Origin of the sequence: Dorea sp. AGR2135, assembly GCF_000420885.1 — a bacterium.
Classification (GTDB): Bacteria; Bacillota; Clostridia; order Lachnospirales; family Lachnospiraceae; genus Dorea; species Dorea formicigenerans.
Window position 1 is genome coordinate 1 of record NZ_ATVU01000002.1, and the last position, 212,422, is coordinate 212,422.

At 41.1% G+C, this 212,422-nt stretch carries 206 protein-coding genes, 1 tRNA gene, 5 pseudogenes and 1 other annotated feature; of the genes and pseudogenes, 37 read left to right on the forward strand and 175 right to left on the reverse strand.

Annotated features, from left to right (window positions below):
- Positions 1-402 precede the first annotated feature (402 nt).
- The 12 genes from G593_RS0101495 to G593_RS0101550 form a co-directional block, all read right to left on the reverse strand.
- Positions 403-1,188: a transposase gene (locus G593_RS0101495; protein ID WP_005337336.1), complete on the reverse strand. Its 786-nt coding sequence runs from the start codon at positions 1,186-1,188 to the stop codon at positions 403-405.
- Between the two features lie 233 nt (positions 1,189-1,421).
- Positions 1,422-2,864, reverse strand: coding sequence for a proline--tRNA ligase (gene proS / locus G593_RS0101500; RefSeq protein WP_005335210.1), 1,443 nt, complete (start codon positions 2,862-2,864; stop codon positions 1,422-1,424).
- Between the two features lie 187 nt (positions 2,865-3,051).
- Positions 3,052-3,276, reverse strand: a binding site (T-box leader).
- A gap of 329 nt (positions 3,277-3,605) precedes the next feature.
- Positions 3,606-3,761, reverse strand: coding sequence for a hypothetical protein (locus G593_RS20000; protein WP_155961763.1), 156 nt, complete (start codon positions 3,759-3,761; stop codon positions 3,606-3,608).
- A gap of 39 nt (positions 3,762-3,800) precedes the next feature.
- Positions 3,801-5,477, reverse strand: a complete 1,677-nt coding sequence (locus tag G593_RS0101510) for a DUF4091 domain-containing protein (RefSeq protein WP_029730494.1) — start codon at positions 5,475-5,477, stop codon at positions 3,801-3,803.
- A 15-nt stretch (positions 5,478-5,492) separates the two neighbouring features.
- Positions 5,493-6,305 (reverse strand): carbohydrate ABC transporter permease, encoded by an 813-nt coding sequence (locus tag G593_RS0101515; RefSeq protein WP_005335196.1) that lies wholly within the window; start codon positions 6,303-6,305, stop codon positions 5,493-5,495.
- A gap of 17 nt (positions 6,306-6,322) precedes the next feature.
- A complete protein-coding gene (locus G593_RS0101520; protein ID WP_005335189.1) occupies positions 6,323-7,207 on the reverse strand; it encodes a carbohydrate ABC transporter permease in 885 nt (294 codons plus the stop codon).
- Between the two features lie 89 nt (positions 7,208-7,296).
- Entirely contained in the window at positions 7,297-8,598 is a 1,302-nt protein-coding gene (locus tag G593_RS0101525) for an ABC transporter substrate-binding protein (protein WP_029730495.1), read from the reverse strand.
- Between the two features lie 240 nt (positions 8,599-8,838).
- Positions 8,839-9,648: an acyltransferase domain-containing protein gene (locus G593_RS0101530; protein ID WP_029730496.1), complete on the reverse strand. Its 810-nt coding sequence runs from the start codon at positions 9,646-9,648 to the stop codon at positions 8,839-8,841.
- A 2-nt stretch (positions 9,649-9,650) separates the two neighbouring features.
- A complete protein-coding gene (locus G593_RS0101535; RefSeq protein ID WP_029730497.1) occupies positions 9,651-10,487 on the reverse strand; it encodes a carbohydrate ABC transporter permease in 837 nt (278 codons plus the stop codon).
- Positions 10,487-11,353, reverse strand: a complete 867-nt coding sequence (locus G593_RS0101540; RefSeq protein ID WP_005335185.1) for a carbohydrate ABC transporter permease — start codon at positions 11,351-11,353, stop codon at positions 10,487-10,489. The genes G593_RS0101535 and G593_RS0101540 overlap by 1 nt, the downstream gene beginning before the upstream one ends.
- Before the next feature lie 18 nt (positions 11,354-11,371).
- Positions 11,372-12,640 carry a sugar ABC transporter substrate-binding protein gene (locus G593_RS0101545; protein ID WP_022279674.1) on the reverse strand — a complete coding sequence of 423 codons (1,269 nt, stop codon included), beginning with the start codon at positions 12,638-12,640 and terminating at the stop codon, positions 11,372-11,374.
- Between the two features lie 188 nt (positions 12,641-12,828).
- The gene (locus G593_RS0101550; RefSeq protein WP_029730498.1) at positions 12,829-13,890 is read right to left on the reverse strand and encodes a uroporphyrinogen decarboxylase family protein; all 1,062 of its coding nucleotides are present in this window, start codon (positions 13,888-13,890) and stop codon (positions 12,829-12,831) included.
- A gap of 247 nt (positions 13,891-14,137) precedes the next feature.
- Between G593_RS0101550 and G593_RS0101555 the strand changes: the two genes are divergently transcribed.
- Positions 14,138-15,199, forward strand: coding sequence for a uroporphyrinogen decarboxylase family protein (locus tag G593_RS0101555; protein WP_029730499.1), 1,062 nt, complete (start codon positions 14,138-14,140; stop codon positions 15,197-15,199).
- A 35-nt stretch (positions 15,200-15,234) separates the two neighbouring features.
- Here the strand turns inward: G593_RS0101555 and G593_RS0101560 are convergent, their stop codons facing one another.
- From G593_RS0101560 to G593_RS0101595, 8 genes are all read right to left on the reverse strand, one after another.
- Positions 15,235-15,927, reverse strand: a complete 693-nt coding sequence (locus G593_RS0101560; protein WP_029730500.1) for a DUF6198 family protein — start codon at positions 15,925-15,927, stop codon at positions 15,235-15,237.
- 61 nt (positions 15,928-15,988) lie between these two features.
- Complete coding sequence (locus G593_RS0101565; protein WP_029730501.1) at positions 15,989-16,390, reverse strand: DUF4418 family protein; 402 nt, start codon at positions 16,388-16,390, stop codon at positions 15,989-15,991.
- Positions 16,391-16,392: 2 nt separating this feature from the next.
- Positions 16,393-17,406 (reverse strand): ABC transporter substrate-binding protein, encoded by a 1,014-nt coding sequence (locus G593_RS0101570; protein ID WP_029730502.1) that lies wholly within the window; start codon positions 17,404-17,406, stop codon positions 16,393-16,395.
- Between the two features lie 82 nt (positions 17,407-17,488).
- The gene (locus tag G593_RS0101575) at positions 17,489-18,133 is read right to left on the reverse strand and encodes an ABC transporter ATP-binding protein (protein WP_022279668.1); all 645 of its coding nucleotides are present in this window, start codon (positions 18,131-18,133) and stop codon (positions 17,489-17,491) included.
- 5 nt (positions 18,134-18,138) lie between these two features.
- Positions 18,139-19,335: an ABC transporter permease gene (locus tag G593_RS0101580; protein WP_029730504.1), complete on the reverse strand. Its 1,197-nt coding sequence runs from the start codon at positions 19,333-19,335 to the stop codon at positions 18,139-18,141.
- A gap of 10 nt (positions 19,336-19,345) precedes the next feature.
- A complete protein-coding gene (locus G593_RS0101585) occupies positions 19,346-20,107 on the reverse strand; it encodes an ABC transporter ATP-binding protein (RefSeq protein WP_029730505.1) in 762 nt (253 codons plus the stop codon).
- A complete protein-coding gene (locus tag G593_RS0101590; RefSeq protein ID WP_029730506.1) occupies positions 20,101-21,051 on the reverse strand; it encodes an ABC transporter permease in 951 nt (316 codons plus the stop codon). The genes G593_RS0101585 and G593_RS0101590 overlap by 7 nt, the downstream gene beginning before the upstream one ends.
- A 35-nt stretch (positions 21,052-21,086) precedes the next feature.
- On the reverse strand, positions 21,087-21,899 hold the full coding sequence (locus tag G593_RS0101595; RefSeq protein ID WP_044993903.1) for a DUF169 domain-containing protein: 813 nt from the start codon (positions 21,897-21,899) through the stop codon (positions 21,087-21,089).
- Between the two features lie 269 nt (positions 21,900-22,168).
- Between G593_RS0101595 and G593_RS0101600 the strand changes: the two genes are divergently transcribed.
- From G593_RS0101600 to G593_RS0101610, 3 genes are all read left to right on the forward strand, one after another.
- Entirely contained in the window at positions 22,169-22,492 is a 324-nt protein-coding gene (locus tag G593_RS0101600; protein WP_029730508.1) for a helix-turn-helix domain-containing protein, read from the forward strand.
- Between the two features lie 131 nt (positions 22,493-22,623).
- Complete coding sequence (locus G593_RS0101605; RefSeq protein ID WP_029730509.1) at positions 22,624-23,316, forward strand: RluA family pseudouridine synthase; 693 nt, start codon at positions 22,624-22,626, stop codon at positions 23,314-23,316.
- Between the two features lie 452 nt (positions 23,317-23,768).
- The gene (locus G593_RS0101610; RefSeq protein ID WP_029730510.1) at positions 23,769-24,866 is read left to right on the forward strand and encodes an Rpn family recombination-promoting nuclease/putative transposase; all 1,098 of its coding nucleotides are present in this window, start codon (positions 23,769-23,771) and stop codon (positions 24,864-24,866) included.
- Positions 24,867-25,025: 159 nt separating this feature from the next.
- On the opposite strand, the gene spoVG is transcribed toward G593_RS0101610, so the two are convergent.
- Genes spoVG through G593_RS0101625 form a run of 3 tightly spaced genes read right to left on the reverse strand, consistent with a single transcriptional unit; the run spans position 25,026 to position 27,730 of the window.
- Positions 25,026-25,307: a septation regulator SpoVG gene (gene spoVG / locus G593_RS0101615; RefSeq protein WP_005335177.1), complete on the reverse strand. Its 282-nt coding sequence runs from the start codon at positions 25,305-25,307 to the stop codon at positions 25,026-25,028.
- A 33-nt stretch (positions 25,308-25,340) separates the two neighbouring features.
- The gene (gene glgD, locus G593_RS0101620) at positions 25,341-26,459 is read right to left on the reverse strand and encodes a glucose-1-phosphate adenylyltransferase subunit GlgD (protein ID WP_005337367.1); all 1,119 of its coding nucleotides are present in this window, start codon (positions 26,457-26,459) and stop codon (positions 25,341-25,343) included.
- A complete protein-coding gene (locus G593_RS0101625) occupies positions 26,456-27,730 on the reverse strand; it encodes a glucose-1-phosphate adenylyltransferase (protein ID WP_029730511.1) in 1,275 nt (424 codons plus the stop codon). Before G593_RS0101625 ends, glgD begins: the two co-directional genes overlap by 4 nt.
- A gap of 288 nt (positions 27,731-28,018) precedes the next feature.
- Between G593_RS0101625 and murC the strand changes: the two genes are divergently transcribed.
- The 4 genes from murC (at position 28,019) to G593_RS0101645 (ending at position 32,799) form a co-directional block, all read left to right on the forward strand.
- The gene (murC, locus tag G593_RS0101630; RefSeq protein WP_029730512.1) at positions 28,019-29,398 is read left to right on the forward strand and encodes a UDP-N-acetylmuramate--L-alanine ligase; all 1,380 of its coding nucleotides are present in this window, start codon (positions 28,019-28,021) and stop codon (positions 29,396-29,398) included.
- Positions 29,399-29,534: 136 nt separating this feature from the next.
- Entirely contained in the window at positions 29,535-30,584 is a 1,050-nt protein-coding gene (locus G593_RS0101635) for a DnaD domain protein (protein ID WP_029730513.1), read from the forward strand.
- Between the two features lie 27 nt (positions 30,585-30,611).
- A complete protein-coding gene (locus G593_RS0101640) occupies positions 30,612-31,625 on the forward strand; it encodes an ATP-binding protein (protein ID WP_005337372.1) in 1,014 nt (337 codons plus the stop codon).
- On the forward strand, positions 31,612-32,799 hold the full coding sequence (locus G593_RS0101645; RefSeq protein ID WP_005335161.1) for a ribose-phosphate pyrophosphokinase: 1,188 nt from the start codon (positions 31,612-31,614) through the stop codon (positions 32,797-32,799). The genes G593_RS0101640 and G593_RS0101645 overlap by 14 nt, the downstream gene beginning before the upstream one ends.
- A gap of 197 nt (positions 32,800-32,996) precedes the next feature.
- Here G593_RS0101645 and G593_RS0101650 read toward each other — a convergent pair whose 3' ends face one another.
- The 6 genes from G593_RS0101650 to G593_RS0101675 all read right to left on the reverse strand — a co-directional run bounded on the left by G593_RS0101650 (position 32,997) and on the right by G593_RS0101675 (position 40,227).
- Positions 32,997-34,571, reverse strand: coding sequence for an ATP-binding protein (locus G593_RS0101650; RefSeq protein ID WP_005337374.1), 1,575 nt, complete (start codon positions 34,569-34,571; stop codon positions 32,997-32,999).
- Between the two features lies 1 nt (position 34,572).
- A complete protein-coding gene (locus G593_RS0101655; protein ID WP_081646462.1) occupies positions 34,573-35,628 on the reverse strand; it encodes a metallophosphoesterase family protein in 1,056 nt (351 codons plus the stop codon).
- Complete coding sequence (locus tag G593_RS0101660; RefSeq protein ID WP_029730514.1) at positions 35,528-36,781, reverse strand: sensor histidine kinase; 1,254 nt, start codon at positions 36,779-36,781, stop codon at positions 35,528-35,530. The genes G593_RS0101655 and G593_RS0101660 overlap by 101 nt, the downstream gene beginning before the upstream one ends.
- Positions 36,771-37,460: a VanR-ABDEGLN family response regulator transcription factor gene (gene vanR, locus G593_RS0101665; protein ID WP_005337379.1), complete on the reverse strand. Its 690-nt coding sequence runs from the start codon at positions 37,458-37,460 to the stop codon at positions 36,771-36,773. Before vanR ends, G593_RS0101660 begins: the two co-directional genes overlap by 11 nt.
- 126 nt (positions 37,461-37,586) lie before the next feature.
- The gene (asnS, locus tag G593_RS0101670; RefSeq protein ID WP_029730515.1) at positions 37,587-38,978 is read right to left on the reverse strand and encodes an asparagine--tRNA ligase; all 1,392 of its coding nucleotides are present in this window, start codon (positions 38,976-38,978) and stop codon (positions 37,587-37,589) included.
- Between the two features lie 277 nt (positions 38,979-39,255).
- Positions 39,256-40,227 carry a polysaccharide deacetylase family protein gene (locus G593_RS0101675; protein ID WP_005337389.1) on the reverse strand — a complete coding sequence of 324 codons (972 nt, stop codon included), beginning with the start codon at positions 40,225-40,227 and terminating at the stop codon, positions 39,256-39,258.
- Positions 40,228-40,479: 252 nt separating this feature from the next.
- On the opposite strand from G593_RS0101675, the gene G593_RS0101680 reads away from it, so the two are divergent.
- From G593_RS0101680 to G593_RS0101690, 3 genes are all read left to right on the forward strand, one after another.
- Positions 40,480-41,808, forward strand: a complete 1,329-nt coding sequence (locus G593_RS0101680; protein WP_029730516.1) for an amidohydrolase — start codon at positions 40,480-40,482, stop codon at positions 41,806-41,808.
- Positions 41,809-41,983: 175 nt separating this feature from the next.
- On the forward strand, positions 41,984-42,187 hold the full coding sequence (locus G593_RS0101685) for a hypothetical protein (protein ID WP_029730517.1): 204 nt from the start codon (positions 41,984-41,986) through the stop codon (positions 42,185-42,187).
- Positions 42,188-42,404: 217 nt separating this feature from the next.
- Complete coding sequence (locus G593_RS0101690) at positions 42,405-43,325, forward strand: peptidase dimerization domain-containing protein (protein ID WP_242827013.1); 921 nt, start codon at positions 42,405-42,407, stop codon at positions 43,323-43,325.
- 93 nt (positions 43,326-43,418) lie between these two features.
- Here G593_RS0101690 and G593_RS0101695 read toward each other — a convergent pair whose 3' ends face one another.
- The 16 genes from G593_RS0101695 to G593_RS0101775 form a co-directional block, all read right to left on the reverse strand.
- A complete protein-coding gene (locus G593_RS0101695) occupies positions 43,419-45,860 on the reverse strand; it encodes a cation-translocating P-type ATPase (protein ID WP_029730519.1) in 2,442 nt (813 codons plus the stop codon).
- A 259-nt stretch (positions 45,861-46,119) separates the two neighbouring features.
- The gene (locus G593_RS0101700) at positions 46,120-46,731 is read right to left on the reverse strand and encodes a V-type ATP synthase subunit D (protein ID WP_005335133.1); all 612 of its coding nucleotides are present in this window, start codon (positions 46,729-46,731) and stop codon (positions 46,120-46,122) included.
- A gap of 90 nt (positions 46,732-46,821) precedes the next feature.
- Positions 46,822-48,207, reverse strand: coding sequence for a V-type ATP synthase subunit B (locus G593_RS0101705; protein WP_005337396.1), 1,386 nt, complete (start codon positions 48,205-48,207; stop codon positions 46,822-46,824).
- 15 nt (positions 48,208-48,222) lie between these two features.
- Entirely contained in the window at positions 48,223-49,998 is a 1,776-nt protein-coding gene (locus G593_RS0101710) for a V-type ATP synthase subunit A (RefSeq protein WP_005337397.1), read from the reverse strand.
- Positions 49,988-50,578 (reverse strand): V-type ATP synthase subunit E, encoded by a 591-nt coding sequence (locus G593_RS0101715; RefSeq protein ID WP_005335127.1) that lies wholly within the window; start codon positions 50,576-50,578, stop codon positions 49,988-49,990. The genes G593_RS0101710 and G593_RS0101715 overlap by 11 nt, the downstream gene beginning before the upstream one ends.
- Positions 50,579-50,593: 15 nt before the next feature.
- Complete coding sequence (locus tag G593_RS0101720) at positions 50,594-50,902, reverse strand: V-type ATP synthase subunit F (protein ID WP_005335121.1); 309 nt, start codon at positions 50,900-50,902, stop codon at positions 50,594-50,596.
- Position 50,903: 1 nt separating this feature from the next.
- Complete coding sequence (locus G593_RS0101725; protein WP_005337401.1) at positions 50,904-51,335, reverse strand: ATP synthase subunit C; 432 nt, start codon at positions 51,333-51,335, stop codon at positions 50,904-50,906.
- Positions 51,336-51,347: 12 nt separating this feature from the next.
- Positions 51,348-53,285, reverse strand: a complete 1,938-nt coding sequence (locus G593_RS0101730) for a V-type ATP synthase subunit I (RefSeq protein ID WP_029730520.1) — start codon at positions 53,283-53,285, stop codon at positions 51,348-51,350.
- A complete protein-coding gene (locus G593_RS0101735) occupies positions 53,282-54,328 on the reverse strand; it encodes a V0D/AC39 family V-type ATPase subunit (RefSeq protein WP_029730521.1) in 1,047 nt (348 codons plus the stop codon). Before G593_RS0101735 ends, G593_RS0101730 begins: the two co-directional genes overlap by 4 nt.
- Before the next feature lie 93 nt (positions 54,329-54,421).
- Entirely contained in the window at positions 54,422-54,733 is a 312-nt protein-coding gene (locus tag G593_RS0101740) for a hypothetical protein (RefSeq protein ID WP_005335116.1), read from the reverse strand.
- Positions 54,734-55,254: 521 nt separating this feature from the next.
- The gene (locus G593_RS0101745) at positions 55,255-56,142 is read right to left on the reverse strand and encodes an Rpn family recombination-promoting nuclease/putative transposase (RefSeq protein ID WP_044993907.1); all 888 of its coding nucleotides are present in this window, start codon (positions 56,140-56,142) and stop codon (positions 55,255-55,257) included.
- A 628-nt stretch (positions 56,143-56,770) separates the two neighbouring features.
- Positions 56,771-59,215, reverse strand: a complete 2,445-nt coding sequence (pheT, locus tag G593_RS0101755; RefSeq protein WP_029730524.1) for a phenylalanine--tRNA ligase subunit beta — start codon at positions 59,213-59,215, stop codon at positions 56,771-56,773.
- A gap of 16 nt (positions 59,216-59,231) precedes the next feature.
- Complete coding sequence (locus G593_RS0101760; RefSeq protein ID WP_044993909.1) at positions 59,232-60,269, reverse strand: phenylalanine--tRNA ligase subunit alpha; 1,038 nt, start codon at positions 60,267-60,269, stop codon at positions 59,232-59,234.
- A 539-nt stretch (positions 60,270-60,808) separates the two neighbouring features.
- The gene (locus G593_RS21200; protein ID WP_081646463.1) at positions 60,809-62,728 is read right to left on the reverse strand and encodes a PatB family C-S lyase; all 1,920 of its coding nucleotides are present in this window, start codon (positions 62,726-62,728) and stop codon (positions 60,809-60,811) included.
- 13 nt (positions 62,729-62,741) lie between these two features.
- Positions 62,742-63,425, reverse strand: coding sequence for an amino acid ABC transporter permease (locus tag G593_RS0101770; RefSeq protein ID WP_029730527.1), 684 nt, complete (start codon positions 63,423-63,425; stop codon positions 62,742-62,744).
- A gap of 3 nt (positions 63,426-63,428) precedes the next feature.
- Positions 63,429-64,286 (reverse strand): transporter substrate-binding domain-containing protein, encoded by an 858-nt coding sequence (locus G593_RS0101775; protein WP_049946441.1) that lies wholly within the window; start codon positions 64,284-64,286, stop codon positions 63,429-63,431.
- A gap of 377 nt (positions 64,287-64,663) precedes the next feature.
- On the opposite strand from G593_RS0101775, the gene G593_RS20005 reads away from it, so the two are divergent.
- Both G593_RS20005 and G593_RS0101785 read left to right on the forward strand, forming a co-directional pair.
- Complete coding sequence (locus G593_RS20005) at positions 64,664-64,825, forward strand: hypothetical protein (protein ID WP_155961765.1); 162 nt, start codon at positions 64,664-64,666, stop codon at positions 64,823-64,825.
- Between the two features lie 27 nt (positions 64,826-64,852).
- Positions 64,853-65,563, forward strand: coding sequence for a hypothetical protein (locus G593_RS0101785; protein ID WP_022279490.1), 711 nt, complete (start codon positions 64,853-64,855; stop codon positions 65,561-65,563).
- A 54-nt stretch (positions 65,564-65,617) separates the two neighbouring features.
- On the opposite strand, the gene G593_RS0101790 is transcribed toward G593_RS0101785, so the two are convergent.
- From G593_RS0101790 to G593_RS0101880, 16 genes are all read right to left on the reverse strand, one after another.
- Positions 65,618-66,154, reverse strand: coding sequence for a hypothetical protein (locus tag G593_RS0101790; protein ID WP_022279491.1), 537 nt, complete (start codon positions 66,152-66,154; stop codon positions 65,618-65,620).
- Between the two features lie 36 nt (positions 66,155-66,190).
- On the reverse strand, positions 66,191-66,751 hold the full coding sequence (locus G593_RS0101795) for a hypothetical protein (protein ID WP_022279492.1): 561 nt from the start codon (positions 66,749-66,751) through the stop codon (positions 66,191-66,193).
- Between the two features lie 81 nt (positions 66,752-66,832).
- Positions 66,833-67,342 carry a hypothetical protein gene (locus G593_RS0101800; protein ID WP_022279493.1) on the reverse strand — a complete coding sequence of 170 codons (510 nt, stop codon included), beginning with the start codon at positions 67,340-67,342 and terminating at the stop codon, positions 66,833-66,835.
- A gap of 4 nt (positions 67,343-67,346) precedes the next feature.
- Complete coding sequence (locus G593_RS0101805) at positions 67,347-67,673, reverse strand: hypothetical protein (protein ID WP_022279494.1); 327 nt, start codon at positions 67,671-67,673, stop codon at positions 67,347-67,349.
- 289 nt (positions 67,674-67,962) lie between these two features.
- Complete coding sequence (locus G593_RS0101810; RefSeq protein WP_022279495.1) at positions 67,963-68,226, reverse strand: putative signal transducing protein; 264 nt, start codon at positions 68,224-68,226, stop codon at positions 67,963-67,965.
- A 90-nt stretch (positions 68,227-68,316) separates the two neighbouring features.
- Entirely contained in the window at positions 68,317-69,399 is a 1,083-nt protein-coding gene (locus tag G593_RS21205) for a GNAT family N-acetyltransferase (protein WP_081646464.1), read from the reverse strand.
- A gap of 152 nt (positions 69,400-69,551) precedes the next feature.
- On the reverse strand, positions 69,552-69,815 hold the full coding sequence (locus G593_RS0101825; protein WP_022279497.1) for a putative signal transducing protein: 264 nt from the start codon (positions 69,813-69,815) through the stop codon (positions 69,552-69,554).
- 643 nt (positions 69,816-70,458) lie between these two features.
- Positions 70,459-71,340 (reverse strand): helix-turn-helix transcriptional regulator, encoded by an 882-nt coding sequence (locus G593_RS0101840; protein WP_029730529.1) that lies wholly within the window; start codon positions 71,338-71,340, stop codon positions 70,459-70,461.
- Positions 71,341-71,982: 642 nt separating this feature from the next.
- Positions 71,983-72,402, reverse strand: coding sequence for an ATP synthase F1 subunit epsilon (atpC, locus tag G593_RS0101845; RefSeq protein ID WP_005337449.1), 420 nt, complete (start codon positions 72,400-72,402; stop codon positions 71,983-71,985).
- Positions 72,403-72,416: 14 nt separating this feature from the next.
- Positions 72,417-73,817 (reverse strand): F0F1 ATP synthase subunit beta, encoded by a 1,401-nt coding sequence (gene atpD, locus G593_RS0101850; protein WP_029730530.1) that lies wholly within the window; start codon positions 73,815-73,817, stop codon positions 72,417-72,419.
- A gap of 8 nt (positions 73,818-73,825) precedes the next feature.
- Positions 73,826-74,719, reverse strand: coding sequence for an ATP synthase F1 subunit gamma (gene atpG, locus G593_RS0101855; RefSeq protein WP_005337451.1), 894 nt, complete (start codon positions 74,717-74,719; stop codon positions 73,826-73,828).
- Between the two features lie 3 nt (positions 74,720-74,722).
- Positions 74,723-76,231 carry a F0F1 ATP synthase subunit alpha gene (atpA, locus tag G593_RS0101860; protein WP_005337452.1) on the reverse strand — a complete coding sequence of 503 codons (1,509 nt, stop codon included), beginning with the start codon at positions 76,229-76,231 and terminating at the stop codon, positions 74,723-74,725.
- A gap of 6 nt (positions 76,232-76,237) precedes the next feature.
- On the reverse strand, positions 76,238-76,774 hold the full coding sequence (atpH, locus tag G593_RS0101865) for an ATP synthase F1 subunit delta (protein ID WP_005337453.1): 537 nt from the start codon (positions 76,772-76,774) through the stop codon (positions 76,238-76,240).
- A complete protein-coding gene (gene atpF, locus G593_RS0101870) occupies positions 76,755-77,255 on the reverse strand; it encodes a F0F1 ATP synthase subunit B (RefSeq protein WP_005337454.1) in 501 nt (166 codons plus the stop codon). The genes atpH and atpF overlap by 20 nt, the downstream gene beginning before the upstream one ends.
- Before the next feature lie 51 nt (positions 77,256-77,306).
- On the reverse strand, positions 77,307-77,525 hold the full coding sequence (atpE, locus tag G593_RS0101875) for an ATP synthase F0 subunit C (RefSeq protein ID WP_005335083.1): 219 nt from the start codon (positions 77,523-77,525) through the stop codon (positions 77,307-77,309).
- A 78-nt stretch (positions 77,526-77,603) separates the two neighbouring features.
- On the reverse strand, positions 77,604-78,266 hold the full coding sequence (locus tag G593_RS0101880) for a F0F1 ATP synthase subunit A (protein ID WP_005335082.1): 663 nt from the start codon (positions 78,264-78,266) through the stop codon (positions 77,604-77,606).
- 423 nt (positions 78,267-78,689) lie between these two features.
- Here G593_RS0101880 and trmB point away from each other — a divergent pair, with 423 nt between their 5' ends.
- The 3 genes from trmB (at position 78,690) to G593_RS0101895 (ending at position 81,180) form a co-directional block, all read left to right on the forward strand.
- Positions 78,690-79,364: a tRNA (guanosine(46)-N7)-methyltransferase TrmB gene (gene trmB, locus G593_RS0101885; RefSeq protein WP_029730531.1), complete on the forward strand. Its 675-nt coding sequence runs from the start codon at positions 78,690-78,692 to the stop codon at positions 79,362-79,364.
- Between the two features lie 235 nt (positions 79,365-79,599).
- Positions 79,600-79,917, forward strand: a complete 318-nt coding sequence (locus tag G593_RS0101890; protein ID WP_005337455.1) for a thioredoxin family protein — start codon at positions 79,600-79,602, stop codon at positions 79,915-79,917.
- A 138-nt stretch (positions 79,918-80,055) separates the two neighbouring features.
- Complete coding sequence (locus tag G593_RS0101895; protein ID WP_242827014.1) at positions 80,056-81,180, forward strand: DUF1002 domain-containing protein; 1,125 nt, start codon at positions 80,056-80,058, stop codon at positions 81,178-81,180.
- A 299-nt stretch (positions 81,181-81,479) separates the two neighbouring features.
- On the opposite strand, the gene glgB is transcribed toward G593_RS0101895, so the two are convergent.
- The 16 genes from glgB to G593_RS0101975 form a co-directional block, all read right to left on the reverse strand.
- Entirely contained in the window at positions 81,480-83,387 is a 1,908-nt protein-coding gene (glgB, locus tag G593_RS0101900; protein WP_029730533.1) for a 1,4-alpha-glucan branching protein GlgB, read from the reverse strand.
- A 153-nt stretch (positions 83,388-83,540) separates the two neighbouring features.
- Positions 83,541-87,035: a hypothetical protein gene (locus G593_RS20010; protein WP_049946443.1), complete on the reverse strand. Its 3,495-nt coding sequence runs from the start codon at positions 87,033-87,035 to the stop codon at positions 83,541-83,543.
- Positions 87,036-87,167: 132 nt separating this feature from the next.
- Positions 87,168-89,114, reverse strand: coding sequence for a beta-propeller domain-containing protein (locus G593_RS0101910; protein ID WP_029730535.1), 1,947 nt, complete (start codon positions 89,112-89,114; stop codon positions 87,168-87,170).
- Complete coding sequence (locus G593_RS0101915) at positions 89,107-89,613, reverse strand: RNA polymerase sigma factor (protein WP_029730536.1); 507 nt, start codon at positions 89,611-89,613, stop codon at positions 89,107-89,109. Before G593_RS0101915 ends, G593_RS0101910 begins: the two co-directional genes overlap by 8 nt.
- A 293-nt stretch (positions 89,614-89,906) precedes the next feature.
- The gene (locus G593_RS0101920; RefSeq protein ID WP_029730537.1) at positions 89,907-92,186 is read right to left on the reverse strand and encodes a hydratase; all 2,280 of its coding nucleotides are present in this window, start codon (positions 92,184-92,186) and stop codon (positions 89,907-89,909) included.
- Between the two features lie 108 nt (positions 92,187-92,294).
- Positions 92,295-93,260 (reverse strand): PD-(D/E)XK nuclease family transposase, encoded by a 966-nt coding sequence (locus G593_RS0101925; RefSeq protein ID WP_029730538.1) that lies wholly within the window; start codon positions 93,258-93,260, stop codon positions 92,295-92,297.
- 234 nt (positions 93,261-93,494) lie between these two features.
- Positions 93,495-94,121: an ABC transporter ATP-binding protein gene (locus G593_RS0101930; protein ID WP_022279509.1), complete on the reverse strand. Its 627-nt coding sequence runs from the start codon at positions 94,119-94,121 to the stop codon at positions 93,495-93,497.
- Between the two features lie 68 nt (positions 94,122-94,189).
- Positions 94,190-95,026, reverse strand: a complete 837-nt coding sequence (gene rsmI / locus G593_RS0101935) for a 16S rRNA (cytidine(1402)-2'-O)-methyltransferase (protein ID WP_005337470.1) — start codon at positions 95,024-95,026, stop codon at positions 94,190-94,192.
- Between the two features lie 12 nt (positions 95,027-95,038).
- On the reverse strand, positions 95,039-95,779 hold the full coding sequence (locus tag G593_RS0101940; protein WP_029730539.1) for a tRNA1(Val) (adenine(37)-N6)-methyltransferase: 741 nt from the start codon (positions 95,777-95,779) through the stop codon (positions 95,039-95,041).
- A complete protein-coding gene (locus G593_RS0101945) occupies positions 95,769-96,680 on the reverse strand; it encodes a PSP1 domain-containing protein (RefSeq protein WP_005337472.1) in 912 nt (303 codons plus the stop codon). Before G593_RS0101945 ends, G593_RS0101940 begins: the two co-directional genes overlap by 11 nt.
- Positions 96,681-96,684: 4 nt before the next feature.
- A complete protein-coding gene (gene holB, locus G593_RS0101950; protein WP_005337473.1) occupies positions 96,685-97,674 on the reverse strand; it encodes a DNA polymerase III subunit delta' in 990 nt (329 codons plus the stop codon).
- On the reverse strand, positions 97,661-98,248 hold the full coding sequence (locus G593_RS0101955; RefSeq protein ID WP_022279511.1) for a hypothetical protein: 588 nt from the start codon (positions 98,246-98,248) through the stop codon (positions 97,661-97,663). Before G593_RS0101955 ends, holB begins: the two co-directional genes overlap by 14 nt.
- Positions 98,241-99,752 carry an aminotransferase class I/II-fold pyridoxal phosphate-dependent enzyme gene (locus G593_RS0101960; RefSeq protein WP_029730540.1) on the reverse strand — a complete coding sequence of 504 codons (1,512 nt, stop codon included), beginning with the start codon at positions 99,750-99,752 and terminating at the stop codon, positions 98,241-98,243. The genes G593_RS0101955 and G593_RS0101960 overlap by 8 nt, the downstream gene beginning before the upstream one ends.
- Positions 99,753-99,754: 2 nt before the next feature.
- Positions 99,755-101,104, reverse strand: coding sequence for a glucose-6-phosphate isomerase (locus G593_RS0101965; protein ID WP_029730541.1), 1,350 nt, complete (start codon positions 101,102-101,104; stop codon positions 99,755-99,757).
- A 160-nt stretch (positions 101,105-101,264) separates the two neighbouring features.
- On the reverse strand, positions 101,265-102,329 hold the full coding sequence (locus G593_RS0101970; RefSeq protein WP_029730542.1) for a hypothetical protein: 1,065 nt from the start codon (positions 102,327-102,329) through the stop codon (positions 101,265-101,267).
- A gap of 141 nt (positions 102,330-102,470) precedes the next feature.
- Positions 102,471-103,163, reverse strand: a complete 693-nt coding sequence (locus G593_RS0101975) for a 5'-methylthioadenosine/adenosylhomocysteine nucleosidase (RefSeq protein ID WP_005337479.1) — start codon at positions 103,161-103,163, stop codon at positions 102,471-102,473.
- 418 nt (positions 103,164-103,581) lie between these two features.
- On the opposite strand from G593_RS0101975, the gene G593_RS0101985 reads away from it, so the two are divergent.
- Positions 103,582-103,824 (forward strand): TIGR03905 family TSCPD domain-containing protein, encoded by a 243-nt coding sequence (locus G593_RS0101985; protein WP_005337480.1) that lies wholly within the window; start codon positions 103,582-103,584, stop codon positions 103,822-103,824.
- A 398-nt stretch (positions 103,825-104,222) separates the two neighbouring features.
- Here the strand turns inward: G593_RS0101985 and G593_RS0101990 are convergent, their stop codons facing one another.
- Together G593_RS0101990 and G593_RS0101995 are read right to left on the reverse strand one after the other, a co-directional pair.
- Positions 104,223-104,702, reverse strand: a complete 480-nt coding sequence (locus G593_RS0101990; RefSeq protein ID WP_029730543.1) for a DUF6147 family protein — start codon at positions 104,700-104,702, stop codon at positions 104,223-104,225.
- Between the two features lie 75 nt (positions 104,703-104,777).
- Positions 104,778-105,653 carry a DUF4367 domain-containing protein gene (locus G593_RS0101995; RefSeq protein WP_029730544.1) on the reverse strand — a complete coding sequence of 292 codons (876 nt, stop codon included), beginning with the start codon at positions 105,651-105,653 and terminating at the stop codon, positions 104,778-104,780.
- Between the two features lie 262 nt (positions 105,654-105,915).
- Here G593_RS0101995 and G593_RS0102000 point away from each other — a divergent pair, with 262 nt between their 5' ends.
- A complete protein-coding gene (locus tag G593_RS0102000; RefSeq protein WP_029730545.1) occupies positions 105,916-106,980 on the forward strand; it encodes an undecaprenyldiphospho-muramoylpentapeptide beta-N-acetylglucosaminyltransferase in 1,065 nt (354 codons plus the stop codon).
- A gap of 75 nt (positions 106,981-107,055) precedes the next feature.
- Here the strand turns inward: G593_RS0102000 and G593_RS0102005 are convergent, their stop codons facing one another.
- A complete protein-coding gene (locus G593_RS0102005; protein WP_029730546.1) occupies positions 107,056-107,610 on the reverse strand; it encodes an RNA polymerase sigma factor in 555 nt (184 codons plus the stop codon).
- 22 nt (positions 107,611-107,632) lie between these two features.
- Complete coding sequence (locus G593_RS0102010) at positions 107,633-108,043, reverse strand: HIT family protein (protein ID WP_005335028.1); 411 nt, start codon at positions 108,041-108,043, stop codon at positions 107,633-107,635.
- Between the two features lie 100 nt (positions 108,044-108,143).
- On the opposite strand from G593_RS0102010, the gene G593_RS0102015 reads away from it, so the two are divergent.
- Complete coding sequence (locus G593_RS0102015; RefSeq protein ID WP_005337500.1) at positions 108,144-108,974, forward strand: sensor histidine kinase; 831 nt, start codon at positions 108,144-108,146, stop codon at positions 108,972-108,974.
- 7 nt (positions 108,975-108,981) lie between these two features.
- On the opposite strand, the gene G593_RS0102020 is transcribed toward G593_RS0102015, so the two are convergent.
- The 52 genes and pseudogenes from G593_RS0102020 to G593_RS0102285 form a co-directional block, all read right to left on the reverse strand.
- The gene (locus tag G593_RS0102020) at positions 108,982-109,581 is read right to left on the reverse strand and encodes a rhomboid family intramembrane serine protease (protein ID WP_005337502.1); all 600 of its coding nucleotides are present in this window, start codon (positions 109,579-109,581) and stop codon (positions 108,982-108,984) included.
- 52 nt (positions 109,582-109,633) lie between these two features.
- Complete coding sequence (locus tag G593_RS0102025; RefSeq protein ID WP_005337510.1) at positions 109,634-109,867, reverse strand: hypothetical protein; 234 nt, start codon at positions 109,865-109,867, stop codon at positions 109,634-109,636.
- Positions 109,868-109,941: 74 nt separating this feature from the next.
- Entirely contained in the window at positions 109,942-110,685 is a 744-nt protein-coding gene (locus tag G593_RS0102030; RefSeq protein WP_029730548.1) for a DUF6382 domain-containing protein, read from the reverse strand.
- The gene (locus G593_RS0102035) at positions 110,675-111,100 is read right to left on the reverse strand and encodes a TadE family protein (RefSeq protein ID WP_029730549.1); all 426 of its coding nucleotides are present in this window, start codon (positions 111,098-111,100) and stop codon (positions 110,675-110,677) included. Before G593_RS0102035 ends, G593_RS0102030 begins: the two co-directional genes overlap by 11 nt.
- Entirely contained in the window at positions 111,097-111,576 is a 480-nt protein-coding gene (locus tag G593_RS0102040) for a prepilin peptidase (RefSeq protein WP_242827015.1), read from the reverse strand. Before G593_RS0102040 ends, G593_RS0102035 begins: the two co-directional genes overlap by 4 nt.
- Before the next feature lie 41 nt (positions 111,577-111,617).
- On the reverse strand, positions 111,618-112,442 hold the full coding sequence (locus G593_RS0102045) for a hypothetical protein (RefSeq protein ID WP_029730551.1): 825 nt from the start codon (positions 112,440-112,442) through the stop codon (positions 111,618-111,620).
- A 128-nt stretch (positions 112,443-112,570) separates the two neighbouring features.
- Positions 112,571-114,028, reverse strand: coding sequence for a DUF5702 domain-containing protein (locus tag G593_RS0102050; protein ID WP_029730552.1), 1,458 nt, complete (start codon positions 114,026-114,028; stop codon positions 112,571-112,573).
- A 14-nt stretch (positions 114,029-114,042) separates the two neighbouring features.
- Positions 114,043-114,144: pseudogene (locus G593_RS21685) on the reverse strand (Flp1 family type IVb pilin); the annotation flags it as partial.
- A 239-nt stretch (positions 114,145-114,383) separates the two neighbouring features.
- Positions 114,384-114,758: a DUF6262 family protein gene (locus tag G593_RS0102055; RefSeq protein ID WP_029730553.1), complete on the reverse strand. Its 375-nt coding sequence runs from the start codon at positions 114,756-114,758 to the stop codon at positions 114,384-114,386.
- A gap of 39 nt (positions 114,759-114,797) precedes the next feature.
- The gene (locus G593_RS0102060; RefSeq protein ID WP_226969289.1) at positions 114,798-115,223 is read right to left on the reverse strand and encodes a DUF6262 family protein; all 426 of its coding nucleotides are present in this window, start codon (positions 115,221-115,223) and stop codon (positions 114,798-114,800) included.
- Positions 115,213-116,706 carry a tyrosine-type recombinase/integrase gene (locus G593_RS0102065; RefSeq protein ID WP_029730554.1) on the reverse strand — a complete coding sequence of 498 codons (1,494 nt, stop codon included), beginning with the start codon at positions 116,704-116,706 and terminating at the stop codon, positions 115,213-115,215. Before G593_RS0102065 ends, G593_RS0102060 begins: the two co-directional genes overlap by 11 nt.
- Complete coding sequence (locus tag G593_RS0102070; RefSeq protein WP_029730555.1) at positions 116,703-118,679, reverse strand: tyrosine-type recombinase/integrase; 1,977 nt, start codon at positions 118,677-118,679, stop codon at positions 116,703-116,705. Before G593_RS0102070 ends, G593_RS0102065 begins: the two co-directional genes overlap by 4 nt.
- Positions 118,680-118,697: 18 nt before the next feature.
- The gene (locus G593_RS0102075; RefSeq protein WP_029730556.1) at positions 118,698-119,816 is read right to left on the reverse strand and encodes a tyrosine-type recombinase/integrase; all 1,119 of its coding nucleotides are present in this window, start codon (positions 119,814-119,816) and stop codon (positions 118,698-118,700) included.
- Positions 119,817-119,996: 180 nt separating this feature from the next.
- Positions 119,997-121,970 (reverse strand): ATP-dependent DNA helicase, encoded by a 1,974-nt coding sequence (locus G593_RS0102080; protein ID WP_029730557.1) that lies wholly within the window; start codon positions 121,968-121,970, stop codon positions 119,997-119,999.
- Positions 121,971-122,546: 576 nt separating this feature from the next.
- Positions 122,547-122,978 carry a sigma factor-like helix-turn-helix DNA-binding protein gene (locus tag G593_RS0102090; protein WP_029730558.1) on the reverse strand — a complete coding sequence of 144 codons (432 nt, stop codon included), beginning with the start codon at positions 122,976-122,978 and terminating at the stop codon, positions 122,547-122,549.
- Between the two features lie 390 nt (positions 122,979-123,368).
- Positions 123,369-124,070, reverse strand: coding sequence for a winged helix-turn-helix transcriptional regulator (locus G593_RS20440; RefSeq protein ID WP_029730560.1), 702 nt, complete (start codon positions 124,068-124,070; stop codon positions 123,369-123,371).
- A 211-nt stretch (positions 124,071-124,281) separates the two neighbouring features.
- On the reverse strand, positions 124,282-124,608 hold the full coding sequence (locus tag G593_RS0102105) for a hypothetical protein (protein ID WP_029730561.1): 327 nt from the start codon (positions 124,606-124,608) through the stop codon (positions 124,282-124,284).
- A 135-nt stretch (positions 124,609-124,743) separates the two neighbouring features.
- Positions 124,744-127,335: an ABC transporter permease gene (locus G593_RS0102110; RefSeq protein ID WP_029730562.1), complete on the reverse strand. Its 2,592-nt coding sequence runs from the start codon at positions 127,333-127,335 to the stop codon at positions 124,744-124,746.
- Positions 127,336-127,348: 13 nt separating this feature from the next.
- On the reverse strand, positions 127,349-128,014 hold the full coding sequence (locus G593_RS0102115) for an ABC transporter ATP-binding protein (protein WP_029730563.1): 666 nt from the start codon (positions 128,012-128,014) through the stop codon (positions 127,349-127,351).
- 161 nt (positions 128,015-128,175) lie between these two features.
- Positions 128,176-129,477 carry an ATP-binding protein gene (locus G593_RS0102120; protein WP_049946442.1) on the reverse strand — a complete coding sequence of 434 codons (1,302 nt, stop codon included), beginning with the start codon at positions 129,475-129,477 and terminating at the stop codon, positions 128,176-128,178.
- On the reverse strand, positions 129,474-130,181 hold the full coding sequence (locus tag G593_RS0102125; RefSeq protein ID WP_029730565.1) for a LytR/AlgR family response regulator transcription factor: 708 nt from the start codon (positions 130,179-130,181) through the stop codon (positions 129,474-129,476). The genes G593_RS0102120 and G593_RS0102125 overlap by 4 nt, the downstream gene beginning before the upstream one ends.
- 79 nt (positions 130,182-130,260) lie before the next feature.
- The gene (locus G593_RS0102130; RefSeq protein WP_029730566.1) at positions 130,261-130,632 is read right to left on the reverse strand and encodes an MmcQ/YjbR family DNA-binding protein; all 372 of its coding nucleotides are present in this window, start codon (positions 130,630-130,632) and stop codon (positions 130,261-130,263) included.
- Between the two features lie 154 nt (positions 130,633-130,786).
- On the reverse strand, positions 130,787-132,496 hold the full coding sequence (locus tag G593_RS0102140) for a CHAP domain-containing protein (RefSeq protein WP_029730567.1): 1,710 nt from the start codon (positions 132,494-132,496) through the stop codon (positions 130,787-130,789).
- Between the two features lie 27 nt (positions 132,497-132,523).
- Positions 132,524-132,871, reverse strand: a complete 348-nt coding sequence (locus tag G593_RS0102145) for a hypothetical protein (protein ID WP_029730568.1) — start codon at positions 132,869-132,871, stop codon at positions 132,524-132,526.
- Between the two features lie 30 nt (positions 132,872-132,901).
- Positions 132,902-133,702, reverse strand: coding sequence for a DUF6674 family protein (locus G593_RS0102150; RefSeq protein ID WP_029730569.1), 801 nt, complete (start codon positions 133,700-133,702; stop codon positions 132,902-132,904).
- 71 nt (positions 133,703-133,773) lie between these two features.
- On the reverse strand, positions 133,774-136,104 hold the full coding sequence (locus tag G593_RS0102155; RefSeq protein WP_029730570.1) for a VirB4-like conjugal transfer ATPase, CD1110 family: 2,331 nt from the start codon (positions 136,102-136,104) through the stop codon (positions 133,774-133,776).
- On the reverse strand, positions 136,097-136,543 hold the full coding sequence (locus G593_RS0102160; RefSeq protein WP_029730571.1) for a PrgI family protein: 447 nt from the start codon (positions 136,541-136,543) through the stop codon (positions 136,097-136,099). Before G593_RS0102160 ends, G593_RS0102155 begins: the two co-directional genes overlap by 8 nt.
- Positions 136,544-136,576: 33 nt before the next feature.
- Positions 136,577-137,416, reverse strand: a complete 840-nt coding sequence (locus tag G593_RS0102165) for a hypothetical protein (RefSeq protein WP_029730572.1) — start codon at positions 137,414-137,416, stop codon at positions 136,577-136,579.
- Positions 137,417-137,479: 63 nt separating this feature from the next.
- Entirely contained in the window at positions 137,480-137,848 is a 369-nt protein-coding gene (locus G593_RS0102170; protein ID WP_029730574.1) for a hypothetical protein, read from the reverse strand.
- An 8-nt stretch (positions 137,849-137,856) separates the two neighbouring features.
- Positions 137,857-139,584 (reverse strand): VirD4-like conjugal transfer protein, CD1115 family, encoded by a 1,728-nt coding sequence (locus tag G593_RS0102175; protein ID WP_029730575.1) that lies wholly within the window; start codon positions 139,582-139,584, stop codon positions 137,857-137,859.
- A 32-nt stretch (positions 139,585-139,616) separates the two neighbouring features.
- Positions 139,617-139,895 carry a DUF4314 domain-containing protein gene (locus tag G593_RS0102180; protein ID WP_029730576.1) on the reverse strand — a complete coding sequence of 93 codons (279 nt, stop codon included), beginning with the start codon at positions 139,893-139,895 and terminating at the stop codon, positions 139,617-139,619.
- Between the two features lie 18 nt (positions 139,896-139,913).
- A complete protein-coding gene (locus G593_RS0102185) occupies positions 139,914-140,225 on the reverse strand; it encodes a hypothetical protein (protein WP_029730577.1) in 312 nt (103 codons plus the stop codon).
- Between the two features lie 81 nt (positions 140,226-140,306).
- Positions 140,307-141,257 (reverse strand): ArdC-like ssDNA-binding domain-containing protein, encoded by a 951-nt coding sequence (locus G593_RS0102190; RefSeq protein ID WP_029730578.1) that lies wholly within the window; start codon positions 141,255-141,257, stop codon positions 140,307-140,309.
- Between the two features lie 6 nt (positions 141,258-141,263).
- Positions 141,264-142,064 carry a PcfB family protein gene (locus tag G593_RS0102195; protein WP_029730579.1) on the reverse strand — a complete coding sequence of 267 codons (801 nt, stop codon included), beginning with the start codon at positions 142,062-142,064 and terminating at the stop codon, positions 141,264-141,266.
- A 14-nt stretch (positions 142,065-142,078) separates the two neighbouring features.
- Positions 142,079-143,347, reverse strand: a complete 1,269-nt coding sequence (locus tag G593_RS0102200) for a relaxase/mobilization nuclease domain-containing protein (protein WP_029730580.1) — start codon at positions 143,345-143,347, stop codon at positions 142,079-142,081.
- Entirely contained in the window at positions 143,348-143,656 is a 309-nt protein-coding gene (locus tag G593_RS0102205; protein WP_029730581.1) for a plasmid mobilization protein, read from the reverse strand.
- Positions 143,657-143,664: 8 nt separating this feature from the next.
- On the reverse strand, positions 143,665-144,042 hold the full coding sequence (locus G593_RS0102210; protein ID WP_029730582.1) for a hypothetical protein: 378 nt from the start codon (positions 144,040-144,042) through the stop codon (positions 143,665-143,667).
- Positions 144,043-144,168: 126 nt separating this feature from the next.
- The gene (locus tag G593_RS0102215) at positions 144,169-144,495 is read right to left on the reverse strand and encodes a DUF7768 domain-containing protein (protein ID WP_029730583.1); all 327 of its coding nucleotides are present in this window, start codon (positions 144,493-144,495) and stop codon (positions 144,169-144,171) included.
- Positions 144,496-144,576: 81 nt separating this feature from the next.
- A complete protein-coding gene (locus G593_RS0102220) occupies positions 144,577-145,383 on the reverse strand; it encodes a DNA-methyltransferase (protein WP_029730584.1) in 807 nt (268 codons plus the stop codon).
- A gap of 18 nt (positions 145,384-145,401) precedes the next feature.
- On the reverse strand, positions 145,402-146,232 hold the full coding sequence (locus tag G593_RS0102225) for a hypothetical protein (protein ID WP_044993923.1): 831 nt from the start codon (positions 146,230-146,232) through the stop codon (positions 145,402-145,404).
- Between the two features lie 5 nt (positions 146,233-146,237).
- Positions 146,238-147,209 carry a DUF3991 and TOPRIM domain-containing protein gene (locus G593_RS0102230; protein ID WP_029730586.1) on the reverse strand — a complete coding sequence of 324 codons (972 nt, stop codon included), beginning with the start codon at positions 147,207-147,209 and terminating at the stop codon, positions 146,238-146,240.
- Entirely contained in the window at positions 147,209-148,369 is a 1,161-nt protein-coding gene (gene metK, locus G593_RS0102235; RefSeq protein WP_029730587.1) for a methionine adenosyltransferase, read from the reverse strand. The genes G593_RS0102230 and metK overlap by 1 nt, the downstream gene beginning before the upstream one ends.
- Positions 148,370-148,751: 382 nt before the next feature.
- Positions 148,752-149,534, reverse strand: a complete 783-nt coding sequence (locus G593_RS0102240) for a class B sortase (RefSeq protein WP_029730588.1) — start codon at positions 149,532-149,534, stop codon at positions 148,752-148,754.
- Positions 149,512-153,900 (reverse strand): SpaA isopeptide-forming pilin-related protein, encoded by a 4,389-nt coding sequence (locus tag G593_RS0102245; RefSeq protein WP_029730589.1) that lies wholly within the window; start codon positions 153,898-153,900, stop codon positions 149,512-149,514. The genes G593_RS0102240 and G593_RS0102245 overlap by 23 nt, the downstream gene beginning before the upstream one ends.
- Before the next feature lie 54 nt (positions 153,901-153,954).
- On the reverse strand, positions 153,955-154,452 hold the full coding sequence (locus tag G593_RS0102250; protein ID WP_029730590.1) for a gamma-glutamylcyclotransferase family protein: 498 nt from the start codon (positions 154,450-154,452) through the stop codon (positions 153,955-153,957).
- 9 nt (positions 154,453-154,461) lie between these two features.
- The gene (locus tag G593_RS0102255) at positions 154,462-155,421 is read right to left on the reverse strand and encodes an amidoligase family protein (RefSeq protein ID WP_029730591.1); all 960 of its coding nucleotides are present in this window, start codon (positions 155,419-155,421) and stop codon (positions 154,462-154,464) included.
- Between the two features lie 6 nt (positions 155,422-155,427).
- Complete coding sequence (gene dcm / locus G593_RS0102260) at positions 155,428-156,717, reverse strand: DNA (cytosine-5-)-methyltransferase (protein ID WP_029730592.1); 1,290 nt, start codon at positions 156,715-156,717, stop codon at positions 155,428-155,430.
- Positions 156,718-156,796: 79 nt separating this feature from the next.
- Positions 156,797-157,357, reverse strand: a complete 561-nt coding sequence (locus G593_RS0102265; RefSeq protein WP_029730593.1) for a hypothetical protein — start codon at positions 157,355-157,357, stop codon at positions 156,797-156,799.
- A 155-nt stretch (positions 157,358-157,512) separates the two neighbouring features.
- Positions 157,513-157,788, reverse strand: coding sequence for a hypothetical protein (locus G593_RS0102270; RefSeq protein ID WP_029730594.1), 276 nt, complete (start codon positions 157,786-157,788; stop codon positions 157,513-157,515).
- Positions 157,785-158,693 carry a ParM/StbA family protein gene (locus G593_RS0102275; RefSeq protein ID WP_029730595.1) on the reverse strand — a complete coding sequence of 303 codons (909 nt, stop codon included), beginning with the start codon at positions 158,691-158,693 and terminating at the stop codon, positions 157,785-157,787. The genes G593_RS0102270 and G593_RS0102275 overlap by 4 nt, the downstream gene beginning before the upstream one ends.
- Before the next feature lie 113 nt (positions 158,694-158,806).
- A complete protein-coding gene (locus G593_RS0102280; protein WP_029730596.1) occupies positions 158,807-159,124 on the reverse strand; it encodes a DUF5720 family protein in 318 nt (105 codons plus the stop codon).
- Between the two features lie 71 nt (positions 159,125-159,195).
- Complete coding sequence (locus tag G593_RS0102285) at positions 159,196-159,597, reverse strand: hypothetical protein (RefSeq protein ID WP_029730597.1); 402 nt, start codon at positions 159,595-159,597, stop codon at positions 159,196-159,198.
- Between the two features lie 118 nt (positions 159,598-159,715).
- Here G593_RS0102285 and G593_RS0102290 point away from each other — a divergent pair, with 118 nt between their 5' ends.
- Positions 159,716-159,952, forward strand: a complete 237-nt coding sequence (locus G593_RS0102290) for a helix-turn-helix domain-containing protein (protein WP_029730598.1) — start codon at positions 159,716-159,718, stop codon at positions 159,950-159,952.
- On the opposite strand, the gene G593_RS0102295 is transcribed toward G593_RS0102290, so the two are convergent.
- A complete protein-coding gene (locus tag G593_RS0102295; RefSeq protein WP_029730599.1) occupies positions 159,949-160,761 on the reverse strand; it encodes a hypothetical protein in 813 nt (270 codons plus the stop codon). The genes G593_RS0102290 and G593_RS0102295 overlap by 4 nt on opposite strands.
- Before the next feature lie 118 nt (positions 160,762-160,879).
- The gene (locus G593_RS0102300; protein WP_029730600.1) at positions 160,880-161,989 is read right to left on the reverse strand and encodes a hypothetical protein; all 1,110 of its coding nucleotides are present in this window, start codon (positions 161,987-161,989) and stop codon (positions 160,880-160,882) included.
- A gap of 194 nt (positions 161,990-162,183) precedes the next feature.
- Between G593_RS0102300 and G593_RS0102305 the strand changes: the two genes are divergently transcribed.
- Together G593_RS0102305 and G593_RS0102310 are read left to right on the forward strand one after the other, a co-directional pair.
- Positions 162,184-163,392 (forward strand): phosphoribosyltransferase, encoded by a 1,209-nt coding sequence (locus tag G593_RS0102305; protein WP_029730601.1) that lies wholly within the window; start codon positions 162,184-162,186, stop codon positions 163,390-163,392.
- A gap of 28 nt (positions 163,393-163,420) precedes the next feature.
- Complete coding sequence (locus tag G593_RS0102310; protein WP_029730602.1) at positions 163,421-164,581, forward strand: DNA-processing protein DprA; 1,161 nt, start codon at positions 163,421-163,423, stop codon at positions 164,579-164,581.
- Positions 164,582-164,635: 54 nt separating this feature from the next.
- Here G593_RS0102310 and G593_RS0102315 read toward each other — a convergent pair whose 3' ends face one another.
- Positions 164,636-165,838, reverse strand: a complete 1,203-nt coding sequence (locus G593_RS0102315) for a hypothetical protein (RefSeq protein WP_029730603.1) — start codon at positions 165,836-165,838, stop codon at positions 164,636-164,638.
- A 763-nt stretch (positions 165,839-166,601) separates the two neighbouring features.
- Between G593_RS0102315 and G593_RS0102325 the strand changes: the two genes are divergently transcribed.
- On the forward strand, positions 166,602-167,039 hold the full coding sequence (locus G593_RS0102325; RefSeq protein WP_044993925.1) for a cupin domain-containing protein: 438 nt from the start codon (positions 166,602-166,604) through the stop codon (positions 167,037-167,039).
- Positions 167,040-167,121: 82 nt separating this feature from the next.
- Here the strand turns inward: G593_RS0102325 and G593_RS0102330 are convergent, their stop codons facing one another.
- The 6 genes from G593_RS0102330 to G593_RS0102360 form a co-directional block, all read right to left on the reverse strand.
- On the reverse strand, positions 167,122-167,661 hold the full coding sequence (locus G593_RS0102330) for a DUF6512 family protein (RefSeq protein ID WP_255348520.1): 540 nt from the start codon (positions 167,659-167,661) through the stop codon (positions 167,122-167,124).
- Between the two features lie 159 nt (positions 167,662-167,820).
- Complete coding sequence (locus G593_RS0102335; protein ID WP_029730607.1) at positions 167,821-168,117, reverse strand: hypothetical protein; 297 nt, start codon at positions 168,115-168,117, stop codon at positions 167,821-167,823.
- Between the two features lie 287 nt (positions 168,118-168,404).
- Entirely contained in the window at positions 168,405-169,673 is a 1,269-nt protein-coding gene (locus G593_RS0102345; protein WP_242827016.1) for a hypothetical protein, read from the reverse strand.
- Complete coding sequence (locus tag G593_RS0102350; protein WP_044993927.1) at positions 169,610-170,398, reverse strand: type II secretion system F family protein; 789 nt, start codon at positions 170,396-170,398, stop codon at positions 169,610-169,612. The genes G593_RS0102345 and G593_RS0102350 overlap by 64 nt, the downstream gene beginning before the upstream one ends.
- Complete coding sequence (locus G593_RS0102355; RefSeq protein ID WP_005335003.1) at positions 170,313-171,524, reverse strand: CpaF family protein; 1,212 nt, start codon at positions 171,522-171,524, stop codon at positions 170,313-170,315. The genes G593_RS0102350 and G593_RS0102355 overlap by 86 nt, the downstream gene beginning before the upstream one ends.
- The gene (locus G593_RS0102360) at positions 171,521-172,438 is read right to left on the reverse strand and encodes a hypothetical protein (protein WP_029730610.1); all 918 of its coding nucleotides are present in this window, start codon (positions 172,436-172,438) and stop codon (positions 171,521-171,523) included. The genes G593_RS0102355 and G593_RS0102360 overlap by 4 nt, the downstream gene beginning before the upstream one ends.
- 320 nt (positions 172,439-172,758) lie before the next feature.
- Here G593_RS0102360 and G593_RS0102365 point away from each other — a divergent pair, with 320 nt between their 5' ends.
- Positions 172,759-173,409, forward strand: coding sequence for a 4'-phosphopantetheinyl transferase family protein (locus G593_RS0102365; protein ID WP_029730611.1), 651 nt, complete (start codon positions 172,759-172,761; stop codon positions 173,407-173,409).
- On the opposite strand, the gene G593_RS0102370 is transcribed toward G593_RS0102365, so the two are convergent.
- From G593_RS0102370 to G593_RS0102400, 7 genes are all read right to left on the reverse strand, one after another.
- Positions 173,394-173,603, reverse strand: a complete 210-nt coding sequence (locus G593_RS0102370; RefSeq protein ID WP_005341864.1) for a pro-sigmaK processing inhibitor BofA family protein — start codon at positions 173,601-173,603, stop codon at positions 173,394-173,396. The two genes, G593_RS0102365 and G593_RS0102370, sit on opposite strands and share 16 nt — an antisense overlap.
- A gap of 248 nt (positions 173,604-173,851) precedes the next feature.
- Positions 173,852-174,340 (reverse strand): deoxycytidylate deaminase, encoded by a 489-nt coding sequence (locus tag G593_RS0102375; protein ID WP_005341865.1) that lies wholly within the window; start codon positions 174,338-174,340, stop codon positions 173,852-173,854.
- A 12-nt stretch (positions 174,341-174,352) separates the two neighbouring features.
- Positions 174,353-174,982 (reverse strand): uracil phosphoribosyltransferase, encoded by a 630-nt coding sequence (gene upp, locus G593_RS0102380; protein WP_029730612.1) that lies wholly within the window; start codon positions 174,980-174,982, stop codon positions 174,353-174,355.
- Positions 174,983-175,069: 87 nt separating this feature from the next.
- Complete coding sequence (locus G593_RS0102385) at positions 175,070-176,131, reverse strand: L-threonylcarbamoyladenylate synthase (protein WP_029730613.1); 1,062 nt, start codon at positions 176,129-176,131, stop codon at positions 175,070-175,072.
- An 80-nt stretch (positions 176,132-176,211) separates the two neighbouring features.
- Entirely contained in the window at positions 176,212-176,919 is a 708-nt protein-coding gene (locus G593_RS0102390) for an N-acetylmuramoyl-L-alanine amidase family protein (RefSeq protein WP_005341879.1), read from the reverse strand.
- A gap of 130 nt (positions 176,920-177,049) precedes the next feature.
- Positions 177,050-179,212: a glycosyl hydrolase family 18 protein gene (locus G593_RS0102395; RefSeq protein WP_029730615.1), complete on the reverse strand. Its 2,163-nt coding sequence runs from the start codon at positions 179,210-179,212 to the stop codon at positions 177,050-177,052.
- A 336-nt stretch (positions 179,213-179,548) separates the two neighbouring features.
- A complete protein-coding gene (locus G593_RS0102400) occupies positions 179,549-179,782 on the reverse strand; it encodes a hypothetical protein (RefSeq protein ID WP_005334973.1) in 234 nt (77 codons plus the stop codon).
- 526 nt (positions 179,783-180,308) lie between these two features.
- Between G593_RS0102400 and G593_RS0102405 the strand changes: the two genes are divergently transcribed.
- Positions 180,309-181,109: an adaptor protein MecA gene (locus G593_RS0102405; protein ID WP_005341884.1), complete on the forward strand. Its 801-nt coding sequence runs from the start codon at positions 180,309-180,311 to the stop codon at positions 181,107-181,109.
- A gap of 107 nt (positions 181,110-181,216) precedes the next feature.
- On the opposite strand, the gene G593_RS0102410 is transcribed toward G593_RS0102405, so the two are convergent.
- Both G593_RS0102410 and G593_RS0102415 read right to left on the reverse strand, forming a co-directional pair.
- Positions 181,217-181,441 carry a DUF1858 domain-containing protein gene (locus G593_RS0102410; RefSeq protein ID WP_005334971.1) on the reverse strand — a complete coding sequence of 75 codons (225 nt, stop codon included), beginning with the start codon at positions 181,439-181,441 and terminating at the stop codon, positions 181,217-181,219.
- A gap of 422 nt (positions 181,442-181,863) precedes the next feature.
- On the reverse strand, positions 181,864-182,775 hold the full coding sequence (locus G593_RS0102415; RefSeq protein ID WP_005341886.1) for a C40 family peptidase: 912 nt from the start codon (positions 182,773-182,775) through the stop codon (positions 181,864-181,866).
- 274 nt (positions 182,776-183,049) lie between these two features.
- Between G593_RS0102415 and G593_RS0102420 the strand changes: the two genes are divergently transcribed.
- Both G593_RS0102420 and G593_RS0102425 read left to right on the forward strand, forming a co-directional pair.
- A complete protein-coding gene (locus G593_RS0102420) occupies positions 183,050-183,460 on the forward strand; it encodes a Fur family transcriptional regulator (RefSeq protein ID WP_005341888.1) in 411 nt (136 codons plus the stop codon).
- A gap of 218 nt (positions 183,461-183,678) precedes the next feature.
- On the forward strand, positions 183,679-184,221 hold the full coding sequence (locus G593_RS0102425; protein ID WP_005341890.1) for an NADH peroxidase: 543 nt from the start codon (positions 183,679-183,681) through the stop codon (positions 184,219-184,221).
- A 153-nt stretch (positions 184,222-184,374) separates the two neighbouring features.
- On the opposite strand, the gene G593_RS0102430 is transcribed toward G593_RS0102425, so the two are convergent.
- Positions 184,375-184,695 carry a hypothetical protein gene (locus G593_RS0102430; protein ID WP_029730616.1) on the reverse strand — a complete coding sequence of 107 codons (321 nt, stop codon included), beginning with the start codon at positions 184,693-184,695 and terminating at the stop codon, positions 184,375-184,377.
- A 216-nt stretch (positions 184,696-184,911) separates the two neighbouring features.
- Between G593_RS0102430 and G593_RS0102435 the strand changes: the two genes are divergently transcribed.
- Positions 184,912-186,000, forward strand: coding sequence for an NAD(P)H-dependent flavin oxidoreductase (locus tag G593_RS0102435; protein WP_029730617.1), 1,089 nt, complete (start codon positions 184,912-184,914; stop codon positions 185,998-186,000).
- A 463-nt stretch (positions 186,001-186,463) separates the two neighbouring features.
- Here the strand turns inward: G593_RS0102435 and trhA are convergent, their stop codons facing one another.
- The 6 genes from trhA to ileS form a co-directional block, all read right to left on the reverse strand.
- On the reverse strand, positions 186,464-187,126 hold the full coding sequence (trhA, locus tag G593_RS0102445; protein WP_005341910.1) for a PAQR family membrane homeostasis protein TrhA: 663 nt from the start codon (positions 187,124-187,126) through the stop codon (positions 186,464-186,466).
- A gap of 116 nt (positions 187,127-187,242) precedes the next feature.
- Positions 187,243-187,503, reverse strand: a complete 261-nt coding sequence (locus G593_RS0102450; RefSeq protein ID WP_005341915.1) for a GIY-YIG nuclease family protein — start codon at positions 187,501-187,503, stop codon at positions 187,243-187,245.
- A 66-nt stretch (positions 187,504-187,569) separates the two neighbouring features.
- Positions 187,570-188,469, reverse strand: coding sequence for a murein hydrolase activator EnvC family protein (locus tag G593_RS0102455; RefSeq protein WP_005341917.1), 900 nt, complete (start codon positions 188,467-188,469; stop codon positions 187,570-187,572).
- 159 nt (positions 188,470-188,628) lie between these two features.
- A complete protein-coding gene (locus G593_RS0102460) occupies positions 188,629-189,594 on the reverse strand; it encodes a SpoIID/LytB domain-containing protein (RefSeq protein ID WP_029730619.1) in 966 nt (321 codons plus the stop codon).
- A gap of 83 nt (positions 189,595-189,677) precedes the next feature.
- Complete coding sequence (locus G593_RS0102465; RefSeq protein WP_029730620.1) at positions 189,678-192,143, reverse strand: glycogen/starch/alpha-glucan phosphorylase; 2,466 nt, start codon at positions 192,141-192,143, stop codon at positions 189,678-189,680.
- An 83-nt stretch (positions 192,144-192,226) separates the two neighbouring features.
- Positions 192,227-195,382 (reverse strand): isoleucine--tRNA ligase, encoded by a 3,156-nt coding sequence (gene ileS, locus G593_RS0102470; RefSeq protein WP_005341923.1) that lies wholly within the window; start codon positions 195,380-195,382, stop codon positions 192,227-192,229.
- Positions 195,383-195,895: 513 nt separating this feature from the next.
- Between ileS and G593_RS0102475 the strand changes: the two are divergent.
- Positions 195,896-196,438: pseudogene (locus G593_RS0102475) on the forward strand (type IV pilus twitching motility protein PilT); the annotation flags it as partial.
- Positions 196,439-196,667: 229 nt separating this feature from the next.
- On the opposite strand, the gene G593_RS0102480 reads toward G593_RS0102475, so the two are convergent.
- Both G593_RS0102480 and G593_RS0102485 read right to left on the reverse strand, forming a co-directional pair.
- The gene (locus G593_RS0102480) at positions 196,668-197,030 is read right to left on the reverse strand and encodes an Hpt domain-containing protein (RefSeq protein WP_029730622.1); all 363 of its coding nucleotides are present in this window, start codon (positions 197,028-197,030) and stop codon (positions 196,668-196,670) included.
- 56 nt (positions 197,031-197,086) lie between these two features.
- Positions 197,087-198,538 carry a D-alanyl-D-alanine carboxypeptidase family protein gene (locus tag G593_RS0102485; RefSeq protein WP_044993932.1) on the reverse strand — a complete coding sequence of 484 codons (1,452 nt, stop codon included), beginning with the start codon at positions 198,536-198,538 and terminating at the stop codon, positions 197,087-197,089.
- 224 nt (positions 198,539-198,762) lie between these two features.
- On the opposite strand from G593_RS0102485, the gene G593_RS0102490 reads away from it, so the two are divergent.
- Positions 198,763-199,686 carry a cation diffusion facilitator family transporter gene (locus G593_RS0102490; RefSeq protein ID WP_029730624.1) on the forward strand — a complete coding sequence of 308 codons (924 nt, stop codon included), beginning with the start codon at positions 198,763-198,765 and terminating at the stop codon, positions 199,684-199,686.
- A 237-nt stretch (positions 199,687-199,923) separates the two neighbouring features.
- On the opposite strand, the gene G593_RS0102495 is transcribed toward G593_RS0102490, so the two are convergent.
- Complete coding sequence (locus tag G593_RS0102495) at positions 199,924-200,418, reverse strand: hypothetical protein (RefSeq protein ID WP_005341948.1); 495 nt, start codon at positions 200,416-200,418, stop codon at positions 199,924-199,926.
- Positions 200,419-200,816: 398 nt separating this feature from the next.
- On the opposite strand from G593_RS0102495, the gene G593_RS0102500 reads away from it, so the two are divergent.
- Positions 200,817-200,893 (forward strand) — tRNA-Arg (locus G593_RS0102500).
- Positions 200,894-201,124: 231 nt separating this feature from the next.
- Here G593_RS0102500 and G593_RS20670 read toward each other — a convergent pair.
- From G593_RS20670 to G593_RS18335, 14 genes and pseudogenes are all read right to left on the reverse strand, one after another.
- Positions 201,125-201,892, reverse strand: coding sequence for a tyrosine-type recombinase/integrase (locus G593_RS20670; RefSeq protein ID WP_242827018.1), 768 nt, complete (start codon positions 201,890-201,892; stop codon positions 201,125-201,127).
- A gap of 177 nt (positions 201,893-202,069) precedes the next feature.
- Complete coding sequence (locus G593_RS20675; RefSeq protein ID WP_330360782.1) at positions 202,070-202,402, reverse strand: hypothetical protein; 333 nt, start codon at positions 202,400-202,402, stop codon at positions 202,070-202,072.
- 138 nt (positions 202,403-202,540) lie between these two features.
- Positions 202,541-202,729: a helix-turn-helix domain-containing protein gene (locus G593_RS18325; protein WP_005334926.1), complete on the reverse strand. Its 189-nt coding sequence runs from the start codon at positions 202,727-202,729 to the stop codon at positions 202,541-202,543.
- Between the two features lie 31 nt (positions 202,730-202,760).
- On the reverse strand, positions 202,761-203,009 hold the full coding sequence (locus tag G593_RS18330) for a hypothetical protein (RefSeq protein ID WP_438368335.1): 249 nt from the start codon (positions 203,007-203,009) through the stop codon (positions 202,761-202,763).
- A 283-nt stretch (positions 203,010-203,292) separates the two neighbouring features.
- Positions 203,293-203,517 carry a sporulation initiation factor Spo0A C-terminal domain-containing protein gene (locus G593_RS0102520; protein ID WP_029730625.1) on the reverse strand — a complete coding sequence of 75 codons (225 nt, stop codon included), beginning with the start codon at positions 203,515-203,517 and terminating at the stop codon, positions 203,293-203,295.
- A gap of 109 nt (positions 203,518-203,626) precedes the next feature.
- Entirely contained in the window at positions 203,627-203,776 is a 150-nt protein-coding gene (locus tag G593_RS20445) for a hypothetical protein (protein ID WP_005341956.1), read from the reverse strand.
- Between the two features lie 76 nt (positions 203,777-203,852).
- Positions 203,853-204,122 (reverse strand): hypothetical protein, encoded by a 270-nt coding sequence (locus G593_RS20450; RefSeq protein WP_029730626.1) that lies wholly within the window; start codon positions 204,120-204,122, stop codon positions 203,853-203,855.
- Positions 204,123-204,183: 61 nt separating this feature from the next.
- Entirely contained in the window at positions 204,184-204,846 is a 663-nt protein-coding gene (locus tag G593_RS0102535) for a helix-turn-helix domain-containing protein (protein ID WP_005341961.1), read from the reverse strand.
- Between the two features lie 191 nt (positions 204,847-205,037).
- Positions 205,038-205,280, reverse strand: coding sequence for a hypothetical protein (locus G593_RS0102540; RefSeq protein ID WP_005341963.1), 243 nt, complete (start codon positions 205,278-205,280; stop codon positions 205,038-205,040).
- Between the two features lie 115 nt (positions 205,281-205,395).
- Positions 205,396-205,779: pseudogene (locus G593_RS0102545) on the reverse strand (conjugal transfer protein); the annotation flags it as partial.
- A 138-nt stretch (positions 205,780-205,917) separates the two neighbouring features.
- The gene (locus G593_RS0102550) at positions 205,918-206,262 is read right to left on the reverse strand and encodes a metal-dependent transcriptional regulator (protein ID WP_081646466.1); all 345 of its coding nucleotides are present in this window, start codon (positions 206,260-206,262) and stop codon (positions 205,918-205,920) included.
- 60 nt (positions 206,263-206,322) lie between these two features.
- Entirely contained in the window at positions 206,323-206,910 is a 588-nt protein-coding gene (locus tag G593_RS0102555) for an MptD family putative ECF transporter S component (protein WP_005341968.1), read from the reverse strand.
- A gap of 26 nt (positions 206,911-206,936) precedes the next feature.
- Entirely contained in the window at positions 206,937-208,685 is a 1,749-nt protein-coding gene (locus tag G593_RS0102560) for an ABC transporter ATP-binding protein (RefSeq protein WP_029730629.1), read from the reverse strand.
- On the reverse strand, positions 208,682-210,379 hold the full coding sequence (locus tag G593_RS18335; RefSeq protein ID WP_255348521.1) for an ABC transporter ATP-binding protein: 1,698 nt from the start codon (positions 210,377-210,379) through the stop codon (positions 208,682-208,684). The genes G593_RS0102560 and G593_RS18335 overlap by 4 nt, the downstream gene beginning before the upstream one ends.
- On the opposite strand from G593_RS18335, the pseudogene G593_RS18340 reads away from it, so the two are divergent.
- The 6 genes and pseudogenes from G593_RS18340 to G593_RS21395 all read left to right on the forward strand — a co-directional run.
- Positions 210,380-210,718 (forward strand): annotated as a pseudogene (locus tag G593_RS18340) (conjugal transfer protein); the annotation flags it as partial.
- A 125-nt stretch (positions 210,719-210,843) separates the two neighbouring features.
- The gene (locus tag G593_RS0102570; RefSeq protein ID WP_004613729.1) at positions 210,844-211,068 is read left to right on the forward strand and encodes a helix-turn-helix transcriptional regulator; all 225 of its coding nucleotides are present in this window, start codon (positions 210,844-210,846) and stop codon (positions 211,066-211,068) included.
- On the forward strand, positions 211,065-211,382 hold the full coding sequence (locus tag G593_RS0102575; protein ID WP_029730630.1) for a hypothetical protein: 318 nt from the start codon (positions 211,065-211,067) through the stop codon (positions 211,380-211,382). Before G593_RS0102570 ends, G593_RS0102575 begins: the two co-directional genes overlap by 4 nt.
- Positions 211,383-211,519: 137 nt before the next feature.
- On the forward strand, positions 211,520-211,840 hold the full coding sequence (locus tag G593_RS0102580) for a hypothetical protein (protein ID WP_029730631.1): 321 nt from the start codon (positions 211,520-211,522) through the stop codon (positions 211,838-211,840).
- 18 nt (positions 211,841-211,858) lie between these two features.
- Positions 211,859-212,083: a hypothetical protein gene (locus tag G593_RS0102585; protein ID WP_029730632.1), complete on the forward strand. Its 225-nt coding sequence runs from the start codon at positions 211,859-211,861 to the stop codon at positions 212,081-212,083.
- 132 nt (positions 212,084-212,215) lie between these two features.
- A pseudogene (locus tag G593_RS21395) lies at positions 212,216-212,422 on the forward strand (RNA polymerase subunit sigma); the annotation flags it as partial.

The following is a 212,422-nucleotide window of genomic DNA, read 5'->3' on the forward strand; positions in this document are numbered from 1 at the left end:
GCCCGGCTTGTGGCTGCAGTAGTATGACACACCTTGGAAAGTCGTATGCTTATCGTAGTTAACCTTGTTTTTGTTCCATATGTTTCATCAGGCCTCCCTATGGAAGGTCTTGTCGGCATGCCTTGAAACAAAAAGTGTTTATTTAACACACTTGTTTTCAATTACAAAACACTTGTTTTCATTGCTTTTTGAGAAGATTTGAAAGATACAATCCCCATATACTTCTCAGAAAAACGTCCGCGAATTGGTACAATTATGAAGAATCACATTTAGAGCAGTTCCACATTTTTGAAAACTGCTCTTTTTATGTCTGCTAAAAATGTGATACTTCGCTTAAGAATTATAACACACTTTCAATTGGGGACGTGTTTTTTTCAAAAAAACTCCGTCCCCAATTGAATCTTATCCTGTCCCCTTTTGAATTGTGTAAAGTTCACCTTCAATTTGTTTTCTAATCCTCTTTACATAACTTTTCGAGACTCCTAGCTTTTCTTTTACTGCATTTTCGAATTGCACTCTACTTTCTACGAACTGTAAAATCTCCAATCCTTGAAGTTGTCTTTGTTCTTGCATGTTCCAAAGTATTTCCCACGCCAATTCTACATACTGCCTATACTCTTCCTCTTCTGTATCTAAAAACACATTTTCATCCTTTTCCTGATGAAAAGTTCCAATTGATGTCCCATCTTTAAATTTTTCCTCATATAACTTTAATGCTTTTTCACATAATACTTCTCTATTCTTTCTTTTCCCAGTATATTCCCTCATACTGCTATGTTCATATTGCATTATGTTATTACATATTTTTGCTTTTACTGGATTCATATGAATATAACGCAAGCAGCTCCAAAAATACCTTTCATCTTCTATACACTGCGTATTATATCGATTTTCAAATACATAACCAGTACGATTATGCTTATAATTATAATATTTCGCATATCTTCCCAGCACTTTTGCCATAAATATTGGCATAATTTCTTTCTCAGCTTTTGCTAAAAGGTGAAAATGATTTGACATAACACAATATGCATAGATTTCAATATTACAATCTTTTAAATTGTCTTTAAGCAAATTCAAAAATCTGGTTTTTTCGCGTTTTTCACCGAAAATATTTTCCCGATCCAAACCTCTGGATACAATATGATAAAAACCCGTTGCACTTTCACGCCTTGCTCTTCTCGGCATAGGCATCCTCCTCCCTATCTACTTTTCTTCTATAAATGTTGGCAATTCTCGGCGACACGCCAAATACTGATAATAATGTAGAAATATCATGAATAACAAGAATTGCGTTGTAGAATTAAATTAACACATTTGTTTCTATAATGCAAGAAATTTACGAACACAATACCATAAAATTCAATTGGGGACGGAGGTTTTTTAAAAAACCTCCGTCCCCAATTGAATTGTGTTTCTTTCTAGTAAGATTTTCCCCAATATGCCATATGTTTTGCTGGTTTTCCGCAATAAATACATTTATCAGAGATCATCGGTTCATCTTCGATCAAACATCTTGTAGCAGCTCCGCCTGTCTCATATTTCACTTCGCCTTCACATACTGGATCTCCACACCAACATGCTTTTACGAATCCGCGGTTTGCTGCGAATTTTTCTTTCATCTCGTCCATCGTTACTGCTGTATCGATGTGTGCTTTCAGGAACTCTTCTGCCTTATTGTACATATCCTGCTGGATTGTTTCAAGAATCTCACGAAGTTTTGTTGTTATTTCATCTAAGGACACAACAATCTTCTCGCGGGTATCTCGACGTACTACTACAACCTGATTATTTTCAATGTCTTTTGGTCCGATTTCAATACGTGTTGGGATTCCGAGAATCTCCTGCTCTGAGAATTTCCATCCCGGACTCTTCTCTGAATCATCAATCTTCACTCTGTATCCGGCTTTTTTCAGCTCATCAAGCAATTCATTTGCTTTTTCCAGTACTCCTTCTTTGTGCTGAGCAATTGGAATTACGCGACACTCAACTGGTGCAAGGTGCGGTGGGATAACAAGTCCGTCATCGTCACCGTGAACCATGATAAGCGCTCCGATACTTCTTGTGGACAATCCCCATGATGTCTCGTAAACATTCTTAAGCTGATTGTCTTTGTCGATATACTGAATTCCAAATGCCTCCGGAAATCCGCTTCCAAAGAAATGGCTTGTTGCGGACTGCAGTGCTTTTCCGTCGTGCATCAGTGCTTCTACTGTATAAGTATCCTGAGCTCCTGCAAATTTCTCATGCTCTGCTTTTCTACCTGCTACAAATGGTACAGCCATTGTCTCTTTGTAGAAGTCTTTGTAAATCTGCCACATCTGGATTGTTCTTTGTTCAGCCTCTTCATATGTTGCATGAATCGTGTGGCCTTCCTGCCATAAGAATTCTCTGGAACGAAGGAACGGTCTCGTTGTCTTCTCCCAGCGAAGTACGGAACACCACTGGTTCCATACTTTTGGTAAATCTCTGTAAGACTGTACTGTTCTTGCCCATAAGTCACAGAACAATGTCTCAGATGTAGGTCTTACGCAAAATCTCTCCTGGAGTCTCTCCATTCCGCCGTGTGTTACCCATGCTACTTCTGGTGCAAATCCTTCGATATGATCTGCTTCTTTCTCAAGAAGTGCTTCTGGAATCAGGCATGGAAGATATACATTTTCTACACCTGTCTCTTTAAATCTTCTGTCAAGGTCAGCTTTTATAAGCTCCCAGATTGCAAATCCATTTGGAAGGTAGTTCAAGCATCCTTTTACGCTTGAATAATCACATAACTGTGCTTCTCGCACAACGTCTGTATACCACTGTGCGAAATCTTCATCACGTGATGTGATATTTTTTACTAATTTCTTATCCTTTGCCATCACAATTCTCCTTTTTCTTGTTCTTTTATTTCTGTAAAATTCTGTTCATTTCCATTTCAAAAATGTATTTTTACAGGAAATGTTTTATTTCCGAGGAGTTACTTTTTCTGCCGGGAACTTTTCATATAATTTAATAAAAATGTAATTATCTATTATACAAAAAACCGCCGACTCTTCATCTCCCCATATCAGGGACCGAAAGCTCCGGCGGTACCACCCTAAATTAACTGTAGCTATGTTGCAAATATCAGACAGCACAGTTCTCTCCATTCTCCATTAACGCTGGTCAGACGCTGCATTTTCATGCAGAGGCTCCAGGACCGGTTCCATGCAGTTCATAGCAGACACCTCACACCATATAATGTCCTCTCTGAGCCAGCTTACATGTACTAATTCCATTCATCGCCAAAAAGTATATCAATTTGCTCATAATTTTAATCTATCCCATGCACTTTGTCAAGATGTATACTACATAATGCTACGCGTTGTAATCCTGCGCGTTAATAAATGCCATAAAAAAGAGAGAAGATTTTGAATGAACAACTTCTCTCTTTTTTCTCGGTTGAATTACCGTTTGTGATTGTGATTCAATCACCCTTTACGTTGGTGATTTATTATATCATGTTTTTGCAATCTTTTGACATTTTGCAACAAATTGTTGCTTTTTTATTCATATAAATGTTCTCTATAAACAATTTATATTCCCATTTTGGCAGCTTCAACTTGATTATTTCGACAGCTTCAACTTACTTGTTTCGGTAGCTGCGTCTTATCTGTCTCTCTAATCACATCCGTCTCTCTAATCACATCCGTCTCTCTAATCACATCCGTCTCTCTAATCACATCTGTCTCTCTAATCACATCTGTCTCTCTAATCACATCTGTCTCTCTAATCACATCCATCTCTCACCAAGTGACACTCTGTTTATTTCCGGTTTATTTCCGTTCAGCCGTGAGTTCCTTGATCTCACGATTCACCCTGTCTCTTAACTGAATCAGATACATATCGGATTTTGGATAGCGCTTGAATGTCAATGGCTCCGGAAGGTTTCCTTCAATCAACTCCATGACATGCTCTCTACTTGTCAAAGATTCCAGTAATTTCAGTGCTCGCAGATCTGTCATAGCTTCGTCATGTACCATCATACGAAGCGACTCTTCCGGCTGTCCATTTTCACCTGGATATACAAGGAATGGATCTCCTGACGGAAATGCTCCGGCCGCATCTGTCACTTCATATGGATTAATGTGTTCAATGGAATACTGGCTGTTATAAAAATTATATCCCCAATGTAATACTCCAATAATTTTATATTTATACAGCTGCACACCGTAAATACGATTTCTCGCAGACGGCATGGACATAAAACGGTTACTTACTTCATAAAACTGTCCTGTACAGTAATAAGTCCACATATCCGTCAGACCATTTGCAAGAAACTCTTCAATTTCATTATTTCCCGGAACCGGCTTGTCAATTAGACCGTGACGGTAAAATTCATAACTGGATAATGCATCAAATGTGTGAAATCCGTCCAGCATATTTCCAAGGGATTCTTTTGCAGCCTTATAAGACTCCAAATGTTCTTCTCTTGGCTCATCTGAAATGTGAAAATAAGTCACATCTGCAATTTCCCATTTTCTTATCTTTGCTGTCAACTGTGGGAGAAAACTCTCAAGGAATTTTGTATATTCCCCGACCGCCGGTGTATGCCAGCCAAAAATCTTCTCTTTCTTTCCATTGACAGTTGCAACAACCTTCGGTGCATATTTTGCTCCCCATTGCGAGAACAAATGTGACATTTCAAAATACTCGATTCCACATTTCTTACAGAGATCGATCCAGCGCTTCAGCTTCTCAAATCCAAATACATACTCTCCATCTTTTACTTCTACGTCAATCAACTGACAAGTCGTTCTTTCAAGTCCAATTGCAGTATCAAGCGGCGAAGTGAATAACGGGGTCAGCATCATATTACAATCACGTTTTACATATTCCTGGAAGTAATTTTCCAGAAGCTTCCAGTGTTCCTCTGAAAACACTTCTACATGATAATAATCCGCCAGGCAATCTGCATGCATCCATTCTGTGTGCATAATATCCAGTTTCGGAAGTTCCGTTCCGATAACTGTCACTTTCTGTTTTGCACTACATACAACTTCACCTTCTTTGATAAGCTGAAGCTCTATCTCATACTCTCCCGCCGGAATCTCATTTGTAATATCCACATCCACCCAAAGGCTGCGCCACTGGCGTGAATAGACAATCACTTTTCCGTCCTTTAAATCTTTAAGAAGATCCGGATACAATCCAGAAATCGTCTTCAGATAATTATCATCTACAATTCCATTTGTCGCACGTCCGACCGGAACCATCTCCACCGTCCTCACATGAACATGCTCTGCAAGCTCAGAAACTACGCGCACATCTAATCGCTCACGCATTACAAAATCACCGGTATATGCCACCTGAAATGATACCGTCTCTCCCCACAGACCACTTAACATCTGACATTCCATGCGGTATACCGGAGTCTCATCTGGGAATACCTTTTCCAGAGAACTCAGTGGTTTCATTTCATATTTAATTACTTTCTGGTCAAAAATACTCATATTTTATTTTCCCCTCTATCCTTTGATTCCACTCAACGTCATTCCTTCTTTGAATTTACTCTGCATAAATACATAGAAAATAAATGGTGGCAGGAAATTGATAACTGCACATGCCATAGTCAGACCTACATCTGTATTATACAATGTCTTCATCATACCAAGTGCCAATGGCAACGTCTTCATTTCCTGTTTTGAACAAGACACCATCGGCCATAAAAAGTTGTTCCATGCTCCGACAAATGTAAAAATAGACAGGGCTATAATCGATGATTTCACCATCGGCAATACCACTTTAAAGAAAATACGCAAACGTCCACAGCCATCTATTTTAGCCGCATTGATCAGGTCATCCGGAATATCCAGAATGGCCTGCCGCATAATAAACACACCAAACGCTGTCGGCAATGGCAAGATCAGCGCTTTAAAAGTATTTAACCACCCCAGATTCTTAATAATCAAAAATAACGGAATAATAATAACCTCTGACGGAACGACCATTGTCATGATCAAAAAGATGAACAACTTATCATTTCCTTTAAAATCCATCTTTGCAAATGCATACCCCGCCAGTGAACATACTGTTACCGTAAGAATTACACCAACAACTGCAACAAACACGCTGTTAAATACGTAATTTGGAAAATTAGCCAGGGAAAATATTTTCTGATACTGCATCAGTGTCAGCTTTTCCAATGAAAAATCAAAATCATAAGCATTCGTTGTTGATTTAAAAGACATCATTACCATATAAACAAATGGAATCACACTGATAAATATAATAATCAACATAAATATATATATGAAGATCTTATTAATTACTTTTTTCATCCTATATTTCCCCCTTTCTATATCTCTGATGCCTCACGCTTCATCATTCCACGCTGCAACATTGCTATAACCAGAATTACAACAAATAATATATTGGAAACTGCCATTGCATATCCCGCAGAGCTGGAACCTGCAAAGCACAATGAATATGCATAAATCACCAATGTTGTAGATGCATTATTCGGTCCGCCACCCGTCATTGTGTAAATCAAATCAAAGCACTGCAATGATGAGGTAATTGATAAGAACACTGCTAATATAATCGTCGGTTTCAACATTGGCAATGTTATCCGAAAAAATCTTGTCACCGTTCCTGCACCGTCTACTTTTGCAGCTTCATAAAATGACTCTGAAATTCCAAGTAACCCTGAAGAATAAATAACTACATAATACCCTAACATTTTCCAAATGGCCACTGCTGCAACAACCGCCAGCGCTGTCTTAGCATTTCCAAGTAACATAGATGCCTTGATCCCAAACAAGCCAAAAAATGTTTCTACTGCCGGAATTTTTCCGTTCAGCAATTCTCTCCAGATAACACCTGTTGCCGCATTGGAACAAAGTACCGGAATGAAAATAACACTATTTGCAATCTTGCCAATTAACATATGGCGATGACTAACCAAAAATACAGAAACTATGAGAGATAAAATCATTTGTAACGGCACGATCATAACCATTAATTTTAATGTGTTAAAAAGTGCTTTCATAAATTTTGTATCTGTTACCAGCCGCTCATAGTTCTTCAATCCATAAAATGTTGGTGGTGTCATGATATTATATCTTGTAAAACTAAGTACAATTGATATGATGACTGACACAATAACAAAGCCGATCAGGATGACTGTAATCGGCGTAATATAACCATATGGTGCCAGATTTGCTATTTTCTTTTTATTCATAATCGTCCTTTCATCTTATTGCGCAATCATCAATAGTGCAAAAAAATGCCTGCAAAACTTGCAGGCATCGACTATTATGCATTTATCTTTTATTTATTTGCCCAATATTCATCTAACAGTCCGTTTGCATAATCTTCAGCCTCTTTCAGACCTTTATCAACGCTTGTCTCTCCGCTCATAATTCCCTGGAAATCAGCTGCAAGCTGGTTCAGGATCTGTGTTCCACAAGGACCAACCTGAATTCCATGCCATTTGTCTTTATCCTCTGTATAGATTTTCTCCATCTTCTCATCACCTACATATGGCTCACTCTCTGTAAGTGCAGCTCCCGGGCATTTTGCATGATATGCTGTCATGAACTCAGAACCTGTTACATATTTGATGAAGTCCATAGCAAGGTCTTTATCCTCACATGCAGACATCAGTGTCAGACAATCTGTTGCTCCAAATGTTCCAAAGTCTTTGTTCTTCAGTGAAGTAACAAAATTCCAGTTCAGATCCGGATATGTTTCTGCAAATGTTGTTCCATCTGTCTGTGAAGAACGTGTAATTCCGAATGCTGCTTTTCCGGCACCGAATACATTTGAGAATGCATCAGACCATGACAGTGACATAAAGTCCTCATTCATGTAAGATGTAAGTCCTTTTAACCATGTAACTGCTTCTTTTCCAGCCTCGTCAGCAAAGCTTACAGATTTCAGGTCATCATTATAAACCTGTCCACCGTTCTGCCATAATGCGCTGTAGTAGTATGCATTCAGAATCTGCATTGCTCCGATATCACTTGTATTCATTCCACAAGCAAAACCATACTGGTCAACTTTTCCATCTCCGTCAGTATCTTTTGTAGATTCCTGACAGATTCTTGCAAAGTCATCCCATGTCTCAGGTGCTTTCTCTCCAAGTGCATTTAAAATATCTTCATTGTAGTATAACACGAATGGAACTCCCGTTACTAATGGCCAGCCATACTGTCCATCCATCATATTACCATTAGAAAGATATTTGTACTCTTTCTTATCTTCATCTGTAACGTAAGAAGACATATCCTCTACTGCACCTGCATCGATGTATGTTGGGAACATCTCGTTGTACATATATCCAACGTCCGGACCTTCTCCTGAGTTCAGAGCTGTTGTATAAGTCTCTTCGTACTTGTCCCATGGGATCACTGTAAGATTTACTTTACAATCATTTTCTTTCTCCCAGTCTTTTAAAAGATCTCCCCAGTTCTTCTCTGTAGCATCATCAAGTGGCGGTACCCATACTTCTAATGTCTTCTCGCCAGATTTGCTGTCAGATTTTTTGCTGTCGTTCTTGCTTCCACAGCCTGCAACCATAGATACAGCCATAGCAGCAACTAACAGCACACTTATAATTTTCTTTTTCATTTTCGTGCTTCTCCTCCATGAATCGTACTTATATTTTTATAAATCATCACTTATAGATTATACATATTATTTTTACTTGCCTCAAATAGAATTTTTAAATAAATGTTTTCTATTTATTTAAAAATTAAATAAATGATTTTTTTACAGATTTTTTTGCAAATAACTTGGTTGTTTATCAAAAAAAGCACTTGCATTTTCTATATGTTTTCTGAAATTTTTTCATTATCAATCAACAAGTCTTTATCTTTCATTTATGATTATTCCCCTGCCAATTCCAACTTTTTTACCGGCCAGAAGATATTGCTTCAATCCTCGCTGAAGACTATTTTCTTCCAGATATGCATCTTTGTTCTCTCGAATTTCCCCAAATACTCTTTCTTCTGCCTGTGGGAAATCATAATGTACCTCTACAATATGATACATTTTCTGAAAACGAATAATATTACTTGTCTCTGGTAATATCTCTCTCAGTTCCGGACTTAAAAGCCATGAATCGCAAATAAATATCACATCTTCGTTACTAAAAAATTTCTTAGCTGATTCAAAAGATTTTTGACATTCACAGTAATCCAGTTTTTCTCCAGCCGGTATATGAACATTCAACACTTTTTCTCCACTCGGCAAATGGTATTTCTGTGCCAACTTCTGATCCAAAATAAGTGGTTCAAACTGAAGTCTTCCCAGACGGAACAACTCCATTCGAATAGACTTTGCAACCCATTCCACTTCTTCCAGTCCATATACTTTGTATTTCCGATAACATTCTTTACACCAAATCGTGATATCAGAAAACGTATCATGAAATATCTCTTCGCTGATATCTTTCTCCTTATACTTTTCATGGGCTTCACATGCCAGCTTCAGATAGAACCATAAAACCCATTGAAAATGTTTTTGAGTTTCTCGCCATTTATTTAAAAATATTTCAAAATCATTTTCAAATAAATGTTTCCATTCATAAAACTCCTTCTCAGACAAACTGTACTTTCCTATATTTCCCCGCACTTCCTCTGGTATTTCTATTCGCAGCATCACTTCCTGTATCGTCATAATTATCCTTTTACAGAACCTCCTACCATGCCAGAAATTAAATACTTTCTGAAAATAATTGCTGTTACTGCAGGTGGTATCAACGATACAATACCTGCTGTTGCAATTAATCCATATTCTACACTGTCTTTTGTCACAAATTCAGATACAACAATCGCCATAGGTTTTGTATCCATAGATGAAGCTAATATAAGCGGAATCTGAAACTGGCTCCATGTATTCAGGAACATAATCAGTGACACTGACAAAATAATCGGATATGACAATGGCAATATAATTTTAAAAAATGCTTTTCCTCGACTGCAGCCATCAATGTGTGCCGCCTCTTCCAGCTCTTTTGGAATTGTCGAAAAATAATTTATAATCATCCACGTTGCCATCGGCAGATACGAACTTACATAAACCATACTCAGCCAAAATGTATTATCCAGCATATGCCCTGCCGAAAACATTTTATACAGAGGAATAATAGTTGCCATTACCGGAATGACCATCGTAATAAGTAAGGCATTTTTGATAATTTTCCTTCCCGGAAACTCTATTCTGCTTAATGTATATGCACTCACCAAAGCAATTGGCATACCGATACAGATCGTCACAATCACTGCTCGAAGAGAATTTTTTAAACCTGTAAAGTATGCAACACTTCTTCGTCCGCCAGAAAACAAATTCTGAAAATTACTCCATGTAATATGACTCGGTAATAAACGAACTACATTTGAGAACATTTCTGCTTTCGGTGTAATCGCCATAACAAAAGTCCAAACAAATGGTCCTAATGTGAAAACTAAAAAAAATATCGTTGCAACAATATATCCTGCTTTCTTCACATACTTCATTAATAATCCACCTCCTTGTTCAAATTCCGGAGATAGAATATTCCTAAAAGTAATGCAAAAAATAAGACAATATACGTCATTGCGCTGCCTTTTCCAAAATTCAAAAATGAAAATGTAGTCAAATAACTCTCCATTAATATATTTTTCCCCAAATCTCCATAGCCTGAAAGTGCTACAATTTCATCAAAAACATTTATTGCAGTTACTGATGTTGAAGTAATTCCCAATGCCAAAAATGGTTTCATAAGTGGCATTGTAATATGCCAGAATACCTTCCTTGGCGTTCCTCCATCCATTTTCGCCGCTTCATAAATAGCATCCGGAATTGACTGGCGTCCAGCCAGGCATACCAATGCCATAAACGGCACACTACGCCATACAACTACAATCGAAACAACCAGTAATAACAGCCAGCGCGAACCAAGAAATTGAACCGGTTTACTTACCAGCCCCAGACCAATCAGTATTTTATTTAAAAATCCATATCCTGAAAAAAATACAAATTTCCATAAAATACCATTTACAAATGGTGGTAATGCCCATGGCAGAATTGCTATTGCAAGTAACATTCCAGCACATTTACATTCCAAATTCAAATATACTGAAACTAAATATCCAATTATCGTTGTAAAAACAATTACAAACACTAAAATAAATAAAGTATTTTGCATACTATATTTAAATGAATCCGACTGTAAAATATCTATATAATTTTTAAATCCAATATAATGAATGTTTCCCGGCTCCGTAAGTTTCCATCTTTTCAAACTATACGCAAAAGTTGTAATAATGGGATAAAATACTAATACACCCATGATCAAAATCATGGGTGCAAGTAGAAGATATGGTAAAATCTTTTTTTTCATATGTGTATTTCCTATATTTTATTGTTCTTTAAGCAGTTTATCTAATGCTGAAGACATCTCTTCATAGGCTTTCTCCGGTGTCAATTCTCCAAGCGCCATCTTATTAATTGCGTTATACATTGCACTGCTCATTTCTGCGTAATAAGCTGGTACTCCATTCGGGAATGGAGATACAATTAACTCAGATGCTTCTAACATGGCTCCTGCATTTGCAATTGTTCCATCATCAACCAGTTCTTTTAATACTGAACTACGTGTTGGAAGGCTTCCAAGTGTTTCATTTAATTCTTTCTGCATATCAGCAGATGTATACCATTCAACAAATTTTTGAGCAGCTTCTTTATTCTCAGATGCAGAAGTAACACCAAGTGCCTCTGGAAGAGCCATTGTTTTTTTCGCTGTTCCGTCTTTACCTGGAGCAAGAATCGGCTCAACCTGTCCTACTACCGCTGAATCATCCGGATTTTGTGTCTTAGATACAAACATTGTTGGTCCTACAAGAAAACTTGCTGTACCACTGCAAATTCTCATATAAGCCTCCATACCAGAAGCTGTCTTGTCCTCTGGGGCAACCAAATCAGCATCTAAAACTTCCTGATAATAATTTAATGCATCCATAATGGCATCTTTATTAAATGTTCCATCATCATTCCATACAACTCCGTCCATTTGGAATGCTGTCCACATTAATCCTGTTGCAGCTTTCTCTTCTGCATTCATAGACATTGCAAGCGGATAATCAACACCAGATGCTTTTAATGCTTTTGCATCTTCCAAAACTTCTGCATATGTTTTTGGTGCTTCATTTATTCCGGCTTTAGCAAACTGGTCTTTGTTATAATATGCGATACGATAATCATTGGAATATGGGAGTGCTAAAATCTCATCATCTACTGTAAATGTATCTAATGTAAGAAAATCTTCCTTATCTGCATCTGAAATCTTCAGTGGCTCTAACCAGCCAGCTGCCTTGAATTCTCCTACCCAGGACCAGTCCACTTCTACTACATCAGCAACATTTTTATTTCCTGTTGCAGCTGTAGCCAGTTTTTCACGGATATCATCCCAGCCCACTTCAGATACTTCAACCTCAATTCCAGTCTCTTTTGTAAATTCATCCAGTTGATCATCAGATGGAATCGCCCAATCAGGCGCCATGAATGTAATGGATTCTCCTTTATCAGACTTTATGTCACTGCTTCCGGAATCATTCTTTGATCCACAGCCAACAGCCATTGATGCAACCATAGCTGCAACCAATAACATGCTTACAATTTTCTTTTTCATTTTGTGTTTTCCTCCCGTTTTCTCTTGAAAATATTTCATAACTACACATACAGAATAGCATATCTCTCGTCTTTACATCAAATTGATATTTTCGATATATAATCACTTTATATTCACTTTATCTATAATCATTTATTTGAATTTTTATTAATATGAGTATATAGTGCCTATTGCAAAAACGGATAATTTTATCCCTTATATTCCCCGCATGCTCTTGCTGCATCCATGAACCAGTCTATCTTCTGTGGATCTGTTGTCTCTGGAATATCACATCCCGTTGCAAGTGTGTATCCCTTCTTTGCCTTACTTCCAATTTCTACACATCGTTTCACATCCGCAAAAATTTCTTCTTTCGTTCCTTTCATGACAATGCTCACTGGATCTACATTTCCTGCAATCGGTACTTCACTGCCAATCTCGTCTGCCGCCTGCTTAATATCTATAATATTATCAAGGCTTAATTCATTTAACTGATATTGTCCAAGATATTTCCAAATACTCCTTGTGTCTCCACACATATGAAGAGATACTTTATGTCCTGTCTTTTCATATGCATAATCGCTCAGCTCTTTTGTATATGGGAAAACGAATTTTTCATACATTTTCGGTCCAATCAATGCTGGATTTGCGACCGGATCTGCCATGGCAATTCCAAGTCCATATTGAGCTGCCATATCAATACAGCTTTTCTGACTATCTGTTGCAATTCTCATCAGCCGATGAACTTCCTCTCCATATTTCCGGCAATCTCTAAGCAATTTTTCCACCCCTCGAAGCGAAGAAGTAATTGTAAATGGTCCGCCAATGCTTGCCTCAATCGGTACAATTTCCTGCGCCTCTTCGCTCAATATTTTCGCTTCTTCTATAAATACTGCAATTCGAGGATCTCGCTTTGCCTCGACCGGCTCCATCTCATCAAGCTTTTTATAATCAGATATCATTGGGGCATCGGCATATGGAACTCCATTTTCCGGATAGATAAATTTCCCTCCCAGCGCTTCCACGATTCCTCTTGTATTCGGTCCGATCACAATTCGGTCATAGCCGTAACGATTAAATACAATTCTCTCTGCCTGTGCCATTTTTTTTACATCGAACCAAAAATCACGAACACTGATTCCACTCAGATAGCACTTAAACTCGCTGGTAAATGGCATCGCCATCACTCGGTCTGCCCTCTCACCTTTTTGAATTGCCTTCTTTCGTTCAATTGGTGTCATCAGATCTTTCGCATTCTTCTCAATTTTCATACCTTTTCTCCGTCCGCTTTTATATTTTCTTAATCATGGACATAGTATAGCATATTTTTACAATAAATCTACTCTTCTTTCTGTCTCTCCGCACTTTATACCACACCTTGCGCTGACACTAGTATTTAAATACTCTATATATTTTGTGTATCATTATCTATTCCAATATCATTTTCATCCACTTTCCTTGTCCCTGCCTCCATTCTGTCATATAATAAAAATATCAATAAAAAGAGAGGTAATCCTTATGCACAAAGATGATCAAATGACCCCTAAAGAACGGGCATTTGCCCTGTTTGCAGGAAAACCAGTAGACCGTATGCCGATCAAATTATTTTCACCATATATTGGAATGAACTTCGGGGCATCTTATCAAGATGCTTTCGTAGAGGCAAAATCACGCGCTCACTGGCTTATCGAAAGCTACAAACGTTTCGGGCAAGATGGCTTAAGTGTCAACTACCGTATTGACGGAATCCCGGTTGCTTTCGGTGCAGAATCTACATACGATCCACTCGGAATTCCTATGATTAAGGAAAATATTTTGAAAGATTTTTCTGAGATTGATCAATTAGACCTGGAAAAAATTCGCTTTGAAAATGACCCGAATGCCCAGACTGCATTTGAGGCTGTCCAAATTATTCAAGACGCATTAAACGATGAGATTTTCACAGGAGTCGGTCTAATGGGACCATTTACAACTGCTGTCAACCTTGCCGGTGTTGAAATAATCCTAAAATCTATGCGAAAAGATAAAGAAGGACTTCTTAAACTTCTGGATTTCGCTGCGGACATTACGATTGAAGTTGGACGTAAATTCGTAGAAAATCAGATTGGAATCGGACTTGCTGAGCCAACAGCTTCCCTTCTGTCACCAAAACAGTTCCGTGAATTTGTCATTCCTTATTATGTAAAAGTTATGGATAAATGGAAAGAATGGGGCAGCCGCGGCTCTGGTTTCCACATTTGCGGAGATACCACAAAACTTCTGGAGACCTTCCCTGAGATGGGTATCCGTGGAGTCAGTATCGATAGTGCCGTAGATATTGCTGTTGCCAAAGATCTTGTTGGCGACAAACTTTCCATCATGGGAAATGTCTCACCAATTGAAATTCTGCGAGGCACTCCGGAATCTATCGAACAGGCTGTCATCGACTGCTTCCGCAAATGCTGGGACAACCCACGTGGATTCACGATTGCTCCTGGATGTGATATTCCGGTTCAGACATCACTGGAAAACATTGATGCTTATATGAGTGCAGCAAGAAAATGTGCAAAATACCCGGTACAACCAGCAAACTGGGAATAAAAATTTTAAAGGAGAGTCCTTTGGGGATTCTCCTTTTATAATTCATATTTTTTCTCTGCATTTTTCCAATATGATTCTATGATTATATTTTTATCTACCAAACGTCCTATATGGTCGATGATGATTCCATTAAAATACGCCATTATAAATGTTCCGATTCCAACTCCAATCAACTTTTGAAACAGCACTGCTGATAAAATACATGCTATAATCAGCCCACTTGCATCAAACGCACGCTTAAATTTTATAACATCAATTCCGAATTCTTTACTTACACCTTTTACAAAAAATTCATATACCGGAGAATACAAATATATTCGATAAAACAGACTGACTGAAAAGGCTGAGCATATAACTCCTATAATAAAATATAAGATTCTTCCTCCCAATACAAGCTTCCCACTCTGAATAATAATTGTCATATATTTCCCCCAGAGACTCCTCCAAAAATCAATCAAGATTCCATAGAGCACCCCTGTAAAAAATGAGAAGAAATATACTGGCTTTATCTTTTTCTTAATAATACAAAAAACACAGAATACCATTCCCTGAACCATATATTCCGCTCGTCCAAATGTCAGTCCATCAATCTTTTCACTGATTATATAAGCTGGTGCGACTACCATCGACAGCCCCAATTCTGATAGTGAAATTAATGCAATACCCAATGACATAAATGTAATTGCAATAAAATAAATAATTTCACTGTACATTTTTCTTTTTTTCATAAATTTTCTTCTTTCAAAAGGCGTATATAGATTTCTCTACATACGCCTTATCCTTCATCTATTACACTTGTTTTTTAGGGTTGTATAACATAATACACCCTACTAAAACAGACAGAATTCCCAGTACACGTATCCACACGACTGTTGTATGGCACGCCATTTCTTTCATTGCACATATATGCAGGCCGCCAATTGATTCAATTGTAGACCAAATACATACAATTCCTGTTACAATTAATAAAAACACTGAAACCTTCTTTTTTATGATTCCTTCTACTGAAATTGCCATCAAACCAATGCCTAAAATAACTGCTATTATCTTTAAATAATGGCAAGGCATGTACATCTCCGTTCCTTGTACCGTTTCAATCATTTTGGTACATGGTTTAGCCCAGCTATGGGTAGATACGATCATTAGTAAACCTATCAGCCCTGGAATTCCTGCGATTTTCTGATTATTCATAACTATTTTACCTGACCTGCATTTACAAAAGTCTCATCTGCAAGTTCATCTGCTGATTTATTAAGCGTAATGATTCCTAAATCATTCAAATCTTTTGTAACATCAACAAATGAAGCCTTTGCATCTTCATAATTGAATTTATAACGATAGCTTTCTAATAATTTACCATTAAATTCATAATCCTCATCGGCAACATAACCATTTTCATAACAAAGCTTTGCTGCTTCCACAGGATTTTCAGAGATAAAGTCACATGCCATAGATAAGGCCTTCACATAATTCTTGGCTACTTCTGGATGATCTTCTACCAAGGTGTCACTAAATCCGAACACACAGCAATACTCATCCTTAGTCATTTCATCATCCGACTGATTAAAAATCAGATGATTTCCTTCATACTCAGAAACAATTGTTGCATATGGATCCCATGATACAAATGCTTCAATCTGTCCTTCTTGAAGGGCTGTTGCTAAATCTGCATTATCAAATACCTGTAAGTTTACATCTGTAATATTAATATTATAAGCAGTAAGCATACGCTGAAGTAAAATTGCCGGGTCGGATCCCATTCCTCCTGGAATACCAACATTTTTACCTTTTAAATCCTTAATACTCTGAATTCCAGATGCATCTGTTGCTACCATATTGATACAACCAAAATGTGCACCACCCACAATTTTCATTTTGTATCCATTTGCAATTCTCTGAACAAATGTTGGTAACAATCCATAGTTAATATCGTTCTTTCCGCCAGCCATCAAATCCCATTGATTTTCTGAATTAACGTACTCATACTTTACTCCACAATCTTCCATATATCCATTGATAATCGCAATAAATACTGGAGCACTGCACAAAGCCGGTCCTTGTGCAATTTGAACTACGTAATCGTCCTCTCCAGACTCTGATTTTGCAGTAGTATTCCTATCGCTACCCTCACTCTTACTGCCACAACCAACCGCCATTCCTGCTACCATGCAGGCAACTAAAATAATTGATAAAATTTTCTTCTTCATTCTTTTCCTCCTTTGTAATTGAAAATTTTATTTCTAAACATGCAAGCTTAAACAGCTTAACTTACATGAATAGCCCGTGATATTAACGATAAATACACCCTTCTTCCATTTTATATTTTATTTTCGCTCTTTCAGCCCATTTTAAATCATGCGTCACTAAAACCAATGCCCCCTCTGGCTGAACTTCTTTTTCCAAATATTCTATAATCTGTTCAGCCCAAATATGATCTAAATCATTTGTCGGTTCATCCGCTAAAATAATTTTAGGTTTTCTTACTAAAACCGATGCAATCATTGCGCGCCTTTTCTGTCCACCGCTTAATCTTCCAGGCAAAGATTCTGCAACTTCTTTCAGTCCAAATCTGTCAAGCATCATTTCAACATCTATGCTCTTATCATTTCCAAATTCACGCGCAAACATCAAATTTTCACGTACTGTCAACGCACTCGACATCTGAATATTTTGAAATAAATATCCAATGTTCTTTCCTCTCCAAGAAGTTAATTCATCGTCGCTCATTAAATATATATCTTCATTTTTCCACAATACTTTTCCTTCTGTCGGGCGCATTAATCCTGCCATAATGTACAAAAGTGTACTTTTCCCACTTCCCGATACACCCTCCAGAGCAATATAGTCACCTGTTTTTATTTCAAAATTAATTCCCTTCAACACAGGTTCGTTTCCTTTGGCATATATTTGGGATATATTCTCTAGCTTTAACATTTTTATTACACATCTCCGTTCGCCATTGTTTCCTGAGGTGAAATTTTTGCCACTTTACGTAATAAGAAAATTACAGTTATTCCAGATATCAATAATGTAAGAACTGCACCTCCACAGAAATGCACTAATACATATTCTCCTGACCATATTGATGTCGGCAACAACATATACTGATGAATCCAGTCTACAACACTTCGTGCACTGACAATCCCCAGAACACTGGCCACAATTCCCGCACTAATTCCTACCATAGTAACTTGACAAATAAAAATCTCATAAATCTCTTTTCTCTTTACTCCAATTGCTTTTAAATATCCTGCCTCTTTAAACTGACTATTTACCAGCAAATTCACTTGTCCAAATATTGACAAAATTCCCAAAATAAAAATTAACATACAAGCACCTAACAATATTTTAAATAAAATTGTAACCTGCTGCTGTAATGTTTGTGTTGTTGATGAAATCAATACTTTTTTAGCTTTAATATCTTTAATAGACTCCATATATTTTTCCGTACTAATCCCATCTTTTAATTTTACAAACGCACAGGTAATACTTGTATCCGGATTATTTCCATCAAAAAAGTTGGTTGGGAAATTGATTTTTGACAATTTTCTTAATTGATCCATCGACATAATAATAGAATCATCTAAATATGTTCCTGTTGTTCTCAAAACGCCTTTTATCTTTACTGGCATATTAAGAATCAACGTATTTTTTCCCTCAATTTCAACATTGCCACCTACTATAACCTCTTGCGCTTCTAACTGATCTATATTAGCATCTGTTAAATACGAATGAAGAAGCATATCGTTTTCCCAGTCAACCCCCACTAATCTCATCTCTTTTGTTGCTGTACAACAGCCTGCGGTTGGTAATGTCTGTAAATAGAACTGACTGGATATTTGCTCTACATAATTATTGTTCAACTGATCCAGCACTGATTCATCCATATAAACAGACTGTGCAATTCCAGAATACAGCATTGAAACGTCGCTGATATCAACTTCGTATGGATATACCATAACATCTGCACTAAGCTGACTTTTACTCAGTTCAATTCCACTATCAATCGCATCATATGTTCCCCATGCTAATACAATAGAAAAAACACTAAGAAAAACACATATTAATAGTGATCCAGTAATTCTCAATCTTCTGGAAACATTTTTCCAGGCATATTTAAAAATAACATGTTTCATATTGCCACCTTTATATATGCATTTCTTCTAATATTTTTTGTTTTAACTCTACCATTTCAATTGAATTACGATTTCGCGGATAATCTTGATTAATTTCAAAGATTTTGCTAACCTTCGCAGGTCTTCCTGTCATAACTACTACTTTTTGAGATAAAACTACAGCCTCTTCAACATCATGCGTTACCATAATAGCAGTGTAACCAATTGATTTCCATAATTCGATTAACCGGTCTTGCAAAGACACTCGGGTGAATGCATCCAGTGCACCAAACGGTTCATCTAAAAGCAAAACTTTCGGATGATTAATCAATGCTCTTGCAAATGCAGTTCGCTGCTGCATTCCTCCTGACAAGTGGTGTGGCAACGCTTTTTCAAATCCATTCAATCCGACCATATCTATATATTTTTGAACATTTTCTTTTTGTTCTTTATATACTTTTCTAGCCTTCAATCCAAACGCAACATTCTGTTCCACGTTAAGCCATTCAAAAAGTTCCGGATTTTGAAATACTAATCCCCTCTCATAACCAGGACCTTTTATTTCTTCACCGTCTAAATAGAGTTGTCCCTCATCAGGTTTTAATAATCCTGCAATAATTCTTAAAAGTGTTGTTTTTCCGCACCCTGACGGTCCCATAAAACTAACAAACTCTCCAGGTTTTATATCTAATGATACATTATCTACTGCATCATTTTCCTCACCTACCAAGTTTATATATCTTTTTGAGACGTTCTTTATCTCAATATGTCCATATTTCTTTTCATCTACCATCTAATCATACCTTCCTTCCAGCCGAGGAATTTATTGCGTAATGCAAATAATAACTGAATTGTGGAATAGCATAAAATTGCCAAGATTACTAATGCAATCCATACATTTGAATATGCCATAATCTGTTGTTTCCAGTTAATATACCAGCCAATTCCATATTTAGAACCCATCAGTTCTGCCAACATCAAGGAAATAAAACTTGATGTAACTCCTGAAAAAATACCCACAAATATCTGTGGCATTGCTGCTGGTATAGCAATATGAATAATCTGATATGCAGTGCTTGCCCCCATCGTATCTGCAACATCATAATACCCTTTTTTAACATTCTGAATACCCGACATCGTCTGGACGTTTGTCGGGAACCACATTGTAAGTGCTACAATAAATACACTGGCAGATAACAAATTCGGGAAGACAAGCAGGGCAATCGGAATCCATATTGCAGTTGGCAAAGGTCCTATAAATCTTGAAATCGGCGCAACCCAATAATTAATTGTTTTACTCCACCCCATTAAAATCCCGGTAAAAACTCCTATTGCTCCTCCAAATATAATTCCTAAGAACAATAATCTAATAGAATATAATGTACATGCCGCAAGCATATTTTTTTCTGCAATCGCACATGCCAAAATATTATTTACAGATGGAAAATAAACAGTAGGTAAAACCACTAATTTATCTATAAGTATTTCGATTAATCCTAAAAACGCTATTGCAACTGAATGAAACTTTATTTTTCCATAATAATGACACCAGTATGTATTACTTATACATGCCCGTATACCCAAAATCAGATAAATCCCTGCGATAATCAACATTAAATATCCAAAATAATGTACACCATTTGTGTTTATCACTTCATTTGTTGGAATTGCAAATTCAATTACTACATCCAATAATGCAATCAACATTGGCAAAAACAATACTACTTTCTTTTTCATTTTTTCCTCCTGTTACTTCTAACTTTTCCCTTTATCTATCGAATTCCCGTTTCACCGATATGGTAATAGTTTGTATCATAATTTTTCCCCATATGAATATCCGGTGCCTGCATCTTATTCTCTTCAAATGCTTTTTTAATTCTTTCCTTATCTGCATCTCGCTCTAACGGATCTGCTGTATGATAAACTCCTTGTATTACCTTTTCATATTTATCTCCTGGAATTCCCATAGCCATTTCATCTTTTTGCCATTTTGACAAAAAGCGTGTTCCAGAACACATCATGGATGTATTTATTTCATTTGTTACATATGTACATGCTGTTATTTCTGCACACATAGCCTGATTTCCAGCCATTTTAAATCCTTTATATGATCCATAATAATAGCTATAACCCTGAATCAAACGCATGATATTATACGGTGTAGATACAACAATCACTACATCTGGATCTTTTTCCATAAGTTCCAACGGTGATATTTCAATTCCACATGGGCATTTAGGATTTATTGAAATATTGTCTACAGCTTTTTTGGCAGCCTGCTGGTCTGAGTACATTCTTAATCTCATACAGTCCTCGCCTGACTTATAGGATTTTGTAACCTCATCCATCCCCAATACTCTTGCTGCCGCAAAACAACCTATATTTTCTTTCCTTATCTTAATATCATGTCCCGCCGTTGCACATCTTACAGTCACACAATATGGTATATAATACTTCACCTGCTGCGCTGGACAGACTTCATATTCTTCCTCATCATAATAAAACTTTACCCCCACAACTTTCCTTTCTAGTTCAAGCAAACTATTTATAACTTTTACCTGTTCCTCTCTTTTTTCTTTACTCATCCCAATAACTCCTTTCCCTCTTTAATATGAATTTATTTTCCCCGCCCTATTTATTTATAAGGATTATAATTCTTTATTTTCCAGTATAATATAGATACCAAATCTCTTCCAATCGTTTTTATTGATAAATCCTTTTCATTATAGGTTATTTCTATTTCTCTATTTTTTCAGAAATTGTGAATTTTATTCCTCACTTTTCATTTTATTGTTCTTTCTATTCTCCGTTTTCTCTCAAAAATGGAATATAATTCCAACAGGAGGTATATTATATGGACTATTTAGATTTCTTTTCCCAACGCCTAAGTGAACTTCGAACTCAAAAAGGTGTTTCAGCGCGTGATATGAGTCTTTCTCTTGGACAATGTGAAAGCTACATTAATAAAATAGAGAATCACAAATCTCTCCCCTCCATGAATGTATTTTTTTACATATGTGATTATCTAGATATACAACCAAAAGATTTTTTTGATATATCTATAGAAAGTCCCACGACAACAAATGAGCTTTTAGCAAAAATGATAAAACTAACTCCAAAGCAACAAGAACATATTCTTTTTCTTGTAGATGATATTATTAATGCTTCAAAAAAATAGTTTTTATGTTCTTGACAACCCTGCGTTTTTATTTCAATATAAGCATAGGTCAGGACTCTATCCGAATCTTGACCTATGCTTATATTTTTTGATCTAAAAACTATTTTTATGAAATTACAAAGGAATATAACATGATAAATAACATCAACATTTTATACGAAGATACACAGATTCTGGTCTGTGTCAAACCGGCCGGAGTTGCAACCCAAAGCAAACGCATCGGCTCCCCTGACATGGTGAGCCTTTTAAAAAATCATATCAGCATGACTTCTGGTAAATCCGGTGAGCCGTACCTTGCCGTCATTCACAGACTGGATCAGCCGGTAAGTGGAATTCTCGTCTTCGCCAAGACGCCTGCTGCCGCAAAGGATCTGAACCGGCAGCTTACAACTTCCGGCTTCGGTAAGCATTACTATGCATTAGTTGCGGGAACGCCAGAACCAACATCTGCTGATTTAGAAAACTTCCTTGTAAAAGATGCCAGAACAAATACTTCCAGAATCTGTCAGAAAGGTACTGCAGATGCCAAATTAGCAAAGCTTCATTATGATTTAGTTGATACTACATTTTTTGCTGATATTGCTTCCGCAATTCCTGTCGCGACCAGCCAGCTAAAAATCAAGTTAGATACTGGACGCCATCATCAAATTCGTGTGCAGCTTTCCGGTATGGGCTGCCCGATCATCGGTGACACGAAGTATAACCCCGACTCACCGAAGCTGACCGCGAGGCGCACACCACTGTGTCTTTGTGCATATCAGTTGGAGTTCAGGCACCCTGTCACAAAGAAAGCAATGACATTTTCACTTGATCATCATGTATAATATATCAGACTATATCAGATGTGAGATAGCTGCCACCTCTGATATAGTTTTATTTTTCCCAAGTATGTGGAGACTATATTAGAAATATTTTTATTTTTCTATTGCGTTTTATTACAGCACTATGTTACACTACGTCTACATCAAATTTCGGGCATGATATTTTCATTATGTTTCAATGCCCACAGAAATCCTTAGCCAAGATTTCATTTTTGAATTTCATTTGCTTTTTCAGCAAAGATTACTCAGATTTTTGATGAAGTTACTCGTTCACCGCAGCTTTCAGTGATTCCCGGCACTAATACAGCTACACTTTCACCGGACAAATGATACGGTACTTCTGAATTTAATTACATTTTCTCATCATATAATCTTTTTACATTGTTTTTTTATACTCAAAATGTTAAAATATATTCAGATAGTTTCCATATCAGATTCGTCCAGAAAGGAGATTTATGGAAACACAAAACACAACAACTTCAAATGGGGTAAACAATTCTCACACAAAAGACAACGCTGCTAAGATTGTATTCGGAGACCCGGTACTCTGCGCTCAATTTCTAAAAGGTTACACGGACATTCCTCTTTTTAATGAGATAAAGCCCGAAGATATTGAAAATGTTTCTTCACATTTTTTGCCTTTATTTCAGGAATCCAGAGACTCAGATACTGTGAATAAAATTCGCATAGGTGATTCCGAAATCTATCTGATTGCACTGATTGAGCATCAATCAGAAAATGATTTTGACATGTCCTTCCGGATACTTCGTTATATCGTATTTATTTGGACAGATTATGCTGCGCAACAGGAAAAGCTACATAAAGGCATCACAAAATCCAAAGCTTTTCTTTATCCGCCAATCCTGCCTGTTGTATATTATGAAGGAACCAGCACATGGTCTGCACCGTTGAACTTTAAGGATCGTGTCTTTTTGAACAACGTCTTGGGCGATTATATACCAAGTTTCAATTACCTGGTCGTTCCGCTAAACAAATATTCCAAACAGGATCTGATTGAAAAGAATGATGAACTCTCTTTAATCTTTCTTATTAATCAGCTTCAAAATTCCTCTGAATTTCATGCCTTAAAAGATATACCGAAAGAATATACGGAACATCTTACAGAAAACACCCCAGATTATCTATTAAAAATCATTGGGAAAGTAATTGCAGTTCTTCTTCATAAACTGAATATACCTGATGAAGAAGTTTATGAGGTTACAGACCAGATCACAAGGAGGAAATTCAGTATGATGTTTGATAATTTTCAGGCTTACGATGTTCAGGAGACGAGGCGAGTCAGTCGCGAAGAAGGACGGCTTGAGGGACGAATCGAAGGCGAACGTGCCGGTCGAATCGAAGGTGAGCAACTTCATTTAATCAAACTGGTTATCAAAAAGATAGAAAAACAATGCTCTGCTGCTCAGATTTCTGAAATTCTCGAAGAACCACTGGATATCATTCAGCAGATCTATGACATTGCCCTCTGTCAGGCACCTGATTACAATGCTGATAAGATTTTAAAAGAACTGAACTCGAAAACTGTTTCGTGATTTAAATCAAATCTACACGGATTTTCGCACAAGAATATTTTTAAATAGTTGAAACAAAGAAGCTGGATATGCCTCCAATTACATATCCAGCTTCTTCGTTTCATTTTCTTTTTTCAATTTTCCTTAAGCTTCTGTTCGTATGTCCTCTATTCGCACAAACTAGATAACGGCTTCCTCAGGTGCCTCTTCTAATACTTTTTCGTAATTCTCGAGGATGATGCTTTGAATCTTTTCGCGAGTTCCGGAATTGATTGGATGAGCAATATCTCTGTATTCTCCATCCACTGCCTTTTTACTTGGCATAGCAATAAAAAGTCCTTTTTCCCCTTCAATAACTTTAATATCATGTACAACGAATTCTTCATCCATCGTGATTGATACTACTGCTTTCAATTTTCCTTCCTTCGCTACTTTTCTTACTCTTACATCTGTTATCTGCATGTTATTGCCCCTTTCTATCTAGGCGCACTGATCTTACAGTGCGTACCTCTCGTTCTTTTCGACAACCACTTTTATCCCGTTTGTTCCAACGTGACGTGTGTTGGCTCTGATTGTATCACGGCTTTCCACGATGCAGTTTTCAATGTAAGTATTATCCCCAAGATACACATCATTTAAAATAATTGAATTTTTGATTACACAGTTATTTCCCACAAATACCTGCTTAAATATTACGGAATTCTCCACAGTTCCGTTGATAATGCTTCCGCTTCCTACCAGACTGTTCTTGACAGATGCGCCCGGGTTATATTTTGCAGGAGGCAGGTCGCTGACTTTTGAATAAATTTCCGGATCTTGCTTGAAGAAATAGTTTCTTACTTCCGGCTTCAAGAAGTCCATATTAGTCTTATAATAAGCATCTACAGTTGCAATATTGCTCCAGTAATGATCAATCTTGTAACCATAGATCTTCTTCAGATTCTTATAACGGATCAGAACATCATTGACGAAGTCAAACCTTTCTTCTTCCGCTGCATGCTCAATCAGATCAATCAGTAATCTTCTTCTGATCACATAGATTCCTGTTGAAATCATGTTTGATTTTGTCACCATCGGTTTCTCTTCAAACTCTGTTATACGCATATCGTCATCCATTCGGATGGTTCCGAATCGGCTCACATCATCTGATGGATCCATCTCTTTGCATACTACCGTAACGTCAACCTTTTTGTCAATATGGTACTGAAGAACTTTACCGTAATCCATCTTATATACCGCATCTCCGGATGCTATGACAACATACGGTTCATGACTCTTTTTCAGGAAATCCATATTCTGGTAAATGGCATCGGCCGTTCCGCGATACCAGTATCCATTATCATTTGTAATGGTCGGTGTAAATACGTACAGTCCACCCTGCTTTCTTCCGAAATTCCACCATTTTGAAGAATTCAAATGTTCATTTAAGGAACGGGCATTATATTGCGTCAACACCGCAACTTTCTGAATATGAGAATTCGTCATATTACTAAGTGCAAAATCAATGGATCGATAGCTTCCTGCAATTGGCATTGCTGCTACTGCTCTTTTGTGAGTCAGCTCTTTCATCCTGTTATTGTTACCGCCTGCTAAAATAATTCCTACTGCTCTCATGCCATCTCACCCGCCTTTATTAATGTTTCTCCACTTCCAAGTACTCCGTCCGGATAATCTTCTTTGTTCGTAATTCCACTGATTGCGGTGTTCTTACCAATCTGTACGTGATCCGGGATTACAGAATTCTCTCCGATCGTTACAAGTCCAAATGAGTAGACTGCCGGTTTTAATGTATTCGGTTCTTCACTGCCAATTCCAAGAATCGCGCCTTCGTCAATCTTCGTATTCTCAGCTATGATAGATTTATCGATCACACAGCCTTTTCCAATCGTACAATCGCTCATGATGATTGAATCTCTCACTACCGCACCTTCTTCAATTGTGACTCCGGCACTGATAACACAATTATGTACCTCTCCATAAATCTCGCAGCCATTGCCGATAATGCTTCGGTCTATCACAGCATTCTCTGCAATGTACTGAGGCGGAAGTATAGCACTGTTAGTGTAAATCTTCCAAAATTCTTCATAAAGGTTAAATTCCGGTATAATATCAATCAGCTCCATATTAGCCTGCCAGTAAGACCCCAGTGTTCCAACATCTTTCCAGTATCCATTGTATTCATAAGCAAACAGGCGCTCCCCCTTCTCATGACAATACGGAATGATATGCTTTCCAAAGTCACATCCAGGCTCGTCCTTCAATGCTACAAGAGCTTCTTTTAATGCTTTCCAGCTAAATATGTAGATTCCCATTGATGCCAGATTACTCTTCGGCTGTGGCGGTTTCTCCTGAAATTCTGTAATCTTACCGCTATCATCGGTGATTACAATTCCAAAACGGCTTGCCTCTTCTATCGGAACCGGCATAGCCGCGATTGTAACATCTGCATTGTTCTCCTTATGATAATCAAGCATCACCTGGTAATCCATCTTATAAATGTGATCTCCAGATAAAATTAATACATAATCTGGATGGAATGATTCCATGTATTCCAGATTCTGATAAATGGCATTCGCTGTACCTGTATACCACTCACTGCTTGTACTCTTCTCATATGGCGGAAGAATCGAAACACCACCGATGCTTCGATCCAAATCCCATGGAATACCTATCCCGATATGTGAATTCAAACGTAATGGCTGATACTGTGTCAATACACCTACAGTATCAATTCCTGAATTAATACAGTTACTTAGCGGAAAATCAATGATTCTGTATTTTCCACCAAATGCAACAGCCGGTTTCGCAACTTTTGATGTCAGAACACCAAGTCTGCTGCCTTGTCCTCCTGCCAGGAGCATTGCTATCATTTCCTTTTTCCTCATGTCTTCACCCCTTCTCAGTAGTCTGTGATAAATATTATACCATATATGTTCCATTTCGTGAACATATTTTACAAAACATTTGAATAATTTCTCCTCTTTTTATGAAAATATTACAAAAAATTGCGGGTTGGATTTTTTCTCATATATGTATATAATAATAAGTTAGAAAGAATTATTAATTGGATTGTGAAAGTGTGCCGCACAGAGCAATCCAACGATACTACAGACGGGATTTTTCCCAACACAATTTGCCTATATTATTATATATATGAGGAAGGAATCTTAATTATGTATAAAATTAATTTTGACAAGCCAGTACACGTACATTTTATCGGAATCGGCGGTATCAGCATGAGCGGACTTGCCGAGGTACTTTTAGAAGAGAACTTTACTGTTTCCGGATCTGACAACAAAGAATCTGCTCTGACAGATCATCTTGAAAAAGCCGGCGCACAGATTTTCTATGGACAGAAAGCTTCTAATATCATAGATGGTATCGATGTAGTTGTATATACGGCTGCAATTCATAAAGACAATGAAGAATATCAGGCTGCAGTTCAAAAAGGACTCCCGATGCTGACACGTGCTGAACTTCTCGGACAGCTTATGACAAACTACGATATTCCAATCGCAGTTTCCGGAACTCACGGAAAAACAACAACAACTTCTATGATTTCACACATTCTTCTGGCCGGAGAGATGGATCCGACTATTTCTGTTGGCGGAATCTTAAAAGCAATCGGTGGAAATATCCGTGTCGGTAATTCCGAGATTTTTGTTACGGAAGCATGCGAATATACAAACAGTTTCCTTAGCTTCTTTCCTAAGATCAGTGTGATTCTGAATATTGACGAAGATCATCTGGACTTCTTCAAGGATCTGGAGGATATCCGCAACTCTTTCCACAGATTTGCAAAGCTGCTTCCAAAAGACGGAACACTTGTTATCAATGGTGACATTGATCGTCTGGATGAGATTACAGGAGATCTTGACTGCAAAATCGTAACTTACGGAACGAATCCTTCCGCAACTTATCATGCTGCAAATGTAACTCATGACGAACTCGGCGAAGCATCCTTTGACCTGGTAAAGAACGGTGAATTTGTAGATCGTATTTCCTTATCTGTAAGTGGAGACCATAATGTATCCAACGCACTTGCCGCACTTGCTGTTGCAGATCTTCTGGATGTAAATGTTTCCGTTGCCAAAAAGGGACTGAAAGAATTTCACGGTACAGACCGTCGTTTTGAATACAAAGGCGAGACTAATGGTGTGACGATCATTGATGACTATGCACATCATCCGACAGAGATTGCTGCAACACTGACTGCTGCGACCCATTATCCGCATCGTGAGATCTGGTGCATTTTCCAGCCTCATACTTATACACGTACAAAAGCTCTCTTCCCGGAATTCGTTGAGGCACTTTCACATACAGATCATGTGATCCTGGCTGATATTTATGCAGCAAGAGAAACGGATACTCTCGGAGTGTCTTCTAAACAGATTGCAGATGAATTGAAGGCAAAAGGATGCGATGCATACTACTTCCCAAGCTTTGAAGAAATAGAAAATTTCTGTCTGACACATTGTCAAAAAGGGGATGTGTTGATAACTATGGGAGCCGGAGACGTTGTAAACATTGGGGAAACGCTTCTTGGAAGATAGTTATCCACATTTTCCACAGATTTTTATCCACAAAAAACCCGATTTTTGCGTCAAAAATTTCTTTTTTAATGGTACTTCCGATGCTATAATAGCTGTGCAATGAAGCGAATGATACTTGAGGAGGACCTGAAAAGGCATGAGAAAATTAACACTTACAAACCACGTGCAGAGTGATACAACTGTACTGGAGAACGAATTTATCGATCATTATATGGCAGAGGCGAACGGGGAATACGTGAAGGTATACCTTATTCTTTTGCGCCATCTGAATGAGCCTTCAGGAACTCTGACAATTTCAAAGATTGCAGATTTATTAGATATTACAGAAAAAGATGTGATCCGTGCATTGAACTACTGGAAAAAGAAAGGGTTACTGGATTATGACATGCCTGTAGACGGAGAGGCTCCGGCGATTCCGGCACAGCCGCGTATGACAGAAGAACCATCTGCACCGGAACCGGCTGCTCCTTCTATTCAGCCGGCACCGACAACTACAGATGTATCCAGTATTGAGCAGTACCGCTCTCGTAAAGAGTTCAAAGAACTTCTTTTTGTTGCAGAGCAGTACCTTGGCAAGACGCTGTCCCATTCTGACGTAGAATCTATTACATATTTTTACGAGACTTTACATATGTCTGCAGATCTTATTGAATACCTGATCGAGTACTGTGTAGAGAACGGTCATACAAGCATGCACTATATTCAGAAGGTTGCTCTTTCCTGGTGTGAACGCCACATTAAGACGGTTTCTGAAGCAAAAGCAAGCTCTATGGCATACAATAAGAACTGCTATTCTATTCTCGGAGCTTTCGGCATTAAAGGACGCGCTCCTGCACCGTCTGAGATGGAATACATCAAGCGCTGGACTTCCGAATATGGGTTCTCTCTGGATCTGATCCTGAACGCATGCGCCAGAACTATGAATGCAATTCATCAGCCAAGCTTTGACTATACTGAATCTATTCTGAAAAAATGGCTGGAGCAAAGTGTTAAGAACATTCAGGATATCGAAACTCTGGATGCCGGATTTATCCGTGAAAAAGAAGCCCGTGAAAAAGAACGCCGTGAAAAAGAACTTCAAAGAAAAAGTGCCGCTAAAATCACACCGGCACCAACAAAGTTCAACAACTTCGAGAACCGTTCTTATGATATGAGCGATCTTGAGCGCAAGCTGTTACAGCAATAAACTATATAATAAGGAGCATTTTCGTCCATGGCATTATCAAATTCCCAGTACGATCAATTGATGCGCGATTATGAGCAATTACAACTGGATAACGAGCATGAACTTCGTCTTCGTTTTGATGAAGTTTATGCGAAGATTCCAAAGCTTCGCACAATTGATGACACGATTTCTTCTCTGAGTGTTGAAAAAGCAAAGAGACTGCTGGAAGGAGACGAAGATGCTCTTTCTTCATTTCATGAAAAGCTCCTGACATTAACTGGCGAAAAGCAGAAGCTTCTTACGTCTCACGGATTTCCATCTGATTATCTTGAAAAGCATTATCACTGTCCAGACTGTCAGGATACCGGATATATTGGGACACGCAAGTGCCACTGTATGAAAAAGGCAATTATCGAGCTTCTATATAACGGCTCGAACTTGAAAGGAATTTTAGAGCAGGAAAATTTCCACACATTTTCTCTGGACTACTATTCCAAAAGCCATATTGATCCGCTGACCGGAAGATCGGCAAGAGACGCCATTGAAACCGCACTTCGTGTCTGTCATCATTTTATTGATACATTTTCCAGTGAATTTCATAATATTCTTTTATATGGAGATACTGGTGTTGGAAAGACATTTCTCACTCACTGTATTGCAAAGGAATTAATGGATCACTCTTATTCAGTTATTTATTTTTCTGCAGCAGGGCTTTTTGATTTTCTTGCTAAGAATACTTTTGGTAAAAGAGATGAGATCGATGAAGATGCGCTCTCCCATATTTGCAGCTGTGACTTGCTAATTATTGATGATCTTGGCACAGAGCTCGCGAATAGCTTTACGGTTTCACAATTATTTGTTATACTTAATGAGCGAATCTTGCGAAAGGAAGCGACAATCATATCTACGAACCTGTCGCTCGAAGATATAAAAGCAATTTATTCTGAACGAATTTTTTCACGTATCAGCAGCAGCTATTCTATGCTCCGTCTGACCGGTGACGATATCAGAATTCAAAAAAAATTATTAAACCTAGGAGGTACAAAAGATGTTACGCCGTAACGAACGTAATCTTGACAACATCCCTGCAGGAACACTTGGAATCATCGCAATTGATGGCTGCCAGGCGATGGGAAAGGAAGTCGATCATTTCATCACTACATGGCGCCATGAAGATGGACACAAATTCATGGATGATGTAGTATTCAGTGGATATCAGAGAGATTCTTATCTCGTAAATGCTCATGTACCACGTTTTGGTTCCGGGGAAGCCAAAGGTGTGATTGATGAGTCTGTCCGTGGTATGGATCTTTACATTTTGGTCGATGTCTGCAACTACAGCCTGACATATTCTATGAGTGGAAACACAAATCATATGTCACCAGATGATCATTATCAGAACTTAAAGAGAATTATCGCTGCTGTCGGTGGTAAAGCAAAACGTATCAACGTTATCATGCCGTTCCTCTATGAAAGCCGTCAGCATAAGAGAAGCTCTCGTGAGTCTCTGGACTGCGCACTCGCACTTCAGGAGCTGACACACATGGGCGTTGATAATATTATTACATTTGATGCACACGACCCTCGTGTACAGAACGCAATCCCGCTTTCCGGATTCGAGACAGTGCGTCCAACTTATCAGTTTGTAAAAGGATTATTAGATCGCTACGATGACTTGATCATCGACAGTGACCACATGATGGCGATTAGCCCAGATGAGGGTGCTACAGAGCGTGCTGTATATCTGGCAAACGTTCTGAACCTGGATATGGGTATGTTCTATAAGAGACGTGATTACACACGTGTGGTAAATGGACGCAACCCAATCGTTGCTCATGAGTTCCTTGGTTCTTCTGTAGAAGGAAAAGATGTTATTATTCTGGATGACATGATTTCTTCCGGAGACAGCATCCTGGATGTTGCAAAACAGTTAAAGAGCCGCAATGCAAAACGTATTTTTGCAGCTGCTACATTTGGACTCTTTACAAATGGACTGGATAAGTTCGATGAAGCCTATGAAAGTGGTCTGATTGATGGAGTCTTAACAACGAATCTGATTTACCAGACACCGGAACTTCTTTCCAGACCTTATTATATCAACTGTGATATGAGTAAATATGTTGCTCTTATGATTGATACTCTGAACCACGACGGATCTATCAGTGATATTCTGGATCCTAGTGAGAGAATTCAGGTATGCGTTGAGGAATACAAGAAAGCTCACGGTCAGTTATAACAACTGCGTCTGTTCAAGAATGCCTCGGCATTCTTGCTGCGAGGTGCGCGTCATGCAATTGCATGACATACTTCTACTGCGCATCTCTGCAATTCTGCCGGAGGCTATATCAGCTGGGGGATTGACTCCCAGCTGATATAAAAAGCAGATAAGTGAATGTAGTTCAAGAATTTTACATTCATTCATCTGCTTTTTGTCTACTGTAATTTTATATAATTACAATTTTTAACTCCCATTTCAGAAAGTATCTTCATCTCTCTTTTCTGACAGGTGAACAATAATACCTGTTTTCCACTTTTTGCAAGCCATTCCATCACACTTTCCAGCCGTTCCTCGTCATAACTTACAAATGTATCATCCAAAATTACCGGAAGTTCTTCTTCTAACAGTACTTCTGATGCTGCCATTCGAAGTGCAAAATATACCTGCTCTGCTGTTCCCTGGCTGACTCTTGCAATATCTACTTTGCGCCCTTCACTCAGTAAGCTGATATTTAATCCTTCTTCTACATTTAATCGGGTATATTTCCCTTCTGTAATAAATTCCATAATCTCTGAAACCCGGTCATTTAATTTTCCCCGAAGCTTCTTCTGCATCTCTCCAGAAAGTTCCTGAATTTTATCAATCGCAAGCTGTCTTGCCTCCGCCTGGACATTTAGAATTCTCTCCTCATCACTGATTCCGTCTAACTCTTCCAGGTCTTCCTTTAGATTGGAATAACGTACCCGCTTATCCCCAAGCTCCAACGCATTTCTCTCCAGTTCCCATTTCAGACGGTCTGTAGGGATCTTCTCCTCTTGAGGTGTAATCTCCTCCAAAATTTTTTCTGGCTCTGTCTTCTCAACTTTTTTACTGATCTTCATCCGGTTCCACACATAGATGCTGGAAAGCAATACTAAAATAATTGCGACCAGATAATTCCACGGACGTTTCAAAAGCCATACACACAGAACCACTGCCAGTACCGCTGCCAATATTTCCAATGGATGTACTCTCCATTTAGATGGCCGTATCTCATCTATCATGTGTTTGGGTTCTTCTTCATCCTGCTTAAGCAACAGCCTGGATTCTCGCTCCCGCACTTTTCTAAACGCAATCTCTTCTTCCAGATGTGCCTGTTCTTCTTCCAGTTTATGAATATCACGCCACACATAAGACATTTCCTGAGAAATGTGTTCTCTTTTATCCTGGCGTTTTTCCATTTGCTTTTGCATCTCATGCAAACTTTCTTTTTTCTGCTCTTTCAAATAATCTATAGCTGCCGCCAGATCAAGTTCCCCATCTCCGGTCGCATAATAATTAGATGCATAATTTTTCAATTCCTCAGAGAGCGTCATTCCAGGCTTTACCCTCATCTGTGCCATAGCCATCGTATCATCATAAATTTGTGGACTCAAATCACCCATGAGCATCTGAAGATCTCCATCTTTCACAGACAATTCTTCTGCATCTTCCAGACAGACAAGCGTCTCATTTTTCCCATACCGGTCAAAATTTCTGGACAGAAGAAATTCCTTATCTCCTGATTCAAATTTCATTTCCCCACAATAATAATTCGGATTTTCCCACGGTTCATATCTGGAAAATGCATCCTGAGCCGCAGCTCTTCCACGCCCTCGTTCCAACCCAAAAAGCATAGCTCTGATAAACGTATAAAGGGTAGACTTTCCAGACTCATTTTCTCCATATATCACATTCATTCCATCTGAAAAATGAATTTCTTTATTTGTAAACTTTCCAAAGTTCTTAAGTCTCAACTCTTTGATTTTCATATTAGCCTCTTCTTGTCTCCATCAATGCCCGCACTCCCTCACAAAGCACCTGATGTTCCAGACTATTCTCAGGATACTGTTCCAGCTCTGCCACAAATGCCCCAAGAATATTTCCCTTATTTGCTTCTTTCAACTTATCGAACTGATACGCCGGTCGTGTCTGATCTGTAATCTCGATCACATTTCCATATGGATCCAGCGTGTCCACGTTGTAAGAAATTTCCGGGTCACGCATTCCGTCCAGAATAATCTTGTAAATATTTTCCTTTCCTTTTTCATCTATAACTTTCGCAACTGTCTCTTTTAGTTCATGCTCTGTCATAGAAGGATTTACTTCGATCGTCTGATGTATGTAAGATCTCATTGCAAATGGTACGAATCTTATCCTGCATCCCTTGGTCGTAATCTCTCCGTAAATGTATCCGTGCGCTCCAGTATCGTTTTTATCGATTGGCTCCAACGCTCCGGCGTAAGCAATTTTATCCGGACAGATAATCTGCGGTTTATGGATGTGCCCCATTGCAATATAATCATAACCAAGCCCCAACAGATTTTCTTTCTTTATCGGAATATGGCTGTCATCTCCTCCGTGCGCAAGCAAAATCTCATATGGCTGTCGCCGCTGTGCAAATGCATCACAATAGCATTCCTCTGTAATCTGTTTCGTATCATAGCTCATGCCATAGATTGCCAGACTGTATGCTGGAAATTCCACGCATTGAATCTCCCTGTCCAGAATCATATGCACATTTTTGGGCCACTGAAACGTCCGATAATAAGAATCTCTCTTCAGATAATCATGGTTTCCTGCAATGATAACCACCTCAGTCATGGTCAGTTTTGAAAAAAGATAATCCAGTTCTTTTAGTTCCCGTCTGAGCGGCTGCCTGTGAAACAAGTCGCCTGCGATCAGAAGCATTTCCACATGCTTACTTTCACAGACTTCGAGTACTCGTTCAAGACTGGTCCATATCTCCTTTTCCCGCTTTTCCTTTCGGGAGCTTCCAATGTACGGGGCTGCCCCCAAATGTATGTCTGCGATGTGTATGAATCTCATTTTTACTTCCCTCTTCATTTTCTTCCAGTTCATTTTCCGACGGCAGCATCACAATAAATCGCGTGTGCAGATCATCACTTTTCGCCATGATCTGTCCATCATGTAATTCCACAATCTCTTTTGCAATCGCAAGACCAAGTCCTGCTCCTCCGGTTCCGGTCGACCTGGAATTATCTACCCGGTAAAATTTTTCAAAAATCGTCTGCAGCATATCTCCCGGAATCCGGTCTCCGCTGTTTGTAAATGTAATCTCGATTTTATTATTTTTCATTCTGGCCTGAATCTCAATTTTGGTATCCTCATAACAATATGCAATGGCATTTCTCAAAATATTATCAAAGACACGGGCAAGCTTGTCCGGATCGCCGTAAACTTCCAGATTCTCTTCCACATCCACATCACAAGTAAGCTTTTTTTCCTGAAGTACGCCATAAAGTTCGTCTGCAATCTGCTCCAGCATCATAGTCAAGTTTATCTTCACCGACTCCAGCTCGATATTCTGCAAATTGTACCTTGTAATGTCAAAAAACTCATTAATTAATTCACCGAGACGATTGGATTTCTCCAGAGCAATATGAATATATTTCTTTCGCTCCTCCTCCGGCATCTTTGGATATCCGTCCAGCATACTTAAGTAAGCCACAATAGAAGTCAAGGGTGTCTTTAAATCATGCGCCAGAAACAACACCAGATCGTTTTTTCGTTTCTCGCCTTCCACTGACTCCAACTCCTGCCGTTTCAGGGTAGCTTTAATCTCATTTAATCGAATCTCAATCGGTTTCAATTCTGTGATCAGGTGAATCGGTTCCGTAGATTCCGACAGAATATTTTCAATTCCCTCTCCCACCTGGTCCAGATACTTTGTCATTTTCGAAAGTGCCACATAGAAAAAAAGAGCAAACAAAAGCAAAAAGCCTACAACCATGAAAAATGTCTTGTTATCTCCTATCAATTTCCAATACAGGCTCCGTGCAGTCGGTTCACTCACTTGCAGTTTCGTCATTATTTTTACAAAATTCCTGGCGAAACTGTCATTATAAATTCCATCGATCACATAATTCAGCAAAAATCCACCCACCAGAACTGTCAGTGCCGTAACAAGCACCGTCTGCAAGAGAATACTGAATTTTAATTTACGATAATTATTCTTCAACCTTATATCCAACTCCCCATACAGTCTTAATGAAATCAGATTTTCCGGTAGGTCCATTCATTTTTTCCCGCAGATGCCGGATATGAACCATGACCGTATTGTTGCTGTTCTTATAGCATTCTTCCTTCCAAACCTTGTGGAATAACTCCTCAGAACTAATAACCTTGCCTCGGTTCTCACAGAGCAGCCACAGAATATCAAACTCAATCGGTGTCAGTGTCAGCGGCACTTCATTGTAAGTACACTCATGAGACTGCCGGTTCAGGAACAGGCCGCCAAAATCAATCACATCCCCCTCGTCCTTCGTACCCTCATTGTACTGCGTATAGCGTCGAATCTGTGCTTTCACCCTGGCAACCAGCTCCAATGGATTGAAAGGCTTTGGAATATAATCATCAGCACCAAGTGTCAGACCCGTGATCTTATCCATATACTCCGTCTTCGCTGTCAACATAATCACAGGAAATGTATATTTCTCCCGAATCTGCTTCAAAATCTGGAATCCGTCCACATCCGGAAGCATGATATCCAGAATCGCAAGATCAATCTTCGTACTGGCAATACAATCAAGTGCTTCCTGACCCGTATAAAATTTCAGCACATTATACTGATCATTCTTCAAGTATAACTCGATAACATCAGCAATCTCTTTCTCATCATCCACTACTAAAATATTCATACAATTCTCCTCTTTTTCAATTGGGGACGGGGTTTTTTCAAAAAAACCCCGTCCCCAATTGAACTTTAACCTGTCCCTTTCTGATTGTGTCAAACATTTTCTACAATTTCAGGGGCTATTTCTCTGTTATAACTCGCAGTTATTTACTGTTCTTGGGAATGGTACTACGTCACGGATATTGCCCATTCCTGTCAGATACATGATGCATCTCTCGAATCCAAGTCCGAATCCGGCATGTCTTGTGGATCCGTATTTTCTAAGATCCATGTAGAATCCGTAATCTTCTGTCTTCATTCCGAGTTCTTCCATGCGTGTTGCAAGCTTCTCGTAATCGTCTTCTCTCTGGCTTCCTCCGATGATCTCACCGATTCCTGGTACGAGGCAATCGACTGCTGCCACGGTCTTTCCATCTGGGTTCTGTTTCATGTAGAATGCTTTGATATCTTTCGGATAATCTGTTACAAATACTGGGCGTTTGTATACTTCCTCTGTCAGATAGCGCTCGTGCTCTGTCTGAAGATCGATTCCCCATGATACTTTGAACTCGAATTTATCGTTGTGCTTCTTTAGAATCTCAATTGCATCTGTGTATGTGATTCGTGCAAATTCAGATGTTGCAACGTTGGTCAGTCGATCGATCAGCCCTTTGTCTACAAATGAATTGAAGAAGTTCATCTCTTCCGGTGCGTTTTCCATCACATAATTGATGACATATTTTAACATGTCTTCTGCAAGGTCCATGTCGTCCTCCAGATCTGCAAATGCCATCTCAGGCTCTAACATCCAGAACTCTGCCGCATGTCTTGTTGTGTTGGAGTTCTCTGCGCGGAATGTAGGTCCAAATGTATAAACATTTCCAAATGCCTGTGCATATGTCTCTGCATTTAACTGTCCGCTTACGGTAAGGCTTGTCTCTTTTCCGAAGAAATCCTGTGTATAATCTACTGCATCATCTTCTGTCTTCGGTACATTTTCCATGTCCATCGTTGTTACGCGGAACATCTCTCCGGCTCCTTCACAATCACTTCCTGTAATGATCGGTGTATGTACATACACGAATCCTCTCTCCTGGAAAAATTTGTGAAGTGCGTATGCCGTCAGGGAACGAACACGGAATACTGCCTGGAATGTGTTTGTTCTCGGTCTTAAATGTGCGATCGTACGAAGGTACTCAAAGCTGTGACGCTTCTTCTGAAGCGGATAATCCGGCGCGGAAGCGCCTTCTACTGTTACAGTCTTCGCCTGAATCTCAAATGGCTGTTTTGCCTGTGGTGTTGCAACCAGTGTACCTGTTACAACAACAGCTGCTCCTACATTAAGTTTGGAAATCTCCTCAAAGTTCTCCATATCATCATGATATACGACCTGAAGTGGTGTAAAAAATGTTCCATCATTGATGACAATAAAGCCAAATGCTTTGGAGTCGCGGATACTTCTTACCCATCCCCCAACGGTAATTTCTTTATCCAGGTATGCTTCCTGATTCTTGTATAATTCGCGAATTTTAATTAAATTCATACCAAATACTCCTTCTACTGTCTTAAAAATACTTTCTTCTGACGCCATGCATAGGAAATGCACCTTCCTATTATACAAAGAAATGTGTCAGATGCCATATATCGTTTATTATAGCACAGAAGTTGTGATTACCCAACCCCTGACTCGTGCGATTATTTACAATTCACCCAATTCGCCGATTACTCACCGATTATCTCACAGATTATTTACAATATCTTATTTACAATATTTACGATACTTACGATTATTTACAATTTATGACTGATTTATGTCTCAATTAGTTATTCACTCCATGATGTGCTACGAAGCTATCACGATCCAGTGCTTTAAATGTATATCCCAGTGACTGATAATGTTCTATAATCTGTGGCAATGCCTCCACAGTCGTCTGTTTTCCATGGGAATCATGACAAAGTAAAATGATGTTGTTAGAATCAAAGCTCGTTGCCTGCGCCACCAGTTCTTCGGTCGTTCTCACAGACCCATCGCCGGAACTTCCGTTCCAGTCATAATACTGATATCCACGGTTTTGTACTTCCTGCACAAGCGTGGACATGATTCCTGCTGTATATTTCTTTGATACAGTATTTGATGATCCACCCGGAAAACGGATAAAACATGGTACATAGCCGATCTCTTCCTGTACCATCTGCCCAATCTGATCCAGATCCTGAAAATACGCATCAACCGATGCATAAACCTTAGCATAATCATGTGAATATGTATGCATTCCAATTGTATGTCCCTTGTCATACGCAGCCTTTATCATATCTTTGTATTCCGGCATCTCACCTGTCACAAAAAATGTTGCCTTTGCATTATATTTATCCAGAATATCCAGAACTGCCTGTGTATTATCTGATGGTCCGTCATCCAATGTCAGATACACGATTTTCTCATCGGACTGTTCTGTCGTTCCGACTGAAACTCCCGGTTGCACTGCAAAATTACTACGGTCAGGAACTGACGCGTCTCTATCATCAGTCTCCTCTTCCGTATCCTCCGTCTCTTCTTCTATCTCATTTTCTTTCTGCGCAGCTTGGGGTGTCTGCTCTGTCTTTTTCGCCTTCTGATTATGAATCTTCGCAGCCTCTTTTACACTTTTATCTCTCTGAATAAAAATTGCCACTGCTGCCATGATCAGCAGTACAAGAATAATCATTTCTATTGCTACTATTTTATTTCTTTTACCACCCTTGTTTTTCTTTCCGTTATCATTTTTTCCGGTCTTTTCTTCTCTATCTGACATATATCCTCCTATTTTGTTTCACAAATCTATTGTTTCAAACCTTTTTGACCCTAATATCATTATATGCGACATAGCCACTTCTATCAAGACTAACTATTTGTATCCCCCGGAAATTATACGTTCAAGAACGACTTCGGAATTGACATCCCACGAAAAATGTATAAAATTGACTTCAGAACCAACTAGTTCTGTTATCTGTAAAAATATTGGGATAAAAGCTCCCCACTATAAAAATACGACAGGAGGTATCTTATGACATCAACCGCAACATACCCTACTATCTCCAACTGGCTTGACAACCACAGAGATGAACTTATTCAGAAATCATGCTATATCTTCGAACATCCGGAAACAGCTTACAAAGAAAAACTCTCTTCAAAATGTCTTGCGGATTACCTGGAAACACAGGGATTTCAAATAGAATGGAATACTGCTGGAATCGAGACTGCATTTACTGCGGCCTGGACCAATCCTGACATCGATATTACTAAAATCCAGCCAGCCGGGAAAAACGTTTCATCTTCTAACGAAGTTCCGATCATTGGTTTTCTCGCTGAATATGATGCTCTTCCGGAAATCGGACACGCATGCGGACACAATCTTCTTGGAACAGCAGTCTGCGCAGCTGCCTGTGCATTGAAAGCAGATTATGAATCCTCTGGTGAACCGATTGTAATTCGTGTTTACGGCTGCCCGGCGGAAGAGATCATGTCCGGAAAAATTATTATGGACGAACAGAATGTGTTCGATGACCTGTCCATCGCAGTGACCTGGCATCCATTCGACCGCAACCGTGTCAGCAATGACATCTGGCAGGCGCAGGACATTAAAAACTATACATTTCACGGAGTCAGCGCACATGCCTCCCGCTCACCGGAAAGCGGTCGCAGCGCCTTAGATGCTGCCGAGCTTATGAATATTGGCGTGAATTATCTCCGCGAACATGTAACAGATGACGTCCGCATGCATTATGCTTACATGGATAATGGTATTCCGGCAAATGTTGTACCTGACTTTGCAAAGACGAATTATTTTATCCGCTCTACCAAAAGAAGCCGCACGGAAGATGCAAGCAAGCGCGTGGATGCATGTGCAAAAGGCGCAGCTATGATGACCGGAACAACTGTCGATATCGAATTGGTTGGAAGCTGCATGGAAATGAAAGTCAACCGTCCGCTAGTGGAAGTTTACTATGAAGCTATGACTCATATACCGACACCTGAATATACAGATGCAGAACTGGATTTTGCAAAAGACATTTCAGAAAAGGCCGGACTTATGAACAATGGAAAATATTTTGCAGGACTTTATCCGCTGGAGGACACGCCAGTTCCACTTTCCATTGGAACCGATGCCTCCCAGGTCAGCCATACCGTTCCCCTCATCACCATCAGCGCTGCTACTATGTGCCACGGCACCGCACTTCACCACTGGGCAGCCAGAGAACAAGCCGGCATGAGTATTGGGCATAAAGGTATGCTTTATGCAGCCAGATGTATGGCAGAAGGTACAAAATTGTTGCTTTCTAAACCAGAATATTTACAGGCTGTGTGGGATTATCATAATGTTCCTCAAGACTAAATATGCACTTTCTGATAAGTATCTGACATTATAGAAATTATACTCAGGCAAAAGTGTAAAGAAATTGCAAAAAAATTCATATTTGTGTAAAAAAATTCATTGTACCACTCCTCGAATAGTGCCAAAATGAAAACTGTTTTTTAGCACTTATGATTGAGGAAGATTTTAATTTACAATGGAAAATAAAAAACGCTTTAAAATGCCACATGCGTATGTCGTTATTTTCATGATGACAGTCATCACTGCAATTCTGGCTAACATTATTCCAGCCGGTACATTTGACCGTGTCGAAGACGTGAAGATGTTCTCCGGTCTTGGTTACCGTATTCTTTGCTTTGTCGTATTCATGGGCATCAGTATCTGGTATGTATGGCACTAAAGAACACCGCCTAAGTACCGGCCGCATCAGAATGCCTTTTTCATGACTTGATTCATTCTTTTTAAGTTTTGACAAGCGGAAGGGTGAGTATGGCTGTCTAAATCTTATTACTTTAATTATGTTTTCTTTTTAGGGCTTTTGTAAGTCTTGATAGAGAAATGTAATTCAAGAATGCCTCGGCATTCTTGCTGCTGAGATTGAAGAAATCAGTGAGTTTGTGTTTAATCATGCGGAGCTTGGCCGTGAGGAATTTAAGTCCTGTAAGTATCTTGTTGAGAAATTAAAAGAGCATGGATTTACGGTAACTTGTCCGTATCTGGATCTTGATACTGCTTTTCGTGCAGAACTTTACTGTGGTGAGGGTCCGAAAGTTGCTGTGCTTCCGGAGTATGATGCGCTTCCGGGATATGGTCCGAACAAGGACGAGGTGGCCCACGCGTGCGGACATAACTGGATAGCCGCTTCCACACTCGGTGCTGCCCTGACTCTGGCTATGGATTCTATTGAATTCCGCTTCCAGGGTACCGCCTCCCATGCAGCCGCTTATCCTGAAAAAGGTGTCAATGCTCTGGACGCTGTAAACCTGATGTTTGCAGGAATCAATGCAATGCGCCAGCAGACAAGAAATGACGCCCGTGTAGCAGGGGTCATAACTTCCGGTGGTGCTGCATGTAATATTATTCCTGATTACGCAGCATGCCAATTCTATGTTCGTGCAAAAGACCGCGCTTACTTGGAGGAACTGACTCAGAAAGTCATTAATTGTGCAAAAGGCGCAGAACTTATGACTGGTGCAAAACTGGAATACTTCAACTTCGAGAATTCTTATGATGACCTTGTATATCATGATGGACTTCGCGCCCTGATGCGTAAGAACTTAAATGATCTGGGTGTTACAGATTTCGTAGACAGTGATGAAGAAGCAAGTGGATCCAGTGATATTGGAAATGTATCTCATGTATGCCCGACCGTATACTGCGAGTTAGATACCGGTGCAAGACCGAAAGTATTTGCACATCACGAGACATTTCTGAAATATGTACATGGAAAAATGGCACGCCATACACTTCATACCGCCACAAAAGCATTGGCAGCTACCGCGCTGGACGTATTCGAAAATCCGGACATTGTAAAGTAATGAAAGAATCGACAAAAAATCCTGTAGATATTGTATATCATATACATATCTGCAGGATTTTTATATTTCTTATATTTCTTTTTTTCTATATCCTTAAAACTCTTCTACCGGCTTCTTATGTATCTTCATATGCAGCTTTCTTACTCCGCTGACAAGCTTTGTCAGATACCGGAACAATGGCTCAGTCGCAATAGAAAATACCACGAACAGCATAATGCATTTTGTGGACATTCCAGTAATCGCGAACAGCTTCGGCAGGAAAATGGAACAACCTAAAAGTCCAATAACTGAACCTACCCATACACAGCCACGCAGCCAGTTGAATGGCTCACAGATTTTGGACAGAATCATAAATCCTACAATGGCGAGGAGCATCGTTCCTGCTGTGGAAATGTCTGTCTCTCCCAGTCCAAATGTCTGCCCAAAGACTGCCATGGCAGCTACCGCCAGTACGTCAGTCAGGCCGGCCGGCAGAGCTTTTAACACCACATTTGTCAGGAAATGTCCTTTGATCACATCTTTATTCGGCTGGAATGCCAGGAAGAATCCCGGAATTCCAATGGTGAACATGCTGATCAGTGAAATCTGTGACGGCTGTAATGGATAGCTCATCATAAATACAACCGAGAACAGGGACAACAGGAATGAGAAAATGTTCTTTACCAGGAACAGGCTGGCTGATCGCTGGATGTTGTTGACCACTCGCCTTCCTTCTAATACAACTGACGGCATACATGCAAAGTTGGACTCCAACAACACAACCTGCGCCGCCTGGCATGCCGCATCACTTCCCGATGCCATAGCTACGCTGCAATCCGCATCCTTAAGTGCCAGCACATCGTTAACTCCGTCACCGGTCATGGCAACAGTCTTTCCCTGATCTTTCAATGCTTGAACAAACTGACGCTTCTGCCCCGGTGTCACACGCCCAAATACCGTATATTTTGCAATCGCATTTGCAATATCCTCATCTGTCTGAAGTGTCGTCGCATCAACATATTCCTCTGCATTTACAATACCGGCTTCTTTCGCGACCTCTGATACAGTCAGCGGATTATCACCGGAAATAACTTTGACTTCCACGCCCTGCTCTGCAAAGTATGCAAATGTCTCCGGTGCTTCTTTTCGGATTGGATTTGCCAGAAGGACATATGCCATCGGCAGAACCTTTCCTGTCAATTTTCCGCCATCTAATACTGCATCATAAGAGCCAAATACAAGTACACGATACCCTTTTCTTGCATACTCGCTGATATCCGGTTTGTAAGTATCATAATCCTCGCGGAGCACGAACTCCGGAGCTCCGATTACATAAGACTTCTCCCCGAACATGACTCCACTGTATTTTGTCACAGAAGTAAATGGAACAACCTTAGAGGCAGACTGTTCCGTCTTCTTTTTAAAATAATCCTTCAACGCCTCCATGGTGCTGTTATCGCTGCTCATGGCTCCCACAAAATCAGACAGAAGACCATTTAACTCCGGCATCTTCTCTGCATCATATTCCTTTGTCGGGATCATGTCTTTGACACTCATAGAATTCTCAGTGATCGTTCCTGTCTTATCCACACAAAGCACATTGACGCGAGCCAGCGTCTCAATACTCTTCATATCGTGAAGCAGAACTTTCTTATGAGCCAGTCTCATAGAACTGACAGCCAACGCCACACTTGCCAGCAGATATAATCCTTCCGGAATCATACCAAGAACTGCTGCCACCATGGAAACAATACTGTTTCGGAAGCTCTGATCATTAAAGAAAAATCCTTGTACAAACAACGTAATACCAATCGGAATCAACGCAATACCGACAAATTTTACCAACTTATCCAGTGAGCGGATCATTTCCGACTGCTCGCCTTTCTTCATAGCCTTCGCTTCCAATGTCAGCTTGGAAATGTAAGAATCCACTCCGACTTTATCAAGACGGGCATGGCACTCTCCCGCTACCACAAAACTTCCGGACATAAGCTCCGCTCCCGGAGCTTTCGTAATCTCATCAGATTCACCAGTCAACAGTGATTCATTGACTCGCACTTCGCCGGATACTACAATTGCATCGGCACAGATCTGATTTCCCGCTTTGAATATTACAATATCATCCAGTACCAGTTCTTCTGAATCCACTAACGACTTTTTCCCGTCACGCACAACACTGGCATGCGGTGCATTTAACATGTTCAGCTTTTCCAATACATTTTTCGCACGAATCTCCTGCACAATACCAATTAATGTATTAAAAATAATGACTGGAAGAAATGTCAGATCACGAAATGAACCGACAAGACATAACAAAATTGCCAATACAAGAAAAATTAAGTTAAAGTAAGTACAGACATTTTCCCGGATAATTTCTTTCGTGGTCTGTGCCGGTGGTGCGACTGACACATTGCGCCAACCATCCTCACGGTGCTGCTCCACCTGGTCCGCCGAAAGTCCCGCTTCGGGATCCGGATTATATCTCGGTGTCTCCCGGCGCTCTATCTCATAATCCTGCGGTTCTTCCAGAACCTCATGCTTTTTACGCAATGCCATAAATATTCCTCCTGTGTATCTGAAGCTTCAAGATATCTGCCCGTCATTTTCTGGCAAATCTTAGAATCTATCATACAATATGAAAATTTTTTCTTTATGGTATTTATTATACATCGAAACCCTTTCCCAGACTATGAATTCTTTGTTAAAAAATTCTAAGAATTCCTTAAGAAAAGGGCACCCCTGATTACAGTTAGGGACACCCTTAATCGCTGATTGGGACGTAGTATTTTGGCATTTTACTACGTCCCCAATTAAATTATTGTCTTCGTTTTATTACTTTTAACCTTGTGAATTCTTCTCTTTCTTTTTCTTCCAGCGCGTTGTTGATGTTGTAGACCAGATTCGTGTACATCGGTATGGTGATGTTCTTCAGAGCATTGGCACGTTTCTGTGTCTTTTTGATGTTCGTTGCCAGACGATATGCTGAGTTCTCGACTTCAGCCAACTTGATGGTCAGATTCTTTACCTTTCGGAATGCCTCCCTGGCGATATCCAGCGATTCTCCTGTATCTCCGAGTGAGTAGGTCAGGTCATTCTGCTTTTCATCATATTTGATATGTGGAATCTCTGTTCCCATAATACTTCTGGTCTGTATACGAATGGAATCTTCAATTGGTACAGTGAATGCGAATTCCTGTACCCTGCTGATTCCCATCTCAATATTAGCGCGCTGCAGGCACGCATATGCCTGGGTAAATGTGGAATCTATCTCTTCCTGGATGCCTTTTGCCTCATCGATAAGTCCCATCAGTTCTTTAAGAAGTATATTTCGTTTTTTGTCCATCAGTTCATAGCCCTGATTAGCAAGTGCCAGCGAGTTTTTGGCAAGCATCAGATTTCCCTTGGTCGGAAACTCTCTTGGATCCATAGACTCCCTCCTTTCCCATTTTTGCAATACAGCAATTATAATGCAAGAATTCTGGCATATTTTCCAGATTCCTGCACTTCTAAATCATTTTTACGCTTCATTCTTCTTCGGATAATAGAAATCAATGAGTTTTGTATCGATTCGATCCAGTTCTTCTCTTGGAAGCAGCGCTAACAGTTCCCAGCCAAGATCCAGCGTCTCTTGAATGGTACGGTTCTCTGTTGTTGCTTGACCAATATAACGCTGTTCGAATTCGCGTCCGAACTCCAGATATTTCTTATCCAGTGGTGACAATTCATCTTCACCGATAACGGAGGCCAGGTTTCTTGCCTCTCCTACTTTTGCGTAGGAAGCAAATAACTGGTTCGCCAGCGCCTGGTGATCGTCTCGCGTATAGCCTTCTCCGATTCCGTCTTTCATCAGACGTGACAGTGACGGCAATACATTAATTGGCGGATAAACTGACTGTCCATAAAGATTGCGGTCCAGTACGATCTGACCTTCCGTAATATATCCGGTCAGGTCAGGAATCGGGTGCGTGATGTCGTCATTCGGCATGGTCAGGATTGGAAGCTGTGTCACCGATCCATTTGCCCCTTCCACAATTCCGGCACGCTCATAAATTGTTGCCAGTTCACTGTAAAGATAACCTGGATATCCTTTTCGTGACGGAATTTCTCCTCTTGAAGAGGATACCTCACGAAGTGCCTCTGCAAAAGAAGTCATGTCTGTCAGGATTACAAGAATATGCATGTTACACTCAAACGCCAGATATTCTGCCACAGTCAGTGCTACCTTTGGTGTGATCAGACGCTCTACGACAGGGTCATTTGCCAGGTTCAGGAACATACACACATGGTCGGATACTCCGTTCTCATCAAATGTCTTGCGGAAGAAATCTGCCACGTCATGCTTAACTCCCATAGCTCCAAACACAATTGCGAAATCTTCATCAGAATCACCGCCCAGAGAGGCCTGTTTTACAATCTGCGCTGCTAACTGGTCATGTGGAAGTCCGTTTCCTGAGAAAATTGGAAGCTTTTGTCCACGGATCAGTGTTGTCAGACCATCAATGGCTGAAATTCCTGTCTGGATATAGTTTCTTGGATACTCACGTCTGACCGGATTAAGCGGAAGTCCGTTAACATCACGTTTATCCTCGGAAATGAGTGGTCCCATATCATCGACCGGCTGTCCGATTCCGTTAAAGGTTCTTCCAAGCATTTCCGGTGATACAGTAACCTCCATCGGACGTCCCATCAATCTCGTATGTGTATTGTCCAGGGACATATTCTCGGTTCCTTCAAATACCTGAATGATTGCTTTGTCCTCATTCAGTTCCACAATACGTCCCATTTTCTTTATTTTATGATCGACTACAAATTCCACGATTTCATCATAGAATGCGTCCTGAACTCCTTCCAGCACAACCAGAGGGCCTTCAACGCTGCTTAGTCCCAGATATTCTATTGCCATGATCTTGACCTCCTTCTATGCATTTTTCTCAATCACTGTATCGTAGAAACGGTCGATATCTACTTTGTACATATCTAATAATTGCAACTCGTCATTTGGCACATCGTATTTGATAGCGATAACTTTCTCAAAGATACCCTCTGCCTTCAAAACAGACATCGGCATACCTCTTGCCACCAGTTCTCTGCATTTCTTATAGAGATACAGAATAATATCCATCATACCGAACTGCTTCTTTAGAGATACACACGTATCGTCTTTGTGAAATGCGTTCTGCTGCAGGAATCCAAGACGAATCACGCGGGCAATCTCCAATGTCAGCTTCTGATCATCCGGAAGTACATCACTACCGATCAGTTTTACAATCTCCATGAGACTGTTCTCCTGGTTCAGAATATTCATCAGACGGTTCCGATAGTCCACAAACTTTGGAGATACATTATCAGCATACCATGCACTTAAATCCGGTAAGTACTCGCTGTAACTGGTCAGCCAGTGGATCGCCGGGTAATGTCTTGCATATGCCAGAGACTTATCCAGTCCCCAAAAGCAACGGATAAATCGCTTCGTATTCTGTGTGACCGGCTCGGAGAAGTCTCCTCCTTGCGGAGATACTGCTCCAATGATTGTAACAGAACCTACAGCTCCATTTAATGTCTGCATCATACCGGCACGCTCATAGAATGCAGAAAGTCTGGATGCCAGATAAGCCGGAAATCCTTCCTCTGCCGGCATCTCTTCCAGACGTCCGGACAGCTCACGAAGAGCCTCTGCCCAACGAGATGTAGAATCCGCCATAATTGCGACATCATATCCCATGTCACGATAATACTCAGCCAGTGTAAGTCCTGTGTAAATAGATGCCTCACGGGCAGCTACCGGCATGTTGGATGTGTTGGCAATCAGAGTCGTTCTGTCCATCAGCGGATTCCCCGTTCTTGGATCCACCAGTTCTGAGAACTCCTCCAGAACCTGTGTCATCTCATTTCCGCGCTCTCCGCATCCGATATATACAATAATGTCCGCATCGGACCATTTTGCGATCTGATGCTGGCTCATCGTCTTTCCTGTTCCGAATCCTCCCGGAATTGCAGCTGTTCCACCTTTCGCCAGAGGGAACATAGTATCCATGACACGCTGTCCCGTCACAAGCGGAACTCTTGCAGAATAACGGTGATGCACCGGCCTTGGCACACGGATCGGCCATTTCTGCATCATGGAGAGTTCTTTTCTCTCCCCTTCTGTTGTCTCGATCACAACAAGTGTATCATTGATATGATACGGTCCGTCAGGTACGACACTGACCACGATTCCTTCCACATCCGGCGGAACCATACATTTGTGCACGATCGCATGAGTCTCCGGAACTTCTGCAATGATTGCCCCGCCCTGGAGTGCGTCACCTTCTGCAACCGTCATGTGTGTATCCCACAATTTATCAAGATCCAGAGAATCTACACTGACACCTCTTGTAATAAATGCGCCATTACTTGCCTGTGCAATCTTTTCCAGCGGACGTTCAATTCCGTCGAAAATATTATTGATAATTCCAGGTGCGAGGATAACAGATACTGCATCTCCGGTACCCTCCACAATCTCTCCCGGCTTCAGACCGGAAGTCTCCTCATAGACCTGAATCGTTGTCCTGTCCTTGTCCAGAGAAATAACCTCTCCTACCAGACGTTCTTCTCCTACATAGACCATCTCGGACATCTTAAATCCGGTCCTGCCTTTCAGGTAAATGACAGGGCCGTTAATTCCATATATTTTTCCAGTATGTTTAGCGTCCACTGCCCATACCTCCTCCAAATGCGAACTTCTGATATTCTCTCTCCAGCGCGCCCTTAAATGCATAATCTACCAGAATATTTCTCTCTGGAATGACTGCACGGATTCCACCGATAAAGTCTTCTTTGCTGATACTCAGTGTAAATCCTGTCTTCTCCTCCAGATACGCTTTCTTATCTGCGTCTGTCGGATTAACATAAATCGTCATCTCGCCGCGGTCAGAATATGCTACCGCTTTTTCAATATATTTTACCAGAAGATCCTGATATTTTTCCGTCTTCATATATGCAGACAGTTTTTCTTCGACTTCTTTAAAAAGTTGCTTTTTCAAACGCTTCTGGGCAGCCCCAAGCTCTCGCTTAAGTTCCAGCGCAGCCTTTGAATTCGCCATACCAAGCTGCTGCTTCACGCTGGTCTTTTCAGCCTTGATTCTTGTGTCTGCCTGTATCAGTGCCTCTGCTTTATGTTGCTCAAAGACATGGGTAAGCGCCTTCTTATGCTGTTCCACAATCGCATTCCCTTTGCTTCTAGCCTCCTGCATTGCAGATTCCTGCAGTCTTGTTATCTTCTCATCTACTGTCACACAATCACCTGCTTCCTATAGTTTTAATCCTATAGCCTCATTCACATACGATGTGATAAAGTCTTTTTTACGTCCGGTTCCGTGTCTGTCCGGAATCTCGATCAAAAGCGGCATGGTCCGCTGTAACTTAATCTCGTTGATAAGATCCGGGAACTCCCGTCCGAACCGCTCAGTCAGCAGAATGACACCAACTTCTTTGTCATTCATGGCATTTTCTAATTCTTCACGCAGTTCGTTTCTTTCATGTACAACGACTCCATCTACGCCCGCCAGTCTCAGTCCCGTCAGAGTATCGACATTATCACTGATCAGATACATTTTCATCTTATAATTTACCGAGGATCATGAAGGAGATGATCAGTCCATACAGACACACACCTTCTGCCAGTCCTACGAAGATCAGTGACTTACCAAGTGCGCTGGAGTCCTCGCTGATTGCTCCAAGAGCGGCACTTGCTGCACTTGCTACGGCAATACCGCCACCGACACAGGAAAGACCGGTTGACAGTGCGGCTGCGATATAACCAAACCCAGTTGCATTTGAAGTGGCTGCTGTTGTCTCTGCAGCGTATACCGGATCTCCGGAAAATAACATGATCGCTGCGATGGCAAATGCTCCAAAATAAAAGACAACATTTGCTCCAAGTGCACGTTTGTAACGTTTCTTACTTCTCTCTCCCTTAAGGAAATATCCAAATGGTACGATAATTCCAAGTACCAGTGCTGCCACCAGTAATAATTTTACAGTTAATGTCATGACTTCTTCCTCCTACTCGCTCTGTTTATGAAATGGTTTGAATTCTCTTCCTGTTCCTTTATAAAAACGGCTGAACATCTCGTAATATTCCAGACGCAGAACCTGGATACCAACTACCAGTCCTTCCAGTCCACAGACTATGATATTACCGATGACAAATATGATCCAGTTCGTGCTTCCCGCACTCGCTCCGGAGAGCATCAGTACAACTTCCATCATTGCCGCATGGCTCACTGCAAATGCTCCGATACGCACATAAGAAATGGTATTGGAGAAGTAGCTTAACATGGTCTCGAACAATTCAAAAAATGCCTGTACAAAGAACATGACCTTGCCGCCTTCCATTTTCTTATGACGTTTCTCTACCAGATTTCCAAGTGGCTCTTTAAATACAAAGAGGAGCACCGGAATTCCAAGGAAAATCACAAGCATTACATTTCCCGGAGTCTTGTGTCCGGTCATATAAAGTACTACTGTCAGTACCAGGAATCCATAAAATACAAGTCCTGCCACACCATTGGTGGAGAATAACATATTTTCCTTATCGTGGGCTTTCGCCGAATTGATAATATTGAAGATCATCACCAGAATATTCAGTGCCATACCAAATGCAATGGCAACGACGAACACGGTGTTAAGCTGCCCGATAAACGGCAGATTCGTCATTGCCGATACAGGCCTTAACCAGTGGGCTTCAATAATATCTTCAAATCCAAATACGCTTCCGAACATAAATCCGAAGAACATGGAAAAAATACCTGCAATGGAAATAATTCCTGCCAGATTGATCTTCTTTGTCAGATACAGGATTCCGCCAATTGCAAAGAGGCAGAAGCCCTGGCCAAGATCTCCGAACATGGCTCCGAATATAAATGTATAGGTCAGTGCCACGAACATGGTCGGGTCCATCTCATCGTGAGCCGGAAGTCCGTACATCTTGATAAACATTTCAAATGGTTTAAATACCTTCGGGTTCTCAAGCTTTGTCGGAGGATCACCAAAATACTGGTCACGCTCATCTTCGACCATGATACTGATCTTATCGTCATCCTGAGTCTCAGCAAGAAGCGCATCTACATCCTTTTCACTCATCCAGCCACATAAGATATAGAACTCATCCCTCTCATCCTCACTGGTCACTCTCGCTGCAAGTTTACGGATATCAAAGTTGTCCGCAAGCTCCTGCAGTCTCTTTCTCGCTCCCAGAAGCTTGGCTGCATTACGTTTCATAAGTGCTGTAATCTTATCCTCATCTGCGTCAATATCTTTTTGCACTGCTTCCATATCCTGATCCAGCTTCTCACACGCTTCTTTAGGAGTTCCGATGTAAGCATCTGTCACGTCAATTCTCTCAAAGTGCAGTGCCCGGAATGTGTTATCCGCTTTCGCAACATCCGCATTTGCCGCTATGTAACAGCCATAGACAAAACCTTTGTCTTTTCCAGCCTCCAGAAATATGGCATTCAGACTGTCAGCCAGATATTTTTCAAGACGTCTGTAATAGTCAAGCGAAATGCGTCCGAACCGTACCTGCATGTACTGATACTGCAATGCTTTATGAACATCCACTTTCAACGCAGAAAATGGTTTCAGGACATTTTCCTTTCCAAGCAATTCTTCCTTCTTGAGCTTCAGCCTTTCTCTGTCTTCCACAAGTCCCAGATAATCATGATTCAGTTCCCGGATCAGCGCCAGCATATCATCCTTTGATCCTGACAGATCTGCCCGAATTTCCCTGTCCTCCGGCAGAAGCTGTGCGAACTGCTCTGCCTTTGCAAGCGGATCTCTGTACGGGTTCACTTCCACGAACGGCATGATATTTTCCGTCGTCTTAAGTTCTGTCACCGCATTTTCAATCTGCATCTCATATTTTGACAGATATTTCTCGCATACCCGGTCGATGTCATCTCTCGGACCGCTGATATTTAAGAATCTCATTTTTACAATCACTTGCTCTCACCTCCCAAGTATGTCAATATCTCCTGTCTGGTCAGTCCATAACGGATACACTCTAACGCTGTCGTCAGCTTGTCGATTTCCTGCTCCTTCAAGAATAAAAATGCGTGCATCGTTGCATCGGAGTAAGGATCCTTCTGCCTGTCAGATATATAGAGATCCCGTAAAATATCTTTGATACTCTTTTCTATGGACTGCCCCTCTTTCATGTAGACATGTGTTCCATAGTAAGTATTCTCAATCTGCTTTTTCATCTCTTCCACATTCGGTGCTTCCACGATTGCCTTAAATTCTTCCGTACTTAAATGAAAATGATATGGAAGCGTCAGTGCATAGATTTCTGCCGGAAGCATACGATAATACTGCTTCGCACGGTACACCCATTGAATGTTCATGAGATCCATCTTGATTCCCACATCTCTTGAAAAACGCTCTCTGGATTTTCCGGAGAATACCTTTCTTCCCCGCCTCCAGTAATTAGTAAAATAGTAAAGCTCCAGTGCCTGATCGTAGTCAAATAATGTCGCTGCCCCGGAATCCCGGATTGGTTTTAATGCTTCATAATACTCACTGCCCCGTAAGTTATCCACAAGTTCGTCGATATTTGTGGAAGTTATCAACTTATCAATAGAAAGTTTTGAGTATTTATCAAAAAATTCCTTCTTATAATCCAGGTCATAAGGCTTGTCATAATGGTTAAATACGATTCTCAGACAATAGTTGATCACACTGACTTCGTACTTCTTCCAGTAAATCTTCAGAAATTTCTTCTGATCGATTCCCGCAAACCGGAAGATTCTTGTGTAATCATTATACAGAGACTGATACAACATCTTCTCAATATCACCTCGATGAAGATGCGCCAGTTCCAACTGATCCATATAGACTGCGTAGGCCGGTTTCGTCTTCAGAAATTCCACCACCTGCACAACATCCGTAAAACCGGAAATAGTCTCATAGTCAGCCTGTGTAAGAAGCTTTGCCTGCATTGCGCGGATTTTCGTCGTAAGTCCGCTGTATGCCATCACATTGCCCATTGTTCTCTTCCTCGCTATATTTCTTTTTGAAATGTCTGAAATTCTGATACCTGTGGTTTACTCCTCGCTTCACGCCCCCACTGGCATCTTATATTACACTTCTATTATATGACGCAAAATACCTTCTGCATAAACTGCATGAGCCGTCTCATATTCCTTTTCCAATGTCTGAACTGCCTCGTGATTCTTCTCACGCTGACTCTTCAGGAGTTCATCGACCTGCCGCTTTCCATCTTCCCGGATTCTGGTAAGTTCTGCCTGCGTCTTCTCATCCAGTTCTTTATCAAACTGATCTCTCTGCGCCTGAATCTCCTGCTCAACCTGACTCTTATCCTCTTCTGCCTTCGCCACAATACTGCGCGCAGTGTTCTCAATATCATCCAGTCTTTCAATCACAGATTTCATAAGCCGCCCCCTTCTTGTTATCTGTCTGACCAAAGCCACATATCATCACAGAACTCTCTAAAAAACTCGAAATTTTTTAATGATTTCTCAAAAAATATACTGAAATTCTAACAGTTTTCTATAATATGAAATATTTTAGAAAATAGCTCTAAATCAGAACGTATATATTTAACTATAGTCTCTAAATTACACAATTGTCAAGTAAGTTATGCCGATTTTTGTGTAATTTTTATACATTTCCACCAAAGTGTATGGATATTTCATTAATAAAAATCACAAGACTATTTTTGTGTATACTAAGCGGTTCATCAATGTTGTATAAAGGAATGTTTTTCATCCTTAAAAATGTTTTTGCTGATTTTGCTACATAACCAACAAACCAACTTACCTTCTTTCTACTCCTAATAATTTCTCACATTAAATAAAACGAAGGAAACTCAAATCTGATTGGTTTCCTTCCTCACACTCTTTCATCTCTTGTGCTCTTTTTATTTCTTTCTGCTCTTCCTGTATACCAAAAATTATTTACACAATTTTCTCACTTCTTCCACTGTCTTCTGTGCAATTGACGCAATCTGTTCTTCCGAAATCCCTGCCTTCCACATGGAACGAATCATTTCACTCTGACCTTCTTCTCTTCCAATCCGTTCACCTTCTTCTCTTCCAATCCTGGTCGCATAATGGAGCTGCGCATACTTGTCCCGTTTATACTTCAATCTCGTCTCATACTCCAGACGTTTCTTCTCGTCCGCGCTGAGTCTTTCCAGTTCCTCATATGCTTCTCCAAAATACTCGTCCTGCTTTGCCATCTCTTTTAACTCCTTCCGGCTCTTTGCATTGAGAAATCGCATCCACCTTATGATTCCTTCTTCATTCTGATCTTCCGGTGGTAACTTCCCCAATTCCAACACATGAATCTCCATGATATCTGTATAAATCTCTCCCGTTTTTGTATCGCAAAATGTAATTTTTCGATAGTACCTGTTATCCTCCGGGAAATGTACAAAATCCAGAATACTGACATGAATGCATTTCTGAATTTTGTCATAATCATCACCTTTATGAATCTGATCTGTGACCATCTTGCTCAGATAAAACACAATCCGTTTTTTCCAGAAATCGAACTCTGCCACCTGCATCTCAAAGTCTATCTGCGTGCCATCATGCATTTCAACCCGCACATCCAGAATTCCATACTTATCATCTTCATACTCTTTTCTGAGTATGGTCGGCAACAGTCTGGTCTCCTTGATTTCTTCTGGTCTTACTCCCAACAATGCTGCAATAATTCCTTTTCGCACCTTTTCATTTCTCATCAGTTCTTTGAAACAAAAATCTACGGTCGGAAGCATGATAAACTCGTCATCTGTACGGTTCTTTTGTACTTTAGTTCCTGTTCTTTTTGACATATACTCTCCTCTCCGACAACTTCCTATAGTCTGAGAAAAGATTATCTATAGATATTTTATCATATATTAATAGTATATTCCAGTTGGAAATGCTAATCTTCAAATAACATCCTGTGCCGCACCAGGTTCCCTTCCCAGCCTATATTCACTTGTCACACGTTCATCACTTTGGAATAACACCCGATACTCTGAGCCTCCGAAATGAATGAAATTAAATAGATACCTTTTGCAGATAACAAGAATCGCCATCTGCGTGGATTCAGAATAGCATAAATATTGCAAAAAAACAATAGCTATATAAAGAATGGATGCGGTTCCGCACCCCTTCTTTATATACACTCTCGTATTCCACCACTCTATGCTAACCAGACACTTTCTCCTACCAATCCCCCGCTCTCCTTCCGCCTTCCAATAACTTCGCACATAATAAAATCCAGCTGCTGATGTCACGATAATTGATTTTATTTTCCAGATTTTCTTACGCCTAACTTAGTCTGTACAGTGCACTGTCTGAGCCGATTTATCGGCGAGTTTGCACTGTCAGACTAAAATAGGTGGCGTATGAAAATCAGAAAACAAATCATATCGTGACATCGGCAGCTGGATTAATTATGTTAAGTTATTTCATTTACTGAGTTCTCAGCTCTGCTCCCATCTTCTTCTGCAGCTTTTTCATAACCTGATTTGCTACATTTTCAATCTCCTGGGAAGTCAGTGTCTTCTCATTAGATCCGATGGTCAGTCTGATTGTCACAGATTTCTTGCCCTGTGGGATCTGCTTTCCACGGTACTCGTCTACGAAATCTGCTTTCTTAAGGAATTCGCTGGCTTTCTTCTTGCCGAGAATTGCCTCATGCATATCACTCCATACTGCATTGGAGTCAAAGAGCATGGAAATGTCATATTCGTTCTCCGGATATGCTGCAAGGTGAGTGAATTTATTGGTTCTGGAAATGAGTGGTTTCAGTTTCAGAACGTCTAACTCGAAGAGCATTACGGACAGGTTCTTGATTCCGCAGTCCATAGATGCCTTCTTAGCAAGAAGTCCCATATCACCGATCTTCTCGTCTCCACGGTAAATGTTGAGCCATACTACATTGTCAGCCCATACTGGTTTCTCTTCTTTTCTGAACTCAAATGCTGCCTGATGTGTATAACGTGGCATATACTCCAGAACACCTTTTGCTTCCTGGAAGAGTTCTTTCACATCTTTCACACTGCTTGCAAATGCTCCGGCAATATGGCGGCGCTGCTCTGGCAGTAACTCAGACTTGTCGTATGGTGAGGTATAGTTCGCATCATGGAATACCTGAGCTTCCTCAAAGATTGAGAAATCATTGAAGTAACGCTCATTCTTTGCAACTGCCTCGCAAATGTTCGGAAGCAGAGAAGCACGCAGGTAACTGAGATCCGGTGCCGGTGGTGTGGAAAGACGAAGCATTCCTTCTGTCGTCTGCATAATTGCATTCAAATATACATCATTTACCCAAGGATATGTGTAGATTTCCTGCATTCCACAACGGATTGCAAGGAACTCTTTCATATTTCTTACAAGATCCTGATCTTTCTGATTGATTGCACTGTCAAATGTTGTTGTAAATGATGTTGGCTCGAAATTGTCGTATCCATACATTCTGGCAACTTCTTCCATTACATCATCTTTAATGGAAATATCGCCTGTAGAACGCCATGTCGGAGCGATGACGTGCATGTCCTCACCATGAATCTGTACATCAAATCCAAGTTTCTCAAGCTTGCCCTGGATCTCATCATTTGTCAGATGCTTTCCAAGTCTCTTCTCAAGCCATACAAGATTTACATCAATCTCAGCTCTCTTGAGTTTCTTTACATATTTATCACAGTAACCTGTCACTTTCATTTCCGGATACAGCTCTTTGAAATACTGCATGGAAAGTGCAAGTGCCTGGTCGCATCTCTCAGGATCGATAGCTTTTTCATATCTTGAAGAAGCTTCTGTACGGTTATCATAACGAAGTGCAGTTCTTCTGATTCCTGCTGCTTCAAAGTTTGCGACCTCAAGAATGACACGCTCTGTCTTAGGCAGGATAGAATCCTTTGCTCCACCCATAACACCAGCCAGTGCAACAGGTCCCTCGGAATCTGTAATTACAAGGTCATCTGTACAAAGAGAAAGCTCTTTGTCATTCAGAAGAAGTAACTTCTCATTTTCTGCTGCATGTCTTACAACAATGTGATCAGAAATGTTATCTGCATCAAATGCATGTGTCGGGTTACCCGTTGCGAGCATTACATAGTTTGTAATATCAACCAATGCATTGATTGGGCGCATGCCGACTTTCCAGATTCTATTCTGCATCTGATATGGCGCCTCTTTTACATTTACACCAGACATTTCTACACCGATATATCTCGGGCATCTGTCTGGATCAGCGATTTCTACATTAAAATCAGACTGTACATCTGTCTCAAATGGCTTGATCTCAGCAAGTGGCAGATTGTATAATGCTGCAATCTCGCGGGCGATACCATAGTGTCCCCACAGATCCGGTCTGTTTGTCATTGATTTGTTATCAATCTCAAGAAGAACGTCGTTCAGGTCAAGGGCATCTGCCAAAGTTGCTCCTGCCGGTACTTCAAATGCGGACAGGTCAAGAATCTCTGCTTCCTGAGATGCCGGGAAGAGATCTCCCAGTCCGATCTCGTCAGATGCACAGATCATTCCGTAGGAAGCCACGCCGCGAAGTTTAGACTTCTTGATCTCAACAGGCTCTCCCTCACCATGCCAGCGGACAATCGCTCCCGGGCAGGATACAGCAACACGCATACCTTTTTCAAGATTGATACCACCGCAGACGATGTCTTTAATTTCACCGTCACCGATGTCTACTTTGCAGACGCGAAGCTTGTCTGCATTTGGATGTGGCTCGATATCCTCGATCACACCTACTACCATATGGTCAAAACGATCTGCCAGGTACTCTACGTCCTCAACCTCAACAGTATCCATAGTCAGATCATATGCAAGCTGTTTCATATCCATATCTTCAGGGATATTTACAAAATCTTTAATCCATGATAATGATAATTTCATCTTTATTCTCCTCCGCTTATCTGAACTGTCTCAGGAATCTTAAATCGCCACTGTGGAACAATCTTACGTCATCCACGCCGTAACGCATCATGACCAGTCTGTCCAGACCAATGTTTACATAGAAACCTGTGTACTCATCCGGATCCAGTCCTGCTGCACGAAGTACATTTGGATGTGGTGATCCACCCGGCATAACCTCGATCCATCCCACATGTTTACATACGCTGCAGCCTTTTCCGCCGCACACCTGACACTCCATGTCAATCTCAAATCCAGGCTCTACAAATGGGAAGAAACCGGAACGCATTCTTACCGGAACGTCTCTTCCGAACACCTTACTTAAAATGCTCTGGATCATAACTTTTCCGTCCGTGAACTTGATATCCTTATCCACGATCAGAGTCTCATACTGGAAAAATGCTCTCTCATGATGTGAATCTGTTGTCTCGTTACGATATACACGTCCCGGATATACAAAACGATACGGCGGTTTGTGTGTCTGCATGTAACGGACACTTCCTCCTGTCAAATGTGGTCTCAGGCAAAGCTTCTCATTCGTACTTCCACTGTCATGACCCTCCAGCCAGTATGTGTCCATACTCTCTCTTGCCGGATGGTTCGGAGGGAAGTTTAATTTATCAAATGCATATAACTCACTTGTGATGTCATCCTCCTGGAAAATCTCAAATCCCATAGAACGGAATGCATCATTAAGGTCATAGCACATCTGTGTGATCGGGTGAAGTCCTCCGTTCGGCGGCAGGATTCCCGGCACAGAACAGTCAAAGTCCGGTGAAACCTCAGAAGCTTTCAGCTTCAGCTCTGTTCTCTTAGAGTTGATCAGCTCTGTCACCTGATTCTTAGCCTGGTTGAGCACCTTTCCCATCTCCGGGCGAAGCGCTGCATCAAGCTTTGGCATCTCCTTCATTAACATACTTAACGCACCCTGTTTTCCAACATATGCATTCTTCACATTCTGCAGTTCATTTTCATTTGCTGCTTCAGAAATCTTAGTTTTCACTTCTGATAAAATACTGTTGATTTTATCCTTCATTCTAATTCCCCTTTCTACTACTCTTTAAGTTCAGTGTCTTTTTTTATTTTTATATTTCAGAGTCAGCTTCCAAAATGTACCATTCTGGAAGTGTAGCGTATTCGCTAAATATAATTTCAAAAACTGGCTTAAAAATAAAAAAGCACCGCCACTTGTGATTAACAAGGGACGATGTTACTCGCGGTACCACCCTATTTCAGAGTTCTTATCACTCTGCACTCTTTTATGTGTATTCGATCTGCTACACGAACATCCGACTTAACGCACTGCCACTGGCAAATGCTTTTCATCGAAAGACTCCCATACTGAAATTTCCAAAAGGTTCGCGTGAAGTGCTCTCAGCCGGTGACACTTCATCTCTGCTTCACTACATCTTCTGTACTTACATATGTTCATAGTCCAAAATCATGATAATTATTACATAATTTTACGGCTTTGTCAATGTGTGAGTTCAGACTATCTCACCATCTCACACTGCAATTACCAGATAAGAAATCAGAAGTACTTATTACAGATACTTCTGATTTCACTTTACAAATTTAAATCAACTTATTTTTTTGCATTTGCTTTAAAATTCGTTCTAAAATTTCTTCTAGCTTAAGTTTTGAACAAGCAACATTAAATCTTCTATACTGACTGTATCCTGTGCCAAATTCTGAGCCATGACTTAGAATCAATTTGCAATCATCTCTCCAAAACTTTTCCAATTCCACATCAGACATATTCAATCCACTACAATCCACCCACATTACATATGTCGAATCGCTATTTACAACTTTCAACTGCGGAAAATGCGTTTCAAAATATTCTTTAAAAATCCTCTTATTTTCCTGTATATAATACTTTACGGCTTCCAGCCATTCAATGCTCTTTGTATAGGCTGCAATAGTGACTCCCTCAACAAAAGCATGGGCAAATGGATATTTCAAATTTTCCATTATTGCTGAAATTTTATCTCTCATTTTTTTATCTTTAATTATCAACGAAGCACCACTTAGCATCGGAACATTAAAGCTTTTACCTGGAGAAATTACTGTAGCTGCCATAACACCAACTTCCTCTGCAATACTTGCTGCCACAGTATGCTGTGCCTGATTGAATATAAATTCATAATGCACTTCATCTGAGATAAGAGTCATCCCATGTTTTTTACAGAATAAACTAATATCTTTTAATTCATCCGTTGTCCAAACTGTTCCTGTTGGATTTTGTGGATTACATAACAATAATATTTTTGTCTTTTCAGAAACTTTTTCTTCCATTAACTCTAAACTAATGGTAAATCTACCCTCTTTTTCTATTAATGGACATTCCAATACTTTTCTTCCACATCCGGTAATAGTGCTAAAAAAGTTACCATAAACAGGTGTTAACAGCATAACTTCATCACATACTTCTGACGCAGCTTGAATATATGTACTTATGCCAATCATTGTATCTGCACAAAATAGTATTTCACTTGCATCCACCTTATAAGAATGTCTATTTTCAAGCCATTCTGAAATAACTTTAAAATACTTCGGTGTTAATGTCTCATATCCGAAAATCCCCGCCTCTACTCGCTCCTGCATCTGTCTCTGAATTGCTGGCGATGACTTAAATTCCATATCTGCGACCCACATAGGATAAATATCTTTGTCAATATCTGGTGTCTTTAAGTCTTTCCATTTATAGGAATTCATATAACGTCTTTCAATAATTTTATCAAAATCCGTATCATAAATGTCATCTACTTTTGCCTGTATAAACGATTTTGCACGCTCTGTCTGAGGATTTGTAAAAAATATATCAGGAGTAGCTTGTTCAACAATATTACCATTTTCCATAAATACAATTTCATCTGCAACTTCCCTTGCAAATCGCATTTCATGAGTAACAATCAACATTGTTGTATGCTGTTTTGCCAAATCTTTAATTACATCTAAAACTTCATTTACCAATTCTGGATCCAAAGCAGATGTTGGCTCGTCCAAAAGGATTACATCTGCATTCACAGCCATTGCTCTAGCAATTCCAACTCTTTGCTTCTCTCCGCCTGACAAAGTTTCAGGATACGCATTTTTCTTATGTGACATTCCTACTTTTGCAAGGAGTTCATCTGCTATTTGTAATGCTTCTCCCTTGTTCATTTTTCTTACAGTTATCAACGGCTCAATAACATTTTCAACAGCCGTTTTATTTCTGTATAAGTTTGAATTTTGAAATACCATTGCCATATGCATGCGAAGAGTCTGAATATCGCTTTTACTCATTTTAGTAAAATCAATCTCTTTATCTCCCAATACAATAGACCCTTTATCAGCCCGTTCCAAAACATTCAGACATCTAAGGAGTGTTGATTTTCCTGTTCCAGAAGGTCCTATGATAGCAAACACTTTTCCTTTTTCAATTTTTAAATCTATACCTTTCAATACAGATTTATCACCAAATGTTTTCCATAGATTTTTAATTTCTATCATTTCTATCTCCTGACTACTTCTGATATGCTACACCAATTTTTCTTTCAACAATTCTCTGAATCTTTCCTAATATCAAAGCTAATATCCAATAAAATGCCGCTGCTATGATATAAGTTTCAAAAGTTTTATAAGAAACCGCTGCTGAAAGTTGCGCCTCACCCATTACATCTTGAATACCAATTGTCATACCAAGTGATGACATTTTTATAATATCAATTGCTGAGTTTACAATTGGTGGAATTGCTGCAACCGCTGCTTGCGGCAACACAACTCTCGTCATTGTCTGTGTATGCGTCATTCCAAATCCAAGGCAAGCTTCATATTGCCCTTTATCAACGCTTTCAATAGCACCTCTGATTGTTTCAGCCATATATGCAGCACTATTCATTGCTAAACATATAATTAGAGCTAATATTTTAGGACATCTGACCATAATATCCATTACCATGGGTAATCCATAAAAAAACAAAAACAACTGAATTAATAATGGGGTACCTCTAAAATATGAGATGTATACCTTAGCAATGGGGTCTAAGATTGCAACATGATAATGTTGAATTATTGCCAAAATTACGCCCATAACAATACTTATAGCAAATGCTAATATAGATACAAATATCGTAATTTTCATTCCATTAATTAATAATGGAACAAGTTTCACCACATATGGCATTACTTCTTGAGTTAAATATTCCATAATTTATTTGCTTTCTACAGAAACGTCTGCACCAATCCATTTTTCAGAAATAGCTTTTAATGTTCCATCTTCTTTAATCTCTTTAATAAATGCATTTAACCCATCTAACAATTCTGTATTATCTTTCTTAACAGCAAGTGCTCCACAAGAACTTTCAAATGCTGGAGTTACAACTTTACATTTCACTCCGCTCTTTTCAATTGCCATGTAAGCCTGTATATCCTGTGCTAACATACCATCTATTCTTCCCATTTCAACATCTTTTAACATGTTTTCAAGTGTTGCAGACTGATAGATTTCAAACTTCACTTCACCATTTGGGTACATAGCTTCAATGTCCTGCTGCATTTCATTTCCAGCTCCCACGCCAATAGTTTTTCCAGCCAGATCATCTGCGCTCTTGATATCTGTATTGTCATTGCTAACAACAATAACTGAACCATAGTATGTTTCTGGCTCTGTAAAAGCATACTTCTCTTCACGTTCTGGTGTTGGTGTAAGCTGAGCAGCTACCACATCTGCTTTTCCAGAATCAAGTAATCCAAGAAGACCAGAAAAATCAGCTCGTTCCCATTTTACTTTGATGCCTGTTCTTTCTTCAAATTCTTTCCACATATCAACATCATATCCCTGAAGTTCATTATCCTTGTCAAAACAGAATGGTTCATATCCTGAAGAAATTGCCACTACGATTGAATCCATATCAAGACCATACTTTTTATCAGTTGCTTCCCCACTATTTCCTTTAGTTGTCTCTTCCGTTTTAGTTTCTTCTTTTTTCGCTCCTTCTTTGCTACCGCATGCTGCCATAGATAAAACAAGCGCTCCACACAACAAAATACTGATTAATCTTTTTTTCATTCTTCTTCCTCCAAATCATTGTTTTTGTTTACCCTATAAAATAGTGTACTATGCTTATATATTGCACTTTAAATCCAATGTTGTCCAATTGATATTTTGCATATTGCTTCTATCTATATCGTTTCTATCTATATCCATTTTATCTATACTAGTTCTAATTGGCTAACACTATAGTTTTTTATGATGCATTAATAATCTATGTGTCCATTGCGTTTACCCAATATATGTTGTTTTTCAGTCCGATTTCTCAATACGCAAACATTATCCATATCAGAATGTTATGATTTCAATGCAAAATTACTATCTTACATCTTATTTTTACTGTTCTATGATGATGCTGGTAAAAAAATATATGATTCGAAAGAGAGAGGTACAATATGGACGACAACAAAATGTGTCTTGAGAAACAACTGTTATCTCAGGAATTACTTGAAAAAATGAATGCCTACTGGCGTACTGCCAACTATCTGTCAGCGGTCAGCTCAATCTTCTGGACAATCCGCCCCGAAAAAATTATAATCAAATATAGAAAGCAATGAAAAATCTCTCGAAAGGAGCCGATACCCATGAAAAAATCTGCTGACAAACTGGCAATTGCATATGTAATTATATTATCCCTGATTCCGGTACTTGTTCTTCCGAATCTTACTTTCCAGAACCATGTACTTGATGCAATTCCATATGATGCCTCCGGCTTTGCTACTCTGCGGGGATTTTTCCTGTCAAACCTGCCTGCTATTATTTACATTCTGGCACTTTATATTCTTGGGATCCTAAATATCTGGAAATCTTTTTTCTCCTATGAAGAAGACGATTCCACCGCACTTATAAACCGCATGCTTATACATAAATACGGTCTTGTCGCATTTTTCCTGTTCAGTTTTATCACACTGTTCATTATGTACTTTTTCGCTGGTGCTGCACTGACTTTTATGACCGGCGGTCTGATTATACCGCTTATGCTCCCGGTCATGAGTGTTATGATATTTTTCACCGTCATTGCATTCTGGCTCACAATCCTTCCGGGCTCTTTTTACGCCCTGCAGGTAATCCGCATGACTTATAAAGCTGGAAAAATCAGCCTCGGAACTGCTATCCTGCATGGTATCCTGCAGTTCTTCTTCCTGGCAGATGTCTTAAGCGCCATGTACCTTGCAGCCGTAAAATGGAAACGTGCAAAGAAAAGCTCCATCGCAGTCGGAATTATATATATTGTCTGTGCAATTGGAGTCATTGTACTGGCAGCAGCAACCATTAAAGAATTTCAGGGGCTATAAGCTTCTAAGCCTGCCCCCTCATTTTATTTCTGCTAAAGCACCAACTATGCTTCCTTATTCTGTTAATCCTATTCCAAATGTCATGGTTCCTGTATAATTTACACCCGGTTCAATATTCATTCTTGGATCAAGTACTGGTTTTGCCGTATAAGTTACAGTTCCATTCCCTGTAAAGGAAGCTAACTCTGTTCCTGTTGCAGTATCATTACCAGTTGTTTCAATTGTGTTACCATCTGCTGCAATCAACTGATAACGAATAGTACCCGTATAAGTTGGCTTGGACGTCTTTGCCTGTAATACAAGCTGATTTCGATAATAATCAGTACCTGCGATTGTTACCGTTACTTTCTTCCCGTCCAGATCCGCGACATCTTTTGCTTCAATATTAAGGGCAGTTCCCTCCTTTGAAAGTGCCAGCGCTGAAGGTATAGATACCGTATATGTCGGTTCATTTTTCTGAACATAAGAAAATTCTGTTGACGCAGATGTTGTATTCTCTTCTGCATGAACCGGAAGCGCGAATGCAGATACGGTAAGCACCGCTGCAATCACTGCTGTTGAAAGCATTTTCATATTCTTTACAGATTTCATATTTAGTCCTCCCTCGTATAATTGATGGATAATCATTTATTTGATATCAGTTAAACCTACGCCATAGTCCATCCAGCCAGTATAATGAACGCCTTTCTGGATTGCCAGATTGTCCCCTTCTTTTCCTTCACGGTCCGGATAATCCTGCGCACATGGGTATATTTCATAATTTGCTGTACCATCCTCTGTAAAAGCAACCAGTTCCATACCTTTAATCTGCTTCTCCAATGCCCCCAGTTTAAAGTCTCCGCTTGTTCCTTTAATATTCAAAGTCATCATATATGGTTTTGCACCATTCATCTTATCTCCGACAAGATATAACCTTCCATAAGTTCCATTTCCTTTTTGCAGCGTTACTGTAATTTTCTTACCTTCCGGAATATTTTTTACATCGCTGGCCGTAATCGGTACCAATGTGTGTTCTTTTGCATTCAATGTTACCGTTTCTGGTACAGTGACTGTATAAACTGGATCATTTGCTACATAAAGGGAAAAATCAGTGTGTGCACTACCTGTGTTTGCTGCAAATGTCGGCGTTACCATCATCATTCCTGCCATAACACTTGTCATAACTGCTGCTGCGATTCTTTTCTTCATTTTCGTTATCCTCCTGAATAAAAATATTAATAAATATCTATATTTACAGCCACACTTCGAGCATATGCCCTTTGGGGGCCGTTAGTTTACAACATGTAAATCTGCTTTCACACTCGCTCCATTTAAGCGTGTATTTTTTCCATCCATAGAATATGTAGAAATGTTCATATATATTGTATAATCTCCTTCATCCAGCGCCTTATCGACCTGAAATTCACTGATTGCCTTTCCCGGTTCAATATAGTCAGACTCATAAATCGGAGTCTCATCATCTCCAATTGTAATGCTGTATTTAAAATAGCAGTCATTGTCCTTCGGATTTGCCAGGGTAATCTTCCACGTCTTATCTCCTGCCCCGACACTGAGTTCTCCGTATCCCGGCATTTTAATACCTGAATCCTGCTGTCCAGATAAATTATCTAAATCTTTGTCCCAGTCTGATGCATTCTGATCTACCACAACCCCATTGGAATTGTTTACAGATTTCTGCTGTCCCAGCTTATATGCAAATACAACTCCAAGCGCTGCGACAAGAATCACCACCACAGCGAATATCCATATTTTCTTATTTCTTTTTTTCTCTACTTTCATGCACCTAATCTCCATTCTTTTCTGTCTTCTGGCTTTTACGGATTATGACTCCCATGGTTCCCAATACCGCACTCACTGCAAGCATTATCTCGTAATCCAATATTTTACCTCCGGTGGTATCACCTGTCTTTGCCACAGAATTGTCCACCTTCCCGTTGTCAGCCCGGTTGGCAGTCTGATTATTTTCCTGTCTGTTATTCTGGTTGTCATCCGGTACATAAAGCTGAATATTCGTCCGAGTTTCCGCATAGGTGTTCTGATGCATAAAACCAGCCAGTACCGCAAAGCTTATAATGAAAATGTATTTTTGTACTCTCCGCCGTATTTTCATCGTAGTTTCCTCCTCGTTTCTTACTCTTCAACGATTCATTTATCAACCCTCTTCTGCCTTGATGCACTTATTGTAGCAACCTCTGTTTTTGGATTGCGACATATTCATGTAATTCTTTCGTAAAACTTTTTTAAGTTCACGTTAATCACAATCCATTATTAAAAAATAAGTTAATTTCCAATAAAAAAAGACAGTGAACCGCCTAAAAACAATCCACTGTCTTCATAATCTTCAAGAGCACTAACTATGATATTACATTTTTTCAACTAATATTTTTTCACTTTATTGCTCAAATACCCTCAGCGTCTATAAGCTTCCTGGCCTGCTCCTCATTCTTCGCCTCCACAAAAACATCGACACCGTAAAGTCCGAACCCTGCTGTACTATACACAGAAACACCATCTCCTGATTCCTGAGAAAATGCAGCAATTCCGTTCTCTTTTAACAACTCTATCATTCTTTCCGCCTCTATAATGTCATGCACATTACAAAGTTTCACACAATCGTCTCCAGACGCTGAATCCTTTTCCTTATGTTTGAAAAAAGCTCCCATCTTACACTCCTCCGTTTCTTATACTTTTGACATTTCCGCATTTTTTATATGATCATTTTACCACGTTTCCGCATTTTTTATATGATCATTTTACCATGTTTCCGCGTTTTTCAGGTAATCCGTTTTGTCTGCCTCTGTTATCTCTCGCAGTACCTTACACGGATTACCCACTGCTATAACATTTTCTGGTATGTCCTTTGGCACAACACTTCCGGCTCCGATAATTGTATTATCACCAATCGTAACTCCTGCCAGTATCTTTACATCTCCGCCAAGCCACACATTTTTCCCAATGCGAACTGGTTTTCCAGAACAGCCGCCTTTGATTCGCTCTTCTGCGTCTATTGCATGATTCACTGGATAAATGCCGATATTCGGACCCAGCAATGTATTTGCTCCAATCACAACTTCAGCACAGTCAAGAATAACACAGCCAAAGTTAATATACACATTGTCTTCGATAACAATATTCTTTCCAAACTCGCACCGGAAATCCGGCTCAATCCAGACGTTCTTTCCCACTTTTCCTAAAAGCTGTGCCAGAATTTCATTTCTTTTCTCAACTTCTTCGTCCTCAGTTTTGTTGTATGCCCGGAACAACTTTTTCGCTACGATTCTTCGCTGAAACAAATCATCAACAAAATCATTGTACATTTGTCCTGCCTGTAATTTTTCCCATTCTGTCATTTGTGATGTCTCTCCTAAATCCAACATATATAAAATACAGTTTCTGTCCGGATAAGTATACGGAACCGGTAATTCCTCTGTTTTAATCTTCCGAAATCCTGCTTTCTCATAGAACCGATGTGATGTATGCGCAACCGACGGTGTGTCTAATATAATATGCTTTACCTCTGCCTCTTTTGCAAATTCAAGCAGCTTCATGTATAAAGCAAGCCCGACTTTCTGTGACCGGTACTCTTTCTTCACGAAGAATTTCTTCATGATTGCACAGTGGTCAGCTTTTATCATCAGTCCAAGAGTTCCGATTACATTTCCCTGATCTAGCGCAATCCAGAATTCGCCTCCATTTTTCTGATAGGAGTCATGGATTGTAAGCAGATCCGGCTGCTCCTCAAGAGACAGATTAATCTTCGACTCATTATTCTGAATATCTAAAATTAACGAAATAATCTCATCATCATATTTTCCACTGTATGTTTCGATCTGCATTACAAATTCCTTCTGGCAATAATTTACCCTCTGTATACAAAAATGGGACGGTAGAACCGTCCCGCTGTTAAATTCACACTTTGAGTGACAAAACACTCTCTTTTAACTGTCTCACTTACGGGCTGAGATACGCCCACTCATAGCTGACTCCATTAAAGATTTTCAGCGTCTATAAGCTTTTTCGCCTGCTCCTCATTCTTCGCCTCCACAAAAACATCAACTCCATAAAGTCCGAATCCCACTGTACCATACACAGAAACACCATCTCCTGATTCCTGAGAAAATGCAGCGATTTCATTCTCTTTTAGCAGCTCTATGATTCTTTCCGCCTCTATGATATCATGCACATTGCAAAACTTCACACAACCGTCCTCAGACGCTGAATTCTTTTCCTTATGTTTGAAAAAAGCTCCCATCCTACACTCCTCCATTTCTTTTCTTTTGACATTTCCGCAGTTTTATATAATCATTTTACCACATTTCCACACTTTTTATATCTTCATTCTTTATTAGTTTACTCACCAGTAATATACTTATATTGAATTTTTTATACTATCATGTTATACTACAATTGCTGCCACCATCCAAGCGAAAGGAGGTGAAGTCTTATGCACGAAACTCTCATCACATTTTTTGTTTCTGTTATGGCAAGTATTGTTAGCTACTTTATTTGCAAATGGCTGGACGGAAACGACAGGCAGTAACAGCCTGAAAGGTATAAGCCACCTTACATAAACGGAATAAAAACTCCCGGAAGTCTCGACCACTTCCGGGAGTTTTGTTTTGCTCATGCATGAAATTCATCACATTTCTTAGCTGTTATTATCATATGCTTTATTTTCATAAAAGTCAACCTATAAGTATATATTTTCCATTAATTTTTCTCTATCCCCACATCACGCCTGCAGTTTTTCCCATTCTGTCATACTCGCTTTTCCACTGTATGTTTCAATCTGCATTACAAATCCCTCCCGTCTGTTACTTATTATACTATTTACATTTTTCTTCCAGTAATAAAAAATCATTACATCTTTTTGACAAACTTGTAGATTTTCATTTTTAACCTATACAAACAATTAATTCACTCTTGATTCCATTCAGTTCAATCACGTTGTCCGCCTCCGGCGCATCAAACCGATCCACCTGCTGCCCGGCTTTTTCATAAGAAATGCTTGTTCCAATGCCCTTTGCAACTGCCTGGAAAATCGCCTCTTTTGGAACATGTATTTTTGATGTCGCAGACACTTGATTAATTGCGATCTCGCCGTTCAATGAATCGCACAAAATCTCCATGTCAAGATTACAATCAACCTCCACCGAACCGACAACATTTTCCAAAATCAAATTTGTTGTCTTCACACCAAATTCCATATTTTCACATTCTATGGAACGGATTTCTACCGTTTCCGCATGAGCTTCACACTCAATCTTATCTATATACTGCACCGGAATCTGCACGAAAATATCAATTTCACTCTTCGCCATTGCTTCCGTGGCACCATTCTTTCGTTTTACATCTATATCAATTCGTTTCCGGATATCATCAATCTTAACCTTGAAATCATTCTGAAGAGTTGAAAATGTATTGGACCCCAGTCGGACCCGGATTTTCTCGCCCTCATATCCCGCCAGTATAAGCCGCTTCGCCCCTTCCAGCTTCATATCATAATGCTTCGATTCATCAATATCATACTCCGTAATACTCTCATACAAGTACTCCGTCTCCACTACCTTTTTTGAACCTCTTTCATTTGAAAGTAGATCGTCTATGGAAATGTCAAACAGTGCTGAAATCGCCATTATATTTTCAATATCTGGGATCCCCGCACCCGTTTCCCATTTTGTAACCGCCTGTCTCGATACACCAAGCTTCTCCGCCAACTGCTCCTGCGACATACCAGCCTGCTTGCGAAGCATCTTCACATTTTCTGCAAAAGTCATATCCATAATCTCCTTGTCTTTTCTTACCCGTTCGAGAGTCTTATCACAGAACTTAAGGTTGCTTCACAGACATATTTCTTATCCGAAACTATTTGTCTGGACAGCCTGCACTCTCTAAACATCTCCTAACAACTTACAGTATAGAAAACTGCACTTTACATCACAAGCACACAAAGATGTCATCAAAACATTTTCCTGCTACTTTGCGTAGCATCTCCCTTATTTCCCTATTTTATCATACCCACCTCGCGGTCGCCAAGGTCTTGAGCAAGCTCTGACTTTGGCTCGTCAATAGCGCAGCAAAATCTTCCCCTTTCACTCACACTTTCCCCTTCACACAAACTTTAAACTTCCACTTACATAAAAATACAGCTACCGTTGGCAATCCGCTCTGCCAGACTCACCCTCCCTCGCCTCTCGATACGATATAACTTCCACATATAGAAAAAGTACAGTTCACTGCTTCTCAGATGATTGATGCAATTTCCAGTATTTTGCGAGCATCATTAAATCTGGAGGTGCACTGTCTGAGCCGTTCCTCAGGCGAGTTTGCACATACAGATTTTAATAGATAGCGCAGCAAAATCTGCGAAATTCATCACATCTGAAAGCAGTAAACTGTACTTATTGTATTGTGTGAAATTATATCCTCGTATTCTTCTCCCTTGACACCTTCAACCGGTTCATGGCTCTTGCCAGGGATGCTTTCGTGTGATAGTATTCCTGGATACTCTGCTTCTGACGAAGTTTTTCTTCCATGACTTCACGCCGTTCTTCTGCTCTTCTGGCGTCAATTTCTTCCGGTTTTTCAGCGGTCTGTACCAGCATGGTAACACGGTTGTTAACAACCTCAAGGAATCCGGTTCCAACGGCAAGTGTCTCCCACGTTCCGTCTTCCAGCTGCATCTTCGCTTCACCGACTTCGATTGCTATGACCATATTCTCATGATCTGCAAGAATTCCCATCTGACCGCCGTCGGCTGCAGGTACGATCACCTTCTGGCATCGTCCGTTATACGCCACGCGGTCACTGGCTATGACTTTCAACCAAAATGTTTTCATAGTTTACGCACCTCTTACTCTCCGTCTTTCAGTGTCTTTGCTTTCTCGATAACTTCGTCAATCGTTCCGACATTGAAGAAGGCGGCCTCCGGATATTCATCCATTTCTCCGTCGATGATCATTTTGAATCCACGGATTGTCTCTTTCAGTGGTACATATTTTCCAGGAATTCCTGTAAATGTCTCAGCTACGAAGAATGGCTGTGACAGGAATTTCTGAATCTTTCTTGCTCTCATAACCGTTGCTTTATCTTCATCGGACAGCTCTTCCATACCAAGAATGGCGATGATGTCCTGAAGTTCTTTATACTTCTGAAGAATCTCTGTTACCTGGTTGGCTACTTTATAATGCTCTTCACCTACGATGTCTGCCTCCAGGATACGTGAGTTAGACTCCAGCGGATCTACAGCCGGGTAAATTCCCTGCTCAACGACCTTACGTGAAAGTACGGTTGTTGCATCCAGATGTGCAAATGTTGTTGCCGGTGCAGGGTCTGTTAAGTCGTCGGCCGGTACATAGACTGCCTGAACGGACGTGACAGAACCATTCTTTGTAGAAGCAATACGCTCCTGTAATTCACCCATTTCTGTTGCCAGTGTCGGCTGATAACCTACGGCTGATGGCATACGTCCAAGCAGGGCGGAAACTTCAGATCCAGCCTGTGTGAATCGGAAAATGTTATCAATAAAGAGCAGCACGTTCTGATGTTCTTTGTCACGGAAATACTCAGCCATTGTAAGTCCTGTCTCAGCGACACGCATACGAGCTCCAGGCGGCTCGTTCATCTGACCAAATACCAAAGCGGTCTTCTCCAGTACGCCAGACGCTTTCATCTCTGTCCAGAGGTCATTTCCTTCACGGGAACGCTCTCCGACACCTGTAAAGATAGAATATCCACCATGCTCTGTTGCTACATTTCGGATCAGCTCCTGGATCAGTACTGTCTTACCAACTCCGGCTCCTCCGAACAGACCAATCTTACCACCTTTTGCATATGGTGCAAGAAGGTCGATGACCTTGATACCTGTCTCAAGGATCTCGACAGCAGGACTCTGCTCTTCAAATGTAGGCGCCTGTCTGTGGATTTCCCAGCGCTCTGCATCTTTCTCTATTTCTTTTCCATCATCAATGGTCTGACCAAGCACATTGAACAGACGTCCAAGTGTCTGATCTCCAACTGGAACTTTGATACCGCTTCCAGTTGCACGGACTTCCATATCTTTGTGAAGTCCTTCACTTGCAGCCAGCATCAGACAACGTACTTCGCTGTTTCCCAGATGCTGTGCAACTTCCATAATACAAGTCTTGTCTCCGTTATCTACCTCAAGGGCATCTTTGATATTCGGAAGCTCTCCGTCTTCAAATAAAACATCGACAACAGGACCCATGACCTGTACAATTCGTCCTTTATTCATATCTGTTCTCACTTCCTTTTCCGTTTCTGTGCCTTCGCACCTGCGCATACCTCTGTGATCTCCTGCGTAATGGCTGCCTGTCTTGCCCGGTTATAAGCAATAGACAAATCTTTGATAATTGCCTCAGCACTGTCTGTCGCTGATTTCATAGCCGTCATTCTGGCATTATGCTCACTTGCATACGCCTCGACCAAACAACCGTAGATCATTCCGGTTACATAATTCGGTACGATATTGTCCATGACGCTCTCGACAGACGGATATAGCTGAATCGCCTCACGCCTTAAGTTTGCCGGAATGCTGTCCTCTCCGAATGCACTTCTCTCAAGCGGAAGCAGCTTTACAGTCTCCACCTCAGATACCATAGAATTCTCCATTCGCGTATAGACAACATACACTTCGTCCAGCTCGCCATTATTAAACTGTTCCATCAATGTCTCAGAAATAATTCTGGCTCTGCTCAGGTTCGGTTTCTGCACAGTATATTGGAAATTTTGTTCAATCTCATGTCCCTGACTTACAAAATAATGTCTTCCAAGCTCACCTACGACAAACAATTTGTGATGTCCCGGCATTTTCATAATTTCCTCTTCTGCTTTTTCTACATTGTGATTGTAAGCTCCTGCCAGTCCTTTATCACCGGTAATAACTACAGATCCGATTTTCCGTTCTTCTTTCGGAATTTCTTCCCTACTGTCAAAATACTGGTTGCTCACTTCCGGCATATGACGCAGGATTCTGGCAATCTCAGCCTGCAATTTATAAAAATACGGCTCTGCATCTGCCAGTTTCTTTCTGGCCTGACGCATTTTTGTAGAAGAGATCAGGTACATGGCGTTGGTGATTTTCATCGTATCTTTTACACTGTTAATTCGTGTCTGTATTTCTCTGATATTTGCCATACATTAACACCTGCTCTTTTTGAATTCCTCTGCAATCTCCACGATCTTCTGGGACAACTCTTTAGACAGATCCTTTGTCTCCTCGATTTCTCTTGCGATTTCCGGATGTGCACTTGCAAAGTAACTTAACATATCCATCTGGAATCCTTTTACTTTTGCAGTTGGAATTCCAAGCATGACTTTATGTCTTGCAGCACAAAGTGTAATAACTTTATCTGCCAGTGACATTGGTTTTCCAAGCGGCTGCTTCAGAAGCTCCATCAGTCCGCCGCCATATTCCAGCTGTTCCTTCGTTGCATCATCAAGGTCTGAACTGAACTGTGTGAAAACTTCCATCTCACGATACTGGGCCAGATCGATACGAAGACTTCCTGCTGCCTTCTTCATAGCCTTTGTCTGTGCATCTCCACCTACACGAGATACAGACAATCCTACGTTGACCGCCGGACGCATTCCTGAGAAGAACAAACTGCTTTCCAGGAAAATCTGTCCATCTGTAATGGAAATAACGTTTGTAGGAATGTATGCAGATACATCTCCGGCCTGTGTCTCGATGATTGGGAGAGCCGTGATAGATCCACCGCCTTTTTCCTCACTCAGACGGCTGGAACGCTCCAGAAGTCTTGAATGCAGATAGAATACATCTCCAGGATAAGCCTCACGTCCAGGAGATCTTCCAAGTAACAGTGACAATGCACGGTACGCAACTGCATGTTTGGAAAGATCATCATAAACGATCAGTACATCTTTTCCTTTGTACATAAAATACTCTGCCAGTGCAGTTCCCGCATAAGGAGCAATGTACTGAAGCGGCGCACAGTCGCTTGCTGTTGATGCTAATACGATGGTGTGATCCATAGCTCCTGATGTCTTAAATGTATTTACAACTTTTGAAATCGTTGATGCCTTCTGACCGATGGCAACATAGATACAGATCACTCCGTTTCCATTCTGGTTCAAGATCGTATCTGTTGCGATAGATGTCTTACCAGTCTGTCTGTCACCGATGATCAGCTCTCTCTGTCCACGTCCGATCGGGAACATGGAATCGATAGAAAGGATTCCTGTCTCCATAGGAACGCTGACGGATTTTCTGTCAATGATTCCAGGTGCTTCATTTTCAATCGGGCGATAATCATCTGCCTCAATCTCTCCGGCACCGTCGATTGGTGCACCAAGGGCATTGATAACTCTTCCGATAAATTTATCTCCTACCGGGATTCCGGCTTTTTTCTTTGTACGTGCAACCTTTGTTCCTTCTTTGATTCCTGTATCTGATCCAAATAAGATACATCCGATCTCGTCTTTCTGGATATCCTGTACCATACCCTTCAGACCATTTTCGAAGGTAACGATCTCGCCGTACATTGCATGATCGATTCCGTAAATGGTAGCGATTCCGTCTCCGACTGTTACAACAGTTCCGACTTCGCTGTCTTTACTGATCTCATCAAAATTCTCTATTTCACTTTTCAGAATTGAAATAATTTCATCTGAATTGATTGAACTCACTTACGTTCACCTCCAGGTCAATTTTTGTTCTAACCGGTTCATTCTTCCACGAATGCTCCAGTCATATTCATCACTGCCCGCTCTCAGAATAAATCCTCCAAGCAGTGACGGGTCTTTTTCGACCTCCAGATTTACCTTCGATTTATGATATTTATCCATAATAAATGTTTTCATCTTCTCAGCCTGCTCTTCGTCTGGCTCGTCTACACATATTAAAGTCGCAGTCATAACTTGCTGCTGCTCCTCACAATATTTATCATAGCTTTCGAAAATGTCCCAAAGCATGCCCATTCTCTGGTTCTCGCATGTTACCTTCAGGAAATTACAAATAGACTTTGGAAATATCTGTTCGATAACACTGTATTTGTTCTTTGCCGTAATTACCGGATTTAACAGTACTTCATATACTTCCGGTACCTGACAGAAGATTTCTTTTGTTTTCTCAATATCTGCTTTCGGAATTCCCAGTTCGTACAGAACTCTTGCATAGCGCTTCGCTGCCGGCTGAACGAACTTTACTGTATTACTCGTCTTTGCCGTCATGAGCGTCACCTACGCTTTCCAAAAACTGATCATAAATCGCCTGATTTCCTTGTTTTCTTGTCTCTTCATCTACAATCTTTCTGGCTGCCTGCATTGCAAGTCCTGCAATCTGTGTCTCAACGCCATCCAGTGCCTGCTTTCGCTCAGTCTCGATGGTCTTTCTGGCACGTTCGATCGTGGCATCTGCTCTTCTGTCCGCATCTGCAAGAATCTCATCTGACTGTCTCTTAGCCTCTACACGGGCATTTTCAACGATTTTAACCGACTCCTCTTTTGCACCGGAAAGAGCTGACTCATACTCTTTTTTCAGAGTCTCTGCCTCTTCCTGTCTGTCACTTGCATTTTTCAGTCCGTCGGCAATCATCTGCTCACGCTTTTCCATGATTCCCATAACTGGTTTGAACAGGAATTTTTTCAGTAATAGATAAAAGACTACAAGGTTTATTATGGTCCAGAGAAGGCTCAAATCTACTTTTATCACCTTTTCCCACCTGCCTTTCTTCTTTTCTCCTGCTTCTTTACGAACTGCTAATTATTTCAGCATCAGGATAATCAGAAGACCGATGATAAATCCATAAATAGCTGTTGCCTCTGCAAGGGCACAACCAAGAATCAGGTTCTTGCTGATCTTTGACTCAGCCTCTGGCTGTCTTGCGATAGCGTCTACTGCCTTGCTTGTTGCAAGACCAATACCAATACCTGCTCCTAAACCTGTTAAAACTGCGATACCTGCTCCAATTGCTACTAACATAATCTTAATCTCCTTTTCTTCTTGTCTAAAAATGTTTTCTTAAATCCCTTTTAAGTCTGTTCGTCTTATCTTCCGGCTTTACTCCTGCTCCTCATTCATGAACAGCGCCGTCAGGAATACAAATACATAAGCCTGTAAGAATCCATCAAATATATCAAAATAAAAACTAAACGGGATTGGTATAATCGCCGGAGCTACTATTTTTAAAAGCTCCATGATTACAAATGCTCCCAGTACATTACCGAACAGTCGCATGCACAAGGACAATGGGCGGATTACAATCTCCAGTACCATGATCGGTGCGACGAACGGAACCGGCTTTGCAAAATGTTTGACCCAGTGTTTTAATCCGTTTTTATGTATTCCGGAATACTCGATCAGACACATACTCATAACAGCCAGCGCTATTGTGACATTCAGATCCTTTGTCGGCGGTTTAAACCCAAACAATCCAATGATATTGGCAATTCCGATATAGATCAGCACCGTGATAAGATATGGGATATATCTTCGGTTTTCTTTGCCCATAACATCTTCAAAGAAGTCCACTCCTTTTCCGATTGCGGATTCCAATAAAAGCTGAGCTTTCCCCGGATTCTCTACACTGAGATTCCTTACGAATATGACACACAGCAGTACCACTACAGCCATAATGATCCATGTAACCGCCACGGACTCACTAATCTTAATTCCCCCGAATAACGGAATGGTAAATGCTGTATCACAATTCAGCTCTTCCAACAGACTCTCTGTTAATTTCTCCGTATGACTCCCTCCCTTTCTTCTTCAAATTTCATGATTACTTTACTCTTCTGTTTTTTAAATGTCAATCATTTCTTTTATTCTTAACAATTATTTTATTTTACAATTTTTAAGCATATTCTCTTATTTGAGTTTTTTCATTTGTCCAAAATTTAGTCACTTTCCTTCCGTTTTTATATACCTTCTCCTTAATATGTCGAAAATTCGCACAAATTATTTGTGTTTTTCATAAAAATTTTAGTCGTTATGCATATTCCTTTCGGCAATATGCTATAGATATGGCCGCTATACACCATTGAGTTTGACTTTTTTTGCCAAAACCTGTAAACTAAGGCAAGGCAAGAATCTCCCGGATTTGGGAAGTTTGCAAATAAAGAAATACAACAAATAAGGAGATCATATATGCGACTTAGAAATATACCCCGCGCCGAAGGTGTGTTAAAAGAGTGCAGTCAGGTTATCGAGACTCCGGAAGAATTCCGTGGTCACTGGGCATCTGATGTATTCCAGAATGACTACCCGGTCCACATGGAAATCGGCATGGGAAAAGGCCGTTTTCTCATGGCACTGGCTCAGAAAAATCCACAGATCAACTACATCGGAATCGAGCGCTACACAAGCGTCCTTCTCCGTGCTGTGGAAAAGTTAAACATATATATAGAAGAAAACGAAAGCACTCTGCCAAACATTCGCTTCATTTGTATGGACGCGCAGGACATAGCAAATGTGTTTGCTGAAAATGAAGTTGACCGGATCTATCTGAACTTCTCCGACCCATGGCCGAAAGCCCGCCATGCAAGAAGGCGCCTCACGTCACCGGATTTTTTTGCACGTTACGACAAGGTGCTTGTCCAGGACGGACAGGTAGAATTCAAGACAGATAACCGTGATCTTTTTGATTTTTCCGTTGAGTCTTTAGGGGAATCCGAAACATGGGGCATTTCCGAATGTACTTATGACCTGCACCATGATGAAATTATGAACGTTGGAAATATTATGACAGAATATGAAGAGAAATTTTCATCCATGAATCACCCGATTTGCAAGCTCATTGCTAAAAGAAGATGTCTGCTGTGACTTTCTTAGCGCTACAGCGCATATATTATTAATGAGAAAGCCTTCGGAGTCTGTTCGCAATGAGCCGAAATTGTCATAACAAAAAAAACTTCCGACAAAAGTTTTTTGAATACACTTATCGAAATCGGTGTCTGCACAGGTGGATCAATTGTTTCAGAAAATCCTTGAAAGAAGTATATGATATTCTGAACCACGGTTCTGACTGCCGAAGGCACTGATCAGAAAGGTTGATTTGATGTTACATTTAACTGCAAAAAATTTTCAAATAGAAGTAAAAGATACCTCTCTCCCGGTCGTCGTTATGTTCTACGCTATCTGGTGCGGGAAATGTGCCATGATGAAGCCGGTCGTGGAGGATATCGAAAAGAAATACGCCGGAAAAATCAAGTTCTGCGAAGTCGAAATTGAAGAATCTGCAGTACTCGCCGCAGAATACGCCCCGGAAATCGTCCCGACATTTGTTCTCTTCAAGGATAAAAAGGCAGTCGGTGTCATGGGTGGAATGGTGAATGAACACACATTTGAATCCAGAATGCTGGAAATCCTGTCTTAGTCCACAGATGTACAAAGGCCGTAACAAAATCTTTCGAAATAGTTAAGAATTTTTTACTTTTTACTTTTACACAAGTATGCTATTATTGGGTGTACAGAAAGGAGATGTGGCGTCTGACACCACAGGATAATTATGAGTATGAAAAAATTAAAAAGGGTTCTGCCGTTTAGCCTGGCAATAATTCTGGCATCTGTAAGCCTGCCGGTAACTGCCCTGGCTGACAGCGCAAAAGTAGTCACTCTCGGAGCGAACTTATCCGACGAGCAGAAAGCTTCTATGTACAAATACTTCGGTACTTCCGCCGATCAGGTAGACACGATCGAAGTCACGAACACAGACGAAAGAAAATATATGGAAGGGATCGCGACCGAATCCCAGATTGGTACAAGAACATATAGCTGTTCTTATGTTGAGCCGACAGACAGCGGCGGAATTCAGGTAAAAGTCGCAAACCTGACATTTGTAACAAGTTCTATGATCGCCAGTACACTTTTGACTTCCGGCGTTGAGAACTGTAACGTTGTTGCCGGATCTCCAATTGAAGTATCCGGAACCGGTGCACTGACAGGTATTATGATGGCTTACGAAAAAGCCAGCGGAAAAGAACTTTCCGAAGATCAGAAAGCAACTGCAACAGAAGAGCTGGTAACAACCGGTGACCTCGCCAAGGATCTCGGTCAGGATACAGCATCTGATCTGATCAACGATGTCAAAGAATCCGTTATTGAAGACAAACTGACTGATCCGTCCGATATTCAGGGCGCGATTTCTGACGCAGCCGATAAACAGGGAATTACACTGACCGATGACCAGCTTGCGAAAATCACAAGTCTGATGGAATCTATTTCCCAGTACGACTACGATGTCAAAGCACTGAAAAAGACTCTCGACAACCTGGACGGGAAATCCGGAGGATTCTTCAGCAACCTGTGGTCCTCCATCAAAGGCTTCTTTGGCGGAGATGACTCCAACGGCGGAATTATTAACAATACAGATGATGCAGCACTCGGAAATGATGCAATCATCGACAGCACATTAGATGCCGTAAAAGCCAAAGCAAACGATGCCGTAAATCAGGCAAAAGAGGAAGGACTTTGGGATAAAATCGTAGGATTTTTCAAGGATCTGTTCGGAGGCGATGATACAGGCAACTCCGATAATACAGATAGCACTGACGCAGTCGAAGAAAATACGGACAACAACACCGATACAGGCAGCACCGACAACAATGCTGATAACGACACTTCTACAAACGCAGAATAAAATTAATTCATAACTTTAGCAGGGAGATGGAATACTCAAATTCCATCTCCCTGTTTCTTTTCCACACCTCCCGGCGTAAATCCTATCATCCGCAAGCAATAAGCCAGCGCAGAAAATATAGAGAATCAGCTCAGATTTTAGAACTGTCTGGTGCCTCCGGCAGGGCGCACATTGTCCGGTGGACAATGGTTTTGCGCCGACCGAAACGGAGTGTAGACTTGCAGAGGTGCGCAGTAGAAGTATGTCATGCAATTGCATGACGCGCACCTCGCAGCAAGAATGCCAAGGCATTCTTGAATTTAAAATTCAAAAACTGCTACCCCATACGGTGGCAATTTGTATCCAAATGAATATGGTCTTCCATCACATTCTTTCTTCACGGCATGATAAATGTTCTGTCTCTTCTCGCCATTTCCGCCATATTTCACATCGTCACTGTTCAGAATCAGCTTATACTGCTTCTTTCTAGGAACGCCTACACGATAATCTTCTCTTGCCATCGGTGTGAAGTTGATCACGAACAGAAGGTTATGCTTTCCATCTTTAGAATGGCGGATAAAGCTGTAAATGCTTCTGTATGCATCATCTGCATTGACCCACTCGAATCCTTCCCATGACTGATCCAGTTCATAAAGCGCCTGTTTCTTTTTATACATGTGGAGTAGATCACGCATCCATGACTGAATTGCCTGATGCTCCGGCTCCTCCAACAGATACCAGTCCAGTTCACGTTCCTCTGACCACTCGCGAAGCTGTGCAAAATCCTGTCCCATGAACAACAATTTCTTTCCGGCGTGTCCCATCATAAATGCATATCCTGCTTTCAGGTTCGCATATTTATCAAATCCAAGTCCTGGCATCTTATTGATCATGGAACATTTCAAATGGACAACCTCATCATGCGACAGTACGAGAATGTAATCTTCGCTGTACGCATAACTCATGGCAAATGTCATCATATGATGATTGTCTTTTCTGAAATACGGATCCAGCTTCATATATTCCGTAAAGTCGTGCATCCACCCCATATTCCACTTAAGGCTAAATCCAAGACCTCCGTCTTCTACATCTCCGGTTACCTTCGGCCATGCCGTAGACTCTTCCGCTATCATAAGTGCACCCGGATTTCTTCCAAGTACAACTGTGTTCAGATGCTTGAAGAAATCTACTGCCTCCAGGTTCTCATTACCTCCATACTGGTTCGGAACCCATTCTCCGTCTTTCTTTCCATAATCCAGGTACAGCATAGAAGCAACTGCATCAACGCGAAGTCCATCAATATGGAAATGCTCCACCCAGAAAAGTGCATTGGCAATCAGGAAGTTCCTTACCTCATTCTTGCCAAGATCAAATATCTTCGTCCCCCAGTCCGGATGCTCTCCTTTTCTTGGATCTGCATACTCGTAAGTTGCTGTTCCGTCAAACTCGGCAAGTCCATGCTCGTCCTTTGGAAAATGTGCCGGAACCCAGTCCATAATGACACCGATTCCATTTCTATGCAGATAATTGATCATCCACGCAAAATCTTCCGGTGTTCCATAACGGCTTGTCGGCGCATAATATCCTGTCACCTGATATCCCCATGATCCATCAAATGGGTGTTCTGCGATTCCCATGATCTCCACATGCGTATATCCCATATCTTTCATATACTTTGTGATTTCTTTTGCGAACTCACGATAAGTATAGAATCCCTCGTCCTCTGTGCCTGGGTGTCTCTTCCAGGAACCCATATGAACCTCATATACAGACATTGGTTCTTTTTTGTGGTCCCATTTTTCCCGTGCAGTCATCCAGGAACTATCGGTCCATTTCAAATTCTCAATATTCGTTATTCTTGATGCTGTACCCGGACGAAGTTCTGCATAATTGGCATACGGATCTGCCTTCATATGATACTCCCCCGTAATCGTCTCAATGCAGAACTTATACATCATGCCTTCTTTTACTCCCGGTACAAAGCATGTGTAAATTCCGATATATTCTGCCCTTGTCATAGGGTTTCTTGTGCGATCCCAGTCATTGAATTCCCCCACTACAGACACTGATTTCGCATTCGGTGCCCAGACAGCAAAATAAACTCCTTTCTGCCCTTCGTCATCCACCATATGCGCACCCAGCTTCTTATAAATTTCGTAGTGATTTCCCTGTCCGAAAAGGTACTGATCTAATTCTCCGATTTCATAAGCTTTCCATTCTTTCTCCATAAACTTCCCTCACATTTCATCCGGATTTCAATATCTTAAGTATACCTTAGCAGAACACAAAATTCAATCTATGTCACTCGATTCCAGACAAAAAACAGGGATACAATTTTCTACAATTGTATCCCTGCTTCATCACTTACATTCACTATATCATTAAATTTTAAAATCTTCTTCCTTCAGAATAATGCGATCTGACGAATCCGTAGATTTTCCAAATACACGTCTTGCAAGATGCTTTACATTTGCTTTCTGTGAATGTTTTATTGCTTCATCCATGATTTCTTTTACTTCCGCAACTGTAACCGCATGATCTTCACGCTGCATTACATCAATTCGGCTGTAAAGTGCCAGAATTCCCATTTCATCAAGCTTATATCCATTTTCCTTCGCATAAGTCTGACCAAATGTTACTAACTCATCATTGATGAATACCGGAAGCTCAAGCTTAGAAGTGAATTTCTTTTTGAAATCCGGATTAGCTGTCATAATTCTTTCCAGAGGTTTTCTCTGATCTTCAAGAACAAAGAGAAGCTCTCCGGTCTTTCTTGACATCAATGCATTCAGTTCCTTGATTGTTCTGGAATTCAACTTACCAGCCTTTTCGATGATGATTGCTCCACCGCGAAGCTTCTGGATAATATTGCCAAGTTCCTTCTTATTCAGCGATTCACCTGTAACAATAGCAACTTTACCCTGTTTCAGATTTCTTTGTTTCTGGATTGCTTTTACAATATCTACTGCAAGGACTGTTTTTCCAGATCCTTTACGGCCAATGATCATTAAGTTACCGGTTCTTGAAGTTCCCTCTCTCTGGGCACGTCTGTCATTATCAAGTACTGCAACAATCTGTTCACTCATTCCTCTGACCGGTACGAAGTAAGAGAATAATTTCTTCTGCTCCTCTGTCAGTCCGGCTTTCAGTCCAATCTCACTGGTTGCACTTAAGTCATATCTTCCTGTTACAACAAATCCGGTATCAAATGGAACTCCGCTTCCTTTTGACTTCTTAATTCTGCGCTGAATCTCTTCCTCAGATGGTTCTTCAATTTCCAAGTCTCCTTCAAGGTCTTCCGGATCCGGAATCTCAGGAAGCTCATCTTCAAAGTCGTCTTCCTCAAAATCATCCTCTTCTTCGAAGTCGTCCTCTTCCTCGAAATCGTCTTCCTCGAAGTCGTCCTCTTCCTCAAAGTCGTCCTCTTCCTCAAAGTCATCGTCTTCCTCAAAGTCATCCTCTTCGTAATCGTCGTCTTCTACATAATCATCTTCATAGAAGTCATCGTCTTCCTCAAAGTCGTCTTCGTCCTCAAAGTCATCGTCTTCCTCAAAGTCGTCCTCTTCCTCGAAATCATCCTCTTCCTCGAAGTCGTCCTCTTCCTCGAAGTCGTCCTCTTCCTCGAAGTCGTCCTCTTCCTCGAAATCATCCTCTTCCTCGAAATTGTCTTCGTCCTCGGATTCATCTTCCGGGAATTCATTCCACTCTGCATCGAATTCCTCTACTTCTTCCTCATCTTCCTCCGGGAATTCATCTGCAAAACCATCTTCGTCAAAATCGTCTTCGTCGAATCCATCTTCCTCTTCAAAATCATCTTCGTCGGATTCCTCGTCTTCGAAATCATCCTCGTCTTCAGAATTGTCTTCCGAATCATCCTGGTTTTCTGTTTCCGGAATTTCTTCATCTTCTTGTACTTCTTCGATTTCTTCTACAGCGTCGACTTCATCTTCTGCTTCAAACTCTTCGTCCTCACCCTCAAAGTCTTCGTCTTCAAACTCTTCCTCTTCGAAATCATCTTCATCCTCAGAATCCTCGTCCTCCGTCTCCTCTTCTTCCGAAACTGCTTCAACAATCTCTTCTTCAGGTTCTTCTTCAGACTCTTCAGGTACTTCCACAATATCGTCCAGCTCTTCTTCTGAAATAAACTGATCTACAATTTCTTCTTCAACAGATTCCCCTTCTGCTTTTGCAAGCTCCAGTTCCTCTTCTATATCAAAATTTTCCTCTTCTTTCTCCTGTGCTGTCACACGATCTTCCAGCTCTTCCACAAGCTGTCTGATATCATCAGAAAGCAATGCCTTTCTTCTTGCTTCCTCTGCCTCAAGACGAGCCTTCTCTTCCGCTTCACGACGAGCCTTCTCCTCCGCTTCACGACGAGCCTTCTCCTCTGCTTCACGACGAGCTTTCTCTTCCGCTTCACGGCGGGCTTTCTCTTCTGCTTCCTGACGGGCTTTTTCTTCTGCTTTCCGTCTTGCTATTTCTTCTGCCTCGCGTCTCTCTGCCTCAAGTCTTTCTGCCTCACGGCGGGCTTCCAGTGCTTCTCTCTCTTTTCTAAGTCGTTCTTCATCGGATGCTTTTTGCTTTGCGATCGCCTCAGCATTTACCTTCTGCTTAGCTTCCCATTCCATCAAGATGTCTTCAATCTTCATCTGACCTTCAATGCGGAGTTCTTCTTCTCGTTCCTCCATCTTCTTCTGGTCTTCCGGATTAATTCCACTCGCCATAGCCACTCCATTAGCCAGTGCTTCTTTAAGCGTCGCACCCTTCACAACTGTCGTAATAGACTTTTTTGGTCCTTCTGCCGCATGCTGAAGAATTCCTTCTAACTCTCTGACATTCCGAGCTTCTTCCGGAGTTTCCTTTCCGATTGGTTCAATGACTGGTGCTTCCATTTCTACAACTTCTGGTTCTTCTGAAACAGCTTCTTCCGGCTCCAGGACTGGTTCCTCAGCTGGTGCTTCCGGCTCTTCTGAAACTGGTTCTTCTGAAACTGGTTCTTCTAAAACCGGTTCTTCTATCGGAACTTCTTTGTCTGCCTTGGCATTTTCTTCCATTGCCTTCAATGCTTCTCCAAGCTCTGCTGTCGGAATTCTTCTCGTTGCATCCAGACCATCCACCGTTTCTGTTGTATTGGCTCCTGATTCCTGCTGTTCTGCCTCCGCAGCTTCTGCTGCTTCCTGCGCTGCTTTAATCTGTTCTTTTGGAATTGATACAGTATCCTGTGGAATACTCTTTACATCCTTAAGCACAGCTCGATCAGGTTTTTTATCCACTGCTTTCTTAGGCTCTTTTTTCGGTACACCTTTATACTCATCGTACTTTTCCTGTTGGAGTGGTGTCAGTGGTTTGTACTTCATCTTCAATTCCATTGCCTGATATACATATTTCCCTTCGCTGAACCACAAGATCAAATCGTCACATTCTTCCAGGCACTTTGAGGTCATGCCTGCTTCATGATATAGCTTTGCGAGCTCATACGCCCATTTTTCAATATATTCTGCCTTTTTAAATTCTTCCAGTGCCGAAATCTGTTCTGACAGATCGGACCCTTGTGCCTTCAAAATCCGATATTTCAAAATGAACTGATTCGGATCTCTCGGTGCCAGTTTTACAAATTCCTCATAACAGTCCGAAGCCTCATTCAGATCATTCAGTTTCAGGGCAAGTACTGCCAGACGATACACAACCTTTCTGCTGGACGGTGCTCTGTCAAATGCGATCATAAGCGTATCACGGCTCTTCTGAAACTCCCCGTTATTCTCGTAGATTTCGCTTACTGTATTTAACATTGCCGGGCTCTTCACCCTTCTCCAGTCTATTGTATCTGCAATTTCCATTGCTTTTCTAAATTGTTTCTTTTCGTAATGTTCGAGCATCTGCTCGGTTTTTACCCGATATTCATATTTATCCAATATTCTCACCTCAAATTTTTTGACAATTCTACAGATACAAGTTTATCATACACTAGTCTTATTGTCAAAAACATACGAGATTTTGTTACAAAAATGTTACAAAATGATATCGTCCACTTTTTTGAAATCTTTCAGGCTATACGCTTCTATAATATTTCCCTGGATAACATAAAGCGTATTTTCTATATAAATACCTCTTGTGATCCTCATATTATTTCCATTGATTTCCTCATGCATCGTACATGTAAATCCTTGTTTTTCGTCGTAAGAAAATGTATAGTACTCCCGGCCGCCTTCGCTGTCTGCAGCAAAACCAATCAGATCTTTCTCTGCATCTACTAAAGCTGCCTTATAATCACAAGAAACATCTGTATAGTACACATTTTCAATGACATAAGTCTGCTCCTCTTTCACATTTTCCGGATCAGAAATATCGAACATCGTCAATTTCACGCCATCTGTTGACATAGTCTTTTCATCAACATTCATCCCAATACCCAGAAGCTTATTTTTCCCATACGGATGCAGATAATCTGAAAATCCAGGTATCTTCAACGCTCCTATGATCTTTGGATTTTTCGGATCCGACAGATCAACGGAAAATAACGGATCCGTCTCTTTAAATGTTACAAAGTATCCTGCCTTTCCCATAAATCTTGCGGAGTACACCCTCTCATCTTCTGCCAGACCTTTGATGGAGCCGGTTTCTTTCAGTTCTTGATTCAAAACATAAACACTGTTCGTGTCGCCATCGGTCACTACAACTCTCAGATATCCATCATATTCATCAATAGAAAATGAATCATTAATATAGCCGTCTATTTTGCACTGTGCCCCAGCCGTCAATTTCCCACTTTCATAAGAAACTTTTCGGATTGTCGTCACATCTTTTCCGGAATATTGCCACACATTTTCATAAAAATAAATATTATCGTTGCTCACATATAAATTGCCACCGTCTGCCAAAAGGGCCTTACTGTGCGCTGTCTCATCTGGATTTTCCAGAGAAACTGATGTGATGATTGAATACATATCTGCCTTTGAAATGGACGGAAGACAGATATCTGTTTCTTCGATCAGATTATCGTTTACAAGTGGTATATAGGACTTCGGATTCTTCGCCGTTATACCATCAAGTGTTACATAATAATCACTGAATAAGTATAAGTATCCATCTGCAATTCTTGAAGAATTGTAATATCCACTCTGACTGACCCTGCCAACTTCTTTTGGATTTTCCCGGTCTGAAATGTCATAAGTTACTGCGGTCGTATTAGCCCTCTGACCATATCCATAATCATCATCATTCCATTTGCCGCCCACATAACCGTCACACACTGCGATTAATTGTTTTCTCTCAATGTCCAGATACATTTCCTGGATTTCAGAAACATCTTCCACTGTTATAGTAGCCGTTTGCTTCATCCGATTATCACGGGTATCTATAATGGCAATCTGATCGCTCTTATCTTTTAACACGTAAAGGTATGTTCCATCTGTTTTAGCTGTATCCCCCTCGTCCACACCTTCCTGACGTACATTTGTCTCAGAATAAGAACCGCTTGCCATTCCGGTGTCCGCTGCTGCAGTACTGCTTTCTTCAATATTCTGTGTTGCATCTCCACTTACCTTACTGTCAGCTGATTCATCGACTCTTATATCATTCAATGATCTTGCCCAGCTTGAAGTGTATGCACTGTCTCTTTCCTGATCTTTCTTATATTTTTCCAAATATGCATAGACATCCTTATATTCTGCCGCACTTTCTACTTTCGTACTGTCACTGATTGTCACATCACTGCCTGCTATCTTATCATCTCTAGTCGCATCTTCCATTTTAAAATAATTCTGGTATACCATCACTCCCACGATCAACACCAGACATGCTACTGCCAGCCCACCGATTCTCGCCGGAGTCCACACTTTTTTCTTCTTTCCTGCAAGCTTTGCTTCAATCTGTCTCGGTTCAAGCGCTTTCGGCACCGGAACCTGTTCTGACTTTTCCTTTATTTTCCGAATCATGTCCTGCTCATTCTTATTCATAAAATGTCCTCCCATCCAACACACACTGCATCTTCTCCAGCGCCCGGCTTCGTTTTACCCGGACAGTTCCCGGCTTCAGGCTTAGGATCTTCCCGATTTCTGTGCTGTTATAACCGCCAAACACTGACAGCCCGACTATCATTTGCTCTTCTTCTGAAAGAATAAAAAATGCATTTCTCACATCCATCGCAAGTCCCACATCTTCTTCATGAATTCCTTCCACCTGTCCTTCCGGAAAAAAATCTTCTGTCTGCTGTATTCCTTCTTTCGCCACCTGTTTCAATCTTTTCTTACATATATTTGACAAAATTGTAAAAATCCAGCTCTTGAAAGCTTCTTCTTTTCGAAGTTTATGTATATGTTCATAAGCAGATAACACTGTCGCACTCACCGCGTCTTCTGCCTCATGCGGATCACGCATCAGACAAAGCGCGTAGCGATAGAGGTCTTGATAGACCTGCTCATATAGCTTTGAAAATGCTTTTGCATCACATTTCATTCTTTTTCCTCCTCAATTTGTTTTTCTCAAGAAGTTCTCCACACTCCTCCATTGACTTATCCAACTGCCGTTCCCAATACCCCGTGTAAAAAGTATTATTACTTCTTCTACATATAAGAGTCCCAAAATATCCCAAGTGTTACAAAAAGGCGTCACTTTTTTTCATAAGTGCCGCCTTTTATTTACATTCGTTTATTCAATTATATTACCGCCGAAAATACTGCGCAAGATAAAATTCAGCGTAATTCCCAGTGCAACGGAACATAGAACGTGAATTTTACCTATCGGATTATTTAGCCCTTATAATAATTAATCAGACAACCTTTGAGAATAATCTCTCTTTCTGCGTCTGTCATATCTCCAAGTGTAAATGTGACTTCTTTCAATGTATCTCCGACTACATAAGCTTTGATCTCTGCATCTTTGTTTTCCACTGCTTTTCTGATTTCCGGTACAAAGATATAATCGCCATTTTTGAAGCTTAATTTCTTGTCGTCTTCTTTTGTGATAAATGGAAGCATTCCCCAGTTAATCAGATTGGAACGATATCTTTTTGTCGCATATTCATTTGCAATATTCGCCCAGCCACCGAGCACCTTCTGACAGGAAGCTGCCTGCTCTCTTGCTGAACCGTCACCTGGTTTTACTGCAAAGATCGTACTTCCGACTCCGATATTTCCTTTTCCTGCTTCCGGATATCTCTCCTGGATCTTTGCCATAACCGGTTTTAATTCTTCCAATACCTCTAACGGACATTCGCCTGCTTCGATTGCTTTCTGTGCTTTCTGTACTTCCTTTGCACGTCCTACATATGCAGGATCTTTTCTGGAAAGTGCAAACTCTGCCAGTCCAAGTGGATTGGATCTGTAAGAAGATGTTTCTCCAGATGGGATCAGCTCATCTGTTGTTGTAACCGGATCGTGAATCTCTGATACAACTTTCAATACCAGATTCTCCGGAAGTGCTGACATTGCCGGCCAGTCTTTGATATTCGGTCCGAACTTGATCTTTGTATCCGGATCAGCCACACCATGACTGTCAAATACACGATTTGCATAAATCTTCTGGTCAAAGTGGTATTTCTGTCCCTTATATTCCACGTCCATATCTGTTGCAGGTGTCAGGAAGCCTTTATTTGCTGCTGTTGCTGCAATTGAACGGGCATCCATAAGTGCAACGGATGCAATCTGTCCACTCTGAAGCTTGGAACCTTCACGGTTCGGGAAGTTTCTTGTAGAGTGGCGAATAGAAAATGCGTTATTTGCCGGGGTATCTCCAGCTCCAAAGCATGGTCCGCAGAATGCTGTTTTTACAATTGTTCCTGCTTCCATAAGATCCGCAACTGCACCGTTTTTCACAAGTTCCATATAGATTGGTGTGCTTGCCGGATATACACTAAATGTAAATTCATCTGAGCCAATGTAATGACCTTTTATGATGTCTGCTGCTGCGCAGATATTTTCAAATCCACCACCGGCACATCCTGCGATGATTCCCTGATCCACATAAAGTTTTCCATCCATCACTTTATCCTGAAGTGAATAATCCACAGCACCATCCAGGCTCACCAGTGCTTTCTGCTCTACATCGTGAAGCACGTCTTTCAGATTCTTACGTACGTCGTCGATTGTATATACATTTGACGGATGGAACGGCATTGCAATCATCGGACGTATCTCGCTTAAGTTCACATAGACCATACCATCATAATATGTAACTGCACCAGGATTCAGTTCTTTGTAATCTTCACTTCTGCCGTGGATCTCATAGAACTCCTTAATCTTATCATCTGTTTTCCAGATAGAAGACAGACATGTTGTCTCCGTTGTCATAACATCGATTCCGATACGGAAATCAGCACTTAACTTCTCCACACCTGGTCCGACAAATTCCATAACTTTATTGTTTACATAACCATTTGCAAATGTTGCACCTATAATTGCCAGTGCCACGTCCTGTGGTCCGACGCCTTTGACCGGCTCTCCGTCCAGATAAATTCCAATCACACCTGGCATCTTAATATCATATGTTTTATTCAGGAGCTGCTTTACAAGTTCCGGTCCACCTTCACCCATAGCCATCGTTCCAAGTGCTCCATAGCGGGTATGGCTGTCGGATCCAAGGATCATCTTGCCGCCGCCTGCCAGCATCTCGCGGGCAAACTGGTGAATAACTGCCTGATGCGGCGGTACATAGACACCGCCATATTTCTTCGCACAAGTCAGTCCAAACATGTGGTCATCTTCATTAATCGTTCCGCCGACCGCGCAGAGTGAGTTGTGACAGTTCGTCAATACATATGGAATTGGAAACTTCTCCAGTCCTGAAGCTCTCGCTGTCTGAATAATTCCGACAAATGTAATGTCATGAGATGTCAGCTTATCAAATTTAATCTGCAGTCTCTCCATATTGCCTGATATATTATGAGCCTCTAAAATTCCGTAAGCCATTGTCTGCGTTCTGGCTTCCTCCTTGGATACCTCACGGCCCGTCTTTGCCTTTACTTCTGCTTCGTCCGTAATGATCTGTGTGCCATTTACCAGATATGCACCACCGTCATATAATTTCAACATGTCTAGTCCTCCTGATTACCTGTAATTATATTCTTCTGAATAATTACCTTTATTTCCAGATTGTATACATGTATATATTAGCACATCACATGACATATGTCCAACCATTTATTCACCCTTTTTCAAGAATAACTCTGTTGCTTTTTCAATCTCTTCTCCTGTCGCTCTCAGCAGCCTTTTTGCATCATTCATCGTTCCATTTCGCAGGCATTCCGCAATTGTTTCTAATCGTCCCGTCTCTATTCCCTTTTTCATTCCCTTTTCTTCAATACCTTCTGATAAATTACACATAACCTTCAACTCCTCCCTGATTTTTTCATCTACCGGAATATCTAACTCTTCGTCTAAAAGCCGCACCTTTTCCTCTCCACTTAGTTTACTAGAGAATAATATATTTAAGAATTGATGTAATTCACTCTCAGTTTTGCTTTGAGACAGCTTTTGACTTGACTCGCAATCCAGTCCAATCATAATGAAATTAAATAAATCTTTCTTTCCTGGCCACTTATAATTTCCAACTAATGCATCATCTGTTATATGGAAATGATTCAAACAATTTTTATTTACGCCTGGGCAAATCCATATAGAATATACCTTTACCATATCATCATAATTAGAATTTGTAAAATCTCTTTCTTTTTGTGAAGAAATCATTCTGCAAGTGTAAAATATAGCCCGATTCATCAAAGCATACCCCGGCGAACTATTCTTTTGAGCTTCTATATTCACAATAATCTGAGAAATTCCATCTTTCATTCGAACATAAAAAATAATATCAAAGCGAATAGCCCCTTCTTTTGTTTCCGTATTTTCCGTATTACTACCTTTAATTTTACTTTTCGGATTTTCCAACACTTGATTAGTCATTCCCGGTTCTACCGAAACCGTAGATACATATGGTTCTCCTTCAATCAAAGAAATGATATCTCTTGGATTCGCATCTTTAAATTCCGTTACTGTTCCTTTTAAAATATGTGCCAGAAAAATTTTGTTACTTAAAAGCTTTTTGGCATTCTCGTCATACTGCGCTTTCATGCCAATGGTTCCAATAATTTCTTTTGTATGTTTGTTCAATAATTATACTCCTCCCTGTACTCATAGTACAAACAACTTAATGTAGTAACATTTTTTTCATGTCGGATTACTGTCTCGAAATCTGAAACGCCGAAATGAGATACCTTACGGCTTAGAACTTTTTAAAATATAGAATCTTTTCTAAAAGTATTCATAGGATAACACAAAAGGAAAGATTTCGCAAGTGTTTCTCACTTAATCTTTCCTCTATTTTCTAAATTCTTCTCGTCTATTTTACACCATCACTTTTCGTTTTCCCAATAGTGCCATCTCTTCCACATTTTTTGTCGCATACAGTATCGTAACTCCGGTTCTCTCCTGCAATTCCACCAGCTCCTGAGTCAACTGATTATGAAATTTGGGATTTACATTGCGAAGCGGCTCATCCATAAGGATTACATCTGGCTCCAAAATCATGGCACGCGCCAGCGCGGTCCGGTGTTTCCACAAATCTGACAAGTTTTTTACTTTTGCAAATCGGACTTCTACAAGATCTAGAAGTTCCATCACTTCCAGTGTCCGTTTTCCTATTTCTTTTTCATCTATGCCGCGAAGTCTTAAGCCCAGTTCTACATTTTCCAGAACTGTCATTCGTGGATACACAGTATAATTCTGAAAAATCATAGCAATTCCACGCTCCTCCGGTGGAAGACTGTTGACCAACTTGTCTCCAATCCATATCTCTCCGTTTTTCACTTCATCAAGACCTGCGATCATGCGCATAACAGCACTTTTTCCACTCCCGGATGGACCAGTCAATATTACAAATTCTCCGTCTTCAATCTGGAAATTTAAATCCTTTACTGCCTCATATCCATTCGGAAATGCGCGATCTACATGTTTTAATGTCAGACTTGCCATCTGATCAGCCCCTTTCTTTGTCTTCCCCTGACTACTGTAATTCAGGCTTTTTATCCATCATTACTTTTTTACAATAACGCCTGGTAAATGTCTCTCTTTCCGACTCCCCGGTCTTTCGCGACCATTTTCATTGCTTCTTTTTTCTGAATCCCCTGATCCATATAATAATCCATATGTTCCTGAATGGACATTTCTTCCCATTTCTGGCGTTCTTCTTCTATCTGTTCCTGACGGCTCTTACCCTCAATGACAAGCACGCATTCCCCTTTTGGTTCCTGCTCTTTATAATATTCCACTGCCGCACTGATCGTTGTTGCAAAGACTGTCTCATGCTTTTTCGTAAGCTCCCGGCAAATGCGGATTCTTCTGTCACCCAAGGTCGCAAGCAGAAGCTCTAATGTCCGGACCAGTCTGTGCGGTGCTTCGTAGATAATCATAGTTCTTGTCTCTTCCGTCAGTTCGTTCAGCACTGCCTGTCGTTCTTTTTTATCTGTCGGAAGAAATGCTTCAAACGCGAATCTTCTTGTGGACAATCCGGAAATGGTCAGCGCTGTGATGCAGGCTGCTGCCCCCGGAACTGCTGTCACAGTGATTCCTGCTTCCTGACACATTGCCACCAGCTCCTCACCCGGATCGGAGATTCCCGGCGTTCCCGCATCCGTGATCAGTGCAATATCTTCACCATTTTCCAAGTGCTCAATCAACGTATGCGCTTTTGCAATCTTGTTATATTCATGATAACTGGTCATCGGTGTGTGAATATCAAAATGATTCAAAAGCTTAATGCTATTGCGGGTATCCTCTGCTGCGATCAGATCAACTTCTTTTAAAATACGGACACAGCGAAATGTCATGTCCTCCAGGTTGCCGATCGGAGTTGCACACAGATATAATGTTCCTGACATATAATTCTCCTTTTATTTCATCCCGTACAATTTCAGTACTTCTTCCGTATACTCCCCGTCTTTCGTGTAGACTATGAGCGGCGGGTCTACGGCGAGGCGTGGTTTTCCGCCTTTGAGGCCTTCGATAAGAACCATGTTTGGCTCTTTGTCTGCATATGGATGGACGAGACGCATGCGTTTCGGCTCGATTCCGTAATTACACATTTTTGTAAAGATTTCCGGCAGGCGGAAAGGACGGTGCACCATGTAGAAACGTCCTTTCATTTTCAGTACTTTTGCACTTTCTCGCAAAAGATCATCTAATGTGCATAACGCTTCATGTCTTGCGATATACAAAGCCTCGTTATCATTTTTCAGACCGTGTTCTCCAATCATATACGGTGGATTGGATACAATAACTTCATACGAATCATTTCCAAATATGTGACTTGCCTCTTTGATATCACCGGTAACGATATCTATCTTGTTCTCCAGCCCGTTGTGTGCCACGCTTCTTCTTGCCATATCAGCACTTTCTTCCTGAACTTCCAGACCTGTATAATGAAGTCCCGGATTCTTTGCTTCCAGTAAAATCGGAAGAATTCCGGTTCCGGTCCCAAGATCCAGTGCTCGTTCCCCATGTTTTACTTTTGCATAGGAAGACAGAAGCACGGCGTCCATGCCAAAGCAGAACCGACCGGGCTTCTGTATAATCTCATAGCCCTTCACCTGGAGATCATCCAGGCGCTCATCGGGCTTCTTATTAGTCATCATTTAACTTGGAGGCGCCATTTTTCTCCTCCAGAGCTTTTAACTGTGCAAACTCCTCTTTCGAAAGCTTTGCATCTTTTTTCTTCTTTCTTGATTTGAATCTCAGCTCACCTGCCGGATATTCACGGATTTCTTTTTCATCGTTATCCAGCGTCACAATAACCTTTACGATCTGACGCAGTACGTGAACGGCCTGAACTTCACCATGAAGTCCTTCCGGCGTCGTTACATGATCTCCAACTCCCGGAAGCTGACGGTTCAGCTCTTCATAGGTCTCTTCTTCGTTAGTCAGACAGCACATCAGTCTGCCGCAGACTCCGGATATCTTTGTCGGATTCAGAGACAGGTTCTGCTCTTTCGCCATCTTGATCGATACCGGTGCAAACTCAGACAGATACGTATGACAGCAAAGTGGTCTTCCACAGATACCAATGCCTCCACGAATCTTCGTCTCATCACGGACACCAATCTGACGAAGCTCGATACGTGTACGGAACACGCTTGCCAGATCTTTTACCAGCTCACGGAAATCAATTCTTCCATCTGCGGTAAAGTAAAATAACACTTTATTATTATCAAATGTATACTCCGCATCTATAAGCTTCATTTCCAGACCGTGTTTACGGATCTTCTCTAAGCAGATGTTAAATGCTTCTTTTTCTTTTTCTCTGTTTTTCTCTTCTTTTTTGTAATCCTCTTCGTTTGCAATTCGAATCACAGATTTTAAAGGCTGTGTGATCTTGTCGTCTTCTACTTCTTTCGGACCTGTCACAACCTTTCCGAACTCAACACCGCGCGCCGTCTCTACGATGACACGGTCTTGGGTTTTAATCTCTAATTTTCCCGGTGAGAAAAAGTAGATCTTTCCCGCCTGGCGGAATCTTACTCCGATTACTTTTGTCATAAATCTAGTTCTCCTTTATCGTCAGGAACAAAAGCTCCATGACCAGATCAAAGTTAACATTTGCTTTTAGTCTGGCTTTTGCTTTGTCAAGGCTGTCCAGAATCGTCTCAATTCCTTCATAAGAACTGCGTCTTGCCTGCTCACGCATGCAGTCGATCTGATCTTTGAATACAACCTTATCTATTTCCCTTGTCGCTTTATATAACAAGACATCTCTGTACCATACCATGATCAGGTCAAGATAGTCGTTGATTTCAACTTTATAAAGAGTGCAGCGTTTCACTGCCTCCACAAGCTCACTGATATCCATCTCATTTATATGACGCATCAGGTTCAGGACTTCGTCCTTGAGCTCATTAAAATGCTCGGAGCCTGCCAGTTTGATAGCTTTTCCAAGGTTCCCCTGTGCAAATGCAGCGCAGACTTCAGCCTTGTAATCTGGTACTTCCATTCTCTCCATGAGATATTTTTTAATCAGTGCATCTTTGATGTAGCGAAGTTTTAACATGACACATCTGGAATTAATTGTCGGAAGCAATACGTCTGCATTTTCCGTCAGCAGAATAAATACTGCATACTGTGGCGGTTCTTCAATCGTCTTTAATAACGCATTCTGTGCCTGTACCGTCATAATATCAGCTTCCGGAATAATATAAACTTTATATGGACCCTGATATGGCTTGATCGCAACTGTATTATTGATCTGTGTGCGCACATCATCGACTCCGATGGATCCCGGCTTCTCATGTGTCACCCAGATAATATCCGGATGGTTATTCGATTCTGCCTGTACACAGGAATGACATTTATTACATGGTTCCGGTCCATGTTCTTCACATAAAAGTGCCATGGCAAATAACTTTGCCAACATCTTCTTTCCGGTTCCGCGCTCGCCATTCACAATGTACGCCTGTGATACCCGATTCTCGGCAATTGCATTCTGCAAATATTGAATTACATCTCTGTGTCCTACTACATCTTTAAAACTTCCCATATCGTATGTCCTCTATAATTTCATCTAAGCATCTTTTTTGGTCATCATTGTAATAACGCTTCTTTATTCCCGCAGCTCTCAGATGTTCCTCGGAAAAATCTTCCGTATCTGCGAGAAATCTTCTGCACATCTCCGCGTAACGTGGCACTTCCTGCTGCCGCTCTCTCGTAAGTGCACGGTTCAGCCGCTCGCCGTCCTCTACTTCGATGTACACCGGAACAAGATACGCCGCTCCGTAATATTTCTTTAACTTTCCATAGGACTCCAGCGTTCCGATCATCAGATAGTCGGATTCTGCCAGATTCACCTGTCCATCTTCTATTGTAGCATATTTCCATGCTCCGTGAACAGTATTATAAGTACGAAGTTCAACAACCTTTCCCTGTCTCTCGAAAATATGCATCTGTTCATCTGTCACAAAATGGTATTCGACGCCTTCTCTTTCACCTTCCCGCTTCGGTCTGGTCGTGTAAAGCGTCACTGTCTGAAGCATCGGCAGCTCTTGCTTGATCTTCTGGAATAATGTATCTTTTCCAGATGAACTCTTGCCCATTATATAATATATCTTACCCATGCGTCCATACCTCTATGTATCCTTCTTTTTCTACTCCCTGTATCTCATATGTTCTTTCCATATACCATTGAAAATGTTCCCGGATCTGCGCTGTGATCCGTTCCCCCGGCACCAGCATCGGGATTCCCGGCGGATAGAGATACGCGTACTCCGCGGAAATGTAGCCTTCGCTCTGTGTCAATGGCACAACCTGAAACCCATCTGCCCCTGCGTCTTTCATGCTGATGACCTGCGCCGGTGAATAGATTACTTCCGCCTGTGGCAGATGTCCCGGTTCTATATCGTAATTTTTTTCTTTCTTTTGCGACTTTTTGATTTCTTCCGGCACTATGTCTGAATCTACAGTGTTATAAGCCCCCTGTAAAGGTTTATATTTCTTATCCAACTCATAAATTGCTTTTATAAGCCGTTTCATTCCTTCATCGGTATCCCCGACTGAAGTCATGGCAATCACATAAGTCCCCGCGGCCATCTCCATTTGCAGGTGGTGCTGATTTAATAAATCTTCCTGTAATTGAATCCCTGTTGCTTCTGCACCATATGTATCCGCAAGTCCTTTCGTAAGTCCTGCTACTGATAATACAAGCTTTGACTTATCATAATGTTTGGTCTCTGCCAGCCGGATATGTTCACATTTTCCAAGTTCTTCTCTACATCTCTTCAATCGCTCCACATACGGGTCAAAAACTTCCTCGCAGTGATGATCCAGCATCTCCATGCACTGATCGATTCCCGCCATCAGAATATAAGACGGACTGCTACTCTGTAACATATGCAGATATCGTCTCACCTTTTCCCGGTTTACCAGATTCCCATTCATGTGGAGAAGTGCTGTCTGGGTAAATGCCGGAAGTGTCTTGTGAACACTGTGGATCACAATGTCTGCGCCTTTTTGATTTGCATTTTCCGGAAAATAGGGATGAAAACCAAAATGAGCCCCGTGTGCTTCATCCACGATCAGCGGCAGTCCTTTTTCATGTGCGGCCTTTGCTATCTCGGCCACATCCGACACAATTCCATCGTAAGTCGGAGATACAATCATGACTGCTCGGATCTGTGGATACCGATTAAGGGCCCTCCTCACATCCTCTGCGGATATCTCAATATTCAACTGTAACTCTGAATCAAACCGGGGATAGAGATACACCGGATTCAACTCATTCATGTAGATTGCATGATAGACCGATTTGTGACAATTGCGCGCCACAAGAATCTGATCTCCTTTATTCGTCACACCCGCGATAGCACTCAGAATTCCAACTGTACTTCCATTTACCAGAAAATGTGTCTCATCTGCATGATAGATTCTGGCTGCCCGTTCCTGAGCCTCTTTCAGGATTCCTTCTGCATGATGAAGATCATCAAATCCTTCAATCTCTGTAATATCTACAGTATAAGGATCCGCATCCCAGGACATATGCATCTTACGCTTATGTCCCGGCATGTGAAATCCATAATAGTCAGAATCGCTATACGCTTTTAATTTTTCGTATATCGTTGCCATTCTTATAATCTCTTAAGAAGTTCTTCTCTTTCTTTTTCGTATCCCGGTTTTCCAAGAAGTGCGAACATATTCTTCTTGTAGCTCTCAACACCCGGCTGATTAAATGGATTTACTCCAAGAATATATCCGCTGACACCGCATGCGAACTCGTACATATAGAATAACTGTCCAAGTGACTTCTCGTCCTGCGCCGGAATTGTCACTTTCAGATTCGGAACCTGTCCGTCTGTATGTGCAAGAATCGTACCATTCATAGCACTCTTATTTACAAAATCCATTGTCTTGCCTGCAAGGTAGTTCAGTCCGTCCAGATCCACCGGTTCCTCACCGATTGTGATCTGCTCTGTCGGCTCCTCCACTTCCATAACTGTCTCGAACATGATTCTGCTTCCATCCTGAATGAACTGTCCCATAGAGTGAAGATCTGTTGTAAGGTCTACAGATGCAGGGAAGATTCCTTTCTTATCCTTGCCTTCACTCTCTCCGAAGAGCTGTTTCCACCACTCAGATACATAATGCAGGCTTGGCTCATAATTTGCCATGATCTCAACCACTTTTCCCTTACGGAGCAGAATGTTACGTGTTGCTGCATAGAGCATTGCGTCATTTTCCTCAAATGGATTCTCAAGTGCGAATTTTCTTCCTTCTGCTGCACCTTCCATCAGCTTGTCAATATCAGCTCCGCTGACTGCGATCGGAAGAAGTCCAACAGCTGTCAGTACAGAGAAACGTCCTCCAACATCATCCGGTACTACGAACTCTTCGTATCCTTCCTCATCAGCAAGTCCTTTCAGAGCTCCACGAGCTTTGTCTGTTGTTGCATAGATTCTCTTAGCAGCCTCAGCTTTGCCATACTTCTTCTCCAGCATCTCCTTGAAAATACGGAATGCGATTGCAGGCTCTGTTGTTGTTCCGGATTTGGAAATGATATTAACTGAGAAATCTCTGTCTCCGATCACTTCGATCAGGTGTTTCAGATATGTACTGCTGATGCTGTTACCGGCAAAATAAATCTCCGGAGCTTTGCGGATCTCTTTTGATACTACATTATAAAAGCTGTGTCCAAGAAATTCGATTGCTGCTCTTGCGCCAAGATAAGATCCTCCGATACCGATTACTACCAGCACCTCTGAATCTGACTGAATCTTTGCAGCGGCTTTCTTGATTCTCTCGAACTCCTCTTTATCATAATCAACCGGAAGATCGATCCAGCCAAGGAAATCATTTCCTGCTCCCTCCCTTCCCAGGAGTTCAGCTTTTGCAGCCTCGGTAATCTTCTTCATAGATTCCATCTCATGTGCGCTGATAAACGCATCTGCCTTTGAATAATCAAATGTTACTTTACTTCCCATTGGACTCGTCCTCCTTATGCTACCCGTTACGTTCTAGTTCTTGTCTCGAAGAAATCTGTATCATTTTCTTCTTATAAATGTGACAGCTCACAGACAGTCCTTGTTTTACAAAACTAACTTTGAGCCGTTATCTATATTTTAACAAATCAGTCTCTTATTATCAAGCCATAAACTCCTCCAGGATTTCTCGGATACGCTGATTTCTGTTTGCCTCGTCCTGCGCCTTTGTCTCTTCCGATTCTATTGTTTTTTCTATTTTTTCTGTTTTACCTGGTTTTTGCGATATAGCTGTCTTTTTGACCTTCCGGTCATCTTCCACCTGCAGCGGTTCTGTCTTATACATCGCCCAAAGCAGACTGTCCATAGATCCAGGAAATTCCTGCTTTGGTTCCTGCTTCTTCTGATTCACAGATTCACCTGGCAAGTTATCCCCCTCTGTCCTTCCTGCATTTTCTGGCATTCTAGTATTCTTCACAATTCCTGTATTTTCTGGCATTCTGGTATTCTCACCCATTCTCTCTTCTTCTGGCATTCTGGTATTCTTCACAATTCCTATATTTTCTGGCATTCTGGTATTCTCACCCATTCTCTCTTCTTCTGGCATTCTGGTATTCTTCGTCATTCCTGCATTTTCTTGTATTCTGGCACTCTCCGCTATTCTCGCTTCTTCTGATCTTGCCTCTTCTGCCAGAACTTCTTTCTTGTATGTTTTTTCATAGCGATGCTGATAAATATTTTCCAAGTAATCTACCATATAATTTCGTACTGCCTCCAGCCGGTACTCCTCATCCGTCAGCATATGTACCAAGAATACGATTAACGCCAGCGCCACGCCGGTTCCGCCAATCATAGCTGTCTGCTCTGTCGCCCCTTTAATCCGATAACTTATGATTGCACCGACTCCGCCAAGAATCAGACAAAGTCCGGCACCCGCCATCTGTAACCGCCGCCATGCATGGAGCCTGACTCCACCAACCCGGTATTCATAGAGATACTTGTCCACAAATACGCCTACGTTTTCCACCTTTTCACTGATCATACAGGTATGCTCGAATTTCGCCCGCACAAGCCGCATCAACGGATGATTACTCTTTCCCATACTTTCCGCTGCTGCCACCAGCTTCCTAAGTGTTCTTCCAACGACCACCTTTGACACAACTCCGGCAAATGCACTCATTCCCATCAGTACATAGATCACATGTCTGTCTAACATTAATTCTAACATGATAAAAGCCCTCCTTTTGGCACCAATTATAATGGATTTTCCAAAAGAAGGGCGAAAAACCGTTCCCCATAAAGCGACATCTGCACACCGCAGATTATGGTATTTTTTCTTATATTTTATCGAATCATTTATTCTCTGGTTTTAAATCATCGGGAGCAATTCCTTTACAAGCGCCACGCTGTGGGCAATTGCCTGTTTTTCAAACTCTGGATAATCCATCGTTGCACTGTTGTCAGCTTTATCAGAAATTGCTCGAATGATGACATACGAAACTTTGTTAAGGTAAGCCGCGTGCGCGATTCCGGCTCCCTCCATCTCTGTGCAAAGAGCCTGAAAATTCTCCACGATACGTGCTTTCACTTCTCCGGAAGAAATGAACTGATCTCCACTTGCGACCCTTCCTGTAAATGTATGGATCTGCGGATTTGCTTTTTCATTTGCCTTCACTGCAAGCTCTACCAGATGCGGATCTGCCGGGAATGTGCGCGTATCCATTCTTGGCACCTGGCCGATTGCATCTCCAAATATGGTTGCGTCCATATCATGATGCACCGCATCTGTAGAAATCACCATATCACCAATGTCAATTCTTGCATCCAGGGATCCTGCAATACCTGTATTGATCAGCGTATCTACGCCAAATTTATCCACCAGGATCTGCGCACAGATTGCCGCATTAACTTTACCGATTCCACTTCTTACGACAACCGTGTCCTTCCCACAAAGAGTTCCTTTATAAAATGTCATGGAAGCAAACTCTGTCACTTTAGCATCTGCCATCTCACTTTTCAGAGCTGCAACTTCCTCTTCCATTGCTCCAATAATACCTATCATCCGATTTTCCTCCTGCTATGCATTTTTACTGTGCGATTTCCGCACATTTCCTTTATCTGACTGCCTTTTTCACTATCATTACAAACATTTCCTGTTATCCTGTACATTATCCCCTACCCCATGCACAAATGTCAAGCATTGATGCTCTTTACTGTACCTGTGCATTCCTGCCTGTTTATTCCTCTGTATTCCTCTTTGTATTCCTCTATGCACTCTTTTTCATACATATTATGATGTAACCGGATTGCTTCATTGCTATGCAATTCCCGCAATCCTCGAACACCTCAAGCTTCCATAAAATGGCTTGTTCACATCATATTATTGGAAATCTTAATTTTTCTTTACAAGCAGATTTTTCTCTGTTAGAATGGCTTCTGATATTCATATATCTGGTATAACATATAGGAGGGTTTTAAACATGGATTATAAAACACACGGTGTCTGTTCCAGCATGATTCACATAGAGCTGGACGGCGATAAAATTAAAGATGTAGATTTTGTAGGTGGCTGCAACGGTAATCTTCAGGGAATCTCAAGCCTTGTAAAGGGAATGAAAGTGGAAGACGCCATCGAAAGACTTGCCGGAATCAAATGCGGTTCCAAAGCAACTTCCTGCCCGGATCAGCTTGCCAAAGCACTCCGCGAAGCAATCGCTCAGTAAATTGATTCATTCACGTAAAGTAAGTCACATGGAAAAGGACACGCAGCTTTTAATAGCTTGCGTGTCCTAAAACTAAACTTACCTAAACTTACTTCTCATGATTGTTATAATATTTTTTCTTTTAAATTTTTCTTTGAACTGTCTCCAGTTCCTTCGCCCTTCCAAAGCCCTGCGAACCAACGTAAGGGCCATGAAATATGTAGATTGCTGTGGAAGAGCGTCTAATTGTTTCAATATTCAGTTGTTATTAAATTTCTAAAGTATTATAATCCAACCTACTAACTTTACCCGAAATTTGTTTTTAATTTGTTTTTCCCATCATTATAATGGCCTTGCCCACTAATCTGATTGTAATTATAAATTTGTTAAATTCTTCTTTCTTTTCTACAAAATCTTACTTAAGGTTCCTCAATGTAAACTCCATCTGTGAAACTGCTGCTTACATCATCATTAGCGGAATGAACACATCGAACACGATAGTAATAATCGCCTTCTACATCTAAATATTTTTTAGATGATGCACGATCAGTATTTTCTAAGAACTTATTCCAGGAATCATAAAAAGACCATTTTGTATCTTCCTCTTTAGCTCGTTCAATAATGACACCAATCCCGATACGTTCTACTTCATGTGCAGCTAATGTTGTTCCTCCGGCATAGATTTCTCCCGGGCCCATCCGGACAATTTTGGAATATCCGGTCAGAAGATCTTCGCCTCTAGCAACTTTTTGAGTATAGCCAATGGATTCTACATCTTTTGTAAGTTGGGATCCGTCGATCACCTTTACGCTAGATGCCGCCTGTGTATCCGTCGATACACCAAAGCTTAATCCTAAAGCCATAGCACATACACAACATATGGACATACATCGCTTCATTTATCTACCTCCCATCTCTCTATTTAGGGTTCCCTATATAATAGACACATGAGCTTAGAAAAACTGACGCATTTTTTAAAAAAAATATAAATTTTTTAAAATATTTTCCATTTCTGCCTTTGTCATTGTTCCTGTTAAGCAATAATACAGATTATTATATTTAAATTCTGCTTTATACCTGTTCGTCTCTGTTTTAGGTGTTTTGTATTCAGTCACTTCTATCGGAACATTTTCTTTAATATAATAATGATCTATAATCTCATCTTCATTATCTGCCCCCAAAGACACTTTTCCATAAGAAGCACTAATTATAAATTCCATTTTTTCTCTATCGCGTATATAATCTAATTCTGCCACTTGAATATCTGTGTCTAATTCCATCTTTATAAATTCCATACCTTTTGAGCGCCAAATAATTCTTACTGGTTCAATTCCAAACTCTTCTGCTATCTTCTCATAGACTTTCTCTTCATCTTCTTCCTCGATAATCTTATTCTTATCGCTGGAATTGACTTTGGATACTTGTCTTCCACCTACAGAACTCTTCATAAACTGCAGCATTCTCTCTGGTCCACCAAAGCTTGTCATTCCAACTGCCATTACGAGGATCAGCACTGCTGCCAGTGCTACAATTCTACGGATATTGCGTTTCTTCCGGCGCATTGTATAGATTTTCTTCTCCTCGCTCTGATTCTTCAACATCTCCCGTCCAATGCGAAGTGCTTCCCGGTCTTCTTCTGAGAGTTTCGCATACGCATCTGTTCGCTTCGTATCTTCGGAACGCTTTTCACGCTCACGGATTTTTTGATCCAGTGCATTTTTCATGCGGAGCTTCAGCTCATCTGGAATCTCTTCATTATCGTTAAGTCCGACTTCTTCTTCTATCTGTTTCGCTTCTCTATTCAATTGATCTTTTAGGATTTCTTTCAACTGATCTTTTTTTTCACTCATAATCTACCTCTTAACGAAATCTATCCTCTCTTTCTCTTGACCAAATCTCCCGGGAACGTATAATATAATTATATGATGCCAGGGTCAAAAGGTCTAAATCCACATGAGCTTGCTCATAAGTGGATGAAAGACCTTGGGATCCGCCCCCAACATCATTATATGCCAAAGTTGAAAATCTTTCCCTGTTTCGTACAGTATATACGAAGCAGAATCATCCGTACGGCATTCTTATTGTAACATATATTATCGAAAGGAGCTTTTTATGAAACGTATTATCTTAACCGGCGGCGGTACTGCCGGTCATGTTACACCTAACATTGCCCTGTTACCACGTCTTAAAGAATTACAATACGACATCCACTATATCGGCTCATATAACGGAATTGAGAAGGAACTTATCTCTCAATTCGGTATACCATATCATGGCATCTCAACCGGTAAACTCAGACGTTATTTCAGCGTCCAGAACTTCACAGATCCATTCCGTGTTATCAAGGGAATGGGTGAAGCACGTAAACTGATTAAGATTCTGGAGCCTGATGTTATATTTTCCAAGGGAGGTTTTGTCTCTGTACCAGTAGTCCTTGCCGGTAAGGGACAACATGTACCAGTCATTATCCACGAATCTGATATGACTCCGGGGCTTGCCAACAAGATTTCCATTCCTTCTGCAACGAAGGTCTGCTGCAACTTCCCGGAGACATTATCTTCTCTCCCGACAGGCAAGGCTGTTCTCACCGGATCTCCGATCCGTCAGGAACTTTTAAGCGGAGATAAGTACCGCGCCAGAGAATTCCTTCACTTCACTTCCGACAAACCGGTCATTCTGGTTGTCGGCGGAAGCCTCGGTGCCGTTGCCGTGAACAATGCCATCCGTGCGATTCTCCCGGAGCTTCTGAAAGACTTCCAGGTCATTCACTTATGTGGCCGCGGCAAGCTCGATCCTTCTTTGAACGGAACGGAAGGCTACGCACAGTTCGAATATATCAAAGAAGAGTTGCGTGACCTCTTCGCACTGACCGACATTGTAATCTCCAGAGCCGGAGCCAATGCTATCTGCGAGCTTCTTGCCCTGCACAAACCAAATCTTCTGATTCCGCTGTCTGCCAATGCAAGCCGTGGTGATCAGATTCTCAACGCCCGTTCTTTCGAGCGTCAGGGATTCAGTATGGTGCTTGAGGAAGAGGAACTTACGAACGAAACACTTCTCAGTGCAGTTCATGATCTCTATGATAACCGCGAGAAATACATCGATGCAATGAAGCATTCTTCCCAGCAGGATTCTATCGATACCATCATTGATCTGATTGAATCGGTAACTGCTTAGATACTTACAAAACTATCTGATTCTGACGCAGATATCTGATATAAGAAAACAGGTGTCATATCCGGCACCTGTTTTTTATTTGCCATCCAGTTGGTGAAACTGTTCTTCGTAGTACTTCTTAATCCATTGCTTTGCCCTGTATAATGTACTATACAGCGTATCCACAGATATCCCCATTTTCTCTGCAACTTCTTTTTGTGGTTTATCCAAAGTATATGAAACGGTAACTGCCTCATACCATCTTGAATTTTTCTCATATAGATCTGCAAAAATCGTATCGTGTAGCTCGCGGCATTCTTTCTGACGAAGCACTTCTATGAGTTGAGCGTCCAGTCCTTCTGACGAATATGGCACCTCCTGCTCCGGAACCTCTTCCATCGGTGTCTCCCATTTACTGTCTCTTAGATAGTTCTTTGCCATATTCTTTGCGGTAGTGATCAGCCATGCAGGCACGGACTCCATACATATATCTCCCAGGTTGTCGTATAATTTCAGGAAAACTTCCTGCACAATCTCTTCTGCCACATAGTGATCTTCGACGTAGTACAATGCCGTTCGGTACACTTTACTTACATTTTCTTTGTAAAGCCTGTCGATTTCAGCTTTCTTTACATCTTCAGATTCCGCCATTTAATTTCCATCACTTTCAAGTTTATAATTTAGACAGAATATCCTGCTTATCCTCTTCGGTAAGCTCACCCATCTTCCAGCCAAGTCCAACTTCGTCACCTTTATAACGCGGAATCATATGTAAATGGAAATGGAATACAGTCTGTCCTGCTGCCTCGTTATTATTCTGCACGATATTGTACCCGTCACAGTGTAAGATGCCTGTAAGCTTTGTGATCATTTTCTTAGCCAGCACCATAACTTTTGCAGCCTTATCATCGTCCAACTCATACAAATTGGCATAGTGTTCTTTTGGAATAATCAGTGCATGTCCTTTCGAAGCCGGGCTGGCATCCAGAATCACGCGGAAATCTTCATCTTCATACAAGGTTGCTGTAGGAATTTCTCCATTTGCCAGTTTACAAAAAATGCAGTTATCATCTTTCATTTTCATGTCCTTCTTTCCTTTAAAAAATCATTTTTAAAATTGTTGATTATTTTATCCGCCAATGCTACACTATGAAAAAATAAATTCATAAAGGGCGGTAATCATTATGTTCACAGAATCTGATTATGAAAAATTACACCAGATCATGGCAGAAAGTCCTGAGAAAGAAGAGCTTCTCACCAGACTTCTTCACTCCCACCGTATGGATATCAGTACCATCAGCCATGAGATTCGCAACCCGCTGACTCTTATATACAGTACCTTACAGATGATCGAAGCATCCAATCCGGAAGTTCTGAATATCCGGCACTGGTCAGACTTACATAGCGACATCGAATATATGAAACAACTACTGGAAGAGCTATCGGCATACAACAACGGTCAACGTCTGTCACCTTCTTCGACAGATTTCGACATCTTCCTCAAGAAAATTTCCTTATCCTTTGCCTCCTCCATCATTGAAACCGATATTGAATTTATCTCCCGGATAGAGCCGGAACTTCCTGTTATGCCTGCAGATTCCATCAAACTTCGGGAAGTTCTTCTGAATCTTCTTGGAAATGCGCGCGATGCAGTACTGATTCAACAATCTACATGCTCTAATCATCTTGATTCTGCCTGTAATTGTGAAAGTAACAGATCTTTGAATCCCGGAAAAGCACTTATCTATTCCCCGCAAATTCACTTTCACGCATGGAAAGAGCATTCAAATCTGATTATTTCCGTCTCCGATAACGGCTGTGGTATTGCACCAGAACATCTATCTTCAGTCTTCGAACCATTTGTCACGTACAAATCGTCCGGAACAGGCTTAGGCCTGCCACTTTCCCGCCGAATTATCGAAGCACATGGCGGAACACTGACTGTCCACTCAGAACCAGATTTGCCAGACTGCCAGCTAAAAACTACATTCACCCTTACAATTCCAATCCCTTAAAACATTTTTAATAATGTTTCGGCTTATGTTTCCAATATGTGAGTACCGCCAGTAAAAATCCGGATATCAGCCCGCCAATGTGGGCTGCGTTATCCACCCCTTGTGCGGTGAATCCATAATAGAGACTTAAGCCTGCCATCAGAACAAGTCCTCTTGTTGAAATCTCTCCGACTCGTCCATGATTACGGATTGCAACATAAAGAAGTGCTCCCACAATTCCAAAGATTGCTCCGGAAGCACCCGCTGATACCGCATAGCTTCCCTGACTCACATCAAACCATGCCGATACGAGATTTCCCATCAGTCCGCTTCCAAGATAAATGAACAGAAAACGGATTTTTCCAATCTCTGGTTCCAGGCTGTAACCGATGACCAGCAGCATCACCATATTGTTCATCAGATGACTGAATCCAAAATGCAAAAACATACTGGTGATCAGTGTATAATATCGTTCTCCGTTCATGAGATATGGAACATACATTGCTCCATGTTCCATCATAAATGCGGAATCCTCAGTCATACCCATAAAAGACAGTCCGAGGAAGATCAGAACATTCGCTGCTGCGATTGCAATTGTACAAATTGGTAATTTCTTGTAATTTCTCATAGGAAAATTTTCTCATTAATTTTCTGTAATGTCAACGTTATTCTGCAAGATTTTACTCATCAAACTCTACGATCAGATAATATCCTCTGTCCGTATGTTGTATTTCTTTGATTACGCCCTGTCTTGCATGAATACGCTCAGATGTCTTGTAAATTCCGGACATTGCAACTGCCGGTTCCACTACATAAGTAAACAGGTTCGTATTCGGACTTCTCTCTGTTACTTCCACCTGCTGGCCTTCTACCACCAGCCCTTGTCTTTCCATTTTAAACCGTTCCTGTCTCACGACAAACCGCCTCCTGTCTCTGATATTCCAGCCGGGATTTTTTCCGGCATCATTCCTGTCAGTACAGTATAACACTAGAGATCTTCTTCTTCAATATACAGCCCGTCCCAGTCTCCCCACTTTGGTTTTCTGCGTCTGTGAAGAAAACGCTTCATCGGTGTCCACAGGTTTTCTGTCTCACGGAGTATCGTACTTCCCATTTCCTGGCTTGCGATCCAGTCATGTTCTGTCCGGTCAAAATATGTGCTTCCTTCCTTTTCTTCCTCTGTTCCCAAATCTGTATTTTTATCCTCTGCCAAAACATTTTCTTCCTCTTCTTTTACACACTCCTTTATAATCTGTTCCAGACTGTAATTTTCTTTCATAGTCTCTTTATGCAAAAGGAACACGATCTGGACACATTCTTTATCCTGATAATCTGCACATTTCACCAGATATTCGCTCAGATGGTGAAATCCTTCCCACAGACTTTTTTCTTTCGGTGGATAATAACAAAAATAATACTTTTCTTCTGTGTAAAAAATATACTCCGGATCCATCAGAATACAATTCACATTGAGAAGATACCTTTCTACTTCTTTCACGACACGCAAAATAGATTTTAGCAATATTTTTATTTCTTCTCCACTCATCGTATGCTTTTTATAGAGCGCTTTCATGGACACTTTTCCACTCACATCATAATCATAACAGCTTTTGTCATCCATTCCCCGTCCATGCATTTCCAGCAGTCCTTCCACCTGATTTTCTTCCAGCATTTTATTTTGATAGTCCTCTGTATAAGGGACTGACTCTTCTATCGTAATCTTACGTTCCATTGACGAACTCCTTTATTTTCTTAATATCCCGAAGCTTTTTCTCCGGTTCTGTAATTGCCGCACGTTTTTCCACACTGACTTTCATCTTCCTCCATGTTCCCTGTGCCCGGACACAGACTTCATCTCCTTCCACCGTAACCTGTCCCTGGATTGTAGATAATAGGATACACTTTCCATTCACGCGACTTTGAAAAAGTGTTTCCAGTTCCGCCGCATCTGTCCCGCTTTTATCTCCAGTTCCGGTCTGTGAACCCGGTCTTTCTCTCGCCTTATTGCTTCCAACTACCGCTGTCTCATAAGCTGCTCCCGCAATTATATTCTTGTCATGGTAATAAAAAAATGCATAGATACTGCTCATGACCAGCAACATAATGATTGGCATTAAGAATGACATCTCTACTGTATAACCTCTCACGCTGCACCTCCCTGCTCTGCCAGCATCAGAATATATCCAAGAGTCAAAAATGGGAAAAATGGCATTGTCTTCACCCGTCCGCGAAATGCCAATATCACCGAACAGACTCCACTTATAAAAAATGCTGCTGCCAGCACTCCCACAACTTTCCAAAACCCCAGATATCCTCCAAGAATCATAATTGCCACGCTGTCCCCATAACCGATTGCTTCTTCTGTCACTTTACTGACAAGAAGGAACAGCACTCCCACTCCGATTCCTGCACAGATTCCAACAAGATTCTCTACATTTGTCTGTTCCATCTTTTCCAGGAACACTCTGATTCGATAAAAGTCCACTATTTTCCAGATGACTATCAATATTCCCCACAATGTCAGAACTCTTCTGGAAACTTTTTTATTTCTAATATCTGACACAGACAGCCCAGTTAGAATTAACAGCACAACTATATCTACCATTCTATTTATATTTCCCACATCTTGTACCTCTTCTCATTCTACTTATCATTCCTGGCATTCTACTTTCCACCACATTTTGAGCATGCGCGCTTTCCCGGTACTTCAGAAATTCTCGCTGTATATACGGTACGCTTTAATCCGCTGCATGTCAGTGAATTATGATACCGGTCACCCTGATCAGTAATATACACACTTCCACCCATACTGCTGCCATGAACACATTTCTCACAGGCATGATACTTTCCGCCACTTTCATTGCGAAGGCTATTAAGTTCCGATGACGCCGCCGCATGGATCGACAGGTCCAGATGCGTACAATGTGGATTTTTGTGATAGACAACTCCTGTATCCGTTACATATACAATCTGATCATCTTCTTCACCAAACCCTCCTGCCTCATAGCCGGTCCATGCCTTGATCCTCATAGTTTCCTTATAAGAAATCGGCGCTATAGCAAAGCCCGGAACCGGAATCCGCACCTGATAAGATGCCTGAATTTCTCCAATTCCCGTAAACGGCGACAAATAAGATTGATTGCAATTGATTCCTGAGCTGCCACCTTCTACAATGCTTCTCTCTAACCGTTCTGCTCCAATAGAATTTACAACATCACGTTCCAGATTTGACGGAATCACTGCCGGGACTTCTACTGCCTGCACTGCAAGCTTCTTTCCCGCTTCCTGAAGTCCGCTTCGCACAGCCGTCTGCACGGATAACAGCTCCAGCAGTAATACCAATGCCAGCGTCGCAAAAAAGAAGATTGGTACTGCCATGGCAGCCTCCACGGTAATGCTTCCTTTTTTTCGGGTGGATGCAGATGCCCTTCCTGTATACTTGGATTTGTATATGCTGGATAATAAAGGGATATCTTTATCTGAGTTCATCGAATCTTTCTCCTTTCATTTTTTTATGTTTTCAGTTAGCAGAAATTTTATAACTCCCGGTAGGGGGAGCGGAAGGACATCTGCACCCACCCGTTATTGATTCATTTCGTTATTGATTCATTTCGTTTTTAATTGTATCCAAAATATGTCGGAAAATCGTACATGATCCCACGACGCAGATTGCATGTGCTGTGAAATTCTACTCTGCTGATGCAGGCATCTGCCCGAAAAAATGTCTTTCCATATCGTATCTTTAAATTTTGTTCCACCATATCTAATGTACGCATCCCAACTTCATCCTGGGATTTCAGGAACAACAGCATGCGAAGGTATTCCCGATAAGCAAGTCCGCTTTCCATATCTTTACCACTATCTGCTGCCACATTTTCTCCTGCACTGCCAAGCTGCATCAGTCCGGAAAGGCTTAGTTTCCAATCCTCTGCGTTCTTTACAAGTGGTACTTTCCCTCCACTTATCAGCGTTCTAATATCCATGATTGCTTCACCATAAGCCCATGCAAGTAAAATTCCCTGCGCGGCACCCTCTGCCAGTTCCGGAAGTCCAATCACCGTACATAATGTAAGCGCTGCCGCCTCGGCTTCTGCCTTCTTTTCTGAATCCGTCTGGATATATGCATAATCTGGCACAAATCGGACCATAAGAAGCTTACTGGCAACTGTCTCCATATTTTCTCTGTCGCTGGCATGGCCTTCCAGAATATATTCCAGTTCATAGTCCAGACTCCCCGCACCTGCCATGTCACCAAGATTCCCATTGCCGAAGTCTTCATTAGCAGAATCTCCTCTGACAAAATCTCCACCGACAGAATCTCCACTATTATAATTTCCATTGCCAGATTGCAGGCTATCTGAAGCCATCTTGAAATGTTCCAGCACGTACTCTCCAAACAGTAATTTACTGATTGTACTTCCCGATCCTGCTACATCTGAGAAATCTCCATATCCCTGATTTCGTTTTCTATGAGATACCATTTCCGATAACGTAATGCTTTTCTTTGACATTACACGTCCCTTTGGCATAATCAGATCTACAAGAGGCATGCTTTTTAATTTCGCCACATGCGATAAGGGATTCTCTTCCTCTGGAAGTTCCTCCTTCTGCGACAACAGCTCCTGTAATTCCTGTTCCGTTTTTGCCCCGTCTCTTTCATAATTTTGTAAAGCCTCCTCTCCTGCTTTCCATGTATCTGTCTGTCCAACCAGTTTCTTCACCTTATCCAGTCCGTATTTATTTTCCATATATGCCGTCACCTGCTCGTAAAATGCACTGGCACCTTGGTCCGTCAATAGCTGAATTCTTGTAATTTCCTGATCCATCCCGCTTGCTCCGTAATAGGCCAGCCGTTCCTTTAACAATTCTTCATTGTAACTGCCCGTCTCATAACTTCCTTCCAGCGCAAAAATTCCGTAGACTTCCCAGAGTTCCTTCTGATACTCTGCAAATATACTTTCCACCGCCCGTGTCATATCTGCTCTTCTGTAATTTTTTACATTCTGTAAAGAGGCACTTTCCAGCATTGCTCCGGCAAATGAAATAAGTAAAATAAATACCAGACTTAAATACACTGTGACTTCCCCCTTTAAATACCGCTGCTCTCGCTTGTAATCTTCTCGAAAATCGTCTCGACCAGACTTGTGAGCTGAGATTTGAATATAACGACAAGTGAAATCAGTACCACTATAAATTTAGCCCCTGTCTTTTTCATGCCTCAAAAGCCTTATAAACACTGGATTTAACCATATAGACCAAAACGTATCATTCGTCTATTTTCTTTGTTTTTTGCACTTTTTGTATGTTGTGTGCATTTTGTAGCCAGTATTTTTATTTATTCATATCTATACAAAACAAGACAGAATGTACTTGCTTTTTAACTGTACATTCTGCCTTGGATCATTCAAATTCAAATATTTAATTTTTGTTTTATACTTTAGATATTTTTCTTACCCTTGCCAATTCTTCTCGCAACTCTGCATTTTCTTTTTCCAATTTTTTTATTTTTAGTTTCAATTCCTGTATAGTCGTTTTTGCATTAACTAAAGTTCTTTCCATAGCCATATCAATAATAATCTGTTTCGGATTATACGTTACGCTCTGTTGATGCATAGCTTCATTTACCACCCTGCGCATTTCTTCATTTCGATAAAAAAATCCTTTAGAAAAGCCTGTTTTTTGAATCAATGCAGCAACTGTTATTTTTTCTTTTGATTCCAACATTTCTTGAATTTCCCGTTTTGCGGTTTCTACCTTCTGTTTGCTACGTTCCAAACTACATTCGACCATTTTATCGTATTTCATAGATTATCGTCCTCTCAAAAAACTTGTACCACACCATTCTCACAATTTTTTTAGAACAGAAATTTCTTTCCTACTGACCCGTTTATTCAATTTCTCCAGTTCTTGCTGCAACAGTTCATTTTTTCTTTTCAATTCCTGATTTTGTTCTGCTAATTTCTCGTTCTCTGCTTTGGCTTTTAACAATTCAATTTTCAACTCAATTACTGAATTTTCAAGTTTTCTGTCCATTGCAACCGGATGTCTATTCTTAAAAATTGCTTCCTGTCTATGTATTGCGTCATCCATTTCTCTTCTGATAAGCTCATTTTTATAAAAAAATCCTCTAGAAAGCCCAGTTCTTTTTACCAGCTCTGCTACGGTAATTCTTTCCATATTTTTAAGCATATCAGATATTGTATTTTTTGCAATATTCATCTTCCTCTGACTCTCAGCCTGCGTAATCGCTACCATCTTATCATATTTCATAATCATCCCATCCTTCTATGATATCTAATAGGATCATATCCATTTTTTCTCTTGCAGTTCTCGTTTCATCTGCCATCAGTTTGTTTCCAATTTTTCGATAATGATGTACCGAATATATGGAGGTATGTCCTAGTAACTTGGCTATCATCCAGTCATCCACGTGCATTTCTGTCAATTTCTTTCCATAGCAATGTCGGAAAATATGCGTTCCAAACTTCAGAAGTTCTCCATTATCATCCCGGATATCTTCTTGACGAATCATTGTCATAATCTGATTTTGAATCATGCTATATTGATAAGGTCTTGTTGAATCATCTTTCTTTACAAAAATGTAGGTTGTTTCCCCATACCGCTCTTTTGTATAGTCAATTGCTTTCATAATCAGTTGTGCCACTTCCGCACTGATAGATTTTTCATAGGTAACTGACTTCACCTGGTCAATCCTTATAAAATATCGATTATTCCGCATGCTTAGGCAGTCTGTCTTTAAGGTCAGCGTATCTGAAATCCTCGTCCCCAGTAATTGATGGATAATCAATGCTCTGCATATCTGCTCGTCCATTTTGAAAATGTGTTCATTTAATCTTTTAATTTCTGCATCTGAGTAAAATTTGAATACATGTCTTGGTGTACTTGGAAAGTCATTACTCAGAAATAATTCGCTCATGTGCTGTCGTTCATATAAATTCCCAACATCTTCTATTACCCTTCGTAGTGCATACAAGTCAGATCTGTAATTCTTCCGATCATGTGCTTCCGTCTGAAGATATATCAGATACTCTTCTATATGCATTCGGTCTAATTCCTGCAGCGATTGAATGTCCAAATATTTCCTTTTAAGAAATCTTGAAAATCGCTTTACTGCAGTCATTTCACTATGTATCGTTCCTAAAGGAGAATATTTCAAATGCATAAAAATCACTTTTTTTACTTCTTCCCGAATATCTGGTTGTACAATTTTAGTAAAGTTAAGCGTTTCTGTATTCAAAATTGGATTTCCTTGAATAGGAAAATCGAAATTTTTAAGAGTCCAGATGTCTTTTTCTTGTTCGTCCCTGTCATCCTCTTCTTCTAGAAACTTCAAGATTTTTTTCATATGCCTCACAATGCCAGGACTTTCAATCCCTACCTTGTCATATGCTGGCCGGTATTTTTTGCTTGATAAAGCATATCCTCGTTCCAACATCCAACCTTTTAGCATAAGGATGATTTTTTCTTCTTCTCTGGAATCTAGGCTTTGTATTTTCCGATCAATCAGAAATTCTCGAATATTATTATAATAGGTCACTTCACTTGCCATGCTAGACGGGGCGAGCATTTTTCCTCTTTCCCATATAAATTCTTCCAACTTTTCGGTTATTTCTTCGGATGGTAACCCTTCCAGATTAAAATACCGTACCGGACTGATACGCATTCTCTGCAGTTGATCTTCGGATGCTGTCTTATAGCAATCCATCTCATATATGTAAATTCTATTTTTCATTTTCTGTCACCACGCTTCTTAACTTTAATGGTAGAAGCCAAATCATTTTCCGGTTTCTTAAAGTATGTATCACTTGCTTTTTCAATTCTCTTTGGCATGAAGTCCACATACTGTTTTGTCATCTCTTCTGAAAAATGTCCTAAATAATCTCGGATTGTCTGTATAGAAACATCCTCATCATAAAATTGAGTAGCCAGCGTATGTCTATAGTCATGGGTTTTGAAGATATAACTGCCATCTGCAATTCCATTCTTATCACAGTATTGCTGAAACTCCTGTCGGAATGTTGTTCCCCGGTACGCTCCACCATCCTTCCCTTTAAAGATATAATCTTTCGGACGAATGTGTTCACGCTCAATATACTTACGCATGATTCTATACATCACAAGCGGTATTGGTATCATTTTATCTGCCTTCATCTTGATCTGATAAACTTTTAGCCATGCATCTTCTCCATCCCAGTAATATGCATCCCCTTTTAACGTACAAACTTCGCTGATTCTCAATCCAGTACACCACAAATGTAAAAATATCAATCTTGGAACTAACGGAAATGCATACAGCTTATGCAGGATTTCCATATAAACTTTTTCTTCCACCGTTCTGTCATGATGCTCTGGATATGTCTTTTTCAGATAATACTCCGGTTTAAAAGGTATCTCCTTCATATATCCTCGTACATTTAAAAACTGATAAAATTTTATATAATGCACAATTCTTTTATTGAATGTATCATCTTTGGTATCCTTTTCTTCCAGTTTCCTAAAATAGTCATCCAATTGATTTTCATCTACCTGACAAATGGATTCTTCTTCCTTAAAATATTCCAGAAGTCTTTTTACCTCATATAGTTGTCCTCGGATATTTGCTATCGTCAGTCCACCAATTCCAACATGATATTTGGCATATTCCTGTAACAATTCTCGATTCTTTTTGTTAGTCACTTCTATAAAACTCAATCGCTGTACTGGATTGCTTGGGTTAAGCCGATCTTCTGACAGGTGAAAGCGTTCCATATACCACACATTGGCATGCCAATGAATTTCTGGTGCTGTTAAAAATAAGATTTTCCGACTATTGTCAATAATCTGCATGGAGTTTTTCACATTGACTACCTTCTGTTCCACGATTTTCTCAAATCGCTGAATCTGTTCTAATTCCAAGCCTTCCAGATCATCAATCTCTTCCTCCACACAAAAATCATATAACCAGTGCAGTGGCAGTAAATAACGAACTCTTCTCTCTTTTGAATCGTCTCGATATAAATTGTCCAGGATATAATTTAGCAGTAGGAAAATCTGCCTTTTTAATTTTTCAGATGCTTTTCTTGCAAAATCCCATACCAGTTCCTGTTTATCTCGGACATATTCAAAATCCTTAACCAATTCCAAATCTGGTAAGTATGGCAGGAATACAATCTGTGCTTGATATTTTCTTCGGTGTTCGATTCTTCCCGGCAGACTTTCTATTTCTTTTTGGATACTGTACTGCTTGATATGATCGAATACCTTTAGATATTTCATCACACTCGGTTCGTCCCACATCTTTTGCAGCTCTGCTTCATATCTGCTCCGTACTGTATAATCAATCTCCCTGATATGATGTATGCCTTGCCGGATTAGAAACCGTTTGATATTTCCCTTCAATGCTTCATCTGACACTTGGCATTCTCGGATTTCTGAGAGCAGCGGTCCATATTCTGTATCTATCCAATACTTCTGTATCTTCCGCAATGCGGATGACTGCTCTTTCACCTGCTTTTTCGTATAATTCCCACTATCTGACAAACTTTTTTTGTATTCCCGCAAATCTTGTTCTTCTGCTAGAATCACATCATAAATTTCTCTTTGGATAAGGAATTTCTCTGCTTCTTCCCATAGTTCTCTCTGCAATATTCCGCCTGACATAAGTTGCCTGTGAAGATGCCGTATCTCTTCCTGGCGTTCCGCTTGCAGCAATCGAATTGCAGACACTTGATCGCCTCCTCTTTTTTATAACAAATTCTGAACTCCATACATTGCCTGATGCTTATTGTAAAATGCATCACTGACTTCTATTAGCTCATCCTCTGTTATGTTCAGATATTTCATGGTCGTTTCAATATTCCGATGTCCGAGTGCCTGACTGATCATTTCTAATTTCCAGCCATCTTTTCGTCTTGCATTTGCAAAATAGTGGCGAAGCATATGGGGAGATGCTTTAATCCCTGTTTTTCTTTCCAGTCTGCGCAGCATTGCATATACTCCGCTTCCCTTAAATGGTTGTCCGACATAATCACCTGAGACATTGATAAATAGATATTCCTGTCCGAAGATCAATTCTTTATAATCTTCTATATAGAACATTAAAATATCAAAAGTTGCATCACTGATTTTTGCCCTTCGGAATTCTGCATTTTTCGCCCTTGCCCTATTTTCATTATCTTCTCGGAAGTTGACATAAATGATATGTTTTTCATAGTCTATATCTTCCGCATACCGGACACCTAAGAGTTCCCCTATTCGAAAGCCTGTTTCTGCTAATAATAAAAGCAGAACCTGATCTCGGCTGTTTGCACATTCCTGCAACAAGCCTACAATCTTGTCCTGCTCAATGGTTTTTCCTTGATGTCCTTTTTCTTTTAAATATCCCCGAAAGTTCTTTCGGTTCAGCACCCTTCTGAGACCTATCGAATTTCGTACAATCATCTGTGCATCTGAAAGCACCTTCAGACTTTCTGACTGCTTGTTTTCCTGTTCCATAAAAGTATAGAACCGGAATACCTCTTTTAAATATGCATTGCAAGTTTCATTATTGGGAAGTTTTGAATAATCTTCCCGGCTATGCTCACCTGCTTGTAACCAGATCAGAAAATCTGTAAAATGTTCATGCTGATCCATATAGTTCATCTGATAGATATCCTCCAAATGCAAGTCCAATTCATCCATAAAGTTTAAATAATAGGATAATATGAAGGCACTCCTTCGTATGGTATTCGGTGATAACTTTGACCGTTTCTTATGCATTAAATACTTGGAAGGTAAATATACAATATCATGGCTTTCTTTCTCTCGGATAAAATAGAATTCTTCCTTTTTATCAGTTTGCATATCCATTATATATTTTGCCATTTCAGAACCTCCTTCCAAATCTCTAACGCTATACACATTATACCCACTTCATGTTCAAATAGCTATTCATCAATACCAACAATCCCTCCAAAACCGCCCCAAAAACTGTACTAAACTTTTCCCTCAAGAACGCCTGGAAAATAAGCACAAGCAACAAGGCTGGAAAGCAGATTTTTCCTATTATAAATAATACTCTACACCTTTCCGGCTGCGGATGAAATCCTGTACCTCTTTCAACTCTTCTGCTATCCGGCAGGATGGAAGCGCACACATCACATCTTCGTGATACTTGCCGCCTTTTACCGCCCGTATATCTAAAATAGACACCACGCAGGTATCGGTTTCTGTCCGGATGGCTCTCCCAAATCCCTGACGTAGTTTCTTCTGCATATCCGGCACAATGATGGACTGGATATAGGTTTCCAAGGAATCATAGGTTTCCTTCTCTGCCTCGCTGATGGGATCCGGCACTGCAAAAGGCAGTTTCACAATAATAAGGGAAGACACCATATCTCCCGGAAAGTCCACCCCTTCCCAGCAGGAGCCGGCTGCAAACAGTACTCCATTCTCCATGGTCTTAAACCGCAGGATCTCTTCCTGCGAATGCCTCCATACTTCCACCATAGGAAACGGCAGGCTGTCTCTTAAAATCTGGTACACACTTCCCATCAATGTGTAAGAGGTAAACAGCACCAGCGTATGACCGTAAGTGGAACAAATCAGAGAATGAATCTGGTTTGCCACCATCACCGCCTCTTCCCGGCTTCCTCTCCTGCAATGCTCCAACGTCTTTGGCAGGTATAGCAGGCAATTCTTTTCGTAAGAAAAAGGGGACTCTGCCACATATTCCTGCACTCCTGCCCTTCTCTCCAGCCCGGTGATCTGCCTGGTGCGCAAAAAGCCTGCACCTGCCTTTAATGTTCCACTGGTTAAGATAGCGGACACTCCTTCTTCCCGATCCCATAACATCTTCCGAAGCAGTCCTGGGATTTCCCGACTGGCTGCGCATAAAATGGGAAGCTGCTCTGTATCGAGCCGCAGATAGCGGACATATTTCTCATCGCTGCTGCAAAAACACTCCAGCACCTCTTTTGCATCTTCCAACCGGTTCCGTATCCACTTTGGAACACTTTTCTCCAGCTTTTCTAAAAGAAATTCCAACATCTCTACGCCTTCCCACAGAGAAACCACACTATTTGTTGTATTATGGAATGTTTCCCGAATTCCCTTTCCAATTCGGTGTTCTGCGCCAACCACATGCAATGCGTCATGCATGACTATCCGCAAGATTCTTGCCTCTTCTTTCTGATGCTCCCGTTCCAGATAATACGCTATTTCCCGAATATCATCCATACACAGGGTTTTTCCAAACATCTGCTTTGCCGCTTCCGGTAATTTATGAGCTTCGTCTACAATCAATGTCCGATAGTCCGCCAGCAAAGGTTTATATCCTTCTGCTCTGTGATACGCATCTGCCAATAAATAGTTGTGATTACAGATTTGAATAAACACATCCTGCTTTTTGGATTCTTCCAGATATCTCTGATAGCGGCACATCTGCCTGCCCGGACATTCCCTTGGACAGAATTTTGGCACACAGACCAGCCTTCTGTCAAACCCACTTAAATCCTTTACAGTATCCATGTCATACTGTTTTCGTAAGGACAGTAACGCTTCTTTTTGGGCAGCATTCTTCTGTTTATGGCGAATCGCTTCGATTCGTTGTTCCAGCCTGTTGTCGCAGACAAAGTGTTCTTTTCCTTTTCGCACCACTGCCCGAAGCGGAGACTGAATGATCCCTTGTTCCAGCAGCACCCTGGACAAAAATGGAATATATTCCGTCAATATTGCTTTCTGCAATGCAATGCTGGAGGTGGACACCACTACCGGACGCTGCTCCAACGGATTTCCTCTCCCTATCAGCATGGAATATTTCCGCAATAATACGCAGGCTATCAGATAGGCATAGGTTTTTCCAATCCCTACCCCTGCATCACACAAGGCAATCTGTTCTCCCAGCAGGGTATCCAGCATTTCATGGCATAGACGGATCTGCTCTTCCCGGACTGCCAGTCCCTGTTCCGGAAGCAGCACCCGGAAGATCTTCTCCACTTCCTGATGCGCTCTTTTTTGATATTCAACTTTATAAAACATAGTACTTCTTTCCGCATGACGTTAATACCACAAGAATACGGCTGTGGCACTTTCCCACAGCCGCATGTATCTGATATCAACGACACACTCTTTTTTGATTTCTTATCGTTTCTTCTTTTCTTTGGCACCGTATTTGTCCTCGACTCCCCGGCTGCCACACCACCTTTATGGCAGGGAACATTACAGGCGGATGCTTCGCTTTGCACCGCTCGCAGATTTCCTGAAAGTCTTGCTGATTACAACTTGGAGTCCATCCTCTTCCTTATGGGAAGAAATTCGTATCATTATCCCCCTCCGATGATCCTGGCGAAAGACCTGCGAAAGTCCATTTACAGCTATAAGGTGTCGCTCAGAATGAGAACATGCACTGACAGTTTTCTACAAAATGATCCGCCATCGTCTTTGGACAGACCTTTCCATAACAATCCTGCAGTACTTGTTCCCATCCGTCCTGGCGCTTATGCTGTCACGCTTCTATCTTCGGGAACGTACCTGTAATGCTGGTATGCGGTTGTCAAGGAACTTAGGGCAATTACCCCTTTCATATATAGAGCCGATGAGAACCTCCATTTTTCTTCACTTTTTCAAAACTTTTTTTATTTTTTTCTTCAATCGCTCCATCCGTGTATAAATGGTCTTTTCCGGCAGTCCCATCTGACCCGCAATCTCACGAACAGAAAATCCCCACATCTTCAACAGTAAAATCTGCAATGTTTTCTTATCTGTTTCCATCAGAATCTGTAAGAGCTGTTCATTCTCAATACTGTCAAGCAGCTGTTGGATATTCAGTATAACCGAAAGCTCTTCTTCCATCTTTTGTGTATATAGCTCTTCCTGATTGGAAGAAAAATGTTCCCAAAATCTCCGCTCTGCATTAAAATCCTGCCAATCCAATTCCCGGATTCTTTGGATTACCTCTTCACTGACTCCGGATTCTCTTAAAATCTTTTCTTCCTGTTCCTTCCACTGTTTCCATTTATATTCTTCTTTTGCTTTATGAAATGTCACCTTTCTTTTCCTCCGATCTGAATTTTTTTGAAATCAAATCGGAGTGGCGGTGACCTCGCCTTCTTACAAGAAAAAGGCTGTGTTAGCCGGAATCTTCTCCACAAAAAGAAAGATGCCGCAATCCTGTTTTGAATTGCGACACCACCAAACGCTGTATATGAAGTTAGGTTTTTCCCTTTTGTAGCTCTTTCTGGCACATACACTGCTCCTTTATGTCATGGGATGAATCCCATTCTTTACATAAAGAAGTAGTATACAAAATCAGTCTGTCAGCAGACTGTCAGTTGTCTGTCAAATAACTGTCAGTTTTTCTATCATCTCCCTTCTATGCGAATGCAGCCAACGATCTCACCATATAAAAAGCAGGCTCCATTTCTAGAAACCTGCCTTCTATGATTCTTTCTCTACTTTTAAACAATATCCAACTTCTTTTACACTGATGATTATATGTTCTGCATTTACATCTACATTTTTCAATTTCCGTTTCAATCGATGTACCATACAGTAAATAATATTTGTAATATCCCCATGTGGGTACTCCTGCCATACCAGCTGATAGATCTGACTGTATGTATATACTCTTCCCGGTGTAGACGCTAGCAGATATAGGAAATCAAACTCCCTTTTTACAACGGGGATTCTTTTATGCTCCCATTCTACTGTTCTTTGAAGTGGAAAGATTTCCAGTTTCCCGACCATAACAGGAATTTCTTCTTTTCTTTCCGATTTCCACTCTGTATAGCGGCGGATCAATGCATATGCCTGCAGGCTGATTTCTTCTGTGCATAGTTGTGTCAATACTACATCTGCTCCGGCCTGCATGATTTTCTTTCGCATTTCAGAACGATCCGGTAATAAAACAATCACAGGTGTTATCACCATTTTTCGGATGGCTTCTACAAGTTGACATATAGTTTCCGGTTCTTGCTTTACTGCAATTAAAATCAAATGATAAGAGAATACTGTCAAGTGGGAAAAAGCGTCCTGAATATTTTTTGCCTGATAAATCTCTGTCTGCTGTTCCGGCAAAATCAAGCTTTCCCATATCACTTCTCCTTCATCCGCAATTACTATAATTCTGTTTTTCTTCACACCCCCACCTGTTTATTTCGCATATCCGTCCCACCTAACTTTTGCAATCACTATTTTCTCATCTATTGTTCCCTAAATTTTAAATCATAAAAAGCAATCATAATTAATCATCTTGATTTCTATTACTTTTCGCACCCTATCTAAAAAAGATTTCCTATATTTCTTTATTATTCAAAGACATCTCTTTCATTACGAATGTCTGACAATACAACTAAATTTCAATAATAAGTATTTCTGCACGTCCATCTGGATAGGAACAAAAAAACTCAGCTTCTGCGCTTTTGCATACAATCCAAAATTTCTTATTGCAGTTAAGTTCCAGAATATTTCCAGTATGGTTGAGTAACACAACTCTTTCAAAACATTTGTCATTTTCGATATACAGATCCGTAAATTGTCGTTGTGCGAGTTGTAAAAGATCATCCGAAGTAAAAGTTCCTTTTCTAATACTAGGAAAAGAAAAGTAATCTATATCTGAATTTGCATTAAGGACATTTAAAAGATATTCCTCTAAATCTTTAGGAAACAGACATTTCATATCCAAGCAAATCTCCGTACTCGAATTATTTTTTATTTTACATATCAACTTATAAAGGACAGAGGGAGAAAGAATGATAAATTTATTCTCCCCCTTTATTTGTAAAGTATATTTTTGCAAATCTCTCCCTTCTTTCTAATCTTGATATCTGCGTAAACGTTCTACAATACTTTCTTTCGCAATGCTTTTATAAACTATTAACGGTATTATTGTACAGATTAAAAGCATAAGCATAAACAGTATTAGAATTGAACCATATGGAATACCATATTCTACAAAGTAAATTACATTTTGTATAAGTACAAATACCCCTTTAGAAACAAGCAATCCTATTGTAAGCAAGAGACCTATCGTAATAATGCTGTAATATAGCCCTTCTAAAATAAGCACCGTTTTTAACTGTTTCTGTGTCATACCTATGCTTTCTAATGCGGCAAGTTCTTTTTGTCGTGCATAAATATTGGTAAAAATAACATTGATAAAATTAAGCAACCCCATAACTATAAGAAATATTCCTATCACTTTCCCAGCTATACGGATGATCTGTACACCATCATCTACCATTGCTTTGCTTTCCAGTTGAGAAGTCATTCCTATGGTATCAGCAGATGCAAATAAATCTAATAGTTGATTGCTAATCTTTTCGTCTGTTCCTTCATCAACATTGATTTGAAGTGAATGAACGATTGGTGACTTTGTTAATCTTTCAATTCCTTGAAAAGAAGTGTAGCACTTTACTGTCTGTCCGTTATCACTGCCATAATAATTGTAGTTTTCCACATATCGGTTCGATGTAGGAGTTGTCAAAACCCCAAGTACAACATAAGAACTTTGTAAATCACCTTCCATACTTCCTGAAAGTGTAATCGTTTTTCCACACAGCGATTTCGTGTTTTCCGAATCTGCTTCAGCTAAAAAAATACCCGTTCCATCGTTTAAGTGCTTCTCGATTTCCGATTTGTCGAAAATAGTTTCATAAGAAAATCGATTTAACTGTTCTATTGATAAGCCTGCAACCATTGACTGCAAATCATCAGAAATATTCTGTGGTGCGAGGTTACGCTCTATTGCCTGCTGTTGAATCCACGGAGCTAATTCTGGAACAGGTTCTTTGAATACGGCATAGTCTACATATTCTGTATTGATGTCAGAAACACCATTCCATGACTGAATCTGAGATTGAACATCACCATTTAGTGTATCTTCAATTTTTGTATAGTCATCCGTCTGAAATGACAAATTTTTCAAAGTAAACGAATACGGCTGTTCTCTCTCAAGCTTTATGTCATAGTTTACACCATAAGTAGAAGTGCTGATTACAAAAAAGATAAGCAATCCAAAAAACATGGAAGAAAATGTTAATATGGCACGTTTTTTATTTCGGAACACATTTCGGAAAGCCATACAATATAACTTTGTTCCTTTACGGCTACGCTTACTATTGATATTTTCTTGCACTTCTGTATATCTTAACGCCTCTATTGGAGATACCTTCGCTGCCAATTTTGCAGGTTTTCTACAGCTAATATAGACTGTGAAATATGAAAACAAACTGGAAAAAACATATAGCCAGGGAGAAATTGAAATATCATTTGTCAATGCGCCCCCAAATCCGCTTCCTACCGTAAGACGCTCAAGTAATCCAGGAATGACAAAAATAGCAAAAACAGTTCCTAAAACTAATCCAACAGGAATACCTATCCAAGAGATGTAATTTGCTTGCTTTCGTATCAGCTTTTTCAACTGCTTTTTTGTTGCTCCAAGAGTTTTAAGCTGTCCATACATGTGCATTTCTTGTATAACAGAAATATTCATCACATTATAGATCAGTAAATATCCACTTATTACAACCAGCAATACAGCTAAAAATGGAATAGCTGCCAAAGAGAAACTTTGTGAAGTGTTTTTTGTCAAACCAGCAACAACAATATGATTTAGTCCAGTTTGCCCTTTCAATAAATTTAAGGCTTCTTCGCTGTTCAAACTTTCATCAATAAAGCAAGTTCCTAAACGACCTTCTTTTGACAGATATTTTTCTGCAAACAAATCAGATACAACAATATTTCCTACTGCCCGCTTATTACTTCCATGATTCATGTAATAAAGATTGGATGCCATTGTATTTCCGCTGTTCGGTGTTACACCTGCACGATAAATATAATCTGTGTAGAAGCCACTAAGAATAAAATCTTGTTGATAAGAGTCTCCAGACAAGGTTGTAAATGAAATAGGAATCCTCATACCAATCTGAGGGCTGTCAATTCCCAATTTTTTTAATGTCCATTCTGAAACCATGATTTCATTCTCTTTTTCGGGATAACTGCCGTTTCGATTGGTAATGGTTGGAATGATATTTTTTTCCCATTCTGTATCATCATAGCCGGTCATTGCGATCACATTTTGATTTGACAGCTTATCATTCGGAGTAACAGAAGCAATATAATACTGCCATCCAATTCGACTGATTTCTGAAAGCTCTGCTGCTTTTTCCATTTCTTGATCGTCTGCCTCACAGAGAAATGCGTTAGCTGTACTTCCTTTCAGTCGAAGATCGGCAGTTTCTACATTTTTAATAATACTAATACCAGCCCCGAACATAACTGTTAATAGAAGTGTCACAAGAGAAACAGCCAAAATCAAAAAGACATTTCTCATACGATTTTTAGTGAAATTTCGTTTTGCTAACCGATTCATTGCCTTTTTTGAGACAATTTCATTTTTATTCATAAAATTCTCCCTCCTACGCAATTACTTTTCCGTCACTGATTTTTATGGTACGGTCAGCTTTGGAAGCAATATTAGGATCATGTGTAATCATAACGATTGTCTGATGAAATTGTTCGCTCATTTTTTTCATCAGATCCAATACTTCTTCACTTGTAACCGAATCTAAATTACCTGTAGGTTCATCAGCGAGAATAATACTGGGTTTATTGGCTAACGCTCTGGCAATCGCTACCCGTTGCTGTTGACCGCCTGATAGTTGCGAGGGCATTTTATATATTTTTTCTTTTAGTCCAAGAATATCTATAATTTCTGTAATGAATGATTCATCAGGCGATTTTCCATCTAATTCAATGGGAAGTGTGATATTTTCCAATACATTCAATACGGGAATTAAGTTGTAATTTTGAAAAATAAAACCAATATTTCTTCTGCGGAAAACTGTTAATTCGTCCGCATTCATATTTCCTATTTCTTTTCCTCCAATTTGAACTTCACCAGAAGTAGGATTATCCAATCCACCGATCATATTAAGCAAAGTCGATTTTCCGCTGCCAGATGCACCTATAATGGCGACAAACTCGCCTTGATTGATATTCAAGTCCACACCATCCAGAGCTTTCGTTAGATTTTCATTTTTTCCATAATACTTTTTTATTTGTCTTGCTTTTAAAATAGCCATATCTCGTATCCTCCCGTTTAAATTTCATTTGACACTTCCAGTATAGAAAGAAAAGAAAGAAAAACAATATTGGATGCGTACTTTGACCTTTACAATGCTTAATTTGACCATAAAAAATACGCTCCATCTGTTTTTGCAGATAGAACGTACTTTATCATTAACTAAATATTTTGCAGTGGAAACAAAATAGAAAGGCTAAAAATCCCGTTTTCATAATTCCACTGGCAGCTTCCTTGATATTTTTCCACTGACTTTTGAATATTTTTCTTACCAAATCCATGTAAAAAATCATCTTCTTTTGTAGTAGTTTCAGAAAAATCGTTTGCTGAATTTTCTATGAGAATAAGGAAAAAATGATTTCTGACTCCTGTTTTTACAGTAATCATCCGTTCTTCTTCTGGTAGTTTCATGCACGCTTCAATCGCATTATCAAATGCGTTTCCAAAGATTGTGCTAATGTCCAATCCTTCAATAAAACCACCCTTTGAAAAATCAATTTCTGCCAAAAAATCAATCTGCTTTTCTTTTGCCTGTGCCATCTTATCTTTGAGAATAACATCCAAAAAAGCATTTCCTGTTTGTATATAGTTCCCATAAGCAGATATTTCATTTTGTAACTTTGAGATCATCTTTTCGGTTTCCTGCCTTTTTCCTTGGTTATCTGTATTTCCTGACTCTTTTAACTGTGCTTGCAAAACAAGCAGATGGTTCTTCATATCATGGTAGATTTCCCGCACACGCTGTTCATCCTTTAAGCGTTCTTCATAATATTGGTATTGCACTTTCATTTCTTCTAAAGACTGTTCTTCTTTTTGTTGGATCAAACGTGTTTTTACACTGTCATGTACAAAATGAATCAACAAAACCAAAACTACGAGCAATATGATTATTCCTGTAATTTGCGTTAGTTGTGTCATTAACTCCCACCCAAATATGGATCGGTTTACGAAACTTAAAAGTAATAAAATCAGGGCAAATAAAAAAATGACTAATAATAGATCTTCTCGCTTTGTAAAAATATTTTCCAATTTTTTTAATACTGTTCCCATAAAAACTGCAAGTGCAGTTATCAAAATATGATTTATCACCCCAAGTTCTATTGAAAAATAAAAGCCTAAAGATGAAGTATCAAAAAATCCCGTTATGGTTACTATGATAAGTTCCGATAAGATACAAATAAATGCAAACAGGGAAATAGATAAATAACATTTTCTTATATTGATTTTATATATTGTCCATACAATAAGCGGGAACAGAAAACATTCAAGCAAAACTTTTAGCGTTGATGAAACTGATAAAAAGGTCATAGTTTCAACCAAAAGAACGAACAAAAAAATCCAAAGTACATCTGTTTTCAAAGAAAATTTTTTCGGTGTATAACTTTTTAGTAAAATTACACTAATAAGCCCTTCCCATATCGTAAAAAGTATGTCTGACAAAAATGTTATCATATCTATATTCATAGCATTTTCCCCCAGTATCCGGCTAACGCTTCCATAAATTCTTTTTTCTTTGGCTTACTGACATAAATTTTTTCTCCAGAGTTCAATTCTATTTCCAACTTTTCTACACTTTTTACAAATGCCAAGTTTACAAGATAACCTGTATGGCAGCGAAAAAAGTCAAAGGGGAGTAGCTCTTGCTCAAGGTCTTTCATTTTACGGTAACAAAGAATTTCTTCTGTATCCGTATGTAATAAAAGATTTCGTTTACTGGTCTCCGCATAGTGCAGAGTATTTAGCGCTATCTTAAAAGAACCTTTATCATTGGAAACAACAATACTTGGAATCTTTTTATGATATTTTTCTAACCAACGATTTAATTCTGTTTTCAATCTGTTGTATTTGATCGGCTTTACAAGATAGTTGACAGCCTGATATTGATACCCTTCAAGAGCATACTGAACAAGAGAAGTCAGAAAAAAAATACCGACTGTCTCGTCTATTTTTCGGATATATTCTGCTGTTTTTAAGCCATCCATATCTTTCATTTGTATATCGAGAAAAATTAAATCAATACTCTTGTCATAATTCTCAATTAAATATTTACCATCCTCAAATACAGAGATACGAAATTCTGTTCCTGTTTCCTTAGTATAGTTTTGTATCAGGACTTTCATTTCAGCAACAAAGTCTTTTTCATCATCACAAATTGCTATATGATACATATAATCCTCCCTCAAATGAACTAATTAACTTCTTTTAAAGTTCAGTCCTATTTTTTATGTTTTTATACATAATCCATGTCTATAACTTTCCTATCTCTTTTCTATCTATTAAATCATAACTCAGATCTAGAAAATCTAAGATTTTTGCCTCACTTACACTTCCATCTAACAACATGGTGATCCAATACTTCTTATTCATGTGATATCCTGGCAGAAAACCGTAGGTCTGTGTCAAGAGTCCAACCATATCCGGTTCACATTTCACATTGATGATATCTACGGTTCCTTCCTCTTTCAAACCCAGTTTCGATTTTTCAACTCGCAGAATAGCCGCATACCATTTCCCTTTTTTATGCCGGAGGATTGCGTTCTCCGGAGAACTCTTCCAAAGATATTCCGGAATTGTTCCATATTGTTTTTTTACATATTCAAAAATTTCTTCCCGTTTCAAATATTCCACTCCCCAATGACTCTATTTTATCAATCTCATGATTGTACTTTTCATATTTATCAGCAGGCAGGACGTGCGCCCTGCCTGCTTCCCTATTATAGCATTGTTCCTCTGCTCCTACAATGCAATCCATTCTTTGATTTTTTCTCATTTTTTAGTAAGCAACCAGTCCATATCCCAAAATGGACTGGGAATTCACCGTATAGCTGTTCTGCTTTACCGCATCTCCGCTGTTTCCCTCAATCGTATGTACCGTAGTTCCATCGCAGCTTTCCACGATTCCTACATGGTCACTGGCTCCGTCATGATCCCAATCAAAAAAGATGATAGTCCCTGGTGTCGGAACACTTCCTCCACTCTGCCATTTCCCCTTTGCCTGAAACCAAGCTACACCCTCCGTACAAACAGAAAACTTCGGTACTGCTTCCTTTTGAATGAGTCCTGCCTGATCCGCACACCAGCTGACAAAGCAGGCACACCACTCTTGTCTCTCTGTAAATCCCCACCATGACCAGAACTTCTGACCACCTTCATTCCCAAGCTGGCTTTTCGCAATGGTGACAAGCTGTCCGTTTCCAAATAGGCCGGCAAACCAACCGCCACCGGAATAATATCGCATCACATGAGGCACATACTCCGGATCGCCATAACCCGACCAGCCATGGGCGGCTGCCTGTTCCTGGGAAAACTGCAACGCATTGGCTTCACTGTAACCGCCAAATTTTTCCAACGCCCACGAGATATATCCATTCCCATAATTATATCCCTGCCAACTGAGTTTCAGTTTGTCCATATCCTGGGGACTTTCACATCCGGCTTCCCGGACACAATCTGCATAATATTGTATCCCCACCTTGATGGAATAGTCGGCATCCTGAATCGCACCGGGAGTACTGGGATACTGGGTGTTATAAGGGCACTCACTGGCCTGCATGGGATCTGTTCCCCTGCCCCCGCTCTCCTGCATCATAATGGCTTGGATTGCCGGAACATATTCTGGGATACCAAATTCACTGGCATACTTTTGAATGGCGGGTGTATGCGCCAACACTTCCGCACTCAAAGCCTCACTGCTCTGGGAATTTCCCAAAAAGGCCGCACCACCAATGATCCCCACAATCAAAATCAGAACAACAAGAACCGCACCACCGCCTGCCATCAGCGCTGCAAATGCAGCTTTCACTGCATGAGCGGCGGCTTCTGCCATGGCTTTCAATCCTCTTCCGGTTGCCTTTGCAGTCTTTGCGCTTTGCTTGGCAGTCTGAACCGAGTGCATGGCAGCCCGTTTCGCTTCCCTGGCTGCTTTCATGGATTTCAGTGCTTGCTTTTTCTGTAAGACTGCCTGGGTTTTCACTTTCTGGGAAGAAACCGGAGAGGCTTTCACCACACGGGGCGCTGTTTTTACCGTCCGATTTCCAGCCTCCTTGATTGTTTTCTCGACTTCCGGCTTGACCTTAATGCTTCTTGTGGCTTCTGTTCGCCCTTTCTTTGCCATTGTCTGCCCTGCCTGGGCAGATGTGTTACCTCTTGCATTTTTCTCTCCCAACGGGGTTGTCGCGGCTTCTCTCTGCTTTTGTTTCTGCGCCTTTACCTTCTCATAGGTTTTCACCGCCAGCTTCTTACCGCCACGATAGGCTGCCGAAGCACTTTCCTTTCCTACTCGCTGTTCCACACTCTGGATGCGGTTTCCGGCATATTCTACCGGGGATTCCTCCCCCGTTTCTCTTCCGATCTTATCTGCCATAATGCTGGACTTTTCTTTTGCTTCCAGCATCGCAGAACGCACCAGTTCCTTCGGAAGCCGGGAGGCAGGATTACGGATCTTCGGACTTTGATCCCGCACTTTTTCTTTGATCTCTTTCAATCACACACCTCCCATCTTTTGTACTTTCTAACGTTCCCTTCCTCGCTTTTTTGATTTCTTCTGCTGGCTCTCCAACTGTTCCAGTTCCCTTACTGCTTCCTGCACCAGCGGATGATTAGCATAATAGGGAACATAGGACAATAATTCTTTTCCCTTCTCCCCGGTCGCCAATGGATATTCTCCCTCGTTATACAGCGGATCGTCTGCATGGTGGAGGGAAAACTCCAAAGACGGAACCATGTGAGGGGAACGTTTGCAAAATCTCTGGTAATGCCGGAATGCTTCTTTTAAAGATGTGCATTCAATACACTCCTCCATCCCATGAAACTCCCCGCATTCAGATGCAAAAAAGGTAATCGTTGTTTCTTCTTTCATAGTTCTCACCTCTCTCTGAAAATTTTCTCTTTATCGAACTGCCGCCTTCTGTTTTTCTTCTTTGCCAGGCTTCAGAGGGTGTGATTCCTGTCTCAGTTCCTGCAGAATATCTTTCAAAGATATCGTTTTCCCTTGTCTTTCTTCCAGTTTTCCGATCTGCTGTTGCAATCGTTCTGTTTTCTGTTCCAGCCGATGGATGCTCCGCATGGATTGGAATAACACCTTCTGGGTTTGAAAGATTATTCCCTGTTCCGGATTTCGCTCTGTGATTTTTGCGGTATCTTTTCCGTTCATTTCCAAAAATGCGTTTTTCAGATGCCCTTTGGCAACATGCAGTTCTTCCGCCATGCTCCCCAGACGGTCAATCTTCTGATCCATCGACAGCATCACCGTATGCAGAGACGATTGGATTTTTTGCAAGCCTTGGGTAAGGTGTATTCCCTTTACCGCACAGGCAAGGGCATCTTTCCCCTTTTCTTTAAAATCAACTACTGCCTGTTCTGCCCGTTCCACAAACTTTCGTTTCCATTCTCCCACCTGAAAACGAAGTGTTTTCACCTGATGTTCCGCCTTCTGGATTGTATTCACCGCAAAGAGTTTGACCTTACTTTCCCGCATCACACCCAGTTGCTTCTTCACCTCTCCCAATTCTTTTAAGACGGTTCCCAGTTGCATTTCCATGGAATCAATATAGTCTGCCATGCGGATCACATCCCTTTTTTCCTGTTCCATGCCCTGCTGTTCCAACAGCTCCAGCAATGCCCGGATACTGCCCTGCTCCCGAAGCGGTTCTCTCGTTTCCTGGATTTCCACTGTTTGTCCTTCTTCCATTTACATTCCCTCCTTCCCAAAAGGGCGCTGCCGAAGAAATTCCAACAGCACCCTAAAAAATATCTTTTCGACTAACACTCTCCTGGTTTCGTTGTCATCAAGCGGTACAGCTTCGTATTCTTCGGGAAACTGTTCTCAAATGGCACCAGATTTCCGGAACACCGAATCAGTCCCTTTCCTGCGCCTACATTGGTGATGTAGGATAACTGGTTCTCGGAAATATTCAAAAGGGAGGCCAGTTCATCCCGGTCTGTGGTTGCCTGATTCAAAAGGATCAAAAACTCACTGTTTGCCAGCATCAGTCTTGCAGTATCCGATTTCAAAAGTTCCTCCACGTTCTGCGTTAAACCTGTCACAAATCCCTGGTATTTACGGATTCTCTTGTAGAGCCGGTAGAAAAAGTCAGCGCTGTACTGATACCGGAACAAGAGATAAAACTCATCGGCAAAGATCCAGGTGGTCTTTCCTTTCTTCCAGTTCTGGATTACCCGGTTGAAAATACTGTCCAAGGTAACCAGCATACCAAGAGGCATGAGCTGCTCTCCCAGTTCCCGGATATCATAGGCAATGATACGGTTCTTCGTATCCACATTGGTTTTCTGTGCAAAGGTATTGAGACTTCCATTGATAAACAGTTCCGAAGACAAGGCAAGCCCTCTGGCCTCTTCTTCCGGCTGGAGCATGAGCTGGCGGTACAGATCTTTCAAGGTCGGCACTTCGCTTTTATAACCGCTTCGGATATATTCCCGGTACACATCTGCGGTACAGCGGTCCAAAATAGATTTTTCCTTTGCTGACAGATTGCCAGCTCCCACTAACTGTTCAAACAGGGACAAAATAAACTCTGACTTCTCAATGAGCGGATTCTTGTCATTGCCATAGGCGGAATCCATATCCAATGCGTTCAGATGGGTATGGGACGTTGCAGAAATGGAAATGACTTCCCCATTCAGCGCTTCCACCAGCGAACCGAACTCGGACTCCGGATCTAAGATGAGGATGTCATCTTCCGTAGACAAGGCAAGGTCCACAATTTCTTCTTTTGCTGAGAAACTCTTTCCCGAACCGCTGACACCAAGCCGGAAAGAATTTCCGTTCAGTAACTTTCTTCGGTCTGCCACCAGCATATTTTTGCTCACCGCATTCTGCCCATAGTAAATACCACCCGGCTGCATGATCTCCTGAGTATGGAACGGGATCAATACTGCGGTGGACTCTGTGGTCAGGGTACGCAGGGCATTGATCTTTCGGATGCCATAAGGCAGTACCGTATTGAGTCCATCCACTTGCTGCCATTTCAAGGTTGCCATTTGGCACAGATGCTTTCTTGCCACGGATAAGATGCTCTCCGTATCCGAATCCAACTGTTTCTTGCTGTCTGCCATATGCACCATGGTAAGGATGCCGAACATCATCCGCTGATCCCTGGTGGTCAGATCATCCAGCATCTCTTTTGTTTCCTTTCTCTGTAGTTCCATATCATAGGGTACAATGGCGGAAAAGTTATTGTTGGCATTCTGGCGTCTCTGCCAGTTGGTCACGTTCGTCTCCACACCGAGCAGACGGTTTTGGATCTCACGTACTGCTTCGTCTGTTGGCACCGGGAGAATGTCAATGGACAGCATCAGATCCCGGCTCAAATCACATAACTCCGAAATCATGTCATCCTTGACATAACTGGCATAATCCTGCATATACAGCACCCTTCCATATCGCTCGTTGATCTTGAAACAGTCCTTGGAAAATTCCATGGACTGGGGACAGATCCAGTCCTTAAAGCTGCTCCCCCGTTTGGCAAACGCCTTCATATCAAAGGGGAAGCACTGAGGCTGGTCAGCCCTGAAAAAATCCCGGAAGATCTGCAGGCGCTGTTCCGCATCCAGTTCTTCTCCAATGGAGGACAGCTTGCTCAGATGGGTGATGATATCCGTTCCCACACGGGCAAAATAGGTCCTTGCCTCATCAATGTTCTTCTTATGGACACTGACCGTCAGATACCGCTCCTGATAAATGCTGTTGTTGGTGCCGCTGACCTTGGATAACAACATTTCGTTGTATTCCTTCCGGTATGTATCCAACCCGTCCTCTTTCATCGGCAACAGCAGGGAGGCTTCAAACTCTTCCTTATTGATTCTTCTATTATTAAGGGTAATCTTGGCAGATGCACCGGAATCCAACGCATTTAACAGTTCACTGTAATCTAAGAACATTTCCGTTTTATCTTCTTTACTTGCAATGGCATAGTTGATATCCGAAAACCGAAAGGATTTGGAAAATTTCGTCCCGGACTGGAACACTCCATCCGGCCAGATCCGCTGGATGGGAATCGCCTGCTGGACAGACCTTGGGACTTTGAACTTCTCCCGGTCCATTTTTAATGCCTGCTGTAAGGTTTTAATCAAACGCACCACTCCTTCCTGACTTCTTTTTCTGCTTCATCTGTTTTTTCCTTGCCCGCTGTTCCCTCTTTTTCAAAAGGACAGAGCCATCTCCCCTGGTCTTTTCTCCAAGGTTCATAGTCTCTTCCATACAGGCATGGTACAGATCCTCGCTTTGAAACAGCAATCGCTTGGGGTATAAAAACTCGGACTTGATATACGCCCATGCAAACTGCTCCGCATTCATGCCATGGTACTGAAAGAAGCCACAGGCTGCGAATGGAGCAGCGCCTAAGATACACAGCCACCCGGTCATTTCCTGCCCCACATAGTCTCCCAGACCAAAATAAATCCCTACCGCCACAAGAATGGCAAGCAGGGAAAAGATGCACTGACGCAGGTTCAGTCCCATAAACATGGACTCCTGATAGTTGCGGATTTCTTTATTCATTTTTACTTCCATTTTTCTCGCTCTCTTTCTTTTATTTTTCTATTCCTATAATCCCATCATTTCTTTCACAATCCGGTCAGATGCTTTTACCGCACCCACCAGTACCAGCAGATTAAACACCAGTTCCCCTACATAATTCCACACAATGGTCACCGCACTCAAAGAAGTATCCCCTACTGCAGGCGGACTGGCAGCATAGACAGAAAAGATGATACAAGCCAGTGCAATGATCGCCCCTTCCAGGCACACTCCCGCATAAGACTTGATAAAGTTTTTTCCCACCGACTGGGAGGGTTCACCCGCAAAGGTGGAAATGGGGATAGGTGCAATGGCAGTGTACATATACAGCTTGAACATCCTTCCATATACCGTAAGGATCATAATAAAGGACAGCACTGTAATCAAAAGGCTTCCCAGCAAGGTCACGATCCACAAGGGAATGGATTCCAGCATGCCCACCTCTTCAATCTTCTCTACAATCTCTGCTGGAAGTTCTGTCACGCCACCCTTTGTCATGCCTGACTGTGCCATGATGGTAGACACAATCCCCTGCACAATGGAAAACAGCGCTGTCATCAGTTCCATGCCATACATGATGGCGCCTTGCGCCAGGGCAAACCGGATAAAGGCTTTCAGGGCATGCTCCGGCTTCTTCATATCCGTAAAACTGCCACAGGTCTTGACAATCCCGGCAGCAAAAAACAAGACCAGCAACCCATATCCAATGGCAGTCAGCGCTCCGTTGATCCCGGTGATGACGCTCCAAATATCCCCGCCCTTAAAAGATTCCGGGCTTTGGGTAAGCAGTGTCCAGATTTCTGCCAGTTTCTCATTCCAGGTGTTCAGTGCAGAGTTTAGGTTCTGCACGATCCAGTTATCACTCAAACAGCTTCACCTCCTTTGCCGGGGCAGGAAGAGTCTCTCCCCGCCCCTTTCCATTTCTTCCTGCTACCCAACGATCAGGTCCAGGATCTCTTTTGCAAAGGTGATGATGACGCCTCCTGCCAGAGTCAGAAATCCATTGGCTCTCTGGCTGGGATCGTGACTTTTTAAGCTCAATCCCACCTGCACCACACCAAATCCCAATAAGATCACACCGATGGCCCGGATCAGGGAAAAGATAAAGGTGGACAGATTGTTGATGACCGCCAACGGATCTCCGGCGGCAAGCACCGGAACTGCCCCTACGGTCATGGACAGTACCAGCGCCACATAAAAGGCAAAGGGATATTTAGGTCCTTTTCCCATAAGTTTCGGTACTGTGGTATGGTTTCCTGTTTGATTCTTTGGCATTTCATTTGTTTTCTTCAATGGCATTCCTCCAATCAAAAAGACTGCTCCCCTCCGAGGATTTCCTCAGCTGAGAGCAGTTCATAATCATCCAGTCTCCTGGTATCAATGGTTACATCTTCATGGGACAGCGGTGCTTTCGCATAATCATAGGGAGGCGCACCGCCATCCTCCGTATATTTCACATTCACATGCTTGTGCAGATCATATTTCTCATCCAAAATAGGACGCTCCCCACGCACCAGCAGCACCGCTTTCCGGTTATCCAAAAGCCGCACTTCATCCGGGGTAAGAAGTTCCCTTCCAGACTGTTGGAAATTCACAGAATAACTTCCGCTTCTTCCCTTGGTCTGCCCGTAGGTATTGGTATCCAGCGTTTCTTTTCCCAGTAGTTCTGAGACATATTTATGCCCCTCTTTTTCATTGCCGCCCAGGTATAAAAATTCATCGCAATTTCCTATGAGACTTTCCCAGCTGTCCTTAAACAAGGCTTTCATCTGGGCGATGTTCTGAATGATGATACTGCAGGAAATTGCGCGCGACCGCATGGTTGCCAGCAGCTTGTCAAAGTCATCGGGCAATGCCACGTTGGGCCACTCATCCATGATGCAGTGTACCGGAATGGGCAGTTTCCCATGGTATTTCCGGTCTGCCACATAGTAAAGGGTCTGGAACAGGTTACTGTAGATCATGCCCACCAAATAATTGAGGCTAGTATCGGCATCCGGGATACAGCAAAACAGCGCAACCTTTTTCTCCCCGATGCTGTAAAGATCCAACTCATCGGTGCAGGTTAAATTGGCGATCTGCTTTAAGTTAAAGGCTGCCAGACGGACACCCACAGAAATCAGGATAGACTTGGCAGTTTTTCCAGCCGCCTGCTTGTAAATGGCATACTGCTTCACCGCAATACTTTCCGGATTTCGCATCTCCAGTCGTTCAAACAGAATGTCCAAAGGTGACTGGTATTCCTCATCGTCCTCTTTTACCTGGGCAGAGCCTAACATTTCCATGATCATGGAGAAGTTCTGTTCTTCCGGCGGTGCTTCATGCAACAGATACAGCATGAGCGCCTGCAGCAAGGCGGTCTCACTTTTCTCCCAAAACGGATCCGAACTCTGCGCCCCTTTCGGGGTGGTGTTACGGATCAGGTTGTTGATGAGTTTTAGCACATCCTTATCATCCCGCACATAGGCAAAGGGATTATAACAAAAGGACGTTTCCGGGTTGATGAGATCAAACACCCGCACTTCATATCCTTCCCGCTCCAGTAGTCCTCCGGTTTTCCGCAGGAGTTCTCCCTTTGGATCGGTGATCACCATGGAACAGTTGCACTGCATGATGTTGACTACAGCGTATGCCCGGCTTTTTCCAGCACCGGAACCGCCCACCACAAGGACATTCAAATTTCGTTTATGCTTATAGCAGTCCAATCCCATGCGGAAGTTTTGGGTTAAAATGAGATTCTGGGTGTACCGCTTGTCCCGGTAACGCTTGCAGATGGAAGCTGCATCGCCCCACTTGGCAGAGCCATGCTCCACCCCTCTTCGATAATTTTTCTTCTGGGAGTAATAAATACCGATGCCTGACACATAGGCAATAGTGAATGTGAACACACACCGCAGCGTGTACGGTGTATAAGTGATAGAAAATGGCTGATCCAGTTTTTCGGTCAGCACTTGTAAGATTTGTAACAGATTGGTATCCGGCTTGATGGCACAGGCAGTGATGGCGCCTGCCCACCAGACAACGGGCAGAAACAACAGCCATACCCAAAGGTCAGAACGTTTCCATGCTACCTCTGCAGACTTCGCTCCTTCTTCGCTTTTTCACTCTTTGGCACTTCCTTTGCTGGTCCGTCTACCCTATGAAAAGAATCCACACCTGGAACAATGGCCAGGCTCCGCCCATTCTCCCAATGCATGTGAATCTGTCCGGCATCATCGATAAATGCTACCGTTCCCTGTAATCCCGGCGGCATCCCTGCCTCATCCATAAAGTCCAGGCAGAGCCTTGTTCCTTCGGGATACCGCTTTCGTAATTGTTCCACTTGTTTCTGATGATACATCCTCATAGACATCCCTCCCTTCTGCTACCAGAAGAAGCGCCTGCTGGTGTTTGGTTTCATGACCTTTAAGATCACACTGTCAATGCCATCGCTGTACCTACCCATGGCCAGATACTTGTCCCGCAGCCGATTGAGGGCATTGCGAAGTTCCCGCTGTTCTCCTGTGGTGATGGGAAGCCTTTTCTCAGAAAGTTCATAGTCCCGGACTTTCTGCAGCATGGCTTCTGTAGCCGGACGAACCTTCCCCATCTGACTCTGGGCTGCCAGTTCGTCTTTTAATGCCACCGTGAACATATTTTTCATGATATTGTCTGTTTTCAAATAGTAATCTGCCATCTTGGGCACCTCCTTTGTTACACCCAACATACCACAAGAACCCCGCAATAGCTATCCCAACAGCGGAACTTTTTCAAGAACTTACCGCTCCGGCTGTTTCTCTTTTTTCTCCTTCTTCGGCGCCTGCTTTGGCGGTTCCTCAAAGGAAAAATCATCCTTTGAAAAGGTGTGCTCCTGTTCCCCGAAGTTTCGTTCCATATGGTTGTGGATGGTATAGGCTGCCTGACGCACATCATTTAAAAAGCCACGCAGTTCCTGGGGATCTTTCTGACCGTTCGCCTGCATCTCTGCGATTTTCCCAAACTGAAAACCGGACACGTCTGCCCCATACCGCTTGCCGATCACATAGGCGGCGCAGTATGCCTGGGCATTGACTTTCTTTCTCACATAATTCCCATCATGCTGGTCTAATGCTGCACACGCCAGTTCCCGGTTCACCGCATGGAACGTTGTATTCTCATCCATGCCATTGCGCACATATACGGTACGCTGTTTTGGGATATACTGTGCCTGGATGCCCTCCGGCAGATTGTCTGCGATCTGCATCTGCACTGGCTGATCTTTTAACACTGCATGGATCAACTCTTCCATGGAACGCTGTGGACGTTCCTCCAGCGGTTTCCCACTCATCTGGCTGATGTCAAAGCCCTTACTGATGGTATAGCCTGTCCTCCGCTCGCCGTCTTTTTCATATTCGGTGCTGACCATATAGGTGTAACCATGCACCCCGGCTTTGGTGGAACGGTGTTCTTTTTTCCAGTAATCATAGGATTTTACCACCGTTGCCTGCGGATTCTGTCCGTAGATCAACAAAAGGTTGGGCGTTTTCTGGGTGTTGCACTGTGCCATAAAATCCAGAAATCCTTTTAAGGACTCCCCATTTTGGAACACTGCCTGCGCCTGGGCATCAACCTCTGCCCACACTTCTTCCCTCTGCTGTTTTTTCATGGCTGCATACTCTTCTTTTGACAGCCGCTGTTCTGGAGCCTGTTCTTCCCCCGCTCCACCTGGGATCATATTCGTTAAATCCATATCGCCTTACCTGCCTTTCACTTTTTTCTTTTTTCGCTGCTGGTTTCTCGGTTTTCTCCGGCTCTTCTGTGTCTGCCTACGCTGTCTCTGCTCGGTTTCAATCTTCTTTAGTTCCTGCCGGACAGATGGTTTCTCCCATTTCCGGCTAGTTTCCTGCCCGGAAAAAGAAGCGCTGTTGTGCGAGGAAGGTCCGGACAGATTCCCTGCCTTCTCCGCCTGGGTAAAATTTTCTCCTGTAGGAGTAACTTCCCCCACATCAAACAGATGCTCTTCTTCGTCTAATTCAAATTCAATGGTTCCTTCCGGCAGTACCACCTTTTCGGTCTTTACCGGAAGCTCCTCCTTTCCTTCGGTTTTCTCGGTAAACTCTGCATCGATCACACGCTCTGCTTCCCGCACTGGCGCTTGCTCCACCACCGCTTCTCCGGCTTCGGATTTGACAAAGTCCAGATTCATCTTATCCAGCACCCGGTTCACCTTCGCTGCATCATCGGCAAACACCATGATTTCTGCAGACTTGGGATTCTTTTTATCCCGGATGACTACATACAAAAGCCCCCTGGATTTGGCTTCCCCGGCAAACTCCCGCAGCCTGTCATGAGGAATGGTGAAAAACTTCATTGCCCGCTGTTCCTTTAACATCCGAAGCAGGTTGGTCTTTCCCCTGGTCTTTTTCTGATCCTTCATCACCGCTACGATCAGCACCGCCAGATTTTTTGCAATGCTCCCGCTGATCCGTAATGTGTGTTCCATGCCTTCCATGGAATACCGGACAATCTGATCCGCCGCATCACCGCCATAATTCATACACTTTCACCTCCTTACCGATTCCGTTCTATCTCTCTTCGCTGTTTCCCGGACATTTCTTGTTCCTGTGCCTTTCCCTGCCTTAACCGCTCTTCCATTTCCAAGGACTGTTTTTCAATCTGCTGACTTAAGCGGATCTTCTTTCGAAGTTCTTTTAATTCCCCATTGATTGCCTGAATGCGCATACCGCCCGGTGCTTTCCGGTATAATTCCCTGCGCTCTTTCATCAAAGAAAGTACCTGTTCTTCCAAGGGCTTCCGGTATGCTGTCAGTCCTTCCCTGGTCGTGATCCCTTCCTCTTGTAAAAATTCCATTTGGCAGATCCTTTGGTCCAGCCTCCGGATATCGGAACGTACTGCATAGGGAATCCGCTTTGGCTTCTTCGGAAATACCCCCATCTGATATAAATAAGAATAATACAGCCTCTGAAGTCCGGTGAGTTTCCGTCTCGGAGATTGCATCTGCGTGTTTCCATACACCTGCCGGATCTTTGGGCGCAGAATCTTCTCCCGGATTTCTGCTTCTCCATATCCTTTTCCCAAGGAACGCAGGCGGATATACCGCTCCATCCCCGGTGTCTTTAAGGAGGGGTACTTCCGGTTCAGCTTCCACGTATAGCCCCGCTTCTCCATTTCTTTGACAAACTGACTCCAGGAAAAACTCACACCAATGGCTTCCTGGATATCCATGCGGATGGCAGTCCTCCAAGTAGGCTTCCCTTCCGCTTCTGCTTTCCACTGGGCATAATGCATGGCTTTTCCCTGATTCATCTGGATCACCGAGAGACCATATTTTCTGCATAATTGGTCGGAAATCTGACGTACCTCGGTAAAATAACTTCTGGCATTGCTGTGGTATTTCTTTCCGTCCACCATGCTCACTGAATTCCATACCAGATGGTTATGGTAATGACTGGTATTCAGATGGGTCGTGATCACCACCTCATACTGTCCTTTCAATAACTGCTCTGCCAGTTCCTGTCCAATAAGATGTGCCAGTTCCGGGGATACCTCCCCTTCTGCAAAACTCTGTACCAGATGATATCCCTGCACCCCGTCTTTCTTATGGAAACGCTCTTTGGTCTTTACCATGTCCACGTAAGCATTTTCACAGGTACACCCCATGGCATCTTCAAAAATGGTCTGTTCCGTCTTTTCCCGGTTCAACGCATAATCAATGGCTTCTTCCAGGGAGCCGGCACTCTTGGTGGTCTTTGCCCGGTCTTTCACATAATCAATGGAACGGTCCAGGCGGTGGACGGGGAGGACGCTGGTATATGCCATCTACCATTCCTCTTTCACCAGACGCCAGGTCTCTTTGGAAATCCGGAGCATTTCCTGTATGCTGGCTTCCCCTGCCATTCCTGTGCCATTGGCGACATGGGCAAGCTGGTTGGCATTATTGCAAAGCCCCGCAATCTTTCGAAGAAGCTCTGCATGATGCTCACAGGGCTTTGTCTGCAGCTGTGCGCCTAAAATCAGGGAACGTAAGAATTCCTCCCTGTTTAACCCACTCTTTGCTACCTGCCCGTCCAGATGCCGAAGTTCTTTCGCATTCAGACGGACAGGAACTACATGGTTTCGTTTTCTCATTCAACCACCTACCTTTTCTTCTTTTCTGCTGTCTCTAAGGGATACACCTGAATCCCTCTGCGTTCCATCTGCCAAAGGAATTCCCCGATTTCCCAGACCTGCCCATTCACATCTACCTGCCTTTCGTCCACAAAGCGGCAGATCCCAATCTCTTTCGTTCCGTCCTCTGCTATCATGCAAAGACTTTCCCCATCCAAAAGGGAGAACCGCTCCAACCCTTCCATATCTCGGAAATGGATTGTTTTCAGTTCTCCCTGTTTCTTTCTGCGTATCCGCATCTGCTCCATCTGCTGATCTTCTCTCTTTCCGGCAACCACACAGCACATCACTCCAATGCCAAAGGCTGCACCTGCCATTGCTCCAAGAGCCATTCCTGCAAAAAACATGTTTCTTTTCTCCTTTCTCGACTGCCGGGGGATTGGGGTTCTCCCCAAAGTGCGTTTGGATATCCAAACGCTATGCTTGCAAAACCAGTTCCACCGATTTCCATCGACTCCCCCATGCAGAATCGATTATGATTCCTTTTCTTTAATCTTGATCAATCCATCTAATGTGGTGCAGATAATATGCAATCGGTCTGCTGTACTGATATCGGTATTCATTGTTCCAGTAACCTCTTTTCCACAGACCACCACCATCCGGCACCGCTTTAAGATTAAGTGGGACATCCGGTTGTATGCCTGCAAATCCTCAGCTTCCCCTTCATCCAGAAAAGGAAGAAAGCCAAATCTCGGACAAATAGGAACATAGCCCAACTCATAAATCTTTCGGCAATATCGCTGCACCTTCACTCTGCTTTCCTCTGCTGGACAACACACATAGGCCATCGCCTGTTCCATCGCCTCACCCCTTTCCTGCATCCACATGGATGCACCTTTCTTTTTCAGAAATAAAGTTGGACATCCATGTGGATGCCCTTTCTATTTCTCGCTCTCTTCTTTTTCCTTTGTTTCCAGTGCAAACTTCACACGGTCACTGCCCAGCTTATAATAGGCATCCGTCACTTCAATGCCTACTGCCTCATAGCCTTCTTCCACCGCTGCAAGGATGGTTGTTCCTGCTCCGGCAAACGGGTCTAAGATTCTTCCACCCGGCTCACAGATCTGAATCACATCCTTCATAAGCTGCAGAGGCTTTTCTGTCACATGGATACGATTCTGAGGATTTCCATAACGGAACACCCCAGGAAGGCAGGACACTGGGCGGTTAATTGGCATCGGGCCATTACTGCCCCACACAATATACTCAGCCTGCTGGCGGAAACGCCCTTTCTGAGGTCGGGAGTTTCCCTTATCCCACACTGCGGTTCCTCTCCAGATCCAGCCTGCCCACTGAAGGGCATCGGTAATGGAGGGATACTGTCTCCAGTCAATAAACAGGCAGATCGGCGCCCCGATTTTACAAGCTTTTCGCACATCATAAAGCCACTCTGCCATCCAGTGAGTCCAAGAACGCTGGTCCTTATTATCCCCATCAAAATCCGGCAGGGCATTTTCCGCTTTCATACTACTGTATTTCTGGTTGGTCGTGCGATTTCGCTCATTCTGTTTTGTTCCCCCGGACGCATAAGGCGGATCGGTGATGACTGCATCAAAGATTCCCGGCTGAAATGCTTTTACCAGTTTCAGCGTATCTCCATGTAAAATTGTCCAGTTTTTCCCTCCGGTATATTCCTCCGGGTATGTTCCTTCTTTCAATAAGTTCCCTAACTGCAGGGTATTTTCCATAGGCATCATCCTTTCTTATCAGCGCTCCGGCTGTTTTTTACTTTTCTTTTTATTTTTCTGAATACATTCCAAAAGCTGCAAACGTTTTTTCTGCGTTTCTGCATCTGGCACACTCAACTCGGTTTCTACATATTCACTAATGATATTCAAAGCCTGATAGTAGCTATCTGATTTCATCACTCGCTCATACATTTCATTTGCCTGTTCATCCATGCCGTCCTTAATCAGCATTCCACCTGCCGCTCCTAAAATAACGAATACATTTCCATCCATTCCTAAGAGATGCATCTTCGGGCGTTTCGGAACATCTGCCTGATTTTCTTGTTTCTCCAGCTTTTCTTTTGAGACTTCCGGTTTTGCCTGTTGAAATTCAAAATCCATTGGTCGCCAAAAGTGTACACACAGTTCACCACCCTCTACCGGAATTTCCTGCTGTTCAAAACCTTCTCCCCATCCATCACTATACTGTCCGGTAAGATATTCACACAGTTCCGATAATTCTTCCGTTTCCAGATACTCCTTTAGTTCTAAAATTGTACAGCCATATAGCACCCCATCGGCTTCTTTCACGGATGGAACTGCGGATAACACTTTTTCTTTGATGGCAGCACTTCCGTCAAAGTAATCCATCAGATTATCTCTCCTATCATTCTCATATCCGACACGGCTGTATTCCGCAATCTTCTCTTTAATTTCAGAAACATACGGTATCAAATCTGCTCCATCAAAGAGTACCTGTTCTTCTTCTAATTCATGGTATTCCTCTCCTTCCCAATCTTGTTCCATCTCATTTGGAAGAAATGTTCCTGTCAGTGGTGTCAATAATTCAATTTTTAAAGTATCTTCCATTTGTCTCACCTCCCTAGTTCCCTTCGCTGTTTTTGCTGTTTTTCCCATGCCTGTTTTGCCAGATCTCCATAATCGGATCCTTCTATCTGAGGTAAGTTACAGACCACGGTATAATTTTTCCCATACTGCTCCTTTAACTGCTCGCATGCCCATCGCCCGGCAAAGTCATTATCGGTGCAGATTTCAATCTCTGTCACCTCTGAATGCTCTTTTAGGAAATGTTCCAATGCATCCGGGCGTTTCATCTTCTTCGTTGCTTGTTCCGCACCTTCTTTTGGTGCTGCAATCCCGCCTAGAGACAGGCGGTACTTATCGGTCCATCCATCTTCCAGTGTCATGTGAGCAAGGGCGTCAATGCAGGCTTCATATACTGCCACCCGGCAGCTTTTCCCTAAAGGTGGAACACAAAAACTGTATTGTTTTTCACTGCCTTCCTGTTCCATCCGAAAGCTCTTTCCCCGATTATCATAGATTCCTCGCAGGAAGGCATACTTTGCATGTTCCTGTTCATCCAGTCCAACAAAAACAGCGTTATGATATGGGGAGCTCTCATACAGGATTCCAAGCTGCACACAGTAATCCAGAACATCATCCCGGATTCCCCTTTGGTTCAAATACCTCCGCACCCGATAAAAACTGTCATTTGGCACGGGAAGGACAAACTCCTTCTTTTTCGGGGCTGGCTCTTCTCTTGGAATATACACAGGAGTCTGCTCACACAAGGCTTTCACTGCTTCCGTATATTCCATGCCATCTACCTGCATCAAAAACCGTAGTGCAGACATTCCACCAATATCCCTAGATTTCCAATGCCATTTGCTGGTAATCTCATTGATTTTAAAACTGTCATGATCCTGAAGCTGCCATTCATTTCTTGTCCGTGTTTTTTTCAGTCTCCCCGGCTGATGCATTTGCAGATACTCATAGGCTCTCACCTGCTTGGCTGCCTGATATTCTTCTTCTGTAACCCAAGCCATCAGATTACCGCATTGCGAAGAGCCTCGACCTTATCGGTGCGCTCCCACGGAAACTCTTTTCTTCCGAAATGCCCGAAGGCGGCTGTCTGTCGGAAAATAGGATGGGTAAGGCGCAGGGTATCCACGATCTGCTTTGGCATCAGTCCAAACACCAGAGGGATTGCCAGTTCCAGACAATCATCGGCACACACTTTTCCCGTACCAAACGTATCCACCTGCACCATCACCGGCTGGGCAACCCCAATGGCATAGGCCAAAGACACCTGACATCTGCTGGCAAGTCTCGCAGCGACAATGTTCTTGGCGATATATCTGGCCATATACGCTGCCGAACGGTCTACTTTTGAACAATCCTTCCCGGAAAATGCTCCACCTCCATGGGGAACCATGCTGCCATAACTATCTACCATTAGCTTCCTTCCGGTCAGTCCTGTATCCGCATCCATGCCTCCGCAGACAAAACGACCTGATGGATTGATAAAAATTTTTGTATCTTCATCTGGCGGAAGGAGACGAAGTGCCGGAAGAAGCACCTTTTTTCGGATCTCTGCTTCCAGTTTCTTCAGATTCTTGTCCTCCGTATGCTGACAGGACACTACCACACTGTCCAGTCGGACAGGATTTCCGTTTTCATACTCTACGGTCACCTGAGCTTTTCCATCTGGCAGAAGCCCCTGAATATAAGAGCTTTGTCTGCAAGCAGATAATTCCCGGACAATCCGATTGGCCAGCACTACGGGCATGGGCATGAGCTGCTTCGTCTCATCACAGGCATATCCGATCATCACTCCCTGATCCCCTGCCCCTTGGAACCAGTCCATCTGATTGTCAGACACCCCTTCTCTTCGTTCTTTTGAAGTATCGACTGCCCCCGCGATATCGGGACTCTGCTGATGGACAAAGGTATCCATTGCAATCCCCTCACTGGAATACCCAATATCAGACAGTACCTTTCGCACGACTGCAAACACATCCGGTTCATAGGCACTGGTAATCTCTCCCGCCACAATAATATTTCCTTTTGTAGCAAGCACTTCGCAGGCTACTCTGGAATTTTCATCATTCTTCAGACACACATCCAAAATTGCATCTGCAATCTGGTCACACAATTTGTCCGGATGTCCTTCTGTTACTGCTTCTGCTGTATAAAATTTTCTCATATGAATTTCCTCTCTTTCATGCAAAAAGGCAGGACACCTTCCTTTTTACGGGAATATATCCTGCCTAATTTCTTCTTTATTTGACTGATTTACTGATTATGTAAATTTTAAATGGACTGTAGGTATCTCCAGATAGTTGTAAAAACACACACTTTTGAACACTCCTCCAACACCACATGTCTACATAAATCGCCACGATTTGGTGCATTCTCCTTAACTTCGAACATTTTTAGTGCTGTATCACCATTTCGCAGCTGCAACTTGTCTCACATTCTGCACTTTTCGGGTACTTTTGAACACTTCCTGATATCATCTACCTCAAGAGATGCTGGAGATACCCAGAGAGCAGAAGAAAGTGCCCATCTTTAAACACTTTTCCTGTTTAAGTCCCTACTTTTACTGCCACAAGGATGTTCCGGGCTTCCTTCCACTCATAAGAACAAGTCACCAGTGTCAGAGTTTTCTCACAACCTATGCCATCTACCCCTGTTTCAAACAGCGACAGCGCTTTTGCCTGCTGTACATAAGCCTCCGCACCCTGCGGACTGTGAAAAGATGCCTGCTGAAAGTCAAACATGGACACATCGGCTTTCAAGACTGCCACTATCTGGTATTCTTCCATGCCTTCCTGTGTCTGAAAAAACACCTTGGGATGTGCTTTCCAGTAATCATAGGAGACGTACTGATCCAGATTCCCGAACATTGCACCGCTGTTCATGTTGTGACCGTAGATGGTCAGATTCTCGGATTCTCCCAGAATACAGTCTGCCTGGAGGAACAAACTTCCATTGATGTCGTAGTTTCCCCGGTAATCTCTCCGTAGATAATACTCTGGATCTTCCGCATTGCTCTGCAGTACCGGATAATCGATGCCACTCTCCGGGATTGTAAGCCAGCCCCGAACATCCGGATACTTGCTCTGGAGAGAGCGAAGGTCAATGGCAGACACTTCCGGTTCTCTTCCAGCCTGTTCATCTTTTTGCCCTGGAGAGTCCCCGCCCGGAGGAATATCCTCCGGGAAGCAGGTTTTTAACTCCTTCACCAGTTCCCGGTTCTGCCGGGGAACGGCCACATAATCATAATAAAGCAGCGCTGCACTGAACATACAGATAGCACACAATACTGCCTGCAGAATCCACAGCTTATTCTTCTTTTTTCGCTTCATCCGCTTTTTCCGTTTTTCCATGTTTCTTCTTATAAATTATGGTTACCATGAGTCCGGCTACTGATACTCCCAGAAGAACAAACAACAGGACTGGTTTCCAGTGATTATCCCCTGTCTGCGGTACACCCGGTGTTTCCGGTGTTCTTGCATCCTTCATCTCCACTTTCTGAATCTCCATGGTATCTTCCAGTGTAAATTTCACATCCTCTGCGATCTCATAACCTTCCGGTGCGGTGATCTCACGCAGAGTCAGCTCTTCCCCTACTGGAAGTTTCTCTACCAGATGAGGTTTCCCGTCCGTTACCCACTCTTCCAGAATCTCACCCTCTTTATTTAAAATCTGCAGCTTGGCTCCTTTCAGTTCTTCGCCTGTGGTAATATCTGTTTTGGAGATTTCCACTTTGGAATAGGCATCCTTCATCTCCACCTTGGTCACACTGCCATCTTCCTTTACTTCAAACTCGATATCTTCTGCAGATACATAGCCCTCTGCATAAGGCGGCAATTCTTCATGGAGCGTATAAGTTCCCTCTGGCAGTCCATATACCACGTGCGGTTCTTTCGTACTGATCCACTCTTCCACAATGTTGCCCTCTTTATCGATGATCTGCAGCTTGGCTCCTTCCAGTTCTTCCCCGGTTGTAGCATCGGTTTTCGTAAACTGGCTCTCAGTCGGCTGGTTTTCCACCTCTTTGGTCAGCTGGATTTCTGCAAGGTTCTGGTCTGCGTAAGAGGCATCGATTTCCCAGATTTCCTCATTTGGAAGATAACCTGGTTTTCTCACTTCCTCTTTTACATAATATTTCCCATGATACAGGTCGCTGTCAAAGGTAAGCTGTCCATTCTCATCAGTGCCTTTCTTCTCCAACAGAGTATCCTTTTCAACAAGAACCTCACCCTGCTGGGACAGAATATCTTCTTTTGCATACAATCCAAAAATAACGCCTTCCAGCTTTTCTTCTGTGACAGCATCTTTCTTTTCTACAGAAATGGAAATCTTCTGTCTCTCATTTTTATAGGTAACCCCTGCATAGACTACTGCCTCTGTATCATCTTCTGGAGTCAGCGTGAATTCCTTCTGTTCCAGATTTAGGACAAAATGGTCACCTGCCACAGTTTCTTTCAGATAATAAGAACCCAATGGAAGATTGTTCACCACTGCTTTTCCTTCTTTATCTGTAACCAGTGTTGCTACCAAATCATCTTTTTCATAGCGGATAACCGGATTGCCCTGCTCATCCTTTGCTCCGTCTGTGGAATAAATCGTATCCTTTGCGTACAATTCAAAAGTTGCCCCTTCCACGCTGGATTCTTCATATACAAAGTCATGGAACACCCCGGTATCGGTATCCTCTCCGCTCACTGCATCTTTGATCTTTCCTGCCAGTCTCTTTGCCTTTGCAAGCAGGGAATCTCCCTTCACCTCTACTGGCTGTTCCCCGGTTTTCGTTAATGTCAGGCTTCCCACCTGTTCATCATTTGGCTGCTCGACTTCCACGATGACTGCTCCGGTATCCGGATCGATCTGATGGGCGCTGTCAGAAGAAACCTTGATCACGATGCCCTCTTTCGGATTTTCCTTATAAGTACCTTTTCCAGTCACTTCCAATGGAGAAAGCAGTTCTTTTCCATCGTACAAAGACATCTCATATCCCTGTCTTACAAAGCCTTCCGGTGCTTTCACTTCTTCAATCCGGTAAGTAGAACATTTCAGTTCTTCCGGTGTTACCAAATAGCCTTCCTCATTGGTCTTGAAAACACTGATAGTCTCTTTCTTCGGATAGAATACGGTCTGCTCTACATATTCCTCTTTTTCCATATCAAAGATTTTATAAGATGCGCCTGCTTTTAAAACCGGATTTCCTGTCTGTGCATCCTTTTTCACAATCTTCAACAAAAATTCAAATGGACGATCATCAAAGATTCTCCATACCATAGGTTCTCTGCTGTCCTCATCTACCTTTACTAAAAACGGAGCAATGGCTTTCAAATTCTCCGGCACCGTACTTTCTTCTACAACATAAAGACCATACGGAAGTTCTGGGCTGATGGCATACCCCTTTTTGTCGGTGATGAGTTCCGGTACTGGAACCGCCTTGCCATCCACATAGGTCACTGCAACCTCTTCCTTACTGAAATCATATCCTCGGAAATCCTCTGCAGTAAACTGGTTTCCATTGGATGGTTTTAATTCCCCGCTCTCTACTTTAGAAAGACTGCTCACCAGATAGACTTTGAATCCTGCCCCTTCCACAAGGTCTGTTTCCGTCTGATCTCCATCCTCACTGATCTTGATAAGCTGAAAAGCCTGTTTCTTTACCTGTTCCTGTACCGTCAGGTCTCTTGTAACCTCTGCCACTTCCTGTCCCTCATAGGTGAGGTTCACTTCATACTCCGTGGCATCTACCGTATAACCTTCCGGTGGCGCAATCTCTTTGACATACATTTTTCCCAGATTCAGTTCTGAAAATTCCAGAGTACCATCTTCCTTGATCACACCCTGGGCGATGAGACTGTCTTTTTTAAACAACACACCTGTTTTCCCATCTGGATGTACAATGTCCTCTCTGGCATACAGACCATACACCGCTCCTGCAAGGGCACTGTCTCCCTGCGGAAGAAAGTCTTGTGTTTCCTTATCAATCTTTTTGATATGGACAGCCCCTTTTACTCTGTCATCCTCTGCTGTGATCAGAACGGTTTTCCCTGCTTTTACATCCACCTTATGGATCACATCACTCTGCACATACTTATCCGGAGCCTTGATTTCTTTCACATACACCGTCTTAATGGCAGCTTCGAAATAATCACTGACTGCTTTCCCATCTTCCCCGGTAGCTGGCATTTCCATCAGCAGATGTTCACACTTGCTGTCTGTATAAATACCATACACCGCGCCATCCAGTGGATTCTTGGTATCTGCATCTTTTTTGAGAAGTTCAATTCTTGTCATCTCCAGCCAGTTGACTGTAAAGCTGACTGGATTGGCCTTTTCCGATTCAAACACTCCGATATCCTGATTATTGTTTCCGGTGGATAACACCAAAGTTCTCCAAGTCTCTCCCACAGAACCGTGCAGTTCCCCGGAGGAATAGGTTCCGGTATAAAGCATTGGTGCGGTCAGATAAAAGGTATCCCCGCCGTAAATCTGCAGACTTCCATTCTCTGTAGAAGTTCCCTTGGTCTTGTTATAAACCGTAATATCTTTTGGAACGCTCACAGATATATAGTTTCTATGGTCTCCGGACAGTGTGATATCCGGTGTTTTCTGCACATTTCCGTCACGGACTGCTTTTACCGATGTCTCAGAAAGAGAAATCTCTCCTTTCGGCGGTTCTTCCATGGCAAACAAATGGTCAATGAAAGCAATCACACCTGCTTTTACTAAATCCTCATACTTACATCCTGTAAATCCTGCCTCGCCTGCATAGGCATAGCTGGCTGCGATATGGGTATACACATACTTCTCTTCTTTTGTCTTTCCGGACAGATAACTTCCGGTAATATCCCCGGCGCCACCATAACCATAATACAGCACTTTCTGCAAATTCTTATTGCTGTCCAGAATTTCCGCTACATAATCTCCACTTGGCGGTGAAGAACGATGGGACTCCAGACAGTAAGCAATCTTTCCGTTCACCGTAAACCAGCAGGTCAGATAATTTCCAATATAACTTGGATAATAAATGACCTCCCCTTTTTCCAGACGTACCGTACTTCTGGCAGTAAAGGTATTGTCTGCACCGGAAAGCATCATCACTTCCCCTTCCTCAATTTTTTCTTCCAATTCTCTCGCTTCTGCCTGTGCATCTGCATCCCCTCCGGATACGGTCACTTCCACATCCGGAAATTCCTGCACAGGCGTCTCCGAATCTTCTTCGGATTTCGTATCCTCTTTCTGTTTCTGCCCACCATTTTCTTCTGCATGGGCCTGTCCTTCCATATCCGTCAGGATAATCTTACGAGTAACCGGGTAGCCATCACGCTCATCTTTTGGCATAACCCAGTAAGTTGCAACATAAGTCCCTGCCTGGTCTGGATGATACGCACCGCCATCCTCTGCTTCGATACGTTCCAAAGTCACATCCTCTTTTTCCGGATCATACTGAATCCCTTCCATGCAGGTCTCTGCCATAAATTCCTTGTCGGAAACATCTTTGGTGATATCCTCTGCAGTCACTGTCTGCTCAGAAACTTCCGACACCGGATGCTCCGATTCTTTCTTACTTTCTTTTTCTGTCACAGCATTCTGTGAAATTTCATTTTCTGCCGCATGGACATCCGCCAAATTTCCAAGCGGACTAAGACCCATGAGCAATGCGAGCCCGAAGGCTGCAAGTCTTGTTTTGATATTTCTGCTCTTCATTGCATTCTCCTTTTTTCGTTAAAAATACCGCAGAGGCTTTCCCCTGCGGCTTTGTTATCTGCTGACTTCTGTTTTCTTTTGACTGGGTTTCTGTCTGCCCACTTCCTGTCTTGTACGTTTTAACGCATCGGTAATGGAACGGCTGGAAATCCCATTTTGATGACAGCCTTCCACAATCCCCATAAAATAGAGGTCAGAGGGAATGGCTGGCTGGTCTTTATACGGGGCATTCATGGTATATGCCATCACTTCCCGTTTCACACCATCCTTCCCCTGGACTTTGACAGTCTCCTTTCCATACAGATGGGGATACCCTTCGTAAAAATCCAGGCTCTTTTCACACTCTGATGTAATCTTCCAAAGTACTCCTTCTACCCGACTTCCCTCTTCCGGCAGAATGGTGGCAACACCGCTTCCCTTACCCCTGCCACAAAATGTCAAGCGATACCCTTCCAAATGGACAGGCTCTACTACAGAAGCAGCCGGACAGCGGTATGCCATCTGATCTAAGTTCATGTTACTGCCATAGGCAAAATAATACGTTTCTTTCATCTCTACCTCCTATCGAGCATCCTCTGCCCGATGATTTCTGTTCAAACATTCGTACTGGCTCCGGTCATATCTCCACGCCCGATCCCCTTCCAGATTGGCAAGCAGATGTTCCTGGACATTTTTATATTCCGGTCCAATGAGCCCCAGCCGCAATAAAAAGGTACGGAAGGTAAATGCCGGATTTTCTGTAATCTCTGTTTTCCGCATCTGGGTGCATTTCTGATTGATGGCCTGGGCGGAAATGGCAAGCGCCAGGGTGATATTTGCCCGCACCTTTCCTGCATGGAGGGTGCTTTCAAAACACCGCCATTCCAGCGTTCCCTTCGAAAACACTGCATGCAGGTTTAAGGCATAATACCGGGTACTGTCATAATGATCATGACTTCCATCCCTGCCTCCGTACCATATCTGTTTCAGCTTTTCCATAGAAATGGTGCTGTTTGGCATCCTGCGGATTTTTTCCAACACAATAGGGCGTACTTTCTGACAATAGTTGCTTTCTCTGGAAGTCTGCACTTTCAATGCCTTAAACAGAATATCCTCTTTCGAATACATAATCGTCATGGCATTTTTCAGGCTCCTTGCCGTATGATTTGAGGCATCCACGTGAACGTGCTGCCCACAGGATTCATTCACTCTTGCCCGGTGATGTCTGAGACACCTGACTACTTCCTGTAGTTTTCCCATCTCAGAATACTCAAGTTTCGGGCTTACCATCTCCGTACTATATTCACTTCCGGCATGAACCATCTGGCCACGCTCCCTGCGTTGTGTATAGATACTGCCATCATACATAAACTTCCATTTTTTCCCTTCTCGGTCCATCACAGACCATGTTTGATAATATCCGCCATCATAAACTGCGCGTGTTCCAAACAATTCTGCCACTGCTTCTGCAGCCCTCTGTCTGGTAATACCTGTCATCTCAATCTCTGTACCAAAGTATTGGTTCTGAATTCCAATTGCCATACTGCCTTACCTCTTTGTCTTTTCATCCTCTGCCCGGATTTCTGCATCTGCCTGCCGAAGAAGCGTTCCGATGGCTTCGATCACGTTGACAGTCACTCCATTTCCAGCCTGTTTATAAAGCTGGCTGTCCGAAGTATCCTGTTCGATGCGGTCAATCTGCCAGTCATAAAACCCCTGCAGTCTCAGACATTCCCTTGGCACCAGTTTCCGGATTCTGCCCCGATAGGCAACTCCATGCCTATCTGTGGCAGTAATGGTGAACATCGGCTCTTCCGGCTCCTTCATCCTCCGGCCATTCTGCCGGGTTTCTTCTCTTCCCGGAGTCAGCACTGCTCTGGCACCTTCCTCTTTTAATACACCGGAGCATTCTCCTTTGTGATTATGGATGCCGGACTGTCTGGTATTCAGACATCTGCAATGCTCTGTCACCAGAGGTGGCGGAGACAAATCCACAAAATGAAGTGTCCCCTGCTGGATTCCTGTGGTCAGGGTATGGGCGATTTGATGCCCCACACGCCCTCTCCGGGTGTTCATTCCTGCATATCCCAGGTCAATGCTGTCTCCCGGATACGCCATCTTATATCCCTGCTTGGTATTCTCTTTGATAGGAACACCAACCTCATATAATCCGGTTTTTCCACCAACGCCTCCCGCTCCGGAAGTCAGGGTACAGCTTAACCCTTCGGCTTTGTAGATTCGTTCCCCCTGTCTGCCTGTCTGGACTTGAACAAGAGGCGTTCCATTTGCTGTTGGGAAAGGTAATATTTTTCCGGCACATCTTCGATCAAGATATCCGACAAGATACACCCGCTTTCTGGATTGGGGGACTCCAAAATCCTTGCTGTTAAGCACTTTCCATTCCACACCATACCCCAGCTCAGATAGCGTACTGAGGATGGTGTGAAACGTCCTGCCTTTGTCATGCGAAAGCAGTCCGGGAACATTTTCAAGGATGAAATACGCAGGTCGCTTGTCTGCAACCAGTCTGGCAATCTCGAAGAACAGAGTTCCTCTGGCATCTGCAAATCCTCCTCGCTTTCCGGCGATAGAGAATGCCTGGCAAGGAAATCCTGCACACAAAAGATCAAAGTCTGGCATTCGCTCTGTTTCGATTGTTCTTGCGTCATTACAAAACCACTCCCCTTCTGTGTCGAACAGCAATCGGTAGTTCTTATCCGCATAAGCATCCACCTCACAGTGCCCTACGCATGTAAAACCGCCTGCGCGTCTTAACCCTTCCCGGAATCCCCCGATCCCGCTGAATAAATCAAAAAATCGAATGGTTGCGGCTATCAACCTCCTTTGCTGAGAAAAGCAGGCGGCATGTTTTCTTTCCCACACCACCTGCTGGTTTTTAAGTTCTATGTATTTGGCATTATGCAATCTCTTCGGTTTCTTCCTCGGATTCTGACAGTTCTTCTTCCTCATCTGCATCTTCGGGAAGTTCTGAATCTGGTTCTTCCTCTTCCAGTTGTGCGGATTCCTCGAAGTTCTCATCGTCTGGTTCTTCCTCCGCAGCTTCCATCCCTTCGATTCCCTCTTGGGTAATCTCTTCTTCACTGGTCTCTTCTGCAGGTCCTTCTGCTTCTTCCAGTCTGTCTGCTTCTGGGGTTTCTTCCGGCTGTTTCAGTTCTTTCCATTTGGCTTCTACCTCTTCCACCGCTTTTTCAATAATGCGGATGAGAAAATCTTTCTGTTTGATGCCTTCCTTTGCGACTGCCCATTTGACTCTCTGGAATAATTCCTCTGTGACCTGTACTGCTAATGTTCTTTTTTCCATGCTCTCTTCTCCTTTATCTTCCAGTCTGTTAAAATGTTCTTCAATCACCTGCTGGATGAATATCTGTGTACTCGTGTCCTTCTCTTCGATCTCGGCTCGTACTTTCTCATGTAATTCCACCGGGATCTTTCCGCATATGTTCTTCATTTCTGCCATCTGCGTTTCTCCTTTCGTTTTGTTATACACAACATACTCCAAAATTTGAAAGAAAGCTATTCACAATACCCACTAAAGAATCCATGTCAAATGCATGCAAAACCCAAGCAGATCCAACAATGCCATACTTTCTTTGTCCATAGGCCTCACCCCCTTTACTCCTGCTCCATCTGAAATAAAAAATCCAGCATCTGATCGGGAATTTCTTCCTTTTCCTGTGCTGGTATTCGTTCCATATCGCCACTTTTTAGTTCTTCCCGAACAGTCTCCTGAATCAGTTTCCGCAAGGTTTCCCGCTCTTCTTTTTCTAAAATCACATCCACCAGATACTGATTCCTCTGCCCTGCCGGAACATCCATTAGAATTCGCCACGCTTTTTCATGCTCCGGATTTTTAAGGTTTGGGCGGAAGGAAAATACCGGGCGGCTCACAGCGTCCTCATCTGCCCCACAATCCGTTCATATCCGGCTGCGTTGGCATGGACGTCTGTTAGGTAAATCGGTCGGCACAAGCGGTCCTGTTCGCTGACACGGCGCTGAAAAATAGCCGCTCCGCCTCCCATGAAAACGGAAGGAACTGCCCGCAGATCAAAGCCTGCCTCGGTAATCGCAGACAGTATTTTTTCAATATAAATCCTGCCCTGTTTCTCAATCAAAGACACGACTTCCACAGGTATACTGCAGGATTGTCCATTCAGCACACGCTCGATCTGTGTTTCTGTAACGGACAATCCCGTGTTTCTGCGCACCTGTTCCAGAATCTCATCCATACACCGAATGACTCCCAATTCCAAACTTCTGCAGGTAGATGCATTGGGAACAGCGTTATCAAGCCGCATTAAGTCTACGGTCCAGCCCCCAATGTCAATGAGAAGAACAGACGGTTCATCCTTTAAATATTCCGGGTAAAGAGCCAGGGCCGAGTACCCCTGGGGGAACAGTTTCACATCCTCAATCTGGATTTCATAGCGTTCCCCTTCGTAGAAAAATCGGACGGGCTGTTCCTTTCGAAACAGATACTCCTTAAATTTCTGCTTTTCCCTTCCAAAACCGGCAAGAGGAAGCCCGGCTGCAAGAACAACCTTGACAGTTCTCTCTCCTTTCCGCTTCCGAATCTCCTGTGCCAGTGCAGCCAGTGTCAAAAGATAATAATTGTCATTGGCAGTCTTATCTTTTACTAAGGTCTGCCGCCCAGTCCCGCAGACATAATACTCTCCCCGATACTGAAGAACACCCTGCATCGTATAAGGCTCATATTCATAGCGGATAATCCCTGTAGGGAAACACACTTGTTTTGTCTTGATGGCATAATACCCGTGATCGATTCCAATCACCATTTCCTACCACTCCCTTCTTCTATTGTTCTGTAGAAAAATCTCCGGAGAAAGAACTTCCCAGAGTTTGAAATTTGTTCCGGTTGGAATTTTTTCTTTCCAGCCTGTTAAATTTTTTATTCCCTGCCCTGACAACCTGTCTGGGCAGGAAGATAGTGAAGTATTCCTTCCAGCACAAGAGCCCGCCTCTGAAAGCGCAAAACTCCTACATTTTGCAGTTCTATCAGCTCGTGGTACGATTCCTTCGTAAGAAAACATCTATGATACTCTCCTTTGTTTCCGAACTGTTCGCTCTGTTCCAGCAGCAAAAACTCCACCATATATCGGGTAGACGGTGCAAACCGTTTTTCACACAACATAGCATCACCTTTCACTGCTTTCACGCCCTCTGATTCCCTTGCCACTGCCAATAATTCATGGATACTGATACTCATATTTTCTATCACCTCCCTCCAAAGATTTTTTCTCTATTTTTCATAATTTTCTGCGAAAAAAAGACAGGCACCTACACGATGTCTGTCTCTGTCGGATCTACCAATCCTTTTTCTTGATACTGTTGTTTTATAATCTCTTTCAGCTGCTTCCGACTTTTCCTGTCCGGTACCTGACCGCAGAAATCCCAAATCCAACGGTCATGAAGATGTTCATCTGCTTCTGTTGGATCCCAAGATACAATACTGCTGGTCTCATCATATAACTGTTCCAGCCTTTGAAACTGCTCGGCAAACTGTCCAGAGTAAGTATTCCAGATTTCCAGATTATATAATTTCAATCCAAGGAAATCTGTAATATAGGTCAGCCTGTCCAAGTCAGAAAACGTCATCTTTTCTTTTCCCAGCAGGATGCCCCTGTCATGCTTTCCGCATAAGAACAGAAAAGCAAACCGTTCCATATCTCTCTGGTGCATAAACATCACCCTTCTTAAAAATAATTCTTTATTACGAAACATTATAAAAAGTGAAACCAGTAAAATCAATATAAAGTTTCTTTATTGCGAAACATTTAGAAGACGAGAGGACTCTATGATGCAGAAAATCAGACCAGACATGGATATTGGAAAAAATATCCAAACTATCCGTTATCAGAATAAACTTACCCAAGACCAGGTCATTGCAAAGCTGAACTTGATGGGGATTTCCATGTCCAAAAGTACCTATGCCAAGCTGGAAACCAACCGTATGAACATCAAAGTTTCTGAACTGGTCGCTCTCTCCCAAATTTTCCATACCGATATCAATGCATTCTTTTCCGGGCTTCTCTAGTTCTTAAAATCAATTTTTTTATCATCATTTAGCAAGTGAATAATATATTTCCCACGCAATTCAATGAGAAACTTTATTCGCCTATCCATTTCTGAAATACTTTCTTCATCCTTAAACAAATTATTAAATGATATCAACGTATCAGTTTTTTCAATTTTTTCCCTTTCTAACTCATAAATCAGTTCTTCCCAATTCCTTCCCTCATTATATAGTTTGTATACTTTATCAAATATTCTAGTAAAATATATTTGTTGACAAGTATACGTCATATATTCTCTGAAGGACATTAGCGTATCTACTTCCGTGGGAAACTCTTTCCAATTATCTTGTAAAAATTTTAAAAACCAAGGCCATAGTTCATTTAAATCTTTATGAATATGCTGTAAATTAGGACCATAATTTTTTGAAACTATTGTCTTAGGTACCGGAGCCATATTGCCAATTGTATGATATAATTCTTCAAATTTCAATTTATCACAAGCATAAAACTGTGCTTGCTCATGAGGTTGACAACTTTTAGGATTATGCATGATATCAAACAAAAAGTCTTTTTTTATATTTTTATCTTCAATACTAATTGCTCTTCCGCCTTCTACCATTTCTATGTTTGTGAATTTAATTACTTTTCCAAATAATCTAATAAATATTAGTTGTGAAAGAACTGACTGTTCACAATCTACCATTGAATATTCTGAATCAAAACTATACTTCCAAGCGTTTTCGCTTTTCAAATATTCAGAGCATCCTTTTTCCCATTCCAGCATTTCCTGTTTGCTTCTAGCATATTTTTTATGCTTACAGTAACACATATATTATTATCTCCATTCGATTTATTTTCTCCTACCAATAGCTACAAAGACCTCTCCTATTCCAATACAGATTATGTTTATCATAACATACATTTTTCCCTAAATTCCTAGTAAAATATCATTTTTCCGAAGATTTCTTCTGCAATAATCGTTGAATAGAATATTCTTCTGATAATATTGAGGGTAAATTCTGTTTCCAATTTTGATCTTCAAAATTAGCTAAATTCATAATAAAATTTCCCAATTTAACAGCTGTATCTTCAATGCTACACACACCTCTAATATTTTCATCCACCAAAACGTCCTTTATTAAAGGTGAGAAAAAGTAATTTGATGCTTTATATCTAATCAGCAAATAGAATATTTCCCTTAGTTTTTCTTCTTCGCTTAATTTTTGGAATTGCTTAGCATATTTTTTCATTAATCGATCACCTGTTTTATAAAAAACAGTAATTACTGATTTATTTTTCAATGGGAAAATACATATCAACAAATCTTCAAGTGTTTTATGATTCAGCACATTCACATTTTGCAACTTTGTAAAATCAACATTATGCGATATAGGAATTGAAACCTGTGCAGCAATGGGCACCGTATAATCTAAAATGTTGTGATAAATAATTTTATAATTTCCATACCCGTTCTCAAAACTTCTTTTAGCAAAATCTAAATTTTCTTGAAAATCTCTTATATCAACTTCAACGGTTGGTTCCTCTGTATTCCCAATACTATCAAAAAAAGAAACTATTATCTGATCATCTGTTAACTCTGAATGATTTAAAGTATTTTTGAAACTTCTCAACCTTGAATTAAAAAGTTCATTCAAGTATATTTTTAGCGCCAAAGAATCCACTATCTCTTCCGGTTTCATAGTTAATAGTGCTTTTTCACTTTCATAAATCTTAAATTTTTCTTGATCACATTTTGAGCATATCGAATAAAATACACCTGCTTTATTCGTTCCAACGTATTCTTTATCAGAAAAAGGGGTTCTTAAACCTACATATTCCGCTTTCAAAACATTATAATTTTTTTTATAAAGTCCCTTTATATTCTCAAGACAAAAAAATGGCACTGTATGTGATTTATGAAAAGATTTAGATTGATTTTTTAATTCTTTTCCACATAAGACACAACTCGTTTGATCTTGCTGGTTATTAAATCTTTGATTGATCTTTGATTTAACAATGCTTATTTCTTTATTATTTGGTATTCTAACTTCGTTCATTTTTCCCTCATCCAATTTTAAACTTATTAAACCAATTATACTATAGTTCAAATTCCCTAACAATTGGATTTGAATAAATATGTGCTCTTTTTCCAGTAGAAATGTAAGCTTCTCTATGATCTACATAATTGTCATTTTCAAATCCTATTGTTTATGATAATATAAAATTACTTATTAATGCTCGGAGGAACACTATGGAAAAGATACTGTTTTGTAATCTCGATTTATTAAAAAAAACTTTTGACGGAAATGATAATACAATTCTTCATAGAACACGTAATCAATTTTTAAATTATGCAAATGACTTATGTTCAGATGAGGAAAACCATATCTATTTTATTAGTCGTGACCAGAAATTACTCGATTCTGCTAAAGAATACTTTTCTCCTCAAAAAGGCTATCCGAATTTCAAGTTCCGGTTACGTGAAAAAGCACGTGACTTCGTTATGCAAAATCGTCATCATAATAATTTATTTGTATTTATAGGCGGTAAAGAAGTAGACTTTCACATGGCTGTACATACACGCTCTCTTTTTATTGTTCCTACATGGATACCAGTAGAAGAAAAAGCCGAATTTTACGGTGTACATGTTGATACCCCTGAACAACTTTTTAAATTTATACGCGCACTGAATAACCACGAAAATTGGTATGCACAAGTAGAAATAGAACCAAATGTGACTGCTTTATCACTAATGGATGGTAGATATAAATATAAAGCAAAAACAGAAAATGAACGTGACATGGTAGAGCATTTTGAGCAATTATTAAAATTTGGTCAAAGTAGAAATTACTACGATATCCTTTTGTACCATTTTCTTGCGGGAATGACGAACAGCAAATTATTTGATGATATTGAATTGTTTGGAATGATACCTTCCTCTGATTGCTCCTTAAACAAGGATATCTTCGGTTTTATGCGTCAAACAAGAATTATAAAAGGCAAACATATTCCTCGCAAACTAATATACGGCGAAAACTTATTATTAAGAAAAAATCCCAAACAGAAAGCTCACTTATCATATTCGACTGATCAGCGTGCTATAATGGGCGCTGTAGAAGAATTCAAAACTCTATGTATCAATCCTGATTTCAAAAATAAAATCAATACTTTACGGAAATCAGGAAAATTTAATGTTTGTATATTTGATGACTATATGACACATGGAAATTCTTTTAACGCCGTCCGAAATTTACTGAAACAGTTAGGAGCTAACAAAATCATCTTTGTCTCTTTAGGAAACTTCGGAAAGCCATTTCAAAAAAGAGATTATGCAATTAACGGAGATGTCTATAATATTGGTTATACTTACAATATGATTAATTCCAGTATTAAATCTCTTAGTTATAATGATACGGCTAAAGACGAAGTTTCAGAATTATATGAAATTTTTAATTCATAATATTATATTAGAATAGGAAGTATTAACTGTGGAAAAATATTATATTGCTCTATATAAATTAGGTATTAAAAATGAATTACTTCTAAAAGCAATAACTGAATATGACTCTGATTTTATAATCCATTTATTTGAGGGGAATACCGATATTTTTCTTACTAATATAGAATGGTTAGAGTACAAAAATATCTTTGAAGATCATTCTTCCCTTCTTAATGCATTAGAAGCTGCCGAAACTATTTTACAAATTAATAAGCAAAACGAAATCCATACTGCCTTATACGCAACAATGAATTATCCTCATAATCTTATGAGCATGGATAATCCTCCTGCCATTGTATATTATAAGGGTGCAAATCCTAATAGAAATTTCGAAAAGGCTATCGCTTGCATTGGAACAAGAAAACCTACCCGCTTTGGCTTCAATGCTATTAATTATTTAATCCCCCAATGGGTAAATGAAGGATTTGCAATCATATCTGGTTTAGCTGCTGGAGTTGATCGATTAGCACATATAGCATGTTTAGCTGAGGGTGGTAAAACAATTGCTGTTCTTGCCCATGGTCTCGATATGATCTATCCTGCCTCTAATAGAAAATTGGCTGAAAAAATATTGTTATGTGATGGAACATTACTTTCCGAATACCCTGTTGGAACAAAACCTGATAAGTTTAGATTCGTCAATAGAAATCGTCTTATTGTTGGACTTTCCAAAGTAACTGTAGCAATGGAATGTGAAAGAAAAAGTGGATCTATGCATACAATTGAGTTCGCTCAAAAGCAAAATTGTCCTATTTTCTGTCCCGATCCAGGAGACAATCCAAAAGAAACTCAATCTGGGTTAAAATATATATTAGACAATAACATTGGCTCTTTAATTAAAAATGGATTAGATTATCAAAATGTTATTATTTCTGCTGGATATAATATTGAACACCCTTCAATGAATGCTAAATATATAAAAGAACAATATTTGAAGGCATTAATTGCTGGTATAGAGGACGATCTCATAATCAAATCTATTTTTGAAAAAATAGGTTTAAATTATACTTCCGATTGTTCTTGTCTAATTAATCTAAATAACTATTTATTGGATTTTATTCAAAATACCGGATACCCTATCCAAACAATAATTGATTTATTCATAGAAAACATCATTTCAACATATAATCCAAACGAGAAAGAGAGCTAACGCCCTCTTTCTCGCTTGGAATTTAATTATTGTAATTTCCAAATATACCTTTTACTATTTAGTAATATTTTTACAAATAATTAGTTTCTCTTCTTGTGAAAATTCTCTAGTAAAGTTTTTTCTTCTTTTCTTATACAATTCAAAAAAAGTTACATTCTCTTGAAACTTTTGATATTTTACTAAAATACAAATCACAACAACAAATGTCACGATAAGAGAAATCACAAATGGAACAAGCATATTTCCGAGTTTATTATAACTTCCCAGTAAAATAAATTTTTTTATAAATCTGTACAATAGTGAAAACACTATACCGTATGTTAATAAACCAAATTTTAAATAACCTAAAATACAGCTTTGATACATTTCAAAATATTCAGCATTAAATGGTTGTCCACTATTCTTTAAAAATACCTTTTTCCTTTGATAATGACTTGCGACAACCTCAATACCTATTTCAATGACTATGAAATAAATTACCTCTCTAACAAATTCCTCTGCCAAACTATAAACTATCGCAGTTGTGAATAAAGCAACTATAAATACTATTAAAAACATTATTCTGATACCAAGCTTACTTTCGTTTAAAACTTGGCTCTTTGACTCTTTATTTTCTTTATTAATATTTTTACACCATGATAATTCTCGGAGAATAGTTTCTTTTCCCATTTTATCTTTTTGCTCTATTTCTATACGTTTGTCAAATAACTCTTTCATCTTAATTTGCAAATCTTGATCTATCTCTGTTTTTTCAGCTTCTTTCTTTACTTCTAAATTAACTCTCTCCCATTCTAGTTTTAAATATATTTGAGAATAAAACAAAAGAAGTTTTATATTGTCATCAAACTGTTTTTCCCAATTGTCATACATATCTCTTTCTTCACTCACAGATAATAACATCACTAATTTATCCATAGTTAATATTATTTTTTCATCTAATGTTCCTGTAAAGTTTAGATAAAGCTTTAGTTTCATTAAATGCTGATTCAATATTCTTCCCTCTTCTGAAGGAATTTTTTTGTTATAAAGAGCATATTTATCTTTCATTTCCAACATCAAAGCTATCATTTCTGAGATTTCATTTCTCACTTCATGTATCCAGTCCATTCTTTTGTCTGTAACATATTGTAACGATTGTCCTTTTTGATTAAATTCCTTTAGATATTTATTAGTTTTCCTATATTGGATATAATTTGCACCAACTACTACTGTTGATGCGAACGCGGCAATTAACGCCGATACTATTGTTGGGGACATTTATATTTTCTACCTCCTTACTTTATTCTAAATTTTCTCATATTTAATAGAAATCTGCAATATGAATATAAATTCCACAAATTAGCTCTAAGCGGGAAATCTTTTCTATAAACAAATTTAGTCTTAAATGCAATCTGATGACAATGACACCATTCTTGAATTTGTTTCATCCTCATGGCCTCCCCTGCATCAACCCTATTTATCAAACATTGCCTCTTAAAATCATCTATCTCTGTCTTAAAAAACAAATAAAACAGCACATTATAATATCTAATCAACACAATCTCTTCTGTCATTTTTTCCTTTGACCTCATACACATTTTCCACCTTCCACTGTATATCCAGTTCTATTTATCTACATATTTTTACTCTATACACCCTATACCCACCCCATAATAGGGGGTTAATATTCCCACTATAAATTTAGCCCCTTGTCCTATACCCCTTAACACACGCTTGTTCTTCCTCATACGCACTCTGTGTAAACTGTTTTTTCTGTGCATTTATCGTACTTTTTCAGCTTCTTTATATATACAAAAGCAGTAGACTCAAATTGCAGCCAACTGCCTTGATTATTTTCTTCTTTAATTTTTTATAATAGTAGATTTCCAATTACTGCTTCCCCATTCGACTCAGCTTGCTCAGTTCCTGCTTAAGGATATCTTCCTCGGTATGTATCGTATGGAAGATGACAGCTTACATTGTATCCAAAGGAGTGAAAGACACATATACTAATACTGACACTATGGTAAGAGGTATCGTTATGCGAAATTACAATCTGGGTGAACATCCCAAGATCCGTGACTACGGCTCTGAACCGTTTATTTTTAATATCAGACACGCAACCAATATGAATCATAACTTCCGCACGACACTTTGGACGGGGCAGGATATGCAGTTGACTTTGATGTGCATACCTGCATGTGGTGACATCGGTGTAGAAATGCACCCCAACGTAGACCAATTCATTCGAGTAGAGAGTGGCAAAGCCAAAGTTTATATGGGTAGTTGCCGAAATCATTTGCAAGAACAGGCGTGCGTGGACGAAAATTTTGCAATTCTTATCCCCGCAGGTACGTGGCACAATATCGTCAATGTAGGAGTTTGTCCGTTAAAACTCTATTCGCTCTACGCTCCGCCTCAGCATCCTTATGGTACGGTGCATCGCACGAAAAAAGATGCTGAACACGAAGAACATTGATGCCATATGCATTCATTAGAATTGACGAATACAGTAACAACGCTTAACATTAAGAAGAACACGCTAAAATTTGTAACAAACATTAAAAACCATATGTTTTACTGACAGGATCCTGAAAAAACGGAATCTCTGGCGGATAAAAGGTAAATACAAAGAATACAAAGCCGATAATGCTAAGCATTACAAAGGCATATTCCGAAGGAATTCTGCACGTTTTGTTTCCCTGAAACATTTTTGTCTCTACTAAATACACCAATCCTGCCACTCCAAAAAAAATAACAATATTAAACCAATCCAGGGACTCCCCTATGATACCCGTGTAGGTGTAATATAGTGTGGGGATTAGTGCCATACCTGTTAATATACCTTTCAGTTTTATACACCAAAATCTGGCGTATTGCTTACCCCAAAAACTGTATTCAAAGAGAGCATATACAAGCATGGGAAAAAACAATAGTTTTATGTGTTCCCATATCGATTCATTCACTGGGGAAACAAATGCCGCTACGATGCTTTCATTTGTCCAAATAAAAAGAAAATGAAAAGCCGTTCCTATAATAACAGTAAAAGCAAAGCCTGCAATCTGCCAGTTGATAATTTTTTTCATATACCAGTACCTCATATATATTTTCTACAAACTAGTATATGTCTTTTACGCCAAAAACTTTCTACCCCAAAAATGAACCTCCGAACAAAATGAAGTGACCCCAAAAAGGGGTTCACTTCAAAAGAGTGTGTGCTATTTTCTGTAATATTTTACAAGTGGTCACTCGCCTTAAAATTATCTTCTTTTCTTCTTAACTTCCAAATGAAATCGGAGAAACGAATATAAGTTCCATAAATTTGCTGTTACCGAAAAATCCTTCCGGTATATAAATTTCATATCCACTGGTATCTGATGTTGCTCACACCATATGTAAATGTCTTTCATCAGCAGTACTTCTCCAGAATCTATACGATTGATCAAAATATTTTTCTTATATTCATCTAAGCCAATTCTAAATATTAAATGGAATAAAACATTATAATATTGAATCAACACAACTTCTCTGTTAGCTATTTCTCCCATATACCTCATACACATTTTCCACCTTTCCATGTGTTTATCGTTTTATTTATCCACATATTTTTACTCTATACACCTTATACCCACCCTATAATAGGTGGTTAATATTCCGACCAAAATTAAGATAATTTCCACAACTCCGACTCCGTCTTTGTTTTCCAATATTTCTCTCACTCTGTGTTTTAAATACCAGACTCTCCACATAATTAATCCTCCCGCTTTCTCTATTCTTGCTTCTCTACACCCGCTTTTCTATTCCGTCATATCTTCTGTGACATATTTTTATATTTTTACAATGCCTACATTTGTACGGTAAAAAATGCCGGGACTACAACAATCACAAGCACCTCTGCCAGCATCAGAAACATCGGAAGTAACAGCTTTGTTCCTGCTTCTTCCCCGAGCCGTCTTGCTCTTGCTTTTCGCTCTTCAAAAGACTGGATTGCTTCCAGCCGAAGCAGGTTATTTAGACCTTTTGTACCTTTTCTCAGGTTTTGTGACAGCAATGCACCAAATCTCATATATTCCTGTGTCCCGCATCTTCTTCCGAATTTCTCATAACATTCTGCTTCCGGAACACCGCCATCCATCTGTCGGCATGTATACTTCATTTCTTCATAAACTGCACGCTTCCCTTGCTGCTTTATCCGCGAATCGTAATCATTTACAATCTTTCTCCATGCTTTGCGGACCGTCATTCCTGCTCCTAAAAGTAATGTCAGCTTACTGATGACTTCCGGATAATCCAGACACATCTGTTTTTGTCTTGCCTGTTTTTCTTTTATCTCGTTCTGCTTGTCCAGCGCAAAAAACAGCACGGAAATCACAACTGCAGCCGCCATAATTACTGCACCTCTCCAGTTCATTACCGTATAAAAATGTATTTCCTGTCCGTCCACCTGTTTCGGCAATGTTAACGTCCCGGATTCTCTGGTATCCTGATCTTTTTCTGCCACTGTCCGGCGCACCTTTTCTAATAACGCTCCATCACTTCCGGTCATTCGTGGATAGACCATTGCCATACATTCATACAGTACCTGTTTTTCTACATCTTCCCGATACGTCAATATGGCTGTCAGCTTCACCGGTGTCCCTTCACTTACAAGCTTATCTTCCTTTAATTTTCCGTAAATATTGATCACATCATAGCGGTCAAGCTTCCATGTAACATCGATCGGCTTTCCTGGAATCTCGGTCAGAAGATTCAAATCCCGGTCCACATGATCCAGACTTATATTCTCCGCCAGAATCAACGAATCTATTTTCTTTACCGCCTGCTTTAATACCTGACTGATTTCCTGTTCTCCATAGACCTGCTCTGTTACTTCGATCGGAATTTCCCCCAATACCCGGTCTTTTCCCTCTACACGCAGTTCTTCCGTCTTCTTCCCTTTGCCATAAGTTTTTCTTGTGATCTCCTCTACATTTTTTCTGTAGGCACCATTGTAATCCCAGATAAAAGCTGCAACGCCCACCGAAAACACCACTAACATGATCCCGATACTCAGACTTCGATCTCGATGATCTTTCGTCCAAGCCCGTATGCGCCCAAATATATGATCAGACATCCTGTCATCACTCCTCTTCCTGCTATATTTCCGTAAAGATTTCCCATAAATTCCGGAAAACTGACAGTCATATAAAGTACAATTCCAAAAGGAATGACCGACATCACCTGAAATTCATATTTTTTCGCCGCCAGCATTGTATCAATTTCCCGTTTTACATCAATTTTGTCTCCAATCTGATTCGCTGTATTGCGGATAATAGACATCAGATTTCCTCCGCTTCTCTTGGCCGTGACAAAGACTCCGGCAAAGCTTTCCACATCTGGAAGCTTTGTTCTCTCGGACAGTTCTTCTACTGCCTGTTCCACCGGTACCTGTACCCGGATCTGCCTGACCATGATTTCCAGCTCACGTAGAATTGCCGCATCATCAGAGTAAAAAACCTGCATCTCTTTCAGGCTCTCTTTCACTGCATTTTCCACAGAATATCCTGTATTCAGTAAAGAGGAAAATGTCTGTATCAGTTCTTTGAACTGTACTAGAAATTCCTGTTCTTTTCGCTTAATGCATTCGTCCAGAAGCTGTATGTAATACCACACGCCTGCCGGAATCAACAATATAACTGCCACCCATGAGCGATAATATATCCATGCCGTTCCTGTCACAATCATGATGACCTTCAAGATCATTTTTACATATTCACACTTCTTTATATCCTGCTGCCAGTAACTTCTGTGTATGAACCAGGTCGTCCATTTTTCTCCAAGTTCCCTGAATTTTCCCATCCTTTTCTCCTGTCTCTTCGAATCTGTACAGTGGACTCACCAGAATCTCACCGTCCTGATAATCCAGGATTTCTGAAACCTCCAGTACTTTACGGCTTTTATCTCTGAGTCTTCCAAGATGCACAATAATGTCGATTCCTGATGCGATCTGTCTCTGAACTGCCCCCAAAGGAAGATCCATTCCCATCAGCACCATGCTCTCCAGCCTAGAAAGCATATCCTTAGGACTATTGGCATGACCGGTACTAAGACTTCCATCATGACCGGTATTAAGTGCCTGCAGCATATCAATTGCTTCGGCTCCGCGAACTTCCCCGACAATGATGCGATTTGGTCTCATCCGAAGCGCCGTCCGAATTAATTCGCGTATAGTAATCTCACCTGTTCCCTCAAGATTGGCGCATCTCGCCTCAAGAGTTACCAGGTTTGGAATATCCAGAATCCGTAGTTCTGCGTTGTCCTCAATTGTAATGATTCTTTCATCCTTTGGTATGTATTGCGATAAAGCATTCAGGAATGTGGTCTTGCCTGATCCGGTTCCTCCACTGATGAATATGTTGTAGCCTGCCCTAACAAGCTTTACCAGAAATTCTTTTACTTCCCGGCAGATAGAACCCCACCGGATCAACTGTTTCATTGTAATTGCTTCTTTTGGAAATTTTCTTATGGTTACTATGGGCCCATTTAAAGCGATGGGCCCCAGTACCACATTTACTCTCGACCCGTCCGGAAGTCTTGCGTCCACGATTGGAGATGCTTCATTTACGATTCGATTGGATCCTGCAACAATCTGTTGAATGACATCTTCCAGCTTCTCCCGCGAAACAAACCTTTTCCCGGATCTAATCAGTTTTCCTTCCTTCTCCAGAAATATATTCTCAGTCCCGTTAATCATAATCTCCGTGATCTTATCATCTTCCAGAAATTCCTGAAGAAGATCAAATTTCCGGAATGCATTAAATAATTCTCTGCCAAGCTCCGCCTTTTTCCCAAGCGGTATATATTCTCTGCCGGATGCCTCGTCCAGCACGCGGTGAATCAACTCCGTCAGCTCCTCATCCGGAATATCTCTGGACAGATCCAGTTCCTCCAGAATCCTCGCATGAAGCTGTTCCGCCTGTATCATGTGCGTTGCTCCTTTCGTATGATCTTACGTCTGACATCCTCGTAGCCCAGAAGTTCCAGTTCTGCCTCGAACTGCTCCACCTTCGCCTCTGCGACCGGCTCATCAATCGTAAGCATGTGAATCTCATTACAGATCCGAAGCACCCGGTAAATGTCCCGAACGCCTTCATCCATATCCAGAATCACGATTTCATAAATACTTTGTTCTATAATTTTCTGTATCAGCCTGATCCACTCTTCCGAGTCAATCTCCTTAATGTCTTCGGATACAGGCATCGGTACTATATAATCCAGATTTTCCGAGTGTCTCACAATAGTTGTAAGTACCGTTCCGATATTGCTCTGTTCCTGCCTTGCATAGTACAGGACATCTGCCAGTGTCTGTGTTCCTTCCGGAAAATGTCCACCTTCTCCACCGTAAGTTTCCATTCCCAGATACAATACATTTGCCTCCTTTGCCAGTTTTCTTCCAAGCCGGATTGCATAGGTTGTCTTTCCAATTCTTCTCACCGGAGAATATACCGCAATTACTCTGCAGTTCTTTTTACCGGTAATCTTTAAAAATATCTGCTTCTCGTCTCCTGATATGCTGCACTGACGAATCATTTCCGCCAGGATCTGATCTCCCGGCTGGTATTTGTAGATCGGCACCTCCCGGTTTTCCAACGCCACCTCTCTTTCTGGTGCGATTACAAATACCATACCGGCTTTTACCTGTTTTCTGGAATCTTCCGGATACTCCGAAGATATGAACAGAAAATCGATCTTCTCTTTCTCCTGTATAGCCAATACATAAGAAAGATCACTGCATGTCCTGACACGGACCGCCAATTCTTTCTGTCTTGTAAGATACTGTGCAAACGCGGAAGCAAATTTTGTCTCTGGATCACAGATTACCAGATTTTTGCTCTCCACATATTATCCCTCCTCTTCTTGTGTGTTCTCTCGTTATCTTCTTAGGAATTCATGACCGGAATAAATGGTCGAATAACATTGAATTACTTTGAATAACTTGAATGGTTATGTCTTGCCAACTAGAATATAACAATCAGATGTCTTGGATTATAGACAGGCTTTCCCCTTTTGTCTATCCCTTTTTTAGAAAATGTAAAACTTTGTGCAACATAGATAGATTTGTTTTTATCAATCATTGAAAATCATCTGGAAACAGTTATAATATATCCATAGAATTTTAAAACTTACCGACTTTATCTCACTGGAAAGGAGTCCATATTATGGAGTTCAAATTCTTAAAATTACGCGATTTACAAGGTAAAACTCCTTCATTTCCTGCTGCAGGCGAAGTACACATTATCTATGTGCCGGAACCGGATGACAGCAACTTGCACAAAGCAGGTGCCGGGCGTGCCATGATCAGAGAAATCCTTTCTTATTATCTGTGTATTGACAAAGGTCTGGTATGCCTGCATGAATCCAGGCATGGCAAACCCTATCTTGCCTCTCCAGCAATCGGACGGAATCTTTATTTTAATATTTCTCATACCGAAGGCTACCTTGCATTTGCAATGTCAACCTCTACACCACTAGGTATTGATATTGAAAAAGTTGACAGAAATGTCAGACTTCAATCGCTGATGGGACGTTTTTTTCACGCGGAGGAAATTAAAAAATTTCTTGATTACTCTGACGAAGAGCGTGTAAAACATTTTATCCATTATTGGACTTTAAAAGAATCCTTCGTAAAGGGACTTGGAACGGGTATGACAACTTCTTTCACTTCTTTTTATCTTACGAAGGAATCCGAACGTACATTTTACGTCACTCCGGATAAAAAAGACCTCCAGGACGAATATTCATCCTGGAGAATCACTTCCATTCTTGCTCCCAAAGGGTTTATCTGCAGTGTTGCTTACCGGCTCTCATAAAAGGCCACACCATATAGCAGGGCAACCCCCGGGACTCCTAATGTTCCGGAGGCGGCCATTGTTATTGGATTCAGCCCCACCCTTACCGGAATCTCTTTTGACACGAAGAATCCATTTATCACAAGAATCAACATCACCCCGACTGCCATACGGATCAGAAAATTTATCATAAAATTCGAACATCTCTGTGACATATCCAAGCCTCCTTCTATTTTCATATATATCCTTGTTAAGCTTACCATATGACATATTTTAAAATATCCCCGTCTGATTTTTGTTCAGAAATACTGTTTCATTTCATAGGTTTAATCTTAAAAATCAGTATTATTTATATAGCATACTATTTTTATCCCACATATTTTTCTATTTAAAAAAGAGGATCTCCTCCCGGAAATCCTCTCATCTGCTTCTCTATTCTGCCGATTTTTTAAGAATATCTAATTTACAATTCAATCTCTATCTTGCGATCCGATCTCTTGTATTGGTGATAAGCCACTCCTGCTGCATCGAACATACGCATAGATGCCTGTACAGCTGTGCTTCCATCATATTTGTTACAGTCGTAGATAACTTCTTTGATTCCACTTTGAATGATTGCTTTTGCACACTCATTACATGGGAAAAGAGACACATAGAGCTTTGCTCCTTCCAGACTTCCTCCACGGAAATTCAGAATCGCATTCAGTTCACTGTGTACTGTATAGACATATTTTGTCTTTAATGGATTTTCTCCTTCTCTCACCCACGGGAACTCATCATCTGAGCAGCCCTTCGGCAGTCCATTATATCCCATAGATAAAATCTTATTATCCTGACTGACAATACAGCACCCAACCTGAGTATTCGGGTCTTTGGATCTAAGTCCGGATAGCTTTGCTACTCCCATAAAATACTCATCCCAGTTGATATAGTCTTTACGTTTATCACTCACTGCTGCTTCCTCCTATTTCGTTCCGAAAATACGATCTCCAGCATCACCAAGTCCCGGAATAATATACTTATGCTCGTTGAGTTTTTCATCCAGAGCACCGATATAAATATCTACATCCGGATGCTCTTTCTGCATACGTTCTACGCCTTCCGGAGCTGCTATAATGCACATGAAACGAATATGTTTCACACCTTTTTCCTTCAACATCTGAATTGCTGCTACGCTTGAACCTCCTGTTGCCAGCATAGGATCCACAACAAATACTTCCCTCTCATCACAGTCTGCCGGAAGCTTACAATAATATTCCACTGGTTCATACGTTTCCGGATCTCTGTAAAGACCGATATGACCTACTTTTGCAGCCGGGATCATGCTCAGCATTCCATCGACCATTCCCAGTCCTGCACGTAAGATCGGTACAACTGCCAATTTCTTCCCACTTAATTCTTTTCCAACCATCTTACAGATTGGTGTCTCGATCTCTACATCCTGTAATTTCAGATCTCTTGTTGCCTCATAACACATAAGAGCCGCAATCTCCCCAACAATCTCACGGAACTCCTTTGAACCAACTTCTTTTCTGCGGATATAATTCACTTTGTGCTGGATCAGCGGATGATCCATAACCTGTACTTTAGACATGTTTTTCTCCTCCATCTCATGACATGTTTATCAGATTTTTTAATATCCGGCACACATCTGATTTGATCTGCACCACATAAAGAGCCATCAGGCATCTATCACATGATGTCCTGCTGCCTTTAGCAATCGATTCATAATTGCACTGCCGATTCCTCCGGCTGCAAATGATTCACTATATATATACTCTACTTCAGCATCATCGAACTCGCGCAATACCGCATACAAATGATTGGCGATAGTTGCTTCGTCTGCCCTTGTTCCTATGCTTTTCACTACGTCTGCCTTGTATCGGCCTACAGTCTCTTGTGTTCCGATTACACCGACTCTGTGTCCTTTAGCCATACGCTCTGCAGACATCTGGTTGATCGCATCGATCACAAGTTCCATCGGTCCTTCCACAATACTAAGATCCGCTTTCGGAGCATAATGTCGATACTTCATCCCCGGAGCTTTCGGTTTCACTTTGCTGTCCGGCGCGATCAATGTTCTGTCAATGTCTACTTCACCGATAAGTTCTGTGAGCATCTCCTTTGTAATCGCACCAGGGCGTAAAATCATAGGCGGTGTTACGGTCATATCCAGAATGGTAGATTCAACTCCGATATCTACTGCTCCTCCATCTAAAATCATCTCGATCTTACCGCTTAAATCTTCTTCTACATGCTCAGCTTTCGTCGGGCTCGGACGTCCTGAAGTATTTGCGCTTGGCGCAGCAATATACCCGCCGCCCGCATCGATCAAAGCTCTTGCGATCTCATCACTTGGCATACGTACTGCAACTGTATCCAGGCCTCCTGTTGTCTCATATGGCACTTCCTCTGTCTTCTGGAAAATCATTGTAAGCGGTCCCGGCCAGCAAGCATCAGCCACTTTATAAGCAACTTCCGGAATAATATCTGCAATCTTATCCAGTGCTCCCATATTCGTAATATGCACGATCAGAGGATTATCCGAAGGTCTGCCCTTTGCCGCATAAATCTTGGTTGAAGCGGTCTTATTCAAAGCATCAGCACCGAGACCATATACTGTTTCCGTTGGAAACGCTACCAGTCCACCTTCTTTTAAAAAGTCTCCGGCCTGACCAATAATCTTCTTTCCTTCCTCTGTATTAAGTTGTTCTTTTGTAATTTTTTCTACTATTGTCTTCATGTTTGTTATTATACTACACCTGTTATCACTTTCCAAATATTTTTTCGAACCAAATCACGTCTGTCTGGCGATTTATCGTTCTATGTACCATCGGCAGCATTTTTCAGATACTCGTCAATTCCTGTTGCGATTGCCTTGGCAATTTTTTTCTGATAATCTTTTCCCGCCAGAAGCTCTGCTTCTTGTTGGTTGCTCAGGAAACCACACTCTACGATGATTGTCGGCACCTGAGTCCTCCTGAGCAGATAATATGTATCATTGGCCTTTTCCTGCCTCGTATTCTCACTGTCCGCGCCAAGGAGCGCCTGCTGCATCAGCTTTGCCGCTGTATGCCCTTCTACTGAATGGGAATAATAAAATACCTGTGCACCATGTATTTCCTCTTCGTGATAACTATTCTGATGAATGCTGACCGCAAGCCCCGGAGCCTTTTCATTTATCAGATCAACTCTCGCTTTCATATCCTTTATTTTGGAATTTCCGGAAGTTTCTCCTGCGAGCATCTGATCTTTTTCCCTGGTCATAACAACTTGATAACCTTTATTCTTCAGTTCTTTTTCCACTTGTTTTGAAATCTTAAGGTTGATATCTTTTTCCAGGACTTCATTGATACCAACCTTTCCCGGATCACTTCCCCCGTGACCACTATCTATAACAACAAGATCCATCTTCCTCTCTTGTTCACTTTTCACCTGATCCGATTGTACATATTTTTCCAGATTTCGGCTGACGGTATAGATTCCTGCCAGCGCCAGAAGTAATACTAACAATTCAATTTTCTTGCGCACTTCCTGAAACCTCCAAAACTTCGTATATTTCACCAAAGCACCTGTTTGTTTCAGTATATGAATTTTCCCATCTGTTCATTCAAAAAAAGAAAGACCAGAAAGTAATCTCACTCTCTGATCTTTCATCACTCTAATTTACATACTTCAAAATCAAATTCCAGATATCTGAACTTTCCTGTCCTAATGCCCATGCGGCAGTACCTGCAAGCTTATTCTCCTTCATGAGTTGAAGCTTCGGCTCAATCGAGGTTGCATCCTCCAGCCAGATTTCATATGTTACACCGTCAGCTTCCCAGGTCGCATAATTATTCCCGGTTGTTTCATCTAATGTTGTTTCTGCACCTGCCTGGCTGATCTTATCTCTGGCTGCAGACATTCCCAGTGCTTCACTTGTCACCTTCATCGGATAATCTGCTGCTTCTGTTCCTGCCTCCTGATTCAGTTCTTCCTGTGTTTTCGGCGTTTCCGACCACAGTCTTGTAAAGAACGGAATCCCACTGATCACTTTCTCTGCCGGTACTTCTTTGATCGTCTCCTCAATTCCTTCTTTTACAAATTCATAAGAAGATACTGAACCTGCTTCCAGTGAACTTCCATTATGCTCATCATATCCCATAATAATGACATAGTCTGCCATAACGCCCTGTTCTTTGCGATTGTACTGTTGATTATATCCCTTAGGAACATAATTATCCACCGAAAGTACGATACCATTTTGTCTGCATTTTACAGACAGTTCTCTGATAAATTGTATATAATGAACTCCACAATCTTTTGAAATCTTTTCAAAATCTACATTGATGCCGTCTATTCCGACCTGCATCACCGCTCCTATCAATTGATTGATAAGATTCTCTCTTCTCGAGCTATAGCTGAGTAATTGAAGTGATTCATCATTGGATCCGATTCCCCCATCGAAATCCCTGATAGCGGCCCACACTTCCAGGCCTGCCTGATGTGCATAATTTACATAATCTGTTGAAGCAATTGATTCAAGATTCCCTTCTGTATCTTTCACATGGAACCATGTCGGCACAATTGTCGTTAACCCTTTACTATCTGCAAGTCTCTGCTGCAAACCGCTATTGGCGGTACTGTTGGTTACATTATGCCATGCCATATTAATGGTATAATCTTTCTTGATACTGGTGTATTCCGGTTCCGTAAAATCGCGAGTAACATTCTTAGTTTTTTCATTCTTCAATGCATTTTTCTTCACATATCCGATATACCCGTCTTTTGTAAGAATCTTTTTCCAGTTCTGTTCATTCTCCAGAACAATCACTTCATCTTTTTTATTCACATCTGTCACGATTGGGCTCTTAACCCCGCCGCGATATCGAACCTGTGTATCTGACTTCACTGTTGCAACCTGTTTCTTTCCCCAGTCACAAGTAATCATCACCCGGTTCGGACTATCATATACTTCATAATCTATATTCGTATATTGCTGAATAAAATCTAATGCGACATAAGTTGTGTTTCCTTCTGTCTTCAGGATAACATAATCTTCACTTTTCTTTTCTTTGGAAACACTGTAATCTTTGCTTCCGATTTCCACAGTTACAATATCTGTCGGCAGTGTGTACAAAAGCTTGTTCTCATTGGCATCCCAGTAAAAACGGCTGTTGATATAATCTCTTACAACTTCATATTGCACATACGCTTTCCCATCCGATATCATTCCGTGAGGTTCCACAATCTGATCATCTACCGTAATAGCCATCTGACTATCGTTTTCAATTCCATAATATTTTTTTACATCCATCCGTTCCTTTGACGGACTGTACTTCTTCCACAGAAATGCTCCTGCAATTGCGGCTATCCCAAGTATGATCAATAATAGGATCATCAATCCTACACGTCTTTTTCGCTTGCGTTTTGTCTGCGCTTTTCTTGCCGCCGGCCGTGCCGCCTGCTTTTTCTGATTCTTAGAGACCTTTTCTGCCTTCTGCGGTCTCTTCTTCGGTCTCTCCTGACCATCTTCTGATATCGGACATCTCTTCTTCGGTCTCTCCTGACCGTCTTCCGATACCGCCGGTCTTTTTCTCACCTTAGATTTTCCCGCTGACGATCCTGCATTTCTCGCTCTGCGGCGTTCTCTATCTTCTACGGCTGCCTTTCCTGACAAAGTTTCCGCATTCTCCCGACTTGCTTGTCCTCTCGCTCCGCCCTCAGTCTCCGTGCGGCCGGATGACTCCTGGCGTCGCTGATTCTGCAGATTGCTGGCGCTTTTTGCCCACTCCGCTTTTTTTCGCGGATCTGTGGTTCTCTTGATTTCCTTTTCGTCCATGCTGCACCTCCTACTCGCTATTATAACAAACGAGTGGACATGCGTCATCCTTTTTCGACAAATTCAGGCCTTGCTTATGAGGGTACTTACACACTTTTTTTCAAGAATGCCTCGGCAATTTTGCTGCGAGGTGCGCGTCATGCAATTGCATGACACACTTCTACCGCGCACCTCTGCAAGTCTACACTCCGTTTCGGTCGGCGCAAAACCATTGTCCACCGGACAATGTGCGCCCTGCCGGAGGCTATATCAGCTGGGTGATTGACTCCCACCACTGATACCAGCTTATTTCTCAACACCTATAGAGGTGGGAGTCATCTCCCAGCTGATATATTTTCATCTATCTTGTTCCTGCATCTCTACATCATCAAAACACAATTCTTTTATATCTCCATTATCATTCAACACATAATCCCGCATATAGACTGCATCCTCCCTCACAATGTGAGCCTGCACAATCTGCATGGGACTTGCCGGCACCCCGTTCATTAACATATATACTCCCTTTTTTTCATAACCTGCCAACTCTGAAAAAAGACTTTGATAATTCCTTTCTCTGGGGTCCCCCATGACTTTACCTCCTCCTCAATAATGCACTTCCCCGGTCGCATTGTCTTCGAAATCTGTATATGACAAACCAGAAGGATAAAATGCCGTGATACATTATCCCACATATCCAGACACGTCCACTTTTCTGCTAGAAAACAGCCGTGCATTACTATTCAACTATCTGTTGCTTTGTTACTTATCTGATTGATTTTTTCATGATCTGTTGTTATTTAATTTTTATTTGATTGTACTCTAATTGTTATCTGATTTTTTCTGATTGTTGTTTTTATCTGATTGTTATTACTCTTGAATCTTTGCGCGGAATTCACGCTATTTCTCGAATTCTTATTCTGATTGGCTAGATACTGTTAAGAATTACTTTTTAAGAAATATGTTCTAAAAATATAGTTACCAGGGAAAACTATTTTCTAGTACGGTCATTATAATGGATACTCTTTTTAAAAGCAAGCACTTTTTTGATTTTATATTTATTTTATTGAACAAAAAACTTTTTCTATGCTATACTATGTGAAAGGAAGTGATAAATATGAAGATTGAAAAATTAAGTGACAATCAGATACGCTGTACATTAACACGCGCAGATCTGGCCGAACGTCAGCTCCAACTCAGCGAACTGGCTTATGGTACAGAAAAAGCGAGATCACTTTTCCACGATATGATGCAACAGGCAGCACAGGAATTTGGTTTTGAAGCAGAGAATATGCCATTGATGATCGAGGCAATCCCTTCTTCCTCAGATTCAATCGTGCTGATCATTACTAAAGTCGAGGATCCAGAGGAACTCGACACGCGTTTTTCTAAATTCGCACCTCTTCCGGGGCAGGATGGAGATTCTTCCCGTCAGGGACTCCCTGACAAACTGGAAGGTGCTGAATCTCTTCTTGATCTGCTTGGCAAAGTCAAAGAGAAGATTAATGCTGCACAAAGTTCTTCCAAACCGGAAAATCCAGTCAGCTCTTCATCAGAATCTCTAGATGATCCTGAAACTGAAGCTTTGGAGAATGAAATACCAAAAGACGCTGCACCTAAGAAACCTGCAATCCGTCTGATTTCATTTGCCTCTATGGACAATGTCCTTGCGGCCTCACGATTACTTGGAAATATGTACTTTGGTGCGAACACTTTGTATAAAGATACTGCCGAAAATATTTATATCCTTGCGATGACTCAGTCAGAACATACACGAAAGGATTTCAGTCGACTCTGTAATATGTTATCTGAATACGGTACATTAGAGAAGACCTCAGGCGCTACAATTGCTTTCCTAGGAGAGCATTGCAAAGTACTACTGGAAAATGATGCAGTACAGCAACTGGCTAATGTTTAAACAAAACTAAGAAAAATCTTTCAGGCTTATGCCTGACAATAAAAAGCGGATTCCAATTGGAGTCCGCTTTTTATTGTTCTATTTTCTGTTGTTCTGCAAATCTAATATTACTCACCAAGTTTTGCATTAATTGTTGCATTCAGTTTCTCAACAAGAAGATCTGAATCAATTCCGTGAACATATGCAGCATCTGCAAGTGATTCTCCGATAGAGCTTGGGCATCCGATGCAATGCATTCCTAATCCTGTAAGAACATCTACAATTTCAGGGCACTGCTCATAATATGTCTGAAGCAGTTCTCCCATAGTCATTTCCTTTGTAACTCGTGCCATGTGTGCACCTCCTTTTCTTTTACGTTTTCTTATTATAATTGCTTTTCACCATTGTGTAAACATTTTATGACAATTTTCCATTAAAATTTGATTTTTTAAAAGTCAATACGTTTGCCGATTTTTTTCGACAAAATACTATTTTTATCATAACTCCACAAAACATTCGTTCTTTTATTTACCTTGAATTATCCCCAGTTTCCACACCTTTTTATGTGGATAATGTGGAAAACTTTTAGAAATCATGTATTTTTCCACCTTTTTTCACGTTTTTAGTGTGGAAAACTTGGATAACTCAATGTGGATAAATTTTTAACTATTTTTCAACAGTCAAATTTTTTATACATTTTTGTCTATTTTGTATATCCGGCAATTTTTCACTTACTTAATCTGTTCTTTTATGCTTCTGTTCAATATGCACCAATTTAAAGTAATCTTCTTACTGTCAGAATTCCTTTATACGTGGCAGGCAATATCCCGATTCCTTTTCGGCTATTAATTGCATTTACAATTTGTCCGTCTCCCATGTAAATACCGACATGTCCATCATAGCAAATGATGTCCCCAGGAAGTGCTTCCGAATAACTGACTCCCCTGCCGGCACTTCGCATTTCTGAAGACGTTCTTGGAAGATTCACTCCAAAATGTGCGTAGACAGACTGCACAAAACCAGAGCAGTCAGCTCCATTTGTCAGGCTTGTGCCTCCCCAGACATATGGATTGCCGATAAACTGACATGCATAATCCACCACTGCCTGACCACTTCCGGCAGCCTCTCTCACAGCCCGAGCCTCTTCCTCTGCTTTCCTGGCCGCTTCTTCTGCCTCCGCAGCCAAACGCGCTTCCTCTTCCTCTTTAGATTCTGCATAAGAAAAAGCTTCTTTTGGATCTGCGCTTGCAGAAGCTTCTACGACTTCCTCTGCCTTCTGCTGAGCATTTCTTCCTATTATTATATACTGCGAATACACATACCCTGTAACCGAACCAGATTCAATCTTCGTCCATTCTCCAACTGGTCCTACGATTTTTGCTGCATAACCGGGATATAATTTACCCACCCATTCGCTCTGCTTTGTCGGTTCACTTCTTATATATAAAAATGATTCAACATCTGCAAAAGCCATATCTAAATACTCGCCCTTATCTTCTGGTGCCAGATAATCCTCCACCTGAATCTCTTTCTGTGAAGAATAACAATCATTCAGCACCTGCTCAATTCCCACTCCTGGCATAGTGTGATTATCCTCGATATCAGAAGCATATGCCGTAGCTGGGAAAACTCCAATAGCTCCTGTCAAGGTAACTAGGAACAATCCTTTTCTAAGAATCGAATCCATAAACTCCCTCCTTATGTTTTCTTTTCTTATCTTTTGTAAATATTACAGAATTGTTACATATGTTACGTGTTTATTATATCACGCAGCAATCCCATGTCAAGGCTATTATCCCGACTTTTCCTCATCATATTACATCCATTTTTTCACTTTTTTTACAAAATTTTACAATTAATTATTACAAAAGTATTACATTTATAAATTAAAAGTTGACAAATGGAACATTTTCTATTATTCTAATTATAGTAACAATTATCATTATCAAGGAGGTTATCGCATGGCTACATTGAAATACAGCAGACAGCGAGCATCCATTAAAGAATATCTCGATCATACAACTGAGCATCCAACTGCTGATACTGTATATCTTCATGTAAGAGAAGAATTCCCCCGTATCAGTCTTGGAACTGTTTACCGGAATCTGAATCTGCTTGCTGACATGGGCGAAGCAATTAAGATTACCACTCCTGACGGTGGGGACCGATTTGATGGCAATACTCGCCCACACTATCACGTTGTATGCACTTGTTGCAACCGGGTATTTGATCTGCATATCGACGAAGCTCACATCAATACCATGAATAAACTGGCCGAGGAGCATTTTGATGGCACGATTGATTCACATGCAACATTATTCTATGGAACTTGTCAAGACTGTATCACACAGAAAACATCCCGTAAGTCATAACAAACTTGTCAGTCTATTTTATCAAAAAGATAAATTTAATAAAAAATATTATTGACAATGACAAGTAATTATGTTATCTTAATACCAGTAACAATTACTAATATTGTTTTAGAGCTTTAAGAATAAATTCATTTACAAAAAATGCAAACGAAGCTCTGAATCACAAAACTAACTTGAACAACAAAAAATTTTAATAAAAAGAAAAGGAGATCATCATTATGAAAAAATTTGTATGTACAGTATGTGGATATGTTTACGAAGGAGAGGCTGCACCAGCTGAATGTCCAGTCTGTCACGCACCAGCTTCTAAGTTCAAAGAGCAGTCAGCCGAGAGAACATGGGCTGCTGAGCATGTAGTAGGCGTTGCACAGGGCGTAAGCGAGGATATCTTAGAGGATCTTCGTGCAAACTTCGCAGGAGAGTGTTCCGAAGTAGGAATGTACCTGGCAATGGCAAGAGTTGCACACAGAGAAGGATACCCAGAGATTGGTTTATACTGGGAGAAAGCTGCTCATGAAGAAGCTGAGCACGCTGCAAAATTCGCTGAATTACTTGGTGAAGTTGTCACAGACAGCACAAAGAAAAACCTTGAGATGCGTGTAGATGCTGAGCACGGTGCAACAGAAGGTAAATTCGACCTCGCAAGAAGAGCAAAAGCGGCTAACCTTGACGCAATCCATGACACAGTACATGAGATGGCAAGAGACGAGGCACGTCACGGAAAAGCATTCGAAGGCCTGCTTAAGAGATACTTTGGCTAAGCTACAAGCTGAGCAAGGATAAAAAGAAAGCTGACAGGATGGAGAATTTATTCACCAGACTGTCAGCTTTTCTTTTTAGACTTATTGGGCGACAGCCCTACATGAGGAAGTAGCGCCAGCGGATTCCGAATGGCTCGGCGCAACCTTATTAACTTATACGGCGACAGCCGTCCATGAAATAGAACGCAGGCTCTTTCGCTTTGCTTTTTGAATTCCATAATGAAACACTATCGTTCCGGCTCCGGCCATACAAATAAATGTGCCCCACCAGATAATCATTTCAACCGGTCCTCCACGTCTTCCGCCTTGCCCGTGATAATGACTATGCGATCCACTGCCCGAACTGCTTCCAGATTCGCCCCCGGATCCTCCACTGGAACCTCCGCCACCGGCCCGTGCATATCCTGTAACCGTAAAACACATGCAGCATATAACAATTAACAGTATTCTAAATATAACTTTATGTTTTTTCATTTTCTTCTCCATCAATCCATTCGAAACATTTTATTCTATTGTAACATAGTTATTATTGTTTCATCTCGCCTTTTGCATATAGTATTTAATACTATATATGAAAGAATAGATTACTACAAGATATTGACACCGAAAACATTTTGTTTTATAATTAAATAGTTTGAAATTCAAACTATTTAATTTCAAGCATAAATGATTCTGGAAAGGATAAATATTATGAATACAAAATTAAAACATCTTCAAATTGGTGATCTGACTGCCAGACTCCCAATTATACAAGGTGGCATGGGCGTCGGTGTCAGCCTGAGTAAACTTGCCGGAGCTGTAGCAAAAGAAGGCGGAGTCGGCATCATTTCCACTGCCCAGATTGGTTATGACGAGAAAGGCTTCGAGAAAGATCAGGCAGGATGTAATCGTCTTGCTATACGGAAACATATTCAAAAAGCAAAAGAAATCGCCTGTGGCAACGGACTTATCGGAGTAAATATCATGGTGGCTCTAAAGCATTATGAAGAACACGTAAAAGAGGCCGTTGCCGCTGGTGCCGATGTCATTATCAGTGGTGCCGGACTACCGATGAAACTTCCGGCTCTTGTCAGTGAAACTTGCCGTACAAAGATTGCACCAATTGTATCGTCTAAAAGAGCATTACAGATTATTTTAAAACGCTGGGCACACAGATATGACAGAACCGCTGATTTTATTGTAATTGAAGGTCCAAAAGCAGGTGGACATCTTGGATTTTCTACGGAAGAACTTGTTGATATTAATTCTCTTAATTATGATGAAGAAATCAAAAATATAATTGAATGTAAAAAAGAGTATGAAAAACAATACAACAAAAAAATACCAGTCATTGTTGCCGGTGGTATCTTTGACTCAGCAGACATTGCCCACGCATTGGGACTTGGCGCAGATGGTGTTCAAATTGCAAGCCGTTTTGTTGCAACAGAAGAATGTGACGCATCAGATGCATATAAGCAAGCTTACATACATGCCAGAGAAGAGGATATTCAAATAATCCAAAGCCCTGTCGGAATGCCGGGCAGAGCACTTCGCAATGAGTTCATCAAGAATATAGAACGAGAGCATCAGCCAATAAAAAAATGCTATAACTGCCTTGCCCAGTGCAATCCTGGCACTGTTCCTTATTGCATTACTCAGGCGCTGATCAATGCTGTAAAAGGTGATATTGAAAATGGGCTTATCTTCTGCGGAAGCAATGTTGGCAGAATTCATCAAATGACTACCGTACATAATTTGATGGAAGAACTTACCGATTTTTCTTCACTCAATGAAATTTAAATCCCCAAGCAGGCATCTCCGCCAATGAGCGGAGATACCTGTTTTCATTTTCAAGAATGCCTCGGCATTCTTGCTGCGAGGTGCGCGTCATGCAATTGCATGACCTACTTCTACTGCGCACCTCTGCAAGTCTACACTCCGTTTCGGTCGGCGCAAAACCATTGTCCAATTTTCTTCATTAATTCTCTAATTACTTGATTCTACTCTTTGAGCCTATCGTCCTGTTCTTTAAGTTTGTTAATTTAATCTTTAATTCTATCATCCTGTCCCTTAAGTATTTCTTCCTTCCGTTATAGTCTCTAGAGAGCTTTCGTATACGCAGGAAACTACCTTTTCTACGTATACGAAAAACAGCCTGAAAGTTTTCCTCTCAGACTGTTTCTTATTCTCTGCTATTTTTTGCTTTCCTCGCTGTTTTGACATGAAAATGATGTCTGCTGCACGGCTCCTTCATCTTCATCTGCTACAGCACAAATGCGTACATCACTACAAAGTGGCACAGGCTTCCTCCCATCACGAACAGATGAAAAATCTCATGGCTTCCAAAATTTTTATGCTTCCTGTTAAAAATCGGAAATTTCAGTGCATAGATCACTCCGCCGACTGTATAAATGATTCCGCCTGCTAAAAGCCATCTAAATCCCGCCGGCGACAGGGAATTGAGCAGTTGTGTAAATGCAAGTACACAAGTCCACCCCATTCCGATATAAAGTACAGAAGATACCCACTTCGGGCAAAATACCCAAAACGCCTTTATCAGAATTCCCGCAATTGCGAATCCCCATACAATTGCCAGTAGAATCCATCCCATACGTCCGCCGAGCACTAACAGACAAATTGGTGTATAACTTCCGGCAATCAATACGCTGATCATCATATGGTCAATTTTCTTCAGAATCGTATTTACCTTCTTGGAAATGTTAAATGTATGGTATGTCGTGCTGGCTGCATAAAGCAGGATCAGACTTGCCGCATAAACTGCAATAGATACAAGATAAATCCTGCCAGGCTCATGAGCTGCTTTGATAAGCAACGGAATTGCTGCAAATATTGCCATCAGCATTCCAATAAAATGTGTGATTGCACTTCCCGGATCTTTTACATGTTCTTCTATTACTTTTGCCATAACTTACCCCTCCTGAAAATAATGTTATATTCTTCTTTCGTATTTCCATACGTAGTTTTGATTACTACTTATTCTTATATCAATATTATAACCGTTATTTTCAAAAAAGCAAGTCCTTAAATATTAAATATTTCAGCTCTATTCTCAATCAATTGTAACTTCTCTTTCCTTTTCATATGCTTAATCGCATACTCCCGGCTCATTGCCTCTTCCTTCGTGGCAAATGTTTCCGAATACACCAGCTTCACCGGCAGACGGCTCTTCGTATATTTCGCGCCTTTTCCCGCATTATGAGCCTGTATTCTTTTTTCCAGATTGTTCGTCCAGCCAGTGTAGAGACTGCCGTCCCCACACTCCACAATATATGTATAATTCATGATTTCTCCTTTAATTGGGGACGTAGCAAAACTTCATTTTACTACGTCCCCAATTATACACATTCTTTATCTTTTTGTCATATAATCTACAGGGTTTACTGGTGTTCCATCTTTTCGTAATTCCATATATACGTTGCATCCTTCCACGCTGTAATACTTTGTCGGCTGTCCGATATAGCCGAGAATGCTTTTTGCCTCTACCTGGTCGCCGACTTTTACTGGCACTTCTTTTAACTGTCCGTAAAGGACTTCGTAACCATTTCCAAGGTCTACGGTCACGGTTGTTCCTGTCTGTGCGGTCACATCAATGGATTTAATTATTCCCGGTGCACCGCACAGAACCTGGTCTCCTTCTGCTCCGCTGATAACCAATGCCGGATTATACTTGTATTGGTCTAGTGTCGCGAAGTAAACTGTTTTGTCCATGCTGTAATTCATAAGCACCGTGCCGCTTACAGGCCAGATCATCTTGCTGTCGCTTGTAAAGTTTGCGGAAGATGCACTGCCAGCTGTCCTTGCCGCCTGCTGATCTTCGTTAGTCTGACTGTTGCCGTCCTGGTTGCCATTATTTCCGGATCCATCTGTGTTTCCGGCTGTTGCAGCATTTTTGCTTGCAGTCCCTGCCGTTCCTGCACCAGAGCCACTCTTTTCGGCTTTTCCACCGGTTCCGGCTCCATCCGTGCCTGACTCGGAAGCATTGTCTTTCTGTGCATTTCCACTTGCTTCCTGACTGGCTTCCTCCAGTGCTTTCTTCTGTTCCTCCAGTTGTGCTTTTGCGAGCTCCCCTTCTTTTTTCACTGTCTTGTAATCCCGCATTGTGTATGTTCCAACAATTGCTATGGCTGCCACAAAGCACAGAACTGCCGCCAGTGTCGCCTTACGATTTCTCTTTTGCTTCTGCCTTGGCGTCATTTTTTTCGGACCGGCATGTTCTTTGCCGCGATCCATCTTATTATTATCGTTCATTTTCATCACCACCTCTGACTCTATTCTTGCCAGATTGTAGTGGTACTATACAAACTACATATAAAATATTGTCTTTGCCTTTTTCTAGCCTTTCTTATATGGGAATTTCAAGAATGCCCCAGCTTTTTGTACAATACTATTATGACTTTACAAATTTTGCTACTCTCCTGCTCCGCCTTCCACCTGCACGATTTCCACGCCTTCTTTCAGTTCTGTCCCTTCGAAGAAATGTGCCAGTATCTCTTCCATGCTTTTTCCTTCTTTTGCCATTTGATTTGCCGTGTACTGGCTTAAGCCCAGTCCATGCCCGATACCCCGGGTCGTGATCCGCAGCTTTCCGTCATATTTCTGAAAAGAAAAGCAGCTTGATGCGAGATGATAATTGGTTCGGAATTCTTCTCCACTCACGGTGTCATTTCCAACCCGGACGCTAAGTACATATCCTGCAGTGTCTACTCCAGTCACTTCCGCATCCATATCGTCTATAGTAATTGTCTGAATTTGTTCTTTCGACTCAATATCTAGCGGACAGTCCACAATCTTCAGATACGGATAATCTTCGCTCCCCAGCGCCTCCCGTCCATCCCTTGTACTTCCATTACTGAGTCTGCAAAATGGTGTCTTTGCCAGCGCATTTTCATAAGTCAGCACCTGTCCGTTGGTCTCCTCCCATGCATGCTCAAGCCGCTTATAATACTTGGAATATTGATCTGCTCCCCAGGAATCCTGCATATCTTTCTTTGTCCAGTATCTCTCTTCTAATATAGTATCTGCCCCTGCGCCAAGTGCCAGACATACCTGGGTACGCACAAGAACTGCCTGGGTTTTTAAAGCTTCCTCCTCATAAACCGCAGGGATTTCTCTGGCCATAATTCCAATACAGTATTCACTGAGCGGTATCTTAATTTTATCCACATTTTCAGCATTAGAATCTTCCTGTTTTCCACCATCACTGCCGGACTTTTCCCCGTCTGCCTTCACATTTACCATAGTCTCGTCCACTCTGGAAGCTCCATAAGCTCCCGGTCCGCTTAAGAACACGGTGATAATATAAGGCAACAATATAATGATCAGAAGATAGCACCCCAGTTTCTTTAATCTATATTTCAAATATGCAAATCTCATATAAAAAACGCCCTCCCATATAAAATATGAGAAGACGTTCTTTTTTATTCTTCAAGAATGCCTTTGCATTGTTTCTGCATGAACTAAACTTCTACTGTCACTTTATCCAGATGCCAGATATCATCCACATACTCCTGAATCGTTCTGTCAGATGAGAATTTTCCACAGCTTGCAGTATTCAGAAGTGCCATCTTAGCCCATCTGTCTTTGTCGCGGTAAGCTTCTTCAACCTTCTTCTGTGTATCCGCATAAGAACGGAAATCCTTCAGAATGAAATACGTATCGGCTTTGCTTCCACCTTGAGCTGTCAGAAGTGAATTATACAGGTCACGGTACATTTCCTTATCACCTTGTGAATATGTTCCATCAACAAGCTGGTTCACAACACGTCGGATATCGGCATCACTATTGTAGATATCCATCGGATTGTAGCCGCCATTGTTCTCGTAATTGATGACCTCGTCAGAGCTGAGTCCGAAGATAAATGCATTCTCTGCACCAACTTCTTCAACAATCTCCACATTTGCTCCATCCATCGTTCCAAGTGTCGGTGCGCCGTTGAGCATGAACTTCATATTACCGGTTCCTGATGCCTCTTTGGAAGCTGTGGAAATCTGCTCGCTTACGTCAGCTGCTGCGAAGATGATCTCAGCATTTGACACACGATAATCTTCGATGAATACAACTTTCAGTTTGCCATTGATGCTGCGGTCGTTATTGACTACATCCGCAACGGAATTGATCAGTTTGATGATCTGTTTTGCACGGATATATCCTGCAGAAGCTTTTGCTCCGAAGATAAATGTTCTCGGATAGAAGCTTATTTCCGGATGTTCCTTGATCTCGTTATACAAATACATCACATGTAAAATGTTAAGAAGCTGTCTCTTGTACTCATGCAGTCTCTTGACCTGTACATCGAAGATAGATCTTGGATCCACTTCAATGCCATTGTGCTCTTTAATGTATTTTGCCAGGCGGACTTTATTCTCATACTTGATGCTCATAAATTCCTTCAGAGCTTCCTCATCGTCCACCCATTTTTTCAATCCTGACATCAGAGACAGATCTGTGATCCAGTCCTTTGTTCCAAGCTTATCTGTTACCCAGTCAGCCAGCAGCGGATTTCCATGCATCAGGAAACGTCTCTGCGTAATTCCGTTTGTCTTATTATTGAATTTCTGCGGCATCATTTCGTAGAAATCACGAAGCTCCTGTTTTTTCAGGATTTCTGTATGAAGTCTTGCAACTCCATTGACAGAGTATCCGGCTACGATTGCAAGATGAGCCATCTTTACCTGACCATCTCTTAAAATCTGCATCTTTGCTACTTTCCCTTCATTTCCCGGATACATCTCACGGATCTTAGCCACAAAGCGGCGGTCAATCTCCTGGATGATCTGGTATACACGAGGAAGCAGCCTGGAGAACAAATCAATTGGCCATTTTTCCAGAGCCTCTGCCATGATGGTGTGGTTCGTGTAAGCACAGGTCTTTGTTGTGATCTCCCATGCCTCATCCCAGCCAAGTCCTTCCTCATCAAGAAGAAGTCTCATAAGCTCGGCAACTGCTACCGTCGGATGTGTATCATTCATCTGAATCGTCATCTTCTCCGGCAGTTTATGGATATCATCGTGGTGCTTTTTATATTTTGCAAGCGCAGCCTGAAGACTGGCAGATACGAAGAAATACTGCTGTTTCAGTCTCAGTTCCTTTCCTGCATAGTGGTTATCGTTCGGGTACAGGACCTCTACGATCGTTTTTGCCAGATTCTGCTGCTCTACCGCTTTGTGATAGTCACCGCGGTCAAATGAATCTAACTGGAAATCTACGATTGGTTCTGCGTCCCAGATACGAAGTGTATTTACAATATGATTATCATATCCTACGATCGGATAATCATACGGAACTGCCAGAACAGACTCATAATTCTCCTGTTTAAAATGGATATCTCCGGTCTTATCATCGTACTCTACACGGATATTTCCACCGAAACGTACTTCCTTTGCATACTCCGGTCTGCGAAGTTCGAATGGATTGCCGTTCTTCAGCCAGTTATCCGGTTTTTCTTCCTGATAGCCATCTTTGATCTTCTGCTTGAACATACCATAACGGTAGCGGATACCACATCCGTAAGCTGCATAGCCAAGAGATGCCAGTGAATCCAGGAAACATGCAGCGAGACGACCAAGTCCGCCATTTCCAAGTGCCGGATCCGGCTCCTGATCCTCAAGTTCATTCAGGTTCAGACCCATTTCTTCCAGAGCCTCTTTCACCTCTTTATATGCCGTCATATTGATCAGGTTATTGCCAAGAGCTCTTCCAAGCAGGAACTCCATGGACATGTAATACACGATTTTCGGATCATCTTTCTCGTACTGCTTCTGAGTTGCGATCCAGTCATCGATAATTGCATCTTTTACGACATAGGAAACTGCCTGATAAAGCTCCTGCTGAGATACTTCGTCTACAGTTTTTCGGAACAGTTGCTTAACATTCTGTTCTACTTCTTTCTTAAACGCTTCTTTTTCAAATCTCGGATTAATCATATTGTTTTGATCCTTTCTTACTCTTGTTTCAGGAAATGTAAGATAAAAGAACAGGTCTGCCGGAGCAGACCTGTTCACATCTGTTATTGCTTCTCTACTCCAAGAGTTACTGCCTCACCATTGATCTTCCACTCTTTCACGTAACCTGCAGGTGTCGCTTTTTTCACCTCCAGAGCCAGTGTCTCAGCTCCGATCTCATCAGCATTTTTCGCAAATACAGTTTCTGCCTTCTCACTTCCTTCATATGTGATCACGATCTTATCCATGACCTCGAAATCAGCTTCCTTACGCATCGTCTGTACTTTGCTGATGATCTCACGCACGAATCCCTCTTCCAGAAGTTCCTCGGATAAGTTCGTATCAAGAACAACTGTGATTCCGTTGTCATCCTCAGATACATATCCTTCCATCTGTGCAGTATCGATCAGAAGATCTTCACGGTTCAGGACTACTTCTTCACCATTTACCTCAAATCTCAGGCAACCATTTGCATTCAGCTCATCCATAGCAGCATTTCCATCCAGTCCGCTGAGTACATTTTTGATTCCCCCTAACAGTTTACCATATTTTGGTCCGACTGTCTTTAGCTGAGGTTTAAAAGAATAGGACGTAAAGTCACGTACTTCTTGTGTAAATGTTACATTTTTCACATTTAATTCATCGGCAACGATGGCATCAAAGAACTCGGAAAGCTCAAAATCAGCTTTGACATACATCTGTCCGATCGGCTGACGGTTCTTGATATTTGCAGTATTTCTGCAGGCACGTCCCATAACAACCAGTTTCAGAACACGATCCATATTCTCCTCAAGCTCTTTGTCGATGTGTGCTTCATTTACCTTCGGGAAATCACACAGGTGGATACTCTCAGGAGCATTTGCATCAATACTTCTTACGAGGTTCTGGTAAATGTCTTCTGTCATGAACGGAATCATCGGAGCTGCAGTCTTGCAGATCTCTACCAGTGCTGTGTAAAGTGTCATGTAAGCATTGATCTTATCCTGCTCCATGCCCTTTGCCCAGAAACGCTCACGGCTGCGTCTTACATACCAGTTACTCATGTCATCAACAAAACTCTGAAGTGCCTTTGCAGCCTCCGGGATCTTGTAGTTTGCCAGATCCTCATCTACGGCTTTAATCGCAGAGTTGAGCTTTGACAGAAGCCATTTGTCCATGACAGACAGCTTCTCATACTCTAATGTATATTTTGTTGCATCAAATTCATCAATATTCGCATACAGTACAAAGAATGCATAAGTATTCCACAGAGTTCCCATGAACTTACGCTGTCCCTCTGTCACTGCTTTTCCGTGGAAACGGTTCGGCAGCCACGGCGCACTGTTAATGTAGAAATACCAGCGGATCGCATCTGCTCCATATTTCTCCAGTGCATCGAACGGATCGACCGCATTTCCCTTGGACTTACTCATCTTCTGACCATTCTCATCCTGAACATGTCCAAGAACAATAACGTTCTTATAAGGAGCTTTGTTGAAGATCAGAGTTGAAATCGCAAGCAGTGAGTAGAACCATCCACGAGTCTGGTCTACCGCCTCTGAGATGAAGTCTGCCGGGAAATGTTTCTCGAACAGTTCCTGATTCTCAAATGGATAATGATACTGTGCAAATGGCATGGATCCACTGTCGAACCAGCAGTCGATCACTTCTGGTACACGGTGCATCTCTTTTCCACATTTCGGACACTTGATCGTCACATTATCAATATATGGGCGGTGAAGCTCGATCTCATCCGGGCAGTTATCAGACATAGATTTCAGCTCTTCAATACTTCCGATCGAATGCTGGCATCCACACTCACACTCCCAGATATTCAGAGGAGTTCCCCAGTAACGGTTACGGCTGATGCCCCAGTCCTGAACATTTTCAAGCCAGTCACCAAATCGTCCTTTACCGATACTCTCCGGAATCCAGTTGATTGTATTATTATTCGCGATCAGATCATCCTTTACTGCTGTCATCTTAATGAACCATGACTCACGAGCGTAGTAAATAAGCGGCGTGTCACATCTCCAGCAGTGTGGATAGCTGTGCTCGAACTTCGGTGCATCGAAAAGAAGTCCTCGTCCGTCCAGGTCCTTTAACACTTCCGGGTCTGCCTTCTTCACGAATAATCCGGCGAATGGAGTTGTCTTGCCCATCTCACCTTTTTCATCTACTAACTGAACAAATGGCATGTCATATTTACGTCCGACTTTCGCATCGTCCTCACCAAATGCAGGCGCGATATGAACAACTCCGGTACCATCTGTCAATGTTACATAAGTATCACATGTTACATAAAATGCTTTTTTATTCTGCTTTGCGGCGCAGTCATAAGCGCACTGATAAAGCGGCTCATACTCTTTGTACTCAAGATCCTGACCTTTGTATGTCTCAAGAACTTCATAAGCCTTTACACCATTCTCCTCATCGCCAAGTTTACCAAGAACTGTATCAAGAAGGGCAACAGCCATGTAGTAAGTATATCCGTCAGCTGCTTTTACCTTCGCATAATCCTCTTCCGGATTTACACAAAGTGCAATGTTAGATGGCAGAGTCCATGGAGTTGTTGTCCATGCAAGAATATATGCGTCCTCGTCTTTAACTTTAAAACGAACGATCGCTGAACGCTCTTTTACGTCTTTGTATCCCTGAGCCACTTCCTGTGCAGACAGCGGAGTTCCACAACGCGGACAGTAAGGCACGATCTTAAATCCTTTATAAAGAAGTCCTTTATCCCAGATCTTCTTCAGTGCCCACCACTCAGACTCAATAAATGTGTTGTGATAAGTAACATACGGATCATCCATATCAGCCCAGAAACCTACAGTATTAGAGAAATCCTCCCACATACCTTTGTATTTCCACACACTCTCTTTACACTTTTTGATAAATGGCTCAACACCATATTTTTCAATCTGATCCTTTCCGTCAAGACCAAGAGCCTTCTCGACCTCCAGCTCGACCGGCAGTCCGTGAGTATCCCATCCGGCCTTTCTCGGAACTTCATACCCCTTCATGGTACGGTAACGAGGAATCATATCCTTGATAACACGTGTCAAAACATGGCCGATATGCGGTTTACCATTCGCAGTCGGCGGTCCATCATAAAACATATACTGTGGACAGCCCTCACGGTCCTCCATACTCTTCTCAAAAATGTGATTGTCTTCCCAGAATTTCTCCGTTTCCTTCTCCCGGTCAACAAAATTCATGTCTGTTGAAACCTTCTTATACATAATATCCTCCTTGTTGGGGACGTAGCATTTTGCCAAAGTACTACGTCCCAATCATTGATTAAGGGTGTCCCTTTTTGCATTTTGCGGTGTCCCTTTTTTACCATTAAACATAACTTATTGTAAAGATATTACTTTCTTATACAATAAAACAGGCTCCCGTCCTGATTAGGACGAAAGCCTTATACTTACGTTTATAAACCACCTAAACATACTGACATATGCTTTCCCTGTAACGGTGGAACTCCGTCAGGTCTTACTGAATTCTGTTCCTTATGCCTGTGCAGATGCCCTGGCTCATATCACAGATCGTTCAAACTCTGAAACTCGGAAGTGATCTTCAATTATATCTTACTTGTACCGGATTCCCACCATCGCCGGTTCTCTGTATCGTTGGGATATAACCTACTGTCTTCGTCAACGTCTTTAAAATATCTTATATACTTTTTTATTATACGAGTTTTATCACATATTCGTCAAGGGGTTAAGCCCCTTTTTACAGGCAAAGTTTCTATGGACCAGAGTATTGTCAGCCAGCGTGAGATTCACGTAGATACAGAAAGTTATGTAACGGCTCTTCGTGCTTCCCTGCGCCAAAGCCCGGATGTTATACTCCTCGGGGAAATGCGTGATTACGAGACTATGCAGGTTGATATGACCGCCGCTGATACGGGACATTTGATCTTCTCGGCCCTGCATACGATCGGTGCAGCCAGCACGATTGTATGCATTATCGATGTATTTCCTCCAAACCAGCAGCATCAGATAGCTGTCCAGTTATCCATGGTACTGCAGGCAGTCATCTCACAGCAGTTTGTTCCATCTATTGATGAGAAAATGATTCCTGTCTTCGAGATTATGACTGTGACACCGGCAATCCGCAATATGATCCGTGATAATAAGATTCCGCAATTGGAATGCATAATTTCCTCCTCCGCCGGCGGAGAAATCATTTCCATGGATTCCAGTCTTTTAACTCTTTATAAAGAAGGGCAGATTACAGCAGAAACTGCATTGGCATACGCAACTAATCCGGAGCTGCTGAAAAGAAAAATGTAGGTTGTGCACGATCATCACCTGTCCGGGCGGGCTTTGGAAACTATGCTCACCACGGACACACTAAAAAAGGTCCACCGGACCTTTTTGTCGTATGCTTGGCAACAAAAAAATAAGGACATAAGTGATTGTACCGCAAAACTTATATCCCCATTTTTCTATTTTATTTCTGCTATTTTATTTTCTGGTTTTTACTGTCCCTTTTCTTCACATTTCTTGTTGGCTGGATTTCTTACTCAAGTTCCTGGATTGCCTCAATTGTCTTGTGATACTCTGCTGTTACCTTGCTCATATAATCTGAAATGTTCGGATTACCTGGAACTGCAGTGTCTTCATTTCTCAATTCCTCTGTAAGCTGGCTGCTCACCTGATAAAGGCTTGTCAGTGACAGGTTCTGGCAGACACCCTTCAGTGTATGGACTGCACGGAATGCTTCTTTGTAATCACCCTCGCTTAATGTTCTCTCAAGATCGGCGTAGCTCTTATCATCCCGAAATTTCAGGAGAAACTTTCTCACAAGCTTCTCACCCATCAGACGTCTTACTACATCATCATAATCACCGCCGATTTTCTCGTATACTTCTTTTAACTCCATTTTGACCTTTCCCCCAATTCAAATACTGTACCTTACTATGTGTTCGCAACTGTGTTTTACTGTTTCTTTCTCTTATTACTCTTTTTTCTTATGCGGGACACCGTAGCTATAAATGTTATGATCAATATTACTAAAAGAATGCTCAGCCCCAGAATAACTTTTCCTTTTGTTGTTCCAAGTGACAGGTGTTTCCCGGATTTAGTCTGTTTTTTACTGTTGTCATGTCCACTGGATTTGCTTTCGTCCTGAGTACTGTCTGTATGCGCTTTCAAATAGGATTTGCTAAGCTTCACCTTTGCAGTTCCAAGTTCATGACCATCGTAACTGTATGTCACAATTCCTGTGCTGCTATCTTCTGTATCCTGCGTGATTTTCTGATCCAAAGCTGTAAAATCCACACCATTTGGCAACATCACATAATTCGGTTCACTCTGCCCGTCTTCTGTCAGAAATGTTTCAATATCCTCAGATTTCTCCTGGGTTGTCACATCTACTTTTGTGAAATTATGAAATGCATATTCAAATAAATTCGTGGTATCCGGATATATGTTCTTTCCGTGAGTCCTCAGTACCACACACACCAGCTGAGTCTGCCCATTGTCCGCCATCGTAATCAGCGTTGACAACGCATCTGATGTATAACCAGTCTTTCCACCTATTGTATATGGATAATAATTGGAATTCGACGGCTGAAGCATTTTATGCTTTTGATGGAAAACGTGTTCTTCCGTCGTCTCGCTGGCTGGAATTGTATAATTGAGAGTCTGTACAATCTGGAAAAATTCCGGATGTTTGAACAACTCCCGTCCAATCAGCGCCATATCTCTTGCACATGTGTAATGATTCGGATCATGCAGTCCATTTGTATTAGCAAAATGGGAATTCTCACCGCCCAGTTCCTTGCATCGGCTGTTCATCTGCTCTATGAACCAGTTGTAATCATGACCGGCATTCACTCCGACACTCTCACCTATTGCATATGCTGCTTCATTGGCAGATGCCAGAAGCATCGCATGCATTGCCTGATCCAGTGTGATTACATTTCCCTCTTTTAATCCGACGGAAGAATCTCCTCTCTGTAAAAACGCTACGCTGTCGTGGCTGAATGTCACATTATCCGTCAGTTGTCCATTTTCCAGTGCTACAAGCGCCGTCAATACTTTCGTAATACTTGCCGGATATTCATGAGCATCTATATTCTTGGCATACAGAATTGCTCCCGTTCCGACTTCCATAACAATTCCGGCTTCTCCATAAGTCCCAGGTCCCTGCGGCCAGTCCTTATATCCATTCGATTCCACCGGCATATCATAGACCTGCTGCAATTCCTGAGCCTTTTGTTCTTCCGGTGTCAGTGCCTGCGCATCTGTACTCTGTGCGTCTATGGTCTGTGCATTCTCCGTAGCCGTTACCCCTGTCGCATATACACTCACCGCAGTATTAGCTGTAAACGTCACTGCCATAAGTGCCGTAAGCATCGCCGCGATGACTCGTTTGCCTGATATCATTGGCATTTCCTCCAGGTATTCTTCTTACTTAGTCTTTTTATTTTATCACATTTTTCTGCTGGATTCTATAATTATCTCCATAAAAAGACAAGATAAAAAGACAAAATAATGACACATATTTGCATTTTCCACAAGGATTGCTTATAATGAAAATATTTCATAACCTTGCACTGATAATAGGTAACGTTACATAAGGCACTTAAATCAAGAATAGGAGCATTTTTATGCATGTAGGAAAAAAATCACAAAAAAGAGAAAAATCTGTAATGTCAGTTTCTTTATATGGTAACGTAGTCTTTGTTGTAATCGAGCTGGTCATGGCAATTGCAACCGGCTCTCAGGCAGTCCTCCTGGACGCAGTCTACGATGGAGTGGAGTTTTTTATGCTGCTTCCGTCCGTGTTCCTGATTCCACTTTTATACCGCCCGTCAAATGAACAGCATCCATTTGGATATATGCAGCTGGAAACACTATTTGTTGTAGTAAAAGGCATCACCATGACAACCGTTACATTTGGACTGATTTTCAATAATATCCATCTGATGTTGCACGGAGGACACATTGTATCCTTTCATACAATTGCCGGATTTGAAATGTTCGCCTGTATTTTAAGCGTGATTGTCACAATTTATCTGCGAATTAAGAATAAAAACCTTCATTCTCCACTCATTACAATGGAACTGCAAGGCTGGCAGATCGACTCCGTCATATCCCTCGGCATGGCATTCGCATTTTTACTGCCACTTATGATACCATTCGCATGGTTCGACCGCGTAACACCATATCTGGATCAAATCATTACGATTCTTCTGTCTGTTATTATGATCCAGACACCAGTCCGCACAGTCATCACCGGAATCCGCGATCTCATGCTGATTCCACCAGAGGAAGAAACAATCGAAGACATCAAAAAGACCGTAGAACCAATCATCGGTATCTACGGCCACAAAAATCTATACTACGATATTGTAAGAACCGGAAGAAAACTCTGGATCAGCGTCTACATCACATTCGACAAAGATATCGTATCACTGGCAAAATTCAAACACCTGCAAGATAAGTGCATCAAAGCACTGGCACAGAAATATCCAGATTTCTACTTCGAATTACTGCCGGATATCGAATTCACCGGAATTGTAGAAGAATAAAACACAATTCAAAAAGGGACAGGTTAAAGTGCAGTTGGGGACGGGTTTTTTTTGAAAAAACCCCGTCCCCAACTGGAAAAAGGAGGTTTTGTATACACAACATGTACAATAAGGATTCCAACTATATTAGCATTGGCGAAATGGCAAAGATCAATCGGACTACGGTTCCGACTCTTAAGCTCTACGACTCTATGGGACTTCTCACGCCGTGTTATGTGGACGAACACACATGCGCAACTATCGTAAACCGCATCCCAGCAGTCCTTCGCTTATCGCCTTTCTTATCTCCTTGATTCCGGTCTCTTTATATCCTGCCGTATCTGCCGTTATAACAATTGATAGCAGGTCATACACCGTTCCATTCCAACGCAGTTTCAGGCTGTCTTGCACATATGCCCATATATTACCAGGCATGACCTCTTCACAATTAGCCGGTACATATTCCGGAAATGTAAAATCAGCCGGATTAATATTGTATTTATTCAGGTACTGTTCCGTTACCTTTTCTTTCACCAGATTACAAAGCGTCTCTGTCTGCTCGCCGGTCAGACCGTATTCGTTGATTTCATCTGAAGATTCCCCTTTTTCTGCGGTATCTGCCGACCCCGCTTTCTGCTTGTCATCGCTCTGGGATACATTTGTCTGCGCCTTGTCCTCCGTCTTTGAAGAACATGCAGACATCGGTATCACCATTGCCAATACCAGAACTCCAATTACAATTTTTCTCTTCATCTCTTTTCCTCCAATTTGTGTATTTTTCAGGATTACTTTTTCGCACAAGTACAAAAGTTGAAAATGTATCTGTTCTGCAATCCTGACTTCCCACTAAGACTTGCTTTAGAGTCTTGAATATATTTATATTATACCCTCCCCGTGTATTTGAATTGCAACAGAAAACATAGAATTTTTTGCGCCTAATGTCTTTTAACCACTTTCCATATAAAGCAAAAAATCAAAGCGTCTGGCCTGGATACGCTTGCTTTTATCTCTTATAAATGCTAAAATACAATAGCTGAGTTTCCTTAGTTAAATGGATATAACAAGCGCCTCCTAAGGGTCAGGTGGAGCAATCCCCTTTTGGAAGCGATTTATGAAATAAATTTGAAAATTGCTCCATGAAAATTAAATACGTCTCAGTACCTCAGTAGGATAGAGGGTTCGCCTCCTAAGCGAAACGTCGCAGGTTCGATTCCTGTCTGGGACGCCAGCAAACAACGCTGAGAGCCTTGATTTATCGAGGTTTTCAGCTTCTTTTGTTTTTGGCTTATAACCTGTCGGATAAGAACATGTTCAATTTATATTTTGCAATTTCTTTTGATTTTCAGAATTTGTAATTCGATATTTTTATGACTGTTTGAGTAGAAGAGTTTGCTAACACTTTTTTTATTTTGAAAAAATATCAGCAGATTTTTGAAGATTTGCTAACACTTTTGAAAAATTACTTTGAAGCTGATTGTTTCAAAAGCATTGCTTTCATCTCCGGCGTAAGTGATTTTAAAAGCTGTAAAAGCTCCATATCACTGTCTGATAAGCCGTTGTTTTCTGGCTGAACTTCCTCATTTTGTGGTTGCATTTCTGAATCATGGTTTAGAGTGGAATAAAATTGTTCGTCCATCTTTTGAGCATTGTAACGTCTATCTTCGTCTATGATTTCTGAATAAACGTCTGTAACCATTTCTGCTTCTGCATGACCTGTATCGCCTTGTACCGATTTTACATCGCCGTTGGTCATTTTCAATTTGTATCCTGTGGATAAATGACGCAGACTGTGGAAAACAACTTTTTCATAGCCATTTTGTTCGCATAACTTTTGAAATCTGTCTCTCACAATTCTACTTTCAACGGGATTTCCATTTTCCAGAGCTATAACAAGGTTGTAATTGTTATAAGCGTCTCCTAGAAATTCCTGTAATTCCTTTTGGTCTTTTTGATATTGCACCAGTAATTCTGCAACCGTCTTTGGCAACCATACGGTACGATTACTTGTTTCTGTCTTTGGTGTTTTTAATACAAGCCTTGTTGTGCAATGCGGTTTCTGTGTCGGAAAAATCTTGATAATATCTTTTTCCTTTAATTTCTGCATAGCTTGTGCATTTACTCTGGAAAGCTCTTTGTTGATGATTACCCTTGCGTTATTCGTTGCAATGGATTGTTCATTAATAATCACATCTTCCCATGTAAGACCTGTAATTTCTCCAATACGCATTGAGCAGGAAAACGCCAAATGCATACAGATGGTTAATAAATCGTCGTCTGACTGCTGAATTGCTTCACGAAATGTATCTACACTCCATACTTTTCTTTTTACCTTAGGAACTTTAGGAAGCGTTGCTAATGAAGCAGGGTTACGCTTGTTGGTATCAATATATTCCCAACGGATTGCTTAATTTAATGCACAGCGTATAATGTCGTGTATTTTCTTGATATTGGCAGGTTGTACGCAACGTCCAGTAGCTTTTCTGTTAGCTCTGGGTACTTCTGGAACACTCAATAAATCGTTGTAGTAGGCAGATAATTTCTTTGTGGTAATCTCATTTAACTTCCAATCCCCGATAAGTGGATTGATGTAATTTTCGATAGTACCGACCTTGCTACTAAATGTACTAGGCGACCATTTTGACGTACCATAGAGATTGACAAATATTTTTAAAAAGTCACGGCGTACAATCTCTGATGGCTCACTGCAAGCACAAACGTATCTGTCTGCATTATTCAGTTGTCAATGAACTATTAGGCTCTTGCCATTCTGTATCAATCTGTTTTTGGTAAACAGACTGATACAGAATGGCAAGCTAAGAAGTAAGCGGAACAGGAAAGAGGGAAGTGCTTATATGAAGCGTTCCGCAGATATTACCTATTCGATTTTTATGTCAAATTCCAATATCATTTTCATAATGGCTTCTCTGATACGACCTTTTAACTCCATATCCACAGCGATATATACATTTCCGTATTCATCATATAATGGGCGAATACAGCTTTTTGATATATACGGGTCATAGAAATCTAAGATTTTATCAATGGAAATTTTGTCGCCGTCCATAGCCGATGAAATCACATAAAATGATGGCTTCTTATACGAACGTTTTTGTTTCAAATACTAATGTTCCTCCTCTAATGACTTTTGCCAGCTCATCGTCATATACATAAATGTCATGTCCACATATATTGAAAGTCGTGTAATCCGTTTTATATGTATCCCATATAGCAACTTTATCTATGATAATGTCGGGAAGCTCACAAAAGGGGATAGCTTCTGCTTGATTCTTTTTCAACTCTTTGTAGTAATCTTTTACAACTCCGAAAACAGTTTTTTTAAACAACTATCAAAACGACACATTACAGTTTTCTGGAAGTCAGATGGTTTCACGTTCTCACCTCCCCCCTGTGCTGTTTTGTATCTATCCCTCTTTCCACTCCATATAAGAAAAAAACAGGGCAGTTGCTAAGTGATTTGAAAAAATAATCGCTATTTTAGATAAAATTTATATTTGCCCTCACTATATAGCCGACGAGAAAGGCAAAAATTGTTCAATTCGATAAAAAACGACAAAAAAGACCTGCACATTTAATGTACAGGTTAAAGAAGTGATGATTTTTCATAAATCAGTATTTAATTTTTGTTGCTATCGTATAAACGTATTCTTCTGGTGTAGGTCGTTTCTTTCCGAAATAACTTGAAAATTCAGCTTGCACATCTGGGTCATCGCTGTAATACATTTCATCAATGGTTGACTGAATACGTTCTTTTACTTCTGATACGGAAACACCCTGTTGATGTGCAATCGCTTTAAACACTTGTTTTGTATCACGTTTTTTGATACCCAACATATAACCACAACCTTTCTGAATAAATTTATTTCCATTCGATAATACCACAAAATATAAAAAATAATGAATACTTTCGTATATAACTCATTAGTTTTTTACAAACCGGAAGTTATTTGTCCTTATCTTTCAGAAAACAGCCAGCCACAGCTATTCCAAATCCAAGAACACCAAGAACATATCCAAAGAAATTGTTTGTTGTCAAAGCAACTCCTAAAAGTATTGTTGCAATACCCAATAACTCGATCTTAATTCCTTTCATGCAAATCCCTCCATTATAATTACTGATTTATTAAACTGTTCTACATACTGGAATTTTATCATGCCCTGTTATTTTTCTAAGTTTTGGTGCAATGAAGCATAAAATACACACACATAGAAAATAAATTCCCGAGCACTCGATTTTTAAGCATTCTTTGTAGTTCTTCCAGAATCTTCAATTTTCTTAATTCTACGAACCGAAGCGCATATTCATCATAACTTGTAATTCCCCGGATAGCCGTCATACCATCATTAAAAGATGTCACTTCAAATTCTCCTGATAAATAATCGTTTATCATTTCTCTGATTTCTTCATCATCTTCAATCAATATTATCTTGTTTTCCATTATAATTGTCCCTTGGTCTTTTCGTTCTTCTGCTTATATGATATTCAGTTGCTCCAATTTGTCACAAATCAATAAGTTCTTCAATTTTGGTTATATCAGCAAGATTCAGAGTCCCACCAAATTTCAAATGCAATGTATCATCCCCAAATGAGCAGATCACGACATTACGGTAAGCATCGTCTCGAAAATCAAAAAAACCTTTTATCAATCCATCTCTTTTTGCCAGTTCTATCTTCACGGGTTTGTCGCAAAAATACTCTCGACTGACTTTTTTAATACAGAGTATCGTAGGTTTCTTTCCTTTGACTGGTGAAACAGACATAATATGTTTTTTCCCAATCACTCCATATACGCCGCATGATTTATCTGATGATTGATAATAGTATAAGAAATTCTGATCTTCTGCAATGATATAGACACCAGACACGCCGTCATTCCAGCCGCTAAGTTCTATATCATGAAGTTGACTCCCGAAGTCATGTACTTCATAATTTGTCGTTTCGGCTCTTTTACTATGTTCGGTGGTTGCAGAATTTCCGACCAGTTCATCTACACTAATGTTAAAAACAAATGACAGTTGTATCAGGTTATCAACATCAGGAATACCGCCGTCTGCTTCCCATTTTGCAATCGCAGAACGGGACACATTCATTTTTTCTGCAAGCATTTCTTGTGTAAACCCTTTTGCACTTCGTAGTTGTTTTATTCTTTCTCCCATTGTCATACAATTCACTCTCCATTCTTTTTTCTGAATATAGTATATTACCGCACACATTGCTCGACCATATACGCATTGTGACGATGCTGTTACTTACCGTAACAGTTGCTGTTCAAACACAAAAGCATATCTTCAAGTACCACTTCATCACCTTTGCAATGAATTCTCCTCAATTTCTTAGGCAATAAAACAGGAATTTACATAAATCTGCTTATCAAATTATACGCTGTAACTGCATAGACAAAAATTGCTACACCTACAAATATCATAGCATCTTTCTTTGCCCCTTTATCATAACAATCCTTTGCATTTGTCAAAAGTGATAATCCCATAAAAACAAACATGATTGGCATTGTAACATCATAGGAGATTATATTCATCAGTCCTAAAGAAGCAGAAATAATCGTTAAAACGGTAAATATTGCTTTCCAAATACGCATACATAGTCCTCCTTTACAACTCCCGATTTTTATATTTTAATTCATACTATATCACAACAAAATGCAGAATAGTATAGATAAAACAATAAATTACCATACTATTCTGCTGTAATATTTATTCTACAATCTTCCAGTTATCGTCCTTATGAAGTACAAGCTCATATTGTGAGATTTGTGTCATTTTCGACTTGTTATCCAGATACTTTACGGACACGCTGACCTTGAGGTTGTCGCCGTCTTTGGTAAAGACAGGGTTTAGCAGTTCCGAAAATACATAATCGCCGGATACAGGAGCAAGCACGCCATCTTTGACATAATAGGCAAGTTCCTTTTCCGTAGCTGTCGGGTACAGCTTAAAGAATGTTTCCAAGAAAGCGGTAGCGTCCTTAACTGTGTCGGAACTGACACTGACATCGGCTTCCTGTACTTTCGGTTCATACTTTGATTTCTGCACTGCCGGAGCAAGGGTAGGATTCTGTGTGATGACCATTGCACCGTCCGTTTTACCTTCAAGAACAAACTGCGTCAATTCCTTTTTCTGATCTACGGTAAGAAAGACGAACAGCTTTTCACCAATTTGTCTGCCATTCTCCGCTAAATCAAGTACAGCTAATTTCCCATGCTATCACCACCTTCGCTATTTGTTCGTTAAAGAGTTTTTTAATTTTTGAAAAGCCTCTGCACTTATGGCGTGTTCAATATTACAAGCGTCATGCTCTGCAGTTTTACGATCTACGTCAGCGTCTAGAAGTCTTGCGGTAAAGAACAGGTACCGTTCACATATTTGTTCGGCATATTGTCGGCCTTGCTGCGTCAAATAAAGGGTACCGTCCTTTTTGATAATATGGCCGGATTTTGTGAGTTCCTTTACTACTCTGCTTACAGAGGGCTTGCTAACCCCTAAATAGTCCGCAACATCTACACAGCGAACATAACCATGTTGTTGATGGAGGACTAAGATTGCTTTCAAATAATCCTCCATTGATGAAGTTAAGGACAAATAGCATACCCCTTTTAAAGAATGATATTGTCACATGATATACTACTTTACTCCAACAATAGAAAGTTTCTTTTTTAATATGGCTTCACCAATTAACCCACCTATTATAGCTAAGATGATTGTAGCAACAATCATAACAGCCAACATAAAAGGCGTTGCCATAGCGTCCATAGACGCAGCATATTCAGCCGACATTTCTTCCGCAGCCTTTTGAATGGTATAATCACGGAAAGCCCAAATATAGATAGGTGAGCCAGACATACCAAATGCAAATAGAATATAGCTGCATAGATTGCCCTTTAAACTTTTATATCCACTTAACTTTCTGATAATTTCAGCTAATATTGCACTTGCAATCAAAGTAACAATAACCAAATTTGATAATTCTCCTGCAATGAAGTAAATAAGCCCAACGATTAGGTTCATTATAATGGAAACACCAAAAATTTGTTCCCTTGCAGTAATATACATATAAGGAACTCCGGCCAGTAGTCCGATCAATGCAGTCATAAAAATCCATGTAAGTGGGGTAAAAGAACCGGACATCATTACAAGCATAGTAATTACAAAGTAAATCAATGAAAATCCAACTGTGATTCCAAGTCCTTTTCCTGTCCATTTTGTTTCCATAAAACGACAACTCCTTTCTTTACGAATTATCCAATAGACCACCCTTCGGCTTTTTCTCTGATATTGATAAATCGCCTATAAATGCCTTCCTGTGCAGATAATTGTTTATGCGTGCCGCGTTGAGTAATCTTACCTTCATCTACAACTAATATTTGATCGGCATTTTCGATAGTGGCAAGACGGTGAGCAATGACAATAATTGTTTTCCCGTGAGTGAGATTACTGATCGCTTGCTGAATAAGATGTTCATTTTCAGGATCAACACTGGCCGTGGCTTCGTCTAAAATAACAATAGGCGCATTTTTTAAGATCGCACGGGCGATAGATATTCTTTGCTTTTCACCGCCAGAAAGAGTAGAGCCCCCTTCTCCAATCAAAGTATCATATCCATCAGGAAGTGCCATAATGAAATCGTGACATCTCGCAGCTTTTGCCGCTGCAATCATTTCTTCTTCTGTTGCATTGGGTGCGCCAAAAAGAATATTATTGCGTATGGTATCGTGGAAAAGATAAACATTCTGAAATACCATGCTTATATTTTTTAAAAGTGAATCACAGGTAAAATCTTTTACATTTTGCCCACCGACGGTTATATAACCTTTTTTAACATCATAAAATCTTGCTAAAAGGTTACAAATAGTGGTTTTACCGCTGCCAGACGGTCCAACGATTGCAGTCGTTGTATTTTCCGGAATAGTAAATGAAACATGACTTAATACTTCACGGCTGTCATAACCGAAAGAAACGTCCTTAAATTCAATGTCAAAGTGATTGATTAAAATATTTTTTCCATCTTTGTCGATAAATTCAGCATTATCAATACTTTGCAGCTTTTCGGCAACAGTGTCCAACATTTCTAAAATATGCAGAGAATTATTTGCTGCTTCGATTGTGTTAAACATAACGTAGCTGTAAACAATCAACATAAGCGCCATAGGAAGCTCCATCGTTCCGTGCAGTGCCATTAACGCGGTTAAAATGGTAATTGCACTTGTTCCCATATAAAGACCAAAGCGATGAAGCGCGTCACAAGGAGCAAAATTTTTCTCCATACGGATATTGATGTCTTTTGATTTTTTGTAAGCCTTATAAAGCCCTTCCGAAGCGACGCCTTCCTGTTTGAAAGACTTTACCACTGCCATACCTCTGACATATTGGACAATTTCATCGGCCATTTCGTTAATACTCTCCTGACGAATAGGAGAATTTTTACGGCTTTGATGTTCAATAAGCTGTAAGCCGATAGAAGATATAATTACAGCGATTAAAGCTGAAATCCCAAGTGCGGGCGAAAAGAACAGCAGAAAAACAATCGTTATCAGCAAGAATATGTAACTATCTACAATATTGTTAATAACATTCATAGCTTGCATTTCAAAAAAAGCTAAATCTGTTGTAATCGCAGTTGTCAGTTCCCCCATATTTTTACGCTGTAAAAAGCCAAGAGAAACACGTTTTAGAATATCTCCAATTTTTAGGCGTTCGGTACTTGTAACTTCGTGGGCGATACTATCTTGCTTCGTTGCTCTTATATAAGCAAGTAACCAACGGAGAAGAATTGTGCCAACGATAATTCCTATAAGCATAAAAACAAAATTTTGATTTAAAACAGTGCTGCCATTTATATCATCTAAAATTGTTTTTATTACCCAAACCCCACATACGATAGGAACAATTCCAAGAATGTTATTTATCATGGATAATACGATTCCAAGATATAAACGCTTTTTATATTGTGCCATCATACGAAAAAGTCGTTTTAAAATGCGAATCATGCCAACACCTCCTCGTTTACATTTACGGACCATTTTTTAGCGCCGATATGGGCCTGCCACATATCCTTATAAAGATTACTGTTTTTCAATAATTCTTCATGTGTTCCGCTTTGTATGATTTCCCCGTTTTTCACAAGTACAATTTTGTCTGCGTTTTTTATTGTGGAAAGTCTATGTGCGATTACCAGCAAAGTTTTTCCTTTTGTTAATTCAGCAATAGCCTCCTGAATTTTAGCTTCGTTCTCTGGGTCTGTAAAAGATGTCGCTTCATCAAGAATAATGATAGGAGCATTTTTCAAAATTGCTCTTGCAATCGCAATTCTTTGGCGTTCACCACCAGACAGTTTATCGCCAGCTTCACCAGCGGTAGATTGATACCCATGTTCCAGCTTATTGATAAACTCGTCACATTGAGCTTTTCGTGCTGCCTCTAATACCTCTGTATCAGTAGCTTTTGGATTTCCTAAACGTATATTTTCCATAATCGAACTATTAAATAAAAAGTTATCCTGGGTAACAAAGCTCACTTCATCTGCAAGCTGCGTTAATGGAATATCTTTTATATTTACGCCACCGATTGAAATGTTTCCTTCTGTTGTGTCCCAAAAACGCGCCACTAAACGAGCGAGTGTAGATTTTCCTCCCCCTGAAGGTCCGACGAGAGCATAAAAGGAATTTTCAGGAATTTTAATACTAACATCATGGATTACATTTTCTTTCCCTGTATAAGAGAATGACACATGTTCCATGCATATATCGTGTTGGGATATAGTTTTCTCTTTGGACGCTAAAGGCAATTCACCAATATCGAAGGTTTTATTAACCGTATTGATTGAATACTGAATAGATTTTAGCTGATTAAAAAACAAAATAAATCTTCCTAAACTGCTGACAAGCCCCATAGAAAGAAGCATAGCCATTGTAATCTTAGGCAGTGTAGTTGTTCCAGAAAGATACATTAAAGTTCCGATAGGTAACACTCCCAAGAGTGTGGTAGGAAGAATCACTGCTCCCAACGTTGTAAATTTCCATGTAGATTTATACCAGTTAAGCGTTGTTTCTTTAAAGGATTCAACGGCTTTACGATACTTTTCATATGATGAAGTAGATTGATTAAAAGCCTTGACAACTTCAATTCCTTCTACATATTCGATGACCACATTGTTCATGTGTTCGTTGGATTCCATGTATTTTTGATAGGTCTTATTGTAACCGCCCAACATCATTCCATAAGGAATCATTGCGAGAGGAATGGTAATCAGCGAAGCAAGAGCAAGACGAAAATCTATCATACACAAATAGACAAATACTGCTAAAGGCAACACAAGAGCAGCAGAGCCTTCCGGTATAACATGGGCTAACGGGATTTCAATATTCTCGATTTGATCTACAACAATGTTTTTAACTTTTCCAGCATTGATATTTTGTGTTACTCCCAAAGGAGCTTTTAATAGCTTTTCAGCAACACGTTTTCTCATAAGTTCCAAAATGGTATATGCTGAAATATGAGATAAAGTCGTTGAAATCGCATGAAACAATGCTTTTACTATAAATCCGGTAATACAAATACTTCCCCAGAAGAAAATATCTTCTACGGTAACGGAATTATCAAAAAACATAATGATAATACGATAAGCTGCCACAAAGGGAATAATGCCGCCTGCCACAGAGATTAAGGCACAAATGACGGACAAATCAAAAAATCAGACTATGAGCCTAAGACACCAGAAGCAGACGCAAGCGTAGACGCTGATACGGTCAATGACGCTACCGCATTTCTGGAAACATTCTTTAAGCTGTACCCAACAGCAACAGAAAAAGAGCTTGCCTACTATGTATCTGGGAATGTGATTGAACCTATCGGCAGGGACTATCTGTATTCTGAATTGGTAAACCCTATCTTTACAAAGGACGGGGACAATGTGAAAGTTAAGGTAGCCGTGAAATTCCTTGATAATCAGACAAAGGCAACACAAGTATCGCAATATGAGCTTGTGCTACATAAGGATAGTAACTGGAAGATTATTGGATAAATAATGATAAGGTGTGTATTTTGGTACAGATTTACACGTTTTGTAGAATAGCATAATTAGAAATTTTACACAAAAAGTAAGAAATATGTTATAATAAGCTGAATTTGAAATAAGGCGGTGGCTAAATGGCGAAGCAAAAATATTCTTTTGATAGCAAGATACATATTTATAGAGCTACAAAGCGAATGAGCCAACAAGAACTTGCTGACCTTGTAGGAGTGTCACGACAGACCATTATTCAGCTTGAAAGAAACAGATACAATCCGTCCATGCTTTTGGCATACAGCATTGCAAAAGTGTTTGATGTAGCAATTGAAGATTTATTTGACTTTGAGGAGGCAGAAAAATGATTGAACTATTAAAGTCGATTCTCAGTAGTACGACAGTATTTAAAATAGGCATGTGGTATACCTTAGTGATTACCATTGCCGTAATTATACTATTCTTTTTGAAAACATCACGAGATGAAAGAGGACGGGCAATTATTGGGAAAGCAAGTATTTTCTCTACGATAACATATATTGTTTTGATGAATGTCTATGCTAAATTATCCAAACTTCTAATCGTTGATTGGTTGACAATGGCTAACGGTACTCAATGGATGTACAACATTGTGTTGACGGTACAGGTTGTCGCAATCCTAATCTATAAGAAAATTGAATAGTAAAAAGATTTCATGCTTGTTAACAAAATAAGCGTGAATTTTTTTGTTCAAATAGTTAGAAATACTTTACATATAGATTGAAATAGATTATAATGAAGTCGGAAAAATTTCCAATAATTTTGAAAGGAGTTGCGATTATGGCAGACAAACATTTAACAGATAATTTGAAAGGGAATTATTTTTCAAGTGAAAGAAAGGACATGAAGTTTTTAAAAGGTTTTACTTTGATTGCGTTACTTCCTCTTTGGGCTGGATATGCTTTTGCACTTTATAATGGGGATAATAACAATTTGTCAAACTACTCTTTATTGATTTTGGCTTTCTCCTTGATGAATTTCAATGCTCTGTGTGGAGTAGAAAAGATTGAAAATAAAGCATTAAATTTGATTGCTAAAATGGACGGCGTTCTGTTTTTTGTTTGGGCATTGGTAACCGTTGTTCAATTACTCATAAAATAAAAAAGAAAGGTGTTGTTTATGGCTATTTTAAAAAGGCGAGATATAAAGAAAGCATTGAAAGCTGGTGCAAAAGCTGGCGGTGTATCATTGGCTGATGTTCGGGCTGATATTGAAGCGACGGTTGATGAAGCTATGAACAGCACCGACCTAGAAGTGCAGGCGAATTTCAGAAAGTATTTTGGAAATAAACGCCCTACTCCAGAAGAATATATTTACAAGATTACAAAAAAGACAAAAGTTTAATAGAAATCAAGTGCTGTAAGGGGGCTTGTGTCATGGAAAGTTTTAAGCATAATCTTATACGGTCATACACTACCTAACAGCATTTTATTAACAACTGAATATCTCACAGCTTTAATAGCTCGTACAGACTATATGTTTTGTGCGGGCTTTTTTTGTACCCGAAAAAATTTTTTCACTTTTTTTCAAAATCATGCAACAAATCACACCTTGCTGTACAGATATGGTGCGGAAAGAGGGATAAACACTTTTCACGTCATAACGGAAAGGGGGTGTGATGATATGAAACCGTCGGACTTCCAAAAGACAATACAATGTCAATTTGACTGCAAGCTCAAACGT

Bases quoted from the DNA above. Each gene is read 5' to 3' on its own strand.
- G593_RS0102065 (WP_029730554.1), bottom strand. From the start codon at position 116,706: ATGAAAAATAGAATTTACATATATGAGATGGATTGCTATAAGACAGCA.
- G593_RS0101580 (WP_029730504.1), bottom strand. From the start codon at position 19,335: ATGAAACATGTTATTTTTAAATATGCCTGGAAAAATGTTTCCAGAAGA.
- spoVG (WP_005335177.1), bottom strand. From the start codon at position 25,307: ATGCAGATAACAGATGTAAGAGTAAGAAAAGTAGCGAAGGAAGGAAAA.
- G593_RS0101510 (WP_029730494.1), bottom strand. From the start codon at position 5,477: ATGAGTATTTTTGACCAGAAAGTAATTAAATATGAAATGAAACCACTG.
- G593_RS0101640 (WP_005337372.1), top strand. From the start codon at position 30,612: ATGGCATTATCAAATTCCCAGTACGATCAATTGATGCGCGATTATGAG.
- G593_RS0102415 (WP_005341886.1), bottom strand. From the start codon at position 182,775: ATGGATTCGATTCTTAGAAAAGGATTGTTCCTAGTTACCTTGACAGGA.
- G593_RS0102315 (WP_029730603.1), bottom strand. From the start codon at position 165,838: ATGTCCCCAACAATAGTATCGGCGTTAATTGCCGCGTTCGCATCAACA.
- G593_RS0101825 (WP_022279497.1), bottom strand. From the start codon at position 69,815: ATGGGAGCTTTTTTCAAACATAAGGAAAAGAATTCAGCGTCTGAGGAC.
- G593_RS0102255 (WP_029730591.1), bottom strand. From the start codon at position 155,421: ATGGCAATTGGAATTCAGAACCAATACTTTGGTACAGAGATTGAGATG.
- G593_RS0102010 (WP_005335028.1), bottom strand. From the start codon at position 108,043: ATGAAAATGAAAGATGATAACTGCATTTTTTGTAAACTGGCAAATGGA.
- G593_RS0102000 (WP_029730545.1), top strand. From the start codon at position 105,916: ATGAAACGTATTATCTTAACCGGCGGCGGTACTGCCGGTCATGTTACA.
- G593_RS0101575 (WP_022279668.1), bottom strand. From the start codon at position 18,133: ATGTTAAAGCTAGAGAATATATCCCAAATATATGCCAAAGGAAACGAA.
- G593_RS0101910 (WP_029730535.1), bottom strand. From the start codon at position 89,114: ATGAATAAGAATGAGCAGGACATGATTCGGAAAATAAAGGAAAAGTCA.
- G593_RS0101570 (WP_029730502.1), bottom strand. From the start codon at position 17,406: ATGAAGAAGAAAATTTTATCAATTATTTTAGTTGCCTGCATGGTAGCA.
- G593_RS0102185 (WP_029730577.1), bottom strand. From the start codon at position 140,225: ATGGCAGATTACTATTTGAAAACAGACAATATCATGAAAAATATGTTC.
- G593_RS0101655 (WP_081646462.1), bottom strand. From the start codon at position 35,628: ATGAGATTCATACACATCGCAGACATACATTTGGGGGCAGCCCCGTAC.
- G593_RS0102490 (WP_029730624.1), top strand. From the start codon at position 198,763: ATGCATGTAGGAAAAAAATCACAAAAAAGAGAAAAATCTGTAATGTCA.
- G593_RS0102005 (WP_029730546.1), bottom strand. From the start codon at position 107,610: ATGGCGGAATCTGAAGATGTAAAGAAAGCTGAAATCGACAGGCTTTAC.
- G593_RS0101740 (WP_005335116.1), bottom strand. From the start codon at position 54,733: ATGAAATCTGTGATTGAAAGACTGGATGATATTGAGAACACTGCGCGC.
- G593_RS0101625 (WP_029730511.1), bottom strand. From the start codon at position 27,730: ATGAGGAAAAAGGAAATGATAGCAATGCTCCTGGCAGGAGGACAAGGC.
- G593_RS0101975 (WP_005337479.1), bottom strand. From the start codon at position 103,163: ATGATAGGTATTATTGGAGCAATGGAAGAGGAAGTTGCAGCTCTGAAA.
- G593_RS0102430 (WP_029730616.1), bottom strand. From the start codon at position 184,695: ATGAAAAAACATAAAGTTATATTTAGAATACTGTTAATTGTTATATGC.
- G593_RS0101895 (WP_242827014.1), top strand. From the start codon at position 80,056: ATGAAAAAATTAAAAAGGGTTCTGCCGTTTAGCCTGGCAATAATTCTG.
- G593_RS0102290 (WP_029730598.1), top strand. From the start codon at position 159,716: ATGCAGAAAATCAGACCAGACATGGATATTGGAAAAAATATCCAAACT.
- G593_RS0101635 (WP_029730513.1), top strand. From the start codon at position 29,535: ATGAGAAAATTAACACTTACAAACCACGTGCAGAGTGATACAACTGTA.
- holB (WP_005337473.1), bottom strand. From the start codon at position 97,674: ATGGGAAGTTTTAAAGATGTAGTAGGACACAGAGATGTAATTCAATAT.
- upp (WP_029730612.1), bottom strand. From the start codon at position 174,982: ATGTCTAAAGTACAGGTTATGGATCATCCGCTGATCCAGCACAAAGTG.
- G593_RS0102115 (WP_029730563.1), bottom strand. From the start codon at position 128,014: ATGGCTATTTTAAAAGCAAGACAAATAAAAAAGTATTATGGAAAAAAT.
- G593_RS0101530 (WP_029730496.1), bottom strand. From the start codon at position 9,648: ATGACGATACAGGAAGTGATGCTGCGAATAGAAATACCAGAGGAAGTG.
- G593_RS0102080 (WP_029730557.1), bottom strand. From the start codon at position 121,970: ATGTTTTATAAAGTTGAATATCAAAAAAGAGCGCATCAGGAAGTGGAG.
- G593_RS0102460 (WP_029730619.1), bottom strand. From the start codon at position 189,594: ATGAGATTTGCATATTTGAAATATAGATTAAAGAAACTGGGGTGCTAT.
- G593_RS18325 (WP_005334926.1), bottom strand. From the start codon at position 202,729: ATGGACGGCGACAAAATTTCCATTGATAAAATCTTAGATTTCTATGAC.
- G593_RS0102205 (WP_029730581.1), bottom strand. From the start codon at position 143,656: ATGAGAAAACGAAACCATGTAGTTCCTGTCCGTCTGAATGCGAAAGAA.
- G593_RS0101965 (WP_029730541.1), bottom strand. From the start codon at position 101,104: ATGGGAAGTAAAGTAACATTTGATTATTCAAAGGCAGATGCGTTTATC.
- G593_RS0101595 (WP_044993903.1), bottom strand. From the start codon at position 21,899: ATGAGTAAAGAAAAAAGAGAGGAACAGGTAAAAGTTATAAATAGTTTG.
- glgD (WP_005337367.1), bottom strand. From the start codon at position 26,459: ATGAGAGCAGTAGGAATTATTTTAGCAGGCGGTAACAATAACAGGATG.
- G593_RS0101745 (WP_044993907.1), bottom strand. From the start codon at position 56,142: ATGTCAAAAAGAACAGGAACTAAAGTACAAAAGAACCGTACAGATGAC.
- G593_RS0102225 (WP_044993923.1), bottom strand. From the start codon at position 146,232: ATGGAAGATACTTTAAAAATTGAATTATTGACACCACTGACAGGAACA.
- G593_RS0102295 (WP_029730599.1), bottom strand. From the start codon at position 160,761: ATGTGTTACTGTAAGCATAAAAAATATGCTAGAAGCAAACAGGAAATG.
- G593_RS0102285 (WP_029730597.1), bottom strand. From the start codon at position 159,597: ATGCACCAGAGAGATATGGAACGGTTTGCTTTTCTGTTCTTATGCGGA.
- atpC (WP_005337449.1), bottom strand. From the start codon at position 72,402: ATGAAAACATTTTGGTTGAAAGTCATAGCCAGTGACCGCGTGGCGTAT.
- G593_RS0102385 (WP_029730613.1), bottom strand. From the start codon at position 176,131: ATGAAGACAATAGTAGAAAAAATTACAAAAGAACAACTTAATACAGAG.
- G593_RS0102550 (WP_081646466.1), bottom strand. From the start codon at position 206,262: ATGGAGGATTATTTGAAAGCAATCTTAGTCCTCCATCAACAACATGGT.
- G593_RS0101550 (WP_029730498.1), bottom strand. From the start codon at position 13,890: ATGAAAATTGAGAAGAATGCGAAAGATCTGATGACACCAATTGAACGA.
- G593_RS0101930 (WP_022279509.1), bottom strand. From the start codon at position 94,121: ATGGCAAGTCTGACATTAAAACATGTAGATCGCGCATTTCCGAATGGA.
- G593_RS0101720 (WP_005335121.1), bottom strand. From the start codon at position 50,902: ATGAAAATGTATCTGATCAGTGATAATGTCGATACTCTGACGGGACTG.
- G593_RS0101535 (WP_029730497.1), bottom strand. From the start codon at position 10,487: ATGAAGTATGTGAAGAAAGCAGGATATATTGTTGCAACGATATTTTTT.
- G593_RS0102495 (WP_005341948.1), bottom strand. From the start codon at position 200,418: ATGAAGAGAAAAATTGTAATTGGAGTTCTGGTATTGGCAATGGTGATA.
- G593_RS0102240 (WP_029730588.1), bottom strand. From the start codon at position 149,534: ATGAAGCGAAAAAAGAAGAATAAGCTGTGGATTCTGCAGGCAGTATTG.
- G593_RS0102305 (WP_029730601.1), top strand. From the start codon at position 162,184: ATGGAAAAGATACTGTTTTGTAATCTCGATTTATTAAAAAAAACTTTT.
- rsmI (WP_005337470.1), bottom strand. From the start codon at position 95,026: ATGTCAGGAACATTATATCTGTGTGCAACTCCGATCGGCAACCTGGAG.
- G593_RS0102365 (WP_029730611.1), top strand. From the start codon at position 172,759: ATGGAGTTCAAATTCTTAAAATTACGCGATTTACAAGGTAAAACTCCT.
- pheT (WP_029730524.1), bottom strand. From the start codon at position 59,215: ATGAAATTATCATTATCATGGATTAAAGATTTTGTAAATATCCCTGAA.
- G593_RS0101795 (WP_022279492.1), bottom strand. From the start codon at position 66,751: ATGAAGAAAAGAATCGCAGCAGCAGTTATGACAAGTGTTATGGCAGGA.
- murC (WP_029730512.1), top strand. From the start codon at position 28,019: ATGTATAAAATTAATTTTGACAAGCCAGTACACGTACATTTTATCGGA.
- G593_RS0101605 (WP_029730509.1), top strand. From the start codon at position 22,624: ATGATAAATAACATCAACATTTTATACGAAGATACACAGATTCTGGTC.
- G593_RS0102250 (WP_029730590.1), bottom strand. From the start codon at position 154,452: ATGAAAGAAACGTATTATTTTGCCTATGGCAGTAACATGAACTTAGAT.
- G593_RS0102555 (WP_005341968.1), bottom strand. From the start codon at position 206,910: ATGGAAACAAAATGGACAGGAAAAGGACTTGGAATCACAGTTGGATTT.
- G593_RS0101920 (WP_029730537.1), bottom strand. From the start codon at position 92,186: ATGTTGAAATTATATGACGGTGGTGCATATCTGGTAAATGGCACACAG.
- G593_RS0101735 (WP_029730521.1), bottom strand. From the start codon at position 54,328: ATGGGCAATGTGATGGCATACAGCGGACTTACGACGAAAATCCGCGCA.
- G593_RS0101915 (WP_029730536.1), bottom strand. From the start codon at position 89,613: ATGAAATGTGATGCAAAAGCATTTTCAAAGCTATATGAGCAGGTCTAT.
- G593_RS0102560 (WP_029730629.1), bottom strand. From the start codon at position 208,685: ATGATTCGCATTTTAAAACGACTTTTTCGTATGATGGCACAATATAAA.
- G593_RS20450 (WP_029730626.1), bottom strand. From the start codon at position 204,122: ATGGAAAACAAGATAATATTGATTGAAGATGATGAAGAAATCAGAGAA.
- G593_RS0102015 (WP_005337500.1), top strand. From the start codon at position 108,144: ATGTTCACAGAATCTGATTATGAAAAATTACACCAGATCATGGCAGAA.
- G593_RS0101985 (WP_005337480.1), top strand. From the start codon at position 103,582: ATGGATTATAAAACACACGGTGTCTGTTCCAGCATGATTCACATAGAG.
- G593_RS0101645 (WP_005335161.1), top strand. From the start codon at position 31,612: ATGTTACGCCGTAACGAACGTAATCTTGACAACATCCCTGCAGGAACA.
- G593_RS0101805 (WP_022279494.1), bottom strand. From the start codon at position 67,673: ATGAAAATACGGCGGAGAGTACAAAAATACATTTTCATTATAAGCTTT.
- G593_RS0102540 (WP_005341963.1), bottom strand. From the start codon at position 205,280: ATGCGTATTTGGAAAGCAATATTTACCGTTTTAACGATTATTTCTGCT.
- G593_RS0101770 (WP_029730527.1), bottom strand. From the start codon at position 63,425: ATGGAATATTTAACTCAAGAAGTAATGCCATATGTGGTGAAACTTGTT.
- G593_RS0101810 (WP_022279495.1), bottom strand. From the start codon at position 68,226: ATGGGAGCTTTTTTCAAACATAAGGAAAAGGATTCAGCGTCTGGAGAC.
- G593_RS0102370 (WP_005341864.1), bottom strand. From the start codon at position 173,603: ATGTCACAGAGATGTTCGAATTTTATGATAAATTTTCTGATCCGTATG.
- G593_RS0102280 (WP_029730596.1), bottom strand. From the start codon at position 159,124: ATGAGTATCAGTATCCATGAATTATTGGCAGTGGCAAGGGAATCAGAG.
- G593_RS0102465 (WP_029730620.1), bottom strand. From the start codon at position 192,143: ATGATTAATCCGAGATTTGAAAAAGAAGCGTTTAAGAAAGAAGTAGAA.
- G593_RS0102200 (WP_029730580.1), bottom strand. From the start codon at position 143,347: ATGGCATATACCAGCGTCCTCCCCGTCCACCGCCTGGACCGTTCCATT.
- G593_RS0101680 (WP_029730516.1), top strand. From the start codon at position 40,480: ATGACATCAACCGCAACATACCCTACTATCTCCAACTGGCTTGACAAC.
- G593_RS0101600 (WP_029730508.1), top strand. From the start codon at position 22,169: ATGGACTATTTAGATTTCTTTTCCCAACGCCTAAGTGAACTTCGAACT.
- G593_RS0102110 (WP_029730562.1), bottom strand. From the start codon at position 127,335: ATGAATAAAAATGAAATTGTCTCAAAAAAGGCAATGAATCGGTTAGCA.
- G593_RS0102055 (WP_029730553.1), bottom strand. From the start codon at position 114,758: ATGAAATACGATAAAATGGTCGAATGTAGTTTGGAACGTAGCAAACAG.
- G593_RS0102160 (WP_029730571.1), bottom strand. From the start codon at position 136,543: ATGGAAGTAAAAATGAATAAAGAAATCCGCAACTATCAGGAGTCCATG.
- G593_RS0101585 (WP_029730505.1), bottom strand. From the start codon at position 20,107: ATGGTAGATGAAAAGAAATATGGACATATTGAGATAAAGAACGTCTCA.
- G593_RS0101675 (WP_005337389.1), bottom strand. From the start codon at position 40,227: ATGTCAGATAGAGAAGAAAAGACCGGAAAAAATGATAACGGAAAGAAA.
- G593_RS0102335 (WP_029730607.1), bottom strand. From the start codon at position 168,117: ATGAGGTATATGGGAGAAATAGCTAACAGAGAAGTTGTGTTGATTCAA.
- G593_RS0102405 (WP_005341884.1), top strand. From the start codon at position 180,309: ATGAAGATTGAAAAATTAAGTGACAATCAGATACGCTGTACATTAACA.
- G593_RS0102020 (WP_005337502.1), bottom strand. From the start codon at position 109,581: ATGAGAAATTACAAGAAATTACCAATTTGTACAATTGCAATCGCAGCA.
- glgB (WP_029730533.1), bottom strand. From the start codon at position 83,387: ATGGAGAAAGAATGGAAAGCTTATGAAATCGGAGAATTAGATCAGTAC.
- G593_RS20445 (WP_005341956.1), bottom strand. From the start codon at position 203,776: ATGAAAGGAATTAAGATCGAGTTATTGGGTATTGCAACAATACTTTTA.
- G593_RS0101650 (WP_005337374.1), bottom strand. From the start codon at position 34,571: ATGAAAATCAAAGAGTTGAGACTTAAGAACTTTGGAAAGTTTACAAAT.
- G593_RS0102150 (WP_029730569.1), bottom strand. From the start codon at position 133,702: ATGGAAGAAGGACAAACAGTGGAAATCCAGGAAACGAGAGAACCGCTT.
- vanR (WP_005337379.1), bottom strand. From the start codon at position 37,460: ATGAATATTTTAGTAGTGGATGATGAGAAAGAGATTGCTGATGTTATC.
- G593_RS0102275 (WP_029730595.1), bottom strand. From the start codon at position 158,693: ATGGTGATTGGAATCGATCACGGGTATTATGCCATCAAGACAAAACAA.
- G593_RS0101545 (WP_022279674.1), bottom strand. From the start codon at position 12,640: ATGAAAAAGAAAATTGTAAGCATGTTATTGGTTGCAGCTATGGTTGCA.
- G593_RS0102190 (WP_029730578.1), bottom strand. From the start codon at position 141,257: ATGGATTTAACGAATATGATCCCAGGTGGAGCGGGGGAAGAACAGGCT.
- G593_RS0101760 (WP_044993909.1), bottom strand. From the start codon at position 60,269: ATGAAGGATAAAATCAACAGTATTTTATCAGAAGTGAAAACTAAGATT.
- G593_RS0101955 (WP_022279511.1), bottom strand. From the start codon at position 98,248: ATGGGTAAGATATATTATATAATGGGCAAGAGTTCATCTGGAAAAGAT.
- G593_RS0102455 (WP_005341917.1), bottom strand. From the start codon at position 188,469: ATGAACGATAATAATAAGATGGATCGCGGCAAAGAACATGCCGGTCCG.
- G593_RS0101695 (WP_029730519.1), bottom strand. From the start codon at position 45,860: ATGGCATTGCGTAAAAAGCATGAGGTTCTGGAAGAACCGCAGGATTAT.
- G593_RS0102570 (WP_004613729.1), top strand. From the start codon at position 210,844: ATGGCGAAGCAAAAATATTCTTTTGATAGCAAGATACATATTTATAGA.
- G593_RS0101790 (WP_022279491.1), bottom strand. From the start codon at position 66,154: ATGAAATCTGTAAAGAATATGAAAATGCTTTCAACAGCAGTGATTGCA.
- G593_RS0102045 (WP_029730551.1), bottom strand. From the start codon at position 112,442: ATGAACTCAGATAAAGATATCCCTTTATTATCCAGCATATACAAATCC.
- G593_RS0102400 (WP_005334973.1), bottom strand. From the start codon at position 179,782: ATGGGGGACCCCAGAGAAAGGAATTATCAAAGTCTTTTTTCAGAGTTG.
- G593_RS0102170 (WP_029730574.1), bottom strand. From the start codon at position 137,848: ATGCCATTGAAGAAAACAAATGAAATGCCAAAGAATCAAACAGGAAAC.
- G593_RS0102105 (WP_029730561.1), bottom strand. From the start codon at position 124,608: ATGAAATGTCTGTTTCCTAAAGATTTAGAGGAATATCTTTTAAATGTC.
- G593_RS0102575 (WP_029730630.1), top strand. From the start codon at position 211,065: ATGATTGAACTATTAAAGTCGATTCTCAGTAGTACGACAGTATTTAAA.
- G593_RS0102230 (WP_029730586.1), bottom strand. From the start codon at position 147,209: ATGGCTTGGGTTACAGAAGAAGAATATCAGGCAGCCAAGCAGGTGAGA.
- G593_RS0101990 (WP_029730543.1), bottom strand. From the start codon at position 104,702: ATGAAGCGATGTATGTCCATATGTTGTGTATGTGCTATGGCTTTAGGA.
- G593_RS0102060 (WP_226969289.1), bottom strand. From the start codon at position 115,223: ATGAAATATGATAAGATGGTAGCGATTACGCAGGCTGAGAGTCAGAGG.
- G593_RS0102420 (WP_005341888.1), top strand. From the start codon at position 183,050: ATGGCTACATTGAAATACAGCAGACAGCGAGCATCCATTAAAGAATAT.
- G593_RS0102535 (WP_005341961.1), bottom strand. From the start codon at position 204,846: ATGACAATGGGAGAAAGAATAAAACAACTACGAAGTGCAAAAGGGTTT.
- G593_RS21200 (WP_081646463.1), bottom strand. From the start codon at position 62,728: ATGATAGAAATTAAAAATCTATGGAAAACATTTGGTGATAAATCTGTA.
- G593_RS0102485 (WP_044993932.1), bottom strand. From the start codon at position 198,538: ATGATATCAGGCAAACGAGTCATCGCGGCGATGCTTACGGCACTTATG.
- G593_RS0101945 (WP_005337472.1), bottom strand. From the start codon at position 96,680: ATGACAAAAGTAATCGGAGTAAGATTCCGCCAGGCGGGAAAGATCTAC.
- G593_RS0102345 (WP_242827016.1), bottom strand. From the start codon at position 169,673: ATGTCTGATCATATATTTGGGCGCATACGGGCTTGGACGAAAGATCAT.
- atpD (WP_029730530.1), bottom strand. From the start codon at position 73,817: ATGAATAAAGGACGAATTGTACAGGTCATGGGTCCTGTTGTCGATGTT.
- G593_RS0101840 (WP_029730529.1), bottom strand. From the start codon at position 71,340: ATGACTTTTGCAGAAAATGTGAAGATGCTTCGCAAGCAGGCTGGTATG.
- metK (WP_029730587.1), bottom strand. From the start codon at position 148,369: ATGAGAAAATTTTATACAGCAGAAGCAGTAACAGAAGGACATCCGGAC.
- G593_RS0102245 (WP_029730589.1), bottom strand. From the start codon at position 153,900: ATGAAGAGCAGAAATATCAAAACAAGACTTGCAGCCTTCGGGCTCGCA.
- G593_RS0102220 (WP_029730584.1), bottom strand. From the start codon at position 145,383: ATGGAAAATACCCTGCAGTTAGGGAACTTATTGAAAGAAGGAACATAC.
- G593_RS0102355 (WP_005335003.1), bottom strand. From the start codon at position 171,524: ATGATACAGGCGGAACAGCTTCATGCGAGGATTCTGGAGGAACTGGAT.
- atpE (WP_005335083.1), bottom strand. From the start codon at position 77,525: ATGTTAGTAGCAATTGGAGCAGGTATCGCAGTTTTAACAGGTTTAGGA.
- G593_RS0101700 (WP_005335133.1), bottom strand. From the start codon at position 46,731: ATGGATCCAAGAGAGTTTCCGACCAAGGGAAATCTGATGCTTGCCAAA.
- G593_RS0101515 (WP_005335196.1), bottom strand. From the start codon at position 6,305: ATGAAAAAAGTAATTAATAAGATCTTCATATATATATTTATGTTGATT.
- G593_RS0102180 (WP_029730576.1), bottom strand. From the start codon at position 139,895: ATGAGGATGTATCATCAGAAACAAGTGGAACAATTACGAAAGCGGTAT.
- G593_RS20670 (WP_242827018.1), bottom strand. From the start codon at position 201,892: ATGCGTATTGGAGAAATTACAGGTCTTACATGGGAAGATGTGATTATT.
- trhA (WP_005341910.1), bottom strand. From the start codon at position 187,126: ATGGCAAAAGTAATAGAAGAACATGTAAAAGATCCGGGAAGTGCAATC.
- G593_RS0102195 (WP_029730579.1), bottom strand. From the start codon at position 142,064: ATGAATTATGGCGGTGATGCGGCGGATCAGATTGTCCGGTATTCCATG.
- trmB (WP_029730531.1), top strand. From the start codon at position 78,690: ATGCGACTTAGAAATATACCCCGCGCCGAAGGTGTGTTAAAAGAGTGC.
- G593_RS0102265 (WP_029730593.1), bottom strand. From the start codon at position 157,357: ATGGCAGAAATGAAGAACATATGCGGAAAGATCCCGGTGGAATTACAT.
- G593_RS0101775 (WP_049946441.1), bottom strand. From the start codon at position 64,286: ATGAAAAAAAGATTAATCAGTATTTTGTTGTGTGGAGCGCTTGTTTTA.
- proS (WP_005335210.1), bottom strand. From the start codon at position 2,864: ATGGCAAAGGATAAGAAATTAGTAAAAAATATCACATCACGTGATGAA.
- G593_RS20010 (WP_049946443.1), bottom strand. From the start codon at position 87,035: ATGCTCGAACATTACGAAAAGAAACAATTTAGAAAAGCAATGGAAATT.
- G593_RS0101555 (WP_029730499.1), top strand. From the start codon at position 14,138: ATGCACAAAGATGATCAAATGACCCCTAAAGAACGGGCATTTGCCCTG.
- G593_RS0101705 (WP_005337396.1), bottom strand. From the start codon at position 48,207: ATGGCAATAGAATATCTGGGACTAAGCAGCGTTGAAGGCCCTCTGGTT.
- asnS (WP_029730515.1), bottom strand. From the start codon at position 38,978: ATGAATTTAATTAAAATTCGCGAATTATACAAGAATCAGGAAGCATAC.
- G593_RS0102480 (WP_029730622.1), bottom strand. From the start codon at position 197,030: ATGGAGTTAAAAGAAGTATACGAGAAAATCGGCGGTGATTATGATGAT.
- G593_RS0101540 (WP_005335185.1), bottom strand. From the start codon at position 11,353: ATGAAAAAAAAGATTTTACCATATCTTCTACTTGCACCCATGATTTTG.
- G593_RS0102215 (WP_029730583.1), bottom strand. From the start codon at position 144,495: ATGGAACAGGCGATGGCCTATGTGTGTTGTCCAGCAGAGGAAAGCAGA.
- G593_RS0101725 (WP_005337401.1), bottom strand. From the start codon at position 51,335: ATGACATTAACTGTAAAATTATTACTGGTGGCAGCACTGGTACTTGGA.
- G593_RS0102210 (WP_029730582.1), bottom strand. From the start codon at position 144,042: ATGTTTTTTGCAGGAATGGCTCTTGGAGCAATGGCAGGTGCAGCCTTT.
- G593_RS20005 (WP_155961765.1), top strand. From the start codon at position 64,664: ATGGACGACAACAAAATGTGTCTTGAGAAACAACTGTTATCTCAGGAA.
- G593_RS0101590 (WP_029730506.1), bottom strand. From the start codon at position 21,051: ATGAAAAAGAAAGTAGTATTGTTTTTGCCAATGTTGATTGCATTATTG.
- G593_RS0102425 (WP_005341890.1), top strand. From the start codon at position 183,679: ATGAAAAAATTTGTATGTACAGTATGTGGATATGTTTACGAAGGAGAG.
- G593_RS0101960 (WP_029730540.1), bottom strand. From the start codon at position 99,752: ATGGCAACGATATACGAAAAATTAAAAGCGTATAGCGATTCTGACTAT.
- G593_RS0101685 (WP_029730517.1), top strand. From the start codon at position 41,984: ATGGAAAATAAAAAACGCTTTAAAATGCCACATGCGTATGTCGTTATT.
- G593_RS0102410 (WP_005334971.1), bottom strand. From the start codon at position 181,441: ATGGCACGAGTTACAAAGGAAATGACTATGGGAGAACTGCTTCAGACA.
- G593_RS0101940 (WP_029730539.1), bottom strand. From the start codon at position 95,779: ATGATGACTAATAAGAAGCCCGATGAGCGCCTGGATGATCTCCAGGTG.
- G593_RS0102300 (WP_029730600.1), bottom strand. From the start codon at position 161,989: ATGAACGAAGTTAGAATACCAAATAATAAAGAAATAAGCATTGTTAAA.
- G593_RS0102585 (WP_029730632.1), top strand. From the start codon at position 211,859: ATGGCTATTTTAAAAAGGCGAGATATAAAGAAAGCATTGAAAGCTGGT.
- G593_RS0102030 (WP_029730548.1), bottom strand. From the start codon at position 110,685: ATGGAACGTAAGATTACGATAGAAGAGTCAGTCCCTTATACAGAGGAC.
- G593_RS0102350 (WP_044993927.1), bottom strand. From the start codon at position 170,398: ATGGGAAAATTCAGGGAACTTGGAGAAAAATGGACGACCTGGTTCATA.
- G593_RS0101785 (WP_022279490.1), top strand. From the start codon at position 64,853: ATGAAAAAATCTGCTGACAAACTGGCAATTGCATATGTAATTATATTA.
- G593_RS0101610 (WP_029730510.1), top strand. From the start codon at position 23,769: ATGGAAACACAAAACACAACAACTTCAAATGGGGTAAACAATTCTCAC.
- G593_RS0102120 (WP_049946442.1), bottom strand. From the start codon at position 129,477: ATGAATATAGATATGATAACATTTTTGTCAGACATACTTTTTACGATA.
- G593_RS0101495 (WP_005337336.1), bottom strand. From the start codon at position 1,188: ATGCCGAGAAGAGCAAGGCGTGAAAGTGCAACGGGTTTTTATCATATT.
- G593_RS0101520 (WP_005335189.1), bottom strand. From the start codon at position 7,207: ATGAATAAAAAGAAAATAGCAAATCTGGCACCATATGGTTATATTACG.
- G593_RS0101890 (WP_005337455.1), top strand. From the start codon at position 79,600: ATGTTACATTTAACTGCAAAAAATTTTCAAATAGAAGTAAAAGATACC.
- ileS (WP_005341923.1), bottom strand. From the start codon at position 195,382: ATGTATAAGAAGGTTTCAACAGACATGAATTTTGTTGACCGGGAGAAG.
- G593_RS0101800 (WP_022279493.1), bottom strand. From the start codon at position 67,342: ATGAAAGTAGAGAAAAAAAGAAATAAGAAAATATGGATATTCGCTGTG.
- G593_RS0102580 (WP_029730631.1), top strand. From the start codon at position 211,520: ATGGCAGACAAACATTTAACAGATAATTTGAAAGGGAATTATTTTTCA.
- atpG (WP_005337451.1), bottom strand. From the start codon at position 74,719: ATGGCAAATATCAGAGAAATACAGACACGAATTAACAGTGTAAAAGAT.
- G593_RS0102125 (WP_029730565.1), bottom strand. From the start codon at position 130,181: ATGTATCATATAGCAATTTGTGATGATGAAAAAGACTTTGTTGCTGAA.
- G593_RS0102325 (WP_044993925.1), top strand. From the start codon at position 166,602: ATGCGAAATTACAATCTGGGTGAACATCCCAAGATCCGTGACTACGGC.
- G593_RS0102075 (WP_029730556.1), bottom strand. From the start codon at position 119,816: ATGGCAAAATATATAATGGATATGCAAACTGATAAAAAGGAAGAATTC.
- G593_RS0102450 (WP_005341915.1), bottom strand. From the start codon at position 187,503: ATGAATTATACATATATTGTGGAGTGTGGGGACGGCAGTCTCTACACT.
- G593_RS0102330 (WP_255348520.1), bottom strand. From the start codon at position 167,661: ATGAGGTACTGGTATATGAAAAAAATTATCAACTGGCAGATTGCAGGC.
- atpH (WP_005337453.1), bottom strand. From the start codon at position 76,774: ATGACGGCAAAGACGAGTAATACAGTAAAGTTCGTTCAGCCGGCAGCG.
- G593_RS0102145 (WP_029730568.1), bottom strand. From the start codon at position 132,871: ATGAAAGAAGAAACAACGATTACCTTTTTTGCATCTGAATGCGGGGAG.
- G593_RS0102520 (WP_029730625.1), bottom strand. From the start codon at position 203,517: ATGTTGGGTATCAAAAAACGTGATACAAAACAAGTGTTTAAAGCGATT.
- G593_RS21205 (WP_081646464.1), bottom strand. From the start codon at position 69,399: ATGCAGATCGAAACATACAGTGGAAAATATGATGATGAGATTATTTCG.
- G593_RS0102435 (WP_029730617.1), top strand. From the start codon at position 184,912: ATGAATACAAAATTAAAACATCTTCAAATTGGTGATCTGACTGCCAGA.
- G593_RS0101995 (WP_029730544.1), bottom strand. From the start codon at position 105,653: ATGAGTGAAAAAAAAGATCAGTTGAAAGAAATCCTAAAAGATCAATTG.
- G593_RS0101970 (WP_029730542.1), bottom strand. From the start codon at position 102,329: ATGTTAGAATTAATGTTAGACAGACATGTGATCTATGTACTGATGGGA.
- G593_RS0101560 (WP_029730500.1), bottom strand. From the start codon at position 15,927: ATGAAAAAAAGAAAAATGTACAGTGAAATTATTTATTTTATTGCAATT.
- G593_RS0101525 (WP_029730495.1), bottom strand. From the start codon at position 8,598: ATGAAAAAGAAAATTATAAGTGTGCTGTTAGTTGCTGCTATGGCTGTA.
- G593_RS0102395 (WP_029730615.1), bottom strand. From the start codon at position 179,212: ATGGACGAAAAGGAAATCAAGAGAACCACAGATCCGCGAAAAAAAGCG.
- G593_RS0101565 (WP_029730501.1), bottom strand. From the start codon at position 16,390: ATGAATAATCAGAAAATCGCAGGAATTCCAGGGCTGATAGGTTTACTA.